Source organism: Sphaerisporangium sp. NPDC051011, from assembly GCF_040653595.1.
Taxonomy (GTDB): Bacteria; Actinomycetota; Actinomycetes; order Streptosporangiales; family Streptosporangiaceae; genus Sphaerisporangium.
The window spans coordinates 1-230,036 of the sequence record NZ_JBFAGG010000007.1; the positions used below are offsets into that span (position 1 = coordinate 1).

195 protein-coding genes, 1 rRNA gene and 5 pseudogenes (1 of these 201 running past the window's edge) are annotated in these 230,036 nt (G+C 70.7%); 103 read left to right on the forward strand and 98 right to left on the reverse strand.

Annotated features, from left to right (window positions below):
* Positions 1-92, forward strand: a 5S ribosomal RNA gene (rrf, locus tag AB0H21_RS17420); the annotation flags it as partial.
* Positions 93-602: 510 nt separating this feature from the next.
* Here the strand turns inward: rrf and AB0H21_RS17425 are convergent.
* From AB0H21_RS17425 to AB0H21_RS17435, 3 genes are all read right to left on the reverse strand, one after another.
* Entirely contained in the window at positions 603-2,135 is a 1,533-nt protein-coding gene (locus tag AB0H21_RS17425; protein ID WP_358517327.1) for a phosphodiester glycosidase family protein, read from the reverse strand.
* A gap of 557 nt (positions 2,136-2,692) precedes the next feature.
* Positions 2,693-4,303: a PucR family transcriptional regulator gene (locus AB0H21_RS17430; RefSeq protein ID WP_358517329.1), complete on the reverse strand. Its 1,611-nt coding sequence runs from the start codon at positions 4,301-4,303 to the stop codon at positions 2,693-2,695.
* Positions 4,304-4,453: 150 nt separating this feature from the next.
* Complete coding sequence (locus AB0H21_RS17435; RefSeq protein WP_358517331.1) at positions 4,454-5,260, reverse strand: TetR/AcrR family transcriptional regulator C-terminal domain-containing protein; 807 nt, start codon at positions 5,258-5,260, stop codon at positions 4,454-4,456.
* Positions 5,261-5,333: 73 nt separating this feature from the next.
* Between AB0H21_RS17435 and AB0H21_RS17440 the strand changes: the two genes are divergently transcribed.
* The 5 genes from AB0H21_RS17440 (at position 5,334) to AB0H21_RS17460 (ending at position 12,867) form a co-directional block, all read left to right on the forward strand.
* Positions 5,334-6,866: an MFS transporter gene (locus AB0H21_RS17440; RefSeq protein WP_358517333.1), complete on the forward strand. Its 1,533-nt coding sequence runs from the start codon at positions 5,334-5,336 to the stop codon at positions 6,864-6,866.
* A gap of 247 nt (positions 6,867-7,113) precedes the next feature.
* Positions 7,114-8,412: an aspartate aminotransferase family protein gene (locus tag AB0H21_RS17445; RefSeq protein ID WP_358517334.1), complete on the forward strand. Its 1,299-nt coding sequence runs from the start codon at positions 7,114-7,116 to the stop codon at positions 8,410-8,412.
* Between the two features lie 32 nt (positions 8,413-8,444).
* Positions 8,445-9,932 (forward strand): CoA-acylating methylmalonate-semialdehyde dehydrogenase, encoded by a 1,488-nt coding sequence (locus AB0H21_RS17450; protein ID WP_358518017.1) that lies wholly within the window; start codon positions 8,445-8,447, stop codon positions 9,930-9,932.
* A 104-nt stretch (positions 9,933-10,036) separates the two neighbouring features.
* Positions 10,037-11,317, forward strand: a complete 1,281-nt coding sequence (locus AB0H21_RS17455) for an extracellular solute-binding protein (protein WP_358517336.1) — start codon at positions 10,037-10,039, stop codon at positions 11,315-11,317.
* 308 nt (positions 11,318-11,625) lie between these two features.
* Positions 11,626-12,867, forward strand: a complete 1,242-nt coding sequence (locus AB0H21_RS17460; RefSeq protein WP_358517338.1) for a saccharopine dehydrogenase C-terminal domain-containing protein — start codon at positions 11,626-11,628, stop codon at positions 12,865-12,867.
* Positions 12,868-12,919: 52 nt separating this feature from the next.
* Here the strand turns inward: AB0H21_RS17460 and AB0H21_RS17465 are convergent, their stop codons facing one another.
* Positions 12,920-13,174, reverse strand: coding sequence for a hypothetical protein (locus AB0H21_RS17465; RefSeq protein ID WP_358517339.1), 255 nt, complete (start codon positions 13,172-13,174; stop codon positions 12,920-12,922).
* A 168-nt stretch (positions 13,175-13,342) separates the two neighbouring features.
* Entirely contained in the window at positions 13,343-14,719 is a 1,377-nt protein-coding gene (gene gabT / locus AB0H21_RS17470; protein WP_358517341.1) for a 4-aminobutyrate--2-oxoglutarate transaminase, read from the reverse strand.
* 111 nt (positions 14,720-14,830) lie between these two features.
* Between gabT and AB0H21_RS17475 the strand changes: the two genes are divergently transcribed.
* Complete coding sequence (locus AB0H21_RS17475; protein ID WP_358517343.1) at positions 14,831-16,312, forward strand: PucR family transcriptional regulator; 1,482 nt, start codon at positions 14,831-14,833, stop codon at positions 16,310-16,312.
* Between the two features lie 9 nt (positions 16,313-16,321).
* On the opposite strand, the gene AB0H21_RS17480 is transcribed toward AB0H21_RS17475, so the two are convergent.
* Positions 16,322-16,966: a TetR/AcrR family transcriptional regulator gene (locus AB0H21_RS17480; RefSeq protein ID WP_358517345.1), complete on the reverse strand. Its 645-nt coding sequence runs from the start codon at positions 16,964-16,966 to the stop codon at positions 16,322-16,324.
* Positions 16,967-17,195: 229 nt separating this feature from the next.
* On the opposite strand from AB0H21_RS17480, the gene AB0H21_RS17485 reads away from it, so the two are divergent.
* Positions 17,196-18,623: an aldehyde dehydrogenase family protein gene (locus tag AB0H21_RS17485; protein ID WP_358517347.1), complete on the forward strand. Its 1,428-nt coding sequence runs from the start codon at positions 17,196-17,198 to the stop codon at positions 18,621-18,623.
* 94 nt (positions 18,624-18,717) lie between these two features.
* On the opposite strand, the gene AB0H21_RS17490 is transcribed toward AB0H21_RS17485, so the two are convergent.
* Complete coding sequence (locus tag AB0H21_RS17490) at positions 18,718-19,836, reverse strand: hypothetical protein (RefSeq protein WP_358517349.1); 1,119 nt, start codon at positions 19,834-19,836, stop codon at positions 18,718-18,720.
* 51 nt (positions 19,837-19,887) lie between these two features.
* Positions 19,888-20,997 (reverse strand): peptidase, encoded by a 1,110-nt coding sequence (locus AB0H21_RS17495; protein WP_358517351.1) that lies wholly within the window; start codon positions 20,995-20,997, stop codon positions 19,888-19,890.
* Positions 20,998-21,298: 301 nt separating this feature from the next.
* On the opposite strand from AB0H21_RS17495, the gene dxr reads away from it, so the two are divergent.
* The 7 genes from dxr (at position 21,299) to AB0H21_RS17530 (ending at position 29,004) form a co-directional block, all read left to right on the forward strand.
* Complete coding sequence (dxr, locus tag AB0H21_RS17500; RefSeq protein ID WP_358517353.1) at positions 21,299-22,525, forward strand: 1-deoxy-D-xylulose-5-phosphate reductoisomerase; 1,227 nt, start codon at positions 21,299-21,301, stop codon at positions 22,523-22,525.
* Positions 22,526-22,736: 211 nt separating this feature from the next.
* Entirely contained in the window at positions 22,737-23,906 is a 1,170-nt protein-coding gene (gene ispG, locus AB0H21_RS17505; RefSeq protein ID WP_358517355.1) for a flavodoxin-dependent (E)-4-hydroxy-3-methylbut-2-enyl-diphosphate synthase, read from the forward strand.
* A gap of 115 nt (positions 23,907-24,021) precedes the next feature.
* Positions 24,022-25,134: a PP2C family protein-serine/threonine phosphatase gene (locus AB0H21_RS17510; RefSeq protein ID WP_358517357.1), complete on the forward strand. Its 1,113-nt coding sequence runs from the start codon at positions 24,022-24,024 to the stop codon at positions 25,132-25,134.
* Positions 25,135-25,308: 174 nt separating this feature from the next.
* Entirely contained in the window at positions 25,309-26,898 is a 1,590-nt protein-coding gene (locus AB0H21_RS17515; RefSeq protein WP_358517358.1) for an alpha/beta hydrolase, read from the forward strand.
* A 48-nt stretch (positions 26,899-26,946) separates the two neighbouring features.
* Entirely contained in the window at positions 26,947-27,789 is an 843-nt protein-coding gene (locus tag AB0H21_RS17520) for a GNAT family N-acetyltransferase (protein ID WP_358518019.1), read from the forward strand.
* A 76-nt stretch (positions 27,790-27,865) separates the two neighbouring features.
* Positions 27,866-28,618 (forward strand): HipA family kinase, encoded by a 753-nt coding sequence (locus AB0H21_RS17525; RefSeq protein WP_358517360.1) that lies wholly within the window; start codon positions 27,866-27,868, stop codon positions 28,616-28,618.
* Complete coding sequence (locus AB0H21_RS17530) at positions 28,615-29,004, forward strand: DUF3037 domain-containing protein (protein ID WP_358517362.1); 390 nt, start codon at positions 28,615-28,617, stop codon at positions 29,002-29,004. Before AB0H21_RS17525 ends, AB0H21_RS17530 begins: the two co-directional genes overlap by 4 nt.
* A 105-nt stretch (positions 29,005-29,109) precedes the next feature.
* Here AB0H21_RS17530 and AB0H21_RS17535 read toward each other — a convergent pair whose 3' ends face one another.
* From AB0H21_RS17535 to AB0H21_RS17550, 4 genes are all read right to left on the reverse strand, one after another.
* Entirely contained in the window at positions 29,110-30,444 is a 1,335-nt protein-coding gene (locus tag AB0H21_RS17535; RefSeq protein ID WP_358517364.1) for an alkyl sulfatase dimerization domain-containing protein, read from the reverse strand.
* 113 nt (positions 30,445-30,557) lie between these two features.
* Complete coding sequence (locus AB0H21_RS17540; RefSeq protein ID WP_358517366.1) at positions 30,558-33,194, reverse strand: LuxR C-terminal-related transcriptional regulator; 2,637 nt, start codon at positions 33,192-33,194, stop codon at positions 30,558-30,560.
* Positions 33,195-33,511: 317 nt separating this feature from the next.
* Positions 33,512-34,297: a CHAP domain-containing protein gene (locus AB0H21_RS17545; protein WP_358517368.1), complete on the reverse strand. Its 786-nt coding sequence runs from the start codon at positions 34,295-34,297 to the stop codon at positions 33,512-33,514.
* Between the two features lie 500 nt (positions 34,298-34,797).
* Positions 34,798-35,982 (reverse strand): alpha/beta hydrolase-fold protein, encoded by a 1,185-nt coding sequence (locus AB0H21_RS17550; RefSeq protein ID WP_358517370.1) that lies wholly within the window; start codon positions 35,980-35,982, stop codon positions 34,798-34,800.
* Positions 35,983-36,177: 195 nt separating this feature from the next.
* Here AB0H21_RS17550 and AB0H21_RS17555 point away from each other — a divergent pair, with 195 nt between their 5' ends.
* Both AB0H21_RS17555 and mptB read left to right on the forward strand, forming a co-directional pair.
* On the forward strand, positions 36,178-37,935 hold the full coding sequence (locus tag AB0H21_RS17555) for a phosphatidylglycerol lysyltransferase domain-containing protein (RefSeq protein WP_358517372.1): 1,758 nt from the start codon (positions 36,178-36,180) through the stop codon (positions 37,933-37,935).
* 419 nt (positions 37,936-38,354) lie between these two features.
* The gene (gene mptB, locus AB0H21_RS17560) at positions 38,355-39,812 is read left to right on the forward strand and encodes a polyprenol phosphomannose-dependent alpha 1,6 mannosyltransferase MptB (protein WP_358517374.1); all 1,458 of its coding nucleotides are present in this window, start codon (positions 38,355-38,357) and stop codon (positions 39,810-39,812) included.
* Here mptB and AB0H21_RS17565 read toward each other — a convergent pair.
* Positions 39,802-41,397, reverse strand: a complete 1,596-nt coding sequence (locus AB0H21_RS17565; RefSeq protein ID WP_358517376.1) for a hypothetical protein — start codon at positions 41,395-41,397, stop codon at positions 39,802-39,804. The genes mptB and AB0H21_RS17565 overlap by 11 nt on opposite strands.
* Positions 41,398-41,703: 306 nt before the next feature.
* On the opposite strand from AB0H21_RS17565, the pseudogene AB0H21_RS17570 reads away from it, so the two are divergent.
* A pseudogene (locus AB0H21_RS17570) lies at positions 41,704-42,066 on the forward strand (ATP-binding protein); the annotation flags it as partial.
* A 92-nt stretch (positions 42,067-42,158) separates the two neighbouring features.
* On the opposite strand, the gene AB0H21_RS17575 reads toward AB0H21_RS17570, so the two are convergent.
* The 4 genes from AB0H21_RS17575 to AB0H21_RS17590 form a co-directional block, all read right to left on the reverse strand.
* Entirely contained in the window at positions 42,159-42,512 is a 354-nt protein-coding gene (locus tag AB0H21_RS17575; RefSeq protein ID WP_358517378.1) for a VOC family protein, read from the reverse strand.
* Between the two features lie 138 nt (positions 42,513-42,650).
* A complete protein-coding gene (locus AB0H21_RS17580; RefSeq protein ID WP_358517380.1) occupies positions 42,651-45,008 on the reverse strand; it encodes a protein kinase in 2,358 nt (785 codons plus the stop codon).
* 176 nt (positions 45,009-45,184) lie between these two features.
* Positions 45,185-46,369, reverse strand: coding sequence for a serine hydrolase domain-containing protein (locus AB0H21_RS17585; RefSeq protein WP_358517382.1), 1,185 nt, complete (start codon positions 46,367-46,369; stop codon positions 45,185-45,187).
* A gap of 175 nt (positions 46,370-46,544) precedes the next feature.
* Positions 46,545-47,066, reverse strand: coding sequence for a MarR family transcriptional regulator (locus tag AB0H21_RS17590; RefSeq protein ID WP_358517384.1), 522 nt, complete (start codon positions 47,064-47,066; stop codon positions 46,545-46,547).
* Positions 47,067-47,126: 60 nt separating this feature from the next.
* On the opposite strand from AB0H21_RS17590, the gene AB0H21_RS17595 reads away from it, so the two are divergent.
* Positions 47,127-48,419 (forward strand): amidohydrolase family protein, encoded by a 1,293-nt coding sequence (locus AB0H21_RS17595; RefSeq protein ID WP_358517385.1) that lies wholly within the window; start codon positions 47,127-47,129, stop codon positions 48,417-48,419.
* A gap of 27 nt (positions 48,420-48,446) precedes the next feature.
* Here the strand turns inward: AB0H21_RS17595 and AB0H21_RS17600 are convergent, their stop codons facing one another.
* The 4 genes and pseudogenes from AB0H21_RS17600 to AB0H21_RS17615 form a co-directional block, all read right to left on the reverse strand.
* A complete protein-coding gene (locus tag AB0H21_RS17600) occupies positions 48,447-49,079 on the reverse strand; it encodes a MerR family transcriptional regulator (protein ID WP_358517387.1) in 633 nt (210 codons plus the stop codon).
* A gap of 174 nt (positions 49,080-49,253) precedes the next feature.
* A complete protein-coding gene (locus tag AB0H21_RS17605; protein WP_358517389.1) occupies positions 49,254-50,063 on the reverse strand; it encodes an SAM-dependent methyltransferase in 810 nt (269 codons plus the stop codon).
* Positions 50,064-50,281: 218 nt separating this feature from the next.
* Positions 50,282-50,965: pseudogene (locus tag AB0H21_RS17610) on the reverse strand (DNA alkylation repair protein).
* A complete protein-coding gene (locus AB0H21_RS17615) occupies positions 50,962-51,693 on the reverse strand; it encodes a TetR/AcrR family transcriptional regulator (RefSeq protein WP_358517391.1) in 732 nt (243 codons plus the stop codon). Before AB0H21_RS17615 ends, AB0H21_RS17610 begins: the two are co-directional and overlap by 4 nt.
* A 156-nt stretch (positions 51,694-51,849) precedes the next feature.
* Between AB0H21_RS17615 and AB0H21_RS17620 the strand changes: the two genes are divergently transcribed.
* From AB0H21_RS17620 to AB0H21_RS17655, 8 genes are all read left to right on the forward strand, one after another.
* Positions 51,850-53,016, forward strand: a complete 1,167-nt coding sequence (locus tag AB0H21_RS17620) for an acetyl-CoA C-acyltransferase (protein ID WP_358517392.1) — start codon at positions 51,850-51,852, stop codon at positions 53,014-53,016.
* 275 nt (positions 53,017-53,291) lie between these two features.
* Positions 53,292-54,863, forward strand: coding sequence for a glycoside hydrolase family 3 N-terminal domain-containing protein (locus AB0H21_RS17625; RefSeq protein ID WP_358517393.1), 1,572 nt, complete (start codon positions 53,292-53,294; stop codon positions 54,861-54,863).
* A gap of 141 nt (positions 54,864-55,004) precedes the next feature.
* Entirely contained in the window at positions 55,005-55,919 is a 915-nt protein-coding gene (locus tag AB0H21_RS17630; RefSeq protein WP_358517394.1) for an SDR family oxidoreductase, read from the forward strand.
* A gap of 276 nt (positions 55,920-56,195) precedes the next feature.
* Entirely contained in the window at positions 56,196-57,638 is a 1,443-nt protein-coding gene (locus AB0H21_RS17635) for an MBOAT family protein (RefSeq protein ID WP_358517396.1), read from the forward strand.
* Positions 57,639-57,670: 32 nt separating this feature from the next.
* Positions 57,671-58,882, forward strand: a complete 1,212-nt coding sequence (locus AB0H21_RS17640) for a hypothetical protein (protein ID WP_358517398.1) — start codon at positions 57,671-57,673, stop codon at positions 58,880-58,882.
* 30 nt (positions 58,883-58,912) lie between these two features.
* Entirely contained in the window at positions 58,913-59,254 is a 342-nt protein-coding gene (locus tag AB0H21_RS17645) for a PadR family transcriptional regulator (RefSeq protein WP_358517399.1), read from the forward strand.
* A complete protein-coding gene (locus AB0H21_RS17650) occupies positions 59,251-60,198 on the forward strand; it encodes a hypothetical protein (RefSeq protein WP_358517401.1) in 948 nt (315 codons plus the stop codon). Before AB0H21_RS17645 ends, AB0H21_RS17650 begins: the two co-directional genes overlap by 4 nt.
* The gene (locus AB0H21_RS17655; RefSeq protein WP_358517402.1) at positions 60,195-61,154 is read left to right on the forward strand and encodes a hypothetical protein; all 960 of its coding nucleotides are present in this window, start codon (positions 60,195-60,197) and stop codon (positions 61,152-61,154) included. Before AB0H21_RS17650 ends, AB0H21_RS17655 begins: the two co-directional genes overlap by 4 nt.
* 137 nt (positions 61,155-61,291) lie before the next feature.
* On the opposite strand, the gene AB0H21_RS17660 is transcribed toward AB0H21_RS17655, so the two are convergent.
* The 3 genes from AB0H21_RS17660 to AB0H21_RS17670 form a co-directional block, all read right to left on the reverse strand.
* Positions 61,292-61,702 carry a hypothetical protein gene (locus AB0H21_RS17660; RefSeq protein ID WP_358517403.1) on the reverse strand — a complete coding sequence of 137 codons (411 nt, stop codon included), beginning with the start codon at positions 61,700-61,702 and terminating at the stop codon, positions 61,292-61,294.
* A gap of 318 nt (positions 61,703-62,020) precedes the next feature.
* Complete coding sequence (locus AB0H21_RS17665; RefSeq protein WP_358517405.1) at positions 62,021-62,221, reverse strand: DUF397 domain-containing protein; 201 nt, start codon at positions 62,219-62,221, stop codon at positions 62,021-62,023.
* The gene (locus AB0H21_RS17670) at positions 62,212-63,033 is read right to left on the reverse strand and encodes a helix-turn-helix transcriptional regulator (protein ID WP_358517406.1); all 822 of its coding nucleotides are present in this window, start codon (positions 63,031-63,033) and stop codon (positions 62,212-62,214) included. The genes AB0H21_RS17665 and AB0H21_RS17670 overlap by 10 nt, the downstream gene beginning before the upstream one ends.
* Positions 63,034-63,262: 229 nt before the next feature.
* Between AB0H21_RS17670 and AB0H21_RS17675 the strand changes: the two genes are divergently transcribed.
* Both AB0H21_RS17675 and AB0H21_RS17680 read left to right on the forward strand, forming a co-directional pair.
* Positions 63,263-63,826, forward strand: coding sequence for an ATP-binding protein (locus AB0H21_RS17675; protein ID WP_358517407.1), 564 nt, complete (start codon positions 63,263-63,265; stop codon positions 63,824-63,826).
* Entirely contained in the window at positions 63,823-64,671 is an 849-nt protein-coding gene (locus AB0H21_RS17680; RefSeq protein ID WP_358517408.1) for a hypothetical protein, read from the forward strand. The genes AB0H21_RS17675 and AB0H21_RS17680 overlap by 4 nt, the downstream gene beginning before the upstream one ends.
* Before the next feature lie 56 nt (positions 64,672-64,727).
* Here the strand turns inward: AB0H21_RS17680 and AB0H21_RS17685 are convergent, their stop codons facing one another.
* From AB0H21_RS17685 to AB0H21_RS17700, 4 genes are all read right to left on the reverse strand, one after another.
* Complete coding sequence (locus tag AB0H21_RS17685; RefSeq protein WP_358517410.1) at positions 64,728-65,129, reverse strand: type II toxin-antitoxin system VapC family toxin; 402 nt, start codon at positions 65,127-65,129, stop codon at positions 64,728-64,730.
* On the reverse strand, positions 65,126-65,359 hold the full coding sequence (locus tag AB0H21_RS17690) for a hypothetical protein (protein WP_358517412.1): 234 nt from the start codon (positions 65,357-65,359) through the stop codon (positions 65,126-65,128). The genes AB0H21_RS17685 and AB0H21_RS17690 overlap by 4 nt, the downstream gene beginning before the upstream one ends.
* 164 nt (positions 65,360-65,523) lie before the next feature.
* Positions 65,524-66,102 (reverse strand): hypothetical protein, encoded by a 579-nt coding sequence (locus AB0H21_RS17695; RefSeq protein WP_358517414.1) that lies wholly within the window; start codon positions 66,100-66,102, stop codon positions 65,524-65,526.
* Positions 66,103-66,214: 112 nt separating this feature from the next.
* Positions 66,215-67,477: a transposase gene (locus tag AB0H21_RS17700; RefSeq protein WP_358517416.1), complete on the reverse strand. Its 1,263-nt coding sequence runs from the start codon at positions 67,475-67,477 to the stop codon at positions 66,215-66,217.
* Between the two features lie 120 nt (positions 67,478-67,597).
* Between AB0H21_RS17700 and tnpA the strand changes: the two are divergent.
* A pseudogene (gene tnpA, locus AB0H21_RS17705) lies at positions 67,598-67,828 on the forward strand (IS200/IS605 family transposase); the annotation flags it as partial.
* A 12-nt stretch (positions 67,829-67,840) separates the two neighbouring features.
* Here tnpA and AB0H21_RS17710 read toward each other — a convergent pair.
* Positions 67,841-68,740 (reverse strand): annotated as a pseudogene (locus AB0H21_RS17710) (cytochrome P450); the annotation flags it as partial.
* Between the two features lie 72 nt (positions 68,741-68,812).
* On the opposite strand from AB0H21_RS17710, the gene AB0H21_RS17715 reads away from it, so the two are divergent.
* Positions 68,813-69,373: a TetR/AcrR family transcriptional regulator C-terminal domain-containing protein gene (locus tag AB0H21_RS17715; RefSeq protein ID WP_358518022.1), complete on the forward strand. Its 561-nt coding sequence runs from the start codon at positions 68,813-68,815 to the stop codon at positions 69,371-69,373.
* An 80-nt stretch (positions 69,374-69,453) separates the two neighbouring features.
* On the opposite strand, the gene AB0H21_RS17720 is transcribed toward AB0H21_RS17715, so the two are convergent.
* From AB0H21_RS17720 to AB0H21_RS17735, 4 genes are all read right to left on the reverse strand, one after another.
* Entirely contained in the window at positions 69,454-71,979 is a 2,526-nt protein-coding gene (locus tag AB0H21_RS17720) for a M14 family zinc carboxypeptidase (RefSeq protein ID WP_358517418.1), read from the reverse strand.
* A gap of 129 nt (positions 71,980-72,108) precedes the next feature.
* Entirely contained in the window at positions 72,109-72,867 is a 759-nt protein-coding gene (locus AB0H21_RS17725) for an SDR family oxidoreductase (protein WP_358517420.1), read from the reverse strand.
* Between the two features lie 33 nt (positions 72,868-72,900).
* Positions 72,901-73,542: a flavin reductase family protein gene (locus AB0H21_RS17730; RefSeq protein ID WP_358517422.1), complete on the reverse strand. Its 642-nt coding sequence runs from the start codon at positions 73,540-73,542 to the stop codon at positions 72,901-72,903.
* A 635-nt stretch (positions 73,543-74,177) separates the two neighbouring features.
* Positions 74,178-74,522 carry a hypothetical protein gene (locus AB0H21_RS17735; RefSeq protein WP_358517424.1) on the reverse strand — a complete coding sequence of 115 codons (345 nt, stop codon included), beginning with the start codon at positions 74,520-74,522 and terminating at the stop codon, positions 74,178-74,180.
* 149 nt (positions 74,523-74,671) lie between these two features.
* Here AB0H21_RS17735 and AB0H21_RS17740 point away from each other — a divergent pair, with 149 nt between their 5' ends.
* From AB0H21_RS17740 to AB0H21_RS17755, 4 genes are all read left to right on the forward strand, one after another.
* The gene (locus AB0H21_RS17740; RefSeq protein ID WP_358517426.1) at positions 74,672-75,421 is read left to right on the forward strand and encodes a GntR family transcriptional regulator; all 750 of its coding nucleotides are present in this window, start codon (positions 74,672-74,674) and stop codon (positions 75,419-75,421) included.
* A gap of 243 nt (positions 75,422-75,664) precedes the next feature.
* Positions 75,665-76,315: a GNAT family N-acetyltransferase gene (locus AB0H21_RS17745; RefSeq protein ID WP_358517428.1), complete on the forward strand. Its 651-nt coding sequence runs from the start codon at positions 75,665-75,667 to the stop codon at positions 76,313-76,315.
* Between the two features lie 132 nt (positions 76,316-76,447).
* Entirely contained in the window at positions 76,448-77,128 is a 681-nt protein-coding gene (locus tag AB0H21_RS17750; RefSeq protein WP_358517430.1) for a copper homeostasis protein CutC, read from the forward strand.
* Between the two features lies 1 nt (position 77,129).
* The gene (locus AB0H21_RS17755) at positions 77,130-78,314 is read left to right on the forward strand and encodes an aldolase (RefSeq protein ID WP_358517432.1); all 1,185 of its coding nucleotides are present in this window, start codon (positions 77,130-77,132) and stop codon (positions 78,312-78,314) included.
* A gap of 52 nt (positions 78,315-78,366) precedes the next feature.
* Here the strand turns inward: AB0H21_RS17755 and AB0H21_RS17760 are convergent, their stop codons facing one another.
* On the reverse strand, positions 78,367-79,707 hold the full coding sequence (locus AB0H21_RS17760) for an FAD-dependent oxidoreductase (protein ID WP_358517434.1): 1,341 nt from the start codon (positions 79,705-79,707) through the stop codon (positions 78,367-78,369).
* A gap of 324 nt (positions 79,708-80,031) precedes the next feature.
* Between AB0H21_RS17760 and AB0H21_RS17765 the strand changes: the two genes are divergently transcribed.
* Entirely contained in the window at positions 80,032-81,780 is a 1,749-nt protein-coding gene (locus AB0H21_RS17765) for a proline--tRNA ligase (protein WP_358517435.1), read from the forward strand.
* A 37-nt stretch (positions 81,781-81,817) separates the two neighbouring features.
* On the opposite strand, the gene AB0H21_RS17770 is transcribed toward AB0H21_RS17765, so the two are convergent.
* Positions 81,818-82,333, reverse strand: a complete 516-nt coding sequence (locus AB0H21_RS17770; RefSeq protein ID WP_358517436.1) for a ferritin-like domain-containing protein — start codon at positions 82,331-82,333, stop codon at positions 81,818-81,820.
* Complete coding sequence (locus AB0H21_RS17775; RefSeq protein ID WP_358517438.1) at positions 82,330-82,854, reverse strand: hypothetical protein; 525 nt, start codon at positions 82,852-82,854, stop codon at positions 82,330-82,332. The genes AB0H21_RS17770 and AB0H21_RS17775 overlap by 4 nt, the downstream gene beginning before the upstream one ends.
* Before the next feature lie 182 nt (positions 82,855-83,036).
* Here AB0H21_RS17775 and rimP point away from each other — a divergent pair.
* The 13 genes and pseudogenes from rimP to dapB all read left to right on the forward strand — a co-directional run.
* Positions 83,037-83,540: pseudogene (rimP, locus tag AB0H21_RS17780) on the forward strand (ribosome maturation factor RimP); the annotation flags it as partial.
* Positions 83,541-83,653: 113 nt separating this feature from the next.
* A complete protein-coding gene (nusA, locus tag AB0H21_RS17785; protein WP_358518025.1) occupies positions 83,654-84,691 on the forward strand; it encodes a transcription termination factor NusA in 1,038 nt (345 codons plus the stop codon).
* A complete protein-coding gene (locus tag AB0H21_RS17790; RefSeq protein WP_358518028.1) occupies positions 84,675-84,968 on the forward strand; it encodes a YlxR family protein in 294 nt (97 codons plus the stop codon). The genes nusA and AB0H21_RS17790 overlap by 17 nt, the downstream gene beginning before the upstream one ends.
* Positions 84,969-85,119: 151 nt before the next feature.
* Positions 85,120-88,368 (forward strand): translation initiation factor IF-2, encoded by a 3,249-nt coding sequence (infB, locus tag AB0H21_RS17795; RefSeq protein WP_358517440.1) that lies wholly within the window; start codon positions 85,120-85,122, stop codon positions 88,366-88,368.
* Between the two features lie 102 nt (positions 88,369-88,470).
* Positions 88,471-88,770, forward strand: coding sequence for a DUF503 domain-containing protein (locus tag AB0H21_RS17800; protein WP_358517441.1), 300 nt, complete (start codon positions 88,471-88,473; stop codon positions 88,768-88,770).
* A gap of 67 nt (positions 88,771-88,837) precedes the next feature.
* Positions 88,838-89,335, forward strand: a complete 498-nt coding sequence (rbfA, locus tag AB0H21_RS17805; protein WP_358518030.1) for a 30S ribosome-binding factor RbfA — start codon at positions 88,838-88,840, stop codon at positions 89,333-89,335.
* A complete protein-coding gene (locus AB0H21_RS17810; protein WP_358517443.1) occupies positions 89,332-90,360 on the forward strand; it encodes a bifunctional oligoribonuclease/PAP phosphatase NrnA in 1,029 nt (342 codons plus the stop codon). The genes rbfA and AB0H21_RS17810 overlap by 4 nt, the downstream gene beginning before the upstream one ends.
* Positions 90,361-90,399: 39 nt before the next feature.
* Positions 90,400-91,329 (forward strand): tRNA pseudouridine(55) synthase TruB, encoded by a 930-nt coding sequence (truB, locus tag AB0H21_RS17815; protein ID WP_358517445.1) that lies wholly within the window; start codon positions 90,400-90,402, stop codon positions 91,327-91,329.
* A 228-nt stretch (positions 91,330-91,557) separates the two neighbouring features.
* Complete coding sequence (locus AB0H21_RS17820; RefSeq protein ID WP_358518033.1) at positions 91,558-92,508, forward strand: bifunctional riboflavin kinase/FAD synthetase; 951 nt, start codon at positions 91,558-91,560, stop codon at positions 92,506-92,508.
* A 192-nt stretch (positions 92,509-92,700) separates the two neighbouring features.
* Positions 92,701-92,970: a 30S ribosomal protein S15 gene (gene rpsO, locus AB0H21_RS17825; RefSeq protein WP_358517447.1), complete on the forward strand. Its 270-nt coding sequence runs from the start codon at positions 92,701-92,703 to the stop codon at positions 92,968-92,970.
* A gap of 422 nt (positions 92,971-93,392) precedes the next feature.
* Positions 93,393-95,735: a polyribonucleotide nucleotidyltransferase gene (locus tag AB0H21_RS17830; protein WP_358517449.1), complete on the forward strand. Its 2,343-nt coding sequence runs from the start codon at positions 93,393-93,395 to the stop codon at positions 95,733-95,735.
* The gene (locus tag AB0H21_RS17835) at positions 95,732-97,042 is read left to right on the forward strand and encodes a pitrilysin family protein (RefSeq protein ID WP_358517451.1); all 1,311 of its coding nucleotides are present in this window, start codon (positions 95,732-95,734) and stop codon (positions 97,040-97,042) included. Before AB0H21_RS17830 ends, AB0H21_RS17835 begins: the two co-directional genes overlap by 4 nt.
* A 173-nt stretch (positions 97,043-97,215) precedes the next feature.
* Entirely contained in the window at positions 97,216-97,953 is a 738-nt protein-coding gene (dapB, locus tag AB0H21_RS17840; RefSeq protein WP_358517453.1) for a 4-hydroxy-tetrahydrodipicolinate reductase, read from the forward strand.
* Positions 97,954-98,128: 175 nt separating this feature from the next.
* On the opposite strand, the gene AB0H21_RS17845 is transcribed toward dapB, so the two are convergent.
* From AB0H21_RS17845 to AB0H21_RS17860, 4 genes are all read right to left on the reverse strand, one after another.
* The gene (locus tag AB0H21_RS17845) at positions 98,129-98,998 is read right to left on the reverse strand and encodes a 1,4-dihydroxy-2-naphthoate polyprenyltransferase (protein WP_358517455.1); all 870 of its coding nucleotides are present in this window, start codon (positions 98,996-98,998) and stop codon (positions 98,129-98,131) included.
* Positions 98,999-99,138: 140 nt separating this feature from the next.
* On the reverse strand, positions 99,139-99,723 hold the full coding sequence (locus tag AB0H21_RS17850) for a GNAT family N-acetyltransferase (RefSeq protein ID WP_358517457.1): 585 nt from the start codon (positions 99,721-99,723) through the stop codon (positions 99,139-99,141).
* Positions 99,724-99,892: 169 nt separating this feature from the next.
* The gene (locus tag AB0H21_RS17855) at positions 99,893-100,549 is read right to left on the reverse strand and encodes a CGNR zinc finger domain-containing protein (protein ID WP_358517458.1); all 657 of its coding nucleotides are present in this window, start codon (positions 100,547-100,549) and stop codon (positions 99,893-99,895) included.
* A 177-nt stretch (positions 100,550-100,726) separates the two neighbouring features.
* Positions 100,727-102,133 (reverse strand): PLP-dependent aminotransferase family protein, encoded by a 1,407-nt coding sequence (locus AB0H21_RS17860; protein WP_358517460.1) that lies wholly within the window; start codon positions 102,131-102,133, stop codon positions 100,727-100,729.
* 262 nt (positions 102,134-102,395) lie between these two features.
* Here AB0H21_RS17860 and AB0H21_RS17865 point away from each other — a divergent pair, with 262 nt between their 5' ends.
* Positions 102,396-103,223, forward strand: coding sequence for a DMT family transporter (locus AB0H21_RS17865; RefSeq protein WP_358517462.1), 828 nt, complete (start codon positions 102,396-102,398; stop codon positions 103,221-103,223).
* A 296-nt stretch (positions 103,224-103,519) separates the two neighbouring features.
* Here the strand turns inward: AB0H21_RS17865 and AB0H21_RS17870 are convergent, their stop codons facing one another.
* Positions 103,520-104,263, reverse strand: a complete 744-nt coding sequence (locus AB0H21_RS17870) for a GntR family transcriptional regulator (protein ID WP_358517464.1) — start codon at positions 104,261-104,263, stop codon at positions 103,520-103,522.
* 492 nt (positions 104,264-104,755) lie between these two features.
* Here AB0H21_RS17870 and dapA point away from each other — a divergent pair, with 492 nt between their 5' ends.
* The 4 genes from dapA (at position 104,756) to AB0H21_RS17890 (ending at position 109,162) form a co-directional block, all read left to right on the forward strand.
* Positions 104,756-105,670 carry a 4-hydroxy-tetrahydrodipicolinate synthase gene (gene dapA, locus AB0H21_RS17875; RefSeq protein ID WP_358517466.1) on the forward strand — a complete coding sequence of 305 codons (915 nt, stop codon included), beginning with the start codon at positions 104,756-104,758 and terminating at the stop codon, positions 105,668-105,670.
* A gap of 262 nt (positions 105,671-105,932) precedes the next feature.
* The gene (locus tag AB0H21_RS17880) at positions 105,933-107,618 is read left to right on the forward strand and encodes a ribonuclease J (protein WP_358517468.1); all 1,686 of its coding nucleotides are present in this window, start codon (positions 105,933-105,935) and stop codon (positions 107,616-107,618) included.
* Between the two features lie 50 nt (positions 107,619-107,668).
* Positions 107,669-108,226 (forward strand): DUF402 domain-containing protein, encoded by a 558-nt coding sequence (locus AB0H21_RS17885; protein WP_358517470.1) that lies wholly within the window; start codon positions 107,669-107,671, stop codon positions 108,224-108,226.
* Between the two features lie 171 nt (positions 108,227-108,397).
* The gene (locus AB0H21_RS17890; RefSeq protein WP_358517471.1) at positions 108,398-109,162 is read left to right on the forward strand and encodes an IclR family transcriptional regulator; all 765 of its coding nucleotides are present in this window, start codon (positions 108,398-108,400) and stop codon (positions 109,160-109,162) included.
* On the opposite strand, the gene AB0H21_RS17895 is transcribed toward AB0H21_RS17890, so the two are convergent.
* Positions 109,152-110,129 carry a sugar kinase gene (locus AB0H21_RS17895; RefSeq protein WP_358517473.1) on the reverse strand — a complete coding sequence of 326 codons (978 nt, stop codon included), beginning with the start codon at positions 110,127-110,129 and terminating at the stop codon, positions 109,152-109,154. The two genes, AB0H21_RS17890 and AB0H21_RS17895, sit on opposite strands and share 11 nt — an antisense overlap.
* A gap of 208 nt (positions 110,130-110,337) precedes the next feature.
* Between AB0H21_RS17895 and AB0H21_RS17900 the strand changes: the two genes are divergently transcribed.
* From AB0H21_RS17900 to AB0H21_RS17925, 6 genes are all read left to right on the forward strand, one after another.
* On the forward strand, positions 110,338-112,899 hold the full coding sequence (locus AB0H21_RS17900; protein WP_358517475.1) for a DNA translocase FtsK: 2,562 nt from the start codon (positions 110,338-110,340) through the stop codon (positions 112,897-112,899).
* A gap of 99 nt (positions 112,900-112,998) precedes the next feature.
* On the forward strand, positions 112,999-113,739 hold the full coding sequence (locus tag AB0H21_RS17905; RefSeq protein WP_358517477.1) for a RodZ domain-containing protein: 741 nt from the start codon (positions 112,999-113,001) through the stop codon (positions 113,737-113,739).
* Between the two features lie 215 nt (positions 113,740-113,954).
* Complete coding sequence (gene rimO / locus AB0H21_RS17910; protein WP_358517479.1) at positions 113,955-115,364, forward strand: 30S ribosomal protein S12 methylthiotransferase RimO; 1,410 nt, start codon at positions 113,955-113,957, stop codon at positions 115,362-115,364.
* The gene (gene pgsA / locus AB0H21_RS17915) at positions 115,361-115,966 is read left to right on the forward strand and encodes a CDP-diacylglycerol--glycerol-3-phosphate 3-phosphatidyltransferase (protein ID WP_358517481.1); all 606 of its coding nucleotides are present in this window, start codon (positions 115,361-115,363) and stop codon (positions 115,964-115,966) included. Before rimO ends, pgsA begins: the two co-directional genes overlap by 4 nt.
* On the forward strand, positions 115,963-116,460 hold the full coding sequence (locus tag AB0H21_RS17920) for a nicotinamide-nucleotide amidohydrolase family protein (protein WP_358517483.1): 498 nt from the start codon (positions 115,963-115,965) through the stop codon (positions 116,458-116,460). The genes pgsA and AB0H21_RS17920 overlap by 4 nt, the downstream gene beginning before the upstream one ends.
* A gap of 253 nt (positions 116,461-116,713) precedes the next feature.
* Positions 116,714-117,079 carry a helix-turn-helix transcriptional regulator gene (locus AB0H21_RS17925; RefSeq protein ID WP_114027182.1) on the forward strand — a complete coding sequence of 122 codons (366 nt, stop codon included), beginning with the start codon at positions 116,714-116,716 and terminating at the stop codon, positions 117,077-117,079.
* Between the two features lie 110 nt (positions 117,080-117,189).
* Here the strand turns inward: AB0H21_RS17925 and AB0H21_RS17930 are convergent, their stop codons facing one another.
* Positions 117,190-117,984 carry a DNA-formamidopyrimidine glycosylase family protein gene (locus AB0H21_RS17930; RefSeq protein WP_358517486.1) on the reverse strand — a complete coding sequence of 265 codons (795 nt, stop codon included), beginning with the start codon at positions 117,982-117,984 and terminating at the stop codon, positions 117,190-117,192.
* 7 nt (positions 117,985-117,991) lie between these two features.
* Positions 117,992-118,441, reverse strand: a complete 450-nt coding sequence (locus AB0H21_RS17935; protein WP_114027184.1) for an Rrf2 family transcriptional regulator — start codon at positions 118,439-118,441, stop codon at positions 117,992-117,994.
* Between the two features lie 376 nt (positions 118,442-118,817).
* Here AB0H21_RS17935 and AB0H21_RS17940 point away from each other — a divergent pair, with 376 nt between their 5' ends.
* Together AB0H21_RS17940 and AB0H21_RS17945 are read left to right on the forward strand one after the other, a co-directional pair.
* The gene (locus tag AB0H21_RS17940; RefSeq protein ID WP_358517488.1) at positions 118,818-119,996 is read left to right on the forward strand and encodes an ROK family transcriptional regulator; all 1,179 of its coding nucleotides are present in this window, start codon (positions 118,818-118,820) and stop codon (positions 119,994-119,996) included.
* Between the two features lie 182 nt (positions 119,997-120,178).
* Positions 120,179-121,864 carry a substrate-binding domain-containing protein gene (locus tag AB0H21_RS17945; RefSeq protein ID WP_358517490.1) on the forward strand — a complete coding sequence of 562 codons (1,686 nt, stop codon included), beginning with the start codon at positions 120,179-120,181 and terminating at the stop codon, positions 121,862-121,864.
* A gap of 93 nt (positions 121,865-121,957) precedes the next feature.
* Here AB0H21_RS17945 and AB0H21_RS17950 read toward each other — a convergent pair whose 3' ends face one another.
* From AB0H21_RS17950 to AB0H21_RS17965, 4 genes are read right to left on the reverse strand one after another with little or no spacing between them, the layout of a single operon-like run.
* Complete coding sequence (locus AB0H21_RS17950) at positions 121,958-123,439, reverse strand: glycoside hydrolase family 3 protein (RefSeq protein ID WP_358517492.1); 1,482 nt, start codon at positions 123,437-123,439, stop codon at positions 121,958-121,960.
* Between the two features lie 45 nt (positions 123,440-123,484).
* The gene (locus tag AB0H21_RS17955; protein ID WP_358517494.1) at positions 123,485-124,336 is read right to left on the reverse strand and encodes a carbohydrate ABC transporter permease; all 852 of its coding nucleotides are present in this window, start codon (positions 124,334-124,336) and stop codon (positions 123,485-123,487) included.
* Entirely contained in the window at positions 124,333-125,352 is a 1,020-nt protein-coding gene (locus tag AB0H21_RS17960; protein ID WP_358517495.1) for a sugar ABC transporter permease, read from the reverse strand. The genes AB0H21_RS17955 and AB0H21_RS17960 overlap by 4 nt, the downstream gene beginning before the upstream one ends.
* A 2-nt stretch (positions 125,353-125,354) precedes the next feature.
* On the reverse strand, positions 125,355-126,692 hold the full coding sequence (locus AB0H21_RS17965) for an extracellular solute-binding protein (protein ID WP_358517497.1): 1,338 nt from the start codon (positions 126,690-126,692) through the stop codon (positions 125,355-125,357).
* 217 nt (positions 126,693-126,909) lie between these two features.
* On the opposite strand from AB0H21_RS17965, the gene AB0H21_RS17970 reads away from it, so the two are divergent.
* Entirely contained in the window at positions 126,910-128,412 is a 1,503-nt protein-coding gene (locus AB0H21_RS17970; protein ID WP_358517499.1) for an ROK family protein, read from the forward strand.
* A gap of 202 nt (positions 128,413-128,614) precedes the next feature.
* Complete coding sequence (locus tag AB0H21_RS17975; protein WP_358517501.1) at positions 128,615-129,232, forward strand: M15 family metallopeptidase; 618 nt, start codon at positions 128,615-128,617, stop codon at positions 129,230-129,232.
* A 41-nt stretch (positions 129,233-129,273) separates the two neighbouring features.
* On the opposite strand, the gene AB0H21_RS17980 is transcribed toward AB0H21_RS17975, so the two are convergent.
* A complete protein-coding gene (locus AB0H21_RS17980; RefSeq protein ID WP_358517503.1) occupies positions 129,274-133,947 on the reverse strand; it encodes an ATP-dependent helicase in 4,674 nt (1,557 codons plus the stop codon).
* Positions 133,948-134,167: 220 nt separating this feature from the next.
* On the opposite strand from AB0H21_RS17980, the gene AB0H21_RS17985 reads away from it, so the two are divergent.
* From AB0H21_RS17985 to AB0H21_RS18010, 6 genes are all read left to right on the forward strand, one after another.
* Positions 134,168-134,362, forward strand: coding sequence for a DUF3046 domain-containing protein (locus tag AB0H21_RS17985; RefSeq protein ID WP_358517505.1), 195 nt, complete (start codon positions 134,168-134,170; stop codon positions 134,360-134,362).
* Positions 134,363-134,536: 174 nt separating this feature from the next.
* Positions 134,537-135,670: a recombinase RecA gene (recA, locus tag AB0H21_RS17990; protein ID WP_358517507.1), complete on the forward strand. Its 1,134-nt coding sequence runs from the start codon at positions 134,537-134,539 to the stop codon at positions 135,668-135,670.
* A 1,104-nt stretch (positions 135,671-136,774) separates the two neighbouring features.
* The gene (gene recX / locus AB0H21_RS17995) at positions 136,775-137,437 is read left to right on the forward strand and encodes a recombination regulator RecX (protein ID WP_358517509.1); all 663 of its coding nucleotides are present in this window, start codon (positions 136,775-136,777) and stop codon (positions 137,435-137,437) included.
* A gap of 349 nt (positions 137,438-137,786) precedes the next feature.
* Positions 137,787-138,845, forward strand: coding sequence for a tartrate dehydrogenase (locus tag AB0H21_RS18000; RefSeq protein WP_358517511.1), 1,059 nt, complete (start codon positions 137,787-137,789; stop codon positions 138,843-138,845).
* Positions 138,842-139,723, forward strand: a complete 882-nt coding sequence (locus tag AB0H21_RS18005; protein WP_358517513.1) for an alpha/beta hydrolase — start codon at positions 138,842-138,844, stop codon at positions 139,721-139,723. Before AB0H21_RS18000 ends, AB0H21_RS18005 begins: the two co-directional genes overlap by 4 nt.
* Positions 139,720-140,802 carry a M20 family metallopeptidase gene (locus AB0H21_RS18010; RefSeq protein WP_358517515.1) on the forward strand — a complete coding sequence of 361 codons (1,083 nt, stop codon included), beginning with the start codon at positions 139,720-139,722 and terminating at the stop codon, positions 140,800-140,802. The genes AB0H21_RS18005 and AB0H21_RS18010 overlap by 4 nt, the downstream gene beginning before the upstream one ends.
* On the opposite strand, the gene AB0H21_RS18015 is transcribed toward AB0H21_RS18010, so the two are convergent.
* Complete coding sequence (locus tag AB0H21_RS18015; RefSeq protein ID WP_358517517.1) at positions 140,777-141,511, reverse strand: TetR/AcrR family transcriptional regulator; 735 nt, start codon at positions 141,509-141,511, stop codon at positions 140,777-140,779. The two genes, AB0H21_RS18010 and AB0H21_RS18015, sit on opposite strands and share 26 nt — an antisense overlap.
* A 178-nt stretch (positions 141,512-141,689) precedes the next feature.
* Between AB0H21_RS18015 and AB0H21_RS18020 the strand changes: the two genes are divergently transcribed.
* Genes AB0H21_RS18020 through AB0H21_RS18045 form a run of 6 tightly spaced genes read left to right on the forward strand, consistent with a single transcriptional unit; the run spans position 141,690 to position 149,025 of the window.
* Positions 141,690-143,381, forward strand: a complete 1,692-nt coding sequence (locus AB0H21_RS18020) for a peptide ABC transporter substrate-binding protein (protein ID WP_358517519.1) — start codon at positions 141,690-141,692, stop codon at positions 143,379-143,381.
* Between the two features lie 10 nt (positions 143,382-143,391).
* Positions 143,392-144,360, forward strand: a complete 969-nt coding sequence (locus AB0H21_RS18025; RefSeq protein WP_358517521.1) for an ABC transporter permease — start codon at positions 143,392-143,394, stop codon at positions 144,358-144,360.
* The gene (locus tag AB0H21_RS18030) at positions 144,357-145,208 is read left to right on the forward strand and encodes an ABC transporter permease (protein ID WP_358517523.1); all 852 of its coding nucleotides are present in this window, start codon (positions 144,357-144,359) and stop codon (positions 145,206-145,208) included. The genes AB0H21_RS18025 and AB0H21_RS18030 overlap by 4 nt, the downstream gene beginning before the upstream one ends.
* A complete protein-coding gene (locus AB0H21_RS18035) occupies positions 145,208-146,194 on the forward strand; it encodes an ABC transporter ATP-binding protein (RefSeq protein WP_358517525.1) in 987 nt (328 codons plus the stop codon). The genes AB0H21_RS18030 and AB0H21_RS18035 overlap by 1 nt, the downstream gene beginning before the upstream one ends.
* Positions 146,191-147,159, forward strand: a complete 969-nt coding sequence (locus AB0H21_RS18040; RefSeq protein ID WP_358517527.1) for an oligopeptide/dipeptide ABC transporter ATP-binding protein — start codon at positions 146,191-146,193, stop codon at positions 147,157-147,159. Before AB0H21_RS18035 ends, AB0H21_RS18040 begins: the two co-directional genes overlap by 4 nt.
* A gap of 15 nt (positions 147,160-147,174) precedes the next feature.
* Positions 147,175-149,025, forward strand: coding sequence for a prolyl oligopeptidase family serine peptidase (locus AB0H21_RS18045; protein ID WP_358517529.1), 1,851 nt, complete (start codon positions 147,175-147,177; stop codon positions 149,023-149,025).
* Positions 149,026-149,082: 57 nt separating this feature from the next.
* Here the strand turns inward: AB0H21_RS18045 and rny are convergent, their stop codons facing one another.
* Entirely contained in the window at positions 149,083-150,702 is a 1,620-nt protein-coding gene (gene rny / locus AB0H21_RS18050) for a ribonuclease Y (protein WP_358517531.1), read from the reverse strand.
* A gap of 463 nt (positions 150,703-151,165) precedes the next feature.
* Between rny and AB0H21_RS18055 the strand changes: the two genes are divergently transcribed.
* Positions 151,166-152,131, forward strand: a complete 966-nt coding sequence (locus AB0H21_RS18055; RefSeq protein WP_358517533.1) for a TIGR03557 family F420-dependent LLM class oxidoreductase — start codon at positions 151,166-151,168, stop codon at positions 152,129-152,131.
* 21 nt (positions 152,132-152,152) lie between these two features.
* On the opposite strand, the gene AB0H21_RS18060 is transcribed toward AB0H21_RS18055, so the two are convergent.
* The 6 genes from AB0H21_RS18060 to AB0H21_RS18085 all read right to left on the reverse strand — a co-directional run bounded on the left by AB0H21_RS18060 (position 152,153) and on the right by AB0H21_RS18085 (position 158,660).
* A complete protein-coding gene (locus AB0H21_RS18060) occupies positions 152,153-154,072 on the reverse strand; it encodes a prolyl oligopeptidase family serine peptidase (RefSeq protein ID WP_358517535.1) in 1,920 nt (639 codons plus the stop codon).
* 38 nt (positions 154,073-154,110) lie between these two features.
* Positions 154,111-154,950: a transporter substrate-binding domain-containing protein gene (locus AB0H21_RS18065; RefSeq protein WP_358517537.1), complete on the reverse strand. Its 840-nt coding sequence runs from the start codon at positions 154,948-154,950 to the stop codon at positions 154,111-154,113.
* 202 nt (positions 154,951-155,152) lie between these two features.
* The gene (locus tag AB0H21_RS18070) at positions 155,153-156,031 is read right to left on the reverse strand and encodes an amino acid ABC transporter permease (RefSeq protein ID WP_358517538.1); all 879 of its coding nucleotides are present in this window, start codon (positions 156,029-156,031) and stop codon (positions 155,153-155,155) included.
* An 85-nt stretch (positions 156,032-156,116) separates the two neighbouring features.
* On the reverse strand, positions 156,117-156,800 hold the full coding sequence (locus tag AB0H21_RS18075) for an amino acid ABC transporter permease (RefSeq protein ID WP_358517540.1): 684 nt from the start codon (positions 156,798-156,800) through the stop codon (positions 156,117-156,119).
* 61 nt (positions 156,801-156,861) lie between these two features.
* Entirely contained in the window at positions 156,862-157,719 is an 858-nt protein-coding gene (locus tag AB0H21_RS18080; protein WP_358517541.1) for a glutamate ABC transporter substrate-binding protein, read from the reverse strand.
* 185 nt (positions 157,720-157,904) lie between these two features.
* Positions 157,905-158,660: an amino acid ABC transporter ATP-binding protein gene (locus AB0H21_RS18085; protein ID WP_358517543.1), complete on the reverse strand. Its 756-nt coding sequence runs from the start codon at positions 158,658-158,660 to the stop codon at positions 157,905-157,907.
* 414 nt (positions 158,661-159,074) lie between these two features.
* On the opposite strand from AB0H21_RS18085, the gene miaB reads away from it, so the two are divergent.
* On the forward strand, positions 159,075-160,556 hold the full coding sequence (miaB, locus tag AB0H21_RS18090; RefSeq protein WP_358517544.1) for a tRNA (N6-isopentenyl adenosine(37)-C2)-methylthiotransferase MiaB: 1,482 nt from the start codon (positions 159,075-159,077) through the stop codon (positions 160,554-160,556).
* Between the two features lie 243 nt (positions 160,557-160,799).
* On the opposite strand, the gene AB0H21_RS18095 is transcribed toward miaB, so the two are convergent.
* On the reverse strand, positions 160,800-161,555 hold the full coding sequence (locus AB0H21_RS18095; RefSeq protein ID WP_358517546.1) for a hypothetical protein: 756 nt from the start codon (positions 161,553-161,555) through the stop codon (positions 160,800-160,802).
* A 163-nt stretch (positions 161,556-161,718) separates the two neighbouring features.
* Between AB0H21_RS18095 and AB0H21_RS18100 the strand changes: the two genes are divergently transcribed.
* The 7 genes from AB0H21_RS18100 (at position 161,719) to AB0H21_RS18130 (ending at position 169,529) form a co-directional block, all read left to right on the forward strand.
* On the forward strand, positions 161,719-162,936 hold the full coding sequence (locus AB0H21_RS18100) for a CAP domain-containing protein (RefSeq protein ID WP_358517547.1): 1,218 nt from the start codon (positions 161,719-161,721) through the stop codon (positions 162,934-162,936).
* A 39-nt stretch (positions 162,937-162,975) separates the two neighbouring features.
* Positions 162,976-163,680 (forward strand): class III extradiol dioxygenase subunit B-like domain-containing protein, encoded by a 705-nt coding sequence (locus AB0H21_RS18105; protein WP_358517549.1) that lies wholly within the window; start codon positions 162,976-162,978, stop codon positions 163,678-163,680.
* A gap of 99 nt (positions 163,681-163,779) precedes the next feature.
* The gene (locus AB0H21_RS18110) at positions 163,780-164,304 is read left to right on the forward strand and encodes a methylated-DNA--[protein]-cysteine S-methyltransferase (protein WP_358517551.1); all 525 of its coding nucleotides are present in this window, start codon (positions 163,780-163,782) and stop codon (positions 164,302-164,304) included.
* Positions 164,304-165,209: a tRNA (adenosine(37)-N6)-dimethylallyltransferase MiaA gene (miaA, locus tag AB0H21_RS18115; RefSeq protein ID WP_358517553.1), complete on the forward strand. Its 906-nt coding sequence runs from the start codon at positions 164,304-164,306 to the stop codon at positions 165,207-165,209. Before AB0H21_RS18110 ends, miaA begins: the two co-directional genes overlap by 1 nt.
* Positions 165,210-165,220: 11 nt before the next feature.
* Positions 165,221-166,066, forward strand: coding sequence for a diaminopimelate epimerase (gene dapF, locus AB0H21_RS18120; RefSeq protein WP_358517555.1), 846 nt, complete (start codon positions 165,221-165,223; stop codon positions 166,064-166,066).
* Positions 166,067-166,229: 163 nt separating this feature from the next.
* A complete protein-coding gene (locus AB0H21_RS18125; protein ID WP_358517557.1) occupies positions 166,230-168,518 on the forward strand; it encodes a tetratricopeptide repeat protein in 2,289 nt (762 codons plus the stop codon).
* A gap of 249 nt (positions 168,519-168,767) precedes the next feature.
* Positions 168,768-169,529 carry an HNH endonuclease family protein gene (locus AB0H21_RS18130; RefSeq protein WP_358517559.1) on the forward strand — a complete coding sequence of 254 codons (762 nt, stop codon included), beginning with the start codon at positions 168,768-168,770 and terminating at the stop codon, positions 169,527-169,529.
* Between the two features lie 296 nt (positions 169,530-169,825).
* On the opposite strand, the gene AB0H21_RS18135 is transcribed toward AB0H21_RS18130, so the two are convergent.
* From AB0H21_RS18135 to AB0H21_RS18145, 3 genes are all read right to left on the reverse strand, one after another.
* Positions 169,826-170,224, reverse strand: coding sequence for a PepSY domain-containing protein (locus tag AB0H21_RS18135; RefSeq protein WP_358517560.1), 399 nt, complete (start codon positions 170,222-170,224; stop codon positions 169,826-169,828).
* A gap of 83 nt (positions 170,225-170,307) precedes the next feature.
* Positions 170,308-171,582 (reverse strand): HAMP domain-containing sensor histidine kinase, encoded by a 1,275-nt coding sequence (locus AB0H21_RS18140; protein ID WP_358517562.1) that lies wholly within the window; start codon positions 171,580-171,582, stop codon positions 170,308-170,310.
* Positions 171,579-172,259 carry a response regulator transcription factor gene (locus AB0H21_RS18145; RefSeq protein WP_358517564.1) on the reverse strand — a complete coding sequence of 227 codons (681 nt, stop codon included), beginning with the start codon at positions 172,257-172,259 and terminating at the stop codon, positions 171,579-171,581. The genes AB0H21_RS18140 and AB0H21_RS18145 overlap by 4 nt, the downstream gene beginning before the upstream one ends.
* A gap of 94 nt (positions 172,260-172,353) precedes the next feature.
* Here AB0H21_RS18145 and AB0H21_RS18150 point away from each other — a divergent pair, with 94 nt between their 5' ends.
* The gene (locus AB0H21_RS18150; RefSeq protein ID WP_358517566.1) at positions 172,354-172,911 is read left to right on the forward strand and encodes a hypothetical protein; all 558 of its coding nucleotides are present in this window, start codon (positions 172,354-172,356) and stop codon (positions 172,909-172,911) included.
* Positions 172,912-173,054: 143 nt separating this feature from the next.
* On the opposite strand, the gene AB0H21_RS18155 is transcribed toward AB0H21_RS18150, so the two are convergent.
* From AB0H21_RS18155 to aceB, 5 genes are all read right to left on the reverse strand, one after another.
* A complete protein-coding gene (locus AB0H21_RS18155) occupies positions 173,055-173,795 on the reverse strand; it encodes an IclR family transcriptional regulator (protein ID WP_358517568.1) in 741 nt (246 codons plus the stop codon).
* A gap of 31 nt (positions 173,796-173,826) precedes the next feature.
* On the reverse strand, positions 173,827-175,080 hold the full coding sequence (locus AB0H21_RS18160; protein WP_358517569.1) for a heterodisulfide reductase-related iron-sulfur binding cluster: 1,254 nt from the start codon (positions 175,078-175,080) through the stop codon (positions 173,827-173,829).
* 13 nt (positions 175,081-175,093) lie between these two features.
* Positions 175,094-176,458, reverse strand: a complete 1,365-nt coding sequence (locus AB0H21_RS18165) for an FAD-binding oxidoreductase (protein ID WP_358517570.1) — start codon at positions 176,456-176,458, stop codon at positions 175,094-175,096.
* Positions 176,459-176,536: 78 nt separating this feature from the next.
* The gene (locus AB0H21_RS18170; RefSeq protein ID WP_358517572.1) at positions 176,537-178,000 is read right to left on the reverse strand and encodes an FAD-linked oxidase C-terminal domain-containing protein; all 1,464 of its coding nucleotides are present in this window, start codon (positions 177,998-178,000) and stop codon (positions 176,537-176,539) included.
* Entirely contained in the window at positions 177,997-179,586 is a 1,590-nt protein-coding gene (gene aceB / locus AB0H21_RS18175) for a malate synthase A (RefSeq protein WP_358517573.1), read from the reverse strand. The genes AB0H21_RS18170 and aceB overlap by 4 nt, the downstream gene beginning before the upstream one ends.
* Positions 179,587-179,758: 172 nt before the next feature.
* Here aceB and AB0H21_RS18180 point away from each other — a divergent pair, with 172 nt between their 5' ends.
* Entirely contained in the window at positions 179,759-180,451 is a 693-nt protein-coding gene (locus AB0H21_RS18180; protein WP_358517575.1) for a DUF4097 family beta strand repeat-containing protein, read from the forward strand.
* Positions 180,452-180,651: 200 nt separating this feature from the next.
* Positions 180,652-182,061, forward strand: a complete 1,410-nt coding sequence (hflX, locus tag AB0H21_RS18185) for a GTPase HflX (protein WP_358517576.1) — start codon at positions 180,652-180,654, stop codon at positions 182,059-182,061.
* 214 nt (positions 182,062-182,275) lie between these two features.
* On the opposite strand, the gene AB0H21_RS18190 is transcribed toward hflX, so the two are convergent.
* Positions 182,276-182,464 (reverse strand): hypothetical protein, encoded by a 189-nt coding sequence (locus AB0H21_RS18190; protein WP_358517578.1) that lies wholly within the window; start codon positions 182,462-182,464, stop codon positions 182,276-182,278.
* 628 nt (positions 182,465-183,092) lie between these two features.
* Between AB0H21_RS18190 and AB0H21_RS18195 the strand changes: the two genes are divergently transcribed.
* The 3 genes from AB0H21_RS18195 (at position 183,093) to AB0H21_RS18205 (ending at position 189,217) form a co-directional block, all read left to right on the forward strand.
* Positions 183,093-184,301, forward strand: a complete 1,209-nt coding sequence (locus AB0H21_RS18195; protein ID WP_358517580.1) for an amidohydrolase family protein — start codon at positions 183,093-183,095, stop codon at positions 184,299-184,301.
* A gap of 923 nt (positions 184,302-185,224) precedes the next feature.
* A complete protein-coding gene (locus tag AB0H21_RS18200) occupies positions 185,225-186,274 on the forward strand; it encodes a ComEA family DNA-binding protein (RefSeq protein ID WP_358517581.1) in 1,050 nt (349 codons plus the stop codon).
* An 855-nt stretch (positions 186,275-187,129) separates the two neighbouring features.
* Entirely contained in the window at positions 187,130-189,217 is a 2,088-nt protein-coding gene (locus AB0H21_RS18205) for a ComEC/Rec2 family competence protein (protein WP_358517582.1), read from the forward strand.
* 150 nt (positions 189,218-189,367) lie between these two features.
* Here the strand turns inward: AB0H21_RS18205 and AB0H21_RS18210 are convergent, their stop codons facing one another.
* The gene (locus AB0H21_RS18210; RefSeq protein WP_358517583.1) at positions 189,368-190,702 is read right to left on the reverse strand and encodes a glycoside hydrolase family 6 protein; all 1,335 of its coding nucleotides are present in this window, start codon (positions 190,700-190,702) and stop codon (positions 189,368-189,370) included.
* Between the two features lie 703 nt (positions 190,703-191,405).
* Here AB0H21_RS18210 and AB0H21_RS18215 point away from each other — a divergent pair.
* Together AB0H21_RS18215 and holA are read left to right on the forward strand one after the other, a co-directional pair.
* Positions 191,406-191,564 (forward strand): hypothetical protein, encoded by a 159-nt coding sequence (locus AB0H21_RS18215; RefSeq protein ID WP_358517584.1) that lies wholly within the window; start codon positions 191,406-191,408, stop codon positions 191,562-191,564.
* A gap of 543 nt (positions 191,565-192,107) precedes the next feature.
* Positions 192,108-193,076: a DNA polymerase III subunit delta gene (holA, locus tag AB0H21_RS18220; RefSeq protein WP_358517585.1), complete on the forward strand. Its 969-nt coding sequence runs from the start codon at positions 192,108-192,110 to the stop codon at positions 193,074-193,076.
* Between the two features lie 481 nt (positions 193,077-193,557).
* Here the strand turns inward: holA and AB0H21_RS18225 are convergent, their stop codons facing one another.
* Positions 193,558-194,127: a TetR/AcrR family transcriptional regulator gene (locus AB0H21_RS18225; protein ID WP_358517586.1), complete on the reverse strand. Its 570-nt coding sequence runs from the start codon at positions 194,125-194,127 to the stop codon at positions 193,558-193,560.
* Positions 194,128-194,247: 120 nt separating this feature from the next.
* On the opposite strand from AB0H21_RS18225, the gene AB0H21_RS18230 reads away from it, so the two are divergent.
* Positions 194,248-195,186 (forward strand): NmrA family NAD(P)-binding protein, encoded by a 939-nt coding sequence (locus AB0H21_RS18230; protein WP_358517587.1) that lies wholly within the window; start codon positions 194,248-194,250, stop codon positions 195,184-195,186.
* Between the two features lie 106 nt (positions 195,187-195,292).
* On the opposite strand, the gene AB0H21_RS18235 is transcribed toward AB0H21_RS18230, so the two are convergent.
* From AB0H21_RS18235 to AB0H21_RS18260, 6 genes are all read right to left on the reverse strand, one after another.
* The gene (locus tag AB0H21_RS18235) at positions 195,293-196,228 is read right to left on the reverse strand and encodes an ABC transporter ATP-binding protein (RefSeq protein WP_358517588.1); all 936 of its coding nucleotides are present in this window, start codon (positions 196,226-196,228) and stop codon (positions 195,293-195,295) included.
* Positions 196,225-197,172, reverse strand: coding sequence for an ABC transporter ATP-binding protein (locus tag AB0H21_RS18240; protein ID WP_358517589.1), 948 nt, complete (start codon positions 197,170-197,172; stop codon positions 196,225-196,227). The genes AB0H21_RS18235 and AB0H21_RS18240 overlap by 4 nt, the downstream gene beginning before the upstream one ends.
* 19 nt (positions 197,173-197,191) lie before the next feature.
* A complete protein-coding gene (locus tag AB0H21_RS18245; RefSeq protein ID WP_358517590.1) occupies positions 197,192-199,921 on the reverse strand; it encodes an FtsX-like permease family protein in 2,730 nt (909 codons plus the stop codon).
* Entirely contained in the window at positions 199,918-203,244 is a 3,327-nt protein-coding gene (locus tag AB0H21_RS18250) for an FtsX-like permease family protein (RefSeq protein ID WP_358517591.1), read from the reverse strand. The genes AB0H21_RS18245 and AB0H21_RS18250 overlap by 4 nt, the downstream gene beginning before the upstream one ends.
* Before the next feature lie 215 nt (positions 203,245-203,459).
* Complete coding sequence (locus tag AB0H21_RS18255; protein ID WP_358517592.1) at positions 203,460-203,876, reverse strand: hypothetical protein; 417 nt, start codon at positions 203,874-203,876, stop codon at positions 203,460-203,462.
* 243 nt (positions 203,877-204,119) lie between these two features.
* Positions 204,120-204,623: a hypothetical protein gene (locus AB0H21_RS18260; RefSeq protein WP_358517593.1), complete on the reverse strand. Its 504-nt coding sequence runs from the start codon at positions 204,621-204,623 to the stop codon at positions 204,120-204,122.
* 138 nt (positions 204,624-204,761) lie between these two features.
* On the opposite strand from AB0H21_RS18260, the gene AB0H21_RS18265 reads away from it, so the two are divergent.
* From AB0H21_RS18265 to AB0H21_RS18275, 3 genes are read left to right on the forward strand one after another with little or no spacing between them, the layout of a single operon-like run.
* On the forward strand, positions 204,762-205,601 hold the full coding sequence (locus tag AB0H21_RS18265; protein ID WP_358517594.1) for a helix-turn-helix transcriptional regulator: 840 nt from the start codon (positions 204,762-204,764) through the stop codon (positions 205,599-205,601).
* Complete coding sequence (locus tag AB0H21_RS18270) at positions 205,589-205,792, forward strand: DUF397 domain-containing protein (RefSeq protein WP_358517595.1); 204 nt, start codon at positions 205,589-205,591, stop codon at positions 205,790-205,792. Before AB0H21_RS18265 ends, AB0H21_RS18270 begins: the two co-directional genes overlap by 13 nt.
* Positions 205,793-205,806: 14 nt before the next feature.
* Complete coding sequence (locus tag AB0H21_RS18275; RefSeq protein ID WP_358517596.1) at positions 205,807-206,007, forward strand: DUF397 domain-containing protein; 201 nt, start codon at positions 205,807-205,809, stop codon at positions 206,005-206,007.
* Positions 206,008-206,062: 55 nt separating this feature from the next.
* Here the strand turns inward: AB0H21_RS18275 and AB0H21_RS18280 are convergent, their stop codons facing one another.
* The 5 genes from AB0H21_RS18280 to AB0H21_RS18300 all read right to left on the reverse strand — a co-directional run bounded on the left by AB0H21_RS18280 (position 206,063) and on the right by AB0H21_RS18300 (position 211,143).
* Complete coding sequence (locus AB0H21_RS18280; RefSeq protein ID WP_358517597.1) at positions 206,063-207,346, reverse strand: MFS transporter; 1,284 nt, start codon at positions 207,344-207,346, stop codon at positions 206,063-206,065.
* On the reverse strand, positions 207,343-208,149 hold the full coding sequence (locus AB0H21_RS18285) for a transporter substrate-binding domain-containing protein (protein ID WP_358517598.1): 807 nt from the start codon (positions 208,147-208,149) through the stop codon (positions 207,343-207,345). The genes AB0H21_RS18280 and AB0H21_RS18285 overlap by 4 nt, the downstream gene beginning before the upstream one ends.
* Before the next feature lie 12 nt (positions 208,150-208,161).
* Positions 208,162-209,565, reverse strand: a complete 1,404-nt coding sequence (locus AB0H21_RS18290; protein WP_358517600.1) for a hypothetical protein — start codon at positions 209,563-209,565, stop codon at positions 208,162-208,164.
* Between the two features lie 445 nt (positions 209,566-210,010).
* On the reverse strand, positions 210,011-210,640 hold the full coding sequence (locus AB0H21_RS18295; protein WP_358517602.1) for a hypothetical protein: 630 nt from the start codon (positions 210,638-210,640) through the stop codon (positions 210,011-210,013).
* An 8-nt stretch (positions 210,641-210,648) separates the two neighbouring features.
* Positions 210,649-211,143, reverse strand: coding sequence for a SigE family RNA polymerase sigma factor (locus AB0H21_RS18300; protein ID WP_358517604.1), 495 nt, complete (start codon positions 211,141-211,143; stop codon positions 210,649-210,651).
* A 207-nt stretch (positions 211,144-211,350) separates the two neighbouring features.
* On the opposite strand from AB0H21_RS18300, the gene AB0H21_RS18305 reads away from it, so the two are divergent.
* Positions 211,351-211,692: a hypothetical protein gene (locus AB0H21_RS18305; protein ID WP_358517606.1), complete on the forward strand. Its 342-nt coding sequence runs from the start codon at positions 211,351-211,353 to the stop codon at positions 211,690-211,692.
* Positions 211,693-212,033: 341 nt separating this feature from the next.
* A complete protein-coding gene (locus AB0H21_RS18310) occupies positions 212,034-212,339 on the forward strand; it encodes a hypothetical protein (RefSeq protein ID WP_358517607.1) in 306 nt (101 codons plus the stop codon).
* Between the two features lie 1,109 nt (positions 212,340-213,448).
* Here the strand turns inward: AB0H21_RS18310 and AB0H21_RS18315 are convergent.
* The 6 genes from AB0H21_RS18315 to AB0H21_RS18340 form a co-directional block, all read right to left on the reverse strand.
* Positions 213,449-214,024, reverse strand: coding sequence for a 3'-5' exonuclease (locus AB0H21_RS18315; RefSeq protein ID WP_358517609.1), 576 nt, complete (start codon positions 214,022-214,024; stop codon positions 213,449-213,451).
* Positions 214,025-214,302: 278 nt separating this feature from the next.
* Positions 214,303-215,219 (reverse strand): IS5 family transposase gene (locus tag AB0H21_RS18320; protein WP_358518036.1). Its coding sequence is split into 2 segments (ribosomal slippage): positions 214,303-214,860 and positions 214,863-215,219, totalling 915 coding nucleotides; the frame shifts between segments, so codons are not numbered across the junction.
* A gap of 122 nt (positions 215,220-215,341) precedes the next feature.
* Positions 215,342-215,719 carry an ankyrin repeat domain-containing protein gene (locus AB0H21_RS18325; RefSeq protein ID WP_358517611.1) on the reverse strand — a complete coding sequence of 126 codons (378 nt, stop codon included), beginning with the start codon at positions 215,717-215,719 and terminating at the stop codon, positions 215,342-215,344.
* A gap of 1,133 nt (positions 215,720-216,852) precedes the next feature.
* Positions 216,853-217,173 (reverse strand): hypothetical protein, encoded by a 321-nt coding sequence (locus tag AB0H21_RS18330; protein WP_358517613.1) that lies wholly within the window; start codon positions 217,171-217,173, stop codon positions 216,853-216,855.
* A 257-nt stretch (positions 217,174-217,430) separates the two neighbouring features.
* The gene (locus AB0H21_RS18335) at positions 217,431-218,345 is read right to left on the reverse strand and encodes a hypothetical protein (RefSeq protein WP_358517615.1); all 915 of its coding nucleotides are present in this window, start codon (positions 218,343-218,345) and stop codon (positions 217,431-217,433) included.
* Positions 218,346-218,549: 204 nt separating this feature from the next.
* Complete coding sequence (locus AB0H21_RS18340) at positions 218,550-218,927, reverse strand: ankyrin repeat domain-containing protein (protein WP_358517617.1); 378 nt, start codon at positions 218,925-218,927, stop codon at positions 218,550-218,552.
* A 93-nt stretch (positions 218,928-219,020) separates the two neighbouring features.
* On the opposite strand from AB0H21_RS18340, the gene AB0H21_RS18345 reads away from it, so the two are divergent.
* The gene (locus AB0H21_RS18345; protein ID WP_358517618.1) at positions 219,021-219,581 is read left to right on the forward strand and encodes a DUF6461 domain-containing protein; all 561 of its coding nucleotides are present in this window, start codon (positions 219,021-219,023) and stop codon (positions 219,579-219,581) included.
* A 551-nt stretch (positions 219,582-220,132) separates the two neighbouring features.
* On the opposite strand, the gene AB0H21_RS18350 is transcribed toward AB0H21_RS18345, so the two are convergent.
* From AB0H21_RS18350 to AB0H21_RS18385, 8 genes are all read right to left on the reverse strand, one after another.
* A complete protein-coding gene (locus AB0H21_RS18350) occupies positions 220,133-220,615 on the reverse strand; it encodes an SMI1/KNR4 family protein (RefSeq protein WP_358517620.1) in 483 nt (160 codons plus the stop codon).
* A 137-nt stretch (positions 220,616-220,752) separates the two neighbouring features.
* Complete coding sequence (locus AB0H21_RS18355) at positions 220,753-221,175, reverse strand: hypothetical protein (protein ID WP_358517622.1); 423 nt, start codon at positions 221,173-221,175, stop codon at positions 220,753-220,755.
* Positions 221,176-221,612: 437 nt separating this feature from the next.
* Positions 221,613-221,993: a hypothetical protein gene (locus AB0H21_RS18360; RefSeq protein WP_358517624.1), complete on the reverse strand. Its 381-nt coding sequence runs from the start codon at positions 221,991-221,993 to the stop codon at positions 221,613-221,615.
* Positions 221,994-222,333: 340 nt separating this feature from the next.
* Entirely contained in the window at positions 222,334-222,777 is a 444-nt protein-coding gene (locus tag AB0H21_RS18365; protein ID WP_358517627.1) for a colicin immunity domain-containing protein, read from the reverse strand.
* 330 nt (positions 222,778-223,107) lie between these two features.
* Positions 223,108-223,461: a hypothetical protein gene (locus AB0H21_RS18370; RefSeq protein WP_358517629.1), complete on the reverse strand. Its 354-nt coding sequence runs from the start codon at positions 223,459-223,461 to the stop codon at positions 223,108-223,110.
* 29 nt (positions 223,462-223,490) lie between these two features.
* Positions 223,491-223,739, reverse strand: a complete 249-nt coding sequence (locus tag AB0H21_RS18375) for an Imm26 family immunity protein (protein WP_358517631.1) — start codon at positions 223,737-223,739, stop codon at positions 223,491-223,493.
* Positions 223,740-223,899: 160 nt separating this feature from the next.
* The gene (locus AB0H21_RS18380) at positions 223,900-224,421 is read right to left on the reverse strand and encodes a S1 RNA-binding domain-containing protein (RefSeq protein ID WP_358517633.1); all 522 of its coding nucleotides are present in this window, start codon (positions 224,419-224,421) and stop codon (positions 223,900-223,902) included.
* Between the two features lie 235 nt (positions 224,422-224,656).
* Positions 224,657-224,965, reverse strand: coding sequence for a hypothetical protein (locus AB0H21_RS18385; RefSeq protein WP_358517635.1), 309 nt, complete (start codon positions 224,963-224,965; stop codon positions 224,657-224,659).
* A 401-nt stretch (positions 224,966-225,366) separates the two neighbouring features.
* Here AB0H21_RS18385 and AB0H21_RS18390 point away from each other — a divergent pair, with 401 nt between their 5' ends.
* Positions 225,367-225,507 (forward strand): hypothetical protein, encoded by a 141-nt coding sequence (locus tag AB0H21_RS18390; RefSeq protein WP_358517637.1) that lies wholly within the window; start codon positions 225,367-225,369, stop codon positions 225,505-225,507.
* 122 nt (positions 225,508-225,629) lie between these two features.
* Here AB0H21_RS18390 and AB0H21_RS18395 read toward each other — a convergent pair whose 3' ends face one another.
* On the reverse strand, positions 225,630-225,851 hold the full coding sequence (locus tag AB0H21_RS18395) for a hypothetical protein (protein ID WP_358517639.1): 222 nt from the start codon (positions 225,849-225,851) through the stop codon (positions 225,630-225,632).
* Entirely contained in the window at positions 225,851-226,126 is a 276-nt protein-coding gene (locus AB0H21_RS18400; RefSeq protein WP_358517641.1) for a hypothetical protein, read from the reverse strand. Before AB0H21_RS18400 ends, AB0H21_RS18395 begins: the two co-directional genes overlap by 1 nt.
* 164 nt (positions 226,127-226,290) lie before the next feature.
* Here AB0H21_RS18400 and AB0H21_RS18405 point away from each other — a divergent pair, with 164 nt between their 5' ends.
* Entirely contained in the window at positions 226,291-227,304 is a 1,014-nt protein-coding gene (locus tag AB0H21_RS18405; RefSeq protein ID WP_358517643.1) for a DUF6444 domain-containing protein, read from the forward strand.
* Positions 227,208-227,801 (forward strand): transposase, encoded by a 594-nt coding sequence (locus AB0H21_RS18410; protein WP_358517645.1) that lies wholly within the window; start codon positions 227,208-227,210, stop codon positions 227,799-227,801. The genes AB0H21_RS18405 and AB0H21_RS18410 overlap by 97 nt, the downstream gene beginning before the upstream one ends.
* A 79-nt stretch (positions 227,802-227,880) precedes the next feature.
* Here AB0H21_RS18410 and AB0H21_RS18415 read toward each other — a convergent pair whose 3' ends face one another.
* Together AB0H21_RS18415 and AB0H21_RS18420 are read right to left on the reverse strand one after the other, a co-directional pair.
* On the reverse strand, positions 227,881-228,843 hold the full coding sequence (locus AB0H21_RS18415) for a HEAT repeat domain-containing protein (protein WP_358517646.1): 963 nt from the start codon (positions 228,841-228,843) through the stop codon (positions 227,881-227,883).
* 189 nt (positions 228,844-229,032) lie between these two features.
* Positions 229,033-230,036, reverse strand: the final stretch of a protein-coding gene (locus AB0H21_RS18420) for a DNRLRE domain-containing protein (RefSeq protein ID WP_358517648.1). The gene runs 7,306 nt beyond the window's last position; 1,004 of the gene's 8,310 nt are visible here — the last part of the coding sequence; its start codon lies off the right edge, out of view; the stop codon is at positions 229,033-229,035.

Below are 230,036 nucleotides of genomic sequence, written 5' to 3' on the forward strand. Positions count from 1 at the left end.
CACCCGGTTACATTCCGAACCCGGAAGTTAAGCTTTCCAGCGCCGATGGTACTGCACCGGGGACGGTGTGGGAGAGTAGGACACCGCCGGACAATCTTTGTTATGCAGGAGGGCCACCCGAGGCTTCGGGTGGCCCTCCTGCGTTTCCGGGGTGTTTCTGTGCTTCCCGTGTTTGTCGATACCCGTCGGCCGACCGGGAAACGGGCCTCGCTCCGCTCTGCTCGCGGCGGATGACCGGCGGGCCGTCGTATCAGGGCGCCGGGTTCGCCGAGCCGCTTCCCACCGCGCCGGCGCCAACCACAGACCAGCCATACGACGGAGGACAAAGACAGGCGGCGCAGAACCCACCGACGACCAACTCGTCGCTGAGACCTGCCACCCGAGCGGGAAGAGCCGCTGAGAGACCAGGAAGTCGAGGCCCACCGGCTGACCGGGGAAATGGGCCTCGCTTCGCTTGATTCCAGGCTGAAGCCCGGCTGGGCATGTGCGTCCGCGTGGCCTGCTGCCAGTTTGAGAAGCGTTGGGCGTTCGTCCAGCTTGTTGGCTGGAGGAGAGAGCGGGAAGATGTCCCGATCTCTCCTCTGTCGGTGCTGTGGGTGGGGTTAGGGGACTATCAGCAGGGCGTCGCCTACGGCTCGTTCGATGCCGTCGCTGGGGTGGTTTACTACCTTGCCTTTGACGACCATGGCGCTTGAGCCGCCACCGTCGAGGTTGATGGCCTGGCGGGCGCCGAGCCAGAGCATGAGCTGGGCGGCTTCCACCATGGAGGCTCCGACGGTGACGCCGGGCTTGCGGCCGTCGACGACCGCAAGGATGAGCCGGCCCGACTTGGTGACTCCGGCGAGGGTGCGCGGGTGGCGGCGCAGGATCATGTTGACGTTGGCGTGCCCGTCGGCCTTGGCGGTGACGTGCTCGATGCCGTCGCGGACGAGCCCGACGCCGCCTCCGATGATGCTGGTCTCGGGGGTGAGGGGGATGGACTTGCCCGAGCGCAGGTCGGTCACCTTGTAGGCGATGTCGAGCGTCCACTGCTCCCAGGCGTGGGACCAGATCCAGTCGGACATGATGCCGGTGCCGTGCAGCACGCGGGTCCCGGGTTCGACGTCGCCGCCGGCGCGGCGCAGCTCCAGCACCTGGCCGTTGGCGTCGAGGACGGCCTCGGCTCCGTCGTCGGCCGGGGTCTTGGCGCCGAACTCCTCGGTGTAGAGGACGAGCTCGTCGGGCTTGGGCGCGCGGTTGACGCCGCTGATGCCGGTGCGCTCGTCGTCGGCGGAGGTGGCGGTGACGGTGGTGCTGACCTCGGTGATCCTGGCTGAGCGTCCCTTGAGGATCAGCGCGCTGCGCCCGGGGACGGCCTCGCTGAGCAGGCGCCCGTCCACCACGGAGATGCCGACGGGCTCGCCGCGCAGGTGCTTGTCGGTGTGGATGTTGAAGAACCCGCCGTTCACGGCGGCGATGGCCTTGGCCTGCTTGGCCATCGCGGAGGGCCGTTCCTGCTTGGCGACGCTCACGCCCACGCTGGAGTGGTAGGCGCCCCGGAAGGCGCGGGGGTCGATGGTGAGGACGCGGACGTCCCAGGGGCCGGTGGACTGGACGCCGTCGTCGCCGAGGAAGTCCGCCTTCGCCGTGATGCCGGCCTCTTTGAGCTGCTTCACGACCTTGTCCGCTTCCTTGCGCTCCTTCAACGTCCACAAGCCGGTGCGGACCATGTAGCCGGTGCTCGCCGGGTAGTCGGCGACCTCGGGGCGGGTGAACTCCTGGACGCTGACCTCGAAGCCCACGGCGCGGACGGACTCCGCCGCGGCCTCCGCCTGGGCGCGGGTGCCGTAGTCCTTGCCGTTCATCAGGACCGACACCGTGTAGCCGTCGGTCGCGCTGCCGTGGAGGAGCGTGAACAGGTCGATGCCGGGTGCGACGGCCGTGTGGGTCTGGGCGGCGACCCCGGGCTGCCCGAGCGGGAAGTTCGACGTAGGGAGCTCCGTGCGCGTCGAGAGGGCGGCGGTCTCGGCGAGGGCGGCGGACGGGGCGCCGGCCACCAGAAGGGACAGCGCGAGGAGGCCGACGTGGAGGCGGCGTCGCGTCCGACGAGGCGGACCCGGCGGGTACGGCGTCAGGCGCGGCATCGGACGTGGCATCAGGGGCTCCCGGGGGGTGATCGCATCCTTGGGGACCAAGGTCATGGCTGCGGGACCATGGTCATGGTTGCGACACGCCGAGCGCCCGGGAACACGCCAACGTCTATGAGAATGTAACCGACTGTTATCCGCTGTCCGGAAATGTTCTATTAAGTGTTGAATTCTTGGCCTGTGCCGAGGTCTGGTGGGCTACGCCTGGTAAGCGAGACCGGCGACCAGGGGATCACGCGCACGACCGCGGGGGGTCACTTGAGCAGCGCGGCCAGGCGTGCGCCGTCTAGACCGTGGGCGGTGACGCCGTCGGCGCCGGTCATCGTGTGGAGTTCTCGCCCGCGCCTCCCGTGCGGTCGAAGGCGGAGCCGCCGTGCGGGAGCACCATCGTGACCCCCGTGCGTGCGGGGCCCCGGCCGACGACGCGGGGGCCGTCGCCCTCGATCAGGGTGGTATGGCCTAGTTGACGCCGGCGACGTCGGTGATCGCGTTGTACCGGCAGGGAGTGCCGGTGCCGATCACGATGCCGTGGTCACGTGCCCGCATGGACGTCGTCTCGCCGTGGGTCACCGGGTCTCCCTTCGGAACGACTCCAGTGCCAGCAGGGCGACGTGGAGGGACAGACAGGATTCGACGTCGTCGAGGTCGGTGTCGAGGATGCGTTCGAGGCGGCGGAGCCGGTCGTAGAAGGCGGGCCGCGACAGGTGGGCGCGCTGGGCGGCGACGGCCTTGTTGCGCCCGGCGTCGAGGTAGGTGCGCAGGATTCCGGTCAGGTCGCCGCCGCGGTGGGCGTCGTGGGCGAGCAGCGGGCCGAGTTCGCGCTCGGCGAAGGTCTGCAGCCGGGCGTCGTCGCGCAACAGGTGGAGCAGTCCCCGCAGCCGCAGGTCGGGCAGGCGGTAGAACGGGCGGCGGTCGGGCTGGCGCGCGGCGGCCTCGGCGACCTGCTCGGCCTCCAGGAAGCTGCGGCGCACGTCGCGGACGGACTCGACGACGGAGCCGGCGGCGAGGACGAACGGCGTGGCGAAGGCCGTGCGGAGGCGTTCGGCGAGCGAGGTGAGCGCGGTCTCGGCCGTGGTACGCGGAGGTAAGGGGAGCAGGACGCCGACGCGGGTCTGGTCCAGGGCGCCGACCAGCGCGGGCAGCTTCGCGTCCCGGCAGGCCGCGGCGGCGGCCTCGGCGAGCTCGCCGAGCTGTGCCTGGAGGTTGAGCGCGGTGTCGGTCGGGTCGGTGAGCCGCAGCACCACGCTGATGAGCTTCCTGCCGGTGAGGGGGACGCCCACCGCGCGGGCGCGGGCGGCGGCCTCGTCCGGGTCGGAGTAGGCGTGGGTGAGGATGCCGGTGATGATCGTGCCGTGCGCCTGGCGTTCCAGGCTTTCCTGGTGGCGTTCGAGCAGGCGGCCGAGGGCGAGCGTCGTCGCGGCGCGTTCGGCGAGGACGACGTCGCGGGGACCGGGCGGCGCCTCGCACAGGAGGATGAGCCGCCCCCAGTCGTGGCCGCGCGCCCCGACCATGGTGACCAGCCAGCCGGAGGAGGGGTCGTACGCCGTGCGCTCGTGGGGGGCGACGGCGCGGGATCGGGCCTCCCAGTTGGCGAGGAGCGCGCCGGTGTCGCGGCCGGCGGATTCGCAGGCGAGCACCTGGTGGGCGAGGTTCTCCAGCAGCGCGGGCCGGGCGGACAGGCGGGAGACCTGGGCGAGGACCTCGGCGGGGGAGGCGCCCTCGACCGACAGCTCGGTGAACACCTCGTGGAGCTGCTCGGAGGCGCGCAGCTCTTCGAGCTGGATGTCGATGATGCGCGCGTGCACGGACTCGGTGATCTGCACGAACGGGGTTTCGCGGCTGAGCGTGACGAGGGGCAGGCCGTGGGTCTCGGCGGACTCGACGACCGCGCGGGGCAGCTCGCGGATGAACCTGCGGCCGAGTTCGACGATGAGGCCGGAGGCGCCGACGGCGGCGAGGTCGGCGATGTAGTCGGCCAGCTTGTCGGGTTCCTCGGGCAGGGCGACCCCGGTGGTGAGGATCAGCTCTCCGCCGCGCAGCAGGTGGGCGATGTCGCTGACCTCGCCGACGTGGACCCAGCGGACGCGGGTGTCCAGCCGGTCGGCGCCCGCGACGACGCGCGGGCTGCCACGGCGGACGGCGTCCAGTGCGAGGACGTCGGCCAAGGTCGGTAGCATACGTCCGAGCGTAGCCGATCACGATGTAAGAAAGACCACCCACTACGTGACAGGGTGACGGCGTCGGTGCGCGTCCGTGCCGTGACGGTGCGTACCCTCCCGCCGCTCCTGCCTGCCGTCTACTGTGGGTGATCGGGAAGGCGGGCGAGCTCAGCCGCGCCCGGCGGCGGCGTCCTCGGTGGGAGACGAGGGCGGGGCCGATTGAGGTGGCGGGCCGGCCTCGTCCAGGTGGTGCCGCAGCCGGACCTCCAGGCCGTCGAGCAGGGCGACCAGGCCGAAGTCGAAGGTGAGACTCTTGGTGATGCCCATGTCGCTGTAGTCCTGGGCTCTGTGCCGGGCCAGCAGGTCGGGGTAGTCGGCCGCCGCGACCTCGACCTGCTTCCTCAAGGTGTCCAGCCGCTCGTCGGCGGAGACGTCCGAGCCCGCCACCATGTTGAGCCAGCTCACCTCGGGCGTCGTGGCGCCCAGCGTGTACGACACGACGGCGCCGGTGGCGTAGTGGAGGATCCTGCCGGTGAAACCGGCCCTCTCGAAGGCGACGGTGAGGGCGGCGGTGACCGCGAGCGCGTTCGGCCCGAAGCTGGGCAGTACGCCGAGGAGGGGGGCCACCCAGGGGTGCCGGAGCATGGTCTGGCGCATGCCGTAGGCGAACACGGCGGCGGCGTCCCGCCAGCTCCTCTCGCCCTGCGGTCCGGGGACCCTGGCCTCGGCGAGCACCTCGTCGAGGCAGAGCTCCAGCAGCTCGTCCTTGTTGGCGACGTGCCAGTAGAGGCTGGTCGCGCCCGCGCCGAGCTTGGCGCCCAGCTTGCGCATGCTGAGCGCCTCCATGCCCTCGGCGTCGAGGATCTCGAGGGCCGCCCGGACGATCTGCCCGCGGCTCAGCGCGGGCTGGTCGCGGCCGCGCCGTGGCGGGGTTTCCCGGGCCCAGACCGAGGTGAACGGCGGCTTGTTCGCCACTGGTGCGCCTCCTTGGTTCACTCAAGGATAAAACCACTCGCACACTGTCCGATGCATATCGTACGCTGTGCGAGTGACTTCGAACACTGTACGAGAAGCCGGGCACGGCGGTGCCCCGGAGAAGAACCCTCGCCGCTGGTGGATCCTCGGCGTCCTCTGCCTCAGCCTGCTCGTGCTCGTCGTCGACAACACGGTGCTGAACCTCGCGATCCCCTCCCTCATCCGCGACCTGGGCGCGACCCCGTCGGACATCCAGTGGATCATCGACGCCTACGTCCTGGTGTTCGCCGGCCTGCTGCTCACCACGGGCAGCCTGTCCGACCGGTACGGCCGGCGGCGCTTCCTGACCATCGGCCTGGCCCTGTTCGGCGGCGCCTCGGTGGTGGCGATGCTGGCGCAGGAGCCGTGGCAGCTCGTCGGCGCGCGGGCGCTCATGGGCGTCGGCGGCTCCTTCCTCATGCCGAGCACGCTGTCCATCCTGATCGTCGTCTTCGACGACTCCGAGCGCCGCAAGGCGTTCGCCGCCTGGAGCGCGGTCGCCATGGTGGGTGTGATCGCCGGGCCGACGCTCGGCGGTTTCCTCCTCGAGCACTACTGGTGGGGCTCGGTCTTCCTGCTCAACGTGCCGATCGCGGCCCTCGCGATCGTGGCCGCGGTGCTGCTCATGCCGGAGTCCCGCGCGTCCTCCCGTCCCACCGACCCGTTCGGCGCGCTGCTGTCCACCATCGGCATGACGGGCCTGGTCTACGCGGTGATCGACGCTCCCCGCGCGGGCTGGACCTCGACGGGCACGCTGGTCGCGCTCGCGGTCGCCGCGGTCGCCCTCGGGATCTTCCTGGTGTGGGAGCGCAGGTCGGAGCATCCGATGCTTCCGTTGGGACTGTTCCGCGACCGCAACTTCCGGGGCTCGTCGCTCTCGATCGTGCTGCTGTCGTTCGGCACCGGCGCGCTCCTGCTGATGCTCACGCAGTACCTGCAGTTCGTCCTCGGCTACAGGCCGATGCAGGCCGGCCTCGCGCTGCTGCCGTACGCGGTGGCGGCGGCCCTGTTCAACGCGGTCGGCGCCGGGCTCGGTCAGAAGGTCGGCAACCGGCTGCTGATCACGGGCGGCATGGTCGTCATCGCCCTGGGCTTCGTGGTCATCGCCCTCATCGGCCCGGGCGACGGGTACGGCAAGCTCATCGCCGGTCTGCTCATCATGGGCGTCGGCGGTGGTCTCGCCGGGCCGGCCGCGTACGCGACGCTGCTCGGCGCGGTGCCGCCGGAGCACGCCGGGGTCGGGTCGGCGCTCAACGACACCGTCCAGCAGGTCGGCATGGCGCTGAGCGTGGCGGTCCTCGGCAGTGTCCTCGCCGGGATCTACACCGCCCAGATGCCGGACGACGCCCCGGCCGCGGCCAGGGACTCGATCGGCGCGGCGCTGGCGTCCGGCGACCCGGGGCTGGCGCGGGCGGCCAAGGACGCGTTCGTGTCCGCGATGTCCTTCGGCGCGTGGGTCGACGTCGCCCTGACGCTCGCCGCGGCCGTGCTCGCCTTCACCATGCTGCGCTCCCGGACGGCCCACGCCGCCGCGGTCGCCGACCGCCAGGCCGAGACCGTCTCCTGACCGGCCCCGTTCCCCTGAACGACCAGATGTTCGTTCACCCAAGGTCCCCGTCACCCGGCACGGGCCGCCGTCCGGGGCGGGGGCCGTCGACGTCCCGCGGAACGGACCGTTCATGATATGTCAGGACATCATGTCCACATGGTCACAGGACAATAGAAGCAGGAGGTTGCCAGCATGTAATGTGAGCTCGCGGTACGCCGACACATTGGGGGTAATGCCCATGGCGATAAATCGACATAATCAGGCTATGTCCGACCTTCTTGCGCGCCATCGTGCGGTCATGCCCAACTGGTTGTCCATCTACTACGACGAGCCCATCGAGATCGTGCGGGGGAAGGGCAACCGCGTCGTCGACGCCGAAGGCCATACCTACCTGGACTTCTTCGCCGGCATCCTCACCAACATGATCGGGTACGACGTGCCCGAGGTGCGCGAGGCCGTGGAGCGTCAGATCGCCACGGGCGTGGTGCACACCAGCACCGTCTACCTGCTGCGCGGCCAGATCGAACTGGCCGAGAAGATCGCCAGGCTGTCGGGCATCGAGAACGCGAAGGTCTTCTTCACCAACTCCGGCACCGAGGCCAACGAGACGGCCCTGCTGCTCGCGACCTACGCCCGCAAGTCCGACCAGGTGCTCGCCATGCGGCAGAGCTACCACGGCCGCAGCTTCGGCGCGCTGTCGGTCACCAGCAACCGCTCATGGAAGAACAACTCCCTGTCGCCACTGAACGTGCACTTCCTGCACGGCGCCGACCGCCACCTCCCGCAGTTCCGGGGCCTGTCCGACGCCGAGTACATCGAGGTCTGCGTCGAGGACCTGCGGCACGTGCTCGCCACCGCCGTCTCCAACGACGTCGCCGCGCTGATCGCCGAGCCGATCCAGGGCGTGGGCGGCTTCACCATGGCCCCCGACGGCCTGTTCAAGGCGTACAAGGAGGTCCTGGACGAGGAGGGCATCCTCTTCATCTCCGACGAGGTGCAGACGGGCTGGGGCCGTACGGGCTCGGCGTTCTTCGGCATCCAGAACCACGGCATGACGCCGGACATGATGACCTTCGCCAAGGGCCTCGGCAACGGGTTCGCGGTCGGCGGCGTCGTCGCCCGCGGCGACCTGATGGACGGCCCGCACGCGATCGGCCTGGCGACGTTCGGCGGCAACCCGATCTCCATGGCCGCCGCCAACGCGACGCTCGACTACGTCCTCGACCACGACCTGCAGAGCCGCGCCGCCGTCACCGGCGGGATCCTCATCGACGGCCTGCGTGAGGCCAAGGGCCGCCTGCCCATTGTGGGGGACGTCCGCGGCAAGGGCCTGATGTTCGCCGTCGAGCTCGTCGACCCCGCGACCGGCGCCCCCGCGCCCGCGCTGGCCGGCCGGTTCATGGAGGAGACCAAGAAGCTCGGCCTGCTCGCGGGAAAGGGCGGCCTGTACGGCAACGCGCTGCGCATGGCGCCCCCGCTGACGCTCACCGAGGACGAGGCGCGCGAGGGCCTCGGCATCATCGTCACCGCGCTGGAGACGATCAACGAGGAGGTCGGCAAGTGACGGCCCCTGAGCAGAAGCGGGTCGGCCACTGGATCGCGGGTGCGCCGGTGGACCAGCCGTCCGCCCGGCAGGCGGAGATCTTCGCCCCCGCGACCGGCGAGGTGAGCGGGCACGTGGACCTCGCCTCGGCGCGGGAGGTCGACGCGGCGGTCGCGGCGGCGGCCGCGGCGTTCCCGGCGTGGAGGGACGCCTCGCTGGTCAAGCGCGCGCAGGTGCTGTTCCGCTTCCGCGAGCTCATGTACGCCCACCGGGACGAGCTGGCGGGGCTGATCAGCTCCGAGCACGGCAAGGTGCACTCCGACGCGCTCGGCGAGGTCGCCAGGGGCCTGGAGGTCGTGGAGTTCGCCTGCGGCATCCCGCACCTGCTCAAGGGCGGCTTCTCCGAGAACGTCTCCACGAACGTGGACTCCTTCTCGATCCGCCAGCCGCTCGGGGTGGTGGCCGGCATCACGCCGTTCAACTTCCCGGCGATGGTCCCGATGTGGATGTATCCGATCGCGATCGCCTGCGGGAACGCGTTCATCCTCAAGCCGTCCGAGCGCGATCCCTCGGCGTCGCTGCTGATGGCGCGGCTGTGGAAGGAGGCCGGGCTGCCGGACGGCGTGTTCAACGTCGTGCAGGGCGACAAGGAGGCCGTGGACCGCCTGCTGGAGCACCCCGGCGTGCGCGCGGTCTCGTTCGTCGGCTCCACGCCGATCGCCCGGTACGTCTACGAGACCGGCACCCGGAACGGCAAGCGCGTGCAGGCGCTCGGCGGCGCCAAGAACCACATGCTGGTGCTGCCGGACGCCGACCTGGACCTGGTGGCCGACGCCGCCGTCAACGCGGGGTTCGGGTCGGCGGGGGAGCGCTGCATGGCGATCTCGGTCGTGCTCGCGGTCGACCCGGTCGGCGACGAACTGGTCGACAAGATCGTCCAGCGGGTCGGCGGGCTGACGATCGGCCCGGGAGACGACCCGGAGTCGCAGATGGGCCCGCTGGTCACCCGCGTCCACCGGGACAAGGTCGCGTCCTACCTGGACACGGCGGTCGCGGAGGGCGCCAAGCTCGTGGTCGACGGGCGCGAGACCCCGGTCAAGGGCGGCACGACGGCCGCCGAGACGCCGGGGTTCTGGCTCGGGCCCACGGTCATCGACCAGGTGCGCCCAGGGTCGGTCGTCCACCGCGACGAGATCTTCGGCCCGGTGCTGTCGATCGTGCGGGTGTCCTCCTACGAGGAGGGCCTGAAGATCATCAACGACGTCGAGTACGGCAACGGCACGGCGATCTTCACCAACGACGGAGGCGCGGCCCGCCGCTTCCAGAACGAGGTGGAGGTCGGAATGGTCGGCATCAACGTGCCGATCCCGGTGCCGATGGCGTTCTACAGCTTCGGCGGCTGGAAGGCCTCGCTGTTCGGCGACACCCACGTGCACGGCACCGAGGGCGTCCACTTCTACACGCGCGGCAAGGTGGTCACGTCCCGGTGGCTCGACCCGAGCCACGGCGGCGTCAACCTCGGGTTCCCCACGAACAAGTAACCAGGGCCGGCGCGGGCCCGCCGCGACGGGCCCGCGCCGCGGACGTGGCGCCGTCGCGGGCGGCTAGGCTGCTCACAAAGGTGGGGCGGACGAAGGGGGCCCGCGTGACGAAGGTCAGAGGACGTCGTGCGGGCCTGCCGGCGCTGGCCGGGGCGGCCGTGGTGCTGCTCGCCGGGTGCGGCGCCGCGAGCAGCGCGTCCGAGTCGGCGCTCGCGCGCGGCGGCGTGACGTCCCATACCCCTTCCACACCGGCCGTCTCGCCGAGCCCGGCGACGCCCACCCCCCGCGCGTCCTCCACTCCGTCCCCGACGGCGCCGGGGCGCGGTGAGGGCGCGCTGACCGTCCTGGCCGGCCGCGGCTACGCCGAGTACGGCGCGAGCGACTCGGCGGTCAATTGGGTGGGGGAGTTCGAGCGCGGATCCGGGTGCAAGGTGAACATGCGCTACCCGCAGCCCGGCCCCGACGGCATGGACAAGCTGGTGTCCCAGGGCGCGTTCGACGTCGTCTCGGCGCCTCCGGAGGTCGCGGGCCGGTTGATCGCCGAGAAGAAGGCCGCGCCCCTGACCACCTCGCTCCTCCCGCATTACCAGCAGATCCCCGAGTGGCTGCGCGGCCAGCGCGCGATCACCTCCGGCGGCGCGGTGTACGGGGTGCCGTACCTGTGGGGGTACTACCTGACGCTGTACGACGCCGGCGCGCTGTCGCGGGCGCCGCGGGACGCGCCGTACACCGACCGCGGGCCGGTCATGCTGAAGGACAGCCCGATGTCCATCGCGGACGCCGCGCTGGCGCTTAAGGACCGGCGGCCCTCGCTGGGCGTGAAGGATCCGTTCCAGCTCACCCGGCAGCAGCTCGACGCGGCGGTGGCGCTGCTCGGCGAGAAGAAGGACGCCGGGCGTTCGTACTGGACGATCCCGGTCGAGGCGCTGCAGGGCTTCACGGGAGGCGGGGTGCGGGTCGAGCGGGCCCTGCCCTACACCCTCGCCGTCGCGTCCCGCGCCGGGTGGCCGGTGAAGGCCGTGGACGAGCGGGGGCCGACGACCGGCTGGGTCGACTCCTGGATGATCTCGGCGCAGGCGGCGGCGCCCAACTGCGCCTACCGCTGGATCGACTGGGTCGGCTCGGCCAAGGCCCAGCAGCAGGCGGCCGCGTGGAGCGGGCTCGCGCCCGCGAACCCCCGGGCCTGCTCGTACGCGCCCAAGGGGGGCGCCTCCCAGGCGGCGCGCGCCGCCGTGGCCGCCCGCCTCTGCGACGCCTACGGCGTGGGCGACGACGCGCGGATCGCGAAGATCGACTTTGCCGTTCGCCCGTCCAGGGATTGCGGGGGCGGGGAATGCACGGACTATGCCGACTGGGCCGCCGCGTGGCAGCGGCTGGTCCGATAGACGGGGTTCTCTTCACCGGCGTGTGAGAAGACCCCGGGCGCGCCCGTTCCCCCGCTGGGCGCGGCCCGCTCCGGATCATCCCCCCGAGTCCGGAGCGCCTTCTCGCAGCGTGCCGAGTGTCCGCGGGCGTGTGGCGCTTCCCGGCGTGCGATCCGTGTCCTGAAGGGTCGCTGAGGGGCTTTCCGGCGGGTGGCGGCGGTCTGACGCGACGAAATCCGCAGGGTCGGGCCGGTACTCCGTGCATCTTTGCTGACTGAACGACCAGCCAGTATTGAATGGTCGACCAGTCAGTTGGTACCGTCGTCGGCATGCGCATTCTGCTCGTAGGCGCAGGTGGCGTGGGGTCCGCAGTGGTCCCGATCGCCGCGCGCCGGGATTTCTTCGAACACATCGTCGTCGCCGACTATGACCGCTCACGCGCCGAGGCAGTGGTCTCCAAACAGGTCCTGTCCGGGCCCGCCCCCGGACGAGACGCCCTCCGGTTCAGCGCCATCGGCCTGGACGCCTCCGACCAGGACGCGGTGGAGGCCGCCCTGCGCGAGCACGAGTGCGACGTGCTCTTCAACGCCGTGGACCCCCGGTTCGACATGCCCCTGTTCAAGGCCGCGCTGAACGCCGGCGCGCACTACCTCGACATGGCGATGTCCCTGTCCCGGCCGCACCCCAGCCGGCCGTACGAACTGCCCGGCGTGAAGCTCGGCGACGAGCAGTTCGCCCTGTCGGCGGACTGGGAGGAGAAGGGGCTGCTCGCCCTGGTCGGCATGGGCGTCGAGCCCGGCCTCGCCGACGTCTTCGCCCGGTACGCCGCCGACCACCTCTTCGAGAGCATCGACGAGATCGGCATCCGCGACGGCGCCAACCTGGTCGTGGAGGGCCCCGACGGGGAGGAGGCGTTCGCGCCGACCTTCTCCATCTGGACCACCATCGAGGAGTGCCTCAACCCGCCCGTCGTCTGGGAGGACGGCGGCTGGCACACCACCGAGCCGTTCAGCGAGCCCGAGATCTTCGACTTCCCCGAGGGCATCGGCCCGGTGGAGTGCGTGAACGTCGAACACGAGGAGGTGCTGCTCGTCCCCCGCTGGGTGAAGGCCCGCAAGGTGACGTTCAAGTACGGCCTCGGCGCGGAGTTCATCGACGTGCTGCGCACCCTGCACAAGCTCGGCCTGGACTCCACCGAGCCGGTGCGCGTGCGCGGCCTGGAGGTCTCGCCCCGCGACGTCGTGGCGGCCTCGCTGCCCGACCCGGCGACCCTCGGCGAGCGGATGCGCGGCAAGACCTGCGCGGGCACCTGGATCAAGGGCGTCGGCAAGGACGGCGGGCCGCGCGAGGTCTACATGTACCACGTCGTCGACAACGAGTGGTCGATGCGCGAGTACGGCGCCCAGGCGGTGGTCTGGCAGACGGCGGTCCACCCCGTGGTCGCGCTGGAACTGCTCGCGCGCGGCGAGTGGAAGGGCGCCGGCGTGCTCGGCCCCGAGGCGTTCGAGCCCGAGCCGTTCCTGGCGCTGCTGAACGAATACGGCTCGCCCTGGGGCATGCGCGAAGGCTGACGCCCCCGGTCCGCCCATCTGGAGGAGGCCGGGAGAACGTTCAGGAGAACGTTCAGGAGAACACGGCCCTGGTGGGCGAGTAAGGCTTGCGCCGCGGCGCGGGCGTCGCGGGCGTCAGGGCCTTGGCGCACTCGTCGCACGCCATGACGGGCCGGTTGTCGGGAAGCCTGCCGACGCGGACCCGGGGGCGCGGCCACTTCTTGTGGCAGACCACACAGGCGTCGCCGTCGCGCTGCGGGCCTGTGAGATCACCAGGGTCGAACGTCAAGGTGAGCCGTGCGGCTCCGGCTGGATCCCAGCTACTCATCCTGCTCCCGCTGATCGAATGTCTCGTACCCGAACCGTTATAGCGTCATTACCCTCAGTGATCGACTAGGGTGATGTCAAGGACGGGTTAAATCGCACGCATCGCCCCCGCCGGACAACAACAAAAGGGACACCTAGCAGCAAGCCGGGTGCCCCTTTTGTGGTGCTACTAAACGGCCGAGAAGGCCTTCTCCAGGATGGACAACCCCTCGTCGAGCAGGGCGTCGGAGATCGCGAGCGGGGGCAGGAAGCGCAGGACGTTGCCGTAGGTGCCCGCCGTGAGGACCACCAGGCCCTCGGCGTGGCAGAGCCGCGCGATCTCGCCGGTGAGGGCCGCGTCCGGCTGCTTGGTCCCCGGGACGACCAGCTCGATCGCGATCATCGCGCCGCGCCCGCGGACCTCGCCGATGACGTCGAAGCGCTCGGCCAGCGCGCGCAGGTGGGGCATCATGACGGCCTCGACCCGCCGGGCCCGCTCCACCAGGCCGTCGGCCTCGATCGTCTCCAGCACGGCCAGCGCGGCCTCGCAGGCCAGCGGGTTGCCGCCGTAGGTGCCGCCGAGGCCGCCCACGTGGACGGCGTCGAGCAGCTCGGCCCTGCCGGTGACCGCGGCGAGGGGCAGGCCGCCCGCGATGCCCTTGGCCGTGCAGATGATGTCGGGGACGATGCCCTCGTCCTCGCAGGCGAACAGGTGGCCGGTGCGGGCGAAGCCGGTCTGCACCTCGTCGGCGATGAACACGATGCCGTTGGCCTCGGCGTACTCGGCGAGCCTGGGCAGGAAGCCCCGGGCCGGCACGACGAAGCCGCCCTCGCCCTGGATCGGCTCGATCACGATCGCCGCGACGTTGGCCGCGCCGATCTGCTTGTCGATCGCGTCGATGGCCTGGGCCGCGGCCTCCTCGGCGCAGTTCTCCGGGCCGGTGGGCCAGCGGTACGGGTAGGCCATGGGCATCCGGTACACCTCAGGGGCGTACGGGCCGAACCGGTGCTTGTACGGCATGTTCTTGGCCGTCAGGGTCATGGTCAGCAGCGTGCGGCCGTGGTACCCGTGGTCGAACACGACGACGGCCTGGCGGCCGGTCGCGTGCCGGGCGACCTTCACGGCGTTCTCGACGGCCTCCGCGCCGGAGTTCACGAGGAACGAGCGCTTCTCGTGGTCGCCGGGGGTGAGCCGGTTGAGCTTCTCGCAGACCTCGACGTACGACTCGTACGGCGTGACCATGAAGCACGTGTGGGTGAAGTCGGCGACCTGCCGCCGGACCCGTTCGACCACGCGCGGCGCGGAGTTGCCGACGGTGGTGACGGCGATGCCGGAGCCGAAGTCGATGAGGGAGTTGCCGTCCGCGTCCACGACCACGCCGCCGCCCGCGTGGGTGACGAAGACCGGCAGGGTGGTCCCGATGCCGGGCGGCACGGCCGACCGCTTGCGCGCGAACATCTCCCGCGACCTCGGGCCGGGGATCTCGGTGACCAGGCGGCGCTCCTGCGGAAGCGAGGGGCCGCCGTGCGCGAAGGGCTGCTCGTGTGCGTCACGCTCGGTGCTCATGCTTCGACCGTAGGGCCACCGGCCCCGGATGCCGATCTGGCGACATGGCACAATAAGGGCATTCTCCTTGTCCAAGTTGTACAAGCCTGTGCGGGTTGTTCGGAGGACTGAATGGCTCCGAGCTTGCGGCGGGTGGCGGCGATGCCGGCGCTGCGCCTGCGGGTTCGCGCGGCGCGGGACGCGCTGGACCGGCCGGTGCGCTGGGTGGCCGTGAGTGAGCTGGAGGACCCGACGCCGTTCCTGGAGGGCGACGAGCTCCTGCTGACCACGGGGATGCGGCTCGGCCCCCGGGACGCCGAATCGTACATATCAAGACTTGTCGCCCGAGGGGTGGCCGGGCTCGGGTTCGGCGTCGGCCTCGGGCACGAGGACGTGCCGCCCGCCTTCGTCGAGGCCGCCGCCGACGCCGGCCTGCCGCTGTTCGAGGTGCCCCGGGAGACGCCGTTCATCGCGATCGGCAAGGCCGTCAGCGAGCTGCTCGCAGCCGAGCGGTACGAGGAGCTGAGCGACGCGTTCGCCGCGCAGGGACGGCTCACCCGCGCCGCGCTGCGGGCCGGGGGCACCGGCGCGGTGGTGGAGCGGCTCGCCAAGGAGATCCACGGCTGGGCCGTGCTGCTCGACGACGCCGGCGAGGTGCTGTGCGCGGCGGGCGAGGGCGCCACCGAGGGGGCGCGGGTCGCGCGGTGCGAGGTGCGCAGGCTCCTGGCCCCCGGCGCGCCGTCCAGCCTGGCCGTCTCGGGGCCGTCCGAGCATGTCATCGTGCAGCCCCTCGGGGACCGGCCCCGCGTGCGGGGGTTCTTCGCCGTCGGCGCCGAGCGGCCGTTCTCGCCGGTCGGGCACACCGTCGTCAACACCGCGGGCTCGCTGCTCACCCTCGCGCTCGAACAGGGACGGGTGCGGCTCGCCGCGACGCGCCGGGTCCGCGCGGCCGCGCTGCGCCTGCTGCTCACCGGGGACCGGCGATCGGCCGAGGAGGTCCTGGAGGCGGCGGGCCTCCCGGACCCGGCCAGACGCGGCGCGGGCTTCCCGGACGGGCGGGTGGTGGTGCTGGCCTGCGAGCCGCGCGACGCGGAGGCGCTCCAGGACGCCCTGTCGGGCTTCGCCGCGCCGTGGGAGGACGGTCTGGTCGTGGCGCTCGCCGCGCAGGACGACGCCGAGGCGGTCGTCACGCTGGCCTCGTCCCACGGCCGGGTGGGGGTGAGCGGGCCGGTCGAGGCGCCGGACGTCGCCGCCGGGCTGGACCAGGCCCGGCGCGCGCTGGCGTCCGGGGCGACCGTCATGCGCTTTCCCGACCTCGCCGGCCAGGGACTGCTGTCGCTCGTGGACCCGGGCCTGCTCGCCGGCTACGCGTCCTCGCTGCTGGCCCCGCTGCGGGAGTACGGCTCGCGCGCCGACCTGGTGGAGTCGCTGCGCGCGTACCTCGCCTGCAACGGCCACTGGGACGCGGCGGCGCAGCGGCTCGGCGTCCACCGGCACACCCTCCGCTACCGCATGCGGCGGGCCGCCGAGCTGCTCGGCCGCGACCTGGACGACCCGGCCGCGCGCGCCGAGCTGTGGATCGCCCTGTCCGCGCCGGAGCCGGACATGGGGTGAAACGCCGGGCTAGAGGGGGCTCGGCAGGCTGTCCTTCTGGACGAGGTAGCGGCTGATGGCGGCCAGCGTGACGGACAGGTAGACCCGCTCGTCCCTGAGGTGACCGGCGCGTTCCAGGCTGACGGCCCCCTGTGCCGCGGCCCACAGGCAGTCGGCGATCTTGCGCGGCTGGGTGGGGACGAGGTACCCGGCGGAGATGCAGTCGGCGATGGCGCGGTCGAGGACGTTCACCGCGGCCCTGGCCAGGGTGCGCGCCCGCTCGCTCGGCTCGAAGCCCGGGATCGCCTTCTCGAACATGACGCTGTAGTAGCCCGGTTCGGCCAGGCATGCCTCGCGGTAGGCGGGGCCGAGCGAGGTGAGGTACTCAAGCGGGTCGGGGTGGCGCGGCACGGCGGCGAGCCTGAGCCGGAAACGCTCGAACCCTTCGAGGTAGAGCGCCTCCGCGAGCCCTTCCTTGTTGCCGAACATCGTGTAGACGACCGTGGTGGAGCAGCCGGCCTCGCTCGCGATGCGGCGCACCGTCAGGCTGTCGGCGCCGTGGGTCAGCAGGAGATCCCCCGCCACCTGGATGAGACGGTTGCGTATCTCGTCATGGGACGTCTGGTTTCCCAGTGCGTACGCCCCTTGGAGACCGAGCGGCGCCGGCGAACCCATGAGCGACCCAGACCCTTCTCACCAAGGGTCCCCGCGCGGACCCGCATCTGGACTTAACCACGTGTCAGAGGCTTCAAACCGACATGCAATAGAAAACCTTCTGAAATTGCGGCATGTCTGTTACAGAAAGGGGAAGTACCATGTCTTATGCGGATTGTAGCGGTCTGATCGGTCTCTTGTCCGTAGTGGAGTGGGGCTCCCTCCGGCTTCGTGACATACGGTCATGGTCATGGACGTACGCCCCTTCTGGCTCGCCGGTTCCCCCGCCCTGGGCGAGGCGGAGCTCACGGTGACCAACCCCCATGACGGCCGCGTCGCCGGCATCGCCTCCGTGCCGACGCCCGAGCAGACCGAGCGGGCCGTGGCGGCCGCGCACGCGGTCCGCAAGGAGGCCGCCGGCCTGCCCATCCACGTACGCGCCGAGGCCCTCGCCCACGTGTCCCGGCGCCTGGCCGAGCGCGCCGAGGAGATCGCCGCGCTGATCAGCGCCGAGAACGGCAAGCCCATCTTCTGGGCGCGTGGCGAGGTCGGCCGCGCGGTCGCGACCTTCCGCGTCGCCGCCGAGGAGACCCGCCGCTTCAGCGGCGTCGCCCAGCGCCTGGACACCGAGCCCGCCGCCGCCGGTCGCCTCGCCTACATCACGCGGCAGCCGCACGGTCCCGTGCTGGCGATCACGCCGTTCAACTTCCCGCTGAACCTGGTCGCCCACAAGGTCGCCCCGGCCATCGCCGTCGGCGCGCCGGTGATCGTCAAGCCCGCGCCCGCCACCCCGCTGTCGTCCCTGCTGCTCGGTGAGCTGCTCGCCGAGACCGGGCTGCCCGAGGGCATGTTCTCGGTCCTGCCGGTGCCCAACGACCGCGCCGGCTCCCTGGTCGAGGACCCGCGCCTGCCGGTGGTGTCGTTCACCGGCTCCGGGCCGGTCGGGTACGCCATCAAGGACCAGGTGCCGCGCAAGCACGTCACGCTGGAGCTCGGCGGCAACGCCGCGGCGGTCGTGCTCGCCGACGCCGACCTGGACTGGGCCGCGAGCCGTGTCGCGCTGTTCTCCAACTACCAGGCCGGGCAGAGCTGCATCGCCGTCCAGCGGGTGATCGTCGAGGAGTCCGTGCTGGACGCGTTCACGCCCAAGCTCCTCGCCGCGGTCGACTCTCTGGTCGTCGGCGACCCGGCCGACGAGAAGACCCAGGTCGGGCCGCTGGTGTCGGAGCAGGCCGCCGAGCGGGTCGAACAGTGGATCGCCGAGGCCGTCGAGGGCGGCGCCCGCGTCCTGGCGGGCGGCGGCAGGGACGGGGCCACCGTCGCGCCGACCGTCCTCGCGGACGTGCCCGCGGACGCCAAGGTCGTGTGCGAGGAGGTCTTCGGCCCGGTGCTGGTCATCCAGCCGGTCGCCTCGGCCGACGAGGCGTTCGCCGCCGTCAACGACTCGAAGTTCGGCCTGCAGGCCGGTGTGTTCACGCGCAGCCTCGACCTGGCCTTCCGCGCGAACAGGGAGCTGGAGGTCGGCGGGGTGATCATCGGCGACGTGCCGTCGTACCGCGCCGACCAGATGCCCTACGGCGGGGTCAAGGAGTCCGGCATCGGGCGCGAGGGACTGCGCTCGGCGATGGAGGACTTCACCTACGAGAAGGTGATGGTGCTCACCGGCCTCGTCCTGTAGGGCCTTCCGCGGCCGGGCCGCCGTCCGGATCGCCGCCGGGCGGCGGCCGCCGTGCCGCGCTCAAGGTGTGCTCAAGGTTTTGCTCAAGGTGTGCTCAGGCGCGCTCGGCCGTCTCGAACAGCCGCCGCGCCTCGTCGCCGAAATAGGGGCCGTACATGGTGCCCGGGTCGTCGCTGTACTTGAAGCTGCTGACCGACGTGACCACGCCCCGGCCGGTCGCGGAGTCGAAGGAGCTCAGCCAGGGACCGCCACTGGAGCCCGCAGTGAGGTCGCAGCGCATGCCCTGGTCCCTGGTCTGGTCGTGCGGGTCGCCGTGCAGCCCGCCCGAGCAGTAGACGAGGTGCTCGCCGTCGAAGGGCGGGTCGGCCGGGAAACCGAAGCCGAACGCCCGCATGCCGCGCGGCCGGCCGAACCCGATGTCCTGGCCGCCCACCACCTCGTTCAGGTGGCCGCGCTCCGAAACGTTCAACGCGATCATGGCGAGGTCCTGGCTGTCGTCGCCGCGCCGCGACCAGGTCTCGGGCACGAACATGCGCCGGGCCGTGAAGACGCCGTACGGCCTGCGCCCGGACTCGTAGCCGGGGACGAACGTCCAGTTCTCGGCCCACGCGCCCGCGCCGTCCTTCGCGCAGTGCCCGGCCGTGACCACGACGTCCAGATTGCGGCTGCGCACCGCGCCCGCCGAGCAGACGTAGTCGACGCCGCGCATGGTGAGGAACACCCGGCCGGTCGTGCGCGTGACCGTGCCGCCGGCCGCCCACCGCGCGCCGGTGACGCCCACGCCCGCCCCGCTCGCGCCCATCCGGCTGTCGCCGGGCCTCGCGGGGACGCCCGGCGGCGGACCGAGGGTCGCCCGCGCCTGCCGGACCACCGCGGCCAGGCGCAGCGGAACGGCGCCGGACGTCAGGGGGCCCAGCGCGGAGACCGGGCCCCGCAGGCCGGCGGGCAGCGCGAGAGCCATGCGCCGGGCGGTCCAGTACCCGAGCACGCGGCGCCGCTCGGCCGGGGTGCGCGCCGCCGTGTGCCCGACGATGCCGGAGGACCGCCTGGGCGCGAGCGGGGACGCCGAGGGGTCCGCGGGAGAGGAGTGGGACGTCCGTTCGTTCCTCGTGACGGCGCCCCCGGCCGCGGGGGAGGCCGCCGGGCCGCCGGGCGGGGCGTTCAGGAGCCCGGCGGCGAGCACCACGGCCAGCAGGGGGAGGATCGGGGTCATGGCTCCCGAGTCTGAACCACGTTCCGTGTCCTCGCGGATACTTTCGGTAAATCAGGTCGCGTCGGCGTTCTGGGCGGCCGTGTAGACCGCCTGGGCCTCGGGGCCGAAGTACGGGCCGAACATCCAGTAGGGCGCGAAGTTGTACTTGAAGCTGTTCACCGAGTTCAGCGTGCCCGCCCCGGTGCGCTCGTTGAAGCTCAGGAACCAGCCGCCGCCGCTGGAGCCGCCGGTCATGTCGCAGGTCAGCCCCTGGTCGGTCGAGATCAGGTAGTCCTCGAACACCCTGCCGCTGCAGTAGACCAGCCGGGACCCGTCGTACGGGCTCGCGGCCGGGTAGCCGAAGGCGAACATCTGCCGGCCCCGCGCCTGGTTGAACGCCACGCCCTGCCCGCCGACGACGTCGGTGAGCGACTGGCCGTTCAGAGGGGCGACGACGGCGGCGGCCATGTCGTAGTTCATGTCCTCGCCCGCGTTCCACTGCGGGGTGGTGAGCAGGTTGGTGGCCACCCACGTCCCGTACGGGCGGGCGCCGGCGTTGTAGCCGGGGACGAAGACCCAGTTGGTGTGGAAGGCGCCGCCGAGCTTCACGCAGTGCCCCGCCGTGATCACGACGCTCTTGTTCGCGCTGGTGACGGCGGTGCCCGAGCAGGAGGCGCTGCGGCCCTGGTAGGTGAAGAAGACCCGGCCCTCGGTCTTCACGATCGCGCCGCCCGCCGTCCACGACGCCCCGGAGGAGCGGGCGGATACGACCGAGGCGGCGGACGTGGCGGTGGGGGAGGCGGACGCGGAGGGGGTGGGGGAGGCGGTCACCGGAGGCGGGGGCGTGGACGGCGTCGAGGGGACGGCGGAGGGCTCGGCGTCCGCGCGCCTCAGGGTGGCGGAGCCCGGCATGAGGGTCGTCCCGGCGCCGCTCGGAGCCACGGTCGTGCGCCCGCCGCGCGTGCGGACCAGGTCGAGGGGCTTGGCGGCGGCCATCTTCGCCGGAGTCCAGAACTTCTTCACGACGCGCTGCTCGGTCGTGGTGTCGGCCGCGTCGTGGACGATGGGCCTCGGCGTGGCGGGCGGCCTGGCGGCGCCGGCGGCCGGGGCGGTCAGCACGATCCCCGCCGCCGCGGGGGACAGGGCGAGAACGGGGATGAGACGTCGTGCCGTGCGGTGCATACGGGTCCTCCTGGTGGTCGCGCTCGCCGGGCAGGCGGAGGCGGGGCGGCGCGCCCGTCCGGGGTGGCGAGGCGCGTGCTTCGGCGTGCCCGGCTCCCGCTTTTCGGGTGCCGTGTCTGACGCGGGACCGTAGTGCGGCTGATTGCCGCATTTCTCGTGATTCATCTAGACAGGTATGGCGAGATTCGGGCATTGAGCTGCTGTTTTCCCACCTGTCGCTCTGGTGACCGTTCGATGGCCCTGTGGAGGTGACGTGGCGGAGACGGGGAGGGAACGGGGCGGGCGGGCCGATAATGGGGGCATGCAGACCCCTGTCGCGGTTCCGGACGGCCTCGCGGGCCCCGCCGACCTGCCCGGCTCGTACGAGCCCCGCTCGATCGTCGTGCTCGGCTCCACGGGCTCGGTGGGAAGCCAGGCGCTCGACGTCATCGAGCGCGAGCCCGGCCGCTTCCGCGTCGCCGGGCTGGTCGCGGGAGGCGGCAGGCCCGACCTGCTCGCGCGGCAGGTCGAGCGGTTCCGGCCCGAGGTCGTCGCCGTCGCCGACGAGCGCGCCGTGCAGGCCGTGCGCGAGGCCGTCGGCGGGGTGCCGGTGCTGGCGGGGGCCGAGGGCGTCGCCGAGGTCGCCTCCTGGCCCTGCGACATCGTGATGAACGGCATCACCGGCGCGGTCGGGCTCACCTCCACGCTGGCCGCGCTGAAGGCGGGCCGGGTGCTGGCGCTGGCCAACAAGGAGTCGCTGATCATCGGCGGCCCGCTGGTGAAGCGGGCGGCCGGCCCCGGGCGCATCCTGCCGGTCGACTCCGAGCACTCCGCGCTCGCGCAGTGCCTGTGGGCGGCCGGTCCCGAGGGGTACGACCCCGGGGCGGTCCGGCGGCTGGTCGTGACGGCCAGCGGCGGGCCCTTCCGCGGGCGCACGCGCGCCGAGCTGAAGGACGTGACGCCCGAGCAGGCCCTCAAGCACCCCACGTGGGACATGGGGACGGTGATCACGATCAACTCGGCCACGCTGGTGAACAAGGGCCTGGAGGTGATCGAGGCCAACCTGCTGTTCGACATCCCCTTCGAGCGCATCACCGTCGTGGTGCACCCGCAGTCCGTCGTCCACTCGATGGTCGAGTTCGTGGACGGTTCGACGATCGCGCAGGCCAGCCCGCCGGACATGCGGCTGCCGATCTCCCTGACGCTCGGCTGGCCCGCCCGCGTCCCCGGCGCCGCGCGGCCGGTCGACTGGACCGCAGCCCACACCTGGACGTTCGAGCCCCTGGACGACGAGGCGTTCCCGGCCGTGGCGCTGGCCCGGCACGTCGGCGCCCTGGGCGGCACGGCGCCCGCCGTCTACAACGCGGCCAACGAGGCGTGCCTGGAGGCGTTCCTCGCCGGGAGGCTGCCGTTCCTCGGCATCGTCGACACGATCGAGGCGGTCGTCGGGGAGCACACCGTCTCCCCGTCCGGGTCGGTGGAGTCGGTCGAGGAGGTCCTGGAGGCGGACGCCTGGGCCCGGGCGCGGGCGCGGGAGCTGACCGGCTGACCGGCGCGGGGGGACGGTCGGCGTGCCGGGGGCGAATCCGCGATAAGTCCGGACACTTCCCATCTAAAGCCGTGAGGTAGGGCGATGTAGCCGCTTAATGCTTGAAGGTCACTTATTCGGTTATCTCTGTGTCCGGAACCCTAGGGTGCCCGGGGTTACCTAGACTGGACGCGTCTGAGCGCGTAGCCGAGCGACCAAGGTGCTGGAAAAGATGACATCTGTTGATCTGGGGATTCCCGCGGTACGGAGCAAGCCGATCGCCACGCGGCGGGTGTCGCGGCAGATCATGGTGGGGTCCGTGCCGGTGGGCGGCGACGCGCCGGTTTCGGTGCAGTCGATGACCACCACGCTGACCGCCGACGTCAACTCCACCCTGCAGCAGATCGCCGAGCTGACCGCCGCCGGCTGTCAGATCGTCCGGGTCGCCGTCCCTTCGCAGGACGACGCGGACGCGCTGGCGGCCATCGCGCGCAAGTCGCAGATCCCCGTGATCGCCGACATCCACTTCCAGCCGAAGTACGTCTTCGCGGCCATCGACGCCGGGTGCGCGGCCGTCCGGGTGAACCCCGGCAACATCAAGAAGTTCGACGACAAGGTCGGCGAGATCGCCAAGGCGGCCGCCGACGCCGGGGTGTCCATCCGCATCGGCGTGAACGCCGGGTCGCTCGACCCCCGCCTGCTGGCCAAGTACGGCAAGGCGACGCCCGAGGCGCTGGTCGAGTCCGCGCTGTGGGAGTGCTCGCTGTTCGAGGAGCACGGCTTCCGCGACCTCAAGATCTCCGTCAAGCACCACGACCCGGTCGTGATGATCCAGGCCTACCGCCTGCTCGCCGCCAAGTGCGACTACCCGCTTCACCTCGGGGTCACCGAGGCGGGGCCCGCCTTCCAGGGCACGATCAAGTCGGCCGTCGCGTTCGGGGCCCTGCTGGCCGAGGGCATCGGCGACACCATCCGCGTGTCCCTCTCGGCCCCTCCGGTCGAGGAGGTCAAGGTCGGCATCGGCATCCTGGAGTCCCTGAACCTGCGCGAGCGCGGCCTCGAGATCGTCTCCTGTCCCTCGTGCGGACGCGCCCAGGTGGACGTCTACACCCTGGCCGAGCAGGTCCACGCCGGCCTCGACGGGCTGAAGGTCCCGCTGCGGGTCGCGGTCATGGGCTGCGTCGTCAACGGCCCGGGCGAGGCCCGCGAGGCCGACCTCGGGGTGGCCTCCGGCAACGGCAAGGGCCAGATCTTCGTCAAGGGCGAGGTCGTCAAGACCGTCCCCGAGTCCCAGATCGTCGAGACCCTGATCGAGGAGGCCCTGCGTCTCGCCGAAGAGATGGGCGTCGACGTCGACCTGGACGACGAGGACGCGCCCGGCCCGGAGGTCGTCGTCCGATGACCCGCCCGGCGCGGGGCGGGCGGCGTCCGTCGTCCCTCGGGCCTGTCTCCGGCGGTCCCGGCCTTGGACGGTACCGGCCTTCCTGAGCGGTCGCCGACGGGTGTATGCAGGAAGAGTGCGATTTCGGCTAGGGTCGTCGGATCTCTCCCGGACATGGCTGTCCGGCAATGCCCTGCTGGCCATCCCACTCGCGCTGATCGTCGTCATCGCGGTCGCCGACATCGTCACCCCGGCCACGATCGAGCTCAGCCCGTTGCTGGTCGCCGCCCCGGCGATCACCGCCTCCTTCGCGGGGCCCAAGCTCACCGCGCTGGTCGGCGCGGTCGCTCTCGCCGTCCAGATCCTGCTCGAATTGCGCGCCGCTTCCCTGGGCTTCGGCGGCGCGCAGACGCAACTCGCGGCGCTGGCGCTGGTGTCGGCGTTCCTGGTGCTGTTCGCGACGGTCATCGATCGGCACCGCGAGGAACTGGTACGGGTCCGGTCGGTGTCGGAGGCCGCGCAGCGGGCGCTGCTGCGGCCCCTCCCCACCCGGCTCGGGTCCCTGCGGGTGGCGTCCATGTACCTGGCCGCCGAGCGGGAGGCGCAGATCGGCGGCGACCTCTACGCCGCCGCCCGCGCGGACGGCGGTTCCCGCCTGCTGATCGGGGACGTCCGGGGCAAGGGGCTGCCCTCGGTCTCGGACGCGGCCCTGCTGCTCGGAGCGTTCCGCGAGGCCGCCCGCAGTCACGCCACGCTGCCGGAGGTCGTGCGCTACCTGGACGAGAGCGTCCGGGCCGACCTGGAGGAGCACGCCGAGGAGTCCGGCGAGATCTCGGAGAACTTCATCACCGCCGCCGTCCTGGAGGTCCCCGAGGAGCTGCCCGTGGTCCACCTGATCGCCTGCGGACACCCGCCGCCGCTGATGATCCGCGATGGGCGGATCATGACCATGCAGGTCGCCACCCCCGCGCCGCCGCTCGGCCTCGGTGAGCTGGGCGACGACGCCGCATACCTGACCGAGACCTTCGACTTCAAGCCGGGCGACCTCCTCCTGCTCTACACCGACGGGGTTGTCGAGGCCCGCTGCCCCGCCGGGACCTTCTACCAGCTCGCCGACCGGCTCGCCTCCTGGAGCTGTGACGGCCCCGAGTCGCTGGTCGCGCACGTCCGCGACGATCTGCTGGCCCACGTCGGCGGGCGGCTCGGCGACGACGCGGCCATGGTCGCCATCCAGCGTCTCCCCGGGTGAGACACCCCGTCGCGGGGGTGTGAAGCGCCATCCAGCCCCGGTTCGGAGCAGTGCTCCCGATGGCTACAATGGGCAATCGCACGACTACGGATTGGTAAAGAACGGCTCGTGCGGGCGGTCGGGGGCGGTCCCATCCGGGAGCATCGCCTCTGTCCCAGGAGCGGAGGAGCAAGGGTGAGACGGGTTCTCGGAGTTGTCGTGGGCATGGCGGTGCCGATCGCGCTGGTCGCCGGCCTGACGTCAGGGGCGCGAGGGGCGGTGGCCGCCCCCCGCGACGCGGTGACGTGGGGGTCCTGCCCCGGGTCGAAGTCTGCGGCGACAGTCGAGTGCGCGACCGTGAAGGTGCCGCTCGACCCGGCCAAGCCGAACGGCCCGGCCATCTCCCTCGCCGTCAACCGCATCAAGGGCTCCGCCTCGCACGACCAGAACGGCCTCGGGGTGCTGCTGGTCAACCCCGGCGGCCCGGGGGCGTCCGGCGTGACGCTGGCCCGGTACGTCGCGGCGGCGCTGCCCAAGGACGTCGCCGCCCGGTACGACGTGATCGGCTTCGACCCGCGCGGCGTCGGGGGCAGCGAGCCGGCGCTGAGCTGCGTCGACCCCAAGAGGCACTTCGCCGCCCCCCGCGCCGACCAGGTGCCGAAGGACGACGCCGCCGCGGCGGCGCTGGTGGCCAGGGCCAAGGCGTACGCCGACGCGTGCGGGGCGCGCTGGTCGTGGCTGCTGCCCCACCTGACCACAGAGAACTCCGCCCGCGACATGGACGCGATCCGCCAGGCGCTCGGCGAGCAGAAGATCAGCTACCTCGGCTACTCCTACGGCACCTACCTCGGTTCGGTGTACGCGACGCTGTTCCCGAACCGGGTGCGGCGGCTGGTGCTGGACAGCGTGGTCGATCCCGAGGGCGTGTGGTACGACGCGAACATCGCCCAGGACTACGCCTTCGACCGGCGTCACCGCGAGTTCCTGGCCTGGGTGGCGCGGCACAACGACGACTACCACCTCGGCCGCACCCAGCCCGAGGTCTCGGCCGCCTACGCCGCGATGCGCGAGCGGCTCGCCGCCAGGCCGGCCGGCCCGGTGGGGCCCAGCGAGCTGGACGACATCTTCACCGTCGGCGGGTACACCGACATCGTCTGGCCGCAGCTCGCCGCCGCCTTCGCCGCCTACGCCAAGAAGGGGCAGCCCGACGGGCTGGTGACGGCCTACCGGCAGCACGTCGACCACGATGCCGCCGCCGAGAACAACTACGCGGTGTACCTCGCGGTGCAGTGCCGCGACGCCGAGTGGCCCCGCGACTGGGCGCGCTGGACGGCCGACACGGCGAAGGTGGACGCCAGGGCGCCGTTCATGGCCTGGCCGAACGCCTGGTACAACGCGCCGTGCGCGTTCTGGCCCGAGAAGGGCGGCAAACCCGTCCACGTCGGCGACGCCGCCGGCCACCTGCCGCCGATCCTGCTCGTCCAGTCCCACCGCGACGCCGCGACGCCGTACGCCGGCGCGCTGCGCGTGCGCTCCCGGTTCCCGAGCGCGCGGCTGCTCCAGGAGGGCGGCGGCAACCACGGCGTGTCGCTCGGCGGCAGCCCGTGCGTCAACCGCTACCTGGCCGCGTACCTGCGGGACGGAAGTGTCCCGGGAGGCGCCCAGCGGCAGCCGGGACGCAGGGCGGACGCCACGTGCGCCGCCGGTCCGGAGCCGCGGCCGCTGCCCCCGGCGGAGCGCGGGGCCGGCCACCTGCGGCTGACCAAGGTGATCGCCGGCCAGTAGGGTCGCTTCGTTCCAAAATCGGGCCGGTCGCGTAGGCTAATGCGCGTGATGCTGCGAACATCGGCGTCGCGCGTGCTCGACGACCAGGACCGTGACGAGGTGCTCACGATCCTCGACGCGGACCCCGTCGCCAACGTCTTCGTCGCCTCCCGCGTGCGATCGGTCGGTCTCAGCCCGGCCCGTCTCGGTGGGCAGATGTGGGGGTTCGGCCCGCGCGGTGGGATGACGTCTCTGTGCTACTCCGGGGCCAACCTGGTTCCGGTCAACGCGGGACCCGAAGCCGTCCAGGCCTTCGCGGACCGCGCCCGCAGGCAGGGCCGCCGGTGCTCTTCGATCGTCGGCCCGGCGGAGGCCGTGGAGAAGCTCTGGGAGCGCCTGGAGCCGTACTGGGGCCAGGCGCGGGCGATCCGCTGGGCCCAGCCCGTCATGGCGACGTCCTCGCCGTCGCCCGTCCCACCCGACCCCCTCGTGCGCCAGGTCCGTCCCGACGAGTTCGCCACGCTGCTGCCCGCATGCGTGGCGATGTTCACCGAGGAGGTCGGCATCTCTCCCGACCTCGGGGACGGCGGCGCCCTCTACCGCTCGCGGGTGGCCGAGCTGATCCGCATCGGCCGCTCGTACGCTCGCATCGAGGACGGCCAGGTCGTCTTCAAGGCGGAGGTCGGGGCGGTGACGCCACAGGTGTGCCAGATCCAGGGCGTGTGGGTGCATCCGGACCGGCGGGGCCAGGGGCACGCGGTGGCGGGCATGGCGGCGGTCGTCGATCAGACGCTGCGTCACGTCGCGCCGGTGGTCTCGCTGTACGTGAACGACTTCAACGTCGCCGCGCGGGCCGCGTACCGCAAGGTGGGCTTCAAAGAGGTCGACACCTTCATGTCCGTCCTGTTCTGAGCGGCCGGTCCGTCCCCGGCGCCGCGGTGGAGCGGCAGGGGACGGGGTGGCCTGGCGGCGCCGGTAACCTTGGCGGGTGATCGAACTGGTGACCGCGACGCGGTACGTGACCCCGCTGCGGGAGGGCGGGTCACTGCCGGGCGTCGTCGAGGCGGATGATCTAGGCACCTATGTCGTGAAATTTCGCGGCGCCGGGCAGGGGCGCCGGGTGCTGGTCGCCGAGATCATCTGCGCGGAGCTGGCCCGGCGGCTCGGCCTGCGCACTCCCGACCTCAAGATCGTCGATCTCGATCCGCAGATCGGCGCCCGTGAGCCCGACCAGGAGGTCCAGGACCTGCTCAAGGCCAGCGAGGGCCACAACCTCGGCGTCGACTTCCTGCCCGGCGCGCTCGGCTTCGACCCCCTGGCCTGGACGCCCGACCGCGACTTCGCCTCCCGCCTGCTCTGGTTCGACGCCCTGATCCACAACGTCGACCGAAGCTGGCGCAACCCGAACCTGCTGGTCTGGCACGGCGACACCTGGTTGATCGACCACGGCGCCGCCCTGTGGTTCCACCACAACTGGCGCACGGCCGACCCGAGGCGCGCGTTCGACGCCCGCGACCACGTGATGGCGCCGTTCGCGAAGCGGCTCAAGGAGGCCGACGACGAGCTGCCCGGCCTCATCACCGAGGACCTCCTGCGCACGGTCACGGCACTGGTCCCGGACGAGTGGCTGGACGACGAGCCGGGCTTCGACGACGCCGCCGCCGTCCGCGACGCCTACGTCGACCACCTGCTCACCCGCGCCGCCGCCCCCCGCGCCTGGCTCCCGGAGGTGGCCGCGTGAAGGACGTCTACGAGTACGCGGTGATCCGGGTCGTGCCGTGCGTCGTGCGCGGGGAGCTGATCAACGCGGGCGTGATCCTCTACTGCCAGCCCCGTGACTTCCTGTGCGCCCGCACGGAGCTGGACGAGCGGCGGCTGAGGACGCTCGACGAGGACGCCGACGTCGAGGGGGTGCGCAGGGCGCTCGCGGCGTACGAGCGGGCCTGCGCCGGTGAGTCCGAGGCGCTGCGCGCGCAGTCGCTGGGCAGCAGGTTCCGCTGGCTGACCGCGCCGCGCAGCACGATCGTCCAGGCCGGCCCCGTGCACGCCGGGCTCACCGCCGATCCCGAGGCCGAGCTGGAGGATCTTCTCGACCGGTTGGTGCGCCGGGCCACGCACACGCGATAGACGATCAGGGCAAGCCGTCCCGGGACCGGCCGGGCACCCCGGCTCGATTCGCGCCCCCCGCGCGCCCGTGCCGACGAAGGGCAAGCTCGACTCCACCGCTCCGGGTCACTCCGGGGCGTCCGGGCCGGCCGGGGGCACCCACCACATGTGCCCGCCCGCGATCTCCTGGTACACGTCCAGCAGGTCCTTGGACGTGATCACGCTGCGCGACTCGGCCGCGGCCCAGGTGTAGACGCCCCGCGCCATGGCGGATGTCTCCTGCCGCACCCGCAGCGTGTAGACCCGGGCCCTGATCTCGTGCACCTTGTGGTCGTGCGGGTCGGCCTGCATGGCGAACTCGGCGAGCTGGCAGGCCAGCCGCAGGTCGCCGTCCGCCGCGGCGGTGGCGGCGCGCGCCGCGAGGGCCGGGGCGCCGCCGGACAGGCCGGCCAGCGCCCGGGCGAGCACCTCGTCCCGGGCCGGCTTGAGGTGGGCCGGGTTGCCGTCGTGCCAGCCGCCGTAGAGCCGCCAGATGTTGCGCACGACGAACTCCGGCTCGTCGTAGTGAGGCTGCAGGTACGGCCGGCGGGCGAGCTCCTCCGGGGGCCGCACGGCCTGGACGATCTCGTCCAGCCGGGCCCCCGCGTTCATCAGCTCCAGCGTCTGCTCGACGAGGCTGTCCAGGTAGTCGGCGGTGTCGATGAGCGCCTGCCGCACCCGGGCCGCCCCGGCGATGGGCAGGCCGTGCCCGGGCAGGAGCACCTCGGCGTCCAGGGCCGCCATCGTGCGCAGCGCGACCGCCCACTCGTCGGGGTAGCGCTGGGCCTTCTGCGGGTTGCCGGCGTTGGGCGTGACCCAGACGAACAGGTCGCCAGTCAGCAGCACGCCGCGCTCGGGCAGGTACGCCCAGGTGGCGTCGTCGGTCTCGCCGCGCGCGTGCCGCAGCGAGAAGGTCACGTCGCCGAGCGAGACGGTGAGCCGGTCGTGGTAGGTGAGGTCGGGCTGCCGGTATGAGATGGGCCATCTCAGGCCGGAGAAGCCGAACTGCCTCTGGTTGATCACCGTGTTGTACCCGGCGGTCCTGGCGTACCGGGCGAACCGGGCGGCGACGTCCTCGTGCGCGACCACGAGCGGGCGCGGGCCGTCGTCGCGCTCGAACGGGCGCAGGCCCGCGACATGGTCGAAGTGCCCGTGCGAGAAGATCGCGTAGCGGACTGGCTCGTCCGACCAGGCGCGCATCGCCGCGTGCATGGTGGGCGCGTCCACGAGGTTTCCCGTGTCGAACAGAGCCAGACCGCCATCGCCCCTGATGCCGTACACGTTGCCGAAGGCGGGCCACATCACCACGCCCTCGGCGACCTCCTGCACCCCCCTCGAGCGCAGGTCCCGCAGCGGCACCGCCTGCGGGCTCACCACCCCCCGCCAGACGCTGTCGGCGTGGTCGAGGATCGGTGATCTCATGCCGACAAGCCTGACCCGGGCGGCCGGGCCGCCGCAGTAGGGAGTTCCCTACATCTCCGGATCTTTGCCCATCCCGTGCCCTCCGCGGGGAATCCGCCCCACAGCTCGCCGCCCTACACCTCGCCGCGCTCGTAGGCGAGGGCCAGTTCCACGCGCGAGCGCAGCCCGGTCTTGGCGTACACCCGCGACAGGTAGACCTCCACCGTCTTGCGGCTGTAGTGCAGTTCCTCGGCGATCCGCGGGTTGGACAGCCCGTCCGCGACCAGCTCGACGACCCGGCGTTCCGCGGCGGTGAGCGCGGTGGACGGCGCCGGGGCGAGCCCGGCCTCCCGGAGCCGGTAGGCGGCCCGGTCGCGCCAGGGCGCCGCGCCCAGGTCGCCGAACATCCCGTGCGCCCGCACGAGCTGCCGCCCGTCCCCGATCACGCCGAGGACGTACCGCGCCCGCGCCTCCTCGAACTTCAGGCCGTCGGCGCGTGCGGTCTCCAGCGCGGCCTCGGCCCGGGAGGCGTCCTTGAACACCGCGGCCGTCGCCAGCGTCCCCATCAGCCGGGCGCGTGGCGTCCCCGTGCGGGCCGACTCGGCGAGCGTGACGGCGGCCGTGCGCGCGCCGTCGTCGTCTCCCGCGACGATGAGCATGACGACCCGGACCCCGAGCGCGCGGTGGACGACGTCGGGAGGCCCGTCGCGGACGGCCTCGTCGAGTAGCCGCGCGGCCGTCGCCCGGTCGCCGAGGGCGTAGAACGCACGCCTGGCCCTGAACATCTTCCGCAGCGACAGCTGGTAGACGCAGTTCGGCGGCGGGTCGGCCAGCAGGGGCTCGGCCGCGTCGTAGCGGCCCTGGTCGAGCAGGATGTCCAGCTCGACGTTGCGCAGCAGGGCGGCGTTCTCCCGCAGCCCGGCGTCGGCGAGGGCGACGGCGTCCACGCGCAGGTCGCGGAGCGCGTGCTCCCACTCGCCGCCGAGCCTGCGCACCACCGCCATCGTGCGCACGTGCTGGCCGGCGATGTCGCGCCAGCCGAGCCCCTTGTAGATGCGCTCGGCCTCGGAGAGCAGGCCCAGCGTACGGGTGCGCACGCCGCCGCTCGCCAGGATGTGCGCCGCCGACTCCAGCGCGGCCAGCCGCGCGCCGGGCGGCAGCGCCGCGGACGCCGACAGCAGCGTGTCCAGCGCGCGCTCGGTCGCCGCCCAGTCGCCCCTGATCATCGCGTCGCCCGCGAGCGCGCTGAGCGCGATGACGAGGTCCTCGGGCGGGCAGGTCCCCACCGTCTTCCACGCCTCGGCCACCAGCGCGCGGGAGTCGATTCCGAGCTGGGTGCCGATGACCGCGCGCTGGGCGAGCAGCGCGGTCCGGTCGTCGGCGACCGGGAGCTGCTCGGCGACGATCGACATGGCCAGCTCGTAGCGGCCCATCGCGTGCGCGGCGTTCACCATCGTGTGGGCGGTGCGGGTGTGGCGGCGTCCGGGCGTGAGCACGGCGAGCGCGGCCTGCCCGGCGCGCAGCGCCTCCACGGGACGCGACCCCTTCCAGTACGACAGCGCCTGCCGGGCCAGCAGGACGCCGCGTTCGGCGACGGGGGCGAGTTCGGCGGCCCTGCCGTACCAGTGGCCGGCCGACAGCGGAGCGGTCCAGCGGGTCACCTCGGCGGCGCGGAGCACGGCGGGCAGCGCCTCGGCGCTCGTGCCACCCTCGGCCAGGTGGGACGCCCACTCCAGGACGCTGCGCGTCCCGCCCAGGCCCTGCCGGTGCAGCAGGGCGGCGATGCGGGCGTGCACGCGGCGGCGCTCGGCCGGGCCGAGGTCGGCGTACAGCGCCTCGGCGACCAGGGGGTGGGCGAACTCGAAGGTGTCGTCGTCGAGCGGCAGCAGCAGCCCGTCCCTGACCAGCCCGTCGAAGGCGCGCTCGGCCTCGCCGACCTCCAGTCCGGCGATCTCGGCCAGGTCGGGCAGGTCGGCCATGCGCGCGGGCCGGGTGCGGCGCAGCGCGGCGAGCACGCGGGCCAGGCCGCGCCCGCCGCGGTCGCGCTGGAACAGGCGGCCGAGGATCGCGCCCCTGCGCGGGCCGGGGTAGGCGGACTGCACCGCGCCGCCGTGCACGAGCGTCAGCACGGCCTCGCGGACGAACCACGGGTTGCCCCGGCTCACGTCGTGGACGTGCCGGACTATGGCGTCGCTCGGCGTGCGCCCGAGCAGGCCGGTGACCAGCGCGGCGACCTCGCCGAACGACAGCGGGCTGAGCCCGGCCACGATGTCGGCGTCCATCGCCGGTAGCCGCCGCGCCGTCCCGGCCACCGCGAGCCCGTACACCCGGCGGGGGAGCAGGGACAGCGCGCCGAGGGTGTCGGGGTCGGCCAGGTGCAGGTCGTCGATGGCGAGCAGGGTGCGGCCCGGGAGCCGCCGCAGCAGGTTGGCCGTGCGCACGGCGGGCGCGACGCCGAGGACGCCGAGCGCGGCCTGGTCGATGGCCTCCACCAGCTCGGTGTACGGCTCGCTCGTGGCCGGGTCGTCGCGCAGCGGGCCGAGCGCCTCGGTGAGGGAGGCGTACGCGAGGCCGCTGCCGAAGTCGCGCGCCTGCCCGTGGAGCACGCGGTACCCCATGGACCTGGCCAGCTCCTCGGTCTCGGCCAGCAGGTGCGTCTTGCCGATGCCGGCCTCGCCATGGAGGAGAAGGGTGACGGGCGGGTCGAGGAGCGCGGTCTCGAACCGGCGCAGGATCGCGGCGCGGTCGGCGCCATCTAAGTGTTCGGTCACCCTTCACCGCCCCGGGCCGCCGTTCGCGGCACCGCGCGGGGGACGGCGGGCGCGGCGGGGAGGGTTCGGCGGGGGGTGTCATCGGCATGTGGGGGTGGGGTCATCGGCTCACTTCTCGGCGCGTCGATTTCTCTGGGTATTCGCGCTCCACCGCGTCGTGGATGTTGAGAAAGTGATGTTTCAGTGCCTATTGCCGCGCTCCGCTCGGCGGTTCGGGGCGCCCCTTTTGGCGGCGTTCTTCCGCCCTCACCCGCGAGGGATCGTTCCTCACACTCGCGCGTGAGGACTCCAGAACACCGCCGCGCCCCGAACTGTGCCTATTGCCGCGCCCCCGGAGCGGCGGTTCGGGGCGCCCCTTTGGGCGGCGTCCGGGAGGATGCGCAGTGGGCGGGCTCGGGCGAGGCAGAGTCACGTCCCCGGGGGCCGGTGGCGGCGTGCGCGAGCCGGGTGGACAGGCGCGTGACCCGCAGGCAGGCGACCACGAGCAGGAGGGCGAGCAGGACGAGCGCGCCCGCGGCGCCGGGGCCGGGCTGGTGCGAGGCCTGGCCGGGGAGGTTCAGCGAGGTCTCGGCGGCCGTGAGGGCCAGGGTCTTGGCGTCGCTGACGGACGTCTTCCCGGCGGCCTCGCCCCGCATCGCGATCTTCACCTTGTCGGGGTAGCCGTAGCCGACGACGTAGCTCTGGTCGCGGGTCTTCTCCCTGACGTGCCCGCCGTCGACGTTGCCCTCGATCGTGTGGATGGTGCCGTCGTCGTCGGCCGAGATCACCATGCCGACGTGGTCGATGCCGTCCACGGTGCCCGAGCCGCTCCAGTCGTAGAACACGACCGCGCCGGGTTCGGGGTGGTGCCCCCAGGCGTTGTGGTCGACGAACCACCGGGCGTGGTTCGGGGTGAAGGCGAACTGGCCGAACCACTTCTCGTAGCCGAGCTTGTGCGCCGCCCACGACAGGAGCATGTCGCACCAGGGCTGGGCCGAGTAGTCCGAGTCGAACTCGACCGTCTTGCCGTACCAGTCTCCGTATTTCGTGTACCCGCCTCCCTGCTCGCCGTAGCCGAGCTGGGACTTCAGCAGGTCGATCATGTTCTGCAGTTCAGACGACATGGAAGCGAGGGACCTTCCGCTTGTTCCCGTGGCGCTGGGGCACGCCAGGTCTTCGGTGAGGCAGGACCTTAGTCAGGAAAAGCGCAGGTCAAAAGCGTGCCAAGGAGGGCTGATCCGCCCCCCTGGCGGCGGACGCCGGGTGCGGGATCGCCTGCGGGGCCGGGGTTTCCGGTCCCCGTGAGGCCCTCGGCGGGGCATTCCTCGAATCGGAATCCTTTACCCAAAGATGACTAAAACGGTCAGGTTGGAAGATCGTTCGGTCCGGCGGCCTGGAATCGGCGGCATGGTGCCCGATCTTGCGCAGCCCCAGGAGTCCGGCGACGAGACCCGGCTCGCCGCGCTCGCCGTCCTCGCCCAGCAGGTCCGCGACCTGGTGGACGCGGTCGTCCTGACCGACGTGCCCGAGAAGGAGCTCACGGCGGTGACCGCCGACCTCGTGGCGCTCACCGAGCGGCTGGAGGCGTCCCGCCGCGCCGGCCCAGGGTTCCGCCTGCCCCGCGTCAGGACCGGGGGCTCGGCGTGGGCGAGGCAGGGGAGGCGTGCGCCGGCATGTGCAACTGCTGCACCAGCCAGGGCAGCGCCTGCGGCACCTCGCGGCTCCAGGTGTTGAAGTTGTGGCCCCCGCTCGGCAGGATCAGCGAGGACGCCTGCATCGGGGGCTTCACGGCCTGCAGGAACGCCAGCGTGGACTGGTAGTTCGACTCGCCCTGCCTGCTGCTGGTCACCAGCACCGAGATCGGCGGGTGGGGCAGGTGCGCCAGTCGCCACATCATGTCGTTCTCGTTCCGGAGTTTGCGGCTGCCGCCGAACAGGTCGCCGGTCGTGGCGTCGATCGGCGGCTTGAGGTAGCCGGACAGGGAGACCGCGGCGGAGTACGCCTCCGGGTGCCGCATGGCCACCTTCAGCGCGCAGTAACCGCCGGTGGAGGCGCCGAGGATGCCCCAGTTCGCGGCGTCGGTCCCCACCCGGAAGCCGCTCGCCATCGCCTCCCTGAGATCCTTGGTGAAGTACGTCTCGGCCTGCGGGCCGTCCGGAACGTCCACGCACTCGGTGTCGCGGGGCGGCGCCACGGTCGGGCGCATCAGGACCATGATCGCGGGCATCATCTCGCGCCGGTCGATGGCCTTGGCGGCGACGATCGGCATGTTCATGCGGGTCACCAGGTTGCGCGCGTCGCCCGGGTAGCCGGTCAGCGCGACGATCACCGGGAAGCGGGTGTCGGCGTAGCGCTCCTCGAAGTACTGCGGCGGCAGGTAGACGTACGCCGGGGAGCTCAGCCGCGAGGTGGCCCCCGAGATGACGACCTGCTGGAGCCTGCCCCCGGCGTCGCCGTTCCTGCCGGAGATCAGCGGGACGCGGGTGGTGGAGATGACCTGGACGCCGCTGGTGACCTCCGCGGGGGGCGGGACGCCCGCGCCCTGGTCGGCGACGATGGGCGCCGACTGCGGGGTGTCGGTGCCCAGCAAATCCGCCCAACTGCCGTAAAAGCCGAAGTAGTTGTTAAGGGCGAGCCCGAGCGTGGCCAGGGTGAGGATCTGGTTCAGGAGGAGCACCCCCACCCGTCCGAGAATGGATGGAATCGTGCGCGCGCTCAGCTGCGGCCATATCCACCACACCGTCGTGACGAGCCCCGCTACGGCCAGCGAGGCCACCAGAAGCTCCAGCTTTATTGCGGTGAGTCCCAATGTTGCTTCCCCCGGTCTTGGTCTCACTCCATGGCGTCTTTTATGGTAGTGCCAGTAAAAGCGACTCAAGCGATAGAGGGCCAGGGTAACGATGTATCACTTCTCGGACGCCCGAATCACGGATCGCACCCTCTAGTGTGTCCTGTTGTGAAGGACCGGTCACGCCTTTCGCGTTTCGCGGCATCGCGTTCCTGGGTGCCCGCCGCGGCGGGGTACGCCGCGCTCGTCATCGGCATAATCGACATCATTCGCGGAGTGTTCCCGCATTTCCGGCGAAGCCGGGTGAGCGTGATCGCCGGCCTGCTGCCGGGCACGGTCACCACGCTGGCCGCCGCCGCGTCGCTGCTGGTCGGCGTCCTGCTCGTGATGCTGGCCCACGCGCTGCGCCGCCGCAAGGTGCGGGCGTGGCGCGCGGTGATCGTCCTGCTCCCGCTGGGCGCCGTGGTCGAGGCCCTGCGCTGGAGGCACCCCGCCCACGCGGTCGTCGGCCTGCTGCTGTTCGCCGTGCTCCTGGTCAACCGGCGTGAGTTCCACGCCCTGTCCGACCCGCGGTCGCGCTGGCGGGCCCTGTGGATCTTCCTGGCCCTCGCCGCCCTCGACCTCGGCATCGGCTGGATGATCGTCAGCGTGCACCCGGCGACGATCGTCGGTGACCCGTCCCCGGGCGAGCGCCTCCAGCACGTCCTGCTCGGCCTGTTCGGCATGGAGGGCCCGGTTCAGTACTCCCTCGACCGTACCGCCGACCTGGTGTACTTCTCGCTGGCCGGGCTCGGCGCGCTCACCGCGATCACCACGCTCTACCTCGCCCTGCGCCCCGAGCGGCCGGTGGCCGCGCTGAGCGCCGAGGACGAGCACCGCGTCCGCGCCCTGCTCGACCGGCACGGCGCCAAGGACTCGCTCGGCTACTTCGCGCTGCGGCGCGACAAGAGCGCCATCTTCTCGCCGTCCGGCAAGGCCGTGATCGCCTACCGCGTGGTCGCCGGGGTGGCCCTGGCCAGCGGCGATCCGATCGGCGACGTCGAGGCGTGGCCGGGCGCCATCAAGCGGTTCATGGAGGAGGTCAGGCGGCACGCCTGGGTGCCCGCGGTGATCGGCTGCAGCGAGACCGGCGGCGAGGTCTGGGCGCGCGAGGCGGGGCTGTGCGCGCTGGAGATCGGCGACGAGGCCGTCGTCGATGTCGGCGGCTTCACGCTGGAGGGCCGGGCCATGCGCAACGTCCGCCAGATGGTCAACCGCACCGAGCGGGCGGGCTACAAGTGCGTGGTACGGCGCGTCCGCGACCTGGGCGAGGACGAGAAGGAGCAGATCCGCGCCGCCGCCGGCTTCTGGCGCGGCGCCGAGACCGAACGCGGCTTCTCGATGGCGCTCGGCCGCTTCGGCGACCCGTCCGACGGCGACTGCGTCGTGGTCACGGCGCACAAGTCCGGCGAGGACGGCCGTGGCCTGCCCGGCGGCGACATCCGCGCGGTCCTGCACTTCGTCCCCTGGGGGGCGGGCGGCATCTCGCTGGACCTCATGCGCCGCGACCGCGACGCCGACCCGGGACTGAACGAGTTGCTGATCGTCAAGACGTTGCAGGCGGCGCCGCTGCTCGGCGTCACCCGGGTCTCGCTGAACTTCGCCATGTTCCGCTCGGCGCTGGCGCGCGGGGAGCGGCTCGGGGCGGGGCCGGTGCTGCGGGCCTGGCGCGGCGTCCTGGTGTTCCTGTCGCGCTGGTTCCAGATCGAGTCGCTGTACAAGTTCAACGCCAAGTTCAGGCCCTTCTGGGAGCCGCGGTTCCTGCTGTACCCGACGGCGCGCGACCTGCCGCGCATCGGCATCTCGGCGTTGCAGGCCGAGGCGTTCCTGGCCGCCGGCGTGCCGAAGCCGTCCTGGCCGAGGCGGCGGCGCAGGCCAGGCTCCACGCCCTCGGGCACCGCACCGCCGCCGGGCCCGGTTCCGATCTCCCCGTGAGCCTTCCGATGGCTTATGCCCCGCTTAGTACGTGCGGCCTACTATCTCACTGCTAATCGCGGGAGAACGAGCGCGTTCGTCCGCTGATCCCTCCGTACGGAGGCTTTTCTGGGCGCTCGTCGGGTATGGGTGTCGCATGTCCGGATGGGCGTGAAAAACGGGCTGAGTGTGATTTATCGCACTCGATAGTGGTCGCCCAGCGTGACCGCGTGGAATCTTTCGGCTCGGCTCGCAAGTCAGGCCAACGCCGGTCATCGGCGCGCCCCTTTTCCCGCCGTTCCCGTAACGCCCCGCAATTACCCCATTCTGGTGATCTTGCCCTACGATGAACGTCACATTAAATCCATGCAAGTCGCCCAAGACGCGGCCGCCTTCGCCGCCGGAGAAGGCGGCCGCTCGCGTTTTCCGAGGAGCCGACGATGAGGCACGTCCGGATCGCCGGGTTCGCGGGGCTGGGGACGATCGGCGGGGCCGTGGCCGTCATGGCGGCGATCGCGCTGCTCGGTCCCTCGGCGGCGGTGCCCGATCTCGGCGGCGGCGCCCCGCCGTGGTCCTTCCACGCCGCGCCCGGCGGCGGGACGGTCATCGTGCTCGGCTGGCTCGCGGTCATCATGGGCGCGGCCGGTGTCGGCGCCGCCCTGTACGCGCTGCGCCGGGGGTGGCGCCCGCCGATCGGCGTGCTGCTCGGCGGCGTGGTCGCCGCCGTCGCCCTCCTCGCCGTCGTGCCGCCCGCCGGGTCCACCGACGTACTGAACTACGCGATCTACGGACGGATCGCCGCCCTCGGCCACGACCCCTACGTAACCACACCCGCCTGGCTGCACGAGATCGGCGACCCGGTCGGCCGGATGGCCCCCCTGGCCTGGCGCGACACCCCGTCGGTGTACGGGCCGCTCGCCACCTGGGCGCAGTTCGCCTGCGCCCGGCTGGGCGGCGCGTCCATGGCGGGCATCGTGTTCACGCTCAAGCTGGCCACCGCGCTGGCGTTCCTGCTGTCGGCGCTCGTCCTGGACCGGCTGGCCCGGGCGGACCGCGAGCGGCGGATCCGCGTCCATCTGCTGTGGAGCCTCAACCCGCTGATGCTCTGGCACGTCGTCCTCGGCGGCCACGTCGACGGGCTCGGCGTCGCGCTCCTGCTCGCCGCGCTGCTCGCGCTGCGGCGGGGAGGTGTGGCGGCGGGCCTGCTCGCGGGCGCGCTGCTCGGCGCGGCGGCCGCGGTCAAGGCGCCGTTCATCCTCGCGGGCGCCGGCCTGGCGTGGGCGGCGCGCCGGTCGTGGGCCACCCTGACGGCCCTGGTCATGGGCGTGTCCGCGGCGCTGGTCGGCGCGTACGCCACGCAGGGGCCCGAGGCGATCGACAACCTGGCGGGCAAGCTCGGGGCCCGGTCCATGGCCGACCCCTGGCGGCTGGTCATCGGGTTCCTGGCCCCCGGGACGACGGGTCCGGGGGCGCCGGACTCCCCGCTGGAGGGACGCCTGGCGCTCGGCGCGGCCCTGCTGATCGCCCTGCTGTTGTTCTGGCGGCTCCCCGAGGGGCCGGCGGATGTCGCCTCCGCGCGCCCCGCGCTGGCGTTGTGCCTGGGCTGGCTGCTGACCTCCCCCGTGCAGCACCCGTGGTACGACGCCATGCTCTTCCCGCTGCTGGCGCTGATGCCGGCCGGCCGCCTCGACGGGCCGGTACTGGCCCGCGGGGTGGTCACGAGCCTGATCTACCTGCCCGGCGCCGTGGGGTTGTCGCGGATCCCGGGCCCGCAGGCCCAGTGGATCGCCGAGGTCTACCGGCCCTGGGCGGCACCGCTGGCCGAGGACCTTCTCATCGTCGCCGTGGTCGCGCTGGGACTGGCCGGCGCGCTGCGGGCCCGCCCGCTCAGGCGATGAGCCGGGCGGTGTACAGGCGCTCGTCCAGCGCGGCCACGCTGCGGGTGCGGCTCCACGGGCTGAGCTTCTCCCGGGTCTCCACGACCGACCGCGCCAGCCGGGGTGAGGTGTTGCGCTCGGCCAGCCGCGCGGCCTCCCCGAGTTCCTCGCACGCCTGCTCGATGTCGCGCAGGTCGAGGTGGGCCTGCGCGGTCTTCAGGCGGATGTAGGCGACGTTGCGGACGAAGGTCGGGTCGATGCCCGCCGTCGCGTCCGCCGCGACCTCCAGGGCCCGCGCCGGGTCGCCGGTGTCCAGCAGGCAGCCGGTCTTGGTCGACAGGTACTGCCCCTGGCCGTAGAACGGGACGAGCCGTGCGCCCGGGTCGCCCTCGTCGGCTCCGTGCAGCTCGCGTTCGGCCTGGTCGACCGACCGGAAGCAGCGGGAGTGGTCCTTGCGGCGCTCGGTCTTGGGCGACCGCCTGACCACCGCGGCGTACGCGCGGGCGCCGACGTCGCAGGCGTAGGCGGTCAGCATCTTGCTGCCCGCGCGGCGTCCCCAGGCCAGCGCCCCGAGCGCGTGCTCGACGCCGAGGCGCGGGTCGCCCCGCCAGGTGGCGAGCTGGCTCCAGTTGGCCAGCACCATGCCGCACATCGCGTCGTCGTCGGCCTGGTGTGCCGCGTCGCGCGCCTGCGCGTAGTAGTAGTCGGCTGCCCGGAAGTCGTTGAGGTTGAACAGCATCCAGCCGGTGCAGCGCCGGATGTCGGCCAGCAGCGACAGCACCCGGCCGCGCATGTGTGCCGACATCCCGGCCGACAGCAGCGAGAGGACCAGGTTCTGCTGGGCCAGGACGGTCGCCACGGTGGCCTGCGGGCCGAGCACGTCCTCCTGGCGCATGCAGTGGCGCAGGACCGCCTCGATGTGGCCGATCGTCGTCTCGTCCACCCGGCTCGGATCGGTGATCGCCATCCTGAGGCGCTGCGACTCCTCGGCGTCGAGCCGGTCCAGGAGCGGCGAGGCGTAGGCGGAGGTGGCGGCCGCCCCGATCAGGGCGAGAACGTCACGTCGATTCATCTGCGTTGCCCAATCCGTGAAGGCGTGGACGAGCTGCTCGAACTCCCGGTCACGCTGGTCGCCCGGTGAGGCCGGCCCGGGGAGTGGTTTAGTCGGCAGGATGTCCTTTATGTCACTGAAAGTGAGGGTAAGGGTGCCCGGCGTGGTCGGGATATCCCGCCTGCGGGGCACATTCGCGTTCTGGTCGGAGCCGGTGTGGTCCTCGCCGTCGACGAGGTCGCACGCCCGGCACCCGTAGATGCGGGCCAGCCGGTTGAGCCCGGCCACCGGGGGTTCGTTGCCGGTGAGACCGGGCCACGCCTCCCACGAGCCGAGCTTGCGCACGCTGAACGGCTCGGAGGGCCACAGTTCCTTCCACTGCTCGACCACGCGCTCCTGGGTGAGGCGGTGAGCCTCGCGGAACGCCTGCCGGGCGTTGAGCCGGTAGCGCCGCCGGTACTCCTCCGCGACCTCGACCCAGGTCGAGCCCCGTTCGCGAAGTTCGGTGGTGAGGCGGTCCATCTCCTCTTTGAGACTGCGTGGCTTACGTGGCATCGCGTACCCTCCGACCCCCGTGGATGCGTATCGCCGACACCGAGAGTAGCCAAAGGCTTGATTCCGCTACGCAGGGTTGTCAGGAATCGGCGACCCGGCCGCCGGTTTCTGCCACCGGAAGCCGCGCTCCCGCCGGATCAGGGGTTCCCGGCTACAGACGCACCCCGTCTGACCGCCTGTTGACGCCCCCGCCGCTCACCGGAAGGTAAAGGTCTGTCCCCGTCGCCCGGCTCCGCCTGGATCCGTGCGCGGGGCCCGTCACGAAGCCGATGTACCGCGACGCGCGAAAGGACAGGGACATTCGTGATGACCGGCATCCCGACCTGCCCCCGCGAGGCCCGCTGGGAACTGCCCGCAGACCCGAGCGTCACGGCGAAGTGCCGCGCGCTGGTCCGCGAGACGCTCGAGGAGTGGGACCTGCGCGACCTGACCGACGACATGGTGGTCGTCGTCACCGAGTTACTGGGGAACGCGCTGATCCACGGCGCGCCGCCGATCCACCTGACGCTGCGGCTCGTCTCCGGCACCCTCGCCGGCTCGGTCGCCGACCACGGACCCGGACGGCCGAGGCTGCTCGCCGCCGGAGCGGAGCTCGAACACGGGCGCGGCCTGCGCATCGTGGCCGCGCTCACCGACCGCTGGGGGGTCGAGGCCCTGCCCGGGGGAGTGGGCAAGGCCATCTGGTTCGCCCGCGCAGAGCCGCTGCGGGAACCGGGACTGCCACCGCCCGCCGAGGCCGACGCGCCGCCCGGCCCAGGGCGTCAGAGGGACGAGTACAGCACGAAGACGTTGCCGGACGGGTCGCGCAGCACGGCCCTGACCTCGTGCGGTCCGGTCTCGGGGCCGCTGACGAGCTCGGCCCCGGCCGTCGTCAGGTCCTCCACGGCCGCCGCGACGTCGCCGACCTTGTAGGACGGCGCCGTGACCGCGCCCGCGACCTGCTCGGCCGAGGCGGCCAGCGCGACGGTCACCCCGCCGCCGTCCAGCGCGGCGAAGCGGTCGCCGTCCCGGAACTTCACCGTCAGGCCCAGCGTCTCCGAGTAGAAGGCGACCGCCTTGTCCAGATCGCTGACGGGGATCAGAACGTTGCCGACCTTCTGGGCATGCGCGCTCACGCTGGCCTCCACTGGGGGTAGCTCCTCTGCCTCGAAGCTACCGGACAGGACGGCTCGGACGGCACCCCGCTAGGGGCTCTCCGGGGATCCCCGGACAGGCGCGCCCTCGCCGCGACGGGAAGGCGCGCCTCGCGCGGCTCACCGGATGACGGGCGGCCTCGGGGTGTCCTCCGGCTTGGGGCTCTCCGGCTGCGGGTCCTTCGGCTGGTCGGTGGTCGGGTCGGAGGGCTCGGGCGTCGGCTCGGCGCACGGCGCGCCCCGTCCCGACCAGCGGGCGGAGTCGCTCGCCGTGCCGAGGTCGGAGCCGACGCTCACGGTGACCCGCCGCACGTCGCTGTAGCCGCACTCCGGGGTGCCGAAGCGGACCGTGAACGTCCGCTCGTACACCGTGTCGCCGGACAGCCGCGCCTGACGGCTGGAGGTGCGGGTCACCGTGCGTTCGCCCACGTCCAGCGTCTGGGTGAACTGGGCCGACAGGCTGACCGGGTCGGGCGTCGCGTTCCTCACCCTCACCGTCAGCGTGCCGCCGTCGAAGGACGTGATCGCGACCGACGGCGGGGCGCACTTGGGCCCGGCGACCCGGACCTCCTTGGTCTGCGCGCCGTTCGCGGCGGCCGGCTGCGTCGTCACCCGCACGCCGAAGTAGGCGGTCGTGCCGCAGGAGACCTCGCCGAGGTCACCCGCCAGCGAGAGGCCGTAGGACGTGTCGCCGGACAGCGTGCGGCTCGCCTGGTCCACGACCTGCGCCGAGCCGTCGCCCTCCCTGCGCGTGAACTCCGCCGCGAGGCGCACGGCCCCGGGCCCGTTCGCGCGCACGGAGACCCGCGCGGTGCGGCCGTTCCACTCGACGGCGAGGTTGTCGACGGTCGGCGGCGGGCACGGCTCGCCCTTCACCGAGACGACCTTGCTCGCCGTCCCGTCCTTCGCCTTGGGCGTGGTCGACACGCTGACCTGGCGGTAGACGGTGACGCCGCAGGCCGGCGGCGCGAACCCGGCGTCGATCGGCCGCGTGTAGGACGTCGCGCCGGCGAGCGTGAGCGTACGCGTCCCGGCCGGGGTCAGGTCGGAGGCCGACGGGCCCTCGGCGAAGCGCGCGGTCAGGGTGACGTTCTGCGGCGTGGACGTCCGTACCCGCACCGAGGCCGTGCGCCCGTCGAAGGAGACGCTCAGGTCGCTCACCGACAGGGGAGTGGGCGTCGGGGTGGGGGTCGGCGTCGGCTTGGGCGTGGGGGTCGGGGACGGCTTGTGGGAGGTGCCGGGCGTCGGGCTGGCCTTCCCCGTGGCCGTCGGCTCGGGAGGACTCGGACGGTCGTCCGGGGTCGAGGGCGGGGTGGCCGGCTCCTGGGAGTCCGGCGACAGCGCGACCGCCGGATCGGACCCGGAGTCGGCGGGCGAGGGCGACGCGGGGTCGGCCGTGCCCTCGCCGACGGCGGCCTTCACCGTCGGCGAGGTCAGGGCGACGTCCCGAATGGTCGTGTTGTTGCGGTTGGCGGCGAGCACGGCGATCACCACGCCGACGGCGAGGATGCCGGTGCCGACCAGCACGCGGGGGAGGTGGCGCAGCCGCGCGCGCCGCGGCCGGCGCAGCACCGACTCGGCCAGGCTGGAGCCCGCCTGCGCGGGCGGCTCGGCGAGGGGGAACAGCAGCGCGAGCAGCGCCGCCAGCTCGGCCAGGTGGCGGCGGCCGCGCTGCTCCCACTCGGGCCCGTACGCGGCGACGGCGGCGGCCTCCAGCTCGCCGATGAACGCCTGAGCGGTCGCGGGACGGTCGGCGGGGTTCTTGGCCATGCCGCGGGCCACCAGCGACCGGACCGAACCCGGCACGGCGTCCGCGGGGATCGGAGCCGTCTGGTGCTGGTGCCGCAGGGCCGCCACGTTCTCGGCGCGGTAGGGACGGCGGCCGGTCAGGCACTCGAAGAACACGCAGGTCGCGGCGTAGACGTCGGTCGCGGGGCTCGCCGGCGCGCCGTTCCACTGCTCGGGCGCCATGTAGGACGGGGTACCAGACGGGCTGCCCGGCTGCCCGGCCGGCGTGGCGATGCCGAAGTCGGCCAGCCTGCTGAAGCCGTCGGCCTGGACCAGGACGTTCTCGGGCTTGTAGTCGCGGTGCACGATGCCGTGCGCGTGTGTGGCCGAAAGCCCGGCCAGCGAGCCCTTGAGCACGACCAGCGCGGCCTCGGGGCTCGTGGACCCGTGCTCGTGGAGGATCCTGCGCAGGGCCACCCCGTCGACCAGCTCCATGACGATGGCCGCCCCGAGCGGGCTCTCGACGTACTCGTAGAAGCGCACGATGTTCGGGTCGTCGATCTCGACCATCGTGCGGGCCTCTTCGCGGAACGCGGCCAGGAAGCGCGGGTCGCCCCTGAGCTCGTCGCTCAGATATTTGATCGCCACGTGGGCGCCGGTCTGGTTGTAGGTGGCCAGCACGACCCGGCCGCTCCCGCCGGAGCCGAGGGTGCGTTCTTCCCTGTATCCCGGAACGGACCAGGCATCCATCGTTGTCCCCTCAGAGGTGAAGATGCTCCCGTCTCCCCAGACGAAGGTCTCACCCGATACGCGAAATGTCACGGGATTGGTAGATCATCACGGTGACGATTTGATTACGCCAGGTAGGGGCGCCCCGAACAGTGCCTATTGCCGCGCCTCCGGCACGGCGGTCCGGGGCGAACGGGTCAGTCCAGGCAGTCGTACGCGGCGGAGGCGAGGCGGTAGGCGCGTAGGACGCCTGGGCCGGCGGTCGTCATCCTGTTCATCGTGTACGCCATGGCGAGGCCGTGGCGGGGGTCGCCGAGGCCCAGGGACCCGCCGAGCCCGGTGTGGCCGAACGCCGTGTCGGCGCCCCGGCGCGGGGTGAGGAAGTTCGTCGACGGGCGCATGTAGCCGAGCCCGAACGAACTGTCGATGATCATCACGCGGTCGGGCCCGTTCACGCGTCGGCGTACCGCGTCCCGCAGGGTGTCGTGCTTGAGGATCTCGCCCGCGATCAGGTCGCGGTAGAACGCGGCCAGGCCGCGGGCCGTGGTGACCAGCCCCATCGCCGGCCATCCGGTCCGAAGGATCACCGGGTGGTTGCCCCCGCCCTTCAGCTTGTTCGGGTTGGGGTTGCCGAGCGCGCGGTTCATCAGGCTCGTCTTGTCCAGCGCCGCCCTGGCCAGCCGCTCCAGCGGGGTTCCCTCCCCCTGCGGCGGGGGCGTGGTCGTCCCGCCCTTGGAGCCGAGCCGCTCGCCCGCCGACATGCGGGCGGCACGCGCGGCGACGGCGTCCGGGGCGCCGAGCCACAGGTCGAGCCCGCGCGGGCCGGAGATCTCGTCGGTGACGAACTCCCCGGTGCTCCTGCCCGTGACCCGGCGGACGACCTCCCCGGCCAGGAAGCCGTAGGTGAGCGCGTGGTAGCCGTGCGCGGTGCCCGGCGTCCAGATCGGGGCCTGAGCGGCGAGGCGGGCGGCGATGGCGGGGTGGTCCTCGAACTCCTCGATCGGGACCTCCTCGTCGAGGGCGGGGAGCCCGGACTGGTGGCTGAGCACATGCTCGACCGTGACGTCCCGCTTGCCGTGGGCCGCGAACTCCGGCCACACCTCGGCGACGGGCGCGGCGACGTCGACCAGCCCGCGTTCGGCGAGCATGAGCAGCGCGGTGGCGGTGACGGCCTTGGTGCACGAGTAGGTGAGCACTGGGGTGTCACGCTCCCAGGCGCGCCCGGTGTGGCGGTCGGCCACGCCGCCCCACAGGTCGACGACCGGCTCGCCGCCGAGGTACACGGCGAACGCCGCGCCGAGTTCCTCGCCCCGGGCGAAGCTCGCGTCGAACACCTCGCGCACCCGGGCGAACCGGGGATCGCAGTGACCCTGAGCCGTCATGCGCGTCCTCTCCTCGGGGAAGCCCTGCCGCTCGCCGAGCCTAACAACCGGCCGCGAGGCCGCCCAGACGATCAGTTGCGCACTTGGCCCGGCCCGGCGGACACGGCGGCGACACTCGGCCGGTCGGCGGACGTGGCGGCGGCACTTCGTGGTCGTGGCGGCGGTGCTCGGCCGGTCAGCGGACGCGGCGGCGACCGACGACGAGCAGGACCTCGCGCAGCGCGTCGGCCGCCCGCCGCACGACGTCCTCGGGGACCGCGGCCATGACGTCGGAGTGGGCCCGGCTGGACGCCGCGAGGGCGGTGGCGGTCACCTGCCGTCCCTCGTCGGTGAGCCGCACCCACCGGCTGCGGCCGTCCTCGGCGTCGGCCTCCCGCTCGACGTAGCCCGCGCGGGCGAGTCGTTGCAGCACGTTGCTGGTGCCGCCGGAGGTCAGGAACAGGGCGCGGGCGAGTTCGCTGGGCTTGAGCCGGTGGGGCGGGCCCGCGCGGTGCAGCGCGGCGAGCACGTCGAACTCGGCGTAGGTCAGGCCGAGGCCGGCCATTTCGGCGCGCGTGGCCTGCTCCAGCAGCCCGTCGATGCGCGAGACCCGCTTTCCGAGCTCGAGGACGGCCACCAGGGACGAGGGAAGCTCGGCCTCCCAGGCGGGGACCAGGGCGTCGACCTCGTCCCGCGCGTCGTGTCCTTCATGCTGCACCCGAAAAGGGTACCTTCACCCATATTGCTTTCTCAAAAGCTTTTAGCTAAGTTTTCTGCCATGTCTACGTCGCTTTTGATCCGTAATGGGCTTCTCATCGACACAGATCCCACTCCGGTCGTCCGGAGCGGTGACATCCTCGTCGAGGACGGCCTGATCGCCGCCGTGGAACCCTCGCTGCCGGACGTACCCGGCGCGGAGGTGATCGACGCGATGGACCGCATCGTCATGCCCGGATTCGTCGACACCCACCGGCACACCTGGCAGGCGGCGATCCGGTCGGTGGCCCCCGACGTCACCCTCGGCGGCTACCTCGGCCGCGTGCTCGGCGAGCTGGCGCCCCGGTACCGCCCCGAGGACGTCCACATCGGCAACCTGGCCGGGGCGCTGGAGTGCCTGGACTCCGGGATCACGACCGTGTTCGACTGGTCGCACATCCAGCTCAGCCCGGCGCACACCGACGCCGTGGCCGACGCCCTGAAGCGGTCCGGCATCCGCGCGGTGCTCGGCTACTGCTATGGCGGCGACGGCGGGCCCGCCGGGCTCGCCGCCGAGGGCCGCCGCGTCCACAGGGAGTACGCGGACGGTGCCGGCGGCCTGCTGACGATGGCCGTCGCCGCGCTCGGCCCCGAGATCGTCAGCGAGGAGCTGGCCCTGCACGAGTGGCGGCTCGCTCGCGACCTCGACCTGCCGCTGTCGGCGCACATGGGCGCGCACGACGCCGAGAGCGCCGAGCGGGGCCTCGACTTCCTCGTCAGGAACGACCTGCTCGGCCCGCGCACGATGTACGTCCACCCGAACTTCTACACCGACGACGCGCTCAGGCGGATCGCGGACAGCGGCGGCTTGGCCTCGGTGACGCCGTTCGTGGAGGCCGAGCTCGGCATCGGCTATCCCGCGACCGGCCGCGCCCGCGCCGCGGGACTGCCGACCGGGCTCGGCGCGGACACCGTGGCCAGTGGCCCGGGCGACATGTTCGGCATCATGCGCGCGGCGTACACGCTGGAACGCGCGCGGCCCGCTGGGGCGGGCATGGGCTTCACCTGCGCGGACGTGCTGCGCATGGCCACGATCGAGGGCGCGCGGGTGGCCGGTCTCGGGGACGTCACCGGGTCGCTCGCCGTCGGCAAGCAGGCCGACCTGATCCTGCTGCGCATGGACACGCTGGGGCTGGCCCCCGCGCACGATCCCGTCGCCTCGGTGGTGATGTCGGCGGAGCGCGGCTCGGTCGACACCGTCCTGGTGGGCGGGCGCGTGGTGAAGAGGGACGGCGTGCTGTGCGGCCATGACCTGCCCGCGCTCATCGCGGCCCTCACCGAGTCCGCCGGGCACATCACCGCCGCGGGGGCGTGAGCGGGGACGGCACGGGCGCGGCGTCGCTCAGGTGCCGAGGATGCGGGCGGACTCCGACTCCTGGGCCAGCCTCCTGAGCACGTCGAACGCCTTCCCGTACAGGACCGTCCCGATCACCAGCGACTCCACTGCGGTCTCGCGCGGGCCGTGGAACGGGATCAGCGCCATGTCGTACTCGGAGACCAGCCGCATCGTCACGTCGGCGTAGTCGCGCAGGTGCTCGTCGGTGGCGGGCATGCCGAGCTGGTCGAGCCGGACGATGATCTCCGCCAGCTCGTCGCGCGTGGGCGCGTCGGACTTCACGTGCCAGCCGAGGCCGGCGATCAGCGCCTCGACGCGTTCGCGCGCCCTGGCGTGCCCGGCGTCGCCGGGGGAGGGCTCCGCGGGGGCGGCGAGGGCGTAGTGCGCGGTGCCCAGCATCGTGTGGACGGGCATGTCCTCGTCCTCGACCGCGGCGATGATCTTGGCGATCGTGGCGACGGGCACGCGGCCGACCTCCAGCAGCGCCCGGATCAGCCTGAGCCTGCGCAGGTGGGCCGCACCGTACTCCGCCCGGGTGGCGGCCGTCTGCTCTCCCTGGGGAAGCAGCCCTTCGCGCAGGTAGTACTTGATCGTGGGGATCGGCACACCCGACGCGGCGCTGAGCTGGGATATCCGCATGAGGCGATCGTACCTCGCCTTGGATACTGTGACTATCCAATGCGGCCGGTGTGTCCGAACGGCTGGGGCGCCCGGCCTGTGTGGCCGGTGCGCGATGTCCCCCGTGTCCCCTGTGTCCCCCGTGCCCCCTGTGTCGTGCGAAGCCCCCTATTACTCCCCGGGGTGCGGCGGTGCCTATGTCCGGGGGACGAGCCCCACGCCCACCAGCGCGCCCGGCCGCGAGGGGTCGACCGACACCTCGAAGTCCGGCCGCCACGCCTGTACGTACGTGAGGCCCGGTTCCACCATGTCCAGGCCGGTGAAGTACTCGGCGATCGTGTCGTGGTCGCGCAGCTTGAGCGTCCCCCTCGTGCGCGTGTAGATCTCCTCGGCCTGCGCCACGGCGTCCGCCGCGACCCTCCCCTTGTACCCGTGCGACAGGACCAGCGCCCCCCCGGGCACCATCGCTCCCCGCAGGTAGGACACGATGCTCGCGGCCTCGTCATCGTCGTCGACGAAGTGCACGATCGCGCAAAGGATCACCGCGAACGGCTTGTCCAGGTCGAGGTGGCCGCGCACGCGCGGGTGCTCCAGGATCGCCTTGGGGTCGCGCAGGTCACCCTCGACCACGATGGTGCGCGAGCTGTCGGCCAGCAGGGCGCGGGCGTGCACGAGCACGATGGGGTCGTTGTCCACGTAGACGACGCGCGCGTCGGGCGCGGCGGCGATGGCGACCTCGTGGACGTTCTCCTGGGTGGGAAGCCCGGTGCCGATGTCGATGAACTGGGTGATTCCGGACTCGGCGAGGAGTCGTACGGCCTTCTTCAGGAAGCCCCGGTTGTCGCGGGCGAAATCCCTGGCGTTCGGGAACAGCTTGATGATCTTTTCCGCGGCTTCGCGGTCCGACGCGAAGTTGTCCTTTCCTCCGAGGTAGTAGTCGTACATGCGGGCCACGCTGGGGGTCCGGGGATCGATCCCGGGTAACGCCTTTTCGCCTTCGGTCATACGCGCCCTCGCCCTCGCCGGGAATCACGCCGTGTGATCAATGCTCTACCGCCGAATATAGACGAAAAACCAGATCATGTTGATCATGTGACGGTTTTTCGTCAAAAACTCACAACACGGTCACAGGCGACGACCACGCAGCGTGGCCAAAAGGTGAACAACAGGGAAACGGGAGGAAAACCGTTGCGACCGTTCGACGGGGCCGCGCATCGGCCGGCTCAGGTCGCCGGGAGGTTCTTCAGCGCCTCCCGCCGGCTCAGGCCGTTCAGCCCCTTGTGCTCGACGTACCGGACGACCTCGCGCGGGTCGGTCTTGGCGTACTCGCGCAGCGCCCAGCCGATCGCCTTGCGGGCGAAGAAGTCGGTGTCGGACAGGCTCGGCTAGATGCAGGCGTATAAGAGGCCGAGGTCGGTGCGCTCCTTGAAGGAGTTCTGGCAGAGGATCGCGGTGCGCCGCTTCCACAGGTCGGCGCCCGCCGCCCACTCCAGCATCAGCGGGCGCATCGTGTCGGGGTACGCGCGCAGCAGCCCGCCGACGCGGTGGGTGGCCAGGTCGTCGACGTAGTCCCACCAGGCCCCGGTGACGATCATCTCCTCGTACATCGGCACGGTGTAGAGCGTCTGGAAGCCCTTGTAGTAGCGGAACGCGCACAGCTCGATCGCGGCGTAGCGCTCCTCGCGGTACTCGGCGTCGCGCCACAGCGCCAGCACCGCCCTGCGCCACTCGGGCGCGGTCTCCAGGCGGTGCTCGGCGAACACGCGCCTCAGCGCGGCCCGCCTCGGCGTGGCCTGCGCGCCGAGGAACGGCATGGCCGACTTCATGTACGCCTGCATGGCGGGTGCCTTGGCCGGGTCGGCGACTTCGGCGAGGGCCAGCCGCACGGCCTTGTGGAGCGGGGTCATGCTTTGTGGCTGGTCCGTTCGCCCGTGGCGAGGCCGTCGAACAGGACGGTGATGAAGTGCTCGGCCAGCGCGTTGGTGTTGAGCCGCCCGCCGGGACGGAACCAGCGCACGGCGACCCAGATCGTGTCGCGGATCATGCGGTAGGTGAGCTTGACGTCGACGTCGGGGCGGATCAGGCCCTCGGACTGGCCGCGCTTGATCTGGGCGATCCACATGCGCTCAGCCTCGTCCTCGGCCTTGATGAGGTAGTCGAAGCGGTCGCCGGGCAGGGAGCGCAGGTAGTTCCAGTCGTTCTGCATGACCGTGATGGCGGCGCGGTGGGGCTCCAGCGTGCCGAAGCCGATGCGCACCATCTCCGACAGGACGGCACGGGCGTCGCCGTCGGTCGCCAGGGCCGCACGGTAGCGCGCGATAAGGTCTCGGAGGAACGTCGACAGGACCTCGTCGACGATCGTCTCCTTGGAGTCGAAGTGGTGATAGAGGCTTCCCGAGAGGATGCCGGCCTCGTCGGCGATCTGGCGCACGGTGGTGGCCTGGAAGCCCTTGCGGGCGAAGAGTTCGGCGGCGATTTTCACCAGGTGGTCGCGGCGGTCGGAGGCGGAGCCCGAAGCGGCCGCCCGGCGTGTGGTGGTGCCCTGGCGCTTGGCCGCGGAGCCGCCACGGGGAACCGCGCCCGTGGGGGTCGCGGCGACCGCGGACGCGCCGCCGGAGTTCTTTCGGGTGTTCACGTCCTCCATTATGGGCCTCCGTGCAATCGCTTGTTCGCCTAACGAGGACGGCGAGTCGGCTGCTCACCGCGCGTTCGCGCGCGCACCAAGCGCTTGCTACGATCACGGCCGCGCCGGGCCGCCGTGAAGCCGGAGCACGGGAAGGACGACCCCCGCATGACCCCTCGCACGGCCCTTCGTGACACGGAGGCCTACGTCATCGGCGCCGTGCGTACCCCCGTCGGCCGGGAGGGCGGCGGGCTCGCCGGGGCCCACCCCGCGGACCTCGGCGCCCACGTGATCCGGGCACTGCTCGATCGTACCGGCGCCGATCCCGGGGCCGTGGACGAGGTCGTCTTCGGCTGCGTGGACGCGGTCGGGCCGCAGGCGGGGAACGTCGCGCGCACGTGCTGGCTGGCCGCCGGGCTGCCCGGCGAGGTGCCCGGCGTGACCGTGGACCGGCAGGGCGGGTCCTCACAGCAGGCCGTCCACTTCGCCGCGCACGCGGTGTGGAGCGGGAACGCCGGGCTGGTCGTCGCAGGCGGGGTGCAGAGCGCGAGCATGGTGCCGTCCGCCAAGGCGGCGGCCGCGGCGAAGGCACTCGGGTTCGCCACGCCGGTCGCGGGCTCCCGCGGCTGGCAGGCGCGGTACGGGGGCCGGGAGCCCTCGCCGCTGCGCGGGGCGGAGGCGATCGCCAAGAAGTGGGACATCTCCCGCGAGCGGATGGAGGAGTTCGCGGTCGCGTCCCACCGGCGCGCCGTCCGGGCCACCGGCGAGTGGCGGTTCGAGCGCGAGGTCGTCCCCGTGGCCGGGCTGCTCGCCGACGAGGGACCGCGCGACGTCACCCCGGGCGAACTCGCCGCCCTGGAGCCGCTCGCCGAGGGCGGCAGGCTGACCGCCGGGCTGTCCGCGCACGCCGCCGACGGCGCCGCCGTCCTGCTGATCGCCTCGGAGCGGGCCGTGCGGGAACACCGGCTGAGCCCGCGCGCCCGGATCCACCACACCTCGGCGCGCGGCTCCGGCCCCGGGACGCCGTCCGCCGCCGTCGCCGCCACCGCGCGGGCCCTGAACCTGACGGGCATGGCGATCGACCAGTTCGACGTCGTGGAGGTCGACGAGGCGTTCGCCTGCGTGCCGCCGGCCTGGATCCGCGAGACGGGCGCCGACCCGGAGCGGGTCAACCCCAACGGCGGCGCCCTCGCCTTCGGGCATCCCGCGGGCGCAGCGGGCGCGCGGCTGATGACCTCGCTGCTGCACGAGCTCGAACGCACCGGCGGGCGCTACGGCCTGCAGGTCATGGGAGAGGGCGGCCAGGCCGGCGTGACGGTCGTCGAACGCCTCTGACCGCGATTCCCGGGGTCTGTTGTAAGCCCGCTCCGCGGGGGCCGGGCGGGCGGCGCGGGGGAGGGCTGGTTACGGTCCGCTCCGAATATGGGAGCGTTCTCAAATACCGAGATGCAATGGTCGCGGGGTATGGAATACAGGAAACTTTCCTATTAGATTGTCGAAATGCCCGAGACGGCGGCCGTGGGAGAGTCCTCTCCCGGGCGTCGAGCCCCGTACTGTCCTGCGAGCTTCCGGCGCGAGCCGCCGACGTTGCCGCCAGGCGAGGAGTGTGAATGAAGCGCAGCCCTGAATTACTGCGTCTGGCCGATTCGGTCCTCCTCCCCGGGTTCGAAGGACGAACACCCCCCGACTGGCTCCGCCGCCGCCTCGGCGAAGGGCTGTCCGGAGTGGTGCTCTTCTCCAGGAACGTCGGAACGCCGTCCGAGCTGGCCGAGCTCACCGCGGCCCTGCGCGCCGAACGCCCCGAGGCCGTCATCGGCATCGACGAGGAGACCGGGGACGTCACCCGGCTGGAGGCGCACACCGGCAGCTCCCGGCCTGGCAACTACGCCCTCGGCGTGGTGGACGACGTCGCGCTCACCGAGCGGATCGCCCACGGCATCGGCGTGGACCTCGCCGCGCTGGGGATCAACGTCGACTTCGCGCCCGCCGCCGACGTCAACTCCAACCCGGGCAACCCCGTCATCGGCCTTCGGTCCTTCGGCGCAGACCCCGGCCTCGTGGCCCGGCACACCGCCGCCTGGGTCCGGGGACTCCAGGCGGCGGGCGTGGCCGCGTGCGCCAAGCACTTCCCCGGCCACGGCGACACGGCCGTCGACTCCCACCACGGGCTGCCGTCGGTCACCGCCTCGGCCCGCCGGCTCCACGAGGTGGAGCTGGCGCCCTTCCGCGCGGCCATCGCCGAGGGCGTCCGCATGATCATGACGGGTCACCTGCTCGTCGCCGCGTACGACCCCGAACTGCCCGCCACGCTGAGCCGGCGCATCCTCACCGGCCTGCTCAGGGACGAGATGGGCTTCGAGGGGGTGACCGTCACCGACGCCGTGGAGATGGCGGCGATCGTCGAGCGGTACGGCATCGGCGGCGGTAGCGTGCGCGCGGTCGCGGCCGGGGCGGACCTGATCTGCGTCGGCGGCGAGAGCGCCGACGAGGCGGTCGTCGTGACGATCCGCGAGGCGATCGCCGACGCGGTCGCCGAGGGGGTGCTGCCGGAGGAGCGGCTCGTGGAGGCAGCCCGCCGGGTCGGCGCGCTCACCGCCTGGACCGGCGCGTTCTCCGTGCCCGCGGCGAGCGCTCCGGGCGACGGGCGGGGGACCGCGATCCTGACCGTGGGCGGCGATGCGAACGGGGCCGCGGCGGACAGGCATGTGCCGGTCGGGCTCGACGCGGCGCGCCGGGCCGTCCGGATCGCCGGCCGCGACCCCGCCGGGGTGCTGCCGCTGGCCGCCGCGCCGCACGTGGTCGAGCTGGCGCCACGCATGAACCTCGCCATCGACAAGAACATGCCCTGGGGCGTCGGCGAGCCGCTCGGCAAGCTCCTCCCCGGCACCACGGTGACCCGCGTGGGCGAGGAGGAGGCGCGGGCGGCGGTGGACGAGGTCGTGAGCGGCACGGCCGCCGACCGTCCGCTGGTCGTGGTCGTCCGCGACGCGCACCGTCACGCCTGGCAGACCGACGCGATCGTCCGCCTGCTGGCCGCGCGGCCCGACGCGGTCGTGGTGGAGATGGGCCTGCCGGGGCGCACCGACCTCGGGGCCGTCCACATCGCCACGCACGGCGCCGCCCGCGTCTGCGGTCAGGCCGCCGCCGAGGTCCTCACCGGCCTGCCCACCGTCGCGCCCTGACGCCGGACGCCCGCCGATGTTCCCGTTCCGGTGGCCCCGATGGGGGGCCGCCGTGCTGGTTGGCGATAATCCCAGAAGTCCCAACATATGTCGCCATTTCCAGGGAAAACTTCGGTGATCACGACGGAAAAGGATCGATGAATGAGCGGTATCTGTGACGGGCGCGTCGTCGTGGTGACGGGGGGCGGCCGGGGCATCGGCCGGCAGTACGCCCTGGAGTTCGCCCGGCAGGGCGCCAAGGTCGTCGTCAACGACCTCGGGACCGACACGCGAGGCCAGGGACGCTCGGGAGGCCCGGCGCAGGCGGTGGTGGAGGAGATCCGCGACCTCGGCGGGCAGGCGGTCGCCCACTGCGACGACGTCGCCGACTGGGACGGCGCGGGGCGGCTCGTGAAAACCGCCGTCAGCGCCTTCGGCCGGCTGGACGTGCTCGTCGGCAACGCGGGCTACGTGCGCGACCACATGATCGTCTCGATGAGCGAGCAGGACTGGGACGACGTCATCCGGGTCCACCTCAAGGGACACTTCCTGCCGCTGCGGCACGCCGCCGCGTACTGGCGCGAGCGCGCGAAGGCCGGGGAGCCCGTGGACGCACGGGTCATCACCACGACCTCCGGCGCGGGACTGCTGGGCAGCGTCGGGCAGGCCAACTACGCCGCGGCCAAGGCCGGGGTCGTCGCGCTCACCCACACGGCCGCCGCCGAACTCGGGCGGTACGGGGTGCGGGTGAACGCGGTCTCGCCGGCCGCGCGCACGCGCCTGACCGAGGAGTTCTTCGCCGACATGGTGGCCCCGCCCGAGACCGGCTTCGACGTCATGGACCCGGCCAACGTGGCGCCGCTGGTCGTCTGGCTGGGCTCGGCCGAGTCCGCCGGGGTGACCGGGCGGGTGTTCGAGGTCGAGGGCGGCATGATCTCCATCGCGACCGGCTGGAGCGATGGCCCGGGCGTGGACAAGGGCTCGCGCTGGGAGCTCCACGAGGTCGGCGAGGCCGTGAACAAGCTCCTGGTCGAGGCGCCCCTCCCGGGTCCTGTGTACGGCTTCGCGCAGAAGTAGCTTCTTCGCCCAGATCTGACCTGTTCGCGACGCCGGACCGGCCCGCCCGTGCCGGCGTCCGCGAGGCCCGGCCGGACCGCTCGGGAGCCGCGGGACGGAGCTCGTGGCGTGTCCTGATCGCCCGTCGCGGGGCGGAGGCCGCGCGCCGGGCGCTTTGACCATACTTCGTGAGGCGATGTATGGTCGCCGGCATGCCCGACGCCCCCGCACGCTCCGAGGTCCTCGCACGGCACGCGGACGTCGCCGTCCCCGGCTTACCCGGCTGACAACGGCCCGATGTCCTTCGCCTCACCGCTGTTCCTCTGGTTCTTCATGCCGGCCACCCTGGCCGCGTACTGGGCGTCGCCCCGGCGCCTGCGCAACTGGATCGTCTCGGCCGCCAGCCTGATCTTCTACACCTGGGGCGCCGGGGCGTACGCCGCGCTGCTGCTGTCGGCCATCGCCGTCAACTTCGCGACGGGCATCGCGGTGGACTCCGCCCGCCTGGCCGGGCGGCCCCGGGCACGCGCCGCCGTGGCGGCCGCCGCGATCGCGTGGGACCTCGGCATCCTCGCCGTGTGGAAGTACGCCGGGTTCGCGAGCCGCCAGATCGACGCGCTGACGGCGGCCCTCGGCCTCGGGCACAGCCCCATCGTGAGCCTCGCCCTGCCGATCGGGATCTCCTTCTTCACCTTCCACCACATCTCGTACGTGGTGGACGTGTACCGGGGGAGCAGGCCCGCGCAGCGCAGCCTGGTCGGCTTCGTCACCTACATCGCGATGTTCCCGCAACTCGTCGCGGGGCCGATCGTCCGCTATCACGAGATATCGGCCCAACTCGCCGACACGGCCCGCGACCGGTTCGCCGACTTCGCGGCCGGCTTCCCCCGCTTCGCGCTCGGCCTTGCCAAGAAGGTCATCGTCGCGGACACCGTGGCGCCGGTGGCGGACGCCGCGTTCGCGTCCGGGCAGCCGAGCATGGCGACCGCCTGGGTCGGCGCCCTCGCCTACACCGTGCAGATCTACTTCGACTTCTCCGGGTACTCCGACATGGCGGTCGGCCTCGGCATGATGTTCGGGTTCCGGCTGCCGGAGAACTTCGCCCGCCCGTACTCGGCCTGCTCCGTCACCGACTTCTGGAGGCGCTGGCACATCTCCCTGTCGCGCTGGTTCCGCGACTACGTGTACATCCCGCTCGGCGGCAACCGCCGCGGGACGCGGGCCACGTACCGCAACCTCGTGATCATCTTCGTGCTGTGCGGCTTCTGGCACGGGGCGAACTGGACGTTCCTGTGCTGGGGCCTCTACCACGGCGGCCTGCTGGTGGCCGAGCGCCTGCTCGGCTGGGACCGACCGCCCGGCGGGGTCCCGTCGCTGGTGCTGCGCCGCGCGGCGACGTTCCTGCTGGTGATGGTGGGCTGGGTGGTGTTCCGGTCGGCCGACATGAGCCAGGCGGTCGGCATGCTCACGGCGATGGCGGGCGCGCGGGGCGGCGAGTTGGATGAGTTCGTCCTGTTCGCCCTCGACCACCGGCGGACGCTCGTGCTCGCCCTCGCACTCGGCGTGGTGCTGCTGCCCGCCTCGCCCGGCTTCGGGCGGATCCTGGAGGAGGGGCGGGGACGGGCCGCGCGGTGGGTGGTGGGCGCGGCGCGGGCCACGGTGACCTGGGTGGCCGCGCCGTACGCCGCCGTGCTGGTCGCCGCCGGGACGTTCAGCCCATTTCTCTACTACCAGTTCTGATCATGGACACGTCGCGCGAGGGAGGATCGCCCATGAGCCGTAGGATCGCCATGCTCGGCGCGGGCCTGTTCTTCTTCGGCCCCGCCCTGGCGTTCGCCGCCGGAGACCGGGCGGCCGAGATCGAGAACCGCAGGCTGGCCGGCTTCCCCGCGCTGTCGCCCGCCGGCGATTTCCCGTCCCGCTTCGAGGCGTGGGCCGTCGACCACCTCCCGCTGCGCGGGCACGCCGTGCGGGCGCAGGCCACGCTGTCGGAGGAGCTGTTCGGGGAGCCGCCCTCCTACGCGGCGGGCGACCCCTTGACCTACCCCCGGGTGGTCGAGGGACGCGACGGCTGGCTGTACTTCGGCGACGACATGGCCGAGGCGTGCCGTCCGGTGGGGACGACGGCCGACGTGCTGGCCCGGGTGCGGCGGCTGGGGGAGATCGTCCGCGCGTCCGGGCGGAGGTTCGTGTTCACCGTGGCCCCGGACAAGACCACGATTTATCCGGACAAGCTGCCGGACAGGTTCCTCGGCGAGCGTTGCCTGGCCCGGCGCAAGGACGCGTTCTGGACCGCGCTGGCCGCCGCGCGGGTGCCGGGGTACCTGGACCTGCGGGCCCCGCTGGAACAGCTCCAACGCGCGACCGGCGAGCCCGCCTACTTCCGGACCGACAGTCACTGGAACGAACGCGCCGCCGCCCTGTACGGCACGGAACTGGCCCGGGCGCTCCAGCCGGACCTGTCCCGGGGGACGCGGCACGTCCCTCTCGGGCCCTATGTCCGGGAAGGGGACCTCGGCCGGCTGCTCGGCGCGTCCCGGTCCGAGACCGTCGCCCGCTGGGGGCTCGTCCGCGACGGGGTGCGCGAACTCGGGCGCGACGACCGGGACGCGCCGGTCGCCGTGCGCGTCGCCAACACCACCTCCGGGGCCGCGCTGTTCCGGCCGGACACTCTTCTCATCGGCGACTCGTTCACCCGCGAGTCGCTGCCGTGGATCACGCCGTACTTCGCCGGTCTGACGGTCCTGCGCAGCGACGCCCCCGCCAATGCCGGTCCCGCGCGCGTCGCGGAGTACGTGCGCGACAGCGAGGTGGTGGTGTTCGAGATGGTCGAGCGCTACTGGGCGGGCGGCCACGGGGAGATGCTCACCGACGCGACGCTGACCGCCCTCGAAAAGGCGCTGCCGCCCGCGCGTCGGCCTGGAGAGGCGCTGCGCGGCCGGGGTCCGGAACAGGGCGCCACCGAGCGGCGCCCGTCGGGCTGACCGTACTTCCGGGAGAGTATGGTCTCGGCCATGGCCGCCGGATCATCCTCGGTGAGCGAGCCGACCTACTTCATCCTCGCCGCCCTCCTCGACGGCCCGCTGCACGGTCACGGCATCATCAAACGCGTCGTCGACCTGTCCGAGGGCCGCATCCGGCTCCCCGTCGGCACCCTGTACGGCGCGCTCGACCGCCTCGCGGCGAACGGCCTGATCGCCATCGACCACGAGGAGGTCGTGGACGGCCGCCCGCGCCGCTACTTCCGCCTCACCGACGACGGCACCGGCCTGGTGCTCGCCGAGGCCCGCCGCATGCAGCACGCCGCTTCCATCGTCACCGCCCGCGCCCAGCCCCCGAGGACGGCCCCGTCGTGAGGCGGCCCACCGCCCTGACGGGGCCGGAGCGGTGGTACCGGTGGCTGTTACGGGCCTACCCCCGTGAGTACAGGGCCGCTCACGGCGAGGAGATGATCGCCACGCTGCTGGAGACGGACGGTGACGGTCGCGCCGTGCCATGGCCGCGTGAGGCGCTGGCGCTGGTCGCGGGCGGCGCGCGGGCCCGTGCGCTCGGCGCCGGTCGCGGGCCCGCGTGGGCGGACGGGGTCCACCTCGGGGTCACCGTCCTGGCGGTGCTCAACCTGGGGGTGCTGGTGCCGTACGCCAGGTCCGTCCCGGTCTGGACGGCGCTCGCCGCGGTGACGCTCTTCGCCGTCACCCGGGGATGGGTGCGTGCGGCGCTCGGGCTGGTGGCGCTCGTCGGCGGCAAGGTGCTCGCCGTGGTGCTCGGGCATCCCTGGCTGGACCAGACCCTGCTGCCGGTCTTCTCCGATGGAGCGTGGAACGCGCCCCCGCTGTACTCCCGGGGAGGCCCGGTCGCGCCCGTCGCCGCGTACGCGCTGGCGTTCCTGGGCCTGGCGGTGCTCGCCGCCCGGCGCGGGCCGCTCAGGAGGCGTACCTGGCGGTGGTGGCTCGCGGTGCCGCTGACGGCGGGCGTCGACCCGGCCTCCTGGCTGATGGTCGAGTCAGGGTCGCCGCGCGCGGCGGTGAGGGTCGGCCTGGAGTTGGCGCTGCTGTGCCTGGCCGTCTGGGCCGGTCGCGTCGCGGCCGACCCGCGCTGGGCCCTGGCCGCCGCACTCGCCCTGGCGCCGGCCGTGGTCGCGTGCTTGGAGGGGGTGACCACCTCTCGGGCCGACGTGCTCGTGCCCTTCCACGGGTTCTCAGCCGGGCGGCAGGAGTTGTCCCATCTGGGCGTGCTCGTGCTGCTGACCGTCGCCGCGGCGGCCGTGCCCCTGCACGCCCGGCGTCACGCGCTGTTGTGACGCCGCCCGCTGGCCGCCTTATCGGCCCGCGTACGGCCCGCGCCACGATATGGTCCGGGGCCGCCGTGCTGACCGCGCTCGCCGCGGTGGCGGCGGTGGACATGTGGGCGGTCACCCAGGCGCGCGGCCGTCCCCAGGAGCCCTTGCTCCGCGGACCCGCGCAGCTCGCCCAGGCGCGGGAGGAGATACGCGCGGAGTGCATGAGGCGGCGCGGGTTCCGGTACGTGCCGTACCTCTCCACGTACGTCAACCCCATCCGCCGGGATGCCGCGGAGGCGCGGGCCCGGGACGCGGGCGAGTACCCGGCCATGCGCAGATTTCGCGAGAAGTACGGCTTCGGGATCTTCGCCCTCTACGCGTATCCCCGCGAGTTCGGGAACCCCCAGGCCGAGACCGACGCCCCGGTGAACCCGAACAACACGATCGCCATGGCGCTGTCCCGCACCCAGTTCGCCGCCTACGGGAAGGCCGGCGACGCCTGCTACAGCAAGGCGGTCAAGATGACCACCGGCAAGGACGTCACGTCGATCATCGACCACATGATCCAGGCGAACGAGCGCATCGACCGGCTCGTCACACGCGAGCTGGACGGCGACCCCCGCCTCGCCGCGCTCGGCGCCGACATGGCGCGCTGCCTGAGGAACAAGGGGTACTCCGTCCCGTCCGGCACGCCGTCCGCGCTGGCCCGCCGGGGCCCGGAGGTCTTCCACGCCGAGGCGAAGGCCCTCGGGCGCGCGATGGCCCGCCCGGCGATCGAGGCCGGCGACCTGCCCGACCACGACTACTTCCCGTCCCTGATGCCCGCCGACGCCACCCCGTACCTCACCCGCGAGATCAGGGCGGCCCTGGACGACCTCGAATGCGGCCGGCGGTTCTACCGAGCCTACGAGCCCGGCCACGCCGCGATCGTCCGGCGGGCGTACCTGGAGTACGGCCTGGACGAGTGGCTGTGGTGACGACCGCCCGATCGAGGACCGTCCACGGTGACACGGTGCCGTGGTGGTGATGGCTGTGGTGACTACGTGCTGTGGTGACGACGGCGCCACCCGGTCGTGGAGACGCCCCGTCACCTGTGAGCAGGTTCCGGCGCCTGTCAGTAGAACGCGTAGCACTCCACTTCGGCGCGGCGGTAGGTCAGGCCGGCGGCCACGGACTGGTCCACGCATCGCTGCTGGCGCGGGCTGAGCGACAGCGTGCCGCACACGGTCACGCCCGAGTACGTCCGGCAGTCGAGGTTCGTGGCCCTCTTGCCGATCACGTACTTTCTCACGACCTCCGCACGGCACTCCCGGCGGCGCTTGGGCGTGTCGGCGTACTTGCACTGACGTTTCAGGATCCGGTACTGCTCCAGGCTGACGGACTGCCTGACCTCAGGACCCGGCGGCCCCCCGCCCGCGGGCACGCCGGACCCGGCGGGCCGGGCCGTCACGGTCGGTACGGCGGAGGCGGCGGACGCGGTGAACATGGTGAACAGGGCTGTGGTCGCGAAGGCGACAACCTTCATGATCTTCCTCATGGCGCCCCCCTGTCATGACGTTCGTACCCCCCGCACACCCACCCGAAGTACCCGCGAGGTAAAGCGCGGCCCCCGCTCGCACCAGTACGCGGCGGTTCACCCCGAAAGACCCCACGCGGATCCTCGCGCCGCCCGCCCGCCGCCCCGCGCTGAAAGACACCCTCCGCTCTGGTCAAGGGGTGCTCAATCCGGCGCCGCGTCGGCGGGAAGCGACGACGGTGAAGCCAGCGCCTGTTGCGGCGAGGCACCAGATCCTCCCGTTCTCGGTCGGTCTGCCGTCCCAGAGTGATGTGCTGTGGATGCAGGTCAGGTGGTTGTGTGGGCGGCCTTCAGGCTTCCGGTGAATGTGCGCCACTCGTCTGCCGCAACCGTAATAGTGGGGCCCTGTGGCTTCTTCGAATCGCGGATGGCGACGATGTCCGAGAGGTTGCCGGCCACCTCCACGCAGTGTCCGCCATCCGATCCGGAGTAGCTTGACCTTCGCCATCGAGCCTGACTTAGAGCCATTTTTCCATCACGTCCTCGATGAGCTTGATCGACAAGTGCTGTGGGTACGCTTCGGCGCGGATGGTGTCGTAGCGCCTCGCTAGCTCCGAGACGGCTGCTCGATCTTCTATCGTCCGGCCTCGCGGAGAACAGTCCACATAGGCTGCTTGGGGACAATTGTGTTGTTCTGTAATGACGAAGGCACTCAGGAGCCCGCAAGTTGATTGCGCGCTGTACGGCACGATTTGAATCGTCACCGTGGGATGTTCTGCTACTTGAAGTAGGTAGGCCAACTGCTCTCGCATGGTGTCCGGCCCGCCGATGGGTCTACGGAGAACGCCCTCATCGATGAGAGCGAAGATGATCGCGGGATCCTCTCGCGACAAGATCGACAGGCGCCGCATTCGACCGGCCACCTGCTGGTCGGCTTGTTCGGGAGTGATGCCCGGCTCGCCGGCGATGATGCGACGCGCATAGCTCTGCGTTTGGAGCAGGCCTGGTATCAGCAGGGGATCCCACGCTCGCAGGGTCGCCGCTTCCTGCTCGATGTCCAGCCACGTTCGAAAGTGCTCGGCGTCGGTCTCCCGGCGGGCGATGGCGCTCAATCGCGTCAGGACACCATCCAGGCCCAGTGCTTGATCGCATCTCTCGGCGAACGCCTTCTCGGGCCGACGTGCCGCTCTTTCGATCATTCCGACCAGGCTGGTGGAGAAAGCGATCTTCTTCGCCAGTTGCTCCTGAGTGAGTTGCGCCTCCTCGCGGTGTCGGCGCAACTCGTAGCCGAACAGCGCCAGGGGGGAGGCGTCCGGGCGCAGAGGGATCGGTTGGGGCAAGGACCCTCCCTTACGCGGGTTCTTCGTTGGCGATCAGTGTGGGCTTCGCACAGCAAGAGTGTGTTCACTGTGTGACCGTTTCGCTTCGCAGCGTATCCATGCGGAGTCAGTCTGGGAAGGCAATTCCTTCTTTCCGAGATCTGTCGCTGCGAGATGGGGCGCCGATGGCACGGGATCGTGGCTGGCCGCGTGTCATTCCGCAGCCGCCAAAAGACGAAGCGAGGACGCCATGGTGACAGGCGAAGTGCTGGGCGTTTTGGAACTGCCCGGCGTACCCGAATCGGTTTCGCGGGCTCGGCGGTTTGTGGCCGAGGTGCTGGGGAGCGGGCATCCCGTGCGGGACGAGGTGGTGCTGCTCGTGTCCGAGCTGATCACGAACAGCGTCACGCACTCCGACTCCCGGGATGGCGGGCGGGTGACGCTCGCGGTGAGCGAGTGCGACGGGAGCATTCACGTCGAGGTCCTGGACGCGGGGTCCGAGGGGGAGCCGCAGGTCCGGGACGACCCCTATGGCGACAGCGGGCGAGGGCTCTTCCTGGTGGACGCCATCTCCGAGCGCTGGGGGATGTACCGGGACGGCGCCGGCCGGGTCGTCTGGTTCGCGGTCCGCTTCAAGGGCTCGGCTCACGGGTCGTTCAAGGGCTCGAATTCGACGTCGTTCCAGGGTTCCGAGCCGGGGTCGTTTCCCGCTGACCCAGGTCCGGGTAACGACCCGGTCAACTCCCCGGTGATGACATGTCCGTACGATGCTCACGGTACTGACACGTCGGCCACGGGATGGAGCTGCCGGTGAAGATCGCCTATGTCACCTATGACGGTCCGGACGACGACAGAGAGGTCGTGCTCGCGCACTGGCGCGAGGCGGGCATCGACGGCGCGGCGGTGAGCTGGGACGATCCGTCCGCCGACTGGGCGGCGTTCGACGCCGCCGTGGTGCGCTCACCGTGGGACTACGTGGACCGGCGCCGGGAGTTCGTGGACTGGGCCCGCCGGGTGGAGGGGCTGACGCGGCTGCTCAACCCCGCGTCCGTGCTGGAGCGGAACACCGACAAGACCTACCTGCGCGACCTGGCGGCGGGAGGCGTCCCGATCGTGCCCACGCACTGGATCGGCCCCGGCGACGACCCGGACGTCTCGTCGTGGGAGGGGTGGAGGCCGGGGGAGGAGTACGTCGTCAAGCCGTCGGTCTCGGCGGGCGCGCGCGACACGATCCGCACGGCCGACGCCGCCGAGGCCGCGCGGCAGGCCGAGATGATCGTCGCCGAGGGCAAGGTCGCGCTGGTGCAGCCCTACCTGCGCATGGTCGAGGACGAAGGCGAGCTGTCGCTGCTGTACTTCGGCGGCCGGTTCAGCCACGCCGTGCGCCGTACCGCGATGCTCGCCGACGGGACGGCGGCCCCCCGCGCCAACCACGTCGGCGCCGACCTGCGCGAGCCCGCCCCCGACCAGGTGGCCGTCGCCGAGAAGACGCTCGGCGAGATCCCCGAGAGCCTGCTGTACGCCCGCGTGGACCTCGTCCGCCTCCCCGACGGCACCCCGGCCCTCATGGAACTGGAACTCACCGAGCCGTACTTCTACCTGGCCTTCGCCCCCGGCAGCCCCGAACGCTTCACCGAGGCCCTCCACGACCTCCTCTGAACACCAATGGCCGGCATCCCGACTCTCGGGGCGCCGGCCATTCGTGTGAGATGACGTCACATGTCGCTGCTACGGGCGATCCGTACCTGGACGCCGAACTTCTCCGCAGTCTTCATCTTCACGTCCGCCGTGAGCAGGGGGGCGTCGAGGGCTTTCGCCAGCACCACGTAAGCGGCATCGTATGCGGTGAAGTTGTCGCGGAGGTCGAGCAAATGCCGCAGCGCGCCGGACAACTGGTAACGCCTGACGTTCAGCGAGTTGAAGTCGTCCAGGACACCGTTGATCTGCCACTCCTCCAGCTTTTTGCCACGGAGGTGACCTCGGAGGGCGTTGGCGACCTCGAAGTCCAGTAGCGCGGGTGCGTGGAGCTCCTGTTCCGCGATCAGGGCCATGAGGTGCGTATTGACCGGATAGTCCACGAGGGCGTCGACCATCGCCGACGAGTCGATGACGATCAAGATGCGTCCCTGGTCCGTCGGATCAGGGCGACCGTCTCTTCGGTGGTCGGACCTCCCGTGCGGTCGCGACGCATCATGCGTTCCACCACATGCGCGTTGGGAGAGACGCCGACCAGGCGGGAGAGTTCTCCGCGGAGGTACGCGGTGAGGGTGAGCCCGCTGTCGGCGGCCTGGGCCTTGAGGGCGTTCACCAGCTCATCGGGCACGTCGGGTACCTCAACCGTCGCCATGCAGTAACTGTATGGCTCTGTCAGGACAGCAGACAAGGGGGATGTCGCCTTCCGTGTCGTTGTGACTACGAACGGTGAAATCCTCTCACGTACGCGGCCCGCGCCGCCGGGGTTTTCGGCGGCGCGGGCCGTTGTTTCAGGTGCCGTCGTTCGCGGTCGGGGTGTCAGGCGAACACGTCCTGCTGGTAGCGCCCCTCATCCTCCAGGGCGCGCAGCCACCGGTCGCCGTCGCCGCCCGTCCTGTCGTGGTAGATCGCGGCCAGGGCCTTGCGTACGGCGGGCGCCATGCGGAGGCCGTCGCCGCAGACGTACACGTGGGCCCCGTCCTCCAGCAGTTCCCAGAGCCGGTCGGCCTCGGCGGCGACGGCCTCCTGCACGAAGCGGAACGGATGGCCGGGGACGGCCGAGAACGCGGTGTGCACGCGGGCCACCCCCGCGTCCTCCCACGCCCGCAGCTCCTCCCGGTACAGCCAGTCGTGCTCGGGGTGGCGGCAGCCGTAGAAGACCTCGGCGGGCCCGCTCGCCCCGGTGGCGGCCCGCTCTTCCAGGAACCCGCGCAGAGGCGCGAACCCCGTGCCCGGGCCGACCAGGATCACCGGGGTCGCCGGGTCGGCGGGCAGGCGGAACGGCGGGCTCGGAACCCTGACGTATCCGTAGAAGACGTCGCCGGGCGCGAGGTCCGCCAGGTAGGCCGAGCACATTCCCCTGTAGGCGCCGCCGCCCGACCAGGAGGGCCCCTCCACCAGGCCGACCGTGACGCGGACGCGGCCGGGGGAAGCGAGCGGCGAGGAGGAGATCGAGTATTGACGCGCTCCTCGGGCTGAAGCCCGGGGGTTCCGCCTGTGCCGCGCATGCTCATGCGGCGGCACTTCGGTGGCTTCCTGCTTCCCCGACCGTGCCCTTCCTACCGCGCCGGGGCGCGGGGGTCCGGGTCTTACCTGTCTCCACAGGCGTTTTGGGTCTCCGCTTCCCGCCCGTCTCAGGCGCGGGTTTCCGTCCAGCGGCGACCTGCCGCCTCCCGGCGGCCAGGATGTTACGTGCGGCGTTGACATCCCGATCGTGAACCACCCCGCACGGGCAACTCCACTCCCGGACCTTCAGCGGCATCTTGCCGGCGACAGTCCCGCACCCGGAGCACAGCTTGGAGGAGGGGAACCACCGGTCGATGCGATGAAAGACCCGCCCGTACAGCGCGGCCTTGTACTCCAGCATGCCGACGAAAGCCGACCACCCCGCGTCATGCACGGACTTGGCCAGCCGGGTGCGCGCCAGTCCCGCCACGGCCAGGTCTTCCACGTAGATCGCTTGGTTCTCGCGAACTATCCGGGTGGATTGCCGGTGGTGGAACTCGCGGCGCGCGTCAGCGACCTTCGCGTGCTGCCGGGCGACCTTCCGCCGGGCCTTGGCCCGGTTGCTCGAACCCTTGACCTTGCGCGACAGCGCCCGCTGGAGCTTCTTGAGTTTCTTCTCCGCCCTGCGCAGGAAACGCGGAGCGTCTATTTTCCGCCCGTCGGACAAGACCGCGAAGGCGGACAGGCCGAGATCGATTCCGACCTCGGACTCGACCGGCGCAAGGGGCCGCTGTTCGACGTCGACGACGAACGAGGCGAAGTACCGTCCGGCCGCGTCCTTGACCACCGTCACACTGGATGGATCGGCGGGCAAGGAACGAGACCAGCGGACCTCCACATCCCCGATCTTCGGCAGGCGCAACCCCCCGCCGAGCGTGACACAGAACCGGGCGTTCTTCGTGAAGCGGATCGCCTGCCGGTTGTCCTTGCGGGACCGGAACCGGGGCGGGCCCACCTTCGGCCCCTTCCGCCTCCCGCTGATCGAGTCGAAGAAGTTCCGGTACGCCTGGTTCAGGTCCGCCAGCGCCTGCTGCAACACCACAGCCGACACCTCACCCAGCCAGCAGCGCTCCGGGGTCTTCTTCGCCTCGGTGATGACCCGCCTGGACAGCTCTGCGTCCGAGATGTACGGCAACCCGGCCGCGTGGGCGTCGGACCGTGCGCGCAGCCCGTCGTTGAACACTATCCGCGCGCACCCGAACGCCTTGGCCAGCGCCACGCGCTGACCAGCGGTCGGGTAGAGGCGGAAGTTGTACCGGAGCTGCACAACGTGATCGTACGGTATACAGCCAGTAAGGAGACATCAAAAACCGGCAGGCCCCCGCGTTTTCGTCCTGCACGCCCACGTGGTTTCGCGACCAGGTTCCGGCACCGGGTGTTCACCGGGGCCCACCTGGAACGCATGGAGCAGATCATGCGGGACGTGTGCGCCGGCTTCGAGTGCGAGCCGGCCGAGTTCAACGGCGAGAGCGACCACATGCACCTGCTGGTGAACTTCCCGCCCAAGGTCGCCCTGTCCCAGCTCGTCAACAGCCTTAGGGGTGTCTCCTCTCGCCGGATGCGGCGCCAGGACTCGCGGGATCACGTCGAGCTTCATGATCGTCTCGTACGTGGGCACGGTGTCCCCGGGCAGCAGCCGGTTGACCTCGGCGTAGGCCATGGCGAGCACGTGCGGGTTGCGCAGCAGGTTGTAGAGGGCGAAGGAGAGCAGCCCGCTGGTGGTCTCGTGACCGGCGATGAGGAAGGTCAGCACCTGGTTGCGGATGTTCTCGTCGGACAGCCGCTCGCCGCTGCGCGGGTCGGCGGCCTCCAGCATCAGGCCGAGCAGGTCCTTGGCGCTGCCGCCTCCGTCGGCGGCGCGGCGCTGCGCGATGACCTCGTCCACGAGGGTCTGCATGACGTGGATGTCGGAGCGGTAGGCCTCGTCCTGCTTCTTCTTCAGTCTGGTGACCAGCGGCACCTGCCGGTCGCGGAGCATCGCCTCGGTGAGGGCGCGGCCCATCGCCTGCAGGAAGGGGTGGAGCTCGGGGGACTCGAAGGAGTCGAAGCGGTAGTCGAACCCGGTGAGCGAGATCGTGTCGAGCGTGAGCCGGGTCATGTCCGCGGGCACGTCGACCTCGTCCGAGACGGCCCACTTGGCGGCCAGGGCCTGCGCGACCTCCAGCATCTGCGGGAAGTAGGTCTTCATGGAGCGCTGGCTGAAGGCCGGCATAAGGATGCGGTGCGCGTGGCCCCAGACCGGCTCGTCGTGGCGGGCGGTGAACAGCCCGTCGCCGGCGAAGTCGCGGACGATGGACAGCGGCGGGTCGATGCCCTTGTAGAACCGGGTCTCGTCGCAGACCTCCGCCACCAGGTCCGGATCGTAGACGAACAGGACCCTGCGGCCGAGCAGGTCGAGCTGGTAGATGCCCTCGTCGTGCTCGGCCGCGAGCTTCTCGAAGTACGCGTTCGGCGCGTGCGCCGGGACCTGGAGCGTGTTGCCGAGCAGGGGCAGGCCCTGGGGGGCGGGAATGGACCGGGTGACCGGCATGAGAACCCCTCCTTCGTCGGCGGTCTTCTGATACCGCCAGCCATACACTGTATGGGCGCTATCATACGGTGTATGGCTGTGAGTGCGCGCAGGGGAAGCCCCCTGACACCCGAGGAGATCTACATGGCGGCCCTGCGTCTCATCGACGCCGCCGGGGTGGAGGCGCTGTCCATGCGCAAGCTCGCCGCCGACCTGGACGTCAACCCGATGTCGCTGTACCACCACGTGCCGAACAAGACCGGGCTGCTGCGCGGGGCCAGCGCCCTGGCGGGGTCACGGCTCCGGCTGCCGCCCGACGACGGCACCCCGTGGCAGGACCAGCTCCGCGCGCTGGCCCACGCCTACCGCTGCCTGGCGCGCGCGCACCCGTCGCTCTGGTCGTACGTCAACGCCCACCCGGAGCTGCTCGACCGCGAGGGCGAGATGTGGACGGTGTACACCCGCATCCTGGTCGCCGCGGGCGTGCCCTCCGACCGGCTGGTCCACACCCGCAAGGTGCTGTTCACCTTCGTCCTCGGCTTCCTGACGGCCGAGGCGGGCGGGGTGCTGGAGGCCATCGAAGGCGACGCCGACGCCGCCTTCGACGTCGCCGTCGAGCTCATCATCGCCGGCCTCGAGGCCCGGCGCGCCTGAGACGCGGCGACCGGCTCACATGGATACGGCCCGCGCCTCCCGGAAAGGGACGCGAGCCGTACCGGGAAATCAGGGTCAGGTCAGGGCAGCACCACCGCCACGGGGGTCACGCCGGCGGTGCGGAGGGTCGCGGGGAGCTGCGCGGCCCAGGGGTGTTCGTCGGCGGCGAGGCCCTCGGGGTTGTCGACGACGAAGCGGACGGAGCCGGAGGGGCCCGCCTGCTCGATCCACGTGGCGCCGAAGCCGGTCAGGGCCGCGGCGACCTTGGCGCGGTCGGCGGCGGCGACGGTGACGCGGATCGCCGCCTCGTGGTCGGCCGGGACGACGGCCGCGGCCTTCGGGGCGGCGGCGAGGGTCCGGGCCGCCGCGGCCGAGGGCAGGTCGGCGGCGATGGCGTTGACCACCAGCCGCGCGGTGCCGTCGGTGAAGGCGCGGAAGTTGGGGTCGGCGGCGAACAGCACCGCGTGCCCCGCGCCGACGGGCTCGTCCAGCACCGCCGCGGTCCCGCCCAGTTCCTCGGCGCCGACCTGGAAGCCGGAGACGAACCAGTCGGGGGAGGTCGCGGCCGGGTAGGAGGCGACGACCTGCGCCGGGTCGGAGGCCCGCATCAGCGGATCGTAGGAGTAGAAGGACCACGCCGTGCGGCCGACCCCGGCGGCCAGTGGCCCGGAGGCCACGTTGACACGGAACAGGGAGCCGGGGACGTCGGAGGCCGGCGCGGTGAACGTCGCCGTGCTGACCCCGGCCAGGGCCGCGAGCTGGGCGCCGCCGGCCCAGCCGACGTACCGGCCCCCGCCGCTCACCCACGCCTTGAGCGCGTCACGCCCGGCCTGGCCGAGCGCGGCGGACGCCGAGGCGGCCGGGCCGTTCGGGACGAGCAGCACCTGCACGCCGGACAGCTTGCCGGCCGCCACGTCCGCCGGGGTGAGCTTGGTGTACGGCAGCTTCCACTCGCGGTCGAGACGCTGGCGCAACCACCCGAGGGATTCGACGGTGCTGGTCGAGGTGCGCGACGGTTCGAGCACGGCGACCACCGGCTTCTTGGCGGGCGCGGGCGGCGAGACCACGGCCGGGATCTGCTTGGCCGGCAGGCCGAGCGGGAACAGCCGGCTGCCGGAGGACCCGCCGGACACGTTGGCGAGCAGCGGCAGGCTCCACGCGGTCACGTCGTAGAAGTAGGGGAACGGCGTGTAGCTGTCCTCGCCGAGCATGGCCTGGACCCAGTGCTTCTGTCCCTGCGCCATGGGGATCCAGTACGTGCCCTTGGGCAGCGTGGCGCGGTCCGGGGCCCGTCCGTACTCCTTGTAGTCCGGGACGGTGAGCGGGGTGGCCAGCGTGAACACCTGGACGTCCATGCGCTGGAGGCGCCGCACGATCGACTCGACCGCCGCCTTCTTGGCCGGGTCGTCGGCGCGCAGGAAGTAGTGGCGGACGGGGCGCTCGGGCACCTGGGTGATGACCTCGTGGCCCGGGTTGTACACCTGGTTGGGCTCCAGTTGCCCGGCGATGCCCTGCTTGAGCGCATCGATGTACATGCCGTGCCAGGTGGTGAGGATGCTCTCCTTGTGGGAGGCGGCGGCCGACAGCGACACCCACTGGGTGAGCGCCTGCTCGAAGGTGCGGACGTCGATGGGCGAGCTGCCGCCCTTCTCGAAGGTCATCCCGGCCGCGTTGAACCCGGTGGTCGGCACCGTGTCGCCGTACCCCATGTAGAACATGTCGTACACGTCGCGGTTGGTGAACGGGATGCCGCGCTTGGTGAACTCGTCGATCATCGACTGGCCGTACAGGTTGCTGATCCAGTCGTAGGCCGGCTCGGCGATGTCGTGGAAGATCGGGTCCGCGTTCGGCGGGAAGAAGTACTTGGTGCCGCCCTGCTCGTGCGCGTCGATGTAGAGCTGCGGCGGGTACTTGCGCAGGAGCTCCAGCTTGCCGTCCGTCTCCGGCTGCGTGCGGGCGAACCAGTCGCGGTTCATGTCGAACCCGTACGCGTTGCGCCGGGTGTCCGCCTCGCGCCCGTCCGGGTTCTGGGTCGGCACGACGACCACGATGGCGTTGTCGAGGATCTTGCGCGCGGCGCAGTCGTCGCGGTCGGACAGGTCGTACAGCGTCTTCAGGGAGGCGTCGGTGCCGCTCTCCTCGCCGCCGTGCACGTTGCCGGTGACCCACAGGATCGCCGGGGTGCGCTTGGCGAGCTGCCTGGCGAGGCCGGAGGGCGTCAGCGGGTTGCGCAGCGCCTTGATCGACAGCTCGATGGCGGCGAGCCCGGCCTTGGAGACGTTCGCGGGGTCGCCGACGATGGCGTACCGCACCGGGCGGCCCTCGGCCGTGGTCGCGAGGGTGCCGGTCACGACGCGGTCGGTGGCCTTGTCGATGGTGTCCAGGAGGGTGTCGGACTGCGCGGAGGTGACCTCCTGCTGCCCGAGGTCGAAGCCGAGCACGCTCTTGGGGGTGGGGACCTTGTTGCGATATACGGGCGTGGTTCCGGTCGGGTCGCACGTGCCGGACGGCGGGGTGTGGGTGGGAGTCGCCTGGGCGGCTCCGGCGGGGAGAACGATCGCGGCCGCCGCGAGGGCCGACGCGACCACCGTGAAACGGTTGATCATTCAGCAACCGTTTCATGACCATTTGTCCATGACAAGAGACGATTTTTAGGTCTACGTTACTTTTGTGGGCTATGTCCGTGATCTAGCTGTTTCGAGTGGATCGTGGATTTTGGCGTGCCCGTCGGCGGGTCAGGCCGCGGTGATCCCGCCGTCGACGGGGATGATCGCGCCGGTGAGGTACGCCCCGGCGCGCGACGCCAGGTAGATCGCCGCCCCGGCCATGTCGTCCGGGCGCCCGATGCGCCCGAGCGGGACGTGCGACTCGATCACGGCGCGCGCGGCGGGGTCGTCCAGCGCGTAGGCCATCATCTTGGACTCGAACGGGCCGGGCGCGATGGCGTTCACCGTGATGAACTCCGGGGCGAGCTTGATCGCCAGGTGGCGGGTGAGCATGTGGACGCCCGCCTTGGCGGCCGAGTACGCGTAGTTCTCGACGACCGGCACCCGCAGCCCGTCCACCGACCCGATGTTGATCACCCGCGCCGGGTCGTCGGCGGAGGCCGACGCGCGCAGCAGCGGCAGGAACCGCGTGGTCAGGAAGAAGACGCCCTTGACGTTGATGTCCCAGAGCTTGTCGAACGCGTGCCCGGGGTACTCCTCCAGCGGCGCGCCCCAGGTGGCGCCCGCGTTGTTCACCAGCACGTCCAGCCGGTCCTCGCGCCCGGCGACCGTCCCCACCAGGGTCTCGACGCCCTCGGCCGTCGACAGGTCGGCCGGCACGGCGACGCAGCCGAGCTCGGCGGCGGTCTTCTCGACCTCGGCCGCCTTGCGCGAGGAGATGTAGACGCTCGCGCCCGCGGACACGAAGCCCGCGGCGATCATCTTGCCGATGCCGCGGGAGCCGCCGGTGACGACGACCGTCTTGCCTTCCACCGAGAACAGTGTCATATAACCCGATGATGCCTTACGGCTGGATCCGCGTCATCCGTCGAGCCGGTTGTATGAGCCGCGGAAGAACACCAGCGGCCCCCGGTCGGCGTGCGCGCCCAGGTCGTGGACGCGGGCGACGACGATGATGTGGTCCCCGGCGACGTGCTCGGCCTCGATCGAGCAGTCGATCCACGCGAGGGTCTCGTCGATGAGAGGGTGCCCGCCGGGGGAGAAGGTCCAGGCGAGGCCCGCGAACTTGTCCGGGCCCCTCGCCGCGAGCTGCCTGCTGACGTCCTCGTGGTGCTCGGCCAGGACGTTCACGCACATGCGGCCGGCCGACCGCAGTCTCGGCCAGGTGGTGCTGGTGTGGGCGACGCAGAACGCGACCAGCGGCGGGTCGAGGGACACCGAGGTGAAGGAGTTGGCGGCGATGCCGCAGGGCTCGCCGGTGGCCGGGTCGATGGCCGTGATCGCGACGACGCCGGTGGCGAAGCGGCCGAGAACGTTCCTGAAGTGGCGGGAGTCGGCGGCTGCCGCCCTGTCACCCGCTGTGTTGCCCGCTGTGGCGCCCGCGCGCCTGCCAGGGGGAACGGGAGCCAGTAGGGAGGGCGGGTCCTCGCGTACGGCACCGGGATGCCCGTGGGCGGTGACCGCCCCATGCGGCGTGGCCAGCCGTGCCGCTGGGGTGCTCATCGTCGTACTCGCCTCCGAATTGGCTCTGTCTCCGCGACCAGCATGCAACCTCAACGGTGGTTCAGGTCAAGGGCGGGATGACGGAGTGGGGCCCGCCGCGCCCGCCGATCACGCCGGTGACGCCGCCTCGATTTGGCCAAGCACTTGCTTGCTTGAATGGTCCCGGAGGTGGCGTGATCAGCGCCGTTGGGAGCGAGGTCGCGTCCGAGACAGACCCTGGGGGGATGGGGTCGGCGCCGGCACGGCAGGGGGCGGTGTCGGATATACCGCATTATCCGAGAACAGCCCACTCAGACCCCCGTAACCACCCCCTACGCCCCGTCCGACGCCCGGCCGGCGGGCCGGTGGCACGCGGCCGAAGCACCCCGCGGGCGCCTCGGCATGCGCCATTCGGAAGTGTCCGGAAATTTCCTAACCTGAAGGACCGATTCCCCCACCCGCGGGTTGACGGTCACCGCGGTGCCGGACCACCGTGATGCCGGCGGCGGACGCGTCGAGCCGGAGACGAGGGACCCAGGACCCTGATCCCCGGAAAAACGAAAACGTGTCCTGGCGGGCGTGGGGGACCCGCCAGGACACGTTCGCCCCGGCGCGACTTCCAGGACCCCGGCGAGGGTTGGGGTCCTGGCCGCCGTTCATCGCACGGAGTCTGTGGGAGGCTCCTCGCCGAGTTCGCGCGGCCCTTCGGCCTGGGCGCGTTCGTCGGCGGGCCTTCGCAGATGGCGCTTCACGAGCTGGGCCGCGCCGACCGGATCGGCCGCCGGATGCGTGACGGTGAGGCCGTCCTCGTTCCAGACGAACGAGCCCTTCCTGCACCAGACGGTCAGCCCGGTCGTGACCGAGAGCACCGACATCCCGTTGCCGCTGCTCTGGTAGGTGTGCGTGAACCCCTCCCGATGCAGCGCGTAGCGCAGTAGACGCGTCGCCTCGCGCGGATCATGCCAGGGCAGATACGGCGTGCCCGCCCGGACTGCCAGCACAGGCCCTCACCCCCTCGCCGGCCCTTTGATGGATTTGTACCAACGTTTGGATAATGCGGGGTGGAGACGCTTGGGTCAAGGGGTTGTTTGCTGTCAGATCGAGATCGTCTAGATTCGTAGGTACAAAAGGACGGAACCGTAGGTGAGATTTGGCACGGTCGACGCTGTATCAGCAGGTGGCCGGCGAGCTGCGCAGGGCCATCTATTCCGGTGAGCTCGGGCCGGGCGCCCAGCTGCCGACGGAGATGGACCTCATGGACAGCCATGAGGTCAGCCGAAACACGGTACGCCTCGCGCTGGCCGAACTCGAGAACGAGGGTCTCATCACGCGGATGCGCCGCCGCGGCAGCTTCGTCCGCGACCGCCGCGCGCTGCTCATGCGCCCGCAGGACGAGCTGGGCGCCTCGCCCGGAGTGCTGCGCCGGGAGGCGTTCGCCGAGGCCGTCACCAAGGAGGGCCGCAAGCCCGGACAGGAGATCCAGGTCTCCATCGTCCGGCCGCCCGAGGAGATCGCCGCCCGTCTCGAACTGGAGGAGCACGCCTTCGCGGTGGTGCGCCGCCGCCTGCGGTACGTCGACGACCAGCCGTACAACACCAACGATTCGTACTTCCCGCACGCGCTCGTCCAGGACTCGGAGATCGCGCGGCCCGCGGACATCACCCGCGGCGCCAACCGCGTCCTGGAAGAGCTGGGCCACCGGCAGGTCCGCGTTGTGGACGACATTTCCGCGCGTATGCCGACTCCCGAGGAATCATCGCGCCTGCAACTCGAACCGGGTACCCCCGTCGTCGTCTATGTCCGGGTCGGATACGACCGTGAGGACACCCCGGTCCGGGTCGCCGTGTCGGTCCTGCCCGCCGACAAGCATCTGATCAGGTACGAGCTCGAACTGAGCTGACCTCGCGCGCGCCGCCCATGTGGTGACGCGGCCGCGCGGGCCCGCCGTGGGGGCGGGCAGGGGCCGCATTCCGGCTGACGCGCCGGCCGCGCGCGCCGGGCCCATCGGGCACGATTCGCCCGCCCGGCTCGCCGGCTCTGCGGCGAAGGCCGTTCGCGCCGCTCTTCACTGAGAAAGCCGCACGCCCTTCATCGGACACCCTCCGTGCCCGAGGCGTCACCCACGGCGACGAAAGGATCGATCATGTTCCGCGACACCTTCGACCGTGCCGAGTCCCTCAGCTCTCTCGGCTCCCTGGGCTCCCTGACCCTCCGTACGGCCACCCTCGACGACCTTCCCGGCGTCCTCGCGCTCCTGGCGGAGACGGCGGGCTGGCTGAACGGCCGCGGCATCCGGCAGTGGCCGGCCGGCGGGTTCCCCGCCGCGCGGATCGAGCCGCTGATCGCCGCGGGCACGTTGTACGTGCTGGAAGGCGCGGACGCCGCTGCCGGCGAGGACGGCGAGGACGGCGAGGACGGGCCCGCGGCCACCATGGCGCTGGACGACCACGCCGACCCCGAGTTCTGGCGGCGCTCCGACCACCCGGAGACGGCCCTGTACGTCCACAAGCTCGCGGTCAGGCGGGCCTTCTCGGGACGGGGGTTCGGAGAGACGCTGCTCGACTGGGCGGCGCTGCGCGTGGCGGCCGGCGGCCGACGGTGGCTGCGGCTGGACTGCTCCAAGGACAACCCCGCCCTGCAGGGCTACTACAGCAAGATCGGGTTCCGTCATGTCCGGACGGTGGACCTGCCCCACCGGGCCTCCGGCGCGTTGTTCCAGCGGGCCGCCGACCCGACCGCGCACGCCGTGCCGCGCGCCCGCCGGCGGGTTCCGTCGCACGTGCGCGTCCGATGAGATCCGGTCAGATCCAAACACCCTCGCCTACCTGGGAAAGATCCTCTTTGACCGTCCAATCCCGGACAGGTGAGGGCCTGTGGGTGGTAGCGGTCTAACTCCGGACATGAGGGTCCGATAACCTCTGGACCCATGACCGGATCGCTGCTTGAGGTGATCGCGATGGACGTGCGCGACGCCGTGGCCGCAGAGGAGGGCGGCGCGGACCGCTTGGAGATCGTGGCCGACATCTCGGTGGGCGGGCTCACGCCGGCCCCCGAGACCGTCGCGGCGATCGCCAAGGAGTCCGCGCTGCCCCAGATGGTGATGCTCCGGTGCAACGCGGGCTACACCGTCGGTCCCGAGGAGCTGGAAGGTCTGGAACGGGACGTGCGCGCCCTCACGGAGGCGGGGGCGGCCGGGTTCGTCTTCGGCTTCCTCGACCAGGAGGGAGCGGTCGACCTCGCCGCGACCGAGGCCCTCATCCACGCGGTGGCCCCTCTGCCCTGGACGTTCCACCGCGCGGTGGACAACGCCGCCGACGTGCAGGCGAGCTGGCGGGCCGTACGCCTGCTGCCGAACCTCGCCACCGTGCTGACCTCCGGCGCGCCCTCGGGCATCGCCGCCGGGCTGCCCGTGCTGCGCTCGCGGGCCGAGGCGGGCGACGCCCCGATCATCCTCGCCGGAGGCGGGCTCCAAGCCCACGTGGTGCCCCCGCTGCTGGACTACGGCGTCCGCGCCTTCCACGTGGGCGTCGCCGTGCGCGAGTCCTGGTCGCACCCCGTGGACGCCGAGCGGGTGCGGCGCTGGCGGCACCTCGTGGACACGATCTGACGTGCGCCTGACCCTGGGCGACCAGCCGCGCGTCGTCCCCGGGTTCGCTCTGGCCTTCGCCGAGCAGGAAGGGCGCTACCCCGGCCCGCCGGCGTCCTGGCAGCCCGTGCACACGGTGTACGTGCCCGCCCACCGCTTCGGCCGCGACACCGTCCGGGCCTGGGGAGAGACGGCCCTCGGCCTGCTGGAGTCCCACCTCCCCGGCGACGCCGCGCTCACCGACGTCTTCGGCGTGCCGCCCGGCGCCCTCGCAGCCGACGTGCGCCGCCGCGTGGCGCGCAAGCTGGCGGCCGAGCCCGTCGAGGACCTGCGCGTCGACTTCGAGGACGGGTACGGCGTCCGTCCCGGCGAGGAGGACGCCCACGCGGACGCCGCCGCGGAGGCCGTCGCCGCCATGAGCGCCGAGGGGACGCTGCCGCGCCGCTGGGGCCTGCGGGTCAAGTCGTTCGCGGACGGTGACCCCGCGCGGGCCGTGCGCACGCTGGACGGCTTCCTGACGGGCGTGACGGACCGGGCCGGGCAGCTTCCGCCCGGTTTCACGGTCACCTTCCCTAAAGTCCTTATGGAGGCGTATCTGGGGCAGTTCGCCGCAGTCCTCGCCTCCCTGGAGGGCGGCCTGGGGCTCGCGGCGGGGACGCTGCGGTTCGAGATGCAGGTCGAGGCGCCGCAGACCGTCCAGTTCCTGGCCCGCTCGCCCGATCTCGTCCCCTCGCTGGGCGGGCGCCTGGCGGCGGCGCACTTCGGCGTGTTCGACTACACGGCCGCCTGCGGCCTCCCGCCGGAGGAACAGCGTCTCGACCATCCGGTGTGCGACCACGCGCGCGAGGTCATGCGGGTCGCGCTCGCGGGCACCGGGGTCGAGCTGTCGGACGGCTCGCTCGCCGCCTCGCCCGCCTCCGACGACACCCGCGACGTCCACGCGCTGTGGCGCGCGCACGCCGGGATGGTGCGCCACTCGCTGCGCCACGGCTTCTACCAGGGCTGGGACATGCACCCCTCACACCTGGTCAGCCGGTACGCGACCGTGTACGCCTTCCACCTCGCCCACCGCGACGCCTACGCGGAACGCGTGAGCGCGTGGGAGGCGCGGCGGGACGCGGGCGGCGGCGTGATGGACGAGCCCGCGACGATCAAGACGCTGGCCGCCGCGCTGCGCCGCGCCCGCCTCGCCCTCGGCGACGACTGAGCGACGACCGGGCCACGACCGGGGCCCACGGACCGGGCACGGCGCGGGCGCTTCACACGATGGGCACGGCCGGGGGAGTGCGCCCGCAGGCCGCGAACATGGCGGGCCGCCCGACCAGCTTGACGTGCTCGCCGCGCCCGAGCGACGCGGCCAGCGCCGCCTCGGCGCCCTCAATGGCCAGCCAGTCGTCGTAGGTGATCGGCGAGATCCCGCGCGCGGCCAGCAGATCGTCCAGCCGTACGGCCGGGCCGGGGCGGCCGGGGCGCGCGGCGAGGTCGGCCAGCAGCGTGCGGACGGTCTCGGCGGCGTCGGACTTGTTGGTGCCGATGACGCCCGTCGGGCCGCGCTTGAGCCACCCGGCGACGTACTGCCCCTCGCCGACCCGCCCGGCGACGTTCGGCACGGTCATGGTCGCGGTGTCGAACGGCACGCCCGGCAGCGGGACGCTCTGGTAGCCCACCGAGCGCAGCACCATGCCCACCGGGATCGTCTCGTACTCGCCGGTGCCGGTGACCCGCCCGTCCACCAGGCGGGTGCGCTCCAGCCGCAGCGCCTCCACCCGGGTCGTGCCGAGGATCTCGACCGGGCGCAGCCAGAACCGCACCTCCAGGCGGCGCGGACGTCCCTCGGACGCGCGCGCCGACCACGAGCGCAGCACCTCGACGTTGCCCCGGACCTGCCGCGGCAGCCCTTCCAGGTCGCCCGTGCGGGCCTCCTCGGGGCGGACCCGGACGTCGCAGTTGGCCAGCTCACCGAGCTCGCGCAGCTCCTTGAGCGTGAACTTGGCGTGCTCGGGGCCGCGCCTGCCGATCATGTGGATGCCCGTGACCTGGCTCTTGGCCAGCCGCCCGAGGACCTCCTCGGGCACGTCGGTCGGGCGCAGCTCCTCGGCGGCCTTGGCGAGGACGCGCACGACGTCCACGGCGACGTTGCCGACGCCGATCACCGCGACCTCGGGGGTGCTGAGCGAGTCCAGGGAGAAGGTGTCCGGCGGCACGTCCGGGTGGCCGCAGTACCAGTTCACGAAGTCGGTCGCGGCCACGCTGCCCGGAAGGTCCTCGCCGGGGATGCCCAGGTGACGGTCCACCATGGCGCCGGTGCAGTAGACCACCGCGTCGTAGCTCGCGGTCAGCTCCTCGACGGTGACGTCCGAGCCGAGTTCGATCCCGCCGAGGAACCGCACCGCGGGCAGCTCCAGCACCCGCCGCAGGTAGCCGGCGATCGACTTGATCGAGGTGTGGTCGGGGGCGACGCCGTATCTCACCAGGCCGTACGGGGTCGGGAGGCGGTCCAGCACGTCGATCTCGACGGGCTCGCCCGCCTGCTTCGTCAGCGCCTCGGCCGTGTAGATGCCGGCCGGACCCGATCCCACGATCGCCACGCGCAGCGACATGTGGCCTCCTAAGCGGGGCATCACACCCCGCGTCGTCTTGGAGCGATTCTCGCGGAACACGATCGTCCCGGCCAGACTCGCGCGCCGGAGGTCATCGAGATGACGCGGCCCGGTCACCTCCGAGGCACGGAGCGTCCGCGGGAGGGAGCCGCGTGCTCACATGCCCAGCCTATGGAGGGCGGGGGGCGCGTGGGGCGTGGCGCGCCGAGATCTTGTGGCGCGGGAACGACGGCGTGCGGAACCGTGTGGGGTCGTTATCGGGGCGAGGACGGACGCCGGACTCGATAGCCTGTATACCTGTCAACCCGCGACCGAGGAGTAGCCGTGCTGCTGCGTATGTCCACCCTGTTCCTTCGCACCCTGCGTGAGGATCCGGCGGACGCGGAGGTGCCGAGCCACAAACTGCTCGTCCGCGCCGGCTACGTCCGCCGCGTCGCCCCGGGCATCTACTCCTGGCTGCCCCTCGGCAAGATCGTCCTGGAGAACGTCGCGCGCGTGGTGCGCGAGGAGATGAACGCGATCGGCGGCCAGGAGGTGCTGTTCCCCGCGCTGCTGCCCCGCGAGTACTACGAGGCCAGCGGCCGCTGGGTCGAGTACGGTGACACGCTGTTCCGGCTGAAGGACCGCAAGGGCGCCGACTACCTCCTGGGTCCCACCCACGAGGAGCTGTTCACCGACATGGTCAAGGGGGAGTACTCCTCCTACAAGGACTATCCGGTCATCCTTTATCAAGTCCAGACGAAGTACCGCGACGAGGCGCGCCCCCGGGCCGGTATCCTGCGCGGCCGCGAGTTCCTCATGAAGGACTCCTACTCCTTCGACCTCGACGACGACGGGCTCAAGCGCTCCTATGAGCTGCACCGCGAGGCGTACATCAAGCTGTTCGACCGGCTCGGCATCAGCTACAAGATCGTCTTCGCGGTCTCCGGCGCCATGGGCGGCTCGGCGTCCGAGGAGTTCCTCGCGTCCACCCCCACCGGCGAGGACACCTTCGTGGCCTGCCACAACTGCGGGTTCGCCGCCAACGCCGAGGCCGTCGTCACCCCCGCGCCCAAGGCCGTCACCACCGGGCACCCCGCCCTGGAGGTGCTCGACACGCCGGACACCCCGACCATCGAGTCGCTGGTCTCCTTCGTCAACGAGCGGTACGGCCTCGGCGTCACCGCCGCCGACACGCTGAAGAACATCGTGGTCAAGGTGCGCACGCCCGGCTCCGACGAGACCGAGACGCTGATCGTCGGCCTGCCCGGCGACCGCGAGGTCGACTTCAAGCGCCTGGAGGCCTCGCTCTCCCCGGGCATCCCCGAGATCTTCGAGGCCGCCGACTTCGAGCGCCACCCCGGCCTCGTGCGCGGCTACATCGGCCCGCAGATCCTCAAGGAGCTCGGCATCCGCTACCTGGTGGACCCGCGCGTCGTGGCGGGCACCTCCTGGGTCACCGGCGCCAACGAGCCCGGCAGGCACGCGGCGCACGTCGTGGCCGGGCGCGACTTCGAGGCCGACGGCACGATCGAGGCGGCCGAGGTCCGCATGGGCGACGACTGCCCCCGCTGCGCCCACCCGCTGTCCATCGACCGCGGCATCGAGATCGGCCACATCTTCCAGCTCGGCCGCAAGTACGCCGACGCCGCGTCCCTCGACGCGCTCGGCCCCGACGGGAAGCCGATCCGCGTCACCATGGGCTCCTACGGCGTGGGCGTCTCGCGCGCCGTGGCCGTCCTCGCCGAGCAGAAGCACGACGAGCTGGGCCTGGTCTGGCCGCGCGAGGTCGCGCCCGCCGACGTCCACATCGTCGGCACCGGCAAGGAGAACCAGGTCGAGGTCGCGGTGAGGCTCGCCGAGGAGCTCGAGGCCAAGGGGCTGCGCGTGCTCGTGGACGACCGCGCCGCGGTCTCGCCGGGGGTGAAGTTCAAGGACGCCGAGCTGCTGGGCGTCCCCACCATCCTGATCATCGGCCGCGGGCTCGCGCAGGGGGTCGCCGAGCTGCGCGACCGCGCGAGCGGGGTCAAGGAGGAGATTCCTCTGTCCGAGGCCGTCGCGCGGGTGCTGGCCGCCGCGGCGCCGGAGGCCTGAGCCTTCTCCGTCCGGAACGCGTTTGGCGAACGTGGAATTATCGCGACAAGTCCGGCTGGCCAAGGGAAACCGGCGGCGGAGTGATCGGCTGCGGGGGCGGTGTGGCGCCCACCGGAGCGGTCCAGCCGGGCAGGTCCGCGATGGCGGGACGCCAGCCGTACCCCCGGACCGCCGACTCCTGCATCGCCAGGGCCGCCAGCCGGCGCAGCGAGGCGTCCTCGACCGCGGCCAGCTCCAGGTAGGCGGCGGTGACGCGGTCCTCCACCAGGGCCGCCAGGCGCGCGGCGTCGGCGGCGGCGTTCACCGGGAACGGCAGGTCGTAGGCCGCGCCGGACTCCGACGGCGTGCCGCCCCTGGCCGCGATCAGCCCGCGGAGCTGGTCGCGCCGGGCGCGGTGGGCGTTGTAGCCGTCCGTCGCCGAGGACCGCTGCCGGCCGCTCGTGCGCGCGCCCACGAAGCCGTACGCGTACACGGCGGCGTGCTCGGCGTCCAGCACCTTGTTGAGGGCGTTCAGGGCGTTGAGAGTGCCCGGCGGCTGCGGCGCGCCGGTCACGACACCCTCGCCAGGGCGGCGGCGTGCGCGGCCTCGCAGGCGCCGATGCAGGCCAGAAGCTGCGCCAGCGCGGGGGAGACGTCGCCGATCTGGCGCGGGCGGGTGGCCGCGGCCTTGCGTTCGGCCTCGCGCAGCCTGCCGATCGAGATCTTGCCCGGCGAGGCGGACCCCGTGGGTGACGGCGTGGGCCCCGACGGCGTGGGAGTCGCGGGCATCGGCGACCTCGGCAGGCGGCGGCGCAGCTCGGCGATGTGGGCCTCGTGGCGCCGCTGGAAGGGCAGCAGCCCGGCCGCGGCCTTGGACCCGGGCGCGGCGGCCTGCCGGTAGAGGGCGACGATGCGCTCCTTGTCGGCGATGACCTTGGTCACCAGGATGGTCTCGGGGTCGGGCGTGGCGGGGCCGGAAGGGGCGGTGCCCCCTTGCCCGTTCTGCCCGGTGGAACAGCCGGCGACGGCCGCGGCGACCGCCCCCGCGGCGGTGCCGCGCAGCACCGCGCGCCGGGACACGGCACGCTGACGCACGGCACCTCCCGTGGATGACGGCTTTTGCTGGCTTGGCACATAGCATCGTACGGCGCATCACCCGGTGGGTGACCGAGTGGCGCTCTTTCCGCGTCCTGGTGTCGATAGGCTGGTGAACCGTTGGGGCGAGGTACACCTTTGGCCGCCGTGCCCGGATGGCCGATAATCAATGGGAGGTCAGCATGGGCGCCGATGCTCGACGCGACCGCCTGATCAAGCTTCTCGAGCCCGTCGTCGCCGTCGAGGGCCTCGATCTGGAGGGCGTCACGGTGACGCCCGTCGGCAAGCGGCGGCTCCTGCGCATCATCGTCGACGGCGACGGCGGCGTGAGCCTCGACAAGGTCGCCGACGTCAGCAAGCTCGTCTCCAAGGCGCTCGACGAAAGCGACGCGATGGGCGGCGGCCCGTACGTCCTGGAGGTCAGCTCGCCCGGGGTCGACCGCCCGCTGACCGAGCCGCGCCACTGGCGCAGGGCCAAGGGCAGGCTGGTGAAGGCCGACCTGCGCGACGGCACCACGGTCGAGGGCCGCGTCCTGTCGGCCGAGGACGCCGGGGTCAAGCTCTCGGTGGACGGCGCGGCGCGCCTGTTCGCCTGGGAGGAGCTCGCCAAGGGGCGGGTCCAGGTCGAGTTCAACCGGCCGGACGGCTTGGACGGCCTGGAAGACGACGCGGACGACATGGATGACGACGCCGACGAGACCGACGACGTGGACGACACGGACGACGAAGACGAAGACGAAGAACACGACGCCGGCGACGACGGCGCCAAGGGCTAAGGGGGAGCCTTGTGGACATTGACATGAGCGTCCTGCGCAGCCTTGAGCGGGAGAAGGACATCTCCTTCGACCTGGTCGTCAAGGCGATCGAGGACGCGCTGCTCATCGCCTACCACCGCACCGAGGGCGCGGCGGGCAAGGCGCGTGCCGAGCTGGACCGCCAGTCCGGCCACGTGAGCATCTGGGCCTCCGAGCTGGACGAGGACGGCCAGGTGATCCGGGAGTACGACGACACCCCGGGCAACTTCAGCCGCATCGCCGCGACCACCGCCAAGCAGGTCATCCTGCAGCAGCTCAGGAACGCCGAGGACGAGATCAACTTCGGCGAGTTCGCGAGCCGCGAGGGCGAGCTGGTGGCGGGCGTCATCCAGCAGGGCAAGGACCCCCGCGTGGTGCTGGTCGACCTCGGCAAGATCGAGGCGATCCTGCCGCACAACGAGCAGGTCCCCGGTGAGGAGTACGTCCACGGCGAGCGGCTGCGCTGCTACGTCGTGCAGGTGAAGAAGGGGCACAAGGGTCCCTCGGTCACGCTGTCGCGCACCCACCCGAACCTGGTGAAGAAGCTGTTCGCCCTGGAGGTCCCCGAGATCGCCGACGGCACCGTCGAGATCGCGGCCATCGCCCGGGAGGCCGGCCACCGCACCAAGATCGCGGTCCGCTCGCGCCGGGGAGGCGTCAACGCCAAGGGCGCCTGCATCGGCCCGATGGGGTCGCGGGTCCGTAACGTGATGACCGAACTGCACGGCGAGAAGATCGACATCATCGACTGGTCGGAGGATCCGGCCGAGTTCGTCGGGAATGCCCTGTCGCCCGCGCGGGTTTCCCATGTCGAGGTGATCGACCTGGACGGGCGCGTGGCGCGGGTCACGGTGCCCGACTACCAGCTCTCGCTCGCGATCGGCAAGGAGGGGCAGAACGCCCGCCTCGCCGCTCGCCTCACCGGGTGGCGCATCGACATCCGTCCCGACACCCAGGCCGCGGCGGCCGGGGACGTCCGGGAATCCGGAGATACGGGGAATACGGGGAATGCCGTCGGTCCCGCCGATGCCTCCACAAGGTAAGCTTGAATACGGTGGCCGGGCGGCCCCTCTCAGAACATGTGTGGGCTGCCGGGTTCGCACGGTAAAGTCCGAGCTGCTCCGCCTGGTGGTGGTCGAGAACGAGATCGTTCCCGACCAGCGAGGCCGGTCGCATGGCCGCGGTGCGTATGTGCATCCGGCTCTGCGCTGCCTGGAGCTCGCCGAACGTCGCCGGGCGTTCCCGCGTGCGTTTCGCACGACGGGGCCGCTCGACGCGGCGTGCGTGCGGGCTTGTCTCGCGGGGCTTGACGCCGAATAGGACCGGGTGAATGGTTACCAACTGTCATGTAGGACGCCGAGTCGATGGGCGGGTCAGATAGCGATGAGCGCCTGATGAGCATGCGGCGATGAGTACGTCTAGGTAGCGACGGTCCGGCGGCACAGCCTCCCGGGCCGAGTTAGGGAGTGCAGTGGCGAAGGTCCGAGTCTACGAACTCGCCAAGGAGTTCGGAGTCGAGAGCAAGGTCGTGATGGCCAAGCTCCAAGAAATGGGCGAGTTTGTACGATCGGCGTCTTCAACGATAGAGGCGCCGGTGGTCCGCAAGCTTACGGAGGCGTTCAACAGGGGCTCCTCCGATTCCAGGGGCGGCGACAGGTCGTCCAGGGCGCCGAAGGCGTCCCCCCGTCCGGGCCCGAGCCCGGCCGGCAACGGTGCGACACCCGGCCAGGCGGCTCCGCGCCCCGGCCCGCGTCCCGGTCCCGGGCCGCGCCCCGGCCCCGGCAACATCGCGCCGCGTCCGCCCGTTCCGATGCCCCATGTCAACCAGCCGGTCAACCAGCAGCCGGCGCAGGAGGCCCCTCGCCCGGCGCCGCGTCCCGAGGCTCCCCGCCCGGCCGCGCCGCGCCCCGAGGTCCCGCGTTCCGAGGCTCCGCGGTTCGAGGCGCCGCGCACCGAGGCGGCACGCTCCGACGCGCCGCGTTCCGAGACGCCCCGCCCGGCGGCCCCGGGCGCCCGTCCCGGCCCCGGTCCGAAGCCCGGCCCGCGTCCCGGCCCCGGGCCGCGTCAGGCGGGCTCCTCGGCTCCCGGCGGAGGCGCCCCCGGTGGCGCCCCGGCGGGTCCCAGGTCCGGAGCCCCGTCGTCCGGCGCGCCGCGTCCGGGCGGCCCGAAGCCGGGCCCGCGCGGCCCGCGCCCGGGCAACAACCCCTTCTCGTCCACCGCGAGCGGCATGGGCCAGCGCCCGCCGCGTCCGGGCCGTGAGGGCGGTGGCCCTCCCGGCCGCGACGGTGGTCCCCGTGAGGGCGGCCCCCGCGAGCCGCGCCGCGACGGCCGTGACGGTCCTCGCGAGCCGCGTCGTGACGGCGGTCCCCGCGACGGCGCGATGCCGCGTCCGCCCGGCGCCCGTCCCGGCCCGCCCGGTGCGGGTGGCCCGCGTCCGGGCCCGGTGCCCGGCCCGCGGCCCGGCGGCGCTCCCGGTGCGGGTGGTCCCCGTCCCGGTGGCCCGCGTCCGAACCCGATGATGATGCCTTCCCGTCCGCTCGGCCCCGGTGGTGGCGGCGGTGGCGGTGGCGGCGGCGGCGGTCGTCCCGGTGGCGGCGGTGGCCGTCCCGGCGGTGGCGGCGGTCGTCCCGGCGGCGGCGGTGGCGGTCCTCGTCCCGGTGGCGGCGGCTTCGCCGGTCCGCGCACGGGTGCGGGCGGTCGTCCCGGCGGCGCCGGAGCCGGTGCCGGCACCGGTGGCGGCGGTGGTTTCGCCGGTCGTCCCGGCGGTGGCGGCGGTCGCGGCCGTGGTGGTGGCACCGCGGGCGCCTTCGGTCGTCCCGGCGGGCGTCCCACGCGTGGTCGCAAGTCCAAGCGCCAGAGGCGTCAAGAGTTCGACAACATGCAGGCGCCGTCGATCGGCGGCGTGCAGGTTCCCCGCGGCACCGGCCAGACGCTGCGCCTTCCGCGCGGAGCCTCCCTGTCCGACTTCGCCGACAAGATCGGCGCGAACCCGGCGTCGCTGGTGCAGATCATGCTGCACCTCGGCGAGATGGTGACCGCCACCCAGTCGGTGAACGAGGAGACCCTGCAGCTGCTGGGCGCCGAGCTCAACTACGTCATCCAGGTCGTCAGCCCGGAGGAGGAGGACCGCGAGCTTCTCGAGTCCTTCGACATCGAGTTCGGCGAGGACGAGGGCGACGAGTCCGACCTCGCGCCGCGCCCGCCGGTCGTGACCGTCATGGGTCACGTCGACCACGGTAAGACGAAGCTGCTGGACGCGATCCGCAACACCAACGTGGTGGCCCGCGAGGCCGGCGGCATCACCCAGCACATCGGCGCCTACCAGGTGGCGACCGAGCACGAGGGCAACGAGCGGAAGATCACCTTCATCGACACCCCGGGTCACGAGGCGTTCACCGCCATGCGTGCCCGCGGTGCCCAGGCGACGGACATCGCCGTGCTGGTGGTCGCCGCCGACGACGGCGTGAAGCCGCAGACCATCGAGGCGCTCAACCACGCCCACGCGGCCGAGGTGCCGATCGTGGTCGCGGTGAACAAGATCGACAAGGAGGGCGCGGACCCGACGAAGGTGCGGGCCCAGCTCACCGAGTACGGTCTGGTGGCCGAAGAGTACGGCGGCTCGACGATGTTCGTGGACATCTCCGCCAAGGAGGGTCTCGGCATCGACGACCTGCTGGAGGCGATCCTCCTCACAGCGGACGCCGAGCTCGACCTTCGGGCGAACCCGAAGATGGACGCCCAGGGCATCGCCATCGAGGCCCACCTGGACAAGGGCCGCGGCCCGGTCGCCACGGTGCTGGTCCAGCGCGGCACGCTGCGCGTCGGCGACTCGATCGTCTGTGGCGAGGCATTCGGCCGCGTCCGGGCGCTGCTGGATGACAACCTGCAGCCGGTCACCGAGGCCGACCCGTCGCGTCCGGTCCAGGTGCTCGGCCTCACGGCCGTCCCCGGCGCCGGTGACAACTTCATCGTCGTCAACGACGACCGCATGGCTCGGCAGATCGCCCAGCAGCGCGTGGCCCGGCAGCGCATCGCCGACATGGCGAAGTCCAGCCGCCGCCGCACGCTCGAAGAGCTGTTCCAGGACATGGAGAAGGGCAACACCGACGAGCTCAAGCTCATCATCAAGGGTGACGTCTCCGGTTCCGTGGAAGCCCTCGAGGACGCGCTGCTCAAGATCGACGTCGGCGACGAGGTCCGGCTGCGGGTGCTCCACCGCGCGGTCGGCGCCATCACCGAGTACGACGTCAACCTGGCGATCGCGGACGACAACGCCGTCATCATCGGCTTCAACGTGCGCCCCGAGGTGCGGGCGCGCGACCTGGCCGAGCGCGAGGGCGTCGACATCCGCTACTACTCGGTCATCTACCAGGCGATCGAGGAGATCGAGGCGGCCCTGAAGGGCATGCTGAAGCCGGAGTTCGAGGAGACGCAGACCGGCACGGCCGAGGTCCGCGAGGTCTTCAAGGTTCCGAAGATCGGCAACGTGGCGGGCTGTCTGGTCCGCTCGGGCACGATCACCCGCAACAGCAAGGCCCGGATCATCCGCGACGGTGTCGTCGTGGCCGACAACCTCACGGTGTCGTCCCTGCGCAGGTTCAAGGACGACGCGACCGAGGTCCGCGAGGGCTTCGAGTGCGGTATCGGCCTCGGGTACAACGACATCAAGATCGACGACGTCATCGAGACGTTCGAGATGCGGGAGAAGCCGCGCGTCTGACGGTGTGGAGGTAGCGCGGCGGCGGGCGTCCGCGGGGTTCCCCTCGTGGGCCCCGCGGTCGCCCCTGCCGTGCCCTCAACCCCGTGACAAGCGGCGCCGGCCATGTACATAGGTGCTCTGACTTTGGACATCCTGCTCGGCGACGTCCATTCGCTGAAGCAGAAGCGCTCCGTGGTGCGCCCGCTCATCGCCGAGGTGCGCCGTCGGTTCCCCGCGGTCGCGGTCGCCGAGACCGGCCATCTCGACCTGCACCGCCGCAGCGAGATCGGCGTCGCCGTCGTCTCCGCCACCGCCGCCAACTGCGGCGAGGTGCTGGAGGCGTGCGAGCGGCTGGTCGCGTTCCATCCGGAGATCGAGGTCCTGTCCGCGAGACAACGGCTCTTCAACGAAGACGAAGATTAGGGCCCGCGGGAAGTCATGCTTCCCGCGGGCCGTTAAGCGAGAAAAGCGAGCAAAGAGGGGGAGCGCGATCGTGGACGCAGCACGCGCCCGTAAACTTGCGGACCGCATTCAGCAGGTCGTGGCCGAGATGCTGGAGCGGCGGATCAAGGATCCCCGCCTCGGCTTCGTCACCGTGACCGACACCCGCATCACCCCCGATCTCCGTGACGCGACCGTGTACTACACCGTGTTCGGGTCGGAGGCCGAGCGGGCGGACACCGCGGCCGCCCTGGAAAGCGCCAAGGGCATCATCCGCTCGGAGGTCGGCCGCCAGACCGGCGTCCGGCACACCCCGACGCTGACCTTCAGCCACGACCCGCTTCCCGACAACGCGCGGCACCTGGACGAACTGCTCGCCGAGGCCCGCGCCCGGGACGAGGAGATCGCCAAGAAGGCCGAGGGCGCGGTCCACGCGGGCGAGGCGGACCCCTACCGCAGGCCCGACGAGGAGGACGACGAGGCCGGCGACGACCTCGGCGGCATGGCCGAGCCGACCACCGACGGGGCGAGGCGTACCGCACTGTGACCACCGGCACCTCATCCCACACCCCGCTCGCGCACGTCGTCCGCGAGGGCGACTGGCGGCGGGCCGCCGAGCTCGTCCGGGAGGCCCGCGAGATCGCGCTGGTCTGCCACGTCTCCCCGGACGGGGACGCGCTCGGCTCCATGCTGGGCATGGGGCTGGCCCTGCGCGCCGCCGGCAAGCGGGTGGTGGCGTCGTTCGGCGAGCGGCGGTTCTCGGTGCCGCGGCTGCTGCGGTACCTCCCCGGCCAGGACCTGCTGGTCGAGCCCGGCGACTACCCGGCCGAGCCCGACGTGATGATCAGCTTCGACGTCCCCACCCTCGACCGTCTCGGTCTGCTCGCCCCCAACGCCGGCAAGGCCCACGAGCTGATCGTGATCGACCACCACCCGTCCAACACGGGTTTCGGCAGCGTCCCGCTCGTCGACTCCGCAGCGGCCTCGACGTCCATGCTCGTGGAGGAGCTGCTCGGCCGGCTCGGGTACCCGGTGGACCGCGACATCGCCACCTGCCTGTACACGGGGCTGGTCACCGACACCGGGTCGTTCCGGCATTCCTGCACCACGCCCGCCGCCCACCACATGGCGGCCCGCCTGGTGGCGGCCGGCCTGCGCACCGACGAGATCGCGCGCGAGCTGTGGGACCGTTCCCCGTTCGCCTACCTCAAGGTGCTCGCCGCGGCCCTCGGCCGGGTGACCCTCGACCCGGCCGCCGCGGGCGGGCTCGGCATGGTGTGGACGTACGTCCCGCGCGCCGACCGCGCCGCCTACTGCCTTCCGTACGAGGAGTGCGAGGGCATCATCGACGTGATCCGCCGCACCGACGAGCCGGATGTCGCGGTCGTGCTCAAGGAGGACGACGACGGCGCCTGGCAGGTGTCCACGCGCTCCAAGGGCGGGGTCGACGTCGGCCGGGCCTGCACGGCCATGGGCGGCGGCGGCCACGTCCGGGCGGCCGGTTTCACCTCGCACGACTCCCCGGAGGAGACGGTCGCGAGATTCCGCAGCCTTCTGCGCCCCTCGGTCTGAGGCGCGCGCCGCGAATTCATCGACAAGGACGGGTCTGGCATGAGCACGACGGGCGGCACCGGAGCGGGCGAGGGCACGGCGCGGGCCAGGCGTCCCGTGCCGCCCAGCGGCCTGATCATCGTGGACAAGCCCGCCGGCTGGACGTCCCACGACGTCGTCGGCAAGATGCGGCGCCTGGCCGGCACGCGCAGGGTCGGGCACGCGGGCACCCTGGACCCGATGGCCACCGGCGTGCTCGTGGTCGGCGTCGAGAAGGCCACCCGCCTTCTCGGTCACCTCGCGCTGACCGAGAAGGGGTACGACGCGACGATCCGCCTCGGGGCCACGACCAACACCGACGACGCCGAGGGCGAGGTGCTCGCCGAGACCTCGGCAGCGGGGGTGACCGACGAGGCGATCCGCGCGGGCGTTGCCGCGCTCACCGGGCCGATCCTCCAGGTTCCGCCGCAGGTCAGCGCGATCAAGGTGAACGGCGAGCGCGCCTACAAGCGGGCCAGGGCGGGCGAGGAGGTCGCGCTCGCGGCCCGGCCTGTGACCGTCCACGCGTTCGAGGTGACCGCCGTGCGGCGTGACGGGGACGCCGTCGAGGTCGACGCCTCGGTGAGCTGCTCCAGCGGCACCTACATCCGCTCGCTGGCCCGCGACCTGGGGGAGGCGCTGGGCGTCGGCGGCCACCTGACCGCCCTGCGCCGCACGCGCGTGGGCCCGTACGACCTGTCGGTGGCCAGGACCATCGACCAGCTCGCCCAGGACTGCGCGATCCTGCCGATGGCCGAGGCGGTGGCGGCGGCCTTCCCCCGCATGGACGTCTCTGAGGAGCAGGCCCGCATGATCGGCCACGGCGGGCGCCTGCCCTCGGCCGGCCTCGGCGGCGGGCCCATCGGCGTCTTCGCTCCGGACGGCACCCTGCTCGCCCTGGTGGAGGAACACGGCAGGACGGTCAAACCGCTCGCCGTCTTCGTCCCCTGAGCCTGTATCGGCACGCGGCGGGCAGGGATGATCGTCACGTACGACCTCCGGGGGTGTCCATGAGCGGGCGCGCTCGCGGGTACGACACCCCGTAGTCCCCCCCGCTGTGCGGCTCCGGGCTCAAGCCGCCCGCCCGAGTGGGCTACTCTCGACCCCGTGTGGAGAAAATCATCCCGCACGGCAGGCGTGGTGAACGGGTACGAAGATCAGCACAGGAACGGGGTCGAGGTGCAGGGCTGGCACGGACTCGAAGACGTGCCCAGAGACTGGGGCAGGTCTGTCATCACGATCGGGGTGTTCGACGGCGTGCACCGGGGGCATCAGCGCATGGTCACGCGGGCTGTGGCCCTGGCGGCCGATCTCGGCCTCCCCTCCGTGGTGATCACGTTCGACCCCCATCCGGACGAGGTGGTGAGGCCGGGCGCGCACCCGACCCGTCTCACGACGCCCCGGCATCGCGGCGAGCTGCTCGGCGCGCTCGGTGTGGACGCGGTCTGCGTGCTGCCGTTCACGCTGGAGTTCTCCCGGATGACCCCCGACGAGTTCGTCCAGGCCGTGCTCGTCGACCGCCTGCACGCGGCGGGCGTGGTCGTGGGTGAGAACTTCAGGTTCGGCCACAAGGCCGCGGGCGACGTCGACACGCTGCGCGAGCTCGGCGAGAAGTACGACTTCGTCGCCGAGGGGGTTCCTCTGGTGACCGACGGGGAGGCGATCTCCTCCAGCTCGATCCGAGAGAGCCTGGCCTCCGGCGACGTCGCGGCGGCGGCCGAGGCGCTCGGCCGTCCCCACCGGGTGGAGGGCGTGGTCGTCCGGGGCCACCAGCGGGGCCGGGCCCTGCTCGGGTTTCCCACGGCCAACGTCGAGTCGCCCCCGTTCACGGCGATCCCGGCCGACGGCGTCTACGCGGGCTGGCTCGAGTGCGTCCAGTCGCCCTCGCCGTACGACGGTCACCGCTGGCCGGCGGCGATCTCCATCGGCACCAACCCGACGTTCGAGGGCGTCGAGCGCACGGTGGAGGCGTACGCCCTGGACCGCGACGATCTCGATCTCTACGGCGCCCATGTGGTGGTCGACTTCGCCGTGCGGCTTCGCGACACGCTGAAGTTCGACTCGATCGAGGCGCTCGTCGAGCAGATGCGCCGCGATGTCGACGAGGCCCGGCGCCTGATCGCCGGGTGACCGGCCCGGGGCGCCCGGGGTGGGGTGCGCGCATCGAGCGCGGTGGTGCCGCGGCGGTGGTAGCCTGACGTGTCGGCTCGGTTTCGGCGCGCTGCGCGCTGCCCGTCGGCATTTACGGCGACTGTAGGCGCACACGGTCGTTCGTAGACATTCGACCAGTCGCGTGCGCCCGTAGAAGATCTAAGGAGAGCCGTGTCGCTCGACACCGCCGCCAAGAAGCAGATCATCGCCGATTACGGTACCGGCGATGGGGACACCGGGTCCCCTGAGGTGCAGATCGCTCTGCTGAGCAAGCGCATCAGCGAGCTCACCGAGCACCTCAAGACCCACAAGCACGACCACCACAGCCGCCGCGGGCTGCTGCTGCTGGTCGGCCGTCGGCGCCGCCTGCTGAAGTACCTCATGAGCAAGGACATCACGCGGTACCGCACCCTCATCGAGCGGCTCGGCCTGCGTCGATAATGTGGAAGGGAGCGGCTTCCTGCCGCTCCCTCTCTCATATCAGGGCAAAGGCCACCTTGATACGGGGAAACATGGTCGGCGCGTCGTAGCGCGACCGGGCTCTGATTGAGCACACTGGCCTGATGTGATGAAAGACAACTGAACAGCCGAAGAAGTGCCCCGCGTCCGCACAGCGCTGAACACGCGCGTCCCCGTGACGCCTGCGGGCCGGTCCTCGGTAGTGGCTTCCGGATGTCGACGGCGAGATCGCCGTACAGCCCGGGTGCTTCGATCGAAGACCGGCGCTGCACATGACGGGGAGCCGGCAGGCACGATGCCAGGCACGAGCGGGCCGAACGCGAAGACGCCCGGCCGCTCGGCGAGAGTGCCTGAGCATGCGAGACAGCACGGACGCGGGCGACCGACCCAAGAGGAGGTCCCCCGTGGAGGGTGTCCACAGCACGGAAGCCGTCATAGACAACGGCTCGTTCGGCACGCGTACCGTCCGGTTCGAGACCGGGCGGCTCGCGCGCCAGGCGGCGGGAAGCGCCGTCGTTTACCTTGACGACGACACGATGGTCCTGTCCGCCACCACCGCGTCCAAGCATCCCAAGGAAGGCCTGGACTTCTTCCCGCTCACGGTCGACGTCGAGGAGCGGATGTACGCCGCGGGCCGCATCCCCGGCTCGTTCTTCCGCCGTGAGGGCCGGCCGTCCGAGGACGCCATTCTCACCTGCCGTTTGATCGACCGCCCGCTGCGCCCGTCCTTCGTCAAGGGCCTGCGCAACGAGGTCCAGGTCGTGGCCACGGTGATGGCCCTCAACCCCGACCACCTGTACGACGTGGTCGCGATCAACGCGGCCAGCCTCTCTACTCAGCTCGCCGGGCTGCCCTTCTCGGGCCCGATCGGCGGCGTCCGCGTCGCGCTGATCAACGGCCAGTGGGTGGCGTTCCCGACCCACTCCGAGCTCGAGGGCGCGACCTTCGACATGGTCGTCGCCGGCCGGGTCCTGGAGGACGGCGACGTCGCGATCATGATGGTCGAGGCCGAGTCCACCCGCGACACGCTCAGGCTCGTCGCCGAGGGCTCCGTCGCGCCCACCGAGGAGACCGTGGCCGAGGGCCTGGAGGCCGCCAAGCCGTTCATCAAGGTGCTGATCGAGGCGCAGAACAAGATCGCCCAGGTCGCCGCCAAGGAGACCGCCCAGTACCCGATCTTCCTGGACTACCAGGAGGACGCGTACGAGGCCGTCGCCGGCGCCGTGAAGAGCGAGCTGGCCTCCGCGCTGACCATCGCCGGCAAGAAGGAGCGCGAGACCGAGCTCGACCGGGTCAAGGCGCTGGCACTGGAGAAGGTCGGGCCCGACTTCGAGGGCCGCGAGAAGGAGCTCTCCGCCGCGTTCCGCTCGCTCACCAAGAAGCTCATGCGCGAGCGCGTCATCACCGAGGGCGTGCGCATCGACGGCCGGGGCACCAAGGACATCCGCCAGCTCAGCGCCGAGGTCCACGTGGTCCCGCGGGTCCACGGCTCGGCCCTGTTCGAGCGCGGCGAGACCCAGATCCTGGGCATCACCACGCTGAACATGCTGCGCATGGAGCAGATGATCGACACGCTCAACCCCGAGCGCACCAAGCGCTACATGCACAACTACAACTTCCCGCCCTACTCCACCGGCGAGACCGGCCGGGTGGGCTCGCCCAAGCGCCGCGAGATCGGCCACGGCGCGCTCGCCGAGCGGGCGCTGCTGCCGGTGCTGCCGAGCCGCGAGGAGTTCCCGTACGCCATCCGCCAGGTGTCGGAGGCGCTCGGCTCCAACGGCTCGACCAGCATGGGCTCGGTCTGCGCCTCCACCATGTCGCTCCTGGACGCGGGTGTCCCGCTGAAGGAGATGGTGGCGGGCATCGCGATGGGCCTCATCGGCGAGGGCGGCCAGTACGTCACGCTGACGGACATCCTCGGCGCCGAGGACGCCATGGGCGACATGGACTTCAAGGTCGCCGGCACCCGCGAGCTCATCACCGCCCTCCAGCTCGACACCAAGCTGGACGGCATCCCGGCCGAGGTCCTCGCCGCGGCGCTCAAGCAGGCCCGGGCCGCGCGGCTGGCGATCCTTTCGGTCATGCAGGAGGCGATCGACTCCCCGGCCGAGATGAACCCGACCGCGCCGCGCATCATCACGATCAAGGTCCCGGTCGACAAGATCGGCGAGGTCATCGGCCCCAAGGGCAAGATGATCAACCAGATCCAGGACGACACCGGCGCCGAGATCACGATCGAGGACGACGGCACGATCTACATCGGCGCCACCGACGGCCCGTCGGCGGAGGCCGCGCGCAGCACGATCAACTCGATCGCCAACCCGCACATGCCGGAGGTCGGCGAGCGCTACCTGGGCACGGTCGTCAAGATCGCGGCCTTCGGCGCGTTCGTCAGCCTGATGCCCGGCAAGGACGGCCTGCTGCACGTCTCCCAGATCCGCAAGCTGCACGGCGGCAAGCGCATCGAGAACGTCGAGGACGTCATGAACGTCGGCGACAAGATCCAGGTGGAGATCGCCGAGATCGACTCGCGCGGCAAGCTGTCCCTGGTGCCGGTCGAGGTCATCGAGAAGGAGGCCGCGGCCAAGGCCGAGAGCGGCGGCGGTGACGTCGACGTCGACGGCGGCTCCCACCCCGAGCCGGAGTTCCGTGAGCCGCGCGAGGCCCGCGAGCCCCGTGAGGAGCGCGGCGGCGACCGGCCGCGGCGCGCCCGCACCCGCGGCGGACGGGACGACCGCAACTCGTGACGACCACGACTCTGCACCCCGGCAGGGACGGCGCCGGGGTGGTACGCCGCACCGTCCTCCCCGGGGGGCTCCGGGTGGTGACCGAGACCATGCCGACCGTCCGCTCCGTGGCGGTCGGCATGTGGGTCGGCATCGGATCACGTGACGAGGCCCCCGAGCACACGGGGGCCACCCACTTCCTCGAACACCTGCTGTTCAAGGGCACTCCGACCCGCGACGCCCTGGAGATCTCCGCGGCGATCGAGGGCATCGGCGGCGAGATCAACGCCTTCACCGCCAAGGAGTACACCTGCTACTACGCGCGGGTCCTGGACGAGGACCTGCCCCTGGCGATCGACGTCCTCGCCGACGTCGTGACCTCCTCGCTGGTCACCGCCGAGGACGTCGAGTCCGAGCGCGGCGTGATCCTCGAAGAGATCGCCATGCACGACGACGACCCGTCCGACGCCGTGCATGAGGCGTTCTCCGCAGAGTTGTACGGCGACGTCCCGATCGGGCGGCCCATCCTCGGCTCGGTGGAGTCGATCAACGCGCTCTCGCGCGACCGCATCGCCGAGTACTACCAGCGCTACTACCTGCCCCCGCACACCGTGGTCTCGGTGTGCGGCAACGTCTCGCACGAGCGGGTCGTGGAGCTCGTCGCCACGGCGTACGAGCGGGCGGGCGCGCTCGGCGGCACGGCCGAGCCGGTGGCCCCGCGCCTGTCGGGCGAGGGGGCCGTGGCGCGCTCGGGCGCGCGGCTGATCGACCGGCCCACCGAGCAGGCCAACCTGGTCCTCGGCACCACCGCGCTGTCGCGCACCGACGACCGGCGCTTCGCCCTCGGCGTCCTCAACGCGGCCCTGGGCGGGGGCATGTCCTCGCGCCTGTTCCAGGAGATCCGCGAGAAGCGCGCCCTGGCCTACTCGGCGTACAGCTACACCACGCAGTACGCCGACACAGGCCAGTTCGGCGTCTACGTCGGCTGCCTCCCCGGCAAGATCGACGATGTCCTGAAGATCTGCCGCGAGGAGATCTCCCGGGTCGTCGCCGAGAGCATCACCGAGGAGGAGATCGCCCGCGGCAAGGGTCAGATGCGCGGCGGGCTCGTGCTCGGCCTCGAGGACACCGGGTCGCGCATGTCCCGCATCGGCAAGAGCGAGCTCGTGTACGACACGCTCATGTCGGTGGACGAGGTGCTGGCCCGCATCGAGGCCGTCACCCCCGAGGAGATCGACGCCATCGCGCGCGAGATCCTCTCCCGGCCGATGACGCTCGCCGTCATCGGTCCGTACGGCGACAAGGACTTCAGCTCCTTCATCGCCTGAACCGCCCGAACGATCTCAACGGCCTGAACGGATCGCCTTCCGCCGGCCCCGGGCTCCCGTCCCGGGGCCAGGCGCCGGGCCGTTGAGAAGCCGATCGTGGCCACGTCCGGGCGTGGCCGCACCCGCCCGGGTCTTCTCCGGAGGACCCGGGTTTGGCGCTACGCTTGGGCATCGTGATCAGGGTTGGAGTTCTGGGCGCCCGCGGGCGCGTCGGTGTCGAAGTCTGCAAGGCGGTCCACGCGGCCGAGGACATGGAGCTCGTCGCGGCGGTCGACGCCGGCGACCCCATCGAGTCGCTCACACCGGCCGAGGTCGTCGTCGACTTCACCCACCCCGACGTCGTCATGGACAATCTGCGGTGGTGCATCGAGCACGGCGTCCACCCGGTGGTGGGCACGACCGGCTTCGACGCGGCCCGCCTGGAGGTCGTGCGCGGCTGGCTGGCCGAGAACCCCGGCGTCAACGCCCTGATCGCCCCGAACTTCGGCATCGCCGCGGTGCTGATGATGCACTTCGCCCAGCAGGCCGCGCGCTTCTTCGAGTCGGTCGAGATCATCGAGCTGCACCACCCGAACAAGGCGGACGCCCCCTCGGGCACCGCCCGGCGCACCGCCGAACTGGTCGCCGAGGCGCGGCGCAAGGCGGGCCTCGGCGCGATGCCGGACGCCACCAGCTCCGAGCTGCCCGGCGCGCGAGGCGCCGACGTCGAGGGCGTGCACATTCACGGCGTGCGCCTGGCCGGGCTGATCGCCCACCAGGAGGTCCTGCTCGGCGGCGACGGCGAGATCCTCACGATCCGGCACGACACGATGAACCGCTCGTCGTTCACCCCGGGCGTGCTGCTCGGCGTCCGCCGCGTCCGCGACCTCCCCGGCCTCACCATCGGCCTGGAACACCTCCTCGACCTCTGACGCGCATCCGCCCTGCCCGTCCACCCGCGCTACCAGGATCGTCCTGGACGAATCCGGGTAGCGCCAAGCGAAAGGGCCGGTGGTGGATTGTCACGGGTCGTTTCGGATGCTCGGGCGCAGCGGCCTCCAGTTTCATCTTCTCCAGGACCTCGCTACGGCGGCCCAAGTGGTTTGGCTATAGGGCGAGGCCGATGGTGAAGAGCAGGCCGAAGGCGAGTTGGAGGCGGCCGGTCTGTTGCAGTGTGGCGATCAGGGCCCGCCCGTTCCCTCCGTCCCGCACGGCCTTGGCGGGCACCAGGGCGAGCGGCAGCGCCAGCACGGTCAGCGCGGCGAACGGCCGTACGAAGGCCAGGGCCAGGGCGACGATGAACGGAACCAGCAGGCAGGCGACGTAGAGCACGCGTGTGCGGGTGTCGCCGAGCACGACCGCGAGCGTGCGCTTGCCCGCGGGGCCGTCGGTGGTGATGTCGCGCAGGTTGTTCACCACCAGCAGCGCGCAGGCCAGCAGCCCGACCGGCACCGCCGCCGCGACCGCGAGCCACGGAAGCCGTTCCATCTGGACGTACGTCGTGCCGGCCACGGCCACCAGGCCGAAGAACACGAACACGGAGATCTCGCCGAGCGCCCGGTAGCCGTACGGCCGTGAGCCTCCGGTGTAGAACCAGGCGGCGGCGATGGCCAGCGCCCCGACGATCAGCAGCCACCACGCTCTGGTGGCCACGACCAGCGCCAGGCCCGCGACGGCCGCAGCCAGGAAGCACCCGAAGGCCGCCAGCAGCACCGAGCGGGGCGAGGCCACCCGCGAGCCGACCAGCCGCAGCGGGCCCACCCGCGCCTCGTCCGTGCCGCGCACGCCGTCGCTGTAGTCGTTGGCGTAGTTCACGCCGACCTGGAGGATCAGCGCGACCAGCAGCGCGACCACGGCCCGCCACCAGCTCGCCGCGCCGTACGAGACCGCCACGCCCGTGCCCACGGCGACGGGGACCACCGCCGCGGGAAGGGTGCGGGGTCGTGCCCCCGCCAGCCATTGAGCGGGTGTCGCCAACGTCGTTTCCTCTTCCACCGATTCGGTCCGCGGCCGGGCGGGGAACCCCGTTCCAGGCCGGATTCGCCTATGCAGGGTATTTCATGACCGTCCGGGTCGTACGACGGTGCCTCGCCCGAGCGCCGCGCGGATGGGCGTGATCAGCTGATGTCCGTGGCCAGGCGGATCATCTTCACCGGGCGGCCCATGTCCAGGACGCGCTCGGCCTCGTCCGGGGCCCACCCCGCCGAGGTCAGGAAGCTCAGCCGCGCGTGGTCGTCCGCGAAGACCCAGGTGACGACCGAGGCGTAACCGTCCTCGCGCAGGTGGTCGACGGTGGCGTTGAGCAGCCGGCTGCCGTGGCCCCTGCGGGTGTGGTCGGGGTCGACGAGCAGGGTGAGCAGCTCGGCCGTGGTGGACGGGTCGAGGTCCGGGTCCTCGGCGGGGGCGTGCGAGGCCAGGCCGACCACCCGCTGCCCGCCGGGCTCGCCGTGGCTCTCGGCGAGTGAGGTCAGAAGGTCTTCGGTCTCGACGGCGACCAGGAGGCGGTGGCGCGGCGAGGGCGGCGCCACGACGGCCTCCTCCCACTGGCGGCTCCACAGCTCCCGCGCCGACGGCCCGGTCATCTGCTCCAGCGGCTCCTCGGGCATGAACCGGCCGTAGCCGCTCTTCCACGCCCTGATCTGGGTGGCCGTCACCGCCGGGACGTCCTCACGCCGCGCGGGCCGTACCCCCACGTCTGCCATATCGGCAGGCCTCCTTTCCTCGGCCCCCACACCGTATCCGGGTCCACCGGGCGACCATGAACCCGCCACCGATGATCGCCTGCCCGGGGAACGCCGGGTGATCGCCGCGCCGTAGCGGGACGGCAGGCCCGGTGAACGTCCCCGCCCCCGACGCGCTCGCGGGCCGGGTTCAGGACGCTCGCGGCGCGCTCTGCTGGCGGCGGGCGCGGTACGCGCGGGTCTTGGTGCGGTTGCCGCACACCCGCATCGAGCACCACGCGCGCGAACGGTTCTTGGAGGAGTCGATGAACGCCCACTGGCAGGTGCTGTCGGCGCAGACCTTCAGTCGCGGCCACGAGCCGTCGGCGTGCGCCCGCAGGACGGCCGTCGCGATCAGCCCGAGCCCCCGCGCCGCGCCCTCGGCGAGCGGTTCGGGAGCGGGCGCGCCGTCCACCAGCGTGATCCGCAGGGGGAGCGCCGCGAGCGCGGCCTCCAGCCGGGTGGACGCGGCCTCGGCCACCGGGCCGGGCGCGAGAGCCTCCGCGACCGGGCCGGGCGCCGGTGTCTCGGTCGCAGGACCGGGCCCCCGAGTGTCTGCCACCGGGCCGGGCGCCGGAGCATCGCGGGTGGCCTCGGGCGCGTGCTCGTGCCGCAGGGCGGAGCGCAGGCCCTCGCGCAGGTTGACGGCCAGCGCCCAGTCATCGTCCACGGCGCGGTCCGCCTCGGAGATCAGCCCGCGTTCCCGCAGCCAGATGGCGAGCTCGGCGGGTGAGGCCAGCTCGTCGGTGTCGCCCTGGACGTCGTAGGTGTTCACGAAGTCGCGGAGCAGTTCGGCCGGCGCGTCCATGTGACCACTGTAAGCCAGTAGAGGGTTTCGCCTGGTATCGAGCGCCCTGGCACCCCGCACTCCCGCGCCCGGTTGGCGCCGCCCGGTGACAGGGAATGCGCCCCGTACCCCCGCGCCGGGATGGTGCCGTGTGGTGACCGGGAAGACGCCCCGCACTCCCGCGTGGGGACGGAACGGTCAGGACAGGTGGGCGTCCAGGGCCGCGCCGAGGCGGCGGACCCCCTCCGTCAGCTCGGCGACGTGCGCCGCCGCGATGTGCGTCACGCGGATGTGCGGCCCCGGAGGCTCGGCGGGGTGGTAGATAGCGCCGGGGCTCACCAGCACCCCCGCGCGCTGCGCGCTCTCGACCAGGGCGGTCTCGTCGACCTCGCGCGGCAGCCGCACCCACAGGTGCAGGCCGCCCTGCGGCACCGGCCGGACGACGGCGGACGGCAGGTGGCGGGCCAGGGCCGACGCCAGCGCGTCCCGCCGCACCGTGATCTCCGCCGCGACCCCGGCCAGGTGGCGGCGCCAGCCTGGCGAGCCCAGGAACTCCAGCGCCGTCTCCTGAAGCGGCCGGGCCACGAAGAACGACTCGACGACTTGCGAGGCCCTGAGCCGTCGCGCGGCCGGGCCCCGGGCGATGACCGCGGCCACCCGCATGGACGGCGCGGTGATCTTGCTGAGCGAGTTGACGTGAACGACCGTCCCGTGGGTGTCCAGCGTGACGAGCGACGGCGGCACGGGCTCCGTCGTCAGGTAGCGGGCGTAGTCGTCCTCGATCACGAACGCGCCCGCGGCCCGGGCCACGGCGAGGATCTGCTCGCGGCGCGCGGGCGGGACCACGGCGCCGGTGGGGTTGTGCACGGTCGGCTGGCAGAAGAAGACCCGCGCGCCGGTGACCGCGAACGCCTCGGCCAGCAGTTCCGGCCGCACGCCCTCGCGGTCCATCGGCACGGCGACCGCGCGTAGCCCGGCGGCCCGCGCCGAGGCGAGCGCGCCCGGGTAGGTCGGGGTCTCGACGAGCATCGCCTGGCCGGGGGCCGCGAGGGCGCGGAAGGCGTGGGTCAGCGCGGCCTGGCCGCCGCTGGTGATCAGCACGTCCGCCTGGGTGACGCCGCCGCCGACCTCGGTGGCGAACCAGCGGCGCAGCTCGGCGAGGCCGTTCAGCGGGGGCAGCGCCCAGGCGTCCGGGCGGCGCACGGCGCGCGCGGCGGCGTTGGCCAGGGCCTTGGACGGGCGCAGGCCGGGGTTCAGGTAGCCGCCGGTGAGCGGGATGACCCCCTCGGGCGGTGGGGTGAGCAGGCCGCTGACGGCCGTGTCGTCCACGGACCTGTCGCCGAGGGACACGGTCTGCCAGGACACGTCCGTGCCGTCGCCCGCCGTCGCCGAGGGCGGGGCGGAGACGAAGGCCCCGATGCCCGGCCGCGTGACCACCCGGCCCTCGGCGGCGAGCGCCGCGAGCGCCCGCGAGACCGTGACGGGGCTGACCCCGTGCCGCCGCGTCAGCTCCCGGCTGGACGGCAACCGTCCGCCGGGCCCGACCCGGGCGGCCTCGTCCCGCAGCAGCCCCGCGAGCCGGGCGATACTGCTATCGTCATCCATGAGAGACAAGAATAGCGCTATCGTTCCCTCGGCGGTATCGCGTGAAAAGTCGGGTTCAGCGAGGCGGGGGCGCGCGACGCCCGATCCCCGGGAGCGACGGCGCGCGACGCCGGGCGGCCCCGAAGAGGCGACAGCCCGTGGTCCTGAAGAGGCGGGGATCGCTGGAGGCGGACGGCGGCTCGCTGGGGCGGGTGGTCCGGTCGTCCGTGACGCGCGGCCCGGCGGGGGCGTCTGGAGGGGGACGGCGCTCGCCGGGCTCGGGGTGCTGGCCTTCTCCGGGACCTTTCCGGGCACCGAGCTCGCGATGCGGGGGTTCGATCCCTACCTGGTCGCCATCGGCAGGGCGGCCGTCGTGGCGCTCGTCGCGGGGATCTGCCTGGTGGCCGCCGGGGCCCCGCTCCTCCCGCCGCGCGCCCACCTGCGGTCGTACGCGGTCGTCGGGCTCGGCGTGGTCTTCGGGTTCCCGCTGTTCAGCGGGCTGGCGCTGGACGCGGGGGCGAGTGTGTCGCACGCCGCCGTCGTGATCGGGCTGCTCCCGGCCGCCACCGCCGTGTGCGCCGTCCTGCGCGCGGGGGAGCGGCCGCGCCCGCTGTTCTGGGTGGCCTGCGCCGCCGGGGCCGTGTCGGTGACGGTGTTCACGCTCAGCCGGGGAGGCGGGCGCCCGTCCCTCGCCGACCTGCTGCTGCTCGCGGCCCTGCTCTGCGCGGCGGCCGGGTACACCGAGGGCGGCAGGCTGGCCCGGCACACCCCGGGCTGGCGGGTCATCTCGTACGCTCTCGTGCTCGCGGCCCCGGTTACGGTCCCCGTCACGGTCGTGCTCGCCGTGGTCACGCCGTCGCACCCGACGGCCGGGTCGGTGGCCGGGTTCGCCTACGTGGCCCTGGTGTCGATGTTCCTGGGATTCATCCCCTGGTACGCCGGGCTCGCCGCCGGCGGCATCGCCCGCGCGGGCCAGACCCAGCTCGTGCAGCCGCTCCTGTCGCTGCTGTGGGCCTGGCTCCTGCTTGGCGAGCGCCTGGAAGCCGCCACGATCGCCGGAGCCCTCGCCGTCCTGCTGTGCGTCGCCACAACCCAGCGCACACGCGCCTGAACGCCTCCACAGGCCGCGAATCCCCCCGCCCTCATCCCGAGGAATGCCACGCCCCTCAAAACCCCTCCCAGCCCCGCACAGCGCGCCCACGGCGACCCCGCCGGGCCTGGTACGCGATACCGCCCGGTCACGAAGCGCCCCGTGGCGCTTCGCCATATGAGGCGCCGACTTCGCCGACGTCCCTACCCGCGGCGCCGTGAGGAGCCAGTCCGTGGGGGCGGGTGGTAGGGGCCACGTGGGCGCGGAAGGTGGAGCTCCCCACAAGCGGACCCGGGAGTGAAGGGGATGGTGGGTGGTCAGGCGCCGAGGGGGACGGAGTAGACGAGGCGGAAGCGGTCGCCGGGGACGACGATGTCGCTGGTCTCGACGGGGCGGTCGCCGGCCCAGTGGGTGCGCTCGACGTGGAGGATGTGGACGCCGGTGGGGAGGTCGAGCAGGTCGCTCTCGGTGGGCTGGGGGACGCGGGTGTGGACGCTCTCGCGGATGTCGGTGATCTTGACACCGGCGGCGGACATGCGGGACAGCAGGCTCCTGCGCCCGTTGTTCGTGCCCTCTTCGGGGACGGGCTGCCCCTTGCCGAGCTCGGCGGGTTCGTAGGAGGTGGCGAGCTGCATCGGCTTGCCCTCGGCGCGGAAGACGTAGCGCGTGCGGATCACCGGGTCGCCTGGCTCCAGCCGAAGGCGCCGGGCGATCTCGCGCCCGGCGCGGACGGGCTCGCTGCGCCAGTCCCAGGTGGCGCGGTGGCCGCCCGCCTGCATGTCGGCGGCGAACGGGGCGTCGTGGTCGGTGTGGCGGGAACGTTGGAGGGGATAGAGCACGGACTTCTCGCGGACGTAGTGGCCGGAGCCGACCCGGCCGATGATCAGCCCTTCGGCGGCCAGCACTCGTAACGCGTGGCGGGCGGCGGTCTCGCCGACGCGGAACCGCTGGGTGAGCTGGGCGCGAGACGGGATCGGCGCCCCGGGCGGCAGGGTGCCGTCGGCTATCTGCGCCCGCAACTCTTCGACAACACGGAGGTACACCGGGTCGTTTCCAGTCATCCGTCCATCCCTGAGGCGTGCGAGATCGTTTTCTTATCTTGCCGTAATCAGGAGACAGCGGGGAGTAATGGAGACGGGTTGGGGTCCCAACTTTACGGACGCCGTCTCGCGGCCGCCGGACGGCGGCGCGGGCCCGCGCGCGACCGGCCCCGCCCTCCGGGCCCGCCGTGGCGACCTGCGGCGCGGGCCACCGTGGGAACCTCCGGCAGGACCTGCGGAGACGCGGTCGGCCAGGGGGTGCGGGGAGGCGCGCGAAGATCGCCGGAAAATTCTCCTCAGAGTCGTGTAACACCCACGTAAGCCACGTCGATAACACGGACAGAGGTCGTCGATGTGTGTACCCCCGAGCACATATCGGCGGCCTCTATCCATCTCCCGGCCTAGCCGGGCAACTACCGGTGAAGCCATATAAGCCCCACCGAACGCTCCTCGCATGCGGATCCGGGGTGGCGGGGTCCACCGATCCCGCCGGATCCGGGTACCGTTCCGTCTATGGCATCGCCAACAGGAACCTCCGACGCGCCCTTCGGCCGCTTGCTGACCGCCATGGTCACCCCCTTCGCCGCAGACGGCGCCGTCGACGCCGAAGGCGTCCAGCGTCTGGCGACCTACCTCGTCGACGAGCAGGACAACGACGGGCTGGTCGTGAGCGGCACGACCGGAGAGTCCGCCACCACCACCGACGCGGAGAAAGAGCTGATCCTGCGCCTGGTGCTGGAGGCCGTCGGCGACCGCGCGACCGTCGTGGCCGGGGTGGGCACCAACGACACCCGCCACACGGTCGAGTTGGCGAAGGCCGCCGAGCGCGTGGGGGCCCACGGCCTGCTGCTGGTGACGCCGTACTACAACAAGCCCCCTCAAGAGGGGCTGTACCGGCACTTCACGACCGCCGCGGATGCGACCGGCCTGCCGGTGATGCTGTACGACATCCCCGGGCGCACGGGCACGCCCATCGCCACCGAGACGCTGCTGCGCCTGGCCCACCACCCGCGCATCGTCGCCGTCAAGGACGCCAAGGGCGACCTGTTCGCCGGCGCCCAGGTGATGGCGGCCACGGGGCTCACGTTCTACTCCGGTGACGACGCCTCCAACCTGCCTTGGCTCGCGGCCGGGGCCGTCGGGTTCGTCAGCGTGGTGGGCCACGTCGTGGGCTCCGAGCTCGCGTCCATGATCCGGCTCTTCCGCTCCGGCAACGCCGAGGGCGCCCGTGACGTCAACCGGCGCCTGCTGCCCGTGGTAACCGGCATCATGACCCGCACCCAAGGGGTGATCATGGCGAAGGCGGCCCTCGGCCTGCTCGGCAGGGACGCCGGCCCCGTGCGGCTCCCGCTCGTGGACGCGACCCCGGAACAGATCGCCGTCCTGAGGGAGGACCTGCTCGCGGGCGGGGTGAAGCTGCCCGGCTGACGCCCGGGCAGGCGTCCGCGAGGGGCCGTGAAGGGCGCCACGATGACGTGACCGCCGCGCGTCCGCCCGTCCCTCCCGTAGGGGAGACGGACGGACGCGAGCGGCGGGGACATGCGGGACCGCTACAGGCCGCGCGACGGCGCGGTGGGGAGGAACAGAGGGGTTTGAGAATCGGAAACAGAGAACGCGGCCTGCGAGGCGCCGGACGGCTCGGCGAGGGAGTCGTGTGCGGGCGGCGGGCCGTGGGACACGGGGGTAGAGCATGAGTCATCCGCATCCCGAGCTCGGGCCGCCTCCGGCGCTCCCGGAGAACGGCCTGCGCATCGTCGCGCTCGGAGGGCTCGGCGAGATCGGCCGCAACATGGCGGTGTTCGAGTTCGACGGCCGGCTGCTGGTGGTCGACTGCGGTGTGCTGTTCCCCGAGCCCGAGCAGCCGGGCGTCGACCTGATCCTGCCCGACTTCACCTACATCAGGGACCGCCTGGACGACATCGAGGCCGTCGTCCTGACGCACGCCCACGAGGACCACATCGGCGCCGTGCCCTACCTGCTGCGCGAGCGCGCCGACATCCCGCTGGTCGGCTCGCGGCTCACGCTCGGCCTCATCGAGAGCAAGCTGACCGAGCACCGCATCCAGCCGGTCAAGGTCGAGGTCGCCGAGGGGACGCGGCAGCGGTTCGGCCCGTTCGAGTGCGAGTTCTTCGCGGTCAACCACTCCATCCCCGACGCGCTGGCCGTCGCGCTGAGGACGCCCGCGGGCATCGTCCTGCACACCGGCGACTTCAAGATGGACCAGCTCCCCCTCGACGGCCGCCTCACCGACCTCGGCGGGTTCGCCCGGCTCGGCTCCGAGGGCGTCGACCTGCTGATGTCGGACTCGACGAACTCCGAGGTGCCGGGCTTCGTCCCGAGCGAGCGCACCATCGGCCCGGTGATCGACGAGGTCTTCCGCAGCGCGACCAAGCGCATCATCGTGGCCTGCTTCGCCTCGCACGTCCACCGCGTGCAGCAGATCTTCGACGCCGCGGAGGAGAACGGCCGCAAGGTCGCGCTCATCGGGCGCTCGATGGTCCGCAACATGGGGGTCGCCCGCGAACTGGGCTACCTGCGCGTGCCGGCGGGCCTGCTGGTGGACTCCCGCGAGATCGAGGAATGGCCGCCGGAGGACGTCGTGCTCATCTGCACGGGGTCCCAGGGCGAGCCGATGGCGGCGCTGTCGCGCATGGCCAACCGCGACCACCCGATCCGCGTGGCCGAGGGCGACACCGTCGTGCTGGCGTCGTCGCTGGTGCCGGGCAACGAGACCGCCGTGAACAAGGTCATCAACGGCCTCACCCGCTGGGGCGCCCGCGTGGTGCACAAGGGCAACGCCACGGTCCACGTCTCGGGTCACGCCGCCGCCGGTGAGCTGTTGTACGTCCTCAATCTCACCAAGCCGTCCAACTTCATGCCGGTGCACGGCGAATGGCGCCACATGCGGGCCCACGCCAAGCTCGCGGCGTTGACCGGCGTCCCCGACGACCACATCGTCATCGCCGAGGACGGCGTGGTCGTGGACCTGGTCGACGGCCGGGCGAAGATCGTGGGCAACGTGCAGTGCGGCTACGTCTACGTCGACGGCTCCTCGGTCGGCGCGGTCACCGACGTCGCGCTCAAGGACCGCCGCATCCTCGGGGACGAAGGCTTCATCTCCGTGGTCGTGGTGGTCGACTCGACGACGGGCAAGGTCACCGGCGGGCCGGAGGTCTACGCGCGCGGGTCGGGCATCGAGATCGAGGCGTTCGACGAGGTCATCCCGCTGATCGAGAGCGCGCTGGAGGGCACCGCGGCCGACGGCGTCGCCGACCTGCAGCAGATGCGCAGGGTGACCCGCCGCATCGTCGGCCGCTGGGTCAGCGACACCTACCGCCGCCGTCCCATGATTATTCCGGTGGTCGTGGAGGTCTGACCGGCGTAGGTTTCACGTGCCGCCACTCGAACCCGCGCACGAGGAGCCGTATGCCTGAGAACCGGGCCGGATCGCCGGTGAACGCCCCCGCCTCCACGGTCGGCGTCACCGGCACGGCCGCCGAGGTCGTGTACACGAAGTACGACGGGTCGCTCCACTGGCACCACGAGGGGTGGCTGCTGGGGGAGGACGAGCACGGGGCCTGGCTCGGGTGCCCGGCGGGCACGAGCGGGGCCCGGGGCTCCGAGCCGCCGGTCGTCTGGGAGCAGGCGTTCGTGATGCTGTTCCCGCGTGACGCGTGGTACACCGCGACCTTCAACGACCGGCCGGGCAGGTGCGCGATCTACTGCGACATCACGACCGTGCCGCGCTGGGCCGACGGCCGGGTCACCATGGTCGACCTGGACCTGGACGTGCTGCTGATGCGCGACGGGCGCCTGTTCGTGGACGACGAGGACGAGTTCGCCGAGCACCTCGCCCGCTACGGCTATCCGGGCGAGGTCATCGGCCAGGCGGAGAGCGCGGCCGCCTGGCTGATGACCGCCATCGCCGCCCGCACGTCCCCCTTCGACGGCGCCCACGAACGCTGGCTCGCCGAGGTCCGCTGAGCGAGGGGTCGGACCCGGCGGCGTCCGGGACTGACGGCGGGGGCACGGGACTACTCGGGACTACGTGAACGGGCACGTGCTCGCCGTGGACGGCGGCCGGCTCGCCCGATGACGTCGGGCACTCCCGGCGGCGGCCGCTCCTAGTAGGCCCGGTCTTAGTAGGCTCGGTGCGTGGTCAGGGAAGGCAGCTCCATCGACAAGGCGCTGGCGGTGCTGGAGGCGATCGCCGAGCACCACCGCGTCACGGACATCGCGGCGGCGACGGGCGTCTCCAAGTCGACCGTCCATCGCATCCTCCAGTCGCTCGTCGAGTGGGGGTTCGCCCGTGCCGACGGGGTCGGGGGGTACGAGCCGGGGCCGCGCATCCTCACCCTGGCAGGCAAGGTCATGAGCCGGTTCGACCCCTCCCACCAGGCGTCGGCCGCGCTGCGCGCGCTGCACGAGCGCACCGGCTACACCACCCACTTCGGCATCCGCGGCGGCGACGAGGCCGTCTACGTCGAGAAGCTCGAAGGGCGCAGGCCGTACCAGATGCCCTCGCGGGTGGGCATGAGCCTGCGCCTGCACAGCACCGCGATCGGCAAGGCCGTCCTCGCCGAGCTGGACGACGACGAGGTGCGGGCCATCGCCGCCCGCGCCGGCCTGGCGCGGCTCACCGGCGCCACCCTCACCGAGGTGGGCGATCTGCTCGCCCACCTCGGCAAGGTCAGGGAGCTCGGCTACGCGATGGACGACGAGGAGAACGAGCCCGGCGTCCGCTGCGTCGGCGCGGCCGTGTTCGACCACACCGGCCGGGTGCTGGGCGGAATATCCATCTCCACGCTGGCCATGGACATGGAACGCGACGCCCTGGTGGCGCTCGCCCCCGTGGTCGTCGCCGCGGCCCGTGAGGTCTCGCTGGCCCTCGGCGCCCCGACGGCGGCCCTCACCCGCTGAGCCCGTTGCCGGCGACGCCGGGGCTGCCGGCGAGCAGGCGCTCGATCTCCTCGGGCGTCGCCACGCGCCCGGTGCCGCCCTGGCCCGCCAGGCTGATGGCGGCGGCGGCCGTACCGGCGCGCACGGCCTCACGCAGGGGCGCCCCGAGGGCGAGCCGCGCGGCGAGCGTGCCCGCGAACGCGTCGCCCGCGCCCGTCTGGTCGACGATCGCCGCCGCCGGGATCGCGGGCACGTCCTCCGGAGTCCCCTCGCCGTCGGCGAGCAGCACCCCGTCGGGCCCGCGGGTGACGGCCACGGCCCGCGCCCCGAGCGCCAGGCACGCGCGCGCGGCCTCGGCGGGGTCGGCGGTGGCGAGCAGGGGGAGGGTGTCGCCGGGGCTGGACGGGGTCACCAGGGCCGCCCAGGGTGCGACGGAGGCCAGCGTGGCGGCGGCTGCCTCGGGGCCGGTCAGCCGCCACCGGTAGTTCGGGTCGTAGACGACCCTGCCCCCGGCGGCGTCCACGGTCTGGGCCGCGTGCAGCACGGCCTGCGCGCAGGACCGCGACAGGGCGGCCGTGACGCCGCTGACCAGCAGGACGGCGGTCTCCTCCAGCGGCGCCGCCGCCACGTCGTCCGGGCCCATCCGGGAGGCCGCGCTGCACGCCCGCATGTACGTGAACGCCCGCTCGCCGCTCGGGTCCGCACCGACGGCGTAGGCGCCGGTCGAGCCCGCGCCGCGCCGCATCCACCGCGTGTCGACGCCGTGCGCGGCCGCGAAGCGGACCAGCCGTTCGCCGAACTCGTCGTCGCCCACCAGCGTCACCAGGGCGACGTGCGCGCCGGTCGCGGCGGCGGCCACGGCGGCGTTGAGGGCGTCGCCGGAGAACGACAACCGGAAGGTGTCCGCCTCGGTCAGCGGGCCGGACGCCGAGAACTCGACCAGCGGTTCACCGATCACCATCACGTCCATGGCGGGCTCCTGATTCATGTAACGGGATCTGATTGCATGTAATGCAACAGGGTGAATCCGGAGGACATCATGCCAAACATCACCGTGGAACTCGTGTCCGGGCGCACCCTGGACCAGTGTCAGCGGTAATTTCATTACATAAAATATGAAACCAATACATAGAACACGGTCATGTGCGGCGCGTCGCTCCCGGAGTCCGGTCCGCCTCATGCGTACCCTCGGTACCATGGCCACCCGTACGTCGAAAACCACCCCGAAGGGGTCGGCGAAGCGGTCCACTCCGTCCTCATCGTCGCGCCCCTCCGCCAAGCGTCCGCAGGCGCGGGCCGCGGCGGGGCGTCCGCAGGGCCGCCCGGCGCGCCGTCCCGCCGCCGCGCCGCCGGACCCGATCAGCTGGGTCTTCATCGCCATCGGGAAGCTTTTCGTCGGCGTATGGCTGCTCATCGCCAACGGCATCGGCACCGCCGCGCGGGCCTTCGGCAACCAGGCGCGCGAGCTGGACCCGGCCCACCGCCGCGACGGGCTCGGCCTGGCCGTCCTCGGCGCCGCCATCGTCCTGGCCGCCATGACCTGGCGCACCTCCGCCCAGGGCACGTTCGCGACCATCGTGGACTCCGTCCTGCGCGGCGCCGTGGGGTCCCTGGCCTGGGCGGTGCCCCTGATGCTCGGGCTGGTCGCCTGGCGGCTGCTGCGTCACCCCGACCAGAACGCCGACACCGGCCGCATCATGATCGGCTGGGCGGCGCTGCTGGCGGGCCTGCTCGGCATCATCCACGTCGCGCACGCCACCCCGTACCCCTCGGGACCAGCGAAGACCGACGGCATGGACAAGGTCTCGGCCGCGGGCGGCATGATCGGCTTCATCGTCTCGGCGCCGCCCTCCAGCATCCTCCCGGCGTTCATCACGATCCCGCTGCTGCTGCTGCTGTCGGGCTTCGGCGTGCTGGTGATCACCGCGACGCCGGTCCACCGCGTGCCCGAGCGGCTGGCCGAGATCCAGCACATGCTGTTCCAGAAGTCCTCCGACAAGGCCGTGACGGGCGAGCCGGGGGAGAAGAAGCCCGCCCGCCGCACCCGCAAGGGCGCGGCCACCGGCAAGGACGGCGCGGGCGACGCCGAGCCCGCCGACCTGGTCAAGCCGTACGACACGCCCCTGGTCGCCGACGCGCCCGGCGCCCCGCCCGCCCGGCCCGACCACTCCCCGGAGATCGTGCCCGGCTTGGTCGACGAGGAGGACGAGCCGCCGAGGCCCGCCGTCTCCGAGCCTCCCCACCCCTCGCCGGCCCCGCGCAAGGTCGAGCAACTCGTGCTGTCCCCGCAGGCCGGCCCGTACATCCTGCCGGACGTCTCCACGCTGCGCTCCGGCACGGCCCCCAAGCCCCAGACCAAGGCCAACACGGTCGTCGTCAACGCGCTCACCAGCGTGCTGGAGCAGTTCTCGATCGACGCGCAGGTGATCGGCTTCACGCGCGGCCCGACGGTCACGCGGTACGAGATCGAGCTGGGCCCCGCCGTCAAGGTCGAGAAGGTCACCGCGCTCACCAGGAACATCGCCTACGCCGTCAAGTCCGCCGACGTGCGCATCCTGTCGCCGATCCCCGGCAAGTCCGCGATCGGCGTGGAGATCCCGAACACCGACAAGGACCTGGTCAGCCTCGGCGACGTGCTGCGCTCGCAGGTCGCCCAGGCCGACCAGCACCCGATGATCGTGGGCCTCGGCAAGGACGTCGAGGGGCGCACGATAGTGGCCAACCTGGCCAAGATGCCCCACCTGCTCATCGCCGGCGCCACCGGCGCGGGAAAGTCCGTCTGCGTCAACGGGCTCATCTCCTCGATCCTGATGCGCGCGACCCCGGACGAGGTGCGCATGGTGCTCGTCGACCCCAAGCGGGTCGAGCTCAACACCTACGAGGGCATCCCCCACCTGATCACGCCGATCATCACCAACCCCAAGAAGGCCGCCGAGGCCCTCGAATGGGTCGTGGGGGAGATGGACCGGCGCTACGACGACCTGGCGGCCAGCGGCTTCCGGCACGTGGACGAGTTCAACAAGGCCGTCCGCGCCGGAAAGCTGGTGCCCCCGCCGGGCAGCGAGCGCGTCTACCAGCCGTACCCCTACCTGCTCGTGATCATCGACGAGCTCGCCGACCTGATGATGGTCGCCCCCCGCGACGTCGAGGACTCGATCGTCCGCATCACCCAGCTCGCCCGCGCCGCCGGCATCCACCTCGTGATCGCCACTCAGCGCCCATCGGTGGACGTCGTCACCGGGCTGATCAAGGCCAACGTGCCGTCCCGGCTCGCGTTCGCGACGTCCTCGCTGGCCGACTCCCGGGTCATCCTGGACCAGCCCGGCGCCGAGAAGCTCGTCGGCCAGGGTGACGCGCTGTTCCTGCCCATGGGCGCCAGCAAGCCGATGCGGCTGCAGAACGCGTTCGTCTCCGAGAAGGAGATCCACGACGTCGTCGCCCACTGCAAGGCGCAGATGCAGGTGGAGTACCGCGAGGATGTCGCCGCCACCGCGGCCGCCAAGCGCGAGATCGACGAGGACATCGGCGACGACCTCGACCTGCTGATCCAGGCGGCCGAGCTCATCGTCTCCACGCAGTTCGGCTCCACGTCGATGCTCCAGCGCAAGCTGCGCGTCGGCTTCGCCAAGGCCGGCCGCCTGATGGACCTGCTGGAGAGCAGGAACGTCGTCGGCCCCAGCGAGGGCTCCAAGGCGCGCGAGGTGATGGTGAAGCCCGACGACCTGCCCGGCCTGCTCGCCGACTTGCGGGGAGAGTGACCCCTCCGCGACCGACCCCCTCGGTAACTGGTTGAATGTGAATGACTACGCATCGTCGGAATACGGGCGCGTAGCGCAGGTGCACGGCGAGGGGGACGTATGAGCATTGGAGTGACGCTGGCCGCGGCACGTCACGCGGCGGGCATGACGGTCGCTCAGCTGAGCGGCCGCACGCGTATCCGGGAAACGGTCATCTATGCCATCGAGCGGGACGACTTCTCGCTCTGCGGCGGCGACTTCTACGCCAGGGGTCACGTCCGCAACATCGCCAAGACTCTCGGGCTGGATCCCGACGCGATCGTGCACCAGTTCGATGAGGAACACGGCGGGGTTCCCCTGCCCGTGCGCGCCGCCGCCGTCTTCCAGGCCGAGAGCACGATCAAGCTCCGCGAGCGCCGCAGCCCCAACTGGTCGACGGCGATGGCGATCGCCCTGGCCATCGTCGCAGTCTTCGGGGTCGCCCGGGTGATGAGCGGGTCCGGCGACACCACCACTGCCGAGCCCAAGGCCGGCGTCCCCAAGGCGCCCGTCCCGGTCGGCAAGTCCCAAGGTGACGCGAAGAAGGCCGCCAAGCCGGAGAGCGACGTTGTGACGCTCCAGGTCAAGGCGACCAAGCCGTCCTGGCTGGAGGTCAGCGACGGCAAGGGCAAGCAGATGTTCCGCGGCACGCTGCCGGCGGGGCGCACCTCGACGTGGAAGGCGCACAAGGAGGTGCGGGTCACGATCGGCAACGCCGGCGGCGTCGACCTGGAGGTCAATGGCAAGCACCTGGGCGTGCCGGGGAAGATCGGCCAGCTCGTCCACAAGTCCTTCGGCCCGGAAACGCCCGGCGCGCGGTGACCGCCGGCGTGACATACTCTCTGACCTGATCTGACTTAATCTGACCAAGCTTTTCCGAGCCTGTTCGCTGACGTTCTGTGACCCGCTTCGCGGCGCGGTCCGATCCGCGCGGCCCGCCCATGATGATCACCGGTGGCCGCGCGGCCCGTTCGCGCGCGCGAGTACGGGGGGAGTGCGTCAGATGGTGGCCAACTCCCGATACCGTAGAGTCCATCATGTCTTCCCGCCGAACCGCATCGCTGATCACACTGGGCTGCGCGCGCAACGAGGTCGACTCCGAGGAGCTCGCCGCGCGCATGGAGGCCGCCGGGTGGAGCCTCGCCGACGATGATCCCGACGTCATCGTCGTGAACACCTGTGGCTTCATCGACTCGGCGAAGAAGGACTCCATCGACACGCTGCTCGCCGCGTCCGACTCCGGGGCCAAGGTGGTCGCCGCGGGCTGCATGGCCGAGCGCTACGGCAAGGAGCTCGCGGACGCGCTGCCCGAGGCCTCCGCCGTCATCTCCTTCGACGACTACGCCGACATCGGCGCGCGGCTGGACGATGTGCTGGAGGGCAGGCCCCTCGGCGCCCACAGCCCGCGCGACCGCCGCACGCTGCTGCCCATCACCCCGGTCGAGCGCTCCGCGGCCACGACCGCCGTCCCCGGCCACGGTGACGCCCTGCCCGACGGCGTGGCGCCCGCCAGCGGCCCCCGTACGCTCCGCAAGCGGCTCTCCGGCGGCCCCATGGCCCCGCTGAAGCTCGCCTCGGGGTGCGACCGCCGCTGCTCCTTCTGCGCGATCCCGGCGTTCCGCGGCGCCTACGTCTCGCGCGCTCCGGAGGACCTGCTGGCCGAGGCCGCGTGGCTCGCCGGTCAGGGGGTGAAGGAGCTCGTCCTGGTCAGTGAGAACTCCACCTCCTACGGCAAGGACCTCGGCGACCTGCGGGCCCTGGAGAAGCTCCTGCCGCGCCTGGCCGCCGTCGAGGGCGTCGAGCGGGTCAGGGTGAGCTACCTGCAGCCCGCCGAGCTGCGTCCGGGCCTGCTGGAGGTCATCACCGGCACCCCCGGTGTGGCCCCGTACTTCGACCTGTCGTTCCAGCACGCCAGCGGGACGGTCCTGCGCAGGATGCGCCGCTTCGGCGATCCCCGCCGCTTCCTGGACCTGCTGGCGGCCGTCCGCGAGCACGCGCCCGAGGCGGGCGTGCGCTCCAACTTCATCGTCGGGTTCCCCGGCGAGACCGAGGCCGAGTTCGCCGAGCTGGCCGGCTTCCTGGAGGAGGCCCGGCTGGACGTCGCCGGCGTCTTCGGTTACTCCGACGAGGACGGCACCGAGGCCGCCCGCCTCGGGGGCAAGCTGGACCAGGAGACGATCGACGAGCGGGTCGCCGCGCTGACCGAGCTCGCCGAGGAGCTGACCGCCCAGCGGGCCGAGGAGCGCATCGGCACCGAGGTCGAGGTCCTCATCGAGGAGGACCTCGGCGACGGCGGCTACGAGGGCCGCGCGGCCCACCAAGGGCCCGAGGTGGACGGTTCGGTGACCGTCCAGGGCATCGGCCTGTTCCCCGGCCAGATCGTGCGCGCCACGGTCGTGGACGCCGAGGGGGTCGATTTGATCGCCCGCATCAAGGCCTCGCCATGACGAACCAGCCGGAGGCCGGCACCGAGCCGATCGCTTCCTCCGCGGCTCGGCGCGTCAGCCCGTGGAACATCGCCAACGTGCTGACCGTCCTCCGGCTCGTGGTCGTCCCGTTCTTCGTCGTCTGCATGTTCGTGGACGGCACAGGGGGGCGGTGGACCGCGCTCGTGGTCTTCCTACTCGCCTCGCTGACCGACCAGCTCGACGGCTGGCTGGCCCGCCGGTACGGGCTGATCACCGACTTCGGCAAGATCGCCGATCCGATCGCCGACAAGGCGCTGATCGGCGCGGCGCTGGTCACGCTGTCGCTGCTGGACGAGGTGTCCTGGTGGGTGACCGGCGCGATCCTCGTCCGGGAGGCCGGGGTGACGGCGCTGCGCTTCGCGGTGATCCGGCACGGCATCATCCCGGCGAGCTACGGCGGCAAGGTCAAGACGGTCCTGCAGATCACCGCCATCGCCCTGTACGTCCTGCCCGGCGTGCCCGGGCCGCTGCGCTGGGCCGTCATGGGGCCCGCGCTGGCCGTCACCGTGGTCACCGGGGCCGACTACGTCGTCAGGGCCGTACGGCTGCGCAAGGTGGCCCAGAAGGCGCGGGGAGGATGAGCGCGGCGCTCGCCGCCGAGGTCCTGTCCCTCCTGGTCCGCCGGGGGGCGACGGTCGCGGTGGCCGAGTCGCTGACCGGCGGCCTCATCGGCGCCACGCTCACCACGCCGAGCGGGGCCTCGGCCGCGTTCCGGGGCGGGGTGATCGCCTACGCGACCGAGCTGAAGGCCGGCCTGCTGGACGTCCCGGAAGATCTACTCGATCGGGAGGGAGCGGTGCACCCGGAGGTCGCCTCCGCGATGGCGGCCGGGGTGCGCCGGCTGACCGGCGCGACCTACGGCCTCGCGGTCACGGGGGTGGCGGGGCCCGACCCTCAGGACGGGCGGCCGGTCGGCACCGTCCACATCGCCGTGGGGGGACCGGATGGGCGAATCTGGGGGCGAGACGTGGTTCTTTCGGGATCCAGGGAAGAGATCCGCAAAAGTACTGTGCGGGAGGGTTTGGATCTCCTGCGAGGTGTGCTGGAGGCCGATGTGGGGGAACATTCCGGATGATTACCGCGTTACGTCACCAGCGAACATGCTCGTCACGGTCTGCCGCCCTGTTGGTCGATGCGGGTACGGTGGAGCTGTGAGTGAGGTCCGTGACCCATCGGTGAGGAGCAGGTCCGGCGAGCGCCCGGCGAAGGCGCCGAGCCAACCAATGATGACGGCGAGGAGCATGTACGAAGGGCATCCGAAGAACGGGCGATACGAACCGACCGCGCGGAGTGTCGTGAAGGCGCCTGCGCCCGGGAGGGAGCGACAGATGGTCCTGCTGCGTCAGCTGCTCGGTGACGTGCTGCGGCGGCTGCGGGTGCGGCAGGCACGCACCCTGCGTGAGGTTTCCACACTGGCCCGTGTCTCCCTTGGCTACCTGTCCGAGGTTGAACGCGGTCAGAAGGAAGCGTCCTCCGAGCTGCTCGCGTCGATCTGCGGCGCCTTGGGCGTGCCTCTTTCGCAGGTGCTCCGCGAGGTGTCCGACCAGTTCGCGCTGGCCGAGCTTCAACACGCGCCCGTGCTGGCCGATGCGCCCGAGCACGAGCGTCTTCCCATCGCCGAGACCGTCTCCACCACGATCTCGGGCCCAGAGTTCGACGGTTTCCCCGAAGTCAAGGACATGGTCGCCGCGTAGGTCCGCGGTCGCCCCCTTTCCGTCCTGACCCGCGGCCCGTCACGACGCCGTGAATTCGCGATGGGCTGTGTCCTGACGTCCCGGACGCCGCACCCGGTGGGTCGGCGTGTTCAACGCGGCTGGCAGGCGGGACAGTAAAAGACCACACGTTCGTATGGCTGTGTCCCGAGCTCGCCGCCGACCACCTTCCCCCCGCAGCGAAGACAGGGCCTCCCGGCCCGGCCGTACGCCCACAGGCGCCTCCCCGGGCGCCGGTCGCCCGTCGTCAGCGGGCCTCCCCGTTCGTCCTTGCTCGCCTCCAGCAGGCGGTGGGCGAGCGTCATCATCTTCGTCAGGTCCGGCACGTCCCCGGCGGGCGTGAACGGCGAGATCCCCGACAGGAACAGCGTCTCGGCGCGCCAGATCGTGCCGATTCCCGCCACGTTGCGCTGGTCCAGGAGCGCTTCTCCGATCATCACCTCGGGACGCGCCGCGATGTTGCGCGCCGCCCGCGCCGCGTGCCCGTCCTCCCAGCCGGGATCGAGCAGGTCGGGCCCCAGATGCCCGACCACCCGGTCCTCGTGCGCGGTCGCCAGCAGGTCGACCATGCCGAGCTTGATCCCCACCGCCTGCCACCGCGCGTTGGCGAGCACGAGCCGGACGGCGTCCGGGCCGCCCGGCGGGCGGGTCCCCGCGGGCTGGACGCGCCAGGTTCCGTCCATGCGCAGGTGGGTGTGGACGGTCAGCCCGCCCTCGACCCGGGTGAGCAGGTGCTTGCCCCGGGGAACGGTGGTCAGGACGGATCGCCCGGCGAGGTCGGCGGTGGCGTACCGGGGCACGCGGAAGTCCGACCGGGTCAGCACCCGGCCGTCGAGGGCGGCCCGCAGCGTGACCGCCGTCCGGTAGACCGCGTCGCCCTCGGGCATGGCACGCTCAGTCCCAGGCCGCCGGGTCCGCGGCGAGCTCCATCACGCGATGGGGCAGGCTGTCGGAGGCGATCTGGTCCAGGGTGACCTCCTCGAGGATGGCGCGCTCGCTGGCGCGCAGGGCGATCCACACCTGCTGCAAGGAGCGGGCGGCTCCGCGGTAGCCGACGTGCTCGGGGCGCTCGCCCCGGACGTTGGCCAGCGGACCGTCCACGGCGCGGATCACATCGGCCAGGGATATCTCGGTGGCCGGTCTGGCCAGGACGTACCCGCCCTCGGGGCCCCGCTGGCCGCGGACCAGCCCGGCCCGGCGCATCTGGAGCAAGATATTCTCCAGGTACTTGGGGGGCATTTCCTGTTCCTTGGCGAGCTCGCCCACGGTGGTGGGACCGCTGCCGGAGGCGGCCAGCTCGGCGGCGGCGCGGAGGGCGTAGTCGACACGGGCGGAAAGACGCATGTTATCGATTATCCCGCCTGCTAAAGCGTGGTTAGCCGCAACCGCACCACAACAGGCAGATGATCTGAGAAAGGTACGGTCGGAACACCGGCCGTGACCGTGCCGGCCCGCCGGGTGACCGGTGTGCGGCCGATCCGCTTCACGGGGACGCCCGCCCGGCGTTAGGGGACCCCCTGGGGCGATCAGGGGTCATGGCGGGCGGCGGGCGCTCCGCGGGCCTCTGGGGAAATGGAGCGCGCGCGGCGTGCCGCCGGAGCCGTCCCCTACCTGCGGTGCCGCTAAACTGGCAGGAAGCTTTACTGAGGAATGGTTGTGTCACACCACGCCGCTGGTTTGTGATAAATCCAAACGGGGACCGACGACAAGAGAGCATGCGATGGAGCGACGTCCTGGCGTGCCCAGGTTGCTACGGGAGATCAACGACCGGGCCGCGCTGGAGCTGCTGCTCTCCTCGGGCCCGCTGACCAGGGGACAGATCGGCGACATGACCGGCCTGTCCAAGGTCACCGCCTCTCAGACCCTCTCGCGGCTGGAGGAGCGCGGGCTCGTCGAGGTGGTCGGAGAACAGGCCGGGAACCGGGGGCCCAATGCGGCCCTTTACGGCGTGATCGCCTCTTCCGCGTATGTCGCGGGGCTCGACGTGGGTCCTGATTCGGTGACCACCGCGATCGCCGATATCAACGGGGAAATCGTGGCAGAAGTGTCGGTTTCCACCAATGGGCACGACGACCCCGTCGCGCTCGTCCACAACGCGGTCGTGAAGGCCTGCCGCTCGGGCAAGGTCGCCCTGTCGCGCCTCAAGGGCATCGTCATCGGCACGCCCGGCGTGGTCGACCCGCGCAGCGGCGACGTCCGGTTCTCCTTCGACCTGCCCGGCTGGCACGAGGGCAGTCACCAGGCCCTCGCCCGCGACCTGCGGCGGCCCGTCACGATCGAGAACGACGTGAACCTCGCCGCGATCGCCGAGCGTTCCGAGGGCGCGGCCAAGAACGTCGACGACTTCGTCCTGCTGTGGGTCGAGCGCGGCGTCGGCCTCGCCGTCTTCCTCGGCGGGCGGGTGCACCGGGGCCGGTCGGGCACCGCGGGCGAGATCGGCTACCTGCCGGTGCCGGGCGTGCCCCTGGCGGGGGACGTCAAGGCGGTGCCGGGGCGGATGCCGTCGCTGGCGGGCGGCCTGCAGTCCCTCATCAGCGCCGAGGCCGTGGCCGAGCTCGCCGAGCGGCAGGGCTTCCCAGGCCGCTCGGCCGCCGACGCCGTCCGCGCGGCCGTCGAGAGCGGCGAGGCCGGCTCGGCGTTCCTGGACGAGCTCGCCCACCGCCTGGCGCTCGGCGTCGCGTCGGTGTGCGTCGTCCTGGACCCCTCGCTGGTCGTGCTGAACGGCGAGGTCGGCCGGGCGGGCGGCGCCGCGCTGACCTACCGGGTCGAGGAGGCCGTGGCGCGCATCTGCCCGATCCGGCCCGAGGTCGTGGTGAGCGAGGTCAAGGTCCGGCCGGTGCTGCGCGGGGCCATTCTCGCTGCGTTGGAGCGTGCCCGTGAGGAGCTTTTCGCGTCCTGAGGCCCCGGCTGTGCACGGCCGGGCGTTCTTTGACGGCGGGTTTCCGCGTTCCCTGACACGCGGCTGATCACTTTCGGGCCGGTAGATGTCCGCCAGGGGAACTCCGCGTGAACTGATCCGCGACGCTCCAGGTGTATGCGGTGCTGTCGCCAGAATTGAACCAGGTTGCGAGGGAGGGCCTGGTGGACGCACTGGGGTGGCTGGAGCGATTCGTGGGCTTCCTCGGCGATGGCGCCGGTGCGGTCCTGTTCGGTATCGCCCTGTTCGTCGCCGCCCCCTTCGTCGATCGGCTGCTGGTGCGGCGCAAACGCCTCGGCTTCCGCGTGCTGTACAACTCCAAGATCGGCATCGGGCCCGAGCGGCTGCACGACGGCGCCGACCCCGCCGACTCCGGGCCCCGCCAGTTACGCCAGGTCGTGCGCCTGCTCGACCGGATGAGCGTGGTCGTCATCCGCATCCGCAACAGCGGCAGCTACGACATCGACCCCGAGGACTTCGCCAAGCCGCTGTCGTTCACCTTCGGCGGGCGCGTCGTCTGGAACGCCCGCATTTCCGAGGCGAGCAACACCGCGCTGCGCGAGGAGTTGAGGAACGCGCTGCGCTTCTTCGCCGACGACGGCCGCGCCGCCCGCGACAACCTCCTCACCGTCCGCGGACGGCTCGCCGAGAGGATGGGCCGCCTCCTGCGCGCTCCTACCGGCCAGGACGCCGCCGAGCCGCACTGGTACGGCGTGTGGATGGACGGGCTGTCCCTGCGGCGCGGGCAGAAGGCCAAGCTCGTCGTCGTCCTGCGCGAGCCGCCGTCCAACTACGGCGACGAGATCACCAAGGACCTCGCCCACGGGGGCAGGCTCAAGGACAACGGCCTGATCAAGGACGAGGGCGACACCCGCCGCCTCACCCTGCCCAGGGTCAGCGGCGCGCTGGCCGCCCTGCTGACCATCGTGCTGGTGGTGAGCCAGATAGCCGCCAGGTCCGGCGATTCGACGGTGGGGTGCGCATCCGGCCATCTGCGGGTCGAGGGCTCCAGCGCGTTCATGCCGGCGCTGGTGGCGATCCGGGACGAGTACGTCAAGACGTGCGGCGACGCGCGGATCGACACGCTGGCGAACGGCTCTCTCGACGGCGTCCGGGACGTGGGGGCGTCCGCCCCTGGGCAGTCACCGGAGGTCGTCGCGTTGTCGGACGGCAAGAGCCTGGCCGCCACGTCACGGCTGCGCGCCCAGAAGGTCGCGATCGTCGTGTTCAAGGTAGTGGTGAACCGCGGGGTGGGCCTGACCACGATAGGCGTAGAGGACCTGCGCAAGATCTACAAGGGCACCTGGACGAACTGGAACCAGGTCCCCGGCGCGAAGGCCGGAGACCTGCCGATCAGGATCGTCGGGCGCGGCTACGCCTCCGGCACCCGGGAGGTGTTCGAGAAGCACGTGCTCGGCTTCGGCGAGCCGTCGCTCACCTCGGACGACTGCCTGGCGAAGACCCGTCCCTCCGACACGCCCGTGATCCGCTGCGAGCAGGCGAACAACCAGAAGGTCATCGAGGCGGTGGCCAAGGGTGCCGGCGCCATCGGGTACGCCGACCTGGACTCGATCAGGAAGGCGCGCCAGGACGGCGCCGTCGACAACGCGATCACGGCGCTGACCCTGGACGGCCAGGAGTTCGACTACGCGACCTCCCGGCCCGGCTACCCGTACTGGACGGTGGAGTACCTCTACACCGTGGGCGACCCCAAGCAGGGATCCCTGACGGACGCCTTCTTCACGTTCGTGCGGGACCACTCGATCGCGGCCTCGCGGCTCGGCCAGGCGGGGTTCGCCGCCTGCCCGACGCCGCCGCAGCCGTCTCCACCCACGTGCGACCTGCGCTGACACGGCCGTCGCCCCGTGGGCGTTGAACGGCCCCGGTGCGCGGCGTCCTTCTCGACACGCACCGGGGCCGGGTCCGCGGGGGCCGGGCGGAGGTCAGGCCGAGAAGAGTTCCGCGGCGGCCTGGGCGTTGGCGCGGGCGGCGCCGTAGGTCGCGATGTAGGTCGCCGCCGGCGGGCGCCAGATCGGCAGGCCCATCTCCACGACGGTCGCGTCCGGCCGTCCGGCCAGCAGCGCCGAGACGATGTCCTGGCTCGCCCGGTGCCGGTGCGCGTCCTTCACCACGATGACCAGCGAGCGCCCGATGGCCCGTTCCAGCAGGCTCGTCGCGTCGGCGTCGTCCGGCTTGACCCGGGCGATCTCGGCGTCCGGCAGCCACGGGGCGAAGCCCCACGGCACGTCGCCGACCGCGATCGTGGGCGGGGTCTCGACCTCGACCACGAACGGGTTGACCAGAGGGGCTGCCGTGCCGGACACGCTCACCGCGCGGCGGGCGGCGGTGAGGCCGATCACGTTGCCGTCCCGAGGGACCTCGCGCGGCAGCGAGAACCAGCCGCGCAGCCGGGCGACGCGCTCGGCGGACTCCTCCAGGCGGGCCAGCGGCAGCCGCCCGTCGCGCACGGCCGCCACGATCTCGGCCTTGACCTCCTGGATCTGCTCGCGCGTCGGCAGCGGGCCGAGGCACAGCAGGTCCGACCCCGCGGCCAGCGAGAGCACCGCGCCCCCGCCGAGCCCCACGCTCTTGGTGATCGCGTGCATGTCCAGGGCGTCGGAGATCACCACGCCGTCGAATCCGAGCTCACCCCTGAGGAGCTCGGTCAACGCGGGGGCCGAGAGCGTGGCGGGGTCCGTACCGGTCAGGTAGGGCACGCGCACGTGAGCGGTCATGACGGACTTCGTGCCCGCCTCGATCGCGGCCCTGAACGGCACCAGCTCGCGCTCCCACAGGACCTCGCGGGAGACGTCGACCATGGGGATCTCCAGGTGGGAGTCCTGGCGGGTCGCGCCGTGCCCCGGGAAGTGCTTGACGCAGGCCGCCACGCCCGCGTCCTGGAGCCCCGCCACGGCGGCCACGGTGTGCCGCGACACCAGGCCGGGATCGGATCCGAACGAACGGGTGCCGATGACGGGGTTGTCGTCCGCCGTGTTGACGTCCGCGTCCGGAGCCATGTCCAGATTGATACCGCACCGGGCGAGGTCGTCGCCGATCGCGCGATACACCCGGCGGGTCAGCTCGACGTCGTCCACGGCCCCGAGCGCCGCGTTGCCCGGGTACGGGCTGCCGACGTGGTAGGCGAGCCGGGTGACGTCGCCTCCTTCCTCGTCAAGGGAGATGACCGGGTCGCCCGCGCCGCGGAGCCGGCTGGTCAGGGCGAGAAGCTGTTCGGGCCCCTCGACGTTGAACCCGAAGAGCGTGACGCCGCCGAGACCGCCGGCGAGCTCATCAAGTATCCAGTCGGGAGCGGTGGTGCCGGGGAAGGCCGCGAGCAGCGTTCCGGCCGCGAGGCGGTGCAGACCCCGATCGCCGTCCACAGAGAACTCGCCCTGGGAGGACGCGCCCGCGGAGAACTCAGACATGGCGATATTCGACTCCTTAGCTCAAAGGTGGGAAGGCGGGGAACGTCAGCCCTTCACGGCGCCGGCGACCAGACCGGAGACCATGCGCCGCTGCACCAGCAGGAAGAAGACGATGACCGGGATGGTCATCAGCGTCGAGGCGGCCATGATGCCGCCCCAGTCCGTCGAGCGCTGGCTGGTGAAGAACTGCAACGCGACGGGCATCGTGTAGTTGCCCTGGTCGTTGATCAGCGTCAGCGCGAAGACGAGCTCGTTCCACGCGGTGATGAACGAGAAGATGCTCGTCGCCACCAGGCCGGGGGCGACCAGCGGGAAGAGCACCCTCCAGAAGGTGACGAAGCGGCCGGCGCCGTCGATGGCCGCCGCCTCCTCCAGCTCCTTGGGCACCGCGGCGACGAACGTCCGCAGCATCCAGATCGCGAACGGGAGCGTGAAGCCCACGTTCACGATGATCAGCCCGACGAGCTGGTCGTACAGTCCGAGCCGCTTGACCATGAGGAACAGCGGGATCAGCAGCGCCTCGGCCGGCACCATCTGCACGATCAGCAGGAGGATCAGGAAGCTCGTGCGGAACCGGAAGCGGAAACGCGACACGGCGGTGGCGGCGAGCAGCGCGAAGACCGCGCCGATCAGCACCGTGCCGAGTGCGACGATGGCGCTGTTGGACAGGTAGCGCCAGATGGAGTGGCCCGCCACGCCCTGGGTGAGCACCCGCGACACGTGGTCCATGGTCGGCGCGAGCGGAAACGGGATGAACCGGGTGGTGAAGATCTCGTCGTTGGGCTTGAACGCGGTCGCGACCATCCAGTAGACGGGGAACACCGCGAACAGGAAGATCACGATGGCGGCGGTGTTCAGCCCGGACGCCTTGACCCGCTTGACGGTTTGCGGCTTCATCGCACGTCCGCCTCCGTTCGCACGATCTGCCGGACGTACACGGCCGTGATGACGAGCATGATGACGGTCAGGATGACCGCGATGGCGGCGCCGAAGCCCATCTTCGGAGGCGCGCTGAACGCCTCGGTGTAGGCCCACAGCGACAGGTTGAACGCCTCCCGGTTGGTGGTGCCGCCGGCCAGCACGTATAGCTGGGTGAACACCTTGAAGTCCCAGATGATCGAGAGCACCAGCAGGACGGAGAACACCGGCTTCAGCAGCGGGAAGGTGATCTTCCTGAACGTGACTGCCGCCGACGACCCGTCCACCCGCGCGGCCTCGTACAGCTCCGACGGGATGCTCTTGAGACCCGCCAGCACCGACACCGCGATGAACGGGAACGACGCCCAGACGACCGCGATGACCAGCACGACGTAGATCGTCGAGGGGGCGTTCAGCCAGGGCTGGCCCGACCAGTCCGACCGTCCGAAGATCAGGTTGGACAGGCCGTCGGGCAGGAGGTTGAGCGACCAGTTCACCACGCCCGCGTCGGAGTCGAACAGCCACTTCCAGATGATCGCCGTGGCGGTGGGCGGGGTGGCCCAGGCGGCCATGATGCCGACCACGAGGAACGTCGACATCTTGCGCCCGAGCTTGTTCAGCAGCAGGCCGACCAGCGTGCCGAGGATCAGCGTCAGCGCGACGGTGACCACGGCGAACACGACGGTGTTGCGCAGCGAGGTCCAGAACAGGTCCGAGGCGAGGACGTCGGAGTAGTTCTGCGCCCCGAGGAACTCGGCGGGCTGCGGGTTGGGCCGGATCTGGCGCAGTCCCACCTTGTGGAAGGACATGTCGACCATCTGGTACAGCGGGTAGAGCAGGAGGATCGCGATGACCAGGAGACCCGGGACGAGCAGCACGTAGGGGACGACCCAGGTGGGGAGCCCGCTACGGCGGGGCGGCGGCTGGTGGGAACGGCGCCGCGCCGGGGCGGAGGGGTTGCCTCCGTCCCGGGCGACCGTTGACGTCTGCGCCATCATTACTGCTGGTTCAGGATGGTCTCGAGCTCGGTGTTCGCGTCGGCGAGGGCCGTGTCGACGTTCTTCTGGCCCTCGATGACGGCGCGGGCCGCGTTCTGGAGCACGGCCTTGGTGTCGTTGGCCTCGGCCCAGTTCGGGGAGGCCGGGAAGCCCTTGGCGACCTTGAAGGTCTCGGCGAACGGCGCCTGGACCGGGTCGCTGGCGAACTCGGCCAGGGCGTCCGGGTACAGCGGCAGCAGGCCGCCGTCCTTGGCGTACCGCGTGCCGAACTCCTTGCCGGCGGCGAGCTTCAGGTACTCGGCGGCGAGCTCGGGGCTCTTGGCGTCCTTCCAGATGGCGATGTCGTTGCCGCCCTGGAAGGCCGGGGCCGGGCCGTTGCCCTCCTTGTTGGGCAGGGAGAAGAAGGCCATCTTGTCCTCTCCCACCTTGCCCTTGCTCTGCTCCTTGATGGTGGCGATGTCCCACCCGCCGGTCACGTACATGCCGACCTTGCCGGCGGCGAAGCGCTGGGCGATGTCCACCGAGTTCTGGCTGAGGCGGCCCTTACCGGACACCCCGTCCTTGGCGACCAGGTCGGTGTAGAACTGGAAGCCCTCCTTGAAGCCGGGCTCGGTCAGCTTGCCGACCCACTTGCCGCCCTCGAAGGCCGCGAAGTCGCCGCCGGCCGACCAGACGAAGGGCGACAGCGACATGTTGGCGTCGGACCCGCCGTTGAAGGCGAAGCCGTCGACGTCCTTGCCCTTCTTCTCGACGATCTTCTTGCCTGCGGCCACCAGCTCGTCCCAGGTCTTGGGCGGCTGGATGCCGAGCTCGTCGAACCAGTCCTTGCGGTATAGAACGGCGCGGGTGCCGCCCCCCCACGGCGCGGCATAGATCTTGCCGTCGATGGTCTCGTAGCCCCACAGGTTCTGCGGGATCTGCTGGAAGTCCGGGGTGGACTTGGTGATCTCCGTGATGTCCGCCAGGGCGTCCTGGGCGACCCACGCGGCGACCTGGTCGTTGCCGAACTCGGTGACGTCCGGGCCCTCGCCGCCGGCCAGCGCGGCGGTCCACTTCTTCTGCGCGTCCGGCCACGGGATCCACTGGAGGTTGACCTCGGCGCCGGTCTCCTCCTTGAACTTGGCGTCCAGGTCGGTCATGTACTTGGTCTGGACGTCGTTGGGCGCGCCCAGCCGCCAGACGGTGAGGGTCTGGCCGGCGAACTTGGGACCGGAGGCGGCCGCCGACGCCTGGGGGGCTTCGGTCTTGGCGGGCTCACTGCCACCACCACACGCGGCGACACCAATGGCGAGAACGGCGGTCGTGGCCGTCGTGGCAGCGATCTTTCCGAATTTCACGTTTGGGTTCTCCCTTCTCGGCTTCGCGTCGGGCTCGCGCTCATCTAAAGGTGCACGTCAGGTGCCGTGTACCTGGCGAAGGGCGCCATCCTCGTGCTCTGCGCTCGACATCCCGAGGCCTGATCGCTTGCCTGCGGGGTGACTGCCGCTAAACTAACAAGAAACTTTCTTAAAAGAAACGCCCGTTAGCGGATCGTGACGAGAGGGGCCCGACCCCATGCCCAGACGACACCCCGGGACACCCCGGCTACTGCGTCAGCTCAACGACCGCGCCGCGCTGGAACTATTGCTCTCCAAAGGCCCGCTGACCCGGGCCGAACTGGGGGAGTACACAGGACTTTCCAAGGTCACCTCCGGTCAGCTCCTCGCGCGGCTGGAGGACCGGGGGCTCGTGGCCGTCTCGGGAGAACGCCCCGGCGGCCGCGGGCCCAACGCCGCGCTCTACGCGGTGGTCCCCTCCAGTGCGTACGTCGTGGGGCTCGAAGTGTTACCGGAAAGTGTCACCGCGGGCGTCGCGGACATCACCGGCGAGATCATCGCCGAGGTGACCGTCGACCCCGAAGAGAGCGGCGAGCCCGCCAAGACCGTGCACAACGCGGTGCGCCGCGTGTGCGACTCGGCCAACGTCAGCCTGTCCCGGCTGCGCGCGCTGGTCATCGGCACCCGCGGCGTCGTCGACCCGCGCACGGGCGACGTGCGCTTCTCCTTCGACCTGCCCTCCTGGCACGCCGGAGTGCTCGACGACCTGCGGGCCACGTTCGGGTCGTCGGTCATGATCGAGAACGATGTGAACCTCGCCGCGCTGGCCGAGCACGCGTACGGCGTGGCGCGCGGGGTCGATGACTTCGTCCTCGTCTGGGCCGGGGTCGGGCAGGGGCTCGGCGTCATGCTCGGGTCCCGTCTGCACCGCGGGTTCACCGGAGGTGCGGGCGAGATCGGCTGGCTCCCGGTGCCCGGCGAGCCGCTGCCCATCGACGTCAACGAGCCGCAGTCCGGCTCCTTCCAACGGCTGGTGGGCACCGCCGCCGTAACCGAACTCGCCACCACCCACGGCCTCCCCACTGCCCAGGACGTGCCGGCCACCCAGGACGGCTCGGCTACCCAGGACATCTCGGCTGCGCAGGGCGTGCCGGTTACGCAGGACGGGTCGGCCACCCAGGACGCGTCGGCTGCGCAGGGAGTGTCCGATTCCCAGCGCGTGTCCGCCACCCACGGGCGGCCCGCCGCCCACGGTCTCGCCGCCGCTCAGGACGTCCCGGGTGCCCCCGCCCTCTCCGGTTCGCACGACGTCCCCGAGGTTCCCGGCCTTCCCGCCGTCCCGGCTCTTGCCGTTTCCCACGAGGTCCCCGACGAGGTCCCCGACCTTCCCGGTACCCACCCGCCGCGCCGCGCCGCGCAGTCCTCCGCCGAACTCGTGTCCGCGGCCGTCGCGGCCGGTCAGGAGGACTTCCTGGACGAGCTGGCGCGGCGGCTGGCGATCGGCGTCGCGGCCGTCACCGTCGTGCTCGACCCCGGGCTGGTCGTTCTCAGCGGCGACGTCGGCCGCGCGGGCGGGCGCGCCCTCGCCGGCAGGATCGAAAAGGCGGTAGCCGAAATCTGCCCCAGCCGCCCCCGAGTGACGGTCACCGAAGTCAAAGGCAACCCCGTCCTGAGGGGCGCCGTAACCGCAGCCCTGGAACAAGCCCGGGAAGAAGTCTTCAGCAGCACCGTGGACACCTGATCCCCGCGTCCGCGCCTTCCCTTCGCGGCGAATTCTCCGCGTTGGGGACGGGAAGTACCGGCGCCGGGGGCGCCGGTCGACCTACGCCCAGGGCTTTCACAGTCGGGGTGCGCGTTTTGCCGAGTCCTGACCCATGCGTGGATGTCGCCTTGTGCGAGACTTGCTCGTCGTGCATGACATCGTGCTGATTTCTGACCCTCGCGTGACCTCGATCGCCGTGGAGGAGAACGGGGAGGCTCTGGTCGACGTCCGGGGCGTCCTGGCGGTCGACGGCATGCTGGCCGACCCGCAGGGCGCCTTCGCGCACCTGCGGGAGGGCGTGCTGGCCCGGCTCGTGGACGCCCAGCGGGCGCTCCCGTTCGGGTACCGGCTGCTCGTGGTCGAGGGCTACCGTCCCGTGGCGCTCCAGAAGCGGATTTTCGAGGAGTACAAGGACGAGCTCCGGGTGACATATCCAGAAATGTCGCCCGCGGAGTTGCATGTGGCCGCCAGCCGGTACGTGTCCCCGGTCGAGGTCGCGCCGCACACCGCGGGTGCCGCGGTGGACCTGACGCTGGCCACCGACGACGGGACCGCGCTCGACATGGGCACCCCGGTGAACGCCACCCCCGAGCAGAGTGACGGCGCCTGCTACACGGCCGCGCCCAACATCTCGGCCGAGGCCCGCGACCACCGGAAGATCCTCGGCAGCGCCCTCGAAAGCGCCGGCCTGGTGAACTACCCCACCGAGTGGTGGCACTGGTCCTACGGCGACCGCTACTGGGCCCTGACCACCAACACCCCCACCGCCCTCTACGGCCCTCGCCCCTACCCCTCCTGACCGCCCCTCCGCCCTTACCAGGCCGGACCCACGCCTTTCGGTCAGGCGCGGAGGCGGAGGCCGCGGGGGGTGGGGTGGAAGCCGGCGGCCTCCAGGGCGGCGGCGAGGGGGGAGTGGACGATCGCCGTGCCGTCGGCCTTCTCGACGGTCAGCTTGCCCAGGGCGCCGTCGCGTACGGCCAGGGCCAGCGCGTCGACCGCCGGGCTCAGCCGGTCGTCGTCGGCGAAGGACAGCAGGGTCTTGCCGCCGCGCTCGACGTACAGCACCAGCCGGCCGTCCACGAGCACCACCAGCGCGCCCGCCTTGCGCCCGGGCTTGTGCGTGACCTCTCCCGGGCGGGCCGGCCATTGCAGGGCCGCGCCGTACGGGTTGGCCGGGTCGGTCGCCGCGAGCACCACCGCCCGCTGCTCCGAGGCGCGCGTGCGCGATCCTTCGTCATTGGGGGCTTCCGCGGATGTGCTCTCCCACGGCTTCGAGGCCGCCCGGGGCCTCGAAGGCGGCGCGGCGGCAGAGGAGAGCGTGGCGGCGAGGGCGCGCATGCGGTCGACGGCGCCAGGCAGGGCGAACTGGGCGCCCCCGAGGCCCTCGACGAAGTAGCCGCGACGGCACCGCCCGGTCTCCTCGAACGCCCGCAGGACCGGATACACCGTGGCGAACCCCTCGGTCAGCCGCTCGGCCGCGACGGCGCCCTTGGTGATCACCCCGTGTCGTTCGAGCAGGACCTCGGCCTGCGCGTGGGCGCGCTGGGTGGCGTCGGACGAGGGTTCGGGCAGCAGCCACCACCGCCCGCTGACCGTGGGCGGCCCCGACCGCGTCGGCAGCACGGCCCGCCGCCTGCGGGTGGACGTCGGACGATGGGCGGGTCGCCCGGAGCCGAGCGCCGCCCGCAGCGGCGCCAACGTGTCCCCGGAGACGCGGCCCGCCCAGACCAGGTCCCACAGCGCGCCCGCGAGCGCCGTGTCGTCCAGAGAACCCACCCGCCCGGAAAGATCACGGAAGAAAAGCGCGCCTCCACCGCCAAGGACCTCCAGCACCTTCTCGTGCAACGGCGTCATGGTGATCTCGGCGGGCGGCGGCAGCAGCAACGGCGCGGTGTCGGCGAAGAACAGGGACACCCAGCCGTCCCCGCCCGGCAGCGACCCCTGCCCTGACCAGATCACCTCGCCCGAGGCGGTCAGCTCGTCCAGCATTGCGGGCTCGTAGCCCGGCACCCGGGTCGGGAGGATCAGCGTCTCGAGCGCGGACGCCGGCACGGCCGCGCCCTGCAACTGCTCGATGGCATGGACGAGCGCGTCCATGCCGCGAGCGGTGCGCCCGCCGGTGATGCCGTGCCAGGCCGGGGAGAACGCGCCGAGCGCCTCGGGCGGGACCGGCTCGACCTCCTTGCGAAGCCGGGCCAGCGACCTGCGCCGCAGCAGCCGGAGCACGCCCGCGTCACACCACTCTTCCCCCCAGCCGCCCGGCCGGAACTCGCCCGCCACCACCCTGCCCGGCGACGCCAGCCGCCGCAGCCCGTCCACCACGACCGCGACGCCGAGGCCGAACCGCGCCGCGGCGGTGGCCGCCGGGAACGGCCCACGCGTGCGGGCATGCCGGGCCAGCAGGTCGGCCAGCGGGTCCGGCACGGGTTCCAGGAAGGCATGCGGCACACCCACCGGCAACGGCACGCCGAGCGCGTCGCGCAGCCGGGCGGCGTCCTCGATGGCGGCCCACTGCTCGACGCCGGCGATCCGGACGCGGATCGCGCGTCGCGCGGCCCCCAGATCGGCCAGCCAGGCGGGATCACCCTCGCGGACCGTGACGTCCTCGGCCTGGAGAGGCCCGTGCGTCCTCAGCAGGTCGGCGAGGTCTTCGGCGTCGCGCAGCGGCCGGTCGAGCCGCGCGAGCTCGCGTTCGGTGTCGGCCACGACGTCGGGATCGAGCAGCTCGCGCAGGTCGGCCTCGCCCAGCAACTCGGCGAGCAGCCGCGTGTCGAGGGCCAGGGCCTGGGCCCGCCGCTCGGCCAGCGGCGCGTCCCCTTCGTACATGAAGGCGCCGATGTAGGTGAAGAGCAGCGATGCCGCGAACGGGGACGCCTGCTCGGTCTCGACCTCGACCACGCGCACCCGCCGCGCGGCGATGTCACGCATGATCTGCACCAGCCCCGGCACATCGAAGACGTCCTGGAGGCACTCGCGCATCGTCTCCAGGACGATCGGGAATGAGCCGTACTTGCTCGCGACTGCCAGCAGACTGGCCGCCCGCTGGCGCTGCTGCCACAGCGGCGACCGCCTGGCCGGGTTACGGCGGGGCAGCAGCAACGCGCGGCCCGCGCACTCGCGGAACCGCGACGCGAACAGCGCCGATCCGCCGAGCTCCTCGACGACGATCTGCTCGAGCTCGTCGGGGTCGAAGACGGCGACGTCAGCCGGAGCCCCCTCCAGCGTGTCCGGAATGCGCAGGACGATGCCGTCGTCGGAGTGCATGGCCTGGATCTCCATGCCGTAGCGCTCGCGCAGGCGCCGCCCGATCGCGAGCGCCCACGGCGCATGGACGCGGGCGCCGTACGGGGTGTGGATGACGACCCGCCAGTCGCCGAGCTCGTCGTGGAAGCGCTCGACCACCAGTGTGCGGTCATCGGGGACGTAGCCGGTGGCCTCGCGCTGCTCGGCGAGGTAGGCGAGGAGGTTGCCAGCCGCGAAGGCGTCCAGCCCGGCCTCGGCGAGGCGGCTCGTCTCGCCCCGCGAGAGCGCGCGCAGGAACGCGCCGAGCGCCCGGCCGAGCTCGGCGGGCCTGCCGGGCGTGTCGCCATGCCAGAAGGGCAGCTTGCCCGGCTGCCCGGGGGCGGGGGAGACCAGCACGCGATCGGCGGTGATGTCCTCGATGCGCCAGGAGGTCGCGCCGAGCAGGAAGACGTCGCCCACCCGGGACTCGTACACCATCTCTTCGTCCAACTCGCCGACCCGGCGCCCACCTCGCCCGGTGTCGCCGCCGGCCAGGAAGACGCCGAACATGCCGCGGTCGGGAATCGTGCCGGCGTTGGTCACCGCCAGGCGCTGGGCGCCGGGACGGCCGGTGACGCGGCCGGTCACGCGATCCCACACGATGCGCGGGCGCAGTTCGGCGAACTCCTCGCTCGGATAACGGCCTGCCAGCATGTCGAGCGTGGCCTCCAGGGCGCTCCTGGGCAGGGTGGTGTAGGGAGCGGCCCGCCTGATCACGGTCTCGAGTTCGTCGACCGTCCACTCGTCGAGCGCGCACATCGCCACGATCTGCTGGGCCAGCACGTCCAGAGGGTTGCGCGGGTAGCGCATCTCTTCGATCTGGCCGGCCTTCATGCGCTCGGACACCACCGCCGTCTGGACAAGATCGCCGCGGTACTTGGGGAAGATCACGCCCTTGGACACCGCGCCGACCTGGTGGCCCGCCCGGCCGATGCGCTGGAGCCCGCTGGCCACGCTGGGCGGCGCCTCGACGCAGGCCACCAGATCGACCGAGCCCATGTCGATGCCGAGCTCCAGGCTGGAGGTCGCGACCACGGCGGGCAGGCGCCCGGACTTCAGGGCCTCCTCGATCTGCGACCGTTCCTCCTTGGACACCGAGCCGTGATGGGCGCGGACGATCTCGGGGATCGCACCCTTGGCGGACCCGGCCTGCGCCATGACCTGCGCGGGCGCGGAGGAGGCAGGCGGGCCGCCCTGGCCGTTCCCCTCGCCCATGGCGCGTTCCAGCGCCAGCTCGTTGAGCCGCGCGCACAGCCGCTCGGCCAGGCGGCGCGAGTTGGCGAACACGATCGTCGAGCGATGGGAGCCGATCAGGCCGAGCAGGTGGTCTTCGACGTGAGGCCAGATCGACCGCCGGGGCGCGGGCTCCGGCTGCCAGGGGGCCTCCTCGCCGTCGAGCCCGGGAGACCGGCGCGGGGCCGGGTCGAGCTCGGTCATGTCCTCGACGGGGACGACGACGTCGACCTCGATGACCTTCTCCGACGGCGGCTGCACGACCGTCGTCGGCCGGGGGCCGCCGAGGAACGCCGCCACCTCGCTCACGGGACGCACGGTGGCCGACAGGCCGACCCGCTGCGCGGGGGAGGGCAGCAGCGCGTCGAGCCGTTCGAGGGTGAGCGCGAGGTGGGCGCCGCGCTTGGAGGCGGCCACCGCGTGCACCTCGTCGACGATGACGGTCTCGACCCCGCGCAACGCCTCGCGGGCCTGGCTGGTGACCATTAGATAGAGCGACTCGGGCGTGGTGATCAGGATGTCGGCCGGGTGCGCGGCGAAGCGGCGCCGGTCTTCGGCCGAGGTGTCGCCCGAACGCACGGCGACCGAGATCTCGGGCACGGGCAGGTCTATGCGGCGGGCGGTCTGCTTGAGCCCGGCCAGCGGGGCGCGCAGGTTGCGCTCGATGTCGACGGCCAGCGCCTTGAGAGGGGAGACGTAGACGACCCGGCAGCGGCGCGGGGGCCGGGGCCTTCCCTTCCCGCGGCCCTTGGGCTCGGCGGCCGGCTCGGCCTCGCCTTCCGCGGGCGCCTCCGCGGCCCGCTCGGCGGCCAGGCGGTCGAGGGACCACAGGAAGGCGGCGAGTGTCTTGCCAGAGCCGGTCGGGGCGACCACCAGAGTGTTCTCTCCGCGCGCGATCGACCGCCACGCCCCTTCCTGCGCGGCCGTGGGCGCGGCGAAGGCACCGGTGAACCATTGCCTGGTCACAGGGCTGAAGTGGTCGAGCGCGGATCCGGTCATGCCCTCATCATGCAACCCGCCACCGACAAAAATCGCCGCCGCCCGTCCCCGGCGGATCGGGCGGCGAATGGTGTTCGAGCCGTCAATCGGCGAGCCGCCGCGCTGGAAGAGCGGGATGGTCGTCCGGGGGCCGGTGCCCCTGCCGGTTACCTGGTGACCCGTTTCTCCTGATAGCGCGGCGGTGGTCCGATCGCCCCGGGTGGGGACCATACTGGGGAGCATGCGCTTGACGGACTTCTGGAACCGGATGAACCGCCACTTCGGTGAGAAGTACGCCGAGTCCTGGGCGCGTGACTATGTGATCGCCGAGTTGGGCGGCCGGACGGTGACCCAGGCGCTCGACGAAGGAGTGGCCGCCAAGGAGGTCTGGCACGCCGTGTGCGGCGTGACCGACGTGGACTCGCGCCTTCGCTGACCCGGCCCGCGGCCTGGCACGAAGTGTTCGCCGCGTCAAGCAGAGATCGAACAATCGTTCGGCTATATTGAACTTGCCGACGTCCGTGGGCCCGCTCCGCGAAAATGTCGGTGGCACCCCGTAGCTTGCCAGCGACGGAAAAAGACCTTCGACACACCCTCCAGGGGGCACTCCATGGCAGCCAACGACCGCGAGAAGGCCCTTGAGACTGCTCTCGCTCAAATCGAGCGGCAGTTCGGCAAGGGTTCTGTCATGCGCCTCGGCGATGACGCACGAGCCCCCATCGAGGTGATCCCCACGGGGGCCATCGCACTCGACGTCGCGCTCGGCATCGGCGGCTATCCCCGCGGCCGCATCGTCGAGATCTACGGCCCCGAGTCCAGCGGTAAGACCACCGTCTCGCTCCACGCCGTCGCCAACGCGCAGCGCGCGGGCGGCATCGCCGCCTTCATCGACGCCGAGCACGCCCTCGACCCCGAGTACGCGAGAAAGCTCGGCGTCGACACCGACGCGCTGCTGGTCTCCCAGCCGGACACCGGTGAGCAGGCGCTGGAGATCGCCGACATGCTGATCCGCTCCGGTGCCATCGACCTGTTGGTCATCGACTCGGTCGCGGCCCTCGTGCCCAAGGCCGAGATCGAGGGCGAGATGGGCGACAGCCACGTCGGCCTCCAGGCCCGCCTCATGTCCCAGGCCCTGCGCAAGGTGGCCGGCGCGCTCAACAACACCGGCACCACCGCCATCTTCATCAACCAGCTCCGCGAGAAGATCGGCGTGATGTTCGGCTCGCCCGAGACCACGACGGGTGGCAAGGCGCTCAAGTTCTACGCGTCCGTGCGTCTGGACGTCCGCCGCATCGAGACCTTGAAGGACGGCACCGAGCCGGTCGGCAACCGCACCCGGGTCAAGGTCGTGAAGAACAAGATGGCCCCGCCCTTCCGCCAGGCCGACTTCGACATCCTTTACGGCATCGGCATCTCCCGCGAGGGCGGCCTGATCGACATGGGCGTCGAGCAGGGCTTCGTCCGCAAGGCCGGCGCCTGGTACACCTACGAGGGCGACCAGCTCGGGCAGGGCAAGGAGAACGCCCGCAACTTCCTGAAGAACAACCCCGACATCGCCAACGAGATCGAGAAGAAGATCAAGGAAAAGCTCGGCGTCGGGCCCCGCCTCGACACTCCCGCCGAGGCTCCCGCGGCTCCGTCGGCGGCCGGGCCCGCTCCGGTGGCCGCCGGGCGCGGTGCGGCGGCGTCGGCTCCGGCGGCCGCAGGCCGTGGAGCCAAGGCTCCCAAGCCGGGTGACGTCTGATCGAGCTGATCTCCCATGCCTGCCAGCGATGAGTCCCCTGGCCGCGTGAGGCCGGGGGACTGGGGAGCCTGGATCGAAGAGGACTCCCCGGACCCGGCCTCACGCACCGGCTCCCGCCCACGCCGCGCCCAGAACCGAAACCGTCGCTCCCGCTCGTCCGAGGAAGACCCTCAGCTCCAAGATCCCCGAGACCGATCCCCGGGCGCCCAGGGGGCCGGATCCCAGGGAACCCAGGCCAGGCCGCAGGGAAATCAGGCCCGGTCCCGGGGAACCTGGGCCCGGCCGCAGGACGCCCAAGGCTCGCCGCACGGATCCCAAGGCAGGCCGCAGGGAACCCAAGGCAGGCCGAGTCCCGATTTTCTGACCCCGGCTCCCTGGGACGAGTCGAAGACTCACGAGTTCTTCCGCCGCAAGCCGGACGACCCTGGGCGAGAGCAGGCGAAGTTCCCCTGGGACCCAGGTGCGACACGCTGGCAACCAAGAAGCCTCCGCCAAACCCCGACAGAACCTCCCCACCAGCCCGAAGGACTCCAACCCAAAGATTCCCAACCTGACCAATCCCCACCCGAACCCCTGCAAGACCGGCACGCCGAGGTAGCGCAACAAGAGGGAGCGCAACCCGAGGACTGGCGGAACAACCATGCCGATTCCTCTTTTGGCCGGCAAGAGTCCGGTTCTGACTGGGGGGAATCTGGCGGCTCTCATCATGGGTCGGAGGGTTTGTACGACGAGGCGGGGGTGGCTTGGCCGCAGCCGGGGGAGTCCTCGCCCGAGTTCGGGGATTTTCGGCGTGAGAGCGGTGACCCCTCCGGCGAGCAAGTACGGCTTCGCCCGGAGGCGAAGGGCCGCTTCCAGGATCCGGCCGACTCTCGTGACGACTCGGCAGAACCCCGGACACAGCCCGACGAGCCTTGGACACAGCCCGCCGAGCCTTGGACACCGCCAGACGAGCCTTGGACACCGCCAGACGAGCCTTGGACACCGCCAGACGAGCCACCGGCGAAGTCGGAGGATTCTCGGACGGTGCCCGGGGTTGCTTCGGGCGGGGGCGATGAGTTCTGGGCGGTGCCTGGAGTTTCTCCGCTTGAGTCGGGTGAGCCTCGTATGGCGGCGGGGGAGTCTCGGGGGGAGGCCGCGGGGCCGGTTTTCGAAGGGGCGTCAGGGCACAAGGGCAGGGGGCAGCGGCGGGCCGGGCGTCGTGAGGCGCGGGGGCGGGGGTTCGATGGGCCTGTCGAGGGGTCTCTGGCGGCTCAGGGGCCTCCGGGTGATCCTGAGGCGGTGGCGCGGGCCGTCTGCCTGCGGTTGCTGACGTTGGCGCCGCGGACGCGGGCGCAACTCGCCGAAGCCCTGCGCCGGAGGGACATCCCGGACGAAGCAGCCGAGTCCGTGCTCTCCAGATTCTCGGACGTCGGTCTCATCGACGACGAGGCGTTCGCCGAGGCTTGGGTCACCTCGCGTCACGCCGGGCGTGGCCTCGCGGGACGTGCCCTGGCCGCCGAGCTGCGCAAACGCGGCGTCGAAGAGGACACCGTGCGGGAGGCGATCGACCGCCTCGGCCCCGACCAGGAGCTGGAGACCGCCCGCAGGCTGGTAGACCGCAAGCTCCCCGGCACGCGTGGCCTGGAACCCGCCGCCCGCATCCGCCGCCTGGCAGGCATGCTCGCCCGCAAGGGATACTCCGGCAGCGTGGCCTACCGAGTGGTCCGCGAGGCCCTCGAAGCCGAGGGCCGGCCCAGCGACGACTTCCCGGACACGTTCGAGGAGTGAGCCCCGCTGCCCTGCGGGCCGTGCCTCACCCCGAACCGGGCGAGCGGTCCCGCTCGCGGCCAGAGCAACGCCCGCGGCCACATAACGAGGTCAATAGCGGTGAGTGGATGAAGCACGTCCGCCCCTCGTGGCGATCACCGCGCTCGGTCAGCGGTCGGCCGGCGGCCGGGGACCGAGCGCGCAGGAAGATGTCGGCCCCGGCCCGCCGCGCGGTCAGCAGGTCGTAGCGGCGGCTCGCCAGGGCGGCTGGACGGAAATCAGGAACCGCACACACTTGCCGGAAGGTGGTGAGGCTGTGGCAATATCTGTAGTCAATGTCATAGACTACAAGTGTTACAGAGGAGGCCGCATGCGCGGCTACCAGATCGCGGCCATTCCCGGCGACGGCATCGGCCAGGAGACCCTCCCCGCGGCGAAACGCGTGCTCGACGTCCTCGGCGGGCTGCACGGCTTCGAGCTGTCCTGGACCGACTATCCCTGGGGTTGTGCGTACTACGCCGAGACCGGGGCGATGATGCCGGAGGACGGACTGGAGCGGCTCGCCGAGTCCGACGCCATCCTGCTGGGCGCGGTCGGCATGCCCGGTGTGCCCGACCACGTGTCGCTGTGGGGGCTGCTCGTCCCCATCCGGCGGCAATTCGACCAGTACGTGTCACTGCGGCCGGTGCGGCCTCTGGAGGGCACGCGTCGGCCGCTGCGCGACGACAGCCCGTTCGACCTCGTGGTGGTGCGCGAGAACACCGAGGGCGAGTACAGCCAGATCGGCGGCCGGATGTTCCACGGCACGCCGAACGAGATGGCCGTGCAGGAGGCCGTCTTCACCAGGCGCGGCGTGGAGCGCATCGCCAGGTACGCCTTCGAGCTCGCCACCGAGCGCTCAGGCAGGGTGGCCTCGGCCACGAAGTCGAACGGCATCTTCCACACCATGCCGTTCTGGGACGAGGTCGTGGAGCAGGTCGCCGCCGAGTACCCCGGCGTCGAGCTCACCCGCTACCACGCCGACGCGCTGGCGGCGCACCTCGTCCTCGACCCCGGCCGGTTCGACGTGATCGTCGCCTCCAACCTGTTCGGCGACGTCCTCAGCGATCTCACCGCCGCGCTCGCGGGCGGCATCGGTATCGCGCCGTGCGGCAACATCGACCCGACGCGGCGGCACCCGTCCATGTTCGAGCCGATCCACGGCTCGGCCCCGGACATCGCGGGCACCGGCGCGGCCAACCCGATCGGGCAGGTCTGGTCCGCCGCGATGATGCTCGACCACCTGGGCGAGGCCGAGGCCGGCGCCCACCTGGTCGCGGCGATCGAGCGGACCGTGCGCGACGGCCTGGTGACCGCCGACCTGGGCGGCCGCCTCTCCACCGCCGAGGCGTGCGACGCGCTCGTCGAGCGGTTGGAGTCCGGCGCATGACGCCGCTACTGCCCGGGTTCGATGAGGTGTCCAGCGTGCGCGAGGGCGTGCGCGTCCGGGCTCTGGTCGGCGGGGACGGCCCGCCTGTCCTGCTGCTGCACGGCTACCCGCAGACCCGGGCGATGTGGCACCGGGTGGCTCCCGAGCTCGCGCGCGAGCACACTCTGGTCCTGGCCGACCTGCGCGGCTACGGTGACAGCGACAGGCCCGCCGACACGCCGGCCCACGAGCCGTACAGCAAGCGGGCCATGGCCGCCGATCAGGTCGCCTTGATGGAATCGCTCGGTTTCGCGAGCTTCGCGGTCGCCGGGCACGACAGGGGCGGGCGCGTGGCACACCGGATGGCGCTCGATTTCCCCGAGCGGGTGCGTTCGCTCGCCGTGCTCGACATCGTGCCGACGCTGCACATGTTCGAGAACGTGGACCGGGCGATGGCGTCCAGCTACTTCCACTGGTTCTTCCTCTCCCTCGGCTCCGGCCTGCCGGAGGCCATGATCCAGGCCGACCCGGCGACGTGGCTGCGCAGCCGGTTCGAGGGGCGGCACGCGGGCCCGTGGCCGTTCGACGAGCGCGCCATGGCCGAGTACGAGCGCTGTTTCTCGGTCCACGCGACCTGCGCCGACTACCGGGCCGCCGCGGGCATCGACCTGGAGCACGACGCGGCGGACCGCGACCAGGGGCACCTGGTGCGTGCGCCGCTGCTCGCCCTCTGGGGCGAGCTGGGCTATGTCGGCAGGAACTTCGACGTGCCCGCTGTCTGGGGGCGCTACGCGGAACGGGTCACGGGCGTGCCTGTGCGATCCGACCACTATGTCTGCGAGGAGGCGCCGCGGGACGTGGCCCACGCGCTCTCCGTGTTCTGGGAAGGGGCGCTGTGACGGCCGCTCTGGCGCGACTGCGTGAACTGGTCGAGATCGAGTCTCCGTCGGGCGACACGGCCGGGCTGGACGGGTGTTATGAGCTGCTGGGCGACTGGTCACCGCTCGGGAGTCCGCTGCGCCTCGTCAGGGACGGCGTGCCGCACCTGTACTGGGAGGGAGGCGGCGGCGACGGGTCCGTGCTGCTCCTCGGCCATGCCGACACCGTGTGGCCACGCGGCACGCTTTCCGGCTGGCCGTGCCGGGTCGAGGACGGCCGGATGACCGGGCCCGGCGCGTTCGACATGAAGGCCGGGCTGGTCATGGCCATGGAGGCGCTGGAGCTGGCAGGGGACGTCGGCCACGTGCGGATGCTGGTGACCGGCGACGAGGAGGTCGGCTCCCTCACCTCACGGCCCCTGCTGGAGGAGGTCGCGCGGGACTGCGCGGCCGTGCTGGTCCTCGAACCGAGCGCGGACGGCGGCGCGGTCAAGACGGCCCGCAAGGGCTGCGCGATGTACCGCCTGACCGTCGCGGGACGGGCCGCACACGCCGGACTGGAGCCCGAGTCCGGCGTGAACGCGCTGGTCGAGCTGGCCCATGTGGTGCTGGCCGTCGCCGCGCTCGGCGACCAGGAGGCCGGGACGACGGTTACCCCGACGGTCGCCAGGGCCGGGACCACGACGAACAGCGTCCCCGATGTGGCGCACGTCGACGTGGACGTGCGAGCCTGGCGCCTCGAGGAGCTGCACCGTGTGGAGAGTGGGCTGTCGCGGATCCGCGCGAGCCTGCCCGGGGCCTCGGTGGAGCTGGCCGGCGGCGTCAACCGGGCGCCGCTGGAACGCGCCCGGTCCGCCGGCCTGCTGGAGACGGCCAGGGGCGTCGCGCGGGCGGCGGGCCTGCCCTTGCTCGGCGAGGCCGCCGTGGGCGGCGGCTCCGACGGGAACTTCACCGCCGCGCTGGGCGTCCCGACGCTGGACGGCCTCGGCCCGGCCGGAGGCGGCGCGCACGCCCGCCACGAGTGGGTGGACACGCGCGCCCTCGGCGAGCGGGCCGCACTCGTGGCGGGGCTGATCAGGGCTCTGGCTCCGCGGGGGTGACGCGTGTGCGGGACGCGCGCAGCTCGATGGCGTCGAGGTAGAGCTCGATCGCCAGGTCGAAGATGCGCGGGTCGCCGATGTGGGCGAGCTGGCCGGCCATGGACGAGATGTGCGGGTACTCCTCCTGGGAGAGCTGGCGGTACTCCACCTCCCAGGCCAGTTCGTCGCGCGTCCTGATCTCCGGGTCCAGCGCCAGCAGACTGGCCTCCATGCTCGACAGGCCGCGCACAATGTTGCCGAACACCCGCAGCTGGAGCGCCGCGTCCTCGGGTGAAAGCCCCGCGCGCAGCAGCGCGTCCAGGGCGAACTCCACGTTGGAGAACTCCATCGGCCTGCGGGTGGTGCGCGCGGCCATCTGGAAGGCGAACTGCGGGTAGCGCAGGTAGTGCTCGTGGATGTGGCGGGCGCTGGAGCGGAGATCGTCGCGCCAGGAGTCGCTCTTCTTCAGGGTGCCGCCGTAGGAGCGGGACCGCAGGCTGTCGATGAGCTCGAGGACGAGCTCGTCCTTGTCCCGGAAGTGCCGGTAGATCGAGGTCGGGTGGGCCTCCAGCTCCTTGCCGAGCGCCTGGAAGGTGAGGCTTTCCAGCCCTTCGCTGGTGGCGATCTTCTCGGCGGCCTCCAGGATGATCGCCCTGCTCAGACTGTCGCGCGCCCGGCGGCCGCGCCCTCGCGCGGCGGACTTGGCACTTCGATCCGAGCTGGTGCCCATCTGGTTCCTTCCTCGTGCCCTAGCAGTGCCTAATCGACCATGCCCAAACATTGGCCTCAGCACAAGTCATCGCCGTTGACTATGACTTTGCCTAGACGCCTTGCTATGCATGACCAGCGTACCTACGATGTGGGACACATTCCGCCGATTCGGCGGTTTGTCAAGGAAGGCGCGGCGTATGAACCACCATCACAGATACCCCCCGTCAGCGCTGGCCGGTCTGGCCGCCCTCACCCTCGTGTCGGCCGGTTGCTCGACCGCCGCCGACACCTCCCCCGCCCCGCAACCGTCCGCGTCCGCGGCCGTTCCCGTACGGACAGGCGGCGCCATCGTCATCGGCGCCGAGCAGGAACCGGACTGCGCCGACTGGATCGCGACCTGTGCAGGATCCATCTGGGGCACCTACATCATGCAGACCCCGACGATCCCCAAAGTGTTCGACGTGCGCCGCGAGGGCGACAACTGGGTTCCCGTCGCCTCCGAACTGATGGCCTCAGAGCCGGCGATCAAGGACCAGGACCGCCCCGAGATCACGTACAAGCTGCGCCCCGAGGCCGTCTGGTCCGACGGCGAGCCCATCACCTCCCACGACCTCAAGTACACCGCGTTGCAGGTGCGGGACGGCAAGGACATCTTCGATAAGACCGGCTACGACCGGATCGCCTCGGTGGAGACGCCCGACGACAAGACCGCGGTCGTCACCCTCAAGTCCCGCTACGGGGGCTGGCGCACCTTGTTCAGCTCCGGGTACGGCGTGCTGCCCTCGCATCTCCTGCAGGGTAAGGACCGGCAGGCCATCATGAAGGACGGCTACGACTTCAGCGGCGGCCCCTGGAAGATCAAGCAATGGATCAGGGGCACCTCCGTGACGCTGGTCCCCAACGACCGCTATTGGGGCGAGCGCCCCAAACTCGCCCAGGTCACCTTCCAGTTCACCCCTGACACTTCGGCCGCCTTCCAGGCGTTCAAGAGCGGCCAGCTCGACGCGATCTACCCGACGCCGCAGCTCGACGCGGTCGAGCAGATCAAGTCCGGGCTGCCGGGCGCCAACACGCAGGTGGACGCGCAGACGGGCAACCTGGAAGCGATCTGGATGAACAACGAAACGTTCCCGTTCGACTCCCAGCCGGTCCGCGAGGCCATCGCCTACTCCGTCGACCGCAAAGCGATCATCGAACGGCTGTACGGCTCGCTCGGGGTCAAGCAGCCGGCGCAGAGCTTCCTGTCACCGCTCCTCTCGAGGTACGCGGCCTCCGCCTTCTCCAAGTACACCCGCGACCTGGCCAAGGTCCAGCAGATCATGAGCGGCGCCGGTTGGGCGAAGGACACGGACGGAGTCTGGTCCAAGGACGGCCGCCCCGCCCGGTTCACGATCGTCTCGCTGGCGGGCAACAAGCGCCGCGAGCTGACCGAGCAGGTGCTCCAGGCGCAGCTCAAGGAGGCCGGCTTTCAGATGGACATAAGGAACACCACACCGGCCAACATCTTCGGGAAGCTGGCCCCGGCGGGCGACTTCCAGATGGGCCTGTGGACCCTCGTGGACACCTTCCCCGACCCCTCGCTCAGCAACTCCTTCAGCTCCACCTCGATCCCGACCGAGGCCAACGGCCGCTCCGGCATCAACTTCATGAGGGCCAAGGTGGACGGGCTGGACAAGCTGCTCGAACAGGTCGACACCCAGCTGGACGAGACCGCCCGCAAGGAGGCGTCCGCCAAGGCCGACGAGCTGATCGCCACCGCCGTGCCGTCCATCCCGCTCGGCGCCGTCCCCAACGTGCTGCTGTGGAACCAGCGGGTCGGCGGCCCGATCAGCATCAACCCGGTCGAGGGGCCTTGGTGGAACCTTGCGGAATGGGGCCTGACCCAGTGAGGTGGCATCTTTGCTGACCTTTGTCACGCGCAGGCTTCTCTACTCGGTCCCCGTGGTGGTCGTCGCGTCGTTCATCCTGTTCGTCGCGGTGCGCGCCACCTTCGACCCCCTTGCCAAGCTGCGACAGGGGCACGACCCGAGCGCTCTGCAGTACCAGATCACCCGGCTCGGGCTCGACCGCTCGGTGTTCGAGCAGTACGTGCGGTGGCTGAAGGAGTTCGCCGGGGGCGACTGGGGCGTCAGCACCAGGACCGGCGGCGCCGTCCTGCCGATGATCGGATCCGCGCTGGGCACCACGCTCCAGCTCATCCTGTGGGGCGTGCTGTTCGCCGCCCTGCTGGCTCTCGGCATCGGCGTCTACTCCGCCGCCCGGCAGTACTCGGTCGGAGACCACCTCTTCACCGGTCTGTCGTACCTCGGGATCGCTCTGCCGCCGTTCTGGTGCGGCCTGATCCTGATCCAGGCTCTCGCGGTCTGGCCCAAGCAGCAGTTCGGGCTGGCCGAGCCGCCCCTCTACTTCGTCGGGCTGCACTCTCCGGGGCTGAGCGGGATCAACGCCGACTACTTCCGCCACCTGGCACTGCCGGTCATCACGCTCACCGTGGGACTGGTGGCGAGCTGGTCGCGGTTCAGCCGGGCGTCGCTGCTCGAAACGCTCTCCAGCGACTACGTGCGCACCGCTCGCGCCAAGGGCGTGCCCGGCAGGCGGGTGCTCCTCCGGCACGCGCTGCGCAACTCGCTCGCGCCGTTCGTCACCGTCGTCGCGCTCGACTCGGCGGTCCTGTTCGGAGGGCTGGTCGTCACCGAGCAGATCTACGCGATCCCCGGCATGGGGCGGCTGTTCCTCGACTCGATGCTGGCGGGCGACGTGTTCGTCCTACTGCCGTGGATGCTGATCGTCGCGCTGGCAACGATCCTGCTCAACCTGCTGTCCGACGCCGGCTACGCCGCGCTCGACCCGAGGGTGGCCCTGCGATGAAGGACGTGAGCCAGGGCCGGATCGCCGTCAGGAGGTTCGTCCGGCACCGGATGGCCATGGCGGGGCTGCTCACGCTGGTCGCCCTCTTGGTCTGCTGCTTCGGCGCGAACTGGATCGCCGCCTACCCGCGCAACGCCCAGGACCTGCTGCTCGGCCCCACCTCGCCGTCCGCGACGCACTGGCTCGGCACCGACGACCTCGGCCGGGACTACCTGAGCGAGATCCTCTACGCGGGGCGCCTGTCACTGGCGATCGGGCTGTGCGTTGCCGTGCTGTCCACGGCGATCGGCACGCTGCTCGGCGCGGTCGCCGGCTTCGCCCGCGGCTGGACCGACGAGGTGATCATGCGGCTGACCGACCTGCTCCTGATCGTGCCGGGCATCGCCGTGCTGGCGCTGGCGCTCCAGGGGCTCGGGTCCTCTCCGTTCACGATCATTCTGGTTCTGACCGGGCTGGGCTGGACGATGGTCGCCCGCGTGGTCCGCTCGCAGGTGCTCAGCCTGCGCGAGAAGGAGTTCGTGGACGCGGCACGCGTGCTGGGCGCGTCCAACCCGCGGATCATCGTCCGGCACCTGCTGCCCAACCTGGTCGGCGTGGTCGTCGTCAACATGTCGCTGACGGTCGCGGCGGCCGTCATCCTCGAATCGACGCTCAGCTTCCTCGGGTTCGGGATCCAGCCCCCGCAGTCGAGCTGGGGGAACATGCTCAGCCAGGCCGCCGGCCTCATCGGCACCTCGAAGGCGTACCTGCTGTACGCGCCGGGGGTGGCGATCCTGCTCACCGTGCTCGCGGTGAACTTCGTGGGCGACGGGCTGCGCGACGCCTTCGACGTTCAAAGGAGGCCGTGATGACCGATCTGCTCGCCGTCCGTGACCTGACCGTCCGCTACCGGACGGACTCCGGCTCTGTCACGGCCGTGGAGGGCCTGACCTTCGCGCTCGGTGAGGGGCAGACCCTCGGCATCGTCGGCGAGTCGGGCTCGGGCAAGAGCGCCGCCTCGCTGGCGGTCATGGGACTGCTGCCGAGGTCCGCCGAAGTGACCGGCTCGATCCGGTTCAAGGGCAGGGAACTGCTCGGCCTCCATGAACGCGAGCTGCTGGCCGTGCGCGGCCGGCACATCTCGATCATCTTCCAGGACGCCCTCGCCGCGCTCAACCCGATGATGACGGTCGGCGCCCAGCTCGTGGAGGGCATGCGGGTCCACGACGGGTCCACGACGGGCAAGGCCCTGCACGAGCGCGCCGTCGAACTGCTCGACCTGGTCGGCATCCCGTCCGCCGCCGAGCGGATGGGCCAGTACCCGCACGAGTTCTCCGGTGGGATGCGCCAGCGGGTGATGATCGCGATGGGCATCGCCAACGAGCCGGACGTGCTGATCGCCGACGAGCCCACCACCGCCCTGGACGTGACCGTGCAGGCCCAGGTCCTCGACACGATCGAACGGGTGCAGGCCCGCACGCGCACGTCGGTGCTGCTGATCACGCACGACCTCGGCGTGGTGGCAGGGCTGGCCGACCGCGTCATGGTCATGTACAGCGGGCGCAAGGTGGAGGAGGGACCGGTCGAGTCGATCTTCTACCGGCCCTCGCACCCCTACACCGGCGGCCTGCTCGCCTCGCTGCCACGGGTGGACCAACGGGTGCGCCGCCTGGCCCAGATTCCCGGCCAGCCGCCGCCACCGGACGGCCGCATGGCCGGGTGCGCCTTCCAGCCCCGCTGCCGGTACGCCGAACCGGCCGCCTGCGGCGCGGGGGGCCTTCCCATGCTGGAGGTCGGCGAGGAGCACACGACGGCCTGCGTGCGAGTACACGAGATCGAGAGCATGCGCGCATGAGCACCACAGCACTGGAAGTGACCGGCCTGGTGGCCGAGTACCGGCTGAAGTCGGGGCGTGGAGGGGCCACGGTCCAGGCCGTGTCCGGGGTCGGCTTCACCGTGCCGCGCGGCAGCACGCTCGGCCTGGTCGGGGAGACCGGCTGCGGCAAGAGCACGCTGGCGCGCTGCCTGGTCAAGCTTGTGACGCCCGCCAAGGGCCGGGTGCTGGTCGGCGGCACGGACATCGCCACGGCGCGCGGCCGGGCCCTGGCCGAGATGCGGCGCCGCATCCAGCTCGTCTTCCAGGACCCGTACGCGTCGCTGAACCCGCGCCTCAGCGTGCGCGCCGCGCTGTCCGAGCCGCTGCGCATCCACGGGCTGCACGCCGGACGCCGGGAGGAGCGGGTGCGCGAGCTGCTCGACCTGGTCGGCCTGGACCCCGCGCACGCGGGACGCTTCCCCGGCCAGTTCTCGGGCGGGCAGCGGCAGCGGATCGGCATCGCCCGCGCCCTCGCCGTCGAACCGGAGATCCTGGTCCTGGACGAGCCGGTCAGCGCCCTCGATGTCAGCGTGCAGGCCGGCGTGCTCAACCTGCTGCAGGACCTGCAGGAGGAGTTCGGCCTGACGTACGTGTTCATCGCCCACGACCTGTCGGTGGTGCGCCACATCAGCGACGAGGTCGCCGTCATGTACCTGGGCCGGATCGTCGAGCAGGCGCCGGTGGACCAGCTGTACGACTCGCCCGCCCACCCCTACACGCACGCCCTGCTGTCGGCCATCCCGCTCCCCGACCCGAGGGCCGAGCGGGCGCGCACCCGGATCGTGCTGAACGGCGACGCGCCGAGCCCTATGTCACCGCCGTCGGGCTGCCGCTTCCGCACCCGCTGCTGGAAGGCGAAGGACGTGTGCGCCACCGACCCACCCGTCCTGGCCGAGATCGGCGCGGGCCACCGGGTGGCCTGCCACTTCCCAACGGACATCTGAGAGGAACGATCGATCATGTCGTGGCAACGCTTCTTCGAAGCCCGCCAGTGCCTGACCCTTCGCCGGGGCCGGGGGCCGGGAGACCTCGTCCTGCTGGCGGACGACACAGGGGACGGCCCCCGAGCGTCGGTGTGGGACGTACGGGCGAACGTGACCCGGCCCGTGACCGGGAAGGTCGGCGACGCGGAGAACGCCGTGCTGACCGCCGCGGGCGACGCCGTGCTGAGCCACCACTCCGACGACGACGGCTCCGAGATGGGCCACCTCATGGCGACCTGCCTGGCGACGGGCGCGGTGCGCGACCTGACCCCCGACCTGCCGCCGTACACGCTGCGCGGCATCGACGTGGCCCGGGAGGGCGACCAGGTGGTGCTCACCGCCGTCGCGGAGGACGGGTTCAGCCTGTGGCTGGTCGCGGGCGGGCCGCCCAGGCGGCTGTTCACCTCGCGGAACGAGACGTGGAACAGCCTGATCTCCGCCGACGGGACGCTGGCGAGCGTCGACACCACCGACCACAACCCGAGCGTGCGGCGCTTCGGGGTGACCGTACTCGACACCGCCTCCGGGAACGTCCTGGCGTTCCTGTCCGACGGCGTGGACGGCCCCGTGCGCGCGGTGCGCTTCTCCCCCGTGCCCGGCGACCCGCGTGTGCTCGTCTCGACGGAGCGGACCGGGTTCGCCCGGCCCTGCGTCTGGAACCCCCTCGACGGGAGCCGCCTGGACCTCGACGCCGCGCACCTGACCGGCGACGTCGTGCCTCTGGACTGGTCCGACGACGCGGCGCGCGTGCTGCTCGCGCACGTGGACGGCGGCGTCCACCGCATGCTCGAACTCGATGTCCGCACCGGGGAGGTGACACCCGTCGACCACCCCTCGGGCGCCTACTTCGAACCTGACGTCGCCGCGACGCACCTGAACATCTGGGCCTCCCACTACGGCGCGGACGGCATCCGGCTGCTGCGCCAGCGCTTCGACGTCCCCCTGACCGTCCTGGACGTCGATCGGGCCGGTGCCACCACCACGGTGCTGCGATCCGACACCGCCCCCGCCGGTGTCCGCGCCGTCTCGCGCACCATCCGTTCCGCCGACGGCACGCCGCTACAGCTGTGGACCTGCGCGCCGCCCGGCGCCACCGCCCCCGGGCCGGTCGTCCTCTACCTGCACGGCGGCCCCAACATGGTGACGGTCGACCGGTACAACCCGCAGGCGCAGGCCTGGCTCGACGAGGGCATCGGCTACGCGGCGCTGAACTACCGCGGCTCGGTCACCTTCGGCCGCGACTTCCGCGAGGGGTTCCGCCCGTCGCTCGGCGACCGGGAACTGGAGGACGTGGATGCCGCCGTCGAGTGCCTGGTGGCCGAGGGGATCGCCGTCAGGGACCAGATCTTTGTCACAGGCGTCTCCTACGGCGGCTACCTGTCGCTGCTGGCGATGGGCCGCCGGCCCCACCTGTTCGCGGGCGCGCTGGCCTTCGTGCCGATGGCCGACTGGCTCGCCGCCTACGACGACATGAACCCCGCGCAGCGGCGGGCGTGCCGGTACTTCATCGGCGGCTCCCCAGACGAAATGCCCGACGCGTACCGGAGGGCCTCCCCCATCACCTACGTCGGCGACGTCCGCGCGCCCGTCTGGATCAGCCACGCCACCCACGACACCCGCTGCCCGGCGCGTCAGATCCACGACTACGCCCTGGCTGTCGAGCGCGCCGGTGGCGACGTCGTCCTCGACTGGTTCATCGGCGGCCACGAGACCGGCAGCACGGACCATGCCATCGCCGACCAGCGGCGCATGCTGGGACTGGTGCGGTCGGCGCTGCGGGGCGAACGCTGGTCCACCGGCCCCGTGACACCCCCTCCGGGCGGGTGACACCCCACCTGGCCGGGTGACCACGGCAGACCTCAAGGTGGGATGGCGGCGGAGGGGTCAGCGGGCGAATTCGGTGGCGCGGGATTCTCTTACCACGGTGATGCGGATTTGGCCGGGGTAGGTCAGTTCCTCTTCTACCTGCTTGGCGACGTCGCGGGCGATGACCTGGGCCTGGATGTCGTCGATCGCCTCGGGGCGGACCATGACCCTGATCTCGCGGCCGGCCTGCATGGCGAAGACCTTCTCGACGCCGTCGTAGGACTGGGCGATCTCCTCCAGCCGCTCCAGCCGCTTGACGTACGCCTCCAGGGACTCGCGGCGGGCTCCCGGGCGGCTGCCGCTGATGGCGTCGGCGGCCTGGGTGAGCACCGCCTCGACCGTGCGGACCTCCACCTCGTTGTGGTGCGCCTCGATGGCGTGGACGACGTCCTCGTGCTCGCCGTACCGGCGGGCGATCTCGGCGCCGATCAGGGCGTGGCTGCCCTCGACCTCGTGGGTGAGCGCCTTGCCGATGTCGTGCAGGACCGTGCAGCGCTTGAGCATCATCGGGTCTAGGCGCAGCTCGGAGGCCATGATGCCGGCGATGTGCGCCGACTCGACGAGGTGCTTGAGGACGTTCTGCCCGTAGGAGGTGCGGTAGCGGAGCTGGCCGAGCAGCATGATCAGCTCGGGGTGCATGTCGGTGATGGCGAGCTCGACCAGCGCGTCCTCGCCGGCACGCACGCAGAGGTCCTTGACCTCCTCCTTGCTGCGCTCGTACGCCTCCTCGATGCGCTGGGGGTGGATGCGGCCGTCGAGGACGAGCTTTTCGAGGGTCAGCCGGGCGGTCTCCCGCCGGACCGGGTCGAAGCAGGACAGGAGCACCGCTTCGGGCGTGTCGTCGATGATCAGGTTGACGCCGGTGGTCGACTCGAAGGCGCGGATGTTGCGGCCCTCGCGGCCGATGATGCGGCCTTTCATCTCGTCGCCGGGCAGGTGGAGCACGCTCACCACGGACTCGGCGGTCTGCTCGGTGGCGACGCGCTGCACGGCCAAGGTGACGATCTTGGTGGCGCGCTTCTCGCCTTCCTTGCGGGCCTCGCTCTCGATCTCCCTGACGATCAGCGCGGCCTCGCGCTTGGCCTGGTTCTCGATGGTCATGACCAGCTCGGCCTTGGCCTGGTCGGCGGTCAGGCCGGCGACGCGCTCCAGGATCTCGCGGCGCTGGTCCTCGACGTGGTCGAGCTCGGCGCGCCGCCCGGTGAGCTCGGTCTCGGCCTCGGTGAGCTTTCTGGCGGTCTCGGCCTGCCTGCGGGTCTCCTCGTCGAGCCGCTCCTCGCGCTCGGCGAGGCGGTGCTCCCGGCGCTCCAGGTCGGACCTGAGCTCCTTGAGCTCGGTCTTGAGGACGCGGGACTCGTCCTCGACCTCCTTGCGCATGCGCAGGGCGTTCTCGGCGGACGCCTCGGCCTTGCGGACCATCTCACCGGCGTCGGTCTCGGCCTTGACGCGGATCTCCAGCCCTTCGCGCCGCGCCTGTTCAAGCTCGGCGTGGACGTCCGCGAGCTGCTCGGCGGTCGGGCCGCGCCTGCCGGTGCGGTCGCCGCCGGTGCGGCGTATCAGCACGACCAGGGCGACGATCGCGATGAGCGCCAGCAGGACAACGGCTACCGCCAGCATGATCACGATCGTCGAATCCATGCGCGCCAACCCTCCTCGCGTCGCGAGCTTGAGCACGCGAGGGCCACACACGCGGCACGGACTCGCCCGAGCGGGCGATTCTTGTCAGACAAATATGTCCAACGCCCGGACACGGAAGGCATCCGGCCGCTGGGTGTGATCGGTCTAAATCGTCCGTCGAACACCGTTATGGCAATCCGCACTGCGCGGAGTAGCTCCTCACTGTGGTCGAGATTAAGCGTCAGAGAGGTAACGAGCAAGCAAAGTCCGCCCGTCAAGCCAGTTTTGTACCCTAGGCCCGGCTGGACGCGGTCCGCCGCCACCGGCATCGCGCCCGATGAATCCCACTATGTCGCACAGAGGGCGAAAAGTCTGCTTAACGCCACTCGGGCGGTGCTTCGCCCCAGCCTCTCGGTACACGCCCGGTTCGGATATTTTTCGCCAGGCACGGCACGTTCGCCGGGCGCGAGGGTATGGGGGCGCCATGGCAGAGATCGGTTACACGCTCATGTGCGAGCAGACTCCCACCCGGCGGCTGGTCGATGACGCCGTCAGCGCCGAGCGCGCGGGGTTCGACTACGAGGCCATGTCCGACCACTACTTCCCGTGGCTCGAGGAGATGGGCCACTCGTCCTACGCCTGGTCGGTGCTGGGCGCGGTAGCCCACGCCACCGAGCGCATCCCGCTGATGACCTACGTCACCTGCCCGATCATGCGTTACCACCCGGCCGTGGTGGCCCAGAAGGCCGCCACGATGGGCGCGCTGTCGGACGGACGTTTCACGCTGGGACTCGGCGCGGGTGAGAACCTGAACGAGCACGTCGTCGGCCGGGGCTGGCCCCCGGTGAACATCCGCCACGAGATGTTCGGCGAGGCCGTCGAGATCATCCAGGCGTTGTTCTCCGGGGACTACATCAGCTACCGGGGCGACCACTACACCGTCGACTCGGCCAAGCTGTACGACCTCCCGGACGAGCCGGTGCCGGTCGGCATCGCGGCCTCCGGGCCGCAGTCGGCCGACCTCGCCGCGGAGTACGGCGACGCGCTGATCGCGGTCCATCCCGACGCCCACCTGGTCGACCGCTTCCACGCCACCGGCGGCGAGGGCAAGCCCGTCTACGGCCAGGTCGCGGTCTCCTACGACACCGACATCGAGGCGGCCAAGGAGCGGGCCCACCGGCTGTGGAGGTGGTTCGCCGCGGACTGGAAGGTGCTCTCCGAGTTGCCGGCTCCGGTGAACTTCGCGTCGTACGCGAAGTTCGTCCGCCCGGACGACGTCGCGTCCCAGGTGCCCTGCGGCGATGACCCGGACAAGGTGGTGGAGGCCGTGAAGAAGTTCATCGACGCGGGCTTCACGCACGTCGCGCTGGTGCAGATCGGCGCCGAGCACCAGCAGGAGTTCCTCACCTGGGCGGAGAAGGAACTCCTCCCGGCGCTCCGTGATCTGTGACGGCCCAGGACCCGCGACGGGTTACCGGAAGATCTGCTGGTAGAACGCCAGCTCGGCGGCGAGGGCGGCGCTCCTGGTCTCGGCGCGGCCGAAACCGTGCCCCTCGCCCTCGAAGGACAGGTAGGTGCACGGGACGCCGCGCTCGTTGAGCACCGCCACGAACTCCTCGGCCTGCGCCGGCGGCACCACGAGGTCGTCCTGGCCCTGCATCAGCAGCATCGGGCAGTCGATCTGGCCCGCCCGGGACAACGGCTCCCGCGTGGCGTACAGCGCGGCGTTCTCCGGGCCGACCAGCCATTCGACGTACCGGGACTCGAAGTCGTGCGTCGTGGCGGCCAGCGGCGCGAGAGCGCTGACGCCCGCGATCGAGACGCCGCCGCAGAACAGCCCGGTGGCGCAGCAGGCCGCCATGGCCGTCCAGCCGCCGGCGCCCGCGCCGCGGATCGCGATGCGCTCGGGGTCGGCCAGCCCGGCGGAGAGCAGCCACTCGGCGGCGGCGATCACGTCCTCGACGTCGACGGCGCCCCAGCGCCCCTTCAGCCGGTCGCGGTAGGCGCGCCCGTAGCCGGTGGACCCGCCGTAGTTCACGTCGATCACGCCGATGCCGCGGCTGGTGAGGAACGCCTTGTGCGGGTCGAGGGCGGTCACGCCGTGCGCGGCCGGGCCGCCGTGCGCGAACACGACGTACGGCGGCGCGACCTCGCCGAGGGCCACCGCGGGGTTGGCGGGGGAGTAGACGTAGGCGTGCACGCGGCGCCCGAACCGGCTGTGGATCTCGACGGGCCGGGGCACCGGCAGGTAGGCCGCGTCTGGCGGCTCGCCGATGTCGCTGCGCAGGCTCTCGGCGGTGTTCTCGCCGGTGTTCTCGGAGGTGCCGGTGCCGACGTCGACCCGCACCACCGACCGGGACACCGTCGCGGAGTAGGCGATGCCGCACACCGTGGAGCCGTCGGCACCGAGGGACGGCTCCCAGCCGTCGTAGGGCTGCGGCGGGTGCGTCATCTCGCCCGTGCGGGGGTCGAGGACGCCGAGCCGCAGGTCGCCGCGCCCGTGCACGACCGCGAGCCGCCCGTCGGCGAGGACGGCGTACGGCGCGGCGCCGAGCTGCTGGGGCGCCCAGGCGAACTCCTCCTCGGCGGGGAACAGCGCGCGCGAGGACGAGCCGTCCAGGCCGGCCTCCTCCAGGTTCCACCACCCGGAGCGGTCGGTCAGCAGGTAGAGGTGGCCGGGCCCGTTCCACCGGGGCGCCAGCACCGACTCGGCGGGGCCGCCCATGACGCGCCACGACTCGCCGTCGGCGAGCCTGGTGACGCGCAGCTCGGTGCCGATCCAAGGCATGCGCGGGTGGTCCCAGCAGATGTACGCGAGGTGCTCGCCGTCCGGAGAGGGCGTGGGGGAGGCGTAGAAGTCGCTGCCCGTGACCCGCTGCCAGGGCTCGCCACCGCCGGGCAGCGGGATCGACACGATCGACCGGGCCACCTTGCCGTCGCCGCCGTGCCGTTCCTGGACGCACCACACCTCGCCCGCGTGGACGGTCAGGTCGGCGTAGCGCAGCCCGCGCGCGACGTCGGGCTCGGGGGTGATCGGGCGGGGCGCCCCGCCGCCGGCGGGCAGCAGGTACAGCCGCTGGTCGGCGTGCTCGGCGAACACGACGTCGCCCTCGGGCGTCACGGCGTACGAGCGGCCTCCGTACTCGTGGACGCGGGTGCGCGCGTCCCAGGGCGCGGGCAGCAGCTCTCGGCACGTGCCGCTCGCGTCGCGGTGGACGATCGTGCGCCTGCCGCCTTCGGTGGGCCGTTCCTCCTCCCACCACATCTCGTCGCCGATGACCGTCGGGTTACCGGGCCGCACGCCGGACCGGACGACCTCGGCGGTGGAGATGGGCGAGGGCCAGGCACCGAACGGAGGAACGCGGCGCCCGGACATGCGCTCGGGGGGCATAGCCGAATCCTGCCGGAAAACGAGACGCGGTGTGGTCGCTACGGAGCCGCTCGTGTTCCCGGGTGGGTGCGCAAAGCGGGCGGGGAGGGATATTTCCCGGCGAGCGCGCCGAGATGGCGGATCACCGCGCGCCGCCAGGCGCCGTCGTCGAACATCGCGCGCAGGGCGTCGTCCACGCCCGCGCGAAGGTCGTCCCGAGCGACCGCGATGCCGTACGCCTGCCGCGCGAAGGTGTGCCCGACCAGCCGGACGGCCTCCGGCGAGCGGGCGGCGAACCCGGCGAGGACCGCCGCCTCGCCGGTGACCGCGTGCACCCGCCCGGAGGCGAGCCGCCGGGCGCACTCCTCCAGCGTCGAGACGGTCAGGAAGGCGCGCTGCCAGGCAGCGCCGAACCGGGCCACCAGGGGGCCGGGAGAGGCCGTGCAGACCCGCTTCTGGGTGAGGTCGCGCAGGCGGCGGACGGACATGTCGCCCGCGCCCGCGAGGATGTCCTCGCCGGAGACCAGATAGGGCCCCGCGACGGACGCCGGGCCGGGGCCGTCCGCGGGCAGGGGTTCTCCCATGGTGAGGTCGGCGGGCGGGGAGGCCGGGACGGCCACGTAGCGCACCTGGTCGTCCCGGTAGCCGAGCCGCCGCGCGACGTAGCCCGCGACCTCGATCTCGAAGCCCGCGTAGCCGCCGGAGGCCGACAGATCGGAAAGCCCGGGACGCCCGGGGTGCACGCCGATCACGAGCGTGCCGTGGCCGCCTCCGCAGCCCGCGAGGAGGGCCGGCGCCGCGATGAGCGCCGCCACGAGCCCCGCCGGCAGCGCTCCTGACGGCCCGGCGCCGGGCCGGCGGCCTGTGGCCGGTGGCGGGAGGGGCCGCGTCCTGCTCATTCGCAGTATTAGAGCCGCCCGGCCGCGCGCCCGCCCGCGATAAGGCGGAAGCTTTACGCGGCGCCGTTCCCGAGGCCCACGAGCGCCGTTTCCGAGGGTCGCACGGGCGCAGTTCCCGAGGTGCATGCGGCGGAGTTGCCGAGGGCCGCGCGGCGCCGCCGTCCAAGGGGTACGCGGCGCCGCGCGAAGGCACGTGAACGGGCTACACGGTGCCGCCGCCCATGCCCACGGCGATCGGCGCGCCGACCACGGTCGCGGTCGTCTTCGAGTTGCGCCGGCTCCGCCGTTCGAGCCGGTTGGCGACGTAGCTCAGGGCGAGGTTGATCGCGATGTAGACCAGCGATATGACGATCGCGCTCGGGATGAGGTTGCCGAAGTTGGACGGGATCTGCTTGAGCCCGTAGTTCAGCAGTTCCTCGTAGGCGATGACCCACCCGAGCGCGGTGTCCTTGAGCAGGACGACCATCTGGCTCACGATCGCGGGCATCATCGCCGTCGTGGCCTGCGGCAGCAGGATGAGCCGCATGACGCCGCTCTTGCGCAGGCCCAGGGAGTACCCGGCCTCCGACTGCCCGCGCGGCACCGACAGGACGCCCGCGCGGAACACCTCGGCCAGCACCGACCCGTTGTACAGCGTCAGGCCGATCACCACAGCGGCGAAGGCCGGGACGCTGACGGTGTAGCCGCTGATCGTCGCGGGGCCCGCCTGGGCGAAGAAGATCAGCAGCAGCAGGGGGATCGCGCGGAAGAACTCGACGACCGCGGCCGCGGGCACGCGGATCCAGGCGTGGTCGGAGAGCCTGCCCAGCCCGAAGAGGACGCCGAAGACCAGCGCGAGCACGGCCGACAGGAGCGCGGCCTCCAGCGTGGCGACGATGCCGGGGATGATCTGGCCCGTCCAGACCTGGGCCTGCAGGAACGGCTCCCACAGCCTGCCCTCGAACTGCCCCTTGTCGGCCAGCCCCTTGATCACCACGTACGCGATCGCGAGCAGGACGACGGCCGACATCAGGGTCAGGATGTTGTTGCGCAGCCGTGCCCGGGGACCCGGCGCGTCGAACAGGACGCTCGTGGTGCTCACGCGCCCCCCTTCCGTGTTGCCTGAAATGCCCCAAATGCCCGTAGTGCCCGTGCCGTCTGTGGCGCGCGCTCGCCGCGCGGGGCGGTCATCGGCTCACCGCCATGCGCTTGGCCAGCCAGCCGAAGAAGAAGCCGGTGGGCAGCGTCAGGACCATGTACCCGGCCGCGAATCCGAGGAAGATCGGCAGCGTGCCGCCGTAGTCGTCGATCATCTGCTTCATGACCGAGGACGCCTCGATGTAGCCGGCGACGATCACGATCGTCGTGTTCTTGATGAGCGCGATCAGGATGCTGCCCAGCGGGGCGATGACCGAGCGGAACGCCTGCGGGAGCACAACCAGCCGCAGCGACTGCGTGAACGTGAGCCCGATGGCGCGCGCGGCCTCGGCCTGCCCGGTCGGCACGGTGTTGATGCCGGACCGCAGCGCCTCGCACACGAACGATGCGGTGTACGCCGACAGGCCGAGGACGGCCCACCAGTAGTAGTTCGTCGACGAGTCGCCGGACAGGGTGTACTGCAGGGTGTCGCTCAGCCCGAGCGCGCACAGCAGCAGCACGAGCGTGAGCGGGGTGTTGCGCAGGATGTTGACGTAGACCGTCCCCGCGGCCCGCAGGACGGGCGTGGGGGATACCCGCATCGCGACCAGGACCGTCCCGAGGATCAGCGCCAGCAGGGCGCTCATCACGGTCAGGCGGATCGTCGCCCAGAAGCCGGTGAGGATCGTGCCGAACTCTTGCGCGAGCGGACTGAAGTCGAGAAGTGATTCCATCGTGCTCCACCGGAGACGGGGAGCGCCGGTGAGGAAGCCTCACCGGCGCCGGGAACGGGGGTCAGCTGCAACCCTCGGCGGGTGGCGCGCCGGTGGCCGTGAACTGCAGACCGGTTCCGCCGAAGTGCTTGTCGAACAGGCTCTTGATGGTCCCGTCCTGGTACATCTTCACGATGGCCTTGTTGACCGCCTCGCAGGTCTCCTTGTCCCCCTTCTTGAGGCCGACGCCGTACTTCTCGTCGGTGAACGGGGCGCCGGTGACCTTCAGCGAGGAGCCCTCGCGCTTGGCGAACCCGGCGAGGATCATGTCGTCGGTGGTCACGGCGTCGATGGCGTTGCCCTTGAGCTTGGTGACGCACTCCTCGTAGGCGCCGGCCGGGACGAGCTGGACCTCGACCTTCTTGTTCTCCTTGTTGGTGCCCTCGGCGATGTTCTTCCAGGAGTTGGAGCCGGTGACCTGGCAGATGCGCTTGCCCTTGAGGGAGTCCAGCGAGGTGATCGAGGTGTCGTCCGAGCGCACCAGCGTGTCCTGGTGGGCGATGTAGAACGGGCCGCCGAAGGTGACCTTCGGCTTGCGGGCCTCGGTGATGGAGTACGTGGCGACGATCATGTCGACCTGGCCCTGCTGGAGGAACGTCTCGCGGTTGGCCGAGCGCGCCTCCTTCCAGGTGATGCCGGACTCCGGAACGCCCAGCTCGTTCGCGAGGTACTTCGCCACGTCGACATCGAAGCCCTCCACCGTGCCGTCGGGCTTCTTCAGGCCGAGACCGGGCTGGTCGTACTTGACACCGATGGTCAGCTTCTTGTCGTTCTTGGCCTTCTCGAGCGCCGACGTGGGTCCGCTGTCGCCGCAGGCGGCGAGGCTGCCGGCCAGTGCCGCGGCAGACAGGAGGATGGCCCCGATCTGTCGTGAACGCATGCGTGTACCTCAGCTTTCTTGGTGGTCCTGCCTGACGTGCGGTCGGTGCTCGCCACGATGCGGCGGAGGCGCCGGGATCGCGGCGATGGTATGGATGCCGGCGCGGCGTCGCGAGGGCGACGTGCCGGGCGGCCTGCGAAGCCTGGGGAACCTGGGAACGCTGGGAGCTCGGTATGCGGGAAGCATCAGTGGGTGAGGATCTTGGACAGGAAGTCCTTGGCCCTGTCCGTGCGGGGGTCGGTGAAGAACTCGTCGGGGGTGTTCTCTTCGACGATCTGGCCCTCGGCCATGAACACCACGCGGTTGGCGGCCCTGCGGGCGAAGCCCATCTCGTGGGTCACGACGACCATCGTCATGCCGTCCCGGGCCAGGCCGATCATGACGTCGAGCACCTCCTGCACCATCTCCGGGTCCAGCGCCGAGGTCGGCTCGTCGAAGAGGATCATCTTCGGGTCCATGGCGAGGGCGCGCGCGATGGCCGTGCGCTGCTGCTGGCCTCCGGAGAGCTGAGCCGGGTACTTCTGCGCCTGCGCGGCGATGCCGACGCGTTCGAGCAGTTCCATGCCGCGCTTCTCGGCCTGCTCGCGGCCGACGCCCCTGACCTTGATCGGCCCCAGCGTGACGTTCTCCAGGATCGTCTTGTGGGCGAACAGGTTGAAACTCTGGAACACCATGCCGACGTCGGACCGCAGGCGGGCCAGCGCCTTGCCCTCCGCGGGCAGCGGCCTGCCGTCGAAGGTGATCACGCCGGAGTCGATGGTCTCGAGCCGGTTCATGGCGCGGCAGAGCGTCGACTTGCCTCCTCCCGACGGGCCGATCACCACGACGACCTCACCCCGGTCGACCGTCAGGTTGATGTCCCTGAGCACGTGCAGGGAACCGAAGTTCTTGTTGACGTTCTCGACTCTGACGAGAGGAGTCGCGTCCCCGTTCTCCGTCATGCTGGACAACGTAAGTGGTCAAGGCCGCCAGTCACTAACCGAGCGGTACCGATCGCATCACGGCCTGGTCACGGCGGGAAGAAATTCAGCGCTGTCCAGCCGGGAACCTCGGGTGTTCACACCCGAGAGGAATGGCTTCCCTGCTTGTGGTTTCGGTGTTACTCTCGGTGATGCAGTGACGGGATTGAACGCACCCGGTTCGCTGGGGAACGGCTCTCCGATCCGTTATCGGCACTGCGACACGCGGCATGGCTTGCCATGCCGGGCAGTGAGTCACGCTGCCGTACGCGGCCCGGACCGTCGACGCCATCGACGGCGAGGAGCTGCAGGCTCGGTCGTTCACGACCGAGAAGCTGACGACAGGCCGGTGAGAGTGCGGCGGACCTCCCGATGCGCCTACCCTTGTCTGTTGAGATGAGTGTCACCGAGGAGCGCGCCCGCACCTACGAGGTCCGCACGTACGGGTGCCAGATGAACGTCCACGACTCCGAGCGCCTGTCCGGGCTGCTGGAGGACGCGGGTTACGTCCGGGCGGACGACGGCGAGACGGCCGACGTGGTCGTCTTCAACACCTGCGCGGTGCGCGAGAACGCCGACAACAGGTTGTACGGCAACCTGGGGCACCTGCGCCCGGCCAAGGTACGCAATCCCGGCATGCAGATCGCCGTGGGTGGCTGCCTGGCGCAGAAGGACCAGGGCGAGATCGTCCGCAGGGCCCCATGGGTCGACGTGGTCTTCGGCACGCACAACATCGGCTCGCTGCCGATGCTGCTGGAGCGCGCGCGCGTCGCCGACGAGGCGCAGGTCGAGATCAAGGAGTCGCTGGAGGTCTTCCCCAGCACGCTGCCGACCAAGCGCGAGTCGCCGTACGCCGCGTGGGTGTCGATCTCGGTCGGGTGCAACAACACCTGCACGTTCTGCATCGTCCCGGCCCTGCGCGGCAAAGAGAAGGACCGCCGCCCCGGCGACATCCTCGGCGAGGTCCGCTCGCTGGTCGACCTCGGCGTCCTGGAGGTCACGCTCCTCGGGCAGAACGTCAATACCTACGGCGTGGAGTTCGGCGACCGCCTGGCGTTCGGCAAGCTCCTGCGCGCCTGCGGCGACATCGAGGGCCTGGAGCGCGTGCGGTTCACCTCGCCGCACCCGGCGGCCTTCACCGACGACGTCATCGCCGCCATGGCCGAGACGCCGAACGTCATGCACCAGCTCCACATGCCGCTCCAGTCGGGCTCCGACCGCGTGCTGAAGGCCATGCGCCGCTCCTACCGCGCCGAGCGCTACCTCGGCATCATCGAGCGGGTGCGCGCCGCCATGCCCGACGCCGCCATCTCCACCGACATCATCGTCGGCTTCCCCGGCGAGACCGAGGAGGACTTCCAGGGCACGCTGGAGGTCGTCCGCCGCTCCCGCTTCGCCAACGCGTTCACCTTCCAGTACTCGATCCGTCCCGGCACGCCCGCGGCCACGATGGACGGCCAGGTGCCCAAGGAGGTCGTCCAGGAGCGCTACGAGCGGCTCGTGGCCCTTCAGGAGGACATCTCCTGGTCGGAGAACAAGGCGCAGGTCGGCCGCACGCTGGAGGTCCTGGTGGCCGAGGGTGAGGGACGCAAGGACGACGCCACCCGGCGTATGTCCGGACGTGCCCCAGACAACCGCCTGGTCCACTTCGTCCCCGCCGAGGGCGCCGTGCCCCGGCCGGGGGACATGGTGACCGTCCAGGTGACCTACGCCGCGCCGCACCACCTCGTGGCCGACGGTCCCGCCCTGGCGCTGCGCCGCACCCGCGCGGGCGACGCGTGGGAGGCGCGCGAGAGCGCCGCCTGCGGCACAGGGGGCGGCTCCTCCGGCAAGCCGGGCGCGGTGTCGCTGGGCATGCCCGCGCTGCGCCGCTCCTGAAGCTGGACGCGGGCCTGGCGTCTGAAGCCTGGACGCGGGCCTGGCGTCGCCGCCGAGGCCCGTGCGGCGGCCTGTCGTCGCTTTCGTGCGACGGACCGGTTCGGGTCCGGTCCGGGGAGCGGGTGGTGAAGCCGGTCCGGGTGCCGGCTTCGGGTCCGCTTGTGCCTATTGCCGCGCGACGGTGCCTATTGCCGCGCCTCCGGCACGGCGGTTCGGGGCGCTCCTTTGGGCGGCGCCCCGAACTCAGTCGCCGTGGCCGCCCATCAGGCGGTCGCAGTAGTACCGGCGGAAGTCGGTGAACTTCGCGCACGGGTCTCCCATCGGAGAGGGAGGCCGGTCCTGCGCGCGCGGAGGCGTCCGCGTGGTCGTCCCCCAGGGGTTCCGGGGCGGCTCGTGCCCGTTCCGCGGCGGGGAGGCCGTACGGCGGGGGGACGGCGCCGGCGTCGCCGAGTGCCTGGGCTCGTGGACCCGCCTGTCACGCGGCGCGGGCACCTGTTCGCCCGGTGGTGCGGGCACTCGCTGGCGCGGCGGTGCGGGCACCCGCCCGTACGGCGGCTCCAGGGTGCGGGGCGCCTGCCCGTGTGGCGGCCTCGGGGTGCGGGGCACCTGGGGTAACGCGCGGTTCCTGAGCGCTCCGGCCCGGGGCGCGTTCCGGTACGGCCCGCGGGCCTCGCCCTGCGCCGCGGAGGCCTTCCCCTTCTTCCCGGCGGCCCCGCCGTCCTCGCCGTCCTGCCCGGGGGTGCGCTGGACGGGGACGAGCGCCGTCCAGCCTCGCTCCGGCGGCTCGCCCCTTGTTTCATATCCGGAAATTTCCGGACCCTGGTATTCGAACAGCGACCCTGCTCCCGCGACGGACTCGGCGCCCGAGCGGGTGATCGGCGCGGTGGCCGCGCCCGGCGGACGCGGCGCCGGAAACTCCGGCGGGTAGGGCGCACCCGTCCCCGCTGGAACGGTTCCGCAGCTCATCGTCAGCCCCGCGAGGGCGAAGATCGCGGTCACTCCCGTGAAGGCGCCCGGTGTTCGACATGAGATCGGTCCAAGAGATGACAAGTCGTGATTCTTCCGTGATTGAGGTGCGCTAGCTGGTCCTATGTGGCTAGTGTGAACGACCACCCGCGGAAGCCGGAGCGCTTTCTCCCCGATAGGCCGCAGGAGTCACCACATGGATCGGCACGACCGTACGTCGCCCGGCCGTTACGACGAGTCCAGCCCTGTACTACCGACCGAATACCTCTCCACCGACGATTCCCCCGGTCCCCGTCAGGGTCGGCGCACCATAGCGATCAGTGCCGCCGTGGCCGTGGTCGCCGCCGCCGTCGCCGCGGGTGGGGTGGTCGCGCTCACGGGCGGCTCCTCGGCCGCCGAGCCGGTCTCCCAGAAGTCCTCGCTGCAGACCTACGGGCAGGACGGGACCGCCGTCGCCGGCGACGCGACCGCCGCGGGCTCGAACGACGCGGGCCAGAACGACGCGTCTCAGGAGGACACCTCCGCAGGCTCCGCGTCCGGGGGATCGTCCGGCTCGGAGGGGTCGGGCAGCGGTCAGGGCGGAGCCCTCGACATCAACCGGTCCGGGGACGGCTCGCGCGCCGAGCACGCCGACCCGGTGGCCAAGACGGCCCCGCCCTCGGGCGGCCAGAGCGCGAAGACCAGGAAGAACTCCGGCACGGATGACGCGCAGGCGCCCCAGGGTGGCCAGGGCACGCGCCCCGGCCCGGACGGACCCGTCGGATATGTCGCCCCCTATCCGGAGCGGCCGGGCGCCTACGCCGGTGCCGGCGACGACTTCTTCCGCGACCTCGACCGGAGCGCCACGCCGACGGCCAAGCCCTCCGTGAAGCCGTCCGCCACGCCCACGAGCCGCCAGCGCCTCCGGCCGACGCCGAAGCCGACCCAGAAGCCGACCCAGACGCCGACCGCGTCGCCCACCAAGAGCCCGACCAAGAGCCCGACCAAGTCGGCGCCCAGCCCGACCTCGATCGCCAAGGGCCCCTCGAACGTCGTGGCCGCCGAGGACGAGGTCGCGCGCCTGACCAACGCCGCGCGTAAGGACAACGGCTGCGGCCCCCTGCGCATCGACGAGAAGCTGCGCCGGGCGGCCCGCGGTCACTCCGACGACATGGCGGCCAAGGGCTACTTCGACCACAACTCGAAGGACGGGCGCACGCCCTGGGACCGCATCGAGGCGGCCGGTTACACCTCGTCGATGTACGCCGAGAACATCGCCAAGGGCCAGCAGACGCCCGCGGCAGTCGTCAAGGCCTGGCTGAACAGCCCCGGCCACCGCGCCAACATCATGAACTGCAAGCTGAAGGCCATCGGCGTCGGCGTGCACTTCGGCAGCGGCGGCCCGTGGTGGACCCAGGACTTCGGCGGCACCTGATCGGCACCTTGAGGTGGCGGCGCGGGCTAGCCTGATCGCGTGCTTGTCGCCGCTGCCGTATGCCCGCACCCGCCCCTGATCGTCCCCGAGGTCGCGGGCGAGGCCGCGCCCGAGCTGGACGGTCTGCGCGAGGCGTGCGTCTCCGCCGTCCGCTCGCTCGCCGCCACCCGTCCGGACGCGCTGATCACGGTCGGTGGCGCCGGCGCCGGCGCCACCCGGTCCTACGGGCCGGACGCGGCGGGAAGCCTCGCCCCCTGGGGCGCGGATGTGCGGGTGGGGGACGGGACGCCGGTGCTGCCGCTGTCCCTCACGCTCGGGCGGTGGCTGCTCGACCGTGCGGGTGCCGGGCTCCCCGCGTCCCACGAGGCCGTGGCCTCCGACGCCCCGCCCGAGGCGTGCGCGCGCCTCGGCGAGACGCTGGCGGGGCGCGGCGAGCGCGTCGCGCTGCTGGTCATGGGGGACGGCTCGGCGAGGCTCACCGTGAAGTCCCCCGGATACCTCCACCCGGACGCGGCGGCCTACGACGAGGCCCTCGCGCGGGCCCTCGCCGGCGTGGACGTCCGGGCACTGGCCGCGCTCGACCCCGGCGAGGCGGCCGAGCTGTGGGTGGCGGGCCGCGCCGCGTTCCAGGTCCTCGCCGGGGCGGCGGGCGGCGACGCCGTGCCGGGCCTGGCCGGGGAGCTGCTCTACGACGAGGCGCCCTATGGCGTCGGCTATCTCGTCGCACGCTGGCTTCCGCGGTGATCCTCGAAGATCGGGACTCCGGGACGCCCGGCCACCGTTACGGTGAGAAAGACGGGCAGGCCCGCCCGTGCAGGCACACACGCGGATGGAAATGATCGGATGGTAGACGTCGCCTTCGCCGCCGTGCCGACCCGCGTCGGCACCGTCATGGCCGCCGTGACCCGGGCGGGCGTCGTGTCGGCCGCGTTCCGGGACGGCGCGCGGGCGCGCGGCTGGGTGCTGGAGAACCTGGACGCCACGCCGGTCGACGACCCGGCCCGCACCGTGCTGGTCCGGGAGGAGCTGGCCGCCTACTTCGCGGGCGAGCTGAAGGAGTTCACCGTCCCGATCGACCGGCGGCTGATGTCCCCGCTGCAACGCCGCGTGCTCGGCACCTTGTACGCGAACGTCCCGTACGGCAAGGTCATCACCTACGGCGACCTCGGGGCGGTCAGCCGTGCCGGGGTGGACGCGCGGGCGATCGGGCAGGTCATGGGCACCAACCCCATCCCGATCATCGTCCCGTGCCACCGCGTCGTCGCGGGCAACGGCATCGGCGGGTTCAGCGGCACCGGCATCGAGACCAAGCGCTGGCTGCTCACCCTGGAGGGCCACCTCCCGCCCACCCTCGACTGGGAGCTGTAGTGGAACGCCCGCCCGTCGTCGCCGTCGTCGGGCCCACGGCGGCCGGAAAGTCGGATCTCGCGGTCGATCTCGCGCTGCGCCTCGGCGGCGAGGCGATCAACGCCGACTCCATGCAGCTCTACCGGGGCATGGACATCGGGACGGCCAAGCTCACGCCCGCCGAGCGCCGCGGCGTCCCCCACCACCTGCTCGACGTCTGGGACATGGGCGAGACGGCGAGCGTCGCCGAGTACCAGCGCATGGTCCGCCCGCTGATCGACCGCCTGCGCGCGGCCGGAAGGGCGCCGATCCTGGTCGGCGGCTCGGGGTTGTACGTCCGGGCCGCCCTGGACGACCTCGACTTCCCCGGCACCGATCCCGCGATCAGGGCCCGGCTGGAGGTCGAGCTGGACGAGGCCGGTCCCGAGGTCCTGCACCAGCGCCTGAAGGAGCTCGACCCGGTGGCCGCCGAGGCGGTGCTCTCCAGCAACGGCCGCCGCATCGTGCGGGCCCTGGAGGTCATCGAGCTGTCCGGACGGCCGTTCTCGGCGACGATGCCGTCCTACGACGCCGTCTACGACAGCGTGCAGATCGGCCTGCTCGTGCCGAGGCCGGTCCTGGACGAGCGCATCGCGCTGCGCGTCGACCGCATGTGGGAGGCGGGGTTCGTCGAGGAGGTGCGGGCGCTCGCCGCGCACGGGCTCGCCGGCGGGCGCACCGCGAGCAGGGCGCTCGGGTACGCGCAGGTCCTGCGGCACCTCGCCGGGGAGTGGACGGAGGACCAGGCCAAGCAGGAGACGGTCCGGGCCACGCGCCGGTTCGCCCGCCGCCAGGAGTCGTGGTTCCGGCGCGACCCCCGCGTCAGATGGCTGCCGTTCGACGCCCCTGACCTGCTCGAACGGGCGGCGGTGCTGATCGCGGCGTAGACTTCGGAGACATGCGCTTCGTAAAGGGCCACGGCACCGAGAACGACTTCGTCATCCTTCCCGACCCCGACGCGAGCCTGGAGCTCTCCGCGTCGCTGGTGTCCTGGCTGTGCGACCGGCGCGCCGGCATCGGCGCGGACGGCGTCCTGCGCGTGGTGCCCGCCAAGCTGAGCGCCGAGGCCGGCGAGATCCTCGACCGCGAGTCCGAGCGGGCGCCGCGCTCCGGGGACGCCCAGTGGTTCATGGACTACCGCAACGCCGACGGCAGCGTCGCCGAGATGTGCGGCAACGGCCTGCGGGTCTTCGCCCGCTACCTCGTCGACGCGGGGCTCGCCGAGCCGGGCGAGTTCGACGTCGTGACCCGCGCCGGGGTGCGCCACGTCAGCCTGGGCTCCGCCGGCGACGTCACCGTGGACATGGGAACGCCCGTGGTCGGGGGCGAGAGCTGGGCCACCGTGGGCGGCACCGAGTACACCGGCCTGGTCGTGGACATGGGAAACCCCCACCTGGCCTGCGTGACCGGCGACCCGGTCGGGCAGCTGGACCTGACCGCGCAGCCCGGTTTCGACCCCGCCGTGTTCCCGGCCGGGGTCAACGTCGAGCTGCTCAACTTGGTGGGCGAGCGGCGGGTGGTGATGCGCGTCCACGAGCGCGGCTCGGGCGAGACGCGCTCGTGCGGCACGGGGTCGGTGGCGGCGGCGGTGGCCGCGGCGCGGCTCGCGGGTGAGACGCGGGGGCGTTGGGTCGTGGAGGTGCCCGGCGGGATGCTCACCGTCACGCTCGACGGGACCACCAGTCTGCTGACCGGTCCGGCGGTCCTCGTCGCCTCCGGCGAGGTCACCGCGCACCACGCGTAGCGGCCGGCACTGGTCGCCGCCCATGTCACTGCGCACCACGCGTAGCGGCCTCTTCCGTCATTCCGGTTGATCCAGCCCTTACCGGCCGTCGTCGGCCGTCCATCCCCACCGCACACGCCCGCATGTTTGGGGCAGGCTCGGTGAACTGGCAGACTGGCCTGCCATGGACGTGGACATCTGGGCCTGGGTCGCTGACACCCAACGGCAACTGCACGAAGCAGGCAACACCGGGCTCGCCATCGCCCTGGGCGACCTCCCCGCTCAGGCCTTCGAGGGCCGGTACCCCCAGCTCGACGTAATGGCTCCGGCGGTGGCCCAGCAGGCCGAGACGCTGGAACTGCCCTGGCTGGAGCTGTTCGCCCGGCACTGGCACCTGGTCGGTCGCATCGGCGACCGCGCCCAGGGCGCCGTCGCGCTCGGCGACGCGGAGGCGCTGGTCGAGTTCGCCGCGCGCGAGGACGTGAAGGAGTGCCCCTCCGTCCCCGCCGCCGCCGAGGTCCTGGCCGTCACGCAGGCCAACACCGACGGCCCCGGGTACGCCGCCGAGCGCCTCGCCGCGCTCGGCGCCGTCCTTGAGGGGGTGCGTCCCGGGACGCCCGCGTTCTGCGGCCTCGTCACGCAGTACGTCTCGGCGCTGCTCGACGGCGGGGAGGCCGCGCAGGCGGTCACCTACTACGAGTCCGCCGTCGCCGGGCACCGGGGAGCTGGGGGCCAGGCGAGCTGGGAGCTCGCCGCCATGGGCGTGCGCGCCCTGCTCGCCGCGAGCAGGGCGCAGGAGGCGCTCACCGAGCTCGACTCCGCCACGGAGTTCCCCGCCGAGGACCCTGTCGCCAAGGACCACCGCGAGGGCGTCCTGCGCGCGCTCGTGCTCGCCACCGTGGGCCGCTCGAAGGAGGCGCTGGACGCCCTCCCCGACCTCGACGTCGTCGGCGACCACCCGCGCGACTGGGTCGAGTGGGCGCGCGCCGTCCGCCTGCTCGACCAGGTGATCAGCAACACCTGGCAGCTCGGCCGGGTCATGCGCCAGTGGATGACCTACTTCGAGACCATGGGCGTCCACCGCGGGCGCGTCGAGCTGGCGCTGATCTCCGGCGACCTCGCCGTCAAGCGGCAGGGCGCCTGGCAGGCCCGCGCCCTCGCCGACCTCGCCGAGTCGTGGATCGGCTCGCTGCGCACCGCCGAGGGGCTCGCCGAGCGCGTGGCCGAGCTGCGCGCCGCCGCCGACGCGGTCACGCCGCTGCCCCCGCCCGGCCCGCAGGACGAGCTGGTCGCCTACTTCGACGCCGCCGACGGCCACAACGCCGACCCCGAGCGCTGGGTGGGCTGGCTGTGGCCGCTGTCGGGCACCGACCTGCCGGCGACGCGCCGCCACACCACCACGCTCAGCTTCCTCGGGTACGCGCCGGTCGGCGCCGACATCCTGTGGAAGACGATCGTCGAGGACGGCGACCCTGCCACCGCCGAGGAGGAGGACATCGCCTACCTCACCGGCGTGCTGGTCGAGGCGGGCCAGGACGAGCGGCTGGAGCGCGTCGCCGCCCTGCTGCCCCCCGCCGGCTCCCACCTCGCGCTGGCCCGGCTGCACCGCGCCCGCGAGCGGTGGGCCGAGACGGCCGAGGAGGCGGAGAAGTCCCTCCAGGCGGGCGCCGAGGGCGCGATCGCGCTGGAGGCCCGCCGCATGCTCGCGGGCGCGGCCCAGCAGCTCGGCGACAACGTCAAGGGCGCGGCCGTGCTGCGCGAGCTGGTCGAGTCGGACGCCGGCGAGGAGGAAGACGTCTGGCGCATGATCGTCATGGCGACCGCCGCCGAGGACTGGCCGCTGGTCCGCGTGGGCGCCGCCAAGCTCGGCATGCAGCTGGCCACCGCCGAGGGGCCGATCGAGGAGGAATGGCACCTCGTCCGGGTCGTCCTGCCGGTCTCCGACGGCAGCCGCCGCGAGGTGCTGGCCCTGCGCACCGGGCCGGCCACCGCCCGTCTGCTCATCCCGCAGCCCCGTGGCATGGACTACAACGCGGGTGACGTCGTCGTCATCGACCCCCGGCCGCTGGAGCCGGTCCCCGAGGACGCCGAGGCGCAGGAGGGCTTCGTCATCCCGTTCGCGGCCGTGTCGATGCTGCGGCCGGGCGGGTACACGAGCTGGTTCTTCGACGGCGCCGCGCCGACCGAGGAGGACTGGACCGAGTTCAACGAGGTCATGGCCGAGCGCGGCTGGCCGATGTGGGTCTACAGCGACGAGAACTACACCGTCGCCCACCCGTCCACCGGCGAGCGGCTGGCGGGCGTGTACGGCTGGATCGCCGTGCCGCCGCAGGTCGGCCCGTCCGAGCTGGACGCCGTGCTGGACGACGCGACCGAGCGCTGGAGCCACCCGATGGCCTGGCTGGACCTGGCGCGCGCGGTGGGCGTCGAGGTCGAGCGGCACGAGCGCATCGTCAAGGAGTACGGCCTGTAGGGGCCTTACGCGGTGAGTGTGACGCGGGCGGCGCCCGGCTGGAAACGGCCGGGCGCCGTCCGCGTATGTCCTGACATGTCTGGAAAACATGGATTTGCCGGTTAAGGCGGGGTTTCCGGTGGTCGTAGCCGGGCGGGGGCATTGATAGGACTTGCCGTAATCGGGGTTTTCGCGGGTAGTTGCTATACCTAGGTATTACGTTTCCTTTACCTGGGGGTGGCAGTGGGCCTGCGTAGATCTCGCGCGATCGTGGCCGGCGTCGCCGCGTCCGTCCTGCTCGTCGGGTGCGGCCCGATCGACGCGGGCGGTCTCGGTGACGGCGGGGGCGGAGCGGCCGGCGGAGGCTCGGGAGGGTCCGGAGGCGGGGACGGCGGCTCGTCCGCGGGCATCAACCCGCTGGACAACCCCAATGGCACCGAGCCCGGCCTGGGCGCGATCACCTCGTCCAAGGACCGCTCGGCCGCCGTCAAGCTGATCGAGAAGGTGCCGACCAAGGGACGCGGGCCCAAGACCGGCTACGACCGCGACGAGTTCGGGTACGCCTGGGCCGACACCGCCGAGGGGATCCCCTTCGCGCGCAACGGCTGCGACACGCGCAACGACGTGCTGGCCCGCGACGGCGAGGACCTGAAGTACCGCTCGGGCTCCGACTGCGTCCTGATCTCGATGACCCTCGAAGACCCATACACCGGCAAGGTCATCAAGTGGTCCAAGAGCGCCGCGGCCGAGGTGCAGATCGACCACGTCATGCCGCTCTCCTACGACTGGCAGATGGGCGCGTCCCAGTGGAGCAAGGCCAAGCGGGTGCAGATCGCCAACGACCCGCTCAACCTCATGCCGGTGGACGGCCCCACCAACTCCGCCAAGGGGGACTCTGGCCCGGCGACCTGGCTCCCGCCGTCCAAGACGATCCGCTGCTCGTACGCCGTGCGTTTCGCCCAGGTGGCGTTGAAGTACGGGCTGTCGATCACCGGCCCCGACAAGGACGCCATGCTCGCCCAGTGCCGCTGAGAGGTGTTCGGGGCGCTGTGCCTATGGCCGCGCCTCCGGCACGGCGGTTCGGGGCGCCCTTTTAGGCGATGTTCTTCCGTCCTCGCGGGCAAGGGATTGTTCCTCACCCTTGCCCGCGAGGACTCCGGAACACCGCCGCGCCCCGAACATGCCTATGGCCGCGCCTCCGGCACGGCGGTTCGGGGCGCCCCTTTGGGCGGCGTTCTTCCGCCCTCGGGCGCAAGTGATTGTTCCTCACCCTTGCGCCCGAGGACTCCGGAACACCGCCGTGCCTCGAACAGTCCTATGGCCGCGCCTTAGCCATGGCGGGTTCGGGACTTGTCGCCGTGCTTTGTGCTGACCTTGATGATCTTTCCGGTCTTGGCGGAGACGTAGACGCGGTACTCGGTACCGTTCTTCTTCAACACCACCTTCCAGACCCGCTGCCCGTGCTCCGACTCATGCTCGACCTTGGTGACCCGGGCGCCCGGGACCCGCTTGGTGGCGATCACGACCGCCTGGCGGGAGCTGATCGCGGTGGTCGCCGTGGTCGGCGTCGGGGTGGCGGTGATCGCGGCCGTCGTGCCGGACGGGACCGCGGGGCGCGGCGCGGCCTCGGCGGCGGTGGCCCCGGCCCCGAGGACGGCCAGCGCTCCGGCGCCCGCGATGAGCAGCTTGACGGTCCTGCCTCGTGTGGTGCTCGTTGTGTTCGTCATGGCCCAAGGCTCGCCGGGGCCGGGCTAAACGCGCGCTGCGGCGACGTTAACGGCGCCCTAAGATCCAGGACGCGGAGAACCGGCTAGGACAGGGAGGATCGGCGTCCGAGGACCAGAACGACCATGGCGCCGCAGTCCGGGCCGTCGCCCGCCGTCATCGACCCGCCCGACGCCTCCGCCGTCCGCCGGGCGATGTCCAGGCCCAGCCCGGTCGATCCCGCGCCGCTGCGTCCCCGCCCGAGGAGTCCGGCCCCGAAGCCCGGCCCGGTGTCGGCGACCTCCAGCCGCACGCCGTCCTGGCCGGGGCTGAGACGCACGGTGAAGCCCGCGCCCTCGGGGGTGTGGGCGAAGACGTTGTCGAGCAGCGCGTCCACGCAGGCGGACAGCTCGGCGGCGCTCACCGCCACGGTCAGGGACCCCGGCGGGAGGTCCAGCGTCACGGGCCGGTTCTGGTCCTCCGCCAGGACCGACCAGAACGCCACCCGGTCGCCCACGACGGCCACCGCGTCGCAGGCGGCCTGCTCGTGCGAGTGGCGCCGCACGTCGAGGATCACCGAGCTCACGGCGCGCTCCAGCGCGTCCACGCGGGCGCCGAGGCGCGCGGCCTCCTCCGGGTCCGCCAGCGACTCGGCCTCCAGCCTCAGGCCGGTCAGGGGCGTGCGGAGCCGGTGGGAGATGTCGGCGGCGGTCTCGCGTTCCTCGGCCAGCAGGTCGCTGATGCGCCCGGCCAGGTGGTCGAGCGCCAGCCCGACATCCCGCACCTCGGGCGGGCCGCCGGGCGTGGTGCGCGCGGCCAGGTCGCCGGCGGCGAGGCGGTGGGAGACGCGGGCGAGGCCGGTCATGGGCCGGGTCAGCGCGAGCGCCAGCCGGTCGGCGACCAGGATGCCGAGGCCGATGAGCGCGAGCCCGAGGACGAGCATGCCCAGCCAGACCTCCGGGACGCCCTGGCGCAGGTCCGCCTCGGTGAGGTAGGCGCGCACGACGGCCGTCCCGCCGGGAAGGCCCTCCACGGAGACCAGCACCTCCAGCCCCGAGGGGGTCTCGGCCACCAGGCTGCGCCCCCGCGCCGCGAGTTCCACGGCGGCGGACCTCGGGGCGGGGGAGCCGACGAGAGTCCCGTCCGGGAGGAAGACGGTGACGGCGTGGCCGCTGGAGGCCGAGGTGCGCTTGACGGCCAGCGTGAGGGCGGCCCGGTCGGCCGGCCCCACCGACGCCGCCACCGACTGTGCCTCTGCAGTCGCCCGGTTCACCGCGCCGCTCTGCGCCAGCGCGCGCACCAGCAGGCCCATGGGGACGAGCAGCGCGACGAGCACCAGCGAGGTGGTGGCGGCCACGAGCAGCGCCAGCCAGCGCCTCATGACGGATCGACCAGCTTGACCCCGACCCCGCGGATGGTGTGCAGGTATCGAGGGGTCTGGGCGGTCTCGCCCAGCTTGCGGCGAAGCCAGGACAGGTGGACGTCCACGGTCTTGTCCGCGCCCCCGTACCGCGCCTGCCACACCTCCGTGAGCAGTTCGCGCTTGGTGACGACCTGGCCGGGGCGGGCGGCGAGGTAGTGCAGCAGGTCGAACTCGCGGGGCGTGAGGTCCAGGACCGTCCCGTCGAGGACCGCTTCCCGGCCGCGCGGGTCCAGCCGCAGCCCGCCCACGGTGATCGAGGGGTCGGCCGGGCTCTCGGCGGCGCGGCGCAGCACAGCCCGGACGCGGGCGTCGAGCTGGGCGGCGCTGTAGGGCTTGACCACGTAGTCGTCGGCCCCGGCGTCGAGCAGGCGGACCATCTCGGCGTCGCCGTCCCGCGCGGTCGCCACGATCACGGGTACGCGGCTGACGGCCCGCAGCATCCGCAGCATCTCGGTGCCGTCCAGGTCGGGCAGGCCGAGGTCCAGCACTATGAGGTCCGGGCGCTCGGCCATGGCCTGGCGCAGGCCCTCCAGCGCGGTCGGGGCGGAGGAGACGGCGTGTCCTCGATCACGCAGTCCCCGGATGAGCGCGGTGCGGATCGCCGCGTCATCCTCGACGATCAGGACGTTGGCCATGGGCGGTTACGCTAACCGGTCGGGGCGTGCGGTATGAAGTCCGTTATCTTCCCTTTAACCCCAGCTTAGGGGACGGCCAGGGAGGATTCAGCGCATGAATCGGCGTCGGCTTCTCGTGGTGGCCGGGTGGCTGGTCGTCGCGCTCATCGCCACCGGTGCCGGCGTGGTCGTCACCGCGTTCCTCGGGGAGGCGGTGACCGGCTCCTCGGGCCGCGTGCTGACCGTGGCCGACGTGCGCCGGGAGCTCGCCGCCGCTCCCTCCGCGAGCGGGGTGGGCGGCGGCTCCGCGGACGGTGCGCCCTCACCTGCGGGCCCGTCGCGCACGCCCGGCGACACGGAGTCTCCCGAGGACGAACCCTCTCCTCGCGACACGCCGCCGGCGCGCACGGCCTCGCCCCGGCCGTCCGGGCACAGCGACGGTGTGGGAGAGGTGATCTCGGCGCGGGGAGGCGTCGTCGTGGCGCGGTGCGAGGGCGGCCTGGTGACCCTGCTCACCTGGACTCCCGCCCCCGGGTACCAGGTGAAGGAAGCCGAGCCGGGGCCGCGCGACAAGGTGCGCGTCCGGTTCGAGTCGGAGCGCGCGCGGACCGAGATCGAGATCTACTGCATCGGCGACCGGCCCATCCCCGCCGCCGAAGTCAAAGAGGACTGACCCTGTTCGGGGCGCGGCGGTGTTCTGGAGGAGGAGGGAGGAAGGGTGAGGTACGAGCCCTTCCGAGTGACGACGGAAGAACACCGCCTAAAAGGCGCCCCGGACCCGCCGTGCCGGAGGCGCGGCAATAGGCACTGTTCGGGTCAGCGGGGCGGGGTCAGCTCGGCGCCGAACTCGTCGGCGATCCGGCGAAGGCCCTCGGCCAGACGGTCGCGGTCGAGGGCCTCCATGCGCTCGACCGGCCCCGAGACGGACATGCCGGCGATCACCCGCCCGCCGTCCCTGACCGGCACCGCCAGGCAGTGCACGCCCAGTTCCTCCTCGCCCAGGTCGACGGCGTATCCGCGCTCGCGCACCGCGTCCAGCTCGGCCATCATCTCCTCGACCGTGGTGACCGTGTGCTCCGTGCGGCGGGGCAGGCCCGTGCGGGCGAGGACGGCCGCCGCGTCCGGGCGGTCGGCCAGCATCACCTTCCCGACCGCCGTGCTGTGCGGCAGCACCCGGCGGCCGACCTCGGCGAACATGCGCAGGCGCCGGGGGGACGCCGCCTGGGCGACGTAGACCACGAAGTCGCCCTCCATGACGGCGAGGTTCGCGGTCTCGCCGGACAGGGCCACCATCTTCTCCAGGTACGGCTGCGCCCACACGGCGACCATGCGCTCGGCCGCCCCTCCGAGGCGCACCAGGGCGCTGCCCAGGGCGTAGCGGCGGTCGGACTCCTGGCGGACGTACCCGCGGCTCAGCAGCGCCTGGAGCAGCCGGTGGATCGTCCCGTACGGCAGGCCGGTGCGCGCCGCGATCTCCGACAGCCCCGCCTCCCCACCCCGATCGGCCAGCGCCTCCAGCACGTCCAGAGCCCGGTCGACTGACTGAACGGTGCTCATGACGCTTCCTCCGGTCGCGCGGGGCATGGGCTCATGGCGCTCCCAATGCGGCAGGGGGCAGGCCGCGGAGGGATGCGTCGAGAACCTCGGCGGTGTGGGCCACGCGGAGCTCCTCGCCCCGCCTGCGGGCGGCCGAGGCGATCTGCATCGTACAGCCGGGGTTGGCCGAGACGAGCAGGTCGGCGCCGACGCCGAGCACCTGCTCCGCCTTCCGGTCGCCCAGCTCGCGCGCCGCCTCGGGCTGGAAAAGGTTGTACGTCCCCGCGGACCCGCAGCAGATCGCCGCGTCCGGGATCTCCCTGACCCGCAGCTCCGGCACGCCCGCGAGCAGCGCGCGCGGCTGGGCGCGCACCCCCTGGGCGTGCGCGAGATGGCAGGCGTCGTGGTAGGCGACCGTCATCGGCAGGGGATGCCGCTCGGCCGCAGGACCCAGCTCGGCCAGGAACTCGGCGAGGTCCACGAACCGCAGCGCGCGCGCCCGCTCCGCCCAGCCGGGGTCGTCGGCGAGCAGGTCGGCGTACTCCTTGGTGCTCGACCCGCACCCCGCCGCGTTGACGATCACGGTGTCCACGCCCGCGCGTTCGAACGTCGCGATGGTGCGCCGGGCGAACCGCGCGGCCTCCTCCGGGCGCCCGGAGTGCACCGACAGCGCCCCGCAGCAGCCCTGGCCGGGAGGGACGACCACGTTGCAGCCCTCTAGGGCCAGCACCCGCGCGGTCGCCGCGTTGACCCGGGGGAAGAACTCGGCCTGCACGCAGCCGGTCAGCATGCCGACGACGGCCCGCCGCTCGCCCCGCGCGGCGACGAGCGGGGGAATCCGGGTGCGGCGGGGGATCGGCGGCGCGAGGGCGGCCATGGCGGCCAGGCGCGGGTCCAGGCGTTCGAGCAGCGGGGCAAGGCGCGGCCGGAGCCGTTCGGTGAGCTTCAGCGGCAGGCGGAGCGCGCGCAGCCGCCGGGGGTGGGGGAACAGGCCGAAGACGAGGGCGCGGAAGGCGCGCTCGTCCCAGCCGCGGCGGTGGGTCCGCTCGACCTCGGCCCGGGTCTGCTCGATCAGCGTGTCGTACCGGACGCCGGACGGGCACGCGGTGACGCAGGCCATGCAGCCCAGGCACGCGTCGAAGTGTCCCGCCATCTCCGGTGTCAGCGGGGTGCCCTCGACGTGCTGTTTCATCAGGTGGATCCGCCCGCGCGGGGAGTCCATCTCCTCGCCCCACAGCGCGTACGTCGGGCAGGTGGGCAGGCAGAACCCGCAGTGCACGCAGTCCTTGATCAGCTCGGGGTCCACGGACGTTCGCTCCTCACGTGCCCGAGCCCGCCGGCAGGGCGCCGGCGAGCCGTCCGGGTGACATGCGCCCCTCGGGGTCGAAACGCTCCTTCACGCGCCGCATCAGCGCGGCGGCTCCCACGGGACCGAAGCGGTCGAGCCGGGCGGCCGCCTCCGGGGGCGCGGTCCACACCACCAGTCTGCCGCCGTCCCGGGCCACCTCGGTACGCAGGGACGTGACGAAGATCTCCGCCGCGCCGGGAGGGGTGTCCACGGGCGGGGCCAGGTACAGGACGCAGGAGGCGGCCGACCCGCGGACGTGGACGGGAAGGCCGCCCGCGTCGTCGCCCGCCCGTGCGACGGCGGCGAGCGCCCGTCCGGCGGAGGCGGGCGGGACGCGCAGTTCCAGCAGGAACCCTCCGCTTCGCGCGACGCGCTCTTCCAGGGCGCGGTCCCCGGGGAAGGACTCCATGGGCCGCTCAGCCAGGGACTGGTCGCCGAGGGAGGCGGCCTCCTCCTGGAGATCCGCGGGCTCCTCGCCGGGAAGCCGTCCCCACCAGGCCGGAGGGCCGGAGGAGATCGCCGAGCCCTCTCCGAGCAGCCCGGCGGCGGCCTTGGCCCGTTCGGCGGCGGCGACGCCCTCGAACAGCGCGGCCACGGTCACCGGGCCCCGCGCGACGGGCCGGTCCAGCTCCAGCGCGCTCGGTTCGAGCCGCGAGCCCGCGAGCGAGGCCACGGCCGTGAGGACGCGCGGGTCCGGGGAGGCGGCCGTCACCCACGCGCGGGACGCGGGCAGCGGGTGGAGCCGGAACGTGGCCTCGGTGATCACCCCGAGCGTGCCGAGAGAGCCGGTGAACAGCTTGCCGAGGTCGTACCCGGCGACGTTCTTGACCACCTTGCCGCCCGACCGGGCGATCGTGCCGTCGGCGAGCACGACGGTGATGCCGATCAGCAGGTCGCGCGCCGTGCCGTGGCGCAGGCGGCGCGGCCCCGCGGTCGCCGTGGCCAGCACGCCGCCGACGGTGGCCTCGCCCGCCGGGACGTCCAAGGCGAGCTGCTGCCCGGCCTCGCCTAGCGCCGCGGCGAGCGCGGAGATCGTGATGCCCGCCTGGACGCGGACGACCAGGTCGCCGGCCTCGTGCTCCAGGACGCGGTTCAGCCTTCGGGTGTCCAGGAGCAGGTCGCAGCGCGCGGGGGCGTACCCCCAGGACAACTTGGTGCCGCCGCCCGCGGGGACCACGGCGAGCCCGTGCTCGGCCGCCGCCCGCATGACCAGGGCGGCCTCGCCGGTGGTCTCGGGCAGGGTGACCCAGCGGGGCGTCACCCCGGCGACCGCGTCCCCGGGACCGGCCGCGCGGGCGTCCACGCCGGTGGCGGCCAGGGTCTCACCGGGCGTCATGATCCGCACCTTGCAGCGCAGGGCAGAGGCGTCGGGGACGCTGCGACGCGGGATCGGGCGGGGGGAGGTGGGAGGGCATCAGAACAGGTCCGCCTCTCCGGACGCCACCAGGGGGTGGACGCCCTTGCGCACCCCGGGCGCCTCGCCGCACAGCCGGGGCGTGGGGAAGATCTTGCCCGGATTGGACAGGTTGCGGGGGTCGAAGGCGCAGCGGACGAGCTGCATGGTGTCCAGGTCCTCCTCCGTGAACATCTTCGGCATATAGCGCGACTTGTCGACGCCCACCCCGTGCTCGCCGGTGATCGACCCGCCGTACTCCAGGCACAGGTCGAGGATCTCGCTGGAGACCCGCTCGGCCCGCTCGCCCGCGCCCTCCTCCGCGTCGTCGAACAGCACCAGCGGGTGCAGGTTGCCGTCCCCGGCGTGGAAGACGTTGGCCACGCGGATGCCGTACCGCGCGGACAGCCGCTCGATGCCCGCCAGCACGGCCGGCAGCGCCGTCCTCGGCACCACGCCGTCCTGCACGAGGTAGGCGGGGCTGATGCGCCCGACGGCCGCGAACGCCGACTTGCGGCCCTTCCAGATCGCCGCGCGCCGCGCCGGGTCGTCGGCGACGCGCACCGTGAAGGCCCCGCTCTCGCGGCAGATGGCGTCCACCCGGGCGAATTCGTGCGCGACCTCGGCGTGCGGCCCGTCCAGCTCGACGATCAGCACGGCCCCCGCCCCGGGCGGGTAGTCGCAGCGCACCGCGGCCTCGGCGGCCTCGATGGCCAGCGCGTCCATCATCTCGATCGCCGAGGGGACGATGCCCGCGCCGATGATCGCCGACACCGCCACCCCGCCGGTCTCGACGTCCGGGAAGGCGGCGAGCAGCGTCGTCACCGTCTCGGGCTCGCGCGACAGCCGTACCGTGATCTTCGTCGCGATGCCGAGCGTGCCCTCCGAGCCGATGAACGCGCCGAGCAGGTCGTACCCGGGGTCCATGGCGTCCAGCAGGACGATCTCGCCCTCGGGGGTCACCAGTTCGACGGCGAGCACGTGGTTGACCGTGAACCCGTACTTCAGGCAGTGCGCGCCGCCGGAGTTCTCGGCGACGTTGCCCCCGATCGAGCAGATCTGCTGGCTGGAGGGGTCGGGCGCGTAGTAGTACCCGTACGGGCGGGCCGCCTCGGTGATCGCCAGGTTGGTCACCCCGGGTTCGACCACGGCCCGCCGGTTCTCGATGTCGATCTCCAGGATGCGGCGCATGCGCGAGGTGACGATCAGCACGCCGTCGCTGCGCGGCAGGGCTCCGCCGGACAGGCCGGTGCCCGAGCCGCGCGCGACGAACGGAGTGCCGGTCTCGTGGCACACCCGGACCACCGCCGCGACCTGCTCGGCCGTCTCCGGCAGCACGACGACGGCCGGGGTGGCCCGGTGGTAGGTCAGCCCGTCGCACTCGTACGTGCGCAGGCGCACCGGGTCGGTGATCACGCCCCGCGGGCCGAGGATCGCCAGGAGGCGGCCGGACAGGCCGGACAGATCGGCCCGGGCGGGGGTCATGGCATGCGGGCGTAGGCGGGAAGGGTGAGGAACTCGGCGAAGTCGTCGTCCAGCGCGACCTCCTTGAACAGCGCGGCGGCCTGCCCGTACAGGGTCTCGTCGAAGCCCGGCTCCTCGCGGATCTTCCCGAGCTCCTCGGCGATGACGCGCTCGACCATCTCGCGGGTCACGACCTCGCCGGAGCCGGCGAGCGCGATGCCGTTGTGGATCCACTGCCAGATCTGCGACCGGGAGATCTCGGCCGTGGCCGCGTCCTCCATCAGGTTGTGGATGCCGACCGCGCCGCTGCCCCCCATCCACGCCGCCAGGTAGCGCAGCGCGACGTCCACGTTGTTGTGCAGGCCCGCCTCGGTGATGTCGCCGGGCGTCTTGGACACCGCGAGCAGGTCGCCCGCCGACACCGAGACGTCCTCGCGGAGCCGGGTGAGCTGGTTGGGCTCCTCGCCGAGGACGGAGTCGAACACCTCCCGGCAGATCGGGACCAGGTCGGGGTGGGCGACCCACGAGCCGTCGAAGCCGTCGCCGGACTCGCGGGTCTTGTCCGCCCGCACCTTCTCCAAGGCGACCTTGTTGACCTCGGGGTCGCGGCGGGAGGGGATGAAGGCCGCCATGCCGCCGATCGCGTGCGCGCCGCGCTTGTGGCAGGTGCGCACCAGCAGCTCGGTGTAGGCGCGCATGAAGGGGGCGGTCATCGTCACCGCGTTGCGCTCGGGCAGCAGGAACTCCCGGCCCCGGGTGCGGAACTTCTTGATCACGCTGAACAGGTAGTCCCAGCGGCCGGCGTTGAGGCCCGCCGAGTGGGCGCGCAGCTCGTAGAGGATCTCCTCCATCTCGAACGCGGCCGGGTAGGTCTCGATGAGCACGGTCGCCCGGATCGTGCCGTGGGGGATGCCGAGCAGTTCCTGGGCGCGGGTGAACACGTCGTTCCAGAGGCGCGCCTCCAGGTGGGACTCCATCTTGGGCAGGTAGAAGTACGGCCCGCGTCTCTTGTCGATCTGCCGCCGCGCGCAGTGGAAGAAGTAGAGGCCGAAGTCGAAGATCGAGGCCGAGAACGGCTCGCCGTCCACGAGCACGTGCTTCTCGGTGAGGTGCCAGCCGCGGGGGCGCACGACGACGGTGGCGAGCTCGTCGTCGGGCCGCAGCGCGTACCGCTTGCCGCCGGACTCGAAGTCGATCGTGCGGTCGAGCGCGTCGCGCAGGTTGAGCTGGCCGTTCACGACGTTCTCCCACAGCGGGGAGTTGGCGTCCTCGAAGTCGGCGAGCCAGACCTTGGCGCCGGAGTTGAGCGCGTTGATGGTCATCTTCCGGTCGACCGGGCCGGTGATCTCGACGCGGCGGTCGACCAGGCCGGGGGCGGGGGGCGCGACGCGCCAGGTGTCGTCCTCGCGGACGGCCTTGGTCTCCGGGAGGAAGTCCAGCGTGCCGCCGGCGGACAGCTCGGCCTGGCGGGCCTGCCGGGCGTCCAGCAGCTCGCGCCGCCTGCCGTCGAACTCGCGCTGCAGGGTGGCCACGAACGTGAGGGCCTCGGGGGTGAGGATCTCGTCGAAGCGGTCCAGCCGGGGGCCTGTGATCTCAACGCCGTCCATGGCCGTCCTCTCATATTTCCATGATGCGGAAAAATAATTCTGGATTATGGAATCGACGCTACTCGAACGCGGACTCAGGGGTCAACGCCGGGTGCCCCTGAGGGATCGCTAAGGGCTCTCTCGGGGCCTTCCCCGATGGGCGGGGGCCACGCGGGCGGCCACCCTATGAACCATGACGAAGAGGTTCGTGATGGCCGCCGGGACCGTGCTCGGCGTGGGACTACTGCTCACCGGATGCGGCCTGCGGAACATCGCCGGCCCGAGCGAGCAGGCCGTCCAGACGTACGACGTGACCGGCGACGTCGGCGCCCTGCGCGTGGACAGCGAGTCGGGCGCCATCGTGGTGACCGGGTCCGAGCGGTCTGGAGTGCGCGTGACCGAGACTTTGCACTGGAAGCGCACCAAGCCGGCCACCTCGCACCCGCTCCGCGACGGCACCCTCACGCTCGACCACGAATGCCACGGCGACTGGGGATGCGACATCGACTACAAGATCGAGATCCCGAGCGGCGTCGACGTCCGGCTGGAGACCGGCTCGGGCGACATCACCCTGCGCTCGGTGACCGGGAAACTGGAGGCCAAGACCGGCTCGGGCATCATCGACGGACGTGGCCTCGGCGCCGCCCGTGCCGTGGCCGAGACGGGTTCGGGGAACGTGGACCTGCGCTTCGCCACCGTGCCGGAGAACGTCGAGGTGGACACCGGCTCGGGCGACGGCGTCGTCCACGTGCCGCAGGAGAGCTACCACGTGACCCTGGACACCGGCTCCGGCTCCCACACACTGGAGGTCGCCAACGACGCGGCGTCCCCGCGCCGGATCGTCGTGCGGACCGGGTCGGGCGACGCCAAGGTGCTCAAGGCCTGACAAGGACCTGGGGGCCGTTCGGGGGTGCCCCAGAAAGCCCTGGTTTGTGGTAGATCGCTGTCGATAACCAGGTGAATCCCCGTGGTCATCGTGGCACGATCGGAGGGGAAGACAACAACGGGGTCCCCGTGTTGAACTGTGCGTAACGGTGAGCCCCACGAGCGCCGAGGAGCGCGACCATAACCACAGAGAAGACGTATATGTACAACGAGTCCTACGAAGACCTCGCCGTCGGCGACTACGAGCTCGAAGAGAGGCAGGCGCTCCGGCGGGTCGCCGGACTGTCGACCGAGCTCCAGGACGTCACCGAAGTCGAATACCGCCAGCTCCGCCTGGAGCGGGTGGTCCTGGTCGGGGTGTGGACCGGAGGTACCGTCGTCGACGCGGAGAACTCCCTGCAGGAGCTGAAGCTCCTCGCCGAGACGGCCGGGTCCCAGGTTCTGGAGGGCCTCATTCAGAGGCGTCAGCGCCCCGACTCCGCCACCTACATCGGATCCGGCAAGGCCGTGGAACTGCGCGACATCGTGGCCTCCAGCGGCGCCGACACCGTGATCTGCGACGGCGAGCTCACTCCTGGCCAGCTACGGCAGCTCGAAGAGGTCGTCAAGGTCAAGGTCATCGACCGCACGGCACTGATCCTCGACATCTTCGCTCAGCATGCCAAGAGCCGCGAGGGCAAGGCGCAGGTCGAACTGGCCCAGCTCAGCTACCTGCTCCCACGCCTGCGCGGCTGGGGTGGCAACCTGTCCCGCCAGGTCGGCGGACGCGCCGCGGGCGGCGTGGGCATCGGCGGCCGCGGCCCCGGTGAGACGAAGATCGAGCTGGACCGGCGCCGCATCCGCGAGCGCATGGCCAAGCTGCGCCGGCAGATCGGCGGCATGTCGACGGCCCGCGATACCATGCGGGCGCGCAGGACGCGGCGCGAGGTGCCCTCGGTGGCCATCGCCGGGTACACCAACGCGGGCAAGTCGTCCCTGCTCAACCGGCTCACGGGCGCGGGGGTCCTGGTCGAGGACGCGCTGTTCGCCACCCTGGACCCGACCGTCCGCCAGTCCCGCACGCCCGACGGCAGGCTGTTCACGATCGCCGACACCGTCGGGTTCGTCCGGCACCTGCCGCACCAGCTCGTCGAGGCGTTCAGGTCCACGCTGGAGGAGGTCGGCGACGCCGATCTGATCCTCCACGTCGTGGACGGCTCGCACCCCGATCCGGAGTCGCAGCTCGCCGCCGTCCGCGAGGTCCTGTCCGACCTCGACGGCGTCGGCGACATCCCCGAGATCGTGGTGGTCAACAAGGCCGACGCCGCCGACCCGGTGGTCCTGGCCAGGCTGGCCACCCGCGAGCGGCACAGCGTGGTCGTGTCCGCCCGCACCGGGGCCGGCATCGACGAGCTGCTCGCCGTGATCGAGCGGGAGCTGCCGCGCCTCGACCGCGAGGTCCACATGCTCGTGCCGTACGACCGCGGGGACCTGGTCTCCCGGGCGCACAAGGAGGGCGAGGTGCTGTCGATCGACCACACCGCCGACGGCACGATCCTGAGGGCCCGCGTCCCGGCCGGGCTGTTCCACGAGCTGGACCGCACGGCCAAGCCCGTCGAGACCGTTCTCTGAGCTCTCTGAACCGGTTTCGGGAAGCCCTCCAAGCCGGTTTCAGGGCGTCCGCTGAGCCGGTTTCGAGGCCCGCCCGCCGGAGGGCGACGACCGCCACGTCGTCCTCCCGGGCCCCGAAGCGGTCGATCAGGCGGTCGCGGAACACCTGCGCGGCTGCGGGACGGTTCGGCGAGCAGGCCGCGAGCTCGGAGCCGGCCTCGGACCGTTCGAGCCACTACAGGAAGGCACGGTAGATCTCGAGGACCTCCCTGCGGGTGCCGGCTGTGTTCACGCGGCCGAGGAGCGGCTCGTTGGAGATCTCGACCCCGCGGCCGAGGACGCGGTCCTCGTTCTCGCGTAGCAGCCGCTCGTCGTGTCGCCTGCTGGTATTCTCCTGGACGGTCAGGACGGCTCCCGGGTCCACCCACGTGACGAGCGAAGACGGTGTTCTCTGGAGAGGCTACACTCGGTTTGCACCCAAGATCATTTCTTCTTTCGGACACATGGGACATTTGGTCTAAATCCGGATGATCAGGGCAAGGCGTGCCGGAGCGCCCATGTTTCAGGGAAAACCTCGCATCGGCGCAGGAAAACCGCTGTGGCCCGCGAGGCTTGAATATTGCTACGATATGGAAACCCTGACGAGACATTCTGGCGTTGGTTTCGCATGATGACGCGTGTGACTGCTGGTGCAGCGGAGGCTAGGTCGACACCAGGCGTGACCCTTGAGCAGATATCGACGCGCGGGGCTGTGAAGGTCGCCGACCTGACGCAGGCGATGACGAACCGGTGTTCTTCTCAATAAGCCTGTACAGCGAGCCGACCTGTGAAATAACGTAACTGAACTGAAATCGCCCGGCCATGATCCGGACGGTACCGTCATCGCACCACCTCGTGCGGATGAGATCAGGAGACCCCCCAATGACGTCCGGAAACGGAGCGGACCCAGCGGGCGCGGCGCCCGGCTCGCGCTGGGTCCGGTTCGCGTCCCCGGACGCTCCCACGGCCGCCCCGGAGGCTTCTCCGGTGGCCAAAAACCGGGTGGTGATGCCATGACGGTGCGGCTCCTCACCAACATCGGCCGGCTCTGGACCGGCAACGACGTCTGCAGCAACGCCGCGATCCTCGTGCACAACGACCGGATCGCCTGGGTCGGCAGGGCGGCCGACCTGCCGCAGAGCGTCCCCGGTGTCGTCGACGACATCGTCGACGTCGACCACGTCGAGAACCTCGGCGGCTCCCTCGTGACGCCGGGCCTCATCGACGCGCACACGCATCCGGTGTACGCGGGCAACCGCTACGCCGAGCTGGCCATGCGCTCCGGCGGCTCCACGCCCAGCGCCATCACCGCGGCGGGCGGCGGCATCGGCTCCACCGTCACGGTCACCCGCGGCACCGACCCGTGGACGTTGTGCAACGGCGTGCGCGAGCGCCTGCGCGACTGGCTGCTCAACGGCACCACGACCGTCGAGGCCAAGACCGGCTACCACCTCACCCGCGATGGCGAGCTGGCCGACGTCCGGCTGCTCCGCGAGCTCGAGAAAGAGCCGATGATGCCGCGGGTGCACGTCACGTTCCTCGCCGCCCACGTCGTCCCGCCGGAGTACTTCGGCCGCCAGCGCGACTACGTCGAGGCCGTCGGCTCCTGGTGCGCCGACGCCGCCGCGGCTGGAGCCGACAGCGTCGACGTCTACTGCGACGAAGGTCACTTCACCACCGACGAGGCCCGCTGGGTGCTCGCCTCCGGCCGCAACGTCGGCCTGCTGCCGCGCATCCACGCCGGCGCCCATAAGCGGCGCGGCGCCGTCCAACTCGCCGCCGAGCTCGGCTGCGCCTCGGCCGACCTGCTCTACAACGCCTCCGACGAGGACATCGCCCTGCTCGGGCGGTACGGCGTCCCTGCGGTGGTCTGCCCCGGAACGGCCCTTCAGCAGGGCAACCTGCCGCCGGTCCGCCGCATGCTCGCCCAGGGCGTCACGGTCGCCCTCGGCAGCGACCACAACCCCGGCCACTGCGGCATCACCTCGATGTCGCTGGTCATCAGCCTCGCGGTCGCCGCGTTCGGCATCAGCGTCGGCGACGCCCTGCGGGCCGCCACCCTCGGCGGCGCCACCGTGCTCGGCGCTCCGGACCGCGGCGTCCTCGCCCCGGGCCGCCTCGCCGACATCGTCCAGTGGGACGCCGACCACGAGGGTGCCTTCGCCTGGGGCTTCGGCCTGAAGCCCCGCCGCGTCTGGCGCGGCGGCACCCCCGTCCAGTAACCGTGGGCACCGCCGGCCCTCGGCTCACGGGTGACGCTGCCGATACCTTTTCGTTCGTCCGGTAACCTCGCGGCTCTCGATCAAACCGCTGCTGCACATCTCCGAGGGCACGATCGCCTCCCTGGAGAAGGTACGGCCGGGCGGGCGATCGCCCGGCTGGAGGAACCGGCCGTACGGGCGGCCGGCGACGCGCCGGTCGACGTCGCGGTACACCACCTCGCAGGTTGCGATCACCCCTAGTTCGCCCGAGCCACCCCTAGCACCCCTGCCTATCCCACCATCGACCCCCGACCGCAGCGCCCCGAGAGCCCCCAGACGACGCTTCCTGTACGTACCGGAGCGGAATCGATCAAGACTCTACGAATAGGTCGGGGATAGAAGCCAGACTCCCCCCGAACGCGATGTTATGCACGCTGAGTAACTAATAGTCCCTTATCGGACCGCTTTACCCCTGTCGTGAACATCAAGTGAAGTGTCGAGGTATGTGCCGCACAGGGCGCTGGCCGTCTTGCCCAGCCTTCTAGTGCCGTCATGTGCAGGCCGAGTGCGGTTATCCACAGAACCGCGTTCGGCGCGACGGCTGGCCTGCTCGCCCGAATAACGTCCCGCTCGTGCGAACAGCCAGCAGGCCCTCCGAACGCGAAGCCGGTGAGTCCCGGCTCCGCGCGCTGACCCCTCTCGCCGGGCCATGGCACCCACGTCCGCACGTCAGTGCTGCACGTCCGACATCCGCAGGGGAGGACATGGAACACCCGCCCGGCACACACGACCCACACCACCAGGACACGACTGCGTCCGGCAGATACGTTCCACTACGGCGACCAGGTCCGGGGTCGGCCCATGACAACGCCGCGCCTGTAGACGAGGCCGGTGAGTACGTCCGCGTACGCCGAGCGGACCTGGGGCCGGGCTACGACGATGCCATGCCTGTCGATGAGGGTGGTGAGTACGTTCGCGTACGCAGGGCCGACTTGCGATCCCGCGACAAGTCCCCTTCGACGGCCGATGAGACCGGTGTGTTCGCCCGCGTGCGTCGCGCCGACTCGCGATCAGACGACGAGGACGTGCGGGCGGCCGTCGCGGATCCCTGGAGCGGCGACCGAGAGGAGTCCCGCCATGGGTGGGTCACGGGTGAGCCGGGGGATCTTGACGAGCCCGGCAAGGTGAGGAACGCCGGAGACGCCGGAGACTACGCTCCCTCGGTTCGTCTGCGTTCGGAGCCGCTGCCCTTCCGGTCGTTGCGCACGCGGGTGAGTGACGTCCTGGCCCAGTGCGGGCCACTTCTGGATCCGGGTCGTCCGGGTCTGCGTGTGCTGGTGGTTCTGGGGTTGCTGGCGGCACTCATCGGCGGTATCCAGGTCTGGCGCTCACGCCCGGCCGCCGAACCGGTGAGCCCACCGCTCCCTGCCGCGGCTTCCGAACTCCCCACGGGTGCGTCGAGGCCTCCCACGGGTGCGTCAGGGCTTCCGGCCAGGTCAGGGCTCTCGGCGGGAAGCCCCCAACCCGCACTCTCCGGCGTATCGACCATTCCGTCCCTCGCCGCGCAGGTGATCGTCCATGTCACCGGAAAGGTCAAGAAGCCGGGCATCGTGACGCTCCCGAGCGGGTCGCGGGTCGCCGACGCGGTGAAGGCCGCCGGCGGGGCCCGGTCGGGCGAGACAGGTGCGCTCAATCTCGCCAGAAAGCTCGTCGACGGCGAGCAGATCGTCGTGGGAGCCCCGGCCGGCGCCACGATCGTGACGGCTCCGGCGCCGATTCCCGGTGTGGGCGAGGCGCCGGTCGAAGTGCTCGACCTCAACACCGCCACTCCGAGCCAGTTGGAGACACTTCCCGGCGTCGGCGAAGTCCTCGCCGCCCGCATCGTGGAGTACCGCCAATCCCACGCCGGGTTCCGCAGCGTCGCCCAGCTCCGCGAGGTGACAGGCATCGGCGAGCGAAAGTTCGCCGACCTCCGCGACAAGGTCCGCGTATGAACCCCGACCTCCTGCCGGCGGGGCTGGTGGGCGCTGTTGAAGATCCGGTGCGTCGGCGGGCTGGTAGGTGGTGCTGGGGTTCATGTCGATCGCAAGGACAGACGTCGTGGGGGCGTTCAGGGGTTTCGGTGACTTTGGGGGTTCGGGGAGTGGTGCGGCGTGAGTCGGTGGGCTGAGTTCTTCGCAGTGTCAGGGAGGCGTCTGCGCGTGGGCTCCGCAGAGGCCGGGCAGGAGTCCGACCCTTCCGTGAGCTCAGAACAGGAGGACACAGGACGACGGATCGGCGATTTGCGGCTGGTGGCGCCTGCTCTCGCCGTGTGGGTCACATCGCTCGTTCTTCTGACCTGCTCCGCGCGGACGAGCCTCGTCACGGCGCTGGTCGCGGCAGTGGCCCTGGCCGTGACCGTGGTCATGGCCGGATGTCGGCACAGATCGCTTCGTGTGCTTCCACCCAGAGGCTTTCGCGCACGCCGCCTGAGGCCGGGCGGGTCGCGCGGCCTATCACGGTCCAGCACACCGCGCCGCCAGTCGCAGCGCGGTACGTCGGAACAGATTCCGGATACCTCGAGAAGAACTCCGAATGCGTCCGAACAGACTTTGGACACGTCGGGAACGACTCCGGACACCTCCGGACTCCCTCCGGTCGGCTCCCTCCGGTCGTTCGGAGGGGAGCGGGAGATTGGGAAGGAACGCGAAGCGGAGCGGGAAGCCGGGAGGGAAGAAGTCGGGAGGGACAAGGCCGGGCGGCCTGGTCGCCCGTGCCGGTGGGTCAATGCCTGGGTCGCCGTTTTCGGATGTGTTCTGGCTGCGGCAGCGGCCGTTGGGCTGCGCGTTTACGCGGTCGGCAGTGGGCCGGTGGCCGAACTGGCCGGCAGGCGGGCTCCGGTGACGGTCGAGGTCACGCTCACCGACGATCCGAAGATCCTGACCGGTCGCCGGGGGACGGTCCGGCGCGATCGGGTGATCGTGGAAGCCTCGGTCGAGGTGCTGGAGGATGCTACTGGGGCCACGTTCAGGACGAATACGCCAATCGTCATGTTCGCCAACGGACCAGGATGGAGCACGCTCCTTCCCAGCCAGCGCGTCCGAGTCCAGGGCAGGCTTGGCCCGGCCGAGCCGGGCACTCTCACGGCCGCCGTGCTTCTGGTGGCCACCCCGCCGAAGGTCCTGAGCGGACCGTCCACGCCTCAGCGCCTCGCGGCCGACCTGCGCGCGGGGCTGAGAGAAGCAGCAGGCGTCCTCCCACCGGGCGAACGCGGCCTGCTTCCGGGCTTGGTGGTCGGCGACGTCTCGCTCATGGACGAACAGGTGAAACGCGACCTCACGACGGCGGGACTCAGTCACTTAACGGCGGTTTCCGGCGCGAATTTGGCGGTGATCGCCGGGGCGGTGATCGCGCTGGGCAGGGTGGCCGGGCTGCCGCTCGCCGTCAGGGCGGCTCTCGCCATCGCCGGCATGCTGTGCTTCGCCGTCGTCGCCCGCCCATCGCCCAGCGTCCTGCGCGCTCTGGTCATGGGGTCGGTGGCGGCCGTGGCGCTCGGAACGGGGCGATCGCGGGACGGCCTGGCCGCCCTCTCGGGGACGGTGCTCGTACTCATCCTTTTCGACCCCGTGCTGGCGCGAGAGTACGGCTTCGCATTGTCGGTGTTCGCCACCGGGGGCATCCTGATGCTCGCCCCTCGCTGGCGTGACCGTATGGCGCGGCGAATGCCGTTCGTGGTCGCCGAGGCGGTAGCCGTGTCCTGCGCGGCCCAGGCGGCGGTCACGCCGTTGCTCGTCCTGATGTCCGGCGTGCTCGAGCCGGTGGCGATCCCGGCCAACCTCCTGGCGGGCCCGGCCGTGCCTCCGGCGACGGTTCTGGGCTTCGCGGCCGCGGTGGTGGCGCCGATGAGCGACGCGGCGGCGAGGTGGCTGGTCATGCCCGCCGGATACGCCGTCGGCTGGATCATCTGGGTTGCACGCCAGGCCGCCGGCCTCCCTGCGGCCACGGTGTCCTGGCCGGGAGGAGCGATAGGCCTCCTCCTGCTCGCCGTCACGGCCCTCACGTGCTGGTTCGTCCTCCGACGCGCCGCCTGGCGTCTCGTCGTGTGCGCCGTCGCGGCCGGTGTGCTCGTCGCCGCACTGGTGGTGCGTCCCGTCGTGGCCTCGTGGCCGCCCCGAGGCTGGCTGCTGGTGAGCTGCGATGTCGGTCAGGGGGACGCGCTCGTCCTCGCCGCCGGGGCGGCGCGGGCGGTGGTCATCGACGCGGGCCCCGACCCGGCGCTCGTGGACAGGTGCCTCCGAGACCTGGGCGTCGAACAGGTGCCGTTGCTGATCCTCACGCATCCCCACTTCGATCACGTCGGCGGGCTCGACGGGGTATTCCGGGGACGTCAGGTGGGCGCGGTGCTGGTCAGCCCGGGCGAGCAGCCACGCCAGGAGAGCGCGCGCGTCTCCGCCGACCTGAGAGGCCGACGGGTTCCCGAATGGGTCGCCTCGCCGGGCATGACATGGAGCTTCGGCCCGGTCACGCTGGCCGTCCTCGGCCCGCCGGAGGAAGCGGTCTCGGCCGGGCCGGGGGAGGGGTCGATGGCGAACAATGCGAGCGTCGTCCTGCACGCCCGCTGGGCCGCCGGCTCCGCGTTGCTCTGCGGTGACGTCGAGATCGAGGCCCAGGACGCACTCCTGCGGCAAGGCATCCCGAAGGCCCAGATAATCAAGGTCCCCCACCACGGGTCCGCCAGACAGGCGCCCGCCTTCCTGGCCGCCACGGGAGCCGGTGCCGCCCTGATCAGCGTGGGGAAAGACAACGACTACGGCCATCCCGCGCCCCTGACCCTCACCCGCCTGCGCACCCTCGGCATGCGCATCTACCGCACCGACACCCAAAGCGACCTGGCCATCATCACCGAGAACGGCCACCTGTCCGTCGTCCCTCGCTCCTCCGGCCCCGGCCCACCCTGACTTGGCGATCTTTACGCGTGACAGGCTCGAGACCGGGGCTCGTGGGCAGTGCACTAGGGAGCGACACGGTGAATCGGGCGTTCGTTGCCATGCGGTGGGGGCCCGGTCAACGTGCCTGGACGGTGCGCTGGAACGTGCGTGGGCGGCGGACTACGACGAGGTGCAGGTGACCGTTGACGGGTTGGTGTTGGTCGAGGGGGCATTGGCGAGGAAGCCGAAGGTCGTCGTCGCGTTGGAGGCGAGGGTGCCGTTCCAGTTCAGGTTCGTGACGCTGATGTTGCCGCCGCCGGCGGACAGGGTGCCGTTCCACAGCTGACTGATCGTCTGACCGCTGGGGAAGGTCCACTGGACTCTCCACGCGTTGGTGGTGGAGCTGCCGACGTTCTTCACCGTGACCTCGGCCTGGAAGCTGCCCTGCCACTCGCTGACCACCTTGTAGGTCGCCGTGCAGCCCCTGTCGGTGGTCGGGGTCGGGGTCGGGGTAGGCGTGGGGGTGGGAGTCGGGGTCGGGGTGACGGTGGGGGGTGGGGCGGCGACGGCCAGGTCGTAGGCGCGCTGGGGGACGAACTGGCCGGCAGGGCCGATGCAGCCGTCGGACTCGCCCGGAGGCTTCACCCACAGGTACGCGTCGATCGCCGCGTCGCCGGTGTTGGTCGTGCTCCAGAAGCCGGTCGCGCGACCTGCCGGGTCGCACCACTCGCTGCCGGACGGGCCGTTGCCGTTACGGCTCGTGTCGATCACCGCGTGCAGCCTGGACACGCCGGTCGCGGCGATGATGCTCTTCGCATACGACACCAGGCCGGGGGTCGCGCGGTAGTTGGAGGTGTTGACGGCGATGCCGTCGGCGCTGTTGGCGATGTCCGCGCCGTTCAGCCGGGACGCCGCCTCCGAGGCCGAGAGCCATGCGTCGTGGCCGATGTCGAAGTAGACCTTGACCTGCGGGGACGTCGCCTTGAACTTCTTCCCGGCGTACGCCAGGGAGGCCTTCACCTCGGCCTGCTGGGACGGGTTCATGCAGTTCGTCATGATCGCCAGCGCGTCGGGCTCGAGGATGATCGTCGCCGGGCGGCCGCCGAGGCCGGCCGCGACCTGGTCGATCCAGGCCCGATAGGACGCGTGGTCGGGGGCGCCGCCCGCGCTCGCGCCGCCGCAGTCGCGGTTCGGCATCTCGTAGACCACCACGATCGGGATCTTTCCGGCGGCCGCGGCGCCGCCGACGTACGTGTCGACCTGGGATCGCACCGTCGTGGGGTTGTAGCTGGCGTACCACCGGCCCTGGGGGACCGCGGCGATGCGGTCTTTGATCACGGCGGCGCGGCTGTCGCCGGGGTTGGCGGCCACCCATTTGGCGGCATTGGTCTGCGGATCCACGTAGAAGGCGGAATCGGCGGCCTGGGCGGCGGACGAGACGAAGACGGTCGCCCCTGTCGCGGCCGTGGCGGCCACCATGAGGGCGGCCGCTATGAACGGCCTTTTTCGCAGCATGTTGATACTCCGTCCGAGAGGATGGGAGCGCTCCCACCAATTGCTTGGATCGTAGGTATCCGCCGCCTCTGTCAGAAGTGCCTGAGTCGCCCTAAAGCTTTCTGAAGCCCATAACCGCAGGCGAGGCCCGGTCGGCGACCATCTTGGCGGCTGAAACTTTCAGCCCGGGACGTCTGTGTGCGTGAGTTCGGCACCTCATCCTGTGGTGCATCTGGAGGGTGCGTCGCCCATCAACGCATGGCTGGGAGGTGTCCGCGCCATACCCGGCGCTCCGCCGTGACGCTCCGGGTCTGCCGTGACATTTGGGGCTTTTCGTAACGATTGGCCCCTCCTGGCGCTTGGGCCCGCCGTGACAATCTGCCCTGTCGTGATACTGCGGGCCGCTGTGACTCCGGCCGCCGCAGCACTCGGCCAGTCACGACACCCGGCGCTCCGAGCCGGGAGGGCCTCCGCTGCTCAACCCGGGGTTGGTCGCCGCTGGGGCACGTCGATGGCCGTGCCGCACCGCCGTTCCGGACCAGCCCCCAGAGCTGCTGGATCGGCCGCTGGATGATGACAAAACCTATATGCCTCTTTAACCCCTTTTTCGCACACCAGTCACAGGAGGTTACTGGAAGTCAGATTGCAAGTAACCGGCAATCCAACTGCAGGTATGCTCTGGGAGTCTAGAGCCACGAGAACGAAACAGGAGGTGAAACCCACTATGACGACCAACCCGCGGCGCCACGACTGCCCTCGCTGCGGGGCGACCCTCGACGACGGCCCCGTCCTCTTCCGCTGCGCCGAGTGCTGCCGTTCCGTCTACGCCGCCGACCTGGACACCGAGTTCCACGCCCGGCGCCCCGTCACCGCCACGCGCTGACGCCGATCGACACCTCTTGCGCCGCCCTGAACGCCTAGACGGTTCGGACGGACGCACCGCTCACCGATTGGACGGTTCGAGCGGACATCACCCATCGCTCACCGAACGCGAGCCGCCGCCCATGGCAAAGCGGGCGCGCCCATCGCCGCTGAGCGGACGTACAGCACCTTGTGGCCGGCCGACGCGCCCCGCCACGGATCCGCAGGTACCCAGCACCCGGCACTGAGCGGGCGCGCGCCCTCAGTCGAGCGGCCGGCGCACGCCTTCCGTCGCCCAGCGGCCGTACGTCCTCAGTCGCTCGGCGAGTGCCACGGTCCACCGCCGGCAGGGGTCCATCACGTCCTGCTCCGCAGCCAACGCGTCGTCGCCCCCGCAGGCGGACCTGCTCGATCCGCCCGCTGAGCGTCCGCGAAATGTCCACCGCTTTGTGTGTTGTCGGTCAGTGTGGTCCGAGGGCTCGCGAGCAGGGTGGGGTTGGGGGAGCGCGGCGGGGCCTTCGGGGTGGGTTGTCGTTTGGGGGCGCAGGCGTGGCATGCTGCTCGCATGGCGACCGACCCAGCCCCTGTGACGCTCGTGATCGGTGATGAGGAACTGCTGGCCGATCGCGCGGTGAGTGAGGTGATCGCGGCGGCGCGCGCGTCCGATCCGGAGACCAAGGTGCAGGACCTGTTCGGCGCCAAAGTGGAGCCGGGCGAGCTGACCCGTCTGACGTCGCCGTCGCTGTTCGGTGATCGCGCGGTCGTGGTGTTCCGCTCCGCGCAGGATCTCGGCAAGGACGTCGTGGCCGAGCTGGTCGCCTATACCAAGACGCCGTCGGAGGACGCCGTCGTGGTCCTCGTGCACCCCGGCGGCGTCAAGGGCAAGGCGCTGGTGGACGGCGTCAAGAAGGCCGGCGCCGCGGTCGTGACGGTCGCCAAGCTGACCAAGATGGGCGAGCGCCTGGACTTCATCAAGCGCGAGATGCGGGCCCATGGCCGATCGATCGGCGGGGACGCGGCGCAGGCTCTGCTGGACGCCGTGGGCAACGATCTTCGTGAACTTGCCGCGGCGTGCGGCCAGCTCGCGTTCGACACCCCGGGCAAGGCGGTCGACGAGGCCGCGGTCGCCCGCTACTACCGGGGGCGCGCGGAGGTCAACGGTTTCGCGGTCGCCGACAGCGCGGTGGAGGGGCGGCTCGCCGAGGCGTTGGAACAGCTCCGGTGGGCGTTGTCGACGGGCGTCGCGCCCGTGCTGATCGTCAGCGCGCTCGCGGGCGGCGTCCGGTCGCTGGCCAAGGTCGGCAGCGCGCCCCGCGGCCTGCGCGGCGGCCGTCTGGCGAGCCATGTCGGCATGCCCCCATGGAAGGTCGACCGCGTGTCGCGCCAGCTCAATGGCTGGGGGCCCGAGGGCATCGCCCGTGCCATGCAGGCCGTCGCGGTGGCCGACGAGCAGGTCAAGGGCGGCGGCACCGACCCCGCGTACGCCCTGGAGCGCACGGTCCAGGTGATCGTCGCGAACCGCACCGGCCGCTGAGCCCCGTTCGCCTACTGGAGCTCCGGGTGTGGGTTGATCCGTACCGTTGTGGTCGATGTCGGCACGATTGCGAGCGGGCGCGATCACCGATGCCATCGGCACCCCTCTTGCCGTGATCGTTAACGGTGCGAACCCGCAACGACGTCGCCCAGCTTCTGCCGTTGCCGAGGCCATCCCCGAGGTGCGCGGCAAGGCGGCCGGCCCCGTTAATGCCCCGCCATGGTGCTCGCCGACCGCGACGCGCCCATGACCACGGCCACGGCGGTACCTTCGCATGGTTCGTGAGGTGCAGGTCTGGCCAGTGATCGGCTGTTGCGGCACCGGACACGGCTCTGGTCTGGGCCGGCAGCGCTGGGTGGTTGAGCGGGATTTCGTCCTTTTCATGCCTTCTGTTGGCTGTGGCCGGCAGGGCCACACCTGAGGGCTCGCCGGGACGCCGCCGGGGCCGGACGCGCTTGCCGCGCACCGATTCGGGCGTGTCTCAGCCCTGGTGGGGGCTGAGTCCCGCTACGGCCAGGTCGAGTAGGCGGTTCGCCTTGGCGGCGGGGTTCGGGTGGTGTTCCGTGGCCAGGGCGATGCCGGTGATCAGGGTGAGCAGGTCGGTGATGGTCACGCCCGGTGCCAGCGCGCCGTCGTTCGCGGCGCGGCGCGCCAGTGGGTCGCCCGCCTCGGTGAGCTGCGCCGAGGCGCAGTTCTCGGGCGCCGCGTCGGGGTCGTTCGCCCGGTCGCGGGTCAGGGCGATGGCCAGCCCGCGGATGGTCGAGGCGTCCGCGGTGACGGCGCTCAGCCATTCCAGCAGCGCGGCACGGGTGTCGGATCTGCCGGTCAGGTCGCGGGCGTGGGCGCACAGGGTCTCGACACGTTCGCGGAAGACCGCCTCCAGGAGTGCCTGGCGGCTGGGGAAGTGCCTGCGGACGGTGGCGGATCCGACTCCGGCGGTGCGGGCGATCTGCTCCAGGGACGCGTCGGCGCCGTGCGCGGCGATCGCCTCCTCGGCCACGGCGAGCAGGCGTGCGTAGTTGCGCCGGGCGTCCGCGCGCTGGACGGGCATGACGTCACCTCAGAGTTGCTAACCGGCGGGGTCCGCCGTATCTTACCTAAAACATAAACGGCGGGGTCCGCCGGTTACTGACCCAGCCCCACATACGACCGCGCCCCACAGGAGAGGCCCATGTCCACCGATATGTCCACCGATTCCGCACCCGTCCTGGTCACCGGTGCCACCGGACAGCAGGGTGGCGCCACCGCACGCGCCCTGCTCGCGGTCGGCGTTCCCGTCCGGGCGCTGGTGCGCGACCCCGCGACCGGCCGAGCGCGGGCGATCGAAGCGCTCGGCGCCGAACTGGTCACCGGCGACCTCCACGACCGCGACTCCGTGATCCGGGCCGCGGACGGAGCGCGAGCCGTCTTCTCGGTGCAGATGCCCCCGATGAAGGAGGGCGCTTTCGACTTCGAAGGCGAACTGACCCAGGCCGTCAACCTGGTCGAAGGCGCCCTGGCCGCGAACGTGCCGCACTTCGTGCACACCTCCGTCTCGGGGGCGGGGCGGCACATCGAGGCCCCTGGCTGGGCTGACGGCCGCTGGGCGTCGATGGAGCCCGTCTACGCCGCCAAGGTCGGCGCCCAGGACCGCGTGCGTGCGGCGGGCTTCACGCACTGGACGATCATCAAGCCGGGCTTCTTCATGGAGAACTTCCTCCCGTCCGTGGCATACCTGTTCCCCCGCGGCGTCGAGGGTGGCCTGGTGACCGTGCTGAAGCCCGGCACCCGGCTCTCCCTCGTCGCGGTCGACGACATTGGCACGGCGGCCGCCGCGGCCATCGCCGCACCGGAGCGGTTCCACGGGGTCGAGCTGGAATTGGCGGGCGACTACCTGGCGATGACGGAGATCGCCGAGGTCCTCTCCCGCGCTCTGGGCACCGGGCTGGCCGCGCCCGACATGACCATGGAGGAGGCGGTCGCCGCGGGAATGCCAGGGCCGGGCGTCAGGTCCCACGAGTTCATCGACGTGGTCGGTCAACCCGCCCGCCCGGAGTTCGCGCGGGCCCTTGGCATCCCGCTCACGACCTTCGAGAAATGGGCGCATGAGCACCTCCGGGCCACGGCCTGACACCGCCCGGGGACGTGCACTCCTGGTTCGTCGCGCGGCCAGGGCCAGGCGTAGGCGGAGCGGACCCCCAAGAGTGGACCCCCGGAGCGGGGGTGACGGGCAGGGGTTATGCGGCCGTAGGGGCCGGGGCCGGCCGGGTGGTCGTCGTGGTCAGGGTGCCGTCGTGGAGTTCGAGGACGGTGTCGGCCAGGGAGATCAGGTTGGGGTCGTGGGTGGCGACCAGTGCGGTGACGCCTTCGCTGCGGACGACCGCGCGGATCAGTTCCATGATCTGCCGTCCGGTGCCCGAGTCGAGCTGCCCGGTCGGTTCGTCGGCGATCAGCAGCCGGGGCCGGTTGGCGAGGGCCCGGGCCACCGCGACGCGCTGCTGCTGACCTCCCGACAGCTCGTAAGGGCGCTGATTGACGTGCTTCTCCAGCCCGACCATGGCCAGGAGCATGTGGATGCGCTCCTCGCGCTCGCCTGCGGGGGTACGGGTGAGTCGCATGGGAACGCCGACGTTCTCGGCCGCCGAGAGCACGGGGATGAGGCCGAACGACTGGAAGATGAACCCGATGACGTCCCGCCGCAGCTCCAGCAGCCCGGCCTCCGCCAGTTCGGTCACCACGTGGCCGTCCACGAGCACCCGCCCGGCGTCCGGACGGTCCAGGCCGCCGATCTGGTTGAGCAGGGTGGTCTTGCCGGACCCCGAGCGTCCCCTGATCGCGACCAGTTGCCCGGGGTAGGCCTCGAAGGAGACGTCGCGCAGGGCCACGACCTCCTTGGGTCCGGTGCGGTACACCTTCCGAAGCCCTTCGACCACGACCAGCGGCTCGCCCGTGAAGGCGGCGCCGGCGGCTTCCGGCTCGCCGGTGAAGGCGACCGCATCCGCCTCCCTGGCGCCGGTCCGGTCCGGCACGTGACGCTCGTCGAGCCCCTCCGAACGCGCCCGGGAGTCGCGCTCGTACGGCGCGGAGCGGGGACCGTCCTCATGCCGCGTGTCGCGGGGTTCATGCGTGTCGCGCGCGTTCAGTGGGGCTTGGCCGGTTTCGTGGTTGTTCACTCCGTGTCCTCCGACGAGAGTGGCTTGTCCGGCCATACGCCGATATGGTCGCGCTCCAGCTCCAGCCGGACGCGCCGTTCCATGTTGAGCGCGCTGGTGAAGTCCCGGGGAAGCTGCAGGCGGCCCACGCGGTCGAGGACGGCGTACTCTTCGGCGATGATCCCGCCGTCGGTGCCCTCGCGGCGCAGCGTCTCGCTGCTCGTACGCCCGTCGCGGATCCCGATCGTCCGGTCCACCTGCTCCGACACCAGCGGGTCGTGCGTGACGACCACGGCCGTGACGCCGAGCTCGCGGTTGGCGCGGCGCAGCGCGGCGAAGACCTGCTCGGAGTTCTCGCTGTCCAGCTCACCGGTCGGCTCGTCGGCGAGGACGACCTCCGGGGAGTTGGCGAGCGCGACGGCGATGGCGACGCGCTGCTGCTCACCGCCGGACATCTGGTCGGGCCTGCGGTCGGCGCAGTAGGCCACGCCGAGCAGCTCCAGCAGTTCGTCGGCGTCGGCCGCCTTGTCGCGGTTGCCGGCGAGCTTGACGGGCAGCCGGACGTTCTCGCGGGCGGTGAGGTACGGCAGCAGGTTGCGCGCGGTCTGCTGCCAGATGAACCCGACGACCTCCCGCCGGTAGCGCAGCCGGTCCTTGGCGGTCATGGACAGCAGGTCGGTGCCGGCCACGCGGGCGAGCCCGGCGGTCGGCACGTCCAGCCCCGACAGCACGTTGAGCAGCGTGGACTTGCCCGACCCCGAGGCGCCGACGATGGCGATCAGCTCGCCCTTGTCGATCAGCAGGTCGAGCCCCTGGAGGGCGACGACCTCGACGCCCTCGGTCTTGTAGATGCGAACGAGGTTGTCGCACAGGATGTGCGCGTGCTCGCCGAAGACGGGCTGGCCCTTGCCGGCGCGCGCCTCCAGTTCCGAGAGCGTCGGTGTGTTCACTGTCGGCGTGTTCACGTGGTCACCCACTCGTTCACTAGTCACCCACTCGCAGGATCGAGCCGAGGGATCGGCGGCGGCCGGACACGGCATGGACGAACGCGCCGGCCAGGGCCACGGCGGCGAGGCCGGCGGCCAGCAGGATCGGCGTGGTCGGGTCGAGGTGGTACTCGCCGATGGCGATGGCACCGGCGTACGCGCGCAGGTCGATGCCGGGGCCGAGGGCCGAGGGGAGGGCGAGGCCGAGGACGAGCCCGGCGCACGCGGTGATCAGGATCAGGGGGGCGATCTCCAGGACGGTCAGGTTGGCGGCCTGGCGTTCGGACAGGCCGAGCGTCCGCAGGTAGGACAGCGCCCGGGTGCGCTCGGTGGCGCCGACGACCAGCGCGATGATCACGGTGAGCAGCGCGTACACGGCCATCGCGATCGTGACGACCAGGAAGCTGGTCTTGATCGTGCCGGTCAGCGGGGTCTTGGTGACGTGGTCCAGGGCCCGTTCGAGCGTCTCGACGAAGATCTCCGGGACGTTCCCCGTCGTGTTGAGCAGCGCGGTCGCGTCGATCCCGCCGCCGCCTGGTTTGTCCGCGCCGAGCAGCAGCATGTTCGTATAGGTACGCGCCCCGGCCCGCTTCGAGGCGTCGTACGGGACGATGATCACGTTGCGCTCGGCGAAGCTGATGCCGGGCAGCCCTCCAGTGATCACGCCCTTCTTGACGATCTTCATCCGGACGTGCCAGCCGATCTCGAACGTGCTCAGGTTGGCGAGGTCGGGGGAGACCAGCGCGGGGATGGGCGCCCCGGCCCCGCCCGCGCCGTCGTCGTCCAGGTGGGGCACGGTGAGCGGGCTGTCCGTGACGATCTCGCGGTAGGCGTCGAGGTCCACGGCGACGACGGTCGCGGTCCGCCCGCCGAACCCGATCTGCGCCATGCCCTTGTCGGCCGGCACCACGGCCCGCACGCCCGGGGTGCGGCGCACCTGCTCGATCACCTTCGCGGGCAGCTCGGCCGCGCTCTCGACCCGGGCGTCCGCGCCCGAGGACCGCCAGGCGGCGAGCCGCTGCGTGGTGTCCAGCGTCCCGCCGACCACGGCCCCGTACACCGACACGGCGAGCGCGGGCAGCAGGATCACGACGGGCAGCGCGGTCACCGATCGGGCGCGGGCCGCCAGCGTGAGCCCGACGAACGGGACGGCGGGCCGCGCCCGGGCAGCCAGCCACACCACGGCGCGCAGCGGATACGGGTAGCAGCGCAGCGTTAAGAGCGCCGCGGCGAGGGTGAGCGCGGCGGGTACCAGCATCAGGAACGGGTCGGCCCCGAGCGCGTCCAGCTCGGTGGTCAGGCCGCGGGTGCGCAGCAGGTAGGCCCCCACCAGCGCGAGGACCACGATCAGCAGTTCGAGCATCGTCCTGCGCGGCGACCGGCGGCGGGCGACGATGTCCTCGCGGCGCTCCCGCAGCGGCGTGCGGTGGGCGAGGGCGACGCGGACCGCCGCGAACCCGACGGCGAAGGAGCCGATGAGCAGCGGGCCGAGGTGGACGATCGGCGTCACCGGGCCCGGCAGCAGGTACGACAGCCCGTAGCCGGCGATGATCGCCGGGAAGGTGGCGAGCGCGACCGTCCCCGCCGCCGTCCGCACGACCTGCCCGAGCGAGGCGCCGCGGGCCCGCATCAGGGACAGGGAGGTGCCCATGCGCTCGGTCAGCAACTGGACGGACAGCGCCATGACCCCGGCCGCGACGACCAGCAGCCCGCCCATGACGAGGAACATCAGCGTCTGCGCGGTGGCGAGCCGCCGGAGGTAGTCGCGCAGCAACTCGCGCAGCCCGGTGTCGAGCTGGAACGGCGCGAACCCGGCGACCTGCGCGTAGCTGTTGATGGACCGGCCGACCAGGCCGCGGATGGCCTGCTCGTACTCGTCCGCGCCCGTGATCAGCTCCGGCGCGTTGCGGGCGTTGAGGGCGGAGGGGGACAGGCCGATGATCCAGTTGTACCGGAGGTCGCGGTCGCTGCTGCTGAGCCGTTCCACCGAGCTGATGTCGACGAGCGCGGTGATGTGGTGTTCCTCGACGTCCGACCCGGCCACGCGCCGGACGGTGACCTGCACCGCGTCGAGGTTGTGGTCCCAGTACCGGTCGGTCGGCACCACCGGCTCGAACAGCGCGGTGACGCGGGCGAGCGAGGGATGGCTGTTGCCCAGGATCAGCGTGGTGCCCACGGGGATGCGCATCATCGTGGACGCGCGCTTGGCCAGGGCGATGTCGAACCGCGGGACGTCGACCAGGTCGGGGTGGCCGGGGACGGACGCGACCGTCTGCGGCGGCCCGGGCGGCGTGCCCTCGACGTACCGGATGCGACGATCGGCGCCGGACACCCAGCCCAGGTCGACGAACTGCAGCGGAACCGGGTCGGACCCGATGCGCCCGGCGACCGGCGTCCCGACCGTCTTCGCCGAGTAGTGGCTGTCGTTGCCGGGGCTCGAGTCGAGGACGGGCGCGAGCGACGGGGGGATGATCGCGCGCCACTGCGCGTCCCTGCCGCGGAAGTCGCTCTCGCGCGCGAGGTCCTGGCTGTGCATGCGCGGCATCAGCCGGATGGCGAGGTCGGTCTGGTTCGCGGAGGCGTCGTCGACGACGAGGTGCAGCGCGTCGTCGTACGCCAGCTCGAACCCGCGCGGCAGACCCGCGACGAGGAGCGCGGTGCCCAGGGACAGCAGCGCCAGCACGGCCGCCGCGCCCCGGTAGACCCTGAGCGGGAGCAGTGGGCTCATCGATCCTCCCCGATGCGTAGGGCGCGGCCGAGGCCCTGGCGGCGCAGCGACCGGGCGAGGCCGGCGACGATCCCGAACAGGACGGCGCCGAGCGCGACCAGCATCGCCAGCGTCGCCGGCCAGGGGATGTCCAGCAGAACGCCCGGGGTGACGGCCGCCGCCTGGCCGGTCAGCACGATGTGCGGGACGACCAGCGCCGCGACGCCAGCGGCCAGCAGCGTGCCGCCGACCAGCGACAACCCGATGAGGAACGCCTGCTCGACGGCCAGCAGGCCGAAGATCTGCCGGAAGCTCAGGCCGAGCGCCCGCAGGATGGCGAACTCGGAGATCCGCTCCCGCGCCGCCACGGCCGCGTTCACCAGGAAGCCGAGCGCGGCGAAGATCAGCGCGGCGACGAAGCCCAGGATCAGCGCGCCCTGGAGCCCGCTGGCGAGCGGATCGTCCCGGAACCGCCTGGTCAGTGAGTCCAGGTCCACGATGGTCTGGTCCCACTCCGGGTGGCGGGAGAGCAGGGTCACGGCCGCCGACGGGTCGCCGTCGCGGGCCGACATCCACCACTCGCCGGGGGTGCGGGGCTCGCGCGCCGAGGCGAGGTCGCGGGCGAGCAGGCTGGGCAGGTCGGCGAGGACGGCGGGCGCTCCGGGCGCGGTTCCGGGCATGGCCTGGACGATCGCGGCGACGGCGACCGTGACGGGCTGCCCGTCCAGCGTCAGCACCCCGGTCTTGCCCGCGGCCAGCTTCTCTTTGGCGGCGATGTCGGCGGTGACCACCACCGGCAGCGGCTTGAAGACGGACGCGGCGTGCGCGGGGGACGGTTCGTCCGTGGCGGTGACCGGCTGGAACAGGTCACGGTTGGCGACCCCCGCCGGCGCCGCGACCAGGGCCATGAACTTCTGGTCCACCGCGGGGGCCTGGGCCGGGGGTTTCGGCACCGTCAGCGTGAAGAGCGTGGCGCCGCCCGTGGTGACCTGTTCGCCCGTGGCGTCCTCGCCGCGCACGGTGTGGCCCCACTGGACGCCGCGGGGCATCGCCACCCGCGCGCCGGTGTCGGTGACCGGCGGCGCGACGGCGAGCGTGAAGCCGTCCTGGACGGCCAGCGGCACGCGCAACACGAAGCCCCGGATCGCCAGCGGGTGGCTCAGCTTGCCGGACCGGCCCGCGAGCGCGCTCAGGTCCGCGGTGACCGGGTGCGGGCGCCCGTCCGGGACGAGCGGCGCCAGCGTCACCTGGCGCTGAGCGCCGAGCGCGTCCGACACGACCATGCCGAGGTGGAACTCGTCCCCCGGCTGGAGGGTCGTGCCGCCGCCGAGGCTCAGCGTCGCGTCCATGGTCAGCTTGGCCGGGGTGCCGGGTAGCGGGACGGCGCGCACGTCCGGGCGGCCGGCCGCCACCCGCCCCGCCAGCGTGGCCAGCGGGTCGGTGGTCAGATCAGGACGGAGCATGAGCAGCGTGGACAGTTTGCTCGCGTCGGCGGCCAGCAGCGTGCCGGTGCCGCCCGAGAACGTCGCCGAGCCGCGGTACACGGGGCTGATCGCGGTGACCCCCGGCAGGGCGGCGTACGTCGCGCCCCGGCCGAGCGGGCCCAGCTCGCCGGACTCCACCGGCCCGGACACCCGCAGGTCGGCCGCCGCCTGGTGGCGGGCCTGGTCGACCTGCGACGCGCGCCACGTCGCCGCCGTGGCCATCGAGACCACGCCGATGGCCACCGCCATCGTGAGCAGCAGGGCGGGCCCGGAGTAACGCATCGGACGGCGGCTGACCTGCCAGGCTCCGAGCGCGGGGGCGAGGCCGGGCCTGCGCGAGGTGTACCGCTCGGCGATGCGCGAGACGCGCGGCACCAGCCGCAGGCCGAGCATGCCGCCGCACAGCAGAGCCAGCGCCGGGCCGGTGACGATGAGCGGGTCGATGCCGAGGTCGCCGCCCGCCGTGGCGGTCACCGGGGCGCCGTAGTGCTGGAGCTGCCAGATCGCCAGCGCCGCCACCACCAGCAGCCCGACGTCGCCGCCGGCCCGTTGCAGCAGGCCCTGCTTCTCGCCCCGGCCGCGCGCCGACTGTTCTTCGACGTACGTCCTGCGCCCGCCGCGCAGCGCCGGGAGCGCCAGCAGCACGGCGCAGGCCAGCGCCACCGAACCGGACACGGCGAAGGTCGTGAGGCCGGGCTCGGGCGCGATGCGGACCCCGGCGGCCTGGATCCAGGGCAGCGCGTTGATCAGCGACAGCAGGGGAGGGGCCAGGAACGGCGCGACCAGCGCGCACGGCACGGCCACCAGCAGCGCCTCGGCCGCCGTCAGCAACGCCAGCCGCAGGCTGCCCGCGCCGCGCGAGCGCAGCAGCGCGACCTCCATGCGGCGGTGGTCGGCCAGCAGACGCGCGGTGAGGATCAGCGCGTACGCGGCGAGCAGCAGCAGTTGCAGCACCGGGACCAGCATGGTCGACTGGGCGACCAGCGCCGCCTGGTCGAGCTGGGTCAGCATGTCCGGCAGGCGGCTGAAGGTGCCGCACGACGGGCAGTCGCGCTTCAGATCGTCCCCGAGGGCGGCCACCGACGCGGCGAACGGGCGCAGGCCCTCCTGCCGCAGGTCGCGAAGATCGGGGACGGACGTCCAGCTCACCGTGACGCTCGACGACGCGAAGCGGGCGAGGAACGTCTCCTTCGGCACCATCAGCGGGCCGTAGGTCGTGTAGTCGCCGCGCTCCGCGCCCCGGCGCAGCAGCTCTTCGCCCTCCCAGCGGTCGGCGTACGGGTCGTCGAGCTGGAAGATCCCGGTGAGGACGGCCTGGACGGGCTTGTGGTCGAGGCGTCCGATCATGGTGAACGGCCGGTCCGGGGTGAGGCCCATCGTCTGCGCGACGGCCTGGGACGCGGCGAACTCCACCGTCCCTGTCGTCGCCGCCTGGGGCCACCGGCCGGTGACGAGATGCGCCTGGCCGTCCAGCCCCTCGTAGGCGCCGAAGCGGGTCAGCTCGGGATGGCCCAGCCGCTCCTGCCCGGGCAGCGCGTAGGAGTCCGAACGGGCGCTCAGCGTCACCGTGTTCGGCACGACCTGGCCGCCGCTCTTCCCGAGCGCGTCGAGCCTGGTCAGGACCGCCTTCTCGATGCCGCCGAAGGTGTCCTTCTGGACGGGGACGGTGATCTTCGTGGCGGTGGTCGAGGTGGGCGCGGTCTCCATCGCCCGCCGCACGCCGACGTCCGCGACCGAGGACGCGTACATCGTGAGCGCGACGAGCGTGGTGGTCGCGAGGAGGATGGACCCGAACGCGGCGAGCAGCAGAAGCGGCTCATTGAACGCGCGCCGCAGCACCAGAGGTGTCCGCCCCCGCATGGATCGCCTCCCCGCCGCCGCATTCCCGTTTCGGCCACCTTAGTTATCGGCACCGACAAAAGAAGGGCTCGGGAATCACGGTGATACAGCCGATACGCAGCGGAAACTGGCATGTGATATCGAAATCGTGACATTTCCAATCTCGCTCCTAATGGCGGGTTCGCGCGGGCACGGCGGTGCGGGTCTCGTCCGGGACTGTCGGCGGCGCACTCAGCTCAGCGGGCATCGGGAGGGAGATCGTCGCGCGGCCCACGGGCGCTCGGGCCGGGGACGGGCTGTGCGGACGGCTCCTCGCGGGTGAGGAGGGTTAGCCAGTGGATCACCTCGGAGATCTGGGCGATCGGGAACTGGAAGATCGGGCGATCGTCGGACGGGGTGACCAGGAAGGCCGTGCCCCAGAACCTGACCCGCACGGTGACCTTGGCCCGGCCCTTCCCATCCGCGTCGTACACGATCAGCTCGGTGGGGGAGTACGCGCGGCTGGGCGGGATGGTCTGGGTGCCGATGGCGAGCCGCATCCGCTTGTAGATGCGGCTTCGGACGCTGTCGCCCGCCAGGTGGCGGTGCAGGACGGCGAGCAGCTCGGCGTCCTCGTCCGCGCGCTTCTCCGAGACGGCGTCATGGGTGTTCATCGATGTCGGCCCATTCTTGGTCGGTGAGAGGGGATAATCCGAGTGCCTCGGCCGTTTCACTGAGTTCCCGGCGGCCGATCCCTTTGGCGCGCATCGCGCGTACGGCGCGCCTCCACGCCTGCTCGAATTCCGCAGACGGGCGTGCCCTTTCGGGAGACGCGGCTCGGCCGCGAATGGCGGGTTCTCGGGACGGACGGCGTACGGTCCGGCGGAAAGGCGTGGAAGGCGTGGTGCAAAGGCGCATCACGCGGGTCCGGCGACGCCCTGATTCCAGGGTACGGTCGCGCTCGGGGGAGCGGCCGTGCTCAGGTGAGCGAACGCGTTCGGGGGAACGGAGCCGCTCAGTCGCGGCGGAAACTGCCAGCCGTCCCGGACCGTGGAAAGCATGTGGATGATCGCCGCCGAGAGCGGGTGGTCGTGGAAGGTCTCCGCGAATCGGCAGGCCACCCGGCGTGCCACGGACACCGGATCCAGCACCGGGCCCCAGGCGTAGAGCTTGCGTCCAGGGGAGGAGTACCGCCCGGACCACCACCAGTACCCGAGTTCACCGTCCGTCCATACGATCAGGTCGGCCCACACCGATATCAGCGCGACGCCCTTCCCCACATTGATGTCCGTGGAGATATGAAAGAAGGCCAGCTTCCGCTGTAGCGTTTCCGCCGCTTCAAAAGCGATATCGACGCTTTCGGTGGGATGTCCGGATTTTCGGGCTTGCGTGATGGTCTTGGATGCGATTGCCTGTGGCATGCGGGACACCATTTCCTTCCTGGTTCTTGATTCGCCTCTCCAAGAGTGCTCCCAGGCCCTACTGTCCGTAAGCGAAAAGCGACGACGTCGGCATCATGGCGAGGTTGCCGCAGATTGTTTTCCGTTGCATTCCGTTGCGTGGAGGAGCAGGTGGCGCGACCGCAGACGACCAACCCCGAGAGCTCGCCGGCCGCCCGTTTCGGCTACGAGCTGCGCAGACTCCGCATGGAGGTGCGCATGACCCAGTCCCAGCTCGGCCGCAAACTCGGCTACACGGGAGCCGCGATGGGCGCGATAGAAAGGGGGCTACGGCTACCGCAGCAACGAGAACTCGTCGAGCAATGCGACGAGGCCCTCGGCGTCAACGGCACCCTGATCCAGGTGTGGGAACAGTGCCGCATGGACGGTAACCAGCGCTGGTTCTACCCATGGCTGGAGGTGGAGCAGCAAGCAGTGACCCTGCGCGCATGGCAGCCGACACTCGTGCTGGGCCTCCTTCAGACGGAGGACTACGCGCGGGCGGTGTTTCGCGGAGAGCCGGGAAGCACGAACGACCAGATCGATAAGAGCGTCGCGGCTCGACTTGAGCGACAAACTCTCCTCGAAGGCGAGAACCCACCTATGCTGTGGGCCGTACTGGACGAGGGGGTTCTGCAGCGACCTGTCGGTGGTCCAACCGTCATGCGAGGGCAATTGGCGCACCTCCTGGATCTGGCTGAACGTCCGCGTATCACGATCCAGATAGTTCCGGTAACGGCAGCCTGCACCGCAGGATTGGGAGGAGGCTTCTTCCTCGCGCAACTACGTGACGGTCGCGAGGTCGCCTATCTCGAATCCGCTGGTAGAGGCCAAGTGGTCGCTCAGACCAAGGAAGTACGAGGAATCCAAGCCCGGTACGAAGCCGTTCGGGCCAGCGCACTTCCACGCGAGGGCTCGCTAAAAATGATCAAGGAGGGGATGGAAAGATGGACGGCCTGACGAAGGTCAAGTGGATCAAGTCCTCATACTCGACCGGTAATGGCGGTGAGTGTGTGGAACTGGCCGTGCTGCATGACGATGGCATGGCGATCCGCGACAGCAAGCGCCCGCACGGCGCCGTGCTGCGCGTCCCCGCTACCGAGTGGGTGGCGTTCCGCACCAGCCTCAAGTCCGGTGAGCTGGGCGCCTGAGAGTAAATGCGGAGATGAACGAACTGACCAGCGCCCAATGGGTCAAGTCGTCATACAGCGGATCCACTGGTGATTGCGTGGAGGTTGCCGCTTTGCCTGACAGCGGCTTGGCGGTTCGGGATAGCAAGCGCCCACACGGCCTGGCTCTACGCATCTCCGCTACCGAGTGGGCCGCATTCCGCGACAGCCTCAAGTCCGGTGAGCTGAGCGCCTGAGCTTGGAAGACGAGTGGGACCCGCGCCCCCCGGTTCGGGTCCCGCCGTACGCGGCTCACTGTCGTCGTGGAGCCAGTTCGGCGGTCCAGGCGACCGGTTTCGGGGCTATCGCCAACCCCAGGGCCGTGATCGCGAGCGCGGCCAGCAGGTAGAGGGAGATGGCGGTGGTGGTGCCGAACCGGTCGAGCAGGACGATGGCGATGATCGGGGCCAGCGCCCCTCCGGCCACCCCGGCGGGCTGGTAGCCCAGGGACGAGCCGCTGTAGCGGAGCCGGGTCGAGAAGAGTTCCGCGATGAACGCGGCCTGCGGACCGTACATCGCCGCGTGCGCGACCAACGCGACGCCGACGGCGAGCATGATCGCGGGAAAAGATCCGCCGTCGAGCAGCGGGAAGAAGGCGAAGGCCCAGACCGACGCGCCGATCACGCCCGCCAGGTACACGCGACGGCGCCCGATCCGGTCGGAGAGCGCGCCGAAGAACGGAATGAGCAGGATCTGGGAGGCGGAGGCGATGAAGACCGCGTTCAGACCGGTGTCCCGGGACACGCCGACCTTGTCGACGAGGTAGGTGAGCACGTACAGGGTGAAGACGTAGAAGGCGACGTCCACTCCGATCCGGGCGCAGAACGTGGCCACCAGGGCACGCGGATGGGTACGGACCACTTCCGCGAGCGGCAGGCGTGACCGGGTGGAGACCTGGGTGAAGAGCGGCGATTCGGCGATGTTGGCCTGGATCCAGAGCCCGGCGAGTGCGAGCAGGCTGGAAAGAAGGAAGGGGAGCCGCCAGCCCCAGGTCAGGAAGGCGTCGTCGGGTAGCACCACGTTGACCAGCCCGAGCGTTCCGGCGGCCAGCAGGTTGCCCGCGGGCACGCCGACCTGCGGCCAACTGGCGTACAGCCCGCGCCGGGCGGGATGGCCGTGCTCCACCGACAGGAGCACCGCCCCGCTCCACTGGCCGCCGAGGCTGAGCCCCTGCACGAAGCGCAGAAAGACCAGCAGGACCGGTGCCGCGACGCCGATGGTGGCGTAGGTCGGGAGCAGACCGATGAGAAAGGTGGCCAGCCCCATCACGAGCAGCGTGACCGCGAGGACGTTTCTGCGGCCCACCCGGTCGCCGAAGTGCCCGAACAGCACACCGCCGATCGGCCGGGCGAGGAACCCGACCCCATAGGTCGCGAAGGCCAGCAGAGTGCCGGTCAGCGGGTCGGTCTCGGGAAAGAACAGCCTCCCGAAGACGAGCGCCGCCGCGGTGCCGTAGAGGAAGAAGTCGTACCACTCCAGCGAGGTGCCGATCAGGCAGGCGAGGATGACCTCACGCGACCGGGTGCCCGCCATCATTCACAGCCTTCGAACCGGGGGACGTGGACAGACGTGAGGTCAAGGCCGGTGCCGCCGAACCACTTGGTCATGAGCTTGGCCGCCGTGCCGTCCTGGTACAGGTCGGTGATCGCACGGTTGAGCACCTCGCAGCCCTCCACGTCTCCCTTCCTGATGCCGACGCCGGTGCGCTGCTCGTTGAACCGCGCGTTGACGAGCCGCAGGCCGGCTTTTTCGCGTTTGGCCAGCCCGGCGAGGATCACGTCGTTGGTGGTGATCGCGTCAACGGCGCCTTCCTTGAGCAGGGTGAGGCACTGGTCGTAGTCCTTGGCGGGGACGAGCCTGGCGGCGACCCCGCGCTCCTCGACCACGCGCTCGGCCGCGTTCGACCCTTCAACCGCGCAGATGGCGCGCCCCGCGAGGTCTCGTACGTTGCCGATGCCCTTCTGATCGGACCGCACCATGATGTCCTGGTAGGAGACGTGATACGGCCCGGCGAAGGAGATCCGCTTCTTCCGTTCCTGAGTGATGCTGAAGGTGGCGAGGACCAGGTCGGCCCGTCCGTCCAGCAGGACCGCCTCGCGGTCGGCGGCGAGGACGGCGACGAACTTCACGCCCGCGCCGAGTCTTCCGGCCAGGTAGGTGGCGACGTCGACGTCGAATCCCTCAAAGGATCCGTCCGGCTGCCGCAGGCCGAGTCCGGGCAGGTCGGGCCGTACTCCGACCACCACGGTCTTCTTTCCGACGATCGAGTCGGGCGCGGACCCGCCGCACGCCCCCACGAGCAGGACTGTCAGCGCGATCGCCACCGGCAAGGCACGCATGGACTTCCCTTCTCAGCGGTACTCGCCGAGTCTCGGCAGGATCCCGGCCACGACCAGGACGGCGATGGAGACCATCGCTGCGGGCAGGAGGAACCACAGATCGGCGAGGGCGTCCTCGCCGTCGGTGACGGCCCTCTCGAAGACGGCGCGGTGCCGCTCGGACAGGTCGAGGAGCTTGGCGTCGTAGGCGTCGAACTTCTCGCTCAGCGGTCCCAGCCGCACGGCGACGGCCTCGGCTCGTCGTCCTTCCGTCCCGAGGAGTCGCAGGTCGGCGTCGGCGCGCTGGAAGCCGTCGTAGTCGGTGAGCGTGACACTCACGAGCTCGCCGTCCTGCTTGGCGAGCGCGGCGCCGAGGAATCCGGGGAAGCCCTGCCGTCGCGGAGACGCGTCGAGCGCCGCCGACACCTGATCGTGGTAGGTCTTCACGTTGCCGGCCTCGACGTAGAGCACCGACTGGGCCGCGTCCAGGTAGGTGTGCTCGTAGGTGTCGGCGCGCTGCGGATCGAGCAGATAGCGGGTCTGGTCGCCGTGCATTCCGTTGCTGATCGCCCGGGCCCTGGCCAGTGAGAGCACCGAGTCGAAGCCGTCCCGCTTCGCGGTCAGCAGCGTGCCGGCCTCCCGGTCGAGGACGGTGAACCCGGTGTAGACGTACATCGCGGCTATGGCCGAGGCGACGAGCAGTGCCGGGGCGATCACCCGGCGGAACCGCCGTGCCAGGAAGACCTGGAGCCATACCAGGCAGCCCAGCGCGAGCACGCCTGCCCCCACCACGACGAGGCGCCCGGCGCTCAGGGACGAGCGCGTCTCGTCGTGGACGCGCCGCACGATCGTGCCGCTCTCCAAGGTCAGGTTGTACGCCTGCGGCAGCAGTTCCTCCCGCATGAGGTCGGTGGCTTCGCGGTAGGTGTCCAGGACCTGCCGCGGAGGTGGCCCGGGGGCGTGCCGCGCCTGCTCGTCCAGCAGCAGGGCCTGGCCGGCCAGTCGCTCGTAGCGGCCCAGCCCGTCGAACACGGCCTGGATCGTCCGCCTCTTCCTGGGGTCGCTCCCCGCCAGCGCCGAGGCCTGCATCAGCGTGCGGCCCGCCTCGTTACGGCGCCGCTCGTACTGCTGGAGCGCCTCGGCGCGCCGCTGGCCGTGCGCTTTGCCCATCAGCAGCACGAGAGCGATCTGTCCGTCCATATCGCTCAGCGCGAAGTACAGCCCGGCGGTGGCCACTACCTGGGGTCCCGCGTCGTGCCCGATGACCCGCAGACCCGTTCTGGCGATCTGTGTGGTGCCCGCGAGCGTCACGAACAGCAGGGCGAGCGCGATCACGGTGATGCCGGAGATGAGGCGGATGCGTCGGGGGACGGTGCTGTCCGGCCAGGTCTTTCCGGCACGGGTGCGCGCCCGCACCACGGCAGAGGTGATCGTCAAGCTGCTTCGGCCTCCCTTGCGGGGTTTGCCGGATGGGACCCGGTCTCCCTGGACCGGCCATGTCATCTTTTATGGGCCTACCTTAGACGGTGTCAAGGATCTTCGCCCGGACGTCGCCCGTATCGGGGCTCTATGTCCAGAAATGGCCGCATCGGACCCCACCGTCACCACCCTGATCACGCCGCCTGGGCCGCATATTCTACGCATTTAGAGGCCGAAATGCGGGCCTGAATAGTGATGGGGGCCGCTCCCAGGACAACGGAGAAATAACACGAACCCCCACTCGCACAAACAACGACCTGAAGTCCCAGGGTCGTATTAATTCCAAGCTCGAAAAGCTACTGGGCGGCATTCTGGCGCTCGCGATGGCGTCCGCCGATCTCGGCCGACAAGGGCTCGATGAACCGGCCGTCGCTCGCCACCTGGCGATGGCGGCGCGCCGCGCTCAGCCCGCCAGGCCCTCTCGGGCCCGTGGAGGAATTTCCACCGCCCGGGTCCCGTCGGTGATGTGCTCGCAGGACCAGAGCTGAACCAGCAGGACGGTTTCCTGCCCGCTCGTGGCGCGTATTCGCCACGTCTCCCACGTGTCCGGTGCGGGACATCTTCGCCGTGGTGCCGTTGAGACGGGACTGTCGCGAATCGCCGCCACCAGGTCGCGTGCCTCGCCGCCGATGATCTGGACCGATGCGACCAGCGGTGCATCCACCATGCTGGACGTGAGGGAACGATATCGGCAGGCGATCATCTCCTGCGCACCTTCGGGGATGCCGGGAATCCCAGGTGACCCCGGATCCGGGATCTGCGGGGTAGGGGAGCACTCCGTCGCGTTCGGGGGCAGCGTGGTCCTCGTCGTCATTGTCGCCGAGTCGTCCGATCCCATCCGCGAGCCGAATCCCGCCCAGACGACCGCGACGACGAGGAACGTGAGACTGAAACCGGCCGTGGCGGCCATCTGTGTACGCCGGCGCCTCCGGACCATCGTGGAGACTCGCTCCACCGACTCCGGGGGAGCGGTCACCTGGTCCGCGAGCTGACGCAGTTGCCCGCGCAGTCGCGAAATCTCGTCGTCATCCATCCGATTCCTCACTCGAGTACGTCGGTAGTGAGTGATCTCAGCCGGGCGAGTGCCTTGTGATTCTGGCTCTTCACCGTTCCGATGCTGCAACCAAGAATGGTGGCGGTGTCGCTCTCCGAGAGATCGAGGTAGTAACGCAATACGATCACCGCGCGCTGCCGGGGAGGCAGTGCGGCGAGGTCACGCTTGAGATCGTCAGCGACCAGTGCCCGGTCGTACGGGTCATCGGCTGCGGCCACGTCGTGGTCGTACAGCACGGACGGTACTTCGCCCCACCACCGTCGGCGTCGCCAGGACAGGTAGGTCGTCACCAGTATTCTGTTCACGTAGGCGTCGACCTGCCCGTCTGTGCCGACCTGCCGCCATTTGCGCCATGTCCGGACCAGCGTCGCCTGGACCAGGTCTTCCGCCAGGTGATGGTCGCCGGTCAGCAGGAACGCAACCTTCATGAGGCGATCGGTTCGTCCGGCCACGAACTCGCGGAATCCCTCTGGTTCATCCATCCCTCACCCCTGCTTCGCGTCCGCATGTATAACAACCTGGGCCTCTCCGATGGTTGCCCGGCTTCTACGGTTTCCTCGCCAGCGTCACGGCCCCGGCCCCGGCCGCTCCTGCCGAAAACCGGAGTGGAGCCCTCATCGATCCCATGAGCCCCGACAGGACCGGGATAGCGGCCACTGCGCTCGGTAGGGAACAGCAGAGGGCTGCCCATGGCGATCCACATCGGCGTGGTGGCCAACAGCAGGGACATCAGTCCGAATCTGCACCTGGTGCTCACCGAAAGGGAGGCGGCGTTGCTGCTTTCACGAGGCCGGTCGTCGACGAACGCGCTCGCATCTTGCCTGCCGAGGCACGAGTGGCCTCGCGTTACGGCATGGCTGGTTGATGAAGTGGTTCTCGAGGCTTCGACCACCGCGGCCGCGGGTTTCGACGTGATTCAGCCAGGAACGCGTACACGGGGTGTGAACCATGACCGTGCTGGGCGACCGAAATTAGAGCACGAGGAAATCCATTTTGTGTGCCATGATCCTGGCGTGGCCGTGGAGGTCTGACCGCGAAACAAATTGTTTACAAGCGGTAGTGCGATTTCTATGCTGATGGAGTTGATGTCCAGACCATGCGCCCGTCTCTACAAGAGAGGCAGCCCGTGCGTATCGTTCACCACAGCCATCGTCTCAGGGCCGTACTACTCGCCGCAGGCTTCGCGCTCGGCCTCATTGTCTCCGCACTGGTGGCGAGTCCCGCGTCGGCCGAGCCGGCCGTGCGGGCCGCCGTCGATCCCCTGTGCTACGCGGGTGGATTCAGTCAACCGCCAGGCATCGGGCGGCCGTACGCCCTGACCTCGTGGCGCGTGGGGAGTGTTCCTGTAGGTCGCCACACGTACAACTACTGGATGGTGGAGGAGAATCGCCCGATCGGGCTGGTCTACCTGGAGAGTCGGGTGGCCATGTGCGTCGGCGACTCGCTGGTCTCCACCACTGGGCTCACCCCGTCCCAAGGGTCCGGCCCGGCTTGCAACAGCGACACCTACTACCCCGATTCGGGGATCAGAGAGGTGTTCGCCGGTGAGCGCGCTTCGTACTACACGAGTTCGCTGCCGCTCAGGCACACATACCGATACTGGCAGCGGCAGAGGTGGGTGGACTGGGTCGTCCCCCCGTACTGGAACATCCTTTCCAGCAGCGTGGTGTGGTGTTAGTCGCCCGTCCACGCGCCGACTAACGTAGGCGGGCCCGCCTACTCGAACCGGGGTTCGTTTTCACCGGGACGGTCACCATCCTCCGCCCCGAAGTAATTCTGGGGCCACACGAGAACGTCGGCCGCCTGACCTGCTGGCTCAAGCGGTATCGAGCAAGGCGGCCAGGTCCTCGCTCCAGGCGACCCTGCCAAACCGATTCAACCTATCGACGTCCGTGACCTGGCCGCCTTCACCTTCACCTGCCTGGAGACAGAGACCGGCCCGCGCCCGAGTCGATGCGCCCGGCAACCACATGGGTTGCCGGGCGACATATTGACCATTGGGGTACTACCGAGGCTGCTGACCCGTGCCACTCCGGGTTCCCGTCACAACTGCGCCAAATGCGAGGCAGGCCAGGCCCAGTACAGGGCTTGGCAATAGAGCGCATATAGCCGCCGATATGTAAGCGATACGCGACCTGGCGACTTGCCCCCTGAACACAAGCACGGTTCCCGTAATGAGAAAGGCGGTCCCAACTAGATGCACGAGGGCGTAGGCAATGTTGAGCAGGCTGGGACCCGGCCCGGCCTCAGTAATGACCTGCCCCCAAGGGTAATGCACCTTTACGTCATTGAGATGCGCGAATCCAAAAAGCCCGTCCAGCAAGTGTAGAACTACTAAAAGGGCGGTACCTGCGACTACGAGCGAGTTCTTGACCTTACTGCTCATTCGCGTCAGCATCCTCAGTCCTTCACGTCGCGAAGAAGCTTAACAGTAGTGATAGATCGTACCGTTGGCTTCCGCTCGGTGATCACACGTGCCGTCGTTGTGACCCCAGCTACAAAGGGTGAGGTCGATCGAAGGATACGGAGTGTAGTTTTGGTTGTATTATGGCTCCGCATTTACCGCGTGTCTATCCGGGGAACATGCACACATAGCGAGGCAGGGGTCCCTGTCTGATTACGGACATGCTTTCGAGTACCAAAGGTACATCCTCTATTGCGGGTTTCCGGTTTCTTCTCTGCGGGGTAAACTGGCGGGCTACCTGCGCTTTCGGCGGCCGGGTTGGATTCCACACCGTGATATTCGCGGGTACGCCGGAATCAGTGGGGACGTGGTGCCGTCGTTGGCTATGGCGACGGCCAGTGGCCGACGTGAATGAGGCGCAGTATCAGGGCCGCGATGTTCCAGGCGTCGTCGGCGCCTGAATGGTGGCGGCCGTCCAGGGGGAGGTCGCTCATGGTCAGGGCGCGGGCCATTCCGACGCCTCGGGGCAGGCCGTTCGCCTCGGCGAACACCTTCTTCGCGTTGGTGTGGTCCGGATGGAACGGATAGGGCGTTCCCTCGGCCGCGCATTGGCGTTCGAACTGCCTGCGGTCGTAGTCGCCCCAACTCGCCCACGGGCGCGTGCGGGAGTCGTGGACGTCCGTGAGGATGCGGCAGGCGTCGGCGAAGGGGATGCCGACGTCCACGGTCTCCTGGGTGTGGCCGGTCAGCTCCGTGCAGAACCCGCTGACCTTCGAGCGGGCCGGGCGGACGATGACGCTGTGCTTCGCCACCCGCCGCCGGAGCGTGAAGTCGACGACGCACAGCCCGATCTCGATGATCTCCGAAACCTGACCGCGTGGCGGCTTGCCCTCCCAGCACGTCGCCTCGACGTCCACGACGTTTAGGTAACGCCGCTCGAATTCACCGTTCGAAAGCATGATCCGACCTCAGGTCACGAAGATCCACCTCCGCGAGGCTAGGGCCCGCCTCTCGGGGAGTTCAACGCGATTTCCGCTCCGCCCGTGGGGTGTGCGTCCTGAGCTGATCAAGAGCCGCCAGTTCGCCCGACCGTCAACACAGGAGAGTTGCTCGGCGATCATCCTGCGCCGCTGCTTCTCCGACCGCGAACCCGAGAAGCGACGACCCACACCCACAGCGACGAAAGGTGATCTCATGACTTGCGGTTCCCCGGGGGTACTAGGCCGTGTCCTTTGGATCAGGGAACTGGGTCCCGGAGCCAGATCTTGATCGAGGCTACGTCGATGGTGCCCTGGTAGATCCGCTCGCGCTTGTCGAAGCGCATGGCCACGGCACGGAAGGCCTTGAGTTTGCCGATGCAGCGTTCGACGGTGTTGCGCTCTTTGTATCGGTCGACGTCGAACGCCGGTGGCCGACCACCCTTGCGACCTTTCTTCAGACGGTTGGCCTGCTGATCCCTCTTCTCCGGGATGACCCCGCGGATGCCGCGTCGCCGCAGGTAGGCGCGGTTGCCGCGCGAAGAGTACGCCTTATCGGCCAGGGCACGCGCGGGCCTTCGGCGAGGCCGGCCAAGGCCGCGACGGAGAATTCGAATGGACCCCATCACCCGGATGAAGTACGGGCTGTCGCCCCGCTGCCCGGCGCTGGTGAGCCGGGCGATGGGCCGGCACCGCCGATCGGCGGCCAGATGGATCTTCGTGGTCAGGCCGCCACGAGAGCGCCCGAGCCCTTCACGGTTCTTGGCCGATTCGTGATCTACGCCGTCCCCTTTACCGGGAAGTCCGCGGGCGGCAGGTGATGCGCCCCGGCCGCGTGATGATGCGCACGGACGATGGTGGAGTCGACGCCGACCGTCCAGTCCTTGCCTTCGGCCTCGTCGCATCCCGCCCGCAGCCGATCAAGGATCACCGCCCAGGTGCCGTCCAATGACCAGCGGCGATGCCGGTTGTAGACCGTCTTCCAGTTTCCGTAACACTCGGGCAGGTCCCGCCACGGGCAGCCGGTCCGGGTCCGGAAGAAGACCCCGTTGATCACCAGCCGGTGATCGGCCCAGCGGCCGCCCTGACGCGGATTGACCGGCAGCAGCGGCGATAGGCACTGCCACTCCTCCTCGGACAGGTCATGACGATTCAGGCGATCACCCACCGTACTGATCTACACCAAACCGCCATTAAAGATCCACGGGACATGCCCTAGGCGGGGCGCATTATACCCCGGGTGCTGAGAAGATCCGCAAGCCGCATGCGGCAACTATGTCTGTTGTCTCTCAGCTACGATCAAGCGCCGGTCGGCCCTTCCGGGTGGCTTCGAAGCCACTCTTCGATCAGGCTGGTGGCCAGCCAATGCCCTTCTACAAATGCCAGGTGTTCAGCCGAAACCCCACTCCCTCCGCCAGATCGACGCCTCGGGTCGGCCCCTCGAGCGAGTAAGTAGGCTGTCATATCGACATGAAGTGGGCTTCCGGTCTGATTGTGGCCATCGATCTCGACGTCGATCGCGTGATGTAGCAAGGTCAGACCGTGGTGCTCCTCGTGGATGTCGGCTCCTGCATCGAGTAGCTCGCGCAGAGCATCGAGATCCGACAACTCGACTGCCATATGAGCAGGACTCATATCCGTCATGGAGTGCCACCTACCAGGTGTTACGGCTTGCATGATGTTGGGGCGCTTCGCGACGCAGTTCGCGGTAAGCCCTCGGTGTCCACCCCAAGTTAGACGCTACGTGCATCCTGATCGACTGGGTGCCGCCGACTGGCCTGCCCCGCCAGCGTCAAGTCCATGATTGAGTGCATGGACGATCCAACTGAGGTGTCTTGTCCGTACGGTGATGGACGACCTCACGTGATCAAACGTGCTCTCAGCCGTTCGCCGGCGTACACCCGGCTTTCGGAGCTCCAGTCGGCAGACGCCAGCCAGGCGACCACACGCACCTCCAGGCACTGCACAAGATTCTCGTCGCCATGCCCCAGAAGGTCTTCCAGAACGGTGTAGCAGCGCCTGACGGCCTTCTCGTCCCTTCGTTCGAGAGCCGGATGAAAGACCCTCCACGGTTTCGGCTTCACTCACGGGAACCTCAAGCTCGGCGGCCTCCTCGGCCTCTTCTTCGGCGATCGCCTGGAGTAGCCCTCTGGCCTCGGGCAGGTGGTCCCAGAGATATGCCCGGAAGCCGTCGAACGCGACGATCGGCACTTGCCTCTCCGATTCGCTGGCGTGAAGCGGTGCACTCGCCTGGGGATTCATCGGCACAACGCTCGGTCTCCTGGTTCCCTTGATTGTAAAGGCTCACTCGCTGGATGGCTCGCGGACAACTAGAACAGCGAATGGGCGCATATCGTCCGTGTCGATCTCTACGGAGAAGCCGGCCGAAGTTAGGATCCCGGCGATGGCGTCGCGCATCGACCTGATGATAGCTTCCGAATATCGAATCAGTGGGTGGTCCGTCCGGCTGGCCCGTACGAGATCAGCTACGTCGCGGGAGACTTGGGGGTCTGGCCGCCAGGTGACGTAGACACCGCCGGCGTCATCGTCTCCTTGATCGACTTCGACCTCCGCACCGCGGTTTTCTGTGGAATCTAGTGCTCTGAAGGCGGTGAGGCCTGCCAGGTTCAGCTGGTCACATACTCGATCTGCAATTCGGTTTCGGCAATCGATTATGTCTGTAGATGCTCTTTCCAAGCCGGACATGGAGCTCCGATCATGGGCCGTCGACTCTATATTCTGCTCGTGCAGTGTGGTGAGGATCGCTGAGAGCCCCACTACACGCTGGAGCGAGCAGAAACGGGTGCGTGTCAAAGTGTGAGAAGAGGGTCGGCTGACCCGGCCCTCCTCTCGATTTTGTCAAGATATGAGCGCTGCGCTGCTCTGGCTAGGCTTGGGCAGCTTGGCGTGTAAAGCTGAGGTGGGTTATCGAAACCATCCCAGTACACCCAAAGACAGCCGCAATTCCTACAGCGAAACATGGATGTACTGGATGCGTAGACGTTCTCCGCGTCAACCAGACCCTCGAAGTGGTCGAAGTCGATATCGGAAATAATCTTCCACTCGTCCGGATTCGGGATAAGGCCGCTGATCCGGATAAGATTTCCACACACGCAGTGGAACTTGCTCACTTGGGTATCACCACTATTGTGCCGACTCTCCTCCCGCTTCCGGCGATTCTGGCTCGAAAGTTGATATGGAAAGGCTGTCGTAGCTCGACCGTAGAAGCATGAGCCCGACGTTCGTGAATGCGACCTCAGTGCGTGTCGAATCCCTCGCCTCCAGTCGACCAACATTCGCATGGGACTCCTGAGTGTGAATCTGGTTCAGGCTTCAGGAATAGGTAGACTGCGGTGTTGACAATCTGCAGATGGTACCTCGTATCGCGTCACGGCATGGTCGGTTGATGAAGGGTGATTCGAGACTTCCCGGACATTGCGCTGAACGCGACCGCACATACCGGTAGAGTGTCATCTCCGATTCGGGCGGTCCATATGCTGAACCCCAGGTCGGCGAGATGGATCTCTCCTTCTTTCTCATCGATCCGATGGCCGCGTGCCAGCATCTCGGATGCGGCATCCCGATAGTTCAGAGATAGTAAGTCGACTCCTTCGAATATCGCAAGCGCGGGAGGTGATGCGATGATTCGAATTATCCGGCCGTGGTCGTCGTAACCTACATCCAGCCCTTCTTCTAAGAAGCGATCAGATATGGTGGGGCCGGGGCCGGAGAGCCATGTCATGCCAGGGCCAAGTGCTTCATGTACATCATCTCGAAGATCGCCTAGCCGGAGACTCGTAAGGCCCTCACGAGGAATAATTTGATGCACTCGGCCAATTCCTGGACTCTGAGAATTAAAAAATTCAAGATTGAACGCTCGATGTCCCTTGCTGTACATCGTCACAGCCTCGATCGGACTTTCAGGCTCGCTAATGCTTGATACGAAAAGCGATATGTCCAGGTCTGTAAGGCCCCAGCCTACGTCCTCTGGCTCGACACGGATGTTCCGTTCAGCGAGTCGCTGCAGGACTGAGCTGTGCGAAACACCGAGCAGTCGAGCGCTGTAGAGGTGGGGATCCGAGGGTGGTGTGAACTCAATGGAGTGCAGCTTGCTGTCGTCGTCGAAATGGAGGATCAGACCATGAGCTGAATAATGGTCGGACAGCTGTGCAGTCGCCTTGCCCTTGCGAAAGGTCTCTCGATCGCCAAGTCTTTCCCGCAGAGCGGCGCGATCTTCCCCCAATAGAACCTCGGAAGTCCCGCTGTGTGGCACGATCTCCTGGAACCCGGATGTCATCTCCACCGCTCCCTGCATGTTTCCTGTGTTGAGCTATCGAGACTCGTCGTAGTATCCCAAATAGCGACTACCACCAGTGATTTCCCAGTGCATCGAAGGCAGGCTCATGTCTTGTGGTCCCCGGGTACCAGGCGGTTGCACGATACCCCGCTCACGGGAAAGACCCGCAAGCCGCAGGGGGCAACTATGTCTTTTGTCTCTCAGCTACGATCAAGCGCCGACCGGCCCTTCCGGGTGGCTGCGAAGCCACTCTTCGATCAGGCTGGTGGCCAGCCAGTGCCGTCGCACGAAGGCCATGTGTTCGGCGGTGACGCCATGCCCCCCTTCAGATCGGCGTCTTGGATCGGCCCCTCGGGCGAGCAGATATGCCGTCGTATCGACATGTAGCGGATCTCCGGTTTGAGTGTGGCCATCGATCTCGACATCGATCGCATGGTGCAGCAGGGTCTGCCCATGCTGTTCCTCGTGGATGTCGGCTCCGGCGTCGAGCAGCTCACGGAGGGCATCGAGATCCGACAACTCGACTGCCATATGAGCAGGACTCATATTCGTCATTGAGTGCCACCTACCAGGTGTTACGGCTTGCATGATGTTGGGGCGCTTCGGCAGTTCGCGTCAGCCGGCCGGTACCTACCCCTAGATCGTCGGAAGCGAGCTTTTCGCCCATGGAGGATGAACAGGATGGACTCGACCAAGTTTGAGGACGACGTGCTACAGCCATACGGGCTGTTGTCCAACTTCTGTGGTACCTGGTGCAGTGAGCAGGACGTGCTGAAGGTAGCCCATGGTCTGGGTGCCGACGTGTCGTCGGCTGAGTGTGCCACCTGGCCGTTCATTGAAGACAATGCTGTCCTCATCGGCCGCCTAGGGGGCTGGACTCTCGCCCTGGAGCAGCTGACCTGGCGGGGCGGGGACAAACAGACCCTGGTAGCCCTGTCAACTGGCGGCCGTCAGGCTGTGAACTACCAAAAGAACATCAACGGCGTCAGCCGCTTCACATACGCTGCCGACGGCCGGCTGCTGGTCAGATTCGAACCGGCCATGGGGCGACGCGACCACTGGTCAGGAGAAGACCCCCACGTGCTGATTCCGTACCTGGCAGGCCTCCCCCTCGGCGAAGGCACCGCCGACAATGACGGCCAATACCGACTGGCCACCTTTGTCCTCATCCAACGCTTGACCGGCCATCCATTCGACGCATCCTGGCTCGGTGCCGAACACCAGAGCTTCCGCTTGACCTGAAACCGGCGAGGCTGCGCCAGTGGTGGCTATCCCTGCCTTCTCCGCAGGATCTTCCGGCTGAGCTGCCACATCGGCGACATGCTCCTCGCAAGGCGCTTCCGAGGAGAGCTTCGTAGGAGCGGGGCACAGAATGCGAGATGTCCGGCACTCGCTCCTCCGATTCGCACCGTGCCGCCTTCGGCGTCGAAGATCCCCCCGGCGGTGACGAGGCCGGGCGGCCCGGCCACGCTCGGCCAAGATCCGCTCGGCGGCTTCCATCAGGACCGGTGCGGTGATGGCGTAGATGTCGTGGCTGTGGTGCGGGTCGACCACGGTACCGCGGTCCCCGCCCATCCGATCCGTCGTCCGTTCACCCCGCCCCACCCGGACGGCGGTCAGCCCCGGTACCACCGCCCGGCCTCGCCGGGGCGCCCCGGCGACTGGCCGGTCCCCTTGCTGGACTGAGCCGACCGGCACCTGCATCTGCCGCTGTCCACCGCCGACCTTGACGCCCAGGCCAATGTCCGCGTGCGTACTGTCGAGCGGTGGTCCGCAAATGTAGTTCTCTGGTTTCATCGAGATGTGCCGGCACATTCGCATTCCTTGCCCGTATACCCCGTAACGGATGCGCCCGCCTGGCAGGTCGCTTCCTGCTGCAAGAGCCTCATGAAGTCTACTGCTATTAGTCGAGCCTGTCCTTCTCCCTCCGAATGCATGAACACGCCGTCGTGTTGGGAGTCGAAGTAGTATAGCTGGTACCCCTGATGGTGGGCGAAGAAGAATCGGCCTTCGGTCACCAGGTCCGGGTCGTCGTCCTCCGCGAATTCGCGCGCATAATCATTGAGCTCTAAAGGCTCAGGATAGTAGATCGAAGTTCCACGGAACAGCTGGCCTGCTCCGTGCCCCATCAGGCTCAGGAAGGCCAGGTAGTGATCGGGAAGCCGAAAATCTCCCGCATACCTCACGACCTCCTCGACTTCTTTGACGGTGCATCCGCTTATCTGATGCGAGCAGGTGACGCCCATTTCTATCAAATTATGGACGAACCTACTCATTTCCGATCGGACGGTGACGTCGTCAGCCAGCCCAGCCTCCAGTAATGACACAATTGATTTAGGCGAGTCCGACACCGGCACCATCTCACTGTTCCGAGGAGCCCTGCCGCTCATGTATACGATCGAGGGCGGCGGCCTCACAATTCATCGGAGGCGGTGATGCCGGTCAAGGTGAAATCCTCAAGGGAAGTGGCCAGCCTTTCGATGTACCAGCTCAAATCGACCCATCGAGGAGCGCCGGTAATGACCCGATAATCCAGTAGGGGAATGAACGACACCGAACTCCTGTCGGCATGGAACACGAGATTCCCGTAGATTTCCTCACCGGGTAGCTTCATGGACAGAGCAACGACTTCCCCGGCATCATAGGATCTTCTGATTTCCCGCCTCGCGTTGCCGATACGGTCGGGCGGCAGGTCCTTCCAGTCGTAGTCGTCGACCATGTACATAACGACCCCGTCCCGCAGGCAAGTCCACCCGATGGTTTCAAGATGGTCGAGTATCGCCTCGAAATCAACATCGGAATTAAACCGAAAACCCACCATTACGTCCTTGCTCATTTCCGCTCCTTTCGGTGAGACGCGGAGAGTGGCAACGACGTACCGAATGAGTCCGATCGTCACGAAACGACCTTCCTTCGGATCGGGAGAGTTGGTTTACGGGATCGTTTACATCGACCGGGTTTCTCGCCTCATCTCCTAAAAACCTTGATGACCGCGTAGTTGAGGGCCTCCGCCTCCCGGTAAAGGGCCATCAGCCTCTGAAGTGATCTTTCAGCGCCCGCATCGTCGGCGTATCCCTACCATCTACCACCGTACACTCCACGAACGAACCAACGCGCCCCGAATCGCCCGCTGATCGGGCGAACAGGGCCGCCGGCGGGCATAGACGGGACGAGCGGGACCCATGTTTCCTACCTGACCCGGGTCCCTGCCGAAATTCCGCCGAAGCGGGGTGATCCGCTCGAGAGGCTGATTCCGCTGGCGCCTGGAGAACGTCAGGGTTTCCGCCAGTCCCACTCGGGATTGCGTCGGAATTCCTCGCGCACCTCGTCGAAGCTCAGAATCCGTCCGAAATTCGTGTCAAAGAATCCGGTCAGTCCGTCCAGGAGTGGAATCAGCAGCGTTTTCGCGCATGAGGCGGATCGATATTCGATCAAGATGGATTGTACCTCGGCGGCGGTCAGCTCCACGTCCGCCAGTTCTTCCTCGTCGTAGTCATCGATCACCGATCCGGAAAGGTCGACCCCGAACTCGCAGTCGCCCACCGTCAGGCGGTCGAAGTATTCTTCTGACTGATATTCGCCCATTGCCTTCAGGCGGGTAATGACCGTGGAAGCCGTCAGGGGTCTGCAGAGCAGCACCATCGTGGGCCGCATCGCATGTTCTCCTAGTCGAATCCGGAAACAGTGTCCGACCTCGCCGGAGCGGACCTCCGAGGCCGGATGTTACTCATGATCTGAGACAACGCATCATGCAATCGCTCAACCGAATCGTCGGCCAGGGATGCCCGAGTAGCCACGATACGACTCTTCAATGTCTTAGTCATCTTTGTTGTCTTTCGACGCTGGCCCCTGACTGGAACATATGCCCCGGTGCGATGAAGGGCGGCCTGAGTCTCTGGCCGCCCTTCATACGAAAGATCGAGACTAGCTCATCAAATGAGCCTGAATGGCCGCCAGCCAATCCTGATGGAAGCTGCAAGATCTTGAGCGAGAACTACTTGCCCTCGAGCGCATCCAGGTCGTCGAGGGCGCCTTGTACGTACTGCTTTAGATCGGCATCTGTCATATCTCCGGGTTCTCTTAGCGCCGGGTCGATTGCGTAGTCATCGAGCTGGTAGAAGACGTTGGTGAGCACCCGGTCAAATCGCTTGCGCAGGCGCTCGCCTCCGGCCAACACACGTCGACGTGCAGCCAACCATGCGCTGGCGAAGTCTGGGGCAGACAACCGCCCGCCGGCGAACTGGCGCATTAGGTAAAGCTGTTCTGCAACACCAGTCCCCGGTTCAACGTCGGAAGGACGCGACCAAGCCTCCGGATTCATCGGCACAACACTCGGACTCCCGGCTTCCTTGATCATGAATATGCGAGCGGGAATCTCGAACAGATTCCCTGCCGGACTATTATCGTAACCCACGACGGACTGACTCAAATTCTTCATGTGAGAAGGAGCGAGCCGCGCACGTAAATGGTGGCTTCCAGGCCGACATCCATACAGGCGGCTATGGAACCCAGTTCGAACGAGATGCGGACAACTGGATTTGCTCCTCTTCACTCCGAGCGAAGGCGGGTCGTGCGCTCACGGAACACCTCCGCCTCCGCTCGCCCTTCCCCGTCACAAACCTTCAGCCGAGCCGACCGCCCAGGAACGTCGCAGGCGATCTCCGCCCTCTCCCGCACCCGGGTTGGTGAGCAGTTAGCCCTGTGTACCCTCGGCCGTCTGCTCGATCGTGGCCAGAAGGAAGTCGAGATGATCGCCGCGGTTGTGGTCTTACTCCGTTCCGCGCAACGGACCGAACCGCGAAGGCGTATGGTGATCGCCATGGTCCTCGTGCCAGGCGCAATTCGCTGCGAGAACATAGCTGGTGCGATCATTCAGCAGGAAGAGTGACATTCCATCCAGCTCCACAGGTTGATGTGCCGCGAGCTCCTCTTTCTCCGCCTCGTCGGCTTTGAATACGGAAAGGCTATTGTAGCTCGACCGCAGGAGCATGAGGCCGACGTTCGCAAATGCGACGTCAATGCGTGTGTCGAATCCCTCGACGTGCACGCTGCGCAACAGTAGTGTCGAATGACTGACTGTGTAATTCCACACCTGGAATGGACGCCTCCAGTCGGCCAACATTTGCATGGACTCCTATGTGTGAATCTTTATCAGGGTTCCAGGAAGAGGGGTTTCGGTGATGAGGTCCTGTTTCCGACGATCTTCCAGCGACCCGACTCTACGCTCACATCGAGAGTGGTGACCACTAGCACAGGGCTGTCGAGGTCGATCTCGTTGATACTCGGCTGATGGGTGCTCTTGTCGATGGTCGAGAATGTGGCCAGCAGGAATGAGGGGCCTGCGACTCGAACGATCTGGCCGACGCAGAAGCGCTTCTCGTTTACGGGGATGAGTGGCAAATCGCATTCATTGATTAGCAAACGGTGTCTCCGGCTGCCCTGTACCTGTTGTCGTTCATCTGTACGCGATCATTCGAGAGTACACTCCCAGGGGTCCGGCCCGGACATCGCCAATCTGAGCCCGCCCTGGCTGGCCATCTTTTGAACGGGGCCATCTGTCTCACGGAAATTGCAACGCAACCCTGCGTTTGTCGACGTTGATTGCAGCGACGCGCACAATGATCCCTTCACCTATCTTCGGTGCTCGTCTTGACAGGTCGGCGCCATCTCTTGTGAATTCGGATGCGGGAAGCAAGCCTTCCACATCTTTGTCGACTCTGACGAAAACACCGATGGGGGTCAGTTTGGTGACGTGGCCATGGAGGATGTTGCCAAGCTGAGTGCGAGCGAAAACCTGAAACGGATCCGGCTGCAGACTCTTAAGCGATAGCCAGATCCGAGCGCGCTCCAGGTCTATATTCAAAATGGTTAAGGTGACCTCCTGTCCCACATGCACAACATCGGAAGGGTGGTCTATAGGACTCCAGGATAGCTGCGTAACACTTATCAGCCCTTCTGTGGCGCCGAGATCGACGAACGCACCGAAGTCTACTACCGAGGAGACCACGCCCTTGATCACCTGGCCAGCGTCCAGCTTCTCCAGAAAGCCTCTCTCGGCACCGCCATTTCCCTCTGCATTCATGGAGCTCCTTCTCGGCCTTCTTTCCGCATCGGCGTTACACCAACGAGTGATCCTGACATGAGGAATGGCGATCACCTGGCCGCCTCTGCGCTGGCGTTGCCGCCGGCTCCTGTCAGATACCTGGAATGCCCCATCAGCCGCGGCTGATGGGGCATTCCAGGCTAGGCCAGGAAGTCACACTCGCGGGCGAGCCCTGCTCGGTTCGCCCAGAATTCCTGTCCGAACCGAGCAGGGCTCAGTACTTCGCCCAGTAGATCATCCGATCGTACGAACGCAGCATCGTCGGGTCGGGTGCTCCATCATGGACTCTTGGCTCGATGAGAGGACCCTCTCCAGAAAGGAGAGCTTCCATCTCAGCGACCGCATCTTGAATGTCCTCGTCGAGTTCGCTTGTACGGCGTCGAACCCAGAAGCTCAACTCGACGCGATCCTTCTCTACGCGGACCGCCACGGCAATCACATCTGGAGAGATAAGGCCCAATAGCGCCTGGACCGCGTCCAGAACTATCCCATTCTCTCGCTCGAGTTCCTCCGGATCCGCCATGATGCGCTCCCTGCCGTTTCCTGTGTTGAGCTATCGAGACTCGTCGTAGTATCCCAAGTAGCGACTACTACCAGTGATTTTCCACTGCATCGAGGCAGGCTCATGTCTTGTGGTCCCCGGGTACCAGGCGGTTGCACGATACCCCGCTCACGGGAAAGACCCGCAAGCCGCATGCGGCAACTATGTCTTTTGTCTCTCGGCTATGATCAAGCGCCGACCGGCCCTTCCGGGTGGCTGCGAAGCCACTCTTCGATCAGGCTGGTGGCCAGCCAGTGCCGTCGCACGAAGGCCATGTGTTCGGCGGTGACGCCATGCCCCCCTTCAGATCGGCGTCTTGGATCGGCCCCTCGGGCGAGCAGATATGCCGTTGCATCGACATGTAGCGGATCTCCGGTTTGAGTGTGGCCATCGATCTCGACATCGATCGCATGGTGCAGCAAGGTCTGCCCATGCTGTTCCTCGTGGATGTCGGCTACCTTCCCGGGGCATGTCAGATCACCCTCATGCCGTGCCGACCGTACCAGGGAGAAAAACCTGAATAGTCACGGTCACCTTACCGACACAAAACACCTGTGCCCTTCCGGGAGACTCTGGAAGGGCACAGGTGTTGCGCCATGGAACTCCACTAGTAACTTACGCCTGCGACTACTTCATGACTAGCCGATCAGTCATCTCGAACTTCGAGGTACTCCGTAGCATCAGAGCCTTCCTCCCAGAAGACCCAGAAACGATTACAGATCCTGCAGCGCCGGACATCCACTCCTCTTCCGAGGAGCATCGCACCATCGACGTCCGCATCGAACTCTCTATAGGGAAGCAGGATCATACTATAATCGGGGTCATCATCTCGGATGATATTCCCGCATTTGCACCTCATCTTTGCCATCACGATCCACCGAAGAACTTTACGTCGCTGATGAAGCTATCTTTGCCCCAGCTGCGAATTTGGCTGTTAACTCGCGCGAGGGCATTTGCGAAGTCCGACGCGGAAAGTCCGGTTCCGGACAAATCCACGATTACGCCACCTCCGTGCACCTGCGAGTGCTTCTTGGCTACCTTATTGAGGATTGCCTTGACGCTAGAGCTGGTTGGTGAGAAGACATCCCACCGTACACCGTTGACCAGGAGGTCACTCGTCTCGCCCCCCGCTCTGGTTCCCACGGGGTCCCGCAGTACAACCTTGTTGCCCAGTGAGGCCAGATATTCAGCGGCGCGGATTTCGGACTCCGAAGGAGTCTTCGCAGCTATGCGCAGGGTAACTGGTTAGGTCTTTCGTGAGGCTGTCCGATTTGATCGGCAGTGCGTGATCCGCGATCATCTGTCGGGTGTCCGCGTCCTCCGTACCGAAGCCGTCGTACGACGAGCTCGCAGCGCTGGTGGTGCGGTTGGGGACGGCGCTGGAAACCACGCGCAGAGAATTGGCGGACACACGGTCGGCGCTGGACAAGGCGAACGCGCGGATCGCGGATCTGGAGGCCCGGCTGGGGCTGAACTCGGGCAACTCCTCCAAGCCGCCGAGTTCGGATGGGCTGGTCAAGCCCTCGCCGAAATCGCTGCGCAAGAACGGGCAGCGAAGGCCGGGACGTCCGAAGGGAACCCCGGGGACCACGTTGATGCAGGTCGATCGGCCGGACATCCGCCTGCGGCACGAGCCGGAGCGGTGCCGAGACTGCGGACATGACCTGGCCGGGGCGGTCGAGGCCGGCATGGAGCGCCGTCAGGTGTTCGATATCCCGCCGGTCACGGTCGAGGTGACCGAGTACCAGCTGATCGAGCGGCGGTGCGCGTGCGGGGTCGTCACCAGCGGCAGTGCCCCGCAGGGCGTGACGGCGCCGGTGCAGTACGGCTCCCGGATCACCGCGATCATCTTGTACCTGTACATCGGGCAGTTCCTGTCCAAGGACCGCACCGCCGAAGCCCTGGGGGAGTTGTTCGGTGTCCGGCTGTCGGGCGCGAGCGTACTGAAGGCGGCCACACGAGCCGCCGGGCGGTTGGAGGCGTTCTTGGCCCGCGCGTGCGAACGGATCGCCGCCGCCCCGATCGCGCACTTCGATGAGACCGGGTTCCGCGTCGATGGGCGCCTGCATTGGGTGCACTCGGCCTCCACGGGCGAGTGGAGCCTGATCACCGTGCACCGCAAGCGCGGCACCGAGGCGATGGACGCCGCCGGGGTGTTGCCGGGTTTTGCGGGGGTGACGACGCCTGGGCGCCCTATGACACCTACACCGGTGCGGCGCACGCTTTGTGCAACGCTCATCTCCTGCGTGAGCTGCAGCAGGTCATCGACACCATGCCCGGCGGCGGGTGGTGCTGGGCGCGTCAGGCCGCCGACGCGCTAGGCCAGATGAAGACGTTGGTGGAGGCGGCCCTGGAGGCGGGCGGGCTGGAGCACCTGGACCAGGCGGCGTTGGCCGGGCAGGTCCGCTTGTGGCGCTCGGCCGCACTGATCGGCAAGAACGACACGGCCGCGCGGTCGGGCACGCTGATGAAGAAGCACAACGCCCTGGCCACCCGGATGCTGGCCCGCCAAGACGACTACCTGCGGTTCACCCGAGACCAACGGGTGCCCTTCGACAACAACGCGGCCGAGCGCGAGATCAGGATGATCAAGCTGAGGCAGAAGGTCTCCGGCTGCTTGCGCACTCTGGCCGGTGCCGAGCAGTTCTGCGCGATCCGCAGTTATCTGGCCACTGCCCGCAAACACGGCGTTCACTTCTTCCACGCCCTCGTCGAACTCGCCGAGGGCCGCCCCTGGCTGCCCGCCATCCCAGGGCTCACACTCTTCGACGACCTTCGCGCCCCCGCTGGTAATTCAGTGTTGCCTACTGCGGCGTAATCCAAGACCTAGCGATCTTGGTGACCTAACCAGTTACCTCCGAACTTGCTTCCATCGCTTGAGACCGCCGGGCATCAGGTCAGGGGGTGGGATGTCTGGGTAAGCGCTTGGGGGCTTCTTCGGCGATGTGCCCGATCAGTCCGTAGTGATAGGGGATTCCGGTCTGTAGTTCATCGGCGCTGGTGAAGCACTCTCGCAGGAGCCTGAGCGTCAAGCCGTCGATTGCGGCACCATGCCAGGCGAGGGCGATGGCAGAGGCCCAGCGCACAATGGTCTCGGGTGAGCTCAGATGAGAACGCAGCGCGGGGGCGGCGGGTTCCGATCCGGGTCCCAGGAGCCCGATCGCAATCAACATGGTGGCCATAATGTCAGGATCGGTTTCACTGTCCAGGGCTCCCAGCAGGGCGGGCATGCTCTCTACCGCTCTTTCCGGGAAGTACCCGAGCAGGGCGGCCGCCTGCAGGCGTGCCGCTCGTTCACCAATGACCAGGTACGTGCAGTAGACCGGGACGCCTTCCATGATGCTGTCGTGCGTCGCTATTTCAAGCTTCTCGAGTTGGTATATCGCCTCGGCGCCCATCCACTTGTAGTTGGATTCACGTTTCTTCCTCGATTCAGGGGTCGGCGCCTCCTCCACCCATCGTCTGAGTTCCGCGTCACGTTCGGATTCCGACTGCCGTGACTTTCGTAGGACGATCGCCCGTAGTCCTTCGGCGGTGAACCCGTCGAACAGATAATCGTCTTCATCGCTGAAAACGAGGCGCCGAATCAGACGGAGTACCGCACCTGTGTCCGCACCTGCTATGACCTCTTCCCTGAGCATGCGGATCAACAATGAGGCCGCCGGTGGAGTCGCGGAATAGCGAACCCCCTCAACGGACAGGCGTTCGCCCAGGGACTCCAGCGCCACCTCTCGGACGTACGCGTCATCGGACGTCAGAGCAATCAGATCGTCCGGTAGCGTCCTAGGTTCATCTTTGCCGTCTTCCAGACTCGTCCAATCGACGACGCCGAGGGCTTCACGCCAAGAAGTGAGTGGCATTTGCTGTCTCTCTGCTGATGGTTTCAGCCTAGAGGATACCATGGACCTGATCATTGTGTCGGTGCAGGATATCGGGAAGATGCCTCCGTATCTTCCTTGAATACCTTTCTTGTCAAGCGTGGAAGGCATCTTCCCGTTCCTTCTATTCCTCTGACCGAGTGGCCGCCTCGTTAGAGGGCTCGACTCCTTTTAGAGCATTGGCCCGGAGCAACCGGGTACGGTTCCGTATATCCAGTCCGATTGGTACTGCGCGGCACAGTACTTCGTGGGGTTGGTCCAGATATCGGCGGCCTCGAAGACCCAGAGAAGGTCACTGAGGAAGCTGAAAGCCCCCAGCATACGCCCGCCTACTCGCCCGAAGTGAGATCCCCCATATGGCGATCCGCCGCGCTCTGTGATCGCCGGCTGCTTCGGAAGGTACTTCCAGCGCCCCTCGTCGTCGAAGATGTCCGACGCCTTCAGATTGTCGCTGCCAGTATTGGGGCTCCCGAACGCCGCGGGCTTACCGTTTGATTCCCATCGAATGTTCACCCCGTTTTCGTGGGCGTATTGCTGGAGGTAGGCCTCGCATCCTTTCGGACCGGGACAGGGACCCTGGCTGCCGTTCGAGAATATGACCAACGTGTTCCCTGGCTTCAACAGGCCTTTCTCCTCGAACCAATCAACGATGCGCCGTTCGAGATGGGTTTCATAGCTTTTCGACTCGCCCATTCCCTTGTTCACCTTGCCGGTGAAGAAGCCGGACTCGAAGTATAGGCGCTTTCCCTGCTTATCGTATACGGCGGCGGCGCCGAGCAGGCGCCCTTCATCGCGAATGACGCTCCTGGCATTTCCGCCGTTCCTCCGATATGTGTACTCGTACTGTTCATGCCAGGACATGAGTCCGTTCTTGTACCGATGTGCCTTGTACTCGTCATATCCGCCTCGCTGCCAGGCTCCCCACTCGCCCGCCGTCATGTCGCCGGGCTCTGGCCGGTGGCCGTCGAGTTCGATGTTGCTGATGGGGTTGCCGCCGGTGAAGGTGTAGCGGTTGGCGGTCCAGGGGTCGGTGCCGAGGCTGAGGTCTGCCAGGGCGCCGTTGTAGGAGTCGAGGGTGAGGAAGCGGTTCAGACCGGGGTTGTAGTCGCGGAACCCCATGTCGTACATGCCGGTGGAGTTGTCCCAGCGTTTGGCGTTGTACCGGTAGGGGTTGT

Coding starts and splice junctions, on each gene's coding strand:
- dapA (WP_358517466.1), top strand. CDS start 104,756: ATGGCATCGCCAACAGGAACCTCCGACGCGCCCTTCGGCCGCTTGCTG.
- AB0H21_RS18200 (WP_358517581.1), top strand. CDS start 185,225: ATGCCTGTCGATGAGGGTGGTGAGTACGTTCGCGTACGCAGGGCCGAC.
- AB0H21_RS17790 (WP_358518028.1), top strand. CDS start 84,675: ATGCCTCCACAAGGTAAGCTTGAATACGGTGGCCGGGCGGCCCCTCTC.
- gabT (WP_358517341.1), bottom strand. CDS start 14,719: ATGAGCACCGAGCGTGACGCACACGAGCAGCCCTTCGCGCACGGCGGC.
- AB0H21_RS17870 (WP_358517464.1), bottom strand. CDS start 104,263: ATGACTGGAAACGACCCGGTGTACCTCCGTGTTGTCGAAGAGTTGCGG.
- AB0H21_RS18305 (WP_358517606.1), top strand. CDS start 211,351: ATGGCGATCCACATCGGCGTGGTGGCCAACAGCAGGGACATCAGTCCG.
- AB0H21_RS17895 (WP_358517473.1), bottom strand. CDS start 110,129: ATGAATCAGGAGCCCGCCATGGACGTGATGGTGATCGGTGAACCGCTG.
- AB0H21_RS17545 (WP_358517368.1), bottom strand. CDS start 34,297: ATGTCGTCTGAACTGCAGAACATGATCGACCTGCTGAAGTCCCAGCTC.
- AB0H21_RS17445 (WP_358517334.1), top strand. CDS start 7,114: ATGTCCGACCTTCTTGCGCGCCATCGTGCGGTCATGCCCAACTGGTTG.
- AB0H21_RS18080 (WP_358517541.1), bottom strand. CDS start 157,719: ATGCGTTCACGACAGATCGGGGCCATCCTCCTGTCTGCCGCGGCACTG.
- AB0H21_RS17900 (WP_358517475.1), top strand. CDS start 110,338: ATGGCCACCCGTACGTCGAAAACCACCCCGAAGGGGTCGGCGAAGCGG.
- AB0H21_RS17750 (WP_358517430.1), top strand. CDS start 76,448: ATGACCGGATCGCTGCTTGAGGTGATCGCGATGGACGTGCGCGACGCC.
- AB0H21_RS18270 (WP_358517595.1), top strand. CDS start 205,589: ATGGACGGCCTGACGAAGGTCAAGTGGATCAAGTCCTCATACTCGACC.
- AB0H21_RS18250 (WP_358517591.1), bottom strand. CDS start 203,244: ATGCGGGGGCGGACACCTCTGGTGCTGCGGCGCGCGTTCAATGAGCCG.
- AB0H21_RS18165 (WP_358517570.1), bottom strand. CDS start 176,458: ATGACGCCCGGTGAGACCCTGGCCGCCACCGGCGTGGACGCCCGCGCG.
- AB0H21_RS18260 (WP_358517593.1), bottom strand. CDS start 204,623: ATGCCACAGGCAATCGCATCCAAGACCATCACGCAAGCCCGAAAATCC.
- AB0H21_RS17660 (WP_358517403.1), bottom strand. CDS start 61,702: ATGAAGGTTGTCGCCTTCGCGACCACAGCCCTGTTCACCATGTTCACC.
- AB0H21_RS17490 (WP_358517349.1), bottom strand. CDS start 19,836: ATGACCCCGATCCTCCCCCTGCTGGCCGTGGTGCTCGCCGCCGGGCTC.
- AB0H21_RS18170 (WP_358517572.1), bottom strand. CDS start 178,000: ATGACCCCCGCCCGGGCCGATCTGTCCGGCCTGTCCGGCCGCCTCCTG.
- AB0H21_RS17860 (WP_358517460.1), bottom strand. CDS start 102,133: ATGGATGACGATAGCAGTATCGCCCGGCTCGCGGGGCTGCTGCGGGAC.
- AB0H21_RS18245 (WP_358517590.1), bottom strand. CDS start 199,921: ATGAGCCCACTGCTCCCGCTCAGGGTCTACCGGGGCGCGGCGGCCGTG.
- AB0H21_RS17430 (WP_358517329.1), bottom strand. CDS start 4,303: ATGCTACCGACCTTGGCCGACGTCCTCGCACTGGACGCCGTCCGCCGT.
- recA (WP_358517507.1), top strand. CDS start 134,537: ATGGCAGCCAACGACCGCGAGAAGGCCCTTGAGACTGCTCTCGCTCAA.
- AB0H21_RS18275 (WP_358517596.1), top strand. CDS start 205,807: ATGAACGAACTGACCAGCGCCCAATGGGTCAAGTCGTCATACAGCGGA.
- AB0H21_RS17635 (WP_358517396.1), top strand. CDS start 56,196: ATGTCCTTCGCCTCACCGCTGTTCCTCTGGTTCTTCATGCCGGCCACC.
- AB0H21_RS17955 (WP_358517494.1), bottom strand. CDS start 124,336: ATGAAGCCGCAAACCGTCAAGCGGGTCAAGGCGTCCGGGCTGAACACC.
- AB0H21_RS18040 (WP_358517527.1), top strand. CDS start 146,191: ATGAGCACCACAGCACTGGAAGTGACCGGCCTGGTGGCCGAGTACCGG.
- AB0H21_RS17960 (WP_358517495.1), bottom strand. CDS start 125,352: ATGGCGCAGACGTCAACGGTCGCCCGGGACGGAGGCAACCCCTCCGCC.
- AB0H21_RS18100 (WP_358517547.1), top strand. CDS start 161,719: ATGGATCGGCACGACCGTACGTCGCCCGGCCGTTACGACGAGTCCAGC.
- AB0H21_RS18380 (WP_358517633.1), bottom strand. CDS start 224,421: ATGAATGCAGAGGGAAATGGCGGTGCCGAGAGAGGCTTTCTGGAGAAG.
- AB0H21_RS18315 (WP_358517609.1), bottom strand. CDS start 214,024: ATGCTTTCGAACGGTGAATTCGAGCGGCGTTACCTAAACGTCGTGGAC.
- AB0H21_RS17565 (WP_358517376.1), bottom strand. CDS start 41,397: ATGCCACGTAAGCCACGCAGTCTCAAAGAGGAGATGGACCGCCTCACC.
- AB0H21_RS17480 (WP_358517345.1), bottom strand. CDS start 16,966: ATGGGTTCGCCGGCGCCGCTCGGTCTCCAAGGGGCGTACGCACTGGGA.
- AB0H21_RS18015 (WP_358517517.1), bottom strand. CDS start 141,511: ATGGGCACCAGCTCGGATCGAAGTGCCAAGTCCGCCGCGCGAGGGCGC.
- AB0H21_RS17745 (WP_358517428.1), top strand. CDS start 75,665: ATGTTCCGCGACACCTTCGACCGTGCCGAGTCCCTCAGCTCTCTCGGC.
- AB0H21_RS17855 (WP_358517458.1), bottom strand. CDS start 100,549: ATGGACGCGCCGGCCGAACTGCTCCGCGACTTCGTGAACACCTACGAC.
- AB0H21_RS17630 (WP_358517394.1), top strand. CDS start 55,005: ATGAGCGGTATCTGTGACGGGCGCGTCGTCGTGGTGACGGGGGGCGGC.
- AB0H21_RS18075 (WP_358517540.1), bottom strand. CDS start 156,800: ATGGAATCACTTCTCGACTTCAGTCCGCTCGCGCAAGAGTTCGGCACG.
- holA (WP_358517585.1), top strand. CDS start 192,108: ATGGCGACCGACCCAGCCCCTGTGACGCTCGTGATCGGTGATGAGGAA.
- dxr (WP_358517353.1), top strand. CDS start 21,299: ATGCAGACCCCTGTCGCGGTTCCGGACGGCCTCGCGGGCCCCGCCGAC.
- AB0H21_RS17585 (WP_358517382.1), bottom strand. CDS start 46,369: ATGACGGCTCAGGGTCACTGCGATCCCCGGTTCGCCCGGGTGCGCGAG.
- AB0H21_RS18415 (WP_358517646.1), bottom strand. CDS start 228,843: ATGCCACTCACTTCTTGGCGTGAAGCCCTCGGCGTCGTCGATTGGACG.
- AB0H21_RS17665 (WP_358517405.1), bottom strand. CDS start 62,221: ATGGCTCTAAGTCAGGCTCGATGGCGAAGGTCAAGCTACTCCGGATCG.
- nusA (WP_358518025.1), top strand. CDS start 83,654: ATGAGCGTCCTGCGCAGCCTTGAGCGGGAGAAGGACATCTCCTTCGAC.
- AB0H21_RS17580 (WP_358517380.1), bottom strand. CDS start 45,008: ATGGATGCCTGGTCCGTTCCGGGATACAGGGAAGAACGCACCCTCGGC.
- AB0H21_RS17920 (WP_358517483.1), top strand. CDS start 115,963: ATGAGCGCGGCGCTCGCCGCCGAGGTCCTGTCCCTCCTGGTCCGCCGG.
- AB0H21_RS17905 (WP_358517477.1), top strand. CDS start 112,999: ATGAGCATTGGAGTGACGCTGGCCGCGGCACGTCACGCGGCGGGCATG.
- AB0H21_RS18350 (WP_358517620.1), bottom strand. CDS start 220,615: ATGAGTAGGTTCGTCCATAATTTGATAGAAATGGGCGTCACCTGCTCG.
- AB0H21_RS18125 (WP_358517557.1), top strand. CDS start 166,230: ATGGACGTGGACATCTGGGCCTGGGTCGCTGACACCCAACGGCAACTG.
- AB0H21_RS18295 (WP_358517602.1), bottom strand. CDS start 210,640: ATGGATGACGACGAGATTTCGCGACTGCGCGGGCAACTGCGTCAGCTC.
- aceB (WP_358517573.1), bottom strand. CDS start 179,586: ATGGACGGCGTTGAGATCACAGGCCCCCGGCTGGACCGCTTCGACGAG.
- AB0H21_RS18285 (WP_358517598.1), bottom strand. CDS start 208,149: ATGCGTGCCTTGCCGGTGGCGATCGCGCTGACAGTCCTGCTCGTGGGG.
- AB0H21_RS17625 (WP_358517393.1), top strand. CDS start 53,292: ATGAAGCGCAGCCCTGAATTACTGCGTCTGGCCGATTCGGTCCTCCTC.
- AB0H21_RS17645 (WP_358517399.1), top strand. CDS start 58,913: ATGGCCGCCGGATCATCCTCGGTGAGCGAGCCGACCTACTTCATCCTC.
- AB0H21_RS18280 (WP_358517597.1), bottom strand. CDS start 207,346: ATGATGGCGGGCACCCGGTCGCGTGAGGTCATCCTCGCCTGCCTGATC.
- truB (WP_358517445.1), top strand. CDS start 90,400: ATGAGCACGACGGGCGGCACCGGAGCGGGCGAGGGCACGGCGCGGGCC.
- AB0H21_RS18385 (WP_358517635.1), bottom strand. CDS start 224,965: ATGGCGGATCCGGAGGAACTCGAGCGAGAGAATGGGATAGTTCTGGAC.
- AB0H21_RS18195 (WP_358517580.1), top strand. CDS start 183,093: ATGACGGTGCGGCTCCTCACCAACATCGGCCGGCTCTGGACCGGCAAC.
- mptB (WP_358517374.1), top strand. CDS start 38,355: ATGAGGCACGTCCGGATCGCCGGGTTCGCGGGGCTGGGGACGATCGGC.
- pgsA (WP_358517481.1), top strand. CDS start 115,361: ATGACGAACCAGCCGGAGGCCGGCACCGAGCCGATCGCTTCCTCCGCG.
- AB0H21_RS18210 (WP_358517583.1), bottom strand. CDS start 190,702: ATGCTGCGAAAAAGGCCGTTCATAGCGGCCGCCCTCATGGTGGCCGCC.
- AB0H21_RS17980 (WP_358517503.1), bottom strand. CDS start 133,947: ATGACCGGATCCGCGCTCGACCACTTCAGCCCTGTGACCAGGCAATGG.
- AB0H21_RS17640 (WP_358517398.1), top strand. CDS start 57,671: ATGAGCCGTAGGATCGCCATGCTCGGCGCGGGCCTGTTCTTCTTCGGC.
- AB0H21_RS18110 (WP_358517551.1), top strand. CDS start 163,780: ATGGTAGACGTCGCCTTCGCCGCCGTGCCGACCCGCGTCGGCACCGTC.
- AB0H21_RS18055 (WP_358517533.1), top strand. CDS start 151,166: ATGGCAGAGATCGGTTACACGCTCATGTGCGAGCAGACTCCCACCCGG.
- AB0H21_RS17620 (WP_358517392.1), top strand. CDS start 51,850: ATGACCCCTCGCACGGCCCTTCGTGACACGGAGGCCTACGTCATCGGC.
- miaB (WP_358517544.1), top strand. CDS start 159,075: ATGAGTGTCACCGAGGAGCGCGCCCGCACCTACGAGGTCCGCACGTAC.
- AB0H21_RS18310 (WP_358517607.1), top strand. CDS start 212,034: ATGGTGGAGGAGAATCGCCCGATCGGGCTGGTCTACCTGGAGAGTCGG.
- AB0H21_RS18085 (WP_358517543.1), bottom strand. CDS start 158,660: ATGACGGAGAACGGGGACGCGACTCCTCTCGTCAGAGTCGAGAACGTC.
- recX (WP_358517509.1), top strand. CDS start 136,775: ATGGCGGCGGGGGAGTCTCGGGGGGAGGCCGCGGGGCCGGTTTTCGAA.
- AB0H21_RS17485 (WP_358517347.1), top strand. CDS start 17,196: ATGGACGTACGCCCCTTCTGGCTCGCCGGTTCCCCCGCCCTGGGCGAG.
- AB0H21_RS17425 (WP_358517327.1), bottom strand. CDS start 2,135: ATGCCACGTCCGATGCCGCGCCTGACGCCGTACCCGCCGGGTCCGCCT.
- AB0H21_RS18255 (WP_358517592.1), bottom strand. CDS start 203,876: ATGAACACCCATGACGCCGTCTCGGAGAAGCGCGCGGACGAGGACGCC.
- AB0H21_RS18135 (WP_358517560.1), bottom strand. CDS start 170,224: ATGACGAACACAACGAGCACCACACGAGGCAGGACCGTCAAGCTGCTC.
- AB0H21_RS17460 (WP_358517338.1), top strand. CDS start 11,626: ATGCGCATTCTGCTCGTAGGCGCAGGTGGCGTGGGGTCCGCAGTGGTC.
- AB0H21_RS17940 (WP_358517488.1), top strand. CDS start 118,818: ATGGAGCGACGTCCTGGCGTGCCCAGGTTGCTACGGGAGATCAACGAC.
- AB0H21_RS18395 (WP_358517639.1), bottom strand. CDS start 225,851: ATGGCAAAGATGAGGTGCAAATGCGGGAATATCATCCGAGATGATGAC.
- AB0H21_RS18180 (WP_358517575.1), top strand. CDS start 179,759: ATGACGAAGAGGTTCGTGATGGCCGCCGGGACCGTGCTCGGCGTGGGA.
- AB0H21_RS18140 (WP_358517562.1), bottom strand. CDS start 171,582: ATGAGGCGCTGGCTGGCGCTGCTCGTGGCCGCCACCACCTCGCTGGTG.
- AB0H21_RS18060 (WP_358517535.1), bottom strand. CDS start 154,072: ATGCCCCCCGAGCGCATGTCCGGGCGCCGCGTTCCTCCGTTCGGTGCC.
- AB0H21_RS18360 (WP_358517624.1), bottom strand. CDS start 221,993: ATGCGGCCCACGATGGTGCTGCTCTGCAGACCCCTGACGGCTTCCACG.
- dapF (WP_358517555.1), top strand. CDS start 165,221: ATGCGCTTCGTAAAGGGCCACGGCACCGAGAACGACTTCGTCATCCTT.
- AB0H21_RS17970 (WP_358517499.1), top strand. CDS start 126,910: ATGCCCAGACGACACCCCGGGACACCCCGGCTACTGCGTCAGCTCAAC.
- AB0H21_RS17605 (WP_358517389.1), bottom strand. CDS start 50,063: ATGACCGAAGGCGAAAAGGCGTTACCCGGGATCGATCCCCGGACCCCC.
- AB0H21_RS17675 (WP_358517407.1), top strand. CDS start 63,263: ATGGTGACAGGCGAAGTGCTGGGCGTTTTGGAACTGCCCGGCGTACCC.
- AB0H21_RS17925 (WP_114027182.1), top strand. CDS start 116,714: ATGGTCCTGCTGCGTCAGCTGCTCGGTGACGTGCTGCGGCGGCTGCGG.
- AB0H21_RS18065 (WP_358517537.1), bottom strand. CDS start 154,950: ATGAGCAGGACGCGGCCCCTCCCGCCACCGGCCACAGGCCGCCGGCCC.
- AB0H21_RS18300 (WP_358517604.1), bottom strand. CDS start 211,143: ATGGATGAACCAGAGGGATTCCGCGAGTTCGTGGCCGGACGAACCGAT.
- AB0H21_RS18345 (WP_358517618.1), top strand. CDS start 219,021: ATGGACTCGACCAAGTTTGAGGACGACGTGCTACAGCCATACGGGCTG.
- AB0H21_RS17885 (WP_358517470.1), top strand. CDS start 107,669: ATGCCTGAGAACCGGGCCGGATCGCCGGTGAACGCCCCCGCCTCCACG.
- AB0H21_RS17760 (WP_358517434.1), bottom strand. CDS start 79,707: ATGTCGCTGCGCGTGGCGATCGTGGGATCGGGTCCGGCCGGCATCTAC.
- AB0H21_RS18365 (WP_358517627.1), bottom strand. CDS start 222,777: ATGAAGAATTTGAGTCAGTCCGTCGTGGGTTACGATAATAGTCCGGCA.
- AB0H21_RS17720 (WP_358517418.1), bottom strand. CDS start 71,979: ATGATCAACCGTTTCACGGTGGTCGCGTCGGCCCTCGCGGCGGCCGCG.
- AB0H21_RS18020 (WP_358517519.1), top strand. CDS start 141,690: ATGAACCACCATCACAGATACCCCCCGTCAGCGCTGGCCGGTCTGGCC.
- AB0H21_RS18155 (WP_358517568.1), bottom strand. CDS start 173,795: ATGAGCACCGTTCAGTCAGTCGACCGGGCTCTGGACGTGCTGGAGGCG.
- AB0H21_RS18340 (WP_358517617.1), bottom strand. CDS start 218,927: ATGCAAGCCGTAACACCTGGTAGGTGGCACTCAATGACGAATATGAGT.
- AB0H21_RS17880 (WP_358517468.1), top strand. CDS start 105,933: ATGAGTCATCCGCATCCCGAGCTCGGGCCGCCTCCGGCGCTCCCGGAG.
- AB0H21_RS18030 (WP_358517523.1), top strand. CDS start 144,357: ATGAAGGACGTGAGCCAGGGCCGGATCGCCGTCAGGAGGTTCGTCCGG.
- AB0H21_RS18370 (WP_358517629.1), bottom strand. CDS start 223,461: ATGTTGGCCGACTGGAGGCGTCCATTCCAGGTGTGGAATTACACAGTC.
- AB0H21_RS18150 (WP_358517566.1), top strand. CDS start 172,354: ATGAATCGGCGTCGGCTTCTCGTGGTGGCCGGGTGGCTGGTCGTCGCG.
- AB0H21_RS17725 (WP_358517420.1), bottom strand. CDS start 72,867: ATGACACTGTTCTCGGTGGAAGGCAAGACGGTCGTCGTCACCGGCGGC.
- AB0H21_RS17850 (WP_358517457.1), bottom strand. CDS start 99,723: ATGGCAGACGTGGGGGTACGGCCCGCGCGGCGTGAGGACGTCCCGGCG.
- AB0H21_RS17950 (WP_358517492.1), bottom strand. CDS start 123,439: ATGTCTGAGTTCTCCGCGGGCGCGTCCTCCCAGGGCGAGTTCTCTGTG.
- AB0H21_RS18145 (WP_358517564.1), bottom strand. CDS start 172,259: ATGGCCAACGTCCTGATCGTCGAGGATGACGCGGCGATCCGCACCGCG.
- AB0H21_RS18230 (WP_358517587.1), top strand. CDS start 194,248: ATGTCCACCGATATGTCCACCGATTCCGCACCCGTCCTGGTCACCGGT.
- AB0H21_RS17730 (WP_358517422.1), bottom strand. CDS start 73,542: ATGAGCACCCCAGCGGCACGGCTGGCCACGCCGCATGGGGCGGTCACC.
- AB0H21_RS18000 (WP_358517511.1), top strand. CDS start 137,787: ATGCGCGGCTACCAGATCGCGGCCATTCCCGGCGACGGCATCGGCCAG.
- AB0H21_RS17595 (WP_358517385.1), top strand. CDS start 47,127: ATGTCTACGTCGCTTTTGATCCGTAATGGGCTTCTCATCGACACAGAT.
- AB0H21_RS17495 (WP_358517351.1), bottom strand. CDS start 20,997: ATGCACCGCACGGCACGACGTCTCATCCCCGTTCTCGCCCTGTCCCCC.
- AB0H21_RS17535 (WP_358517364.1), bottom strand. CDS start 30,444: ATGAGATCACCGATCCTCGACCACGCCGACAGCGTCTGGCGGGGGGTG.
- AB0H21_RS17600 (WP_358517387.1), bottom strand. CDS start 49,079: ATGCGGATATCCCAGCTCAGCGCCGCGTCGGGTGTGCCGATCCCCACG.
- AB0H21_RS17930 (WP_358517486.1), bottom strand. CDS start 117,984: ATGCCCGAGGGCGACGCGGTCTACCGGACGGCGGTCACGCTGCGGGCC.
- AB0H21_RS18355 (WP_358517622.1), bottom strand. CDS start 221,175: ATGAGCAAGGACGTAATGGTGGGTTTTCGGTTTAATTCCGATGTTGAT.
- AB0H21_RS17520 (WP_358518019.1), top strand. CDS start 26,947: ATGCTGCGAACATCGGCGTCGCGCGTGCTCGACGACCAGGACCGTGAC.
- AB0H21_RS18005 (WP_358517513.1), top strand. CDS start 138,842: ATGACGCCGCTACTGCCCGGGTTCGATGAGGTGTCCAGCGTGCGCGAG.
- AB0H21_RS17690 (WP_358517412.1), bottom strand. CDS start 65,359: ATGGCGACGGTTGAGGTACCCGACGTGCCCGATGAGCTGGTGAACGCC.
- AB0H21_RS17985 (WP_358517505.1), top strand. CDS start 134,168: ATGCGCTTGACGGACTTCTGGAACCGGATGAACCGCCACTTCGGTGAG.
- AB0H21_RS18035 (WP_358517525.1), top strand. CDS start 145,208: ATGACCGATCTGCTCGCCGTCCGTGACCTGACCGTCCGCTACCGGACG.
- hflX (WP_358517576.1), top strand. CDS start 180,652: ATGTACAACGAGTCCTACGAAGACCTCGCCGTCGGCGACTACGAGCTC.
- AB0H21_RS17715 (WP_358518022.1), top strand. CDS start 68,813: ATGGCTGTGAGTGCGCGCAGGGGAAGCCCCCTGACACCCGAGGAGATC.
- ispG (WP_358517355.1), top strand. CDS start 22,737: ATGACATCTGTTGATCTGGGGATTCCCGCGGTACGGAGCAAGCCGATC.
- AB0H21_RS17465 (WP_358517339.1), bottom strand. CDS start 13,174: ATGAGTAGCTGGGATCCAGCCGGAGCCGCACGGCTCACCTTGACGTTC.
- AB0H21_RS17935 (WP_114027184.1), bottom strand. CDS start 118,441: ATGCGTCTTTCCGCCCGTGTCGACTACGCCCTCCGCGCCGCCGCCGAG.
- AB0H21_RS17800 (WP_358517441.1), top strand. CDS start 88,471: ATGTACATAGGTGCTCTGACTTTGGACATCCTGCTCGGCGACGTCCAT.
- rimO (WP_358517479.1), top strand. CDS start 113,955: ATGTCTTCCCGCCGAACCGCATCGCTGATCACACTGGGCTGCGCGCGC.
- rny (WP_358517531.1), bottom strand. CDS start 150,702: ATGGATTCGACGATCGTGATCATGCTGGCGGTAGCCGTTGTCCTGCTG.
- AB0H21_RS17475 (WP_358517343.1), top strand. CDS start 14,831: ATGGCTCCGAGCTTGCGGCGGGTGGCGGCGATGCCGGCGCTGCGCCTG.
- AB0H21_RS18325 (WP_358517611.1), bottom strand. CDS start 215,719: ATGCAAGCCGTAACACCTGGTAGGTGGCACTCCATGACGGATATGAGT.
- AB0H21_RS18215 (WP_358517584.1), top strand. CDS start 191,406: ATGACGACCAACCCGCGGCGCCACGACTGCCCTCGCTGCGGGGCGACC.
- AB0H21_RS18225 (WP_358517586.1), bottom strand. CDS start 194,127: ATGCCCGTCCAGCGCGCGGACGCCCGGCGCAACTACGCACGCCTGCTC.
- AB0H21_RS18045 (WP_358517529.1), top strand. CDS start 147,175: ATGTCGTGGCAACGCTTCTTCGAAGCCCGCCAGTGCCTGACCCTTCGC.